The organism is Eubacterium callanderi (assembly GCF_900142645.1).
Classification (GTDB): domain Bacteria; phylum Bacillota; class Clostridia; order Eubacteriales; family Eubacteriaceae; genus Eubacterium; species Eubacterium callanderi.
The window spans coordinates 1-221,113 of record NZ_FRBP01000009.1; the positions used below are offsets into that span (position 1 = coordinate 1).

A 221,113-nucleotide genomic window follows, 5' to 3' on the forward strand; every position below is an offset into this window, starting at 1 on the left:
GTCCGGGACGCGGTGGTAATCGCGTACTGCGTGAATGAAATGTTGAGCATTGTGGAAAATATGGGCTTGATGGGTGTTCCGATTCCAGAAGCCATCACAAAGGCCATTGAGATTTTAAAAAAGAAGTCTGAAACAGAAGATAAAAATGGAGGTAAGGAATAATGTTAAACGGAATTGATATCAGTGCATGGCAAAGAGGCATTGACGCCGCATCGGTGCCATCCGATTTTGTGATCGTTAAGGCAACCCAGGGGCTTGACTACATCAACGATGACTGTGACCGGGCGTACCAGCAGGCCAAAGCGGCCGGAAAGAAGCTGGGCGTGTACCACTTCTCGGACGGGAACAGCTCCGGGGTAGCCGAAGCGGATTTCTTTATTGATAATATCCAGGGCTACATCGGTGAAGCGATTCTGGTTTTGGACTGGGAAACCGATGCCGTCAACTGCGGCCCCGGCTATGCCAAGGCGTTTCTAGACAGAGTACAGGCCAGAACAGGCATTAAACCCATGATCTACATGACCGGCTCCGTGGTCAACGAATGGGATTGGAGCGCGGTCGTCGCCGGGGATTATGGCTTATGGGTGGCTTACTACAGCAAAGACAGCTGTGATGGCTACTGGCCGGACGCGCCGATGTACCCGATCAGTGATTGGGCTGGTGCGGCGATGCTCCAATATACTTCTGGCGGTTACCTGCCGGGGTGGGGTGACCGGTTAGACTTGAACGTGTTCTACGGCGATCACGCCGCTTGGGATGCCTACGCGGGTGGTGGAACGGGTGTAACGCCACAACCACAGCCTACACCGACACCAGAAGCACAGGAGAACGCTCAGAATACGGGCACCTATATTGTACAGAGTGGAGATACCCTGTCTGCTATTGCGGACCGATATGGAACCACCTACCAGCATCTGGCAGCCATCAACGGTATCGCTGATCCAGACCTGATCTATCCCGGCGATGTGATCGTAATTGATGGGGTGGCATTTGGCAGCGGGCAGACGTACACGATCCAGAGTGGTGATACTTTGTCGGATATTGCTGGAAGGTTTGGTACGAGTGTTGCACATCTAGCTGCGTTGAATGGGATTGAAAACCCGGATTTGATTTATGCTGGGGATACAATCAGAATTAATTAGTATTAGAAGGTCAGTCTTTTAGGCTGGCCTCTTTTTTTGTTTTTTGGTATAATAGCTTTATTAATAAAACAAGGGGTTATTGATGGACAATTCGAAAAGCGCATTAATCAAAATGTTCATTTTATTATTCTCACTAGGTTTATCATGTATATTTGCAATACAAAAACTTGAGTTTGCACTTTTACCTCCAGTTTTACTGCCGCTTTTAACATGGGTGGGAGAAAAAACGGTGGATATTTTCGTAGACAGCCAAGCTTATAGAATATTGCCACTAAAGAAGCCGGTCATTGATAGAATACTTTTAAATACATCTTCCTTATGCAGTGTCAACGGCGAAAGAGACGTTCGTTATGGGTTTAATTCTGCTGGAGGAACAATCAATAAACTTTCATTTAATATATTTAATAGAGAATCATCTGCAATGTTGATAAAAGAGGTCGCTTTTAGCGTCAAATCATACGAAGATATTGAATCTATTAGTACATTAAGAAGCAAGTGCCAAGGAGGGTATATTGATCCAGTATATTATAGTGTGGAAGAAGATGTACTGGCTGATAAAAAGACATATATAGGAATTTTATGCGAAGAAAATAAAGGGAAAATCTATAGAAGCACGAAAGAGGTTAGAATAGATCCAAATGGAGCTGAATTTATGCATATTAACTTCAAAGTGGCAAATCCAGGAGTATATGTTGTCTGCGTTAACATTAAATATATAATAAGAGGTAAAGAAGATGTTGTCGAATCACCGAGCAATAAATTTGCGATTATATCAAACGCAATATTGGGTGAAGTAGGTATGGAAATGGAAAGTTTAGGATTTTGGTCGAAGGAGAAAGGGATAGTTAAATATTAGTTTATATTAGTATAATATTTAAATATTTTATTTTTGGGTATAAATATTCTCGAACACACATACCTCTTGCTTTTTAAAATACAAATTATTCTCCCCAACTAGCTTTTCCTTTTTTAGAGCTCTCGGTCTTCGGATCGGGAGTTTTATTTTTTTATTGCAAAAATAAAACAAAAGTTCTATAATATAAATACAAACGTTCTTTATGAGGTGATACTATGCGGCGAAAATATGGCAATGCAAAGGTCGATTTGGTAAAGATTAAGGGGAAATACATCCCTTGTGCTTTTCATGTCGAGAAAGAGGTATTTATAATTGAGGAGATTTTAAGCATCCGGAAGGGTATGGTAAAGTGTGGAACCCCGGGACTGCGGTATTTCGTGAAAACGCAGGGGAAAGAAACAGAACTACTTTTCGATAATACCGAAAAAAGTTGGACTGTCATTATACACGATCCACAGGTGTACGGAGAAACCGATGGGCCTCAGCGCGTCCTTGAAGAGCTGAAATATTTAAACTGAGAAACTACAAAAGCCGCCCCGAAAAAGGACGGCTTAATTTGTGTCTTAAGTGTGTGTCTTGCGCGTGTCTTATTTGTGTCTTATCATGTCATTTTTACTTATTTTTACTTATTCTTAAAATTGTTGAAACCCGCATAGACACGTGGTTTAGCTGTTTTGGGATTATTTCATGGCTTCCTCGATGGCAACTGCAACCGATACGGTAGCGCCAACCATTGGGTTGTTACCCATGCCGATCAGACCCATCATTTCAACGTGGGCTGGAACGGAGGAGGAACCGGCAAACTGAGCGTCGGAGTGCATACGTCCCATGGTATCGGTCATACCGTAGGAAGCCGGGCCAGCTGCCATGTTATCCGGGTGGAGTGTACGCCCTGTACCGCCGCCGGAAGCAACAGAGAAGTATTTTTTACCCTGTTCAAGGGCTTCTTTTTTATAAGTGCCGGCAACCGGATGCTGGAAACGGGTCGGGTTGGTGGAGTTCCCAGTGATGGAAACATTCACGCCTTCATGGTGCATGATGGCAACACCTTCCTGAACGTCGTTAGAGCCGTAGCAGTTAACCGCGGCGCGTTCACCGTCTGAATAAGCGGTCTTTTCCACGATGTTAAGGGTACCAGTCGCATAGTCATAATCGGTTTTTACATAGGTAAAACCATTGATGCGGGCAATAATCAGAGCCGCGTCTTTGCCCAGGCCGTTTAAGATAACGCGCAATGGTTTTTTACGAACCTTATTGGCGTTTCTGGCAATCCCGATAGCACCTTCGGCAGCCGCGAAGGATTCGTGGCCAGCCAGGAAAGCAAAGCAGTCAGTTTCTTCACGCAGCAGCATCGCCCCCAGGTTACCATGGCCTAAACCAACCTTACGCTGTTCAGCAACAGAGCCTGGAATACAGAAAGCCTGTAAGCCCTCTCCGACGATTTCAGCCGCGTCAGCCGCTGTTTTTGCACCGCGTTTGATGGCCAGTGCGGCGCCGAGTGTATAAGCCCAGCAGGCATTTTCAAAACAAATTGGCTGAATACCCTTTACGATACCTGCAACGTCAATGCCTTTTTCATCGCAGATGGCCTTTGCTTCTTCTAAAGAGGCAATGCCGTTTGCTTTTAAGACTTCATTGATTTTGTCGATTCTTCTTTCATAACTTTCAAATAATGGCATCTCAGAACCTCCTATTCGTTTCTCGGATCGATGTACTTAGCAGCACCATCGAACTGTCCATACTGGCCGGAAGCTGCGTCCATGGCTTCTTTCGGGTCCATGCCCTTTTTGATGTTTTCCATCATTTTGCCAAGCTGTACGAAAGCGTAACCGATGATTTCGTCTTTTTCGTTTAAGGCGACTTTTGTGACGTAACCTTCTGCCATTTCCAGGTAACGCGGGCCTTTGGCCAGTGTACCGTACATAGTACCAACCTGGCTTCTCAAGCCTTTACCCAGGTCTTCAAGGCCAGCACCGACCGGAAGACCATCTTCAGAGAAAGCTGTCTGAGTACGGCCATAAACGATCTGTAAAAACAGCTCGCGCATAGCGGTGTTGATGGCGTCGCAGACAAGGTCCGTATTCAGGGCTTCAAGAATTGTTTTACCCGGCAGGATTTCAGATGCCATGGCGGCAGAGTGGGTCATACCAGAGCAGCCGATGGTTTCAATCAGGGCTTCCTGAATAATACCGTCTTTTACATTTAAGGTTAATTTACAGGCACCCTGCTGAGGGGCGCACCAGCCTACACCGTGTGTTAAACCGGAAATGTCTTTAACTTCTTTTGCCTGTACCCATCTGCCTTCTTCAGGGATTGGGGCACAGCCGTGGTTTGCATTGCTGGCTACACAGCACATACTATTTACTTCATGAGAATATTCCATTCGCTAAACTCCCTTCAAATTTTTCCTACAGCTATTATAATATGGGCGTCTCAAAAAAAATATGGTAATTTTTTGTCATTTTGTATTTTTTGTCCCGCTGGGACAAAAATGTAGAAAATGAAAACGGCTAATAGAGTAAAATTTAGCCATTCTTAGAAAATTGAACTTTTTTTGTGAAAAGTTATCTGTAATAGACAAAAAGTTGGGTTGATGTTCGTTTAAAGGTAAGGTACAATGAATCTAAATGTAAATTTGCTAAAATTTACCCGAACGTTGTGTTTAGTGAGATGAAATTTTGTATAGATGAAAAGAGGTAATGGGATGGATTATATTCACAAATTTAGCATCGGTCCGGTAGAAATGGACAAAATGCTCGAAGAGTATCATCAACTGCGAAAAACCCGCCGCTACTGCGCGGCATGTCCCAACTACAACAAATATTGGTCCTGCCCGGACTACGCCTTCGATGAGGCTTTGTTTTTAAAGGAATTTAAGTATATGTACCTGATTGCCCGGGAATACGAAATTCCACGGGAAGACCGCCAGAAAATCTTTGGTATTCAGCCTGTGGCCGAATACTGCAAGCAGGTTATGCAGGCCATGAAGGTTGAATCTTGGAAAGATCTTCTGGACCTGGAGGCAGAATTTCCGGGAACACTGTCCTTAATGCCGGGCAACTGCCATGTCTGCGACATTTCTGGAGAAGGCTGCGCAAAGCCAAAAGGACAGAAATGCCGCCATCCAGAGCTCATGCGGTTCTCGCTCGAGTCCCTGGGCTTTGACGTGGACGCCATCTGCAAGTATGAAATTGGCGTACTCCTGCTCTGGCCAAAGGAAGGTCATCTGCCCGAAAAACTATGCGCAGTGATGGCTCTTATGAGCAATGAGAAGATCCCGATGGATGCCATCAAGGCCCATTTTCCAGATGCCCAAAAGAGCTGGCTGCGTTTTTCGGACACAGCGCCTGAGGCACGGAATGAGGTGCGCCCAAGCGTTAAGCGCCAGGAAAGCTGGCTCGACAATATGAAAAAGCAGAACCAGGAAAAGGCAGAAGATCCTGCCTACAAGCCTCAAAAGAGCTGGATAGGCTTTAAAAGCGAAGCTTTAGACAGCGGCGACTATGTCAAAGAGCGCCCCTGGCGGGAGGAAGAGCCCGAGGCGATTCCGGCAGCTCCTGAAGAAACCGTCGCTTTTTCAGAGGAAATGATTGAGTCCAGTGCGGAGACCGAACCGGCGGTGGAACCGGAAACCAATGTGCCGGAGCCGCCAGCTCAGCCAGAGGCGGTTTCAGAGGACGAAGAAGATTCCAAATACAAATGGCTCGGTTTTAAACGGAGTGTTGAGGAAGCGGAAGAGGAATTAAAAAAGCGTCCAATTCCCAAATTTAATATTCCTGAGGAAGAAGAAAAGCCTGAAGAAAGCGCTGCTGAGGCAACACAGCCAGAAGCGGGAGTGCCGGCGGCAGAGACAGTGCCGGAGATTATAGAACCACCGACGGCCGAACCAGAGCCTGTACAGACAGCACCAGAGCCTCAGCCGGAACCAGCGCCAGAACCACCAGTTCCAGAGCCTGTTGAGGAAGAAATTGAACTGCTGGACGCCTCCAGTGTGGCCAATGTGCTTAGTGCCGCCATTGAAATCGCCAAGGATGTTGTCGGCGACGACTTTATCCCTGGGGAAGCCCCGGTATTTAACGAGTCTGCGCCCGCTCCGCAGACCACAGCCGCAGAGCCGGCGCAGGCCGATGAGGAGGATGACTCCAAATATAAATGGCTGGGCTTTAAAGCCACGAATCTGGACGAGGATGACGGCTTGAAAAAGGGCGGCTGGAAGAAAAATTATTAAGCTGAAGGAGTGGTCATATGAATCCAGCACTCATTCTGATTGATTATACCTATGATTTTGTGGCGCCTGACGGTAAGCTGACCGCCGGGGCGCCTGCCCAGGCCATTGATGAAAATCTGGCAGCCGCCATCGGTGAAACCATTGAGGCGGGCGGCATGGTCTTTGTGGTGAATGACCTGCATTTGGAAAACGACGGGAGCCACCCCGAAACCGCGCTGTTTCCGCCCCACAACCTTTTGGGGAGTCCGGGCAGAGCGGTGTATGGAAAAACCGCTGAAAAGCTGCGGGCGTACCAGACACTTGAAAACAGACAGGTTTTCTATATGGATAAGTTCCGCTATTCGGCCTTTGCCGGGACAGCGCTGGATATCCTGCTCAGGCAGAACCATATCCAGAAGCTGGAGCTGGCCGGTGTGTGCACAGACATCTGTGTACTGCACACTGCCATCAGCGCTTATAATCTGGGTTATGAGGTCACGGTTCACAAAAACCGTGTGGCAAGCTTTAATGCCGAGGGCCACAAATGGGCCCTGGAGCATTTTAAGTCATCACTGGGATTTACAGTAGTATAAAGAAACAAGGAGATAAGCAATGTTATATTATAAAGCAGATATCGGCGTGATTGGCGGTTCCGGCCTCTATGAGCTGTACCCGGACGTTAAAAAAATTGATGTGGATACACCCTACGGCAAAACCTCCGATGCCATCAGCCTGGTAACCGTCGGGGACAAAAAGGTTGCTTTTATGCCAAGACACGGAAAGGACCATACCCTGAACCCGTCCGAAATTAATTACCGGGCCAACATCGACGCTTTTGCCCAGCTGGGAATCCGGGCATTGATCTCACCCTGCTGCGTAGGTTCGCTGCGTCCGGAAATCGCACCTGGCGATTTTGTCGTCACAGACCAGTTCATTAATATGACCTCGGGCCGCAAGGATACCTTTAACGAATCCCCCAATGTGGTGCACCTGAGCTCGGCAGATCCTTACGATCCTGGTCTTCGTCAGATTGCCCTCGAGGAAGCGGAAAAACTGGGGATCAAAACCCATGACGGCGGCACCGTTGTGGTGGTTAACGGCCCGCGCTTCTCGACCCGTGCCGAAAGCCGCATGTTTGCCATGATGGGCGCAGATGTCGTCAATATGACCCAGTATCCCGAGGGTTACCTGTGTCTGGAAAAGGGGATTCCAGTTGTCAACATTGCTCTGATAACCGACTATGACGCTGGTCTCGAGGGCCGCCCGGACATCAAGCCAGTGCAGGCCGAGGATGTAGTGCGTGTGCTCGAAGATAACAATGACCGGGTAAAACAGCTGATTTTTAAGATGATTGAACGAATATAGAAAAAGTTACCTCCCTTAACCAAGGGAGGCTTTTTCAGATATCGAGAAAGGAAGAACCATGAAACCTGTTTATTATGAAAACGGCGCTTTGAAAATGCTTGATCAGACGCTGCTGCCAACCGAGGAGGTAACGCACAGTTACACTGACTACCGTGAGATTGCAACAGCCATTGTGGATATGATTGTCCGCGGCGCGCCGGCCATTGGTGTTACCGCCGGATATGGCGTTTATTTCGGTGCCCTGGAATTTGAAGGACTGCCGCGGGAGGCTTTTTTAAAGGAAATGGAGACAGTCTGCCAGGTGCTCCGGGCAACACGGCCAACTGCAGTCAACCTGTTCTGGGCAGTGGACCGGATGGAAGGTGTGATCGAAAACAACGCGGAAAAAACACCGGCAGAGATCACAGCACTTCTGAAAACCGAGGCAGATGCCATTTGCAGTGAAGATATCCAGATGTGCCGGGATATGGGCGCATATGGCGCGGAGCTGATCCACCGAAAGGACACCATTCTGACCCACTGCAACGCCGGAGCCCTCGCTACAGCGGATTACGGGACAGCGCTCGGCGTTGTGCGCGCCGCCTGGGAGGCTGGTAAGGAGATTTCCGTCTATGCCGACGAGACAAGGCCTTTCCTGCAGGGAGCCCGCCTGACCGCCTATGAGCTTCACAAAGATGGTATTCCTGTTACACTGATCACCGACAATATGGCCGGCTGGATGATGAAACAGGGAAAAATCGACTGTGTGGTGGTGGGAGCAGACCGTATTGCCCGAAATGGTGATGTGGCCAATAAGATCGGAACCTACAGCGTCTCCATTCTGGCAAAGGCCCACGGTATTCCCTTTTATGTGGCAGCGCCAACCTCAACCATTGATTTTAATATGTGGTCCGGCGATGATATTGTCATTGAAGAAAGGGATACCCGGGAAATCAGCCATATCAAGGGGCAGCAGATTGCGCCGGACGGTGTGCGCATGGAAAACCCGGCCTTTGATGTTACCCCGCATCAGAATGTCACAGCGATCATCACAGAAAAGGGCGTCGTGTATCCGCCCTTTGACCTGAGCATACCCAGGCTTCAGGACAAATAGGGGAAGCTGATGAAATACAGTATGTTTTCGTGGTTTGGCTATTTCATGCCTTTTGAAGAGCGTATTGACGTGATCAAAGAAGCTGGCTTTGACGAGGTGATGATTTCCTGGGAGGACGAATGTGAGCCCTATTATCTGGAGAAGGAAAAATTCCCGGACATTGTGCGGAGCAAGGGGCTTGGGATCACCAACATTCACGCGCCTTTTATCGGCTATAACGATATCTGGGAAAAAGGACCTGCGGAAACCCGGGCGCTTTTAGACACCTTTGTCAGCTTTGTGCGGGACTGCCATATCTTTGAAATCCCGACGGTGGTGGTGCACACCAATGATCTGGATCTTGGTCCTTATAAATGGGAAAACGGGCTGGCCTTTTTTTCCGAGCTGGCGGAGGCCGGAGAGAAGTACAGTGTCAATATCGCCGTTGAAAATGTGTCGCGTCCGTTTTTGCTGAAGGGGCTGCTGGACGCCATCCATGCCGATCATTTTGGGATGTGCTATGACAGCTCCCATGACTATATGCTGCCCTGCGGCAGGGGAAGAATTCTGGAGGCATACAAGGACCGCATCAAGGCACTGCACCTGTCCGACAATGACCTGCGTATTGACAGGCATTGGATACCGGGCGAGGGGAAGATTCCCTTTGGCGAGGTCATGTCTGAGATCCTGAGTACGGGTGTGGATTTTATATCCTATGAGGTTATCGCGAATGACGAATGGAAAAAGCGGGAGCCCCTTGACTTCTGCCACGCAGTTCGGAACAGTCTGGATCTGAATAACAATAATTTCTAATTGCACAATTCGGGGATTTGTGCTAAACTTCAATTAATAACTTAATGATGCTGTTTTGTTAGAGGAAAGCGGTTGAAATCCGCTACAGCCCCCGCTACTGTAATTGCAGACAAGATCCTCATAGACCACTGTCAGGCGTATCCTGACGGGAAGGGAGGATGGAGAAGGAAGCAAGAGTCAGGACACTTGAAGCAAAGCAATATAATCACTTCGGAGGGAAGTAGAGGATTGTATATTATCATAATCCGGTCTCTCTCATGGGGCCGGTTTTCTTTGTTTTAAGCTGTTTTAAATTTATTTTATGGAGGGACCAATGAAAAAGAAAGTATTGAAAAGTTTGCTGATGGCTCTGGCCTGCGCGGCGCTTTTGCTTGGCGCGGCAGGTTGCGCTCAGAAAGGTCAGGAGGGCGGAGAAGTTTCCGGCGCAGTTACCGGAGAAACCGCTTATCCTGTCTCCATTACTGACGATTTGGGCAACAATGTAAAAATCGAAAAGGAACCTGCAAAGATCGTGTCCTTGTCGCCTGCGAATACAGAAATTCTGTTTGCGCTGGGTGTGGGAGACAAGGTTGTCGGACGGACCGATTACTGCAATTATCCTGAGGAAGCCGCTCAGGTAGCGGCCATTGGCGATTACAATAATCCCAATGTGGAAAAGATCATTTCCCTTGCCCCGGATGTTGTTCTGGCAGGTGATCTGATCAGCGACGATGTCCGCAGTCAGATTGAAGCCACCGGTGCGAAGGTCATCACCTTTACACCCATGTCTGTGGACGCGGTGGAAAGCACCATCATCAATACCGGCAAAGTGGTCAATGCCAATGACAAGGCTAAAGAAATCACAGACAGCATGACTAAGAAATACGATGAAATCAAGGAAAAGGCCGCGGCAGCCAATCCGCAGAAATCGGTCTTTATTGATATCGGCGGCTACTACAGCGCTGGGGACAACTCGCTGCTGGGTAACATGCTCAAGGATATCAATGCCAAGAACATTGCCTCCGATGCCGGCACAGACTGGCCGCAGCTGAGCGTTGAGCAGATCATCGCAAAGAATCCGGACGTCTATGTGTCTTTCTTCACCACACCGGATGAAATTAAGAAGGTACCGGGCTTTGACCAGGTCAATGCGGTTAAGAATGACGCCATTGTCTATTATGAAATGCTCTCTCCGGACAGCGACCTGATCCAGCGTCCGGGACCCCGCGTTGTGGATGGGCTGGAGCTGCTGGCTGCAGCCGTTTATCCGGATCAGTTTAAGTAGAAAAATTTCTCCGCAGGCAGGCATTTGCCGCCTGCGGAGGTTTTAAACAGACGGTTGAGGAAGAGGACGGATGAAAACAAAGTTGAAAAGATACGCGATGCCCTTATCCATTGTGGGGTGCCTGATCTTAATTTATTTATGCACCATTGTAGGCATTACCTCCATTCCTTTTGGCGAAGCCAACAGGATTTTACTGCACGAGGTTCTGCACCTGCCTGTTAATATGGAGGGAATATCCGCCGGTAATATTGCGATTATCTGGAATGTCCGGCTGCCAAGAGTCATTTTGGGCTTTCTGACAGGCGGAGCGCTGGCGGTCTGCGGCGCTGCCTACCAGGGGATTTTCAAAAACCCCATGGCAGACCCTTTTATTCTTGGGGTGTCCTCCGGCGCGGCGCTGGGCGCGTCCATCGGGATTGTCATGCACTTTTCAGCAGATTTTTTAGGATTAAACGGAACGGCTGTTTTAGCTTTTGCTGGTGCCTTTCTGGCGATCTTTTTAGTGTACAACATTTCAAAGGTCGGGAGAAAAGTGCCGGTCGCTTCCCTGCTGCTGAGCGGGATTGCCGTGAGTCAGTCGCTGACGGCTTTTATGTCCCTGCTCATGATTTTCAATGTCCAGAGTATGAATCAGATTATGTTCTGGACCATGGGCAGTCTGAACGGTAAGGGATGGGACCAGGTAATCACTGTTTTACCTTACGTTGTCATTGGCTGTCTGATCCTGTTCACAACCGTCCGGGAGCTGGATATTATGCTTCTCGGCGAGGATGCCGCCACACAGCTTGGGGTCAATACCGACCACCTGAAGAAAAAGGTGCTGGTAGTCTCCTCAGTAATCACCGCAGCGGTGGTTTCTGTGACAGGGATTATCGGTTTTGTCGGATTAGTGGTGCCGCACATTGTCCGGATTTTATCCGGCCCGAAGCATCGGATTCTGCTGCCCTTTTCACTGGTATTTGGTGGGACCTTCCTCATTATCTGTGATACGCTGGCCCGGACGGTTTCCTCACAGGAAATTCCGGTAGGAATCATCACCGCTGCCTTTGGCGGGCCTTTCTTTATTTACCTTTTGCGTAAATCGAAGAGAGGAGGCGCCCGTTAATGGAAGACTCTGTTATGTTGAAATTTGAAGGCGTTCATACCGGTTACGGCAGCAAAGAGGTGATCAAGGGCTTTACAGCAGATATCCATAAAGGCGAGTTTGTCGGCCTTATCGGCTCAAATGGTACCGGTAAATCCACACTGCTCAAATGCCTTTCTGGTCTTCTGCCCATCACAGGCGGCCGGATCGTAGTGGGCGGAAGGGATAACGCTGGTCTCAAGCAGCGCGAGCGCTCTCAGATGGTAGCAGTGGTACCGCAGTCCTTTGACATCGATTATGATTTTACAGCTGAGGACATTGTGCTCATGGGCCGAAATCCTTATCTGAGCTACAAGGATCGTGAGAGCGCCGAGGATTACCGGATTGTGGAGCAGGCCATGAAGATGACCAAAACCCTTGGCTTCAGAGGCCGCATGTTCAATGAACTGAGCGGCGGTGAGAAGCAGCGTGTGATCATCGCCCGGGCCATTGCCCAGGAGCCGGATATTATTCTGCTGGATGAGCCCACCTCTGCGCTGGATGTGCATCATCAGATTGAGGTCATGGAGCTGATCGACCAGCTCAATAAAAACGACCATATGACCGTAGTGGCTGTCCTTCACGATATTAACCTGGCGTCGCGCTACTGTGGGCGCCTGATCATGATTCAGGGAGGCCGGGTGGTGGCAGACGGGCCGCCGGCCGATGTGGTCATTGAGCGGAATCTGAAACAGCTTTACAATATGAAAATGCTGGTGCGGGAGAACGCGGTTTTTGAGAAACCGGAGATTGTGCCTATCCGTGTCCTGGAGGGCGAGGAGGCCCGGAATCCGCTGCATATCCATGTAATCTGCGGCGGCAGCGGGGCTTCAAAGGTCATTGAGGAGCTGGACGACATGGGACACCGTGTAACCGCGGGTGTCATCAATGAGGGCAGCGATGACTGGCTGGTCTGCAAATCGCTGAACCTCGATATTGTCGGGGAGCGGCCCTTTACCACCATTTCCATGGAAAAGCAGCAGGAAAATTTAAAACTGATGCAGGATGCAGACATCGTTCTGATCGCGGATGTGCCCTTTGGGCTTGGCAATGTCAATAATCTGGAAGGTCTGGAAACTTTGGATGCAGAGATTTACCTGCACGCAAACTGTCTGAATAATGATTTTACCGAGGGCAGGCTGAAAGCCTGTCTGAATAAGATACGCGAAAAGAAAACAGTGGTCGAAATCGGAGACCACGACGAGTTTCTGGAAATACTTCAGCAGCGTTAGAAATTGGGATACCTGGGAGATTGTGCTATGAATACTTTTATGCTGGCAGGAGTCAGCAGTAATGTTGGGAAAACAACCGTAACCATGGGGGTGATGGCAGCCCTGTGTAAAAGGAATTGTCCGGTTGTTCCCTTTAAAACCGGACCGGATTACATTGATCCGATGTTTCACACCTTTGTCACTGGAAAAAAATCTACCAATCTGGATACCTGGATGGTGGATCGGGAGACAATCCGGTCTTTGTTTTACCACAAGCTGTCGGTGGATTCGGTCGCTGTGATCGAAGGCGTCATGGGGCTCTATGACGGACACGGCCTGGAGACCGATGTGGGCAGCAGCGCTTACCTGTCAAAGGTTGTGGACGCGCCGGTCTTTTTGATTATTGACGGCCGGGGTATGTCCAAAAGCGCGGCGGCCATGGTAAAGGGCTATGTCGATTTTGACCCGGATACCCGGATTGCCGGCGTGATCATCAATAAGATCGCCTCGGAATCCCACTACCAGCTTTTAAAGGAAATGATTGAGACCTATACAGGAGTTCCCTGCGTGGGCTATTTTCCGAACTGCCCGGATATTGTTATGAACAGCCGGCATCTGGGCCTCATTCCAGTGGATGAGCTTCAGGGACTTCGGGAGCAGGTGGAAAAAGCAGCGGCGCTGGCAGAGGAACACATTGACCTCGATAAGATGCTTCTGCTCAGCCGGAGAGAAGCCATACCGCAGGTTCAGGAAGATCCGTTTGACGCCTGTGCAGGGCACTATGACGATCTGACCATAGGGTTTGCAAAGGACAAGGCATTCAGCTTTTATTATGAGGATAATTTCAATGCCCTCAGGAAGCTGGGGGTCAGGCTGGTGCCCTTCAGCCCTCTTGAGGATTGTGAACTGCCGCAAGGTCTGGACGCCCTGTATATCGGAGGAGGCTTTCCCGAAATGTTCGGAAGAGACCTTGAGAAGAATCAGGCTTTCAGGGAAAGCATCAGGGCGGCTTTAGAAAACGGCCTTCCCTGTTTTGCAGAATGCGGCGGTCTGATGTATCTGACAGAAAGTATGGAAATGCTTGACGGAGAAAAGTATCAGGCGGCGGGCTTTTTTAAGGCGGACACCAAAATGACCAGGCGGCTTCAGCGCTTTGGCTATATCGATATTGATACCGTGATTAACCATACGCCCATACATATTAAGGGGCATGAGTTCCATCGCAGCCTGGTGCATGAGAAGGAGCCGATCCCCACGCGTTACCAGATCACCAAGGGTGACCGTAAATGGACCTGCGGCTTCTGCAAGGGCAATACCCTTGCCGGGTACCCGCACATCCATTTTTACAGCAACCCGCAGTTTTTGCTGGCACTCCTTGATAAAGCCGAAGAAATCAAAAGGTTGGAGGAACAGGATAGTGAGAACAGTAACGGTTAAATCACCCGGCTCCTGCGGAGAATTTATCCAGGGAATTTATCAGGAACAGCCATGCCTTGTATCCTGTCCCGTCGATCTTTATTCCAATATCCGTATGGTGGAAGGGCCGGCTACCCGTATGCTCGATACCAAGGCGGTTCAGATGCTTGATCTGATCTTTTCAGAATACAGCATCCCCAGAGAGGAAAAGCATCATATTAATATCCAGATGTCCTCAGAAATTCCCATTGAAAAAGGCATGGCCAGCAGCACTGCGGATATCGCTGGGATTGCCATGGGGCTGAGCGCCTACTATGATCTGGGGCTCAGCGACAAAACCATTGCAGAGCTCTGTGTGTTTATCGAGCCGACCGATAATATCATGTTTGAACGGCTGAATCTTTTCAACCATGTGTGCGGCGATGTGCTCATAAATTTTGAGGCACAGCTTGAAGCGCAGATTCTGATTGTGGAGTTCAAGGGAGCCGTCAACACCATGAATTTTCATCGTCAGCAGGATGGCTATACGCGCGAGGAGGTCGATCGGTTTGAAGCGGTTCTGGACCTTTTTAAGCAGGGGCTGCAGGATAAAAACCTCGACGCCATTGGCCGTGCCTGCACCGAAAGCGCCCGGTTAAACCAGAAGATTTTATACAAGCCCCATCTTGAAGCGCTGGCGGCCCTGTCTGAGGCGTTCGGCGGTCATGGGGTCATCACCGGCCACAGCGGCACGGTGATCGGGGTGCTTTACAGCGAGGAGGCCTTTGACTACACTGCCTTTATGCAGCGATTTTTAAACGTTGTTCCCAAGCAGGATTACGACGCGCTGTTTTTGAAGAATATTATTCCCGGCGGCCTGAGGGTTTCCATAGAAAACTGAGCATGGCCTTTCTTTTAGACCACAGCCGGAGAAGCGGCGGATTTACCGCGCAAACAACGAAAGGAAAATTAAATGACAGCTTATATCAACAACCCGAAAGAAATTGAAAAGAGAAGCTTTGAAATTATTACCGAGGAGCTCGGCGGAAAGACCTTTCCGCCGGAGATCGCGGATATTGTAAAACGTGTGATTCACACCACCGCTGATTTTGAGTACGCAGACCTGATTGAATTTAAGAACAACGCGGTTGAGAGCGGACTGAAAGCCCTTGAGGCCGGCAAAAAAATCTATGCGGATACCAGCATGATCAAGGTTGCGGTTAACCGCAAAGCACTGGCAGACCATCAGCTCGAAATTGTCAACTACGTTCATGATGAGGATGTTGCAAAGGCCGCCAAGGAACGAGGGGTTACCCGCTCAACCGTAGGCATGGAAAAAGCCCTGGATGACGATTCGGTCGGTATTTTTGCCATTGGCAACGCGCCAACCGCGCTGTACAAGCTCATCGAATTTATCAAGACCGGAAAAGCAAAGCCGGATTTAATTGTAGGTGCGCCCATCGGCTTTGTGGGTGCGGCAGAATCCAAGGAAGCGCTCGACGAGCTGGACGCCCTGGGGGTCCCATACATTCGCATTAACGGCAGAAAGGGCGGAAGCCCAGTGGTTGCGGCGATTTTAAACGCCATGCTTTATAAATTAGGACGGGATTGGTAAGAGGAAGAATGAAAGGTATATTTTATGGTTTGGGCGTTGGCCCTGGAGATCCGGATTTACTGACAGTAAAGGCACACAAAATTCTGCAGTCGGCAGATGTGATCATCACACCGACTAAAAAAATGGGAAAACCAAGCATCGCATATCGTATTGTGGAAAGCCACATCACCGACCACACACGTGTTGTGGAGATGTCTTTTCCGATGATTTCCTTAAGCGCGGAGCGCGAAACCCTGGAAAAGCAGTGGAAGGAAAACGCAGATGAAATTGAAAAAATTCTGGAAGAAGGAAAAAGCGTTGTCTTTTTAACCCTTGGCGACCCAATGGTATTCAGTACCTATTCCTATGTGATGGAATACCTTCTGGAGCGGGGCGTCGAGGTGGTGACCCTTTCCGGCGTGCCGTCCTTCTGTAACCTGGCCGCGCAGATCAATGTTCCGCTGACCCAGGGTGAGGAATCACTGGGCATCGTGGCAATGACACAGCCCATTGAGGAAGTACAGCAGATTCTGGACGTGCACCGCAACATTGTTATTATGAAGGTGAGCGCGGACAACAAACGTCTGGCAGAGGAGCTGGAAAAACGCGGACTGGAAAATTCTTTTGTGCTGGTATCTAATATCGGTATGGAAAACCAGAGCATGATCCGTGATATTGAGGTGCTCAAAGGTGATATTCCTTATCTTTCTACCCTGCTGATCAAAAAGGATTATGACATCACATTATAAAAAGAGTTAAGAAAATGGAGGCCGATGCAGAAATCGGGGTGCCCGGGGCACAAACGGTGCTGCAAAGGCCTCTTTTAGCGAGGATAATATGCTGGAAAAATATATAGAAAAAGGCGGCAAGCGGCTGCGCTACGGCTATACAACAGGTTCCTGCGCCACAGCGGCGGCAAAGGGCGCGGTATCCATGCTGCTTAGCGGTCAGAAGCTGGAGAGCATCGGCATTGACACACCAAAGGGGTGGCCGCTGACCATCGAGCTGTTTGACTGTGAGATTGGTGATCAGTGGTCTTCCTGCTCAGTGATCAAGGATGGCGGCGACGATCCGGATATTACAAACGGCGTTAAAATTTTTGTGAAGGTGACCAAAAAGGCTGAGCCCGGTATTACTTTTAAAGGCGGCAGGGGCGTTGGGAAGGTTACCTTGAAAGGCCTGAGCCTGCCAGTGGGGGAACCGGCCATCAATCCGGTTCCGCGGGAGATGATCACCCGCGAAATTATGAAGGTTATGAAGGAATACGGGGCAGAAGGCGGCTATGAGGTAGAGGTCTCCATTCCAGACGGTGAGGTTCTTGCCGAAAGGACTTTTAACCCCAAGCTGGGTATTGTCGGAGGCTTGTCTATAGTGGGCACCTCCGGTATCGTTGAGCCCATGAGCGAGGATGCGCTCAAAGAATCCATGCGGCTGGAGCTCTCCATGCTCAAAGCAAAAGAAGTTGATGCGGTTATCTTTGTTCCGGGCAATTACGGCAAGGATTTTGTGGAGTCAATCCATTTGAATACAGAGGTGCTTGTGAAAACCAGCAATTTTATCGGCTTTATGCTTGAGGAAGCCGAGCGGATGGGCTTTAAAAAGATTCTCTTTGTCGGGCATTTGGGAAAACTGGTAAAGGTGGCAGGCGGCCTGTTCAACACGCACAGCGCAGTAGCTGACGGGCGGATGGAAATTCTGGCCGCTCACTGCGCACTTCTTGGCGGAAGCCAGGCATGTGTCGAAAAAATTATGAACAGTACCACCACCGATGAGGCGACGGACTACCTGCTGGAGGAAAAAATACCGGGATATTTTGATCATCTGGCCGAAGCGGTAAAAAGGCGCTGCGAGGCAAAGGTCTATGATAATATTGAAATTGAGACCATTATTTTTTCAAAGGCACATGGTCTTTTGGGTAAAAGCGCCGGGGCAAAGGATATGGTAAAAGCACTATGTATAAATTAAAAGTAATAAGCCTTGGGCCGGGACATCCTGATTATATTCTCCCCATCGCTAAGAAGGAAATCGCCGAGGCTGAGGTCATTTTATGCGGGGAACGGCACCTGGAAAGCTTTGACGCTGCCGATAAAGAGGTTATGATTATTGGCAGGGGAACGCCCCTGTCTGAGTTGATGCAGCGTGTGAAGGAATGCTATGCCGATCGGAAAACAGCCATTGTTGTGTCGGGTGACTGCGGCTTTTACAGTCTCTTAACCTACACGAAAAAGAGGATTCCATCAGAGGATATCGAAGCGGTCCCAGGGATATCCTCCTTACAGTATCTCTTTGCTAAAATCGGCATGACCTGGCAGGACGCAGAGATGATGAGCCTGCACGGCAGGGATCAGGATTTGCTGGATCGGGTCGCAACAGGAAACAAGGTTGGCATTCTGACAGACGGAGAGCATAATACAGCCTATATTGCCAAAATGTTGATGGAGAACAGGTATGGGGAAAAATTCCTCTATGTTGGGGAAGATCTCTCCTATTCAGATGAACGGATTACAAGATTAACAGTGGAGGAAGGCCTTGGCTTTAAGGAAAAAGGTATGGCCGTAGTGGTGATTGCAGATGAGTAGAGTAGCTGGTTATAAAGATGAAGATTACATCCGGGGAAAGGCCCCGATGACAAAGAGAGAGGTCCGTATTCTGACAATCTCTTTATTAGGCATTCAGGAAAAAGACGTCGTGGTAGACATTGGCGCCGGCACTGGCGGTCTGACTATGGAGGCGGCTTACGCGGCAAATGAGGGAAGGGTTTATGCGGTCGAAGCCAAAGACGCGGCGCTGGAGCTTGAAAAACAGAACATTGAAAAATTCGGTGCAGGCAATGTGACTATTATTCCTGGAAAAGCGCCGGCAGTGCTTGATGAAATCAAAGAAAAAGTTGATAAGGTGATTATCGGCGGTACCGGCGGACAGCTTGAGGCGGTTTTTATCTGGTGCAAGGAGCATTTAAACCCAGGCGGCAGGCTGGCAGCCAACTTTGTCACCATGGAAAACGCATCCCTGGCCACAACCCTGATGCGCAAGTACTTTACCGATGTGGACATGATCCAGGTGGGCGTCAGCCGGGGTGAGTTTATCGGCGGCCTCACCATGCTGAAAGCCTCCAACCCGATTTTTATTATTACCGGGAGTGTGGAATAGGTGCTGCTTCTTCGCCAAAAAGTATAAATTTTAATACACAGGAACAAAAGAATTTATGTTTACGGTGAAGCGCCAAAATGGTATGATATATTAAAGATTATTATTAATAAAGTATGCGGCAACGGCCGTCTGCTTAGAATAACAGAGAGGAATTGAAAATTATGGAGAATTATTTCCAGCCTGAAATCGAGTGTGCCTCACGGGAACAGATCCGGGCCTGGCAGGATGAACGTTTGGTGGAGACGGTTAAGCATGTTTATGAAAACGTCCCTTATTACAGAAATCTGATGGAAGAAAAAAATGTGACCCCTGACGATATCAAGGGTGTGGACGATTTACACAAGCTGCCGTTTTTGACAAAGGATGACCTGAGAGAGGCCTATCCTTATGGCCTTTTGGCAGAGCCGCTGGAAAACTGTGTGCGCATCCAGTCTACCAGTGGCACCACTGGACGCCGGGTCGTTGCTTTTTATACCCAGGATGACATTGACCTGTGGGATGAATGCTGCGCCCGTGCCATTGTGGCAGCCGGAGGAACCAAGGAAGACGTAGTGCATGTCTCCTACGGCTATGGCCTGTTTACTGGCGGCCCTGGCCTGAACGGCGGTTCTCACAAGGTGGGCTGCCTGACACTGCCGATGTCTTCGGGAAATACTGAACGCCAGATTCAGTTTATGCGGGATCTGGGCTCCACGATTCTCTGCTGTACGCCATCCTATGCCGCGTTCCTGGGCGAGACCATCTGTGAAATGGGCCTTCAGGATGAAATTAAGCTGAAAGCTGGTATCTTCGGCGCGGAAGCCTGGAGTGAGGAAATGCGCCAGGATATCCAGAACAAGCTCGGCATCAAAGCCTACGATATCTATGGTCTGACAGAAATTTCTGGACCGGGCGTATCCTTTGAATGCAGCGAACAGACCGGTATGCACATCAATGAGGACCACTTTATCGCAGAGATCATCGACCCGAATACCGGCGAGGTGCTGCCAGATGGCGAAAAGGGCGAGCTGGTATTCACGAGCATTACCAAAAAAGCATTCCCGCTGCTCCGCTACCGCACCCGTGACATCTGTGTTCTGAGCCGCGAAAAATGCTCCTGCGGAAGAACCCATGTCAAGATGACCAAGCCAATGGGCCGTAGCGATGATATGCTCATCGTAAAAGGCGTTAATGTATTCCCGTCTCAGATTGAGACAGTGCTCTTAAACAAGGGGTATCCGGCAAATTATCAGATCATTGTCAGCCGCGAAAACAACAGCGATAAGCTGGATGTTCAGGTTGAAATGACCCTTGAAATGTTCTCAGATAATCTGAGAGAGGTTTCAGCCAGAGAAAAAGAACTGGTAGACGCGCTCAAGGCCATGCTTGGTATCTATGCCAATGTTCAGCTGGTTGCGCCGAAGTCCATTACCCGCAGCGAAGGCAAGGCCGTTCGCGTCATTGATAAACGTAATCTATATTAAATGAGGTGTGAAAGATGACTATTAAACAGATTTCCGTATTTGTGGAAAACAAAGCTGGCCAGTTGTCGAACTTTGTGGATGTGCTGTCAGAAAACGATATTGACATGCGCGCCCTCTCCCTTGCCGAAACCAAGGATTTTGGCATTGTCCGCGTCATTGTGGATGATTCTTATAAAGCGTCGACAGTCCTCAAGGAGGCTGGTTACATCTTTAAGCTGACGCCAGTGCTGGCAGCGGCTGTGCCCGATGAACCGGGAGCGCTGAAAAATATTTTGAAGATTCTGGGCGACAGCAATATCAACCTGGAATACACCTATGCCTTTATTACCCGCAAAAAGGATCTGGCCTATATGATCTTGAGGGTTGAAGACAATGAAAAAGCCATTGAAGCGCTTTCCAGAAGCGGTGTGAAGCTGCTGACTCAGGAAGACCTCGAAGAGCTCTAAATCAAAGGAAATAAAAAACCGGGGCGTAACGAAAAGTTACGTCCCGGACTTTTTTTGCGCTGTTTAAGCGTCTGCCTTTCCGGTGGAACCGAAAAGATCCATTTTTACTTTTACAATATCTTTGATGGCCTGTGTGCCAGGTGCCAGTAATTTACGAGGATCAAAACCCTTGCCTTCAAGGTCTTTGCCGGCTTCAATGTATTTTCTGGTCGCTTCGGCAAATACAAGCTGGCATTCAGTGTTTACATTAATTTTTGCTACGCCTAAATCAATGGCTTTTCTGACCATTTCATCCGGAATACCGGTGCCACCGTGGAGAACAAGGGGCATATCGCCGGTTTTTTCCTGAATTTTAGCTAAAACGTCGAAGTTTAAGCCCTGCCAGTTTTCAGGATATTTTCCGTGGATATTACCGATTCCGGCAGCTAACATGGTGACGCCCAAATCAGCAATCTTTTTACATTCTTCAGGATCGGCGAATTCGCCAGTTCCGACAACGCCGTCTTCTTCACCGCCGATGGCGCCTACTTCTGCTTCCAGGGATAAGCCCTTGCCGCGGCAGATTTCAACCAGTTCCTTTGTTTTTTCGATGTTTTCATCAAAAGGCAGATGAGAACCATCAAACATGATGGATGAGAAGCCAGCTGCGATACAGGCTTTTGCGCCTTCGTAGCTGCCGTGGTCTAAATGAAGGGCAACCGGAACAGAGATATTTAATTCGTCCAGCATTCCGTTAACCATATTGGTGACTGTTTTGTAGCCGCACATATATTTTCCAGCACCTTCAGAAACCCCTAAGATAACAGGTGATCTCTGTTCATTGGCCGTCTGAAGAACCGCTTTGGTCCATTCAAGATTATTGATGTTGAACTGTCCCACACCATAATGGCCTGCTTTTGCTTTATTAAGCATTTCTTTTGCTGATACTAACATAATAGAATGATCCTCCTAAAATTTTGAGTTTAACTAACTGTTTAAATTATATATTAAGTGCAAAAAAGTCTCAAGACCCATACCAATTTTTCCAGTACGAAAACCCGGGTTAATCATTTGCAGATTTTATTAAAGCGGTTTCATTTTTGGGGATCAGAGGGTCTTTTCTTTAATTTCTTCAGTTTGCTCTGAGTAGAGAAGCTTTAATTTTTGCTCTGAGTACTCGTAGGTCTGCCTGTAAGTGTTTTCAATGATTTTTCCAAGCAGGGCAGTGTCATTGTTTGTGACAGCTTTTGTGAGCTTGTCCATATCGCCGTACAGAAGGCGGTCAACACGGTCATAATCATCATTGCTGACAAAGGTTTTAAGGATGACGCCATAGGCCAGTTTGATTTTCAGATGCTCATAAATGTTCTGCATGGCCGGGGACTGGATTGATGAGATCAGAATATCGGTTAAGGCTGTGGTGATACCGCGGCTGTAACGCTTGCTTTCCAGAAGCTCAAGGATATGTTTTTTGTCCGTTTCGCTCATGGATTTAAAAGCGTCAAAAGCGATGGCTTTGCATGAATAACGCAGAATCTGGAGACTGCTCAGATATTCATCCAGCTGTCCGAGGACTTCCGGGGAATGGGAACGTTCAAAAACGATTTGAGTACCCTTTCCATTAAAGGTTCTGGTCAGGCCGAGGGAATTCAGAATAGACAGGGCTTTTCGGACGGTTACCGGTGAAACGCCGTAAACTCTGCGCAGTTCGGACTCGGAAGGAAGAAAATCGCCGGCCACGTTGCCGGATTTCTCGCTCTCCCACATAATATCACTGGCAATTCTCAGGTAGAGCGGTGTCGGGGCATTGTCAATAAACCAATTAAAACTTTCAGCTTCGGAAGGCGCCGCCGGTGCGTTCACCATATAGGCCGCATCAAAGCGCTGGCTGATTTCATTAAGCCCCTGAAGCAGTAAGTGATGAAAATGTTTGAAATTCTGCTTGGCGGCATGATCCAGCAGTTCCTTATACCATCCCTTGATCGCTTCCTCTGAGAGGTCTTCATGGAGCGTATGGCCGGTAATATTGCTGTGAATGGAATCGATCCGGACAAAATCGCAGATCTGTTCAAAAAGCTCGATGACAAAGGGGTTCTCTGTTCTTCTCAGGATATTCCGGATAAAGCGGCAGTGGAAGGCAAACATTTCGATCGGGTTGGAAGAATCCAGGCTGTCGGTCATTTCGTATAGGGTCATGAAATCTTCACGGCTGCATTTGGAAGCGCCGTATGTGATGGTGCTGGGTAAAAGAATAGAGAGCATCCGGTATGTATCACTGATGCCGTGACGCCGGTTTTCAAAGCGCTTTTCATAAGCCTCACGGTGTTCCGGCAGGCGGCTGTCAAAGATTACCTGAGCATTTTTACCGTGGGAGCAGAAAATAAGATTGTTGTCCTGCAGCAGACGCAGGGCTTTTCGAACGGAATTACGACTGGCACCCATTTGTTTGCTGATTTTTGGTTCAGATGGCAGGGCGTCACCCAGTTTTAATTTGCCGTTGTAAATATCATCCTCAATCTTTCTGCAAATAAATAGATACAATGGAATTTCTTTTTTCAAAATACAATCTCCTTTTGGGGGTATTTTAACAGTATAACATCATTTGCTAAAACTTACATCTAAATTGAGAAAAAATTATAAAGAAATTCTTTTTCGGTCAGCCTTTACCATATCGGAATTAGATGTGTGTTCCTCTGAATGAGGTGTACCCATTTTGAAGAGAATTAAACACATGAAAAATATTTTTAAGGTAACAGAAATTTGAAAATATTTTAAAATGGGTTTTTTACATTGCAAATTCGGGTAAAAATAAGAAAACAAATAAAAAGGATATAATTGGTTGAATTAAAATGATAACTTCAATTGCAGATAAAAAGTTTTTAAATAAAGAGATTGCTTTGACAGGAGATTCGATTTATAATAAAGTATATATATTGGGAAAACTAAATAGAAATTGCGGCATCCGGAAAGTGCTGGCACACTTATCCGGCTTGCGCAGGTGCACAACCACCATACACAACGGCCCTGGGGGGCACGTACCGCATTACTTATTATAGGCTATTTTTGTGCTAAAAACAAGAGGACACCCTATAAATAAGTGGGCTTATTTGTGTTAGCATTTTATAAAAGTGTCATATAACTGTGCATGGTTGGTTTTATCCTGCACAGTTTTTTTATTTGGTTTTCCCTGAAATTTAGGAGAAGACAATGGAATCAAGGTTAGATCAAAAGGCAATTGGCCAGCGCATCCGGCAGCGTAGAACTTTTTTAAACATGAGCCGTGAGGATTTGGCGCGAAAAATAGGGATTACACAGACTTTTTTAACGGACATCGAGCTGGGAACCAAAGGCTTTTCGCTAAAGAGTCTTGAACGTTTCTGTGAAGCGTTAAAAATGTCTTCAGACAGCATCCTGTTTGGCAAAAGCCTGGATGAAAAAGAAAAAAACACTGCACTGCTTGATATTCTGGAGCATTGCCCCGATGAAAAAAAGGAATACGCAGAAAGAATGATGATGCTCTTTTTAATGAGCCATGAAACAGAAAACTAGCGTGGATGTATAAAATGACCGGACTCAGGAAAAGAGACCGGTTTTTTATTGCCTGTAATCCGATTACAGAAAATATGTAAAATATTCGGTGGAATCGGCAAAAAACTGCTTATTTCCCATAAAAAGGGGTAGCGCCTGAGTCGGATTGGTGATATAATTGGAAACGAAAATTAAATAGGAAAGACTAATGTAAAATCTGTTTTGGATTCTTTCGTTTTTGCCCTGGTAAAAACAAAGGATAAAGGGAATCTGGTGAAAATCCAGAGCGATCCGGTCACTGTAATTCGTTAAGTCTCCTTATGATGCCACTGGAATGAAAACCGGGAAGGCAAGGAGAATATAATGCGATGAGTCAGGAAACCTACTGGACAGAGTGCTAATAATTACCTCCAGGGAAAAGGGAACTTAGTAACGTTAATTTAATTGTAGTATCCGCAATAGACAGCGTGGATAAATAATTCTGTTGACAAACCTCTTTTTTACGGAGACGTAATGAAGAGGTTTTTATTTGTTTTTAATGAATGTTTGATTGAAGGAGAAGGATTGAAATGAAATTAGTTGTAGTGGGAATCAATCATAAAGACACACCTCTGGAAATCAGGGAAAAGGGTGCTTTTATCAAGCGGACCGTAAAAGAGGGTATTGCAAGCCTTCTGGAAGAGGCGTGTATCGAAGAGGTGATCATTCTTTCTACCTGTAATCGAAGCGAAATTTATGTGGCGACCCGCGACGTTGAAGCAGCGGACCAGGCGCTGAGAAATTTTTACATCGAGGAGAAATCCGGCGATCTCGAAAATTATCTGTTCTGTGAAAAGGGCAGAGAAGCCATCCTTCACCTTTACCGGGTAGTGACCGGGCTGGATTCAATGATCCTGGGTGAGGACCAGATCTTGGGCCAGGTAAAGGATGCCCTTGAATTATCCCAGTCTGTTCACGGCTGCGGAAAATACTTAACCAAGGCTTTCAGAGAAGCCGTCACCTTTGCCAAGAAGGTTAAAACCGTTTATAAAATCTCCGAGACCCCGCTTTCCCTGAGCTCGACAGCGGTTAAGCACGTTAAAAGAAGTTATGAGGACTATGCGGATAAAAAGGTGCTGATCATCGGTTCTGGAAAAATGGGGCTTCTGGCACTGCGTTATATGGCGGCAGAGGGCTTTAACAGCGTTTATATGACCAACCGTACCTATCATCCGGGGGATGAATACCGTGATATTTATGAGGGTGTTAACATGATCCGCTACGAGGACCGCTATGAAGCCATTGGGGATATCGATGTAATTATCTCGGCGACAGCCTCACCCCACGTGATCTTAAAACGGGAGCTCATGCCCGAGCGCAAAAAGCCGCTCATGGTCATTGACCTGGCGCTGCCAAGGGATATTGAGGAAGCCATCTCGGAGATGGATCAGGTTGAGCTGCTGACCATTGACAATTTTAAAGACATTATTGATGAAAAAATGCACTACCGTGAGCGGGTGGCAGAAAAGATCGCCCTTGAGATCGAAGAGGAAATCGATGGCCTCATGGTCTGGATTACCAAATCCAAGGTAGACAACATGGTGGCACATTTTAACCAGGTTTCCGGACAGCTGGCGGACGAAACCATTGAGATTCTCAACAAGCGCTATCAGTTTGAGGGGAAGGACAAGGAATTTCTTGAAAAAATCGTCCATTCAAAATTCCGTGAAATGGTAATGCCGTCCATCAGGCAGCTAAAAACACTGGACAGCGAGGACGATATTCTGCGCTTTGAGAAAACACTGGCTTTTTTATTTTCAGGTGGCAATGCGGAGGCGGCCCAATGAAAGGGCCGATTCTGCTCAACTTTACCGGGAAAAGGGCCCTTGTAATCGGCGGCGGGAAGGTAGGAATGCGGCGCGCGGAAACCCTAGCCGGGTATGGGTGTTCTGTGACCTGCGTGGATAAAAACATGGAGGTTCCGGAAAAGCCGGTTGAGAACATCCGTTATGTCAAAGCATACTGCCGGATCGAGACAGCCCTTGACGGCATGGATCTTGTCGTGGCGGCGACAGACCAGCGTGAGCTGAATGCCCGGATTCTTGAAAACTGTAAAATACGCGGTATCTGGTGCAACGTTTCAGACGACCCCGAGCATTCGGACTTTATTTTTCCCTCAGTGGTAAAGCGCGGGGATTTGACGATCTCGGTCTGTACCGATGGGGCCAGTCCAACGCTGACCACCCAGATAAAAAGGGAGCTGGAAGAAAAATATGATGAAAGCTATGCAGAGCGTCTCAGGCTGCTTAAGCAGCTGAGGCTGCATATTTTGAAAACGGAAACCTCACCGGATGAAAAAAAAAGACAGCTCAAGGGGCTGACAGCGTTAACCATTGAAGAATTGCAGAGAGAAGTGGAGAAAATATGAAAATAATTGTAGGCTCAAGAGGCAGTAAGCTGGCAGTGGTCCAGACCAACTGGCTTCTTGAGGAGTTAAGAAAAGCAAACCCGGAGGTCGATTTTGAACTCAAAATCATCAAGACAAAGGGCGATAAGATACAGCACAAAGCCCTTGATAAAATTGGGGATAAGGGTATTTTTACCAAAGAGCTGGAGGATGCCCTCTTAAGCGGTGAAATCGATATGGCGGTTCACAGCATGAAGGATATGCCCTCTGCGCTGCCCGATGGGCTCACACTTTCGGTGCCGCCCATGCGGGAAGACCCGAGAGATGTGCTGCTGACACCGCATAAAATCAGCGCCATCCAGGAGCTGCCCGAAAATGCAGTCATCGGTACCGGGAGCAAACGCCGGATTTATCAGCTGAAAAATATCCGAAAGGATTTTGAAGTGGTGGGAATCCGCGGAAATATTGATACCCGTATCCGGAAAATGAAAGAGCAGGGACTGGATGGCATTATTCTGGCGGCGGCGGGACTTAAACGCATCGGTGTTTATGAGAGCGGGGATTATACCTGCCTTCCCCTTGATCCATGCCAGTTTGTATCGGCCCCAGCCCAGGGGATTCTGGCAGTGGAAATCCGTGAGGATAACGAAACCGTCAAGGCACTCATGGAATCTGTCAGCAACCCGGTTACCAAGGCGCAGATGACAGCGGAACGCCAGTTTTTGATCAGTCTAAATGGCAGCTGTCATATTCCTATCGGGGCATACTGCAATGTGGAGGGTGAAAAACTGACCCTTTACGGACTTTTCGGCAACGAAGACGGCACAATTCTATACAAAGGACAGACAGAGGGAGCCATGGGCGAGGAAGCAAAAATGGGAGACCGTCTGGCAAAGGAACTGAAAGAAATGGTAGAAGCAAAAATCAAACCGGGCACCGTCTATCTCGCTGGCGGCGGCTGCGGTGATAAGGGACTGATCACCGTCAAGGCCATGGAAAAATTAAAGACCTGTGACGCGTTGGTTTATGATGCGCTGGTCAATGAGGAATTCCTGAAATGGACAAAACCCGAGTGTGAAAAAATATACGTGGGCAAAAGAGCCGCCAACCACGCGCTGCCCCAGGATGAAATCAACGCCCTGCTGATCAGGCTGGGCAGGGAAGGAAAAAATGTTGTCCGCCTTAAGGGCGGCGACCCCTATGTTTTCGGACGCGGAGGAGAGGAAGGCGAGGAGCTCTACGACGCCGGGGTTCCCTTTGAGGTGATTCCGGGGATTACCTCGGTTATCGGCGGTCTGGCTTACGCGGGCATTCCCATTACCCACAGAGACTGTGTCTCTTCCTTCCAGGTGGTTACCGGCCATCTGAAATCTGAGGAGTCTGAGCTGGACTGGCCAGTACTGGCCAAATCCAAAGGGACCATTGTGTTTTTGATGGGCGTCAAAAATCTTGAAAAAATCACCGGAGAGCTGATGAAAAACGGGATGGATAAAAATACGCCGGCGGCTGTGGTGCACCGCGCTTCCACCCCTTATCAGCGAGTGGTGGAAGGCACACTGGAAACCATCTACGGCATTGCCACAGAAGCCAGGATCACAGCGCCAAGCCTGATCGTAGTCGGCGATGTGGTGACCAAGCGTGAGAAGCTGCGCTTCTTTGACAGCAAGCCCCTTTTTGGAAAAAATATCGTGGTAACCCGTTCCAGAGAACAGAGCTCTAAAATGGTAGCGCAGATCGCCGAGCTCGGCGGCAATGCTATTGAGTACCCGACCATCAAAATCGAGCCGATTCCGGAGAATGTCGACGCGCTGGCCGAGAACTTTGGATCTCTTGACAGGTACAGCCACATTATTTTTACCAGCACCAACGGCGTTGAAATTTTCTTCGACGCGCTGAAGGCCTCGGGCAGAGATACCAGAGCCCTCGGGAGCATCCATGTGACAGCCATTGGCTCCGCAACAGCGGCGCTGCTTGCCGAGCAGGGGATCACCGCGGATTTTGTGCCGAAAAAATATGTCGGCGAAGAGCTGGTTGACGGTTTGATGCCGCTTTTGACAGAAACGTCGCGGGTACTGATCCCGCGCTCCAAAAACGCCCGGATTTACGTGGTTGAGGAGCTCCGCAAGGTTTGCCCGGTGGATGAATACCAGATTTACGAAACAGTCCGCGAGGACAACACCGACGTCGATGTGGCGGAGATGTTAAAGAATAAAGAGATTGACTACATCACCTTTACAAGCTCCACAACGGTACAGTATTTTGTGGAAAAAATTGGCAGTGAAAATGTGGATGATACTAAAAATGCAAAATGCGTTTCGATTGGACCTGTAACCTCAGACAAAATGAAAGAGCTGGGTTTAACGGTCGATGTCCAGGCAGAGGTTTACACCATTGCCGGAATGATTGAAGCGATTCTGAATATGGAAAAATAAAGAGAGGAAGTTGATTATTATGTTACCAACCCGATTGAGAAAAAACGCAGCGGTTCGTGATCTGATCCGCGAAACAGAATTATCCATGCGCGATGTGGTTTACCCGTTGTTTGTGGTTGACGGGGAAAATATTAAGCGTGAAATCCCGTCCATGAAGAGACAGTACCACCTGTCGCTCGATATGCTGCCAAAGGAACTGGATGAGCTGAAGGCGCTGGGTATCCGTTACATTATCCTGTTCGGCGTGCCGGATGAAAAGGACGCGGAAGCGACACCAGCCTTTGTGGACGACGGCATTATCCAGAAGGCCATCCGCATTGTCAAGGAAAAAGACCCGGAAATGTACGTCATCACGGATGTCTGCCTCTGCGAATACAAGAGCGACGGACACTGCTGCTTTTTCCACGATAACGGCGATATCAAGCGTGACAAATCGCTGGAAACCCTGTGTAAGGTAACCGTGAGCCATGCGAAAGCCGGCGCGGATATGGTAGCGCCCTCAGACATGATGGACGGCCATATCGAATCCATGCGTAAAGCACTGGACGACGCAGGCTTTGAAAGCATTCCGATTATGGGCTATTCTGCCAAATTTGCTTCTACCTTCTACGGACCGTTCCGCGACGCGGCAAATTCCGCTCCGGCCTTTGGCGACCGCAGAAGCTATCAGATGGACCCGGCTAACAGCGAGGAAGCGCTGAAGGAAGTCGTGCTGGATATTGAGGAGGGCGCAGACATCGTCATGGTAAAACCTGCAATGCCTTATTTGGATATCATTGCAAAGGCCAAGGAATTGTCTTATCTGCCAATGGCAGCCTACCAGGTCAGCGGCGAATACGCCATGATCCGGAATGCGGTGGACGCCGGCCTCTTAGATGAAAAGGCCATTTATGAGAGCATGCTGTGCATCAAACGCGCGGGAGCCAAAATTATTATTACCTATTTCGCAAAAGATTTAAAAGCGTTGATTGAAAAATATCAGTAAAGGACAGAATAAAATGAAGCATACAAAGTCGACTGCACTTTTTGAAGAAGCGAACCGTGTTATTCCCGGCGGGGTCAACAGCCCCGTCCGCGCATTTCAGTCAGTGGGGATGCCGCCGATCTTTATCGACCACGGAAAGGGCTCAAAGATCTACGACGCGGATGGAAATGAATACACGGACTATATCTGCTCCTGGGGGCCGCTGATTCTCGGCCATGCTGCGGATGCTTATTACGACGGCATCGATGAAGCGCTGAGAAAGGGCAACACCTACGGCGCTCCAACGGAAATTGAGATCCGCGTGGCGGAAATGATCATTGACGCCTACCCCTCTATGGATATGGTGCGCATGGTCAACTCCGGCACCGAGGCTACCATGAGCGCCATCCGTCTGGCCAGAGGCTATACCGGGCGTGAGAAATTCATCAAATTTGAAGGCTGCTACCACGGACACAGCGATTCTCTGCTGGTAAAATCCGGCTCCGGCACCCTGACCTACGGCGTACCTACAAGCCCTGGTGTTACTGCTGGTACGGCCAAGGACACTCTGGTGGCAGCCTACAATGACCTGGATTCTGTTAAAAAGCTTTTTGATGAAAACAAGGGAGAGATCGCCTGCGTCATCGTCGAGCCGGTTGCGGGCAACATGGGTGTTGTGCCTCCGGACAGCACCTTCATGAAAGGCCTGAGAAAGCTGACCGAGGATGAGGGTACCCTGCTGATTTTTGACGAAGTCATCACAGGTTTCAGGCTGGCTTTTGGCGGCGCACAGGAGGTGCTGGGCATTAAGCCGGACCTTACCACGCTCGGCAAGATCATCGGCGGCGGTATGCCAGTAGGCGCCTTTGGCGGACGGCGGGATATCATGGAAAAGCTCTCACCGCTCGGCCCGGTTTACCAGGCAGGCACCCTGTCCGGAAACCCCATCGCCATGAAAATGGGGCTCAACACCTTAACCTATCTCAAGGAACACCCAGAGGTTTACACCCATCTGGAAGACTGCGCCAAACAGCTGGAAGCCGGTTTTAAGAAAAATATTAAGGAAACCGGCGTCAAGGCTAAGATGGTGCGCTTTGGCGGAATGAGCGCCCTGTTCTTTACCGATCAGGAAATCTGTGATTTTAGCAGTGTCATGACCAGCGATACAAAAACCTACGCAAAATATTTTGCCGAAATGCTGAACCGCGGCAATCTGATGCCGCCGGCACAATTTGAAGGGATTTTTGTCTCAGCCGCCCACACCAAAGCCGATATTGAAAAGACCATTGCCGACAATCTGGCTGCGCTTAAGGCGCTTGCATAGAGAATAAAAGAACAAGGAGTGCAGAATGCCCAAAAAAGCTTTATTAGTGATAAGTTTCGGGACATCTTATCGTGAAACCCGGGAAAAAACCATCGGAGCCATCGAGAGAGACTTGCAGAAAGGCTTTCCGGATTATGATTTCAGACGCGCTTTTACCTCGCGGATGATCATCAAGAAACTCAGAGAGCGTGACAATGAATATGTGGACATTCCCCACGAAGCCCTTGAAAAGCTGAAAAATGAAGGCTATACCGAGGTTGTCTGCCAGACAACACACGTCATCAACGGCTACGAATATGATTTGACCATCAACGAGCTCAAAAAATTTGAAAATGATTTTGATGTGCTCACCATCGGCGCGCCGCTTCTGACAACCATTGACGATTATGAGCAGGTGGCCAGAACAGCCATCAGTGAGCTGCCAGAAATGAAAGAGGGCGAAGCACTGCTCTATATGGGACACGGCAGCGAGCATCACGCCAATGCCACTTATCCGGCCATGGATTACACCTTTAAGCACTTAGGCTATAAAAACGCCTTTATGGGAACCGTAGAGGGTTTTCCGAGCCTGAACGATATTATTCCGCAGCTTAAGGAAAAAGGGTACCATAAGCTTTACCTGGCGCCTTTTATGATCGTAGCCGGTGACCATGCCATCAACGATATGGCCGGCGACGAAGAAGACTCATGGAAAACACTGCTCGAAAACGAAGGCTTTGAAGTGGAGTGTGTTCTGAAGGGACTCGGCCAGTTTAAGGGCGTTCAGGATATGTTTTTAGAGCACGCCAAGAACGGCACAAGCGTTAAAGAACTACTTTAATTCAGTGGAGAATTGAGAATGGAGAATGGAGAATGACAAGAGCAAAATCGCGTTGCGATTTTGTTAATAATCAAACTGGCAGAGCCAGTTTGGACCTTTAATTCTCAATTCTCAATTCTGCATTCTCCATTTTGCGGATAAAAAATTAACAAATACATCAAATAAAAGCTAGGAGTACAAATGAAAAACACAGTATACTTAATCGGGGCGGGTCCTGGAGATCCGGAGTTAATTACCTTAAAGGGAAAGCGCCTGATTGGCGAAGCCGATATTATTATCTACGCGGGTTCTCTGGTCAACAAGGAAGTGCTGGCAGGCCATAAGGCGGACGCTGAAATCTACAACAGCGCCTCCATGACACTGGACGACGTCATCGAAGTGATCACCAGGGGTGTTAACGAGGGTAAGAAAGTTGTCCGTGTCCATACCGGCGATCCGGCGATTTACGGTGCGATCCGCGAACAGATGGACCGTCTGGAGGAAGAGGATATTCCCTTTGAAGTGGTGCCGGGCGTCAGCTCCTTTACCGCCTCAGCCTCTGTTCTTAAAAAAGAATTTACCCTGCCGGACGTTTCACAGACCGTTATCTGTACCCGTCTGGAAGGCCGCACCCCAGTGCCGGAAAAGGAAAAACTTGAATCGCTGGCAGCGCATCACGCTTCCATGGCCATTTTCCTGTCCGTTCAGATGATTGACGAAGTGGCAGAACGCCTGATGACCCAGTACGAGCCCACCACACCCATTGCCGTTATCCAGCGTGCAACCTGGGAAGACCAGAAGGTTGTTCTGGGAACCCTTGAAACCATTGCAGATAAGGTAAAGGAAGCCGGTATTACAAAAACCGCTCAGATTCTGGTCGGGGACTTCCTGGGCGACAAGTACAGCCTTTCCAAGCTGTATGATCCGTCCTTTACTCACGAATACCGCACCGCGACAAAATAAGGTATGAAGCGCACAGAGAGATGGGCCGTTGTGGCTGTTTCCAGACAAGGTGTCCAGAAAGCCCTTGAGGTAAAAGAGCACATTCCTGAAAAAGCGCCGGACATCTTTACCCTGGAGAAATACGCTGCCCCCGGCACACAGATGATCCGCGGAAAAATCGGTGAATTTTTCAAAACGCTCATGGCCGATTATGATACGGTTTTATGCATCATGGCCACAGGTATTGTGGTTCGGAGCATTGCGCCCCATCTCGGCCATAAGTCAAAGGATCCGGGCATTTTGGTCATGGACCCGGACGGGAAGTATGTTATCAGCCTTTTATCCGGTCATCTCGGACACGCCAATGAGAACGCCGTATATCTGGCAAAGCGTATGGACGCCCAGCACGTCATTACTACCGGAACCGATGTAAAGGGCAGTATGGCAGTGGATGTGCTGGCTGAAAAGCTGGGCTGCACCATTGCGGATTTCACTGCGGCCAAGGATGTAACCGCCCTGATTCTGGACGATGAACCCGTCGCTGTTGTCAACGCGGAAAACTGTGACACCACCGGGCTGGTGCTGCCGCCGAATCTGGTTTTTTCAGAAAAGAAGGGAGCCCTTTCCGGCGATTACAGCGGCTGCGTGGTGGTCTCAGCCGATGATCCGTTTATCTGGCCGCCTGGGAGGCCTGTTGTTCAGATCGTGCCGAAAAAATTCGTGATCGGTATCGGCTGCCGCAGGAATACTGAGGCAGCGCGGATTGAGGAGGCGGTGAGACAGGTGCTCGCCGCTCTTGCGCTCCATCCGCTGTCCGTCAAGGCCTTTGCCACCATTGGCCTGAAAGCCGATGAGAGGGGCATCCACGCGGCCTGCAAAACCTTTGATGCAGAGCTTAAGGTGGTGCCGGATGATTTTGTGAAAATGGTACAGAGCCGTTTTGAAGGCTCGGACTTTGTTTTCAAAACCACAGGTCTCTACGCGGTCAGCGAGCCCTGCGGCTATGTGGCGTCAGGCTTTGGCGAGTGCTTGCTGGAGAAGCAGAAGTGCGGGGGAATTACCCTGTCGGTCTGGAAAATGAAAGAATAGAAGAATTTAGGGAAGCGGCATATTGCCGAAGCTCTGCCTTTTATCCAGATGAAAAAAGAACCCAGGCGTTGGTCGACTTTGAAGCGTTGTTGGACATTGTAACTTGTGCAACCATAACGGTGGATGAGAATTACAAAGCTGTATGAGGTTGTGCCTTTTGTTAAAAACGAACCCGCAGTGTGTCTTTTTTCACTTAGGTAAAAGGCGGCGCTTCTCTGGTAGTGCCGAGGGGCCAAAGCTCTGCCTTTTATCAGACGAAAAAAGAACTCAGGCGTTGGCCAACTTTGAAGCGTTAGAAAGAGTCTTGTTCAATTTATAAGTGATAGTTCACAGTTTTGAAAAGAATAGATTATTAATTTAAAGGGAGAAATAGATTGAGTAAAAAAATTTACGTAACAGGTCTGGGGCCAGGTCTGTATGAACATATGACAGAAGCTGCTAAAAATTCCTTGAAGGATGCGGATGTAATTGTAGGCTATAAAACCTACATTGATTTGATCAAAGATTTAATCAGCGACAAGGAAGTGCTTTCCTCTGGAATGCGCAGGGAAATTGACCGCTGCCAGGATTGCCTGGATCTGGCTGAGCAGGGAAAAACCGTTACACTGGTAAGCTCCGGCGACGCGGGCGTGTACGGTATGGCCGGCATTATGCTGGAAATCGTTGAAAAGCAGAAAAGCGACGTGGAAGTGGTCGTGGTGCCTGGTATTTCCGCCGCCAATGCGGCAGCGTCCACCCTGGGCGCGCCGCTCATGCACGACTACTGTGTCATCAGTCTCAGCGACCTGCTGACAGACTGGGAAATGATTAAAAAGCGTTTGCGCTGTGCTGGCGAAGGCGATTTTATCGTGACACTCTACAATCCAAAGAGCAAGGGGCGTCCGGACAACATCGTGGAAGCCCAGAAGATTCTGCTGGAATATAAAGCGCCGGAAACACCGGTCGGCATTGTCAGAAACGCCAAGCGTGCCAATGAAAGCTACGTCATCACCACACTTGAAAAAATGTGCGATGAAGAAATCGACATGTTTTCCATGGTGGTGATCGGCAATTCAAAAACCTATATTACAGAAGACCATCTAAAAATGATTACACCGCGGGGGTACCAGCTGTGATTCTGGTCCTCGGAGGAACGTATGACAGCCGCAAGCTGACAGAGGCGCTGCTCGGACAGGGCTGCGCCGTTCTTTATTCCTCCGTAACCGCTTATAATACCGGAAGCCTTCCGGAAAACGCGCGTCTGGAAATCCATACCGGAGCCCTTGAGACAGACGGACTGGCCGGGCTGATGGCTGAAAAGCGCATTGAGCTCTGTGTGGACGCCACCCATCCCTACGCGAAGGAAGTTTCGCTCAACGCCATCGAGGCCTCGAATAAAGCAGGGGCCGCCTATGTGCGCCTGGAAAGGCCGCGGATGATGGATGACGGGCAGCAGACCCTGGGGTTTCCGGATTATGAATCGGCAGTGCGTTACCTTTTGGAACAGGAGGGCAATGTCCTGCTGACAACAGGAAGCCGGCAGCTGGAGTTTTACGATCCTCTGCCCAGGGAACGCGTGATCGTGCGGGTGCTGCCAACGAGCAAGGTGCTTGAAAAATGTGAGCGTCTTGGCTACAAGCCGCAGAATATCATTGCCATGCAGGGGCCTTTCAGCTACGCTATGAACGTGGAAACCATCCGCCAGTTCGACATTCGTTTTCTGGTCACAAAGGACAGCGGCGACGTGGGCGGCGTCAGTGAGAAGCTGCGTGCTGCGGCCGATATGGGCGTGCGCGTAATTTTTATCGAACGCCCCAGGATTGAGTACCCGGTCGTATTCAATACAGCGGAGGAAATAATCGGCTGGATGGCAGAAAATAAATAATAAAGGCAGATCAATGTGCGCATAAAATTAAAGCTAGGAGTAAAAAATGAAAAAGGCAAAAAATATCATGTTTCAGGGGACGGGTTCATCCGTGGGAAAAAGCCTGCTGACCGCAGCAGTATGCCGGATTCTGAACAATAAAGGTTACCGTGTAGCGCCCTATAAATCTCAGAATATGGCGCTTAATTCTTATATAACCCTTGATGGCAAAGAGATGGGAAGGGCTCAGGTCGTTCAGGCAGAATGCGCCAGAATTGAGCCGCAGGTAGAGATGAATCCAGTGCTTCTGAAGCCGAACTCAGACGTGGGCTGCCAGGTTATCCTGAACGGAAAGGCTGAGTTTAACATGAACGCGGTCGAGTACCATGCCCATAAGGCAAAGCTGACCGATGTGGTCATGGACGCTTACAATATGCTGGCAGAAAGTCATGACATCATCGCCATCGAAGGCGCGGGAAGCCCCGCGGAGATCAATCTTCGTGACAACGATATTGTGAACATGGGGCTGGCAGAAATGGTGGACGCGCCAGTTATCCTCATCGGCGATATTGACCGCGGCGGGGTCTTTGCCTCCATTTACGGTACCATCAAGCTGCTTGAACCAGAGGAACAGGCAAGGATCAAGGGCTTTATCATCAATAAGTTCCGTGGCGACGTCGAGCTGCTGAAGCCAGGCATTGAGATGATTGAGGAAAAGGTAGGCGTTCCGTGTCTGGGTGTTATCCCCTACCAGCGCCTTGTTATTGACGATGAGGACAGCGTGACCGAGCGGTGGGACGAGCAGCGCGAGGGCGTCATCACCATCGGTGTGGTACGGCTGCGTCATATTTCTAACTTTACCGACTGCACAGTCTTTGACATGTACCCCGATGTTAAGGTAGAATATTATGAGAACCAGCGGGAGCTGCACCGTGCCGATCCCGATCTCATTGTGATACCCGGCAGCAAAAATACCATTGACGATATTGTGAAGCTGCGGGAGAGCAGGCTGGAGGAAGAAATTCTGGCCAAGCATACAGCCGGCGTACCGGTAATCGGTATTTGCGGCGGTTACCAGATTCTCGGCAGTGAGATCTGTGACCCGCACTGCGTCGAGTCCACGGTCGGTTCTATCAAGGGGCTGGGTCTGTTAAACATGCGCACTGTGCTGGAGGAAGAAAAAACCACCACACGGGTGGCAGGACACATCAACGCAGATTTCTTAAATATGGGGCTGAGCGGCAGCGCCATCACCGGCTACGAGATCCATATGGGTGAAACCACGCCCATCGACGACACCAAGAGCTTTTCAACGCTGGAGGACGGGCGCTCGGACGGCGCGGTATCCGCAGACGGTACGGTCATGGGGACCTACCTTCACGGCGTGTTTGACAATGATGCGTTCCGTGAAAAACTGATTGAAACCCTGAAAAAGAAAAAGAACATCGCGGCAGAGAGCGAAGCGGTCGATTTCAAAGCCTTTAAGGAAGAGCAATACGATCTGCTGGCCGAAACCGTTGAAAATAATCTGGACATGCAGAAATTAATGGAAATTATTGGAGTATAAGATGCTTTTAGGAATGAGCGCTGGCATTTGGTTTTGTCTGATTGTGGGAGCTGTGGTGCTGGATCGCCTGATCGGCGATCCGGCATGGATTCCCCATCCAATTGTATACATTGGAAAACTGGTTGGATTTTTAACAAAAAAATTAAATAAGGGCAAGGCCAGAAAGTTTAAGGGTCTCATTCTCTGGATATTGACAATCGTGATTACCGGCGCCGCTGTCCTGGCAGTGCAGTATATCACATACCGGCTCAATATCGTGTTGTTTTATGTGGTGAACCTTTACCTTTTATCCACCACCATCGCGGCGAAATGCCTGCAGGAGGAGGTCATGAAGGTCTATGACGCACTGCGGGGCAAGGATTTACCAAAGGCCCGCACCATGGTCGGCTACCTTGTGGGGCGGGATACTCAGGAGCTCCAGGAGGGCGGCATTGTCCGCGCGACAGTGGAAACCACTGCGGAAAACACCATTGACGGAGTACTCGCGCCAATTTTCTACATGTTTATCGGTGTTGTCCTATGGGTTTTTGTACCCGTTGTCAACCCGCTGCTGCTGGCCATGCTGTACAAAGCCGTCAACACCATGGATTCCATGGTCGGCTACGTTCAGGAGCCCTACAAGGACTTTGGCTATTTTTCTGCCAAAATTGACGATATCGCCAACTTTGCCATCGCGCGTATCGGAAGCTGGTTTATGCTCATTGGGGGCCTGTTTCTGGGCTATAGGGTCAGTGAGGGGCAGCGGATTTACGCGCGTGACCGGAAAAACCATAAAAGCCCAAACTCGGGGCATCCGGAATCCGTGGTGGCCGGGCTTTTGGGCGTTCAGCTGGGCGGAACCAACCTGTATTTTGGACAGACCCTTGAAAAACCAACCATCGGCGATGCCGGGCGCAGCCTGGCCTATGAGGACATCAAGGACACCATCAGCATTATGTTTTCCAGTGAAGTCGTGATGATGGTTCTTATGAGCCTGATTTTCTTTGGGATTTATATTATTTCATAGTGAGGAAAAGAATGAATAAACATGGCGGATATCAAGGTGGCAGAAAAGACGTGCTGGATTTCAGCATTAACATTAACCCGCTGGGCATGCCGGAGGGGCTGAGAAAAAGGCTGGAAGCAGCTCTGGACGACCTTGGCAGATACCCGGAGATCACTGGCGAGACAGCCCGGAATAAAATCGCGGAGGATATCGGCGCTGCCCCGGAAAACGTGATTCTGGGAAACGGCGCCATTGAGCTGATCTATCTTTTTGCAAGGGGCGTTCACCCGGAGCGGGCGCTCATCCCAGTGCCCACCTTTAACGAGTACCGCCGGGCGCTCAGCATGAACGGCTGCGGCGAAGTCTGTGAGCTTACCTTATCGCCAGAGGATGATTTTGCACTGGACCACGAGAGACTCATCCGGCTGGCAGAGGAATGCCGTCCGGAGGCAGTGTATCTCTGCAATCCGACCAATCCGACAGGGCGCCTTTACAGCAAAGCCTTTATTAAGGAACTCATGGACCGGATGGACCCTGAAATTATCTGGTTCATTGACGAGTCCTTTATTGAATTTTCAGGCATCGAAACCTGTTTGGAATATGTAAATCACTCCGACCGACGTCTTTTCCTGCTGCGTTCCCTGACCAAATTTTTTGGAGTGCCGGGACTGCGGATCGGCTACGGCGTTGGCTCAGCAGGGCTTATCCGGGCCATGGAGGCTTACAAAGAGCCGTGGACCATCAATACCCTGGCGCTGGAAGCCGCCATGTGTATTTACGATGACAAAGCCTATATGCAGCGAACGCGGGACTACATTCAGACAGAGCGGCAGCGTGTTTTCGACGCCCTGTCCGGTCTGCCTGGTCTGCAGGTATATCCGAGCGGCGCCGATTTCCATTTGTATAAGGTAGAGGGGAGAAGCGCGCAGACACTTCAGAAGGAGCTGCTTGAGCAGCACATCAATATCCGGACCTGTGAGGATTTTGCGGGACTTGAAACCCAGTTTTTCAGAGCGGCCATCAAACGGCATGAGGATAACGACCGGCTGATCGCGGCTTTAAATAATATTTTAAGGGGATAAAAGAAAATGGGAAGCTTAGTATTTGTAACCGGCGGAGCCCGAAGCGGCAAAAGCAGTTTTGCAGAAAAGGCTGTCAAGGAAGTGGGCGGCAGGGTCGCCTACATTGCCACAGCCATTGCCTTTGATGACGGCATGAAAGATCGTATACGAAGACATCAGGAACAGCGTCCGTCAGAGTGGGCAACCATCGAGCGCTATAAGGATTACGAAGTTATGGCAGAGGACCCTGCCTTTCAGGAGGCCGACGTCATTCTCTTTGACTGCCTGACCGTTATGATCACCAACAACATGCTGGATTACGATGTGGATTATGACCACTGCGGCATGGACACCATCGCAGAGGTTGAGGATAAGATCCGCGAACAGGTCAAAACCCTGCTGGAGGTATGCAGAGACAAGCATTTGTTCATGGTCTCAAACGAAGTGGGGCTGGGACTTGTGCCCTCCTATAAGCTCGGCAATTACTTCAGAGATATTTCCGGAAGGATGAACCAGTACGTGGCCTGCCGGGCTGATGAGGTCTACTTTACCGTTTCAGGGATTCCGATGAAATTGAAATAAAAGACTCGGATTTTTGTCATTCAGGAATTGTAATAAAACCGGGAATGCGATATAATATTTTGAGCAAAACAGGAACAGAAGGAGAAAACCATGAGTTTATATGAAGAATGGAAAGAGGTCTCAGACATTGATCCTACGGAGGATGAAAAAGGCTATAAAGAGCTTTGGAATGAATATCTGACTAAGGAAACGGCTTTTTATGAAGATATCCTGGGTAAAAAACAGGATGTTGTAGAGGGAACCATCAATGAGCTGGCAGAAAAATACGATGTTACACCTGTGATGATGGCAGGCTTTATGGACGGCATCAGCCAGAGCCTGAAATCGGGTCTGGATAACCTTGAAGAGCTGGAAGCCGATACCCAGGTGCGCCTGGAAATTGACTTTGAAAAGCTGTACTATAACATGGTAGGCGTACCGGCCCAGTGGCTCTACGAGCTGCCGCAGTGGGATGATATCCTGACAGCCCAGAGAAAACGGGAATTGATGAAAGCCTCCAGAGAAAGAAACACTGTTGTTAAAAAAGAAAAAGTCGGACGCAATGACCCATGCCCATGCGGCAGCGGTAAAAAATATAAAAAATGCTGCGGCAGAAACGCGTAAGCATAAAGGCCCCGGGATGTAACGAAAGGTTACTTCCCGGGTTTTTTTAGTTTTTTGTATAAAATTTCCTAAATGTTGCTATTCCTTTTGCTTTTTTTATGGTATACTTTTTTGGGGGTGCTGAAAATGACAATTAAGCGAAAAGGGAATATTACAAAAGAAAAGATACTATATTATGCTAAAAAAGAGTTTTATCAAAATGGTTACAGCAAGACGCAGTTAAAAACAATTGCTGAACAGGCAGATCTCAGTCTTGGAAATCTAAACTATTATTTTAAAAAGAAAGATGATCTTGTAAAAGAGATATACAATCAGTTTTTTACCGAAGTATACCAGTTTATTAAGAACAATCATATTTATGATGCGTTAAAGCAGTATTGTTTTTTTCTATTTGTTATTTATAATATTGTGCTTACAGATGAAAATAACAAACGATTTTACTGTGAAATTATTCAAAACAAATCAAATTATCGCGTCATGCAAGAACTGATACGCGAAAAGTATCACGATATTCTGGACTCCCTGCAGCGTTCAATGACGCCCCTGGAGTTTGAAATTATTATTTTGACAGAGTTTGGTGCCAGACGTGAAATTTTTTTGAATTATTATGATGGGCTCTTGCAAATGACAGTTGATCAGTTGATTTATTATTTGATTAAAAATACCTGTAAAGAGCTTGATATTCCCTTAGAAGCATTCAATGATTTAATTGAGTGTTCGCATGATTTTATAGAAAAAAAAGATATTACGCAGATAAAATTTTTGATTTAAAGAAATACCTGCATGACTGCTGTGATGTTAGTGGTTATGCAGGCATTCTTTTAGTTATTTACATTAACGACAGAAACAAAACAAATCCGGCGAGCAATTCTTCTTTGGCCGCATCATCCGGTAAAAAATCAAGCATTGGCTTTAGAGCTTCTACCCCTTCAGGATATTTGGTATAATCAATTTCTTTTTTATTTTCATCCATTTTAGTTCTCCTTATTGATAATTATGAATAAATTCGCTGATGGCCAGTAGATTTTCTCGGTTACAATCACTCGGATGTGATGTGAACTTATCGGTGCAGAGGATTAAGCCGCCGTCCCGTCCCACTTCATCAATGACTCGTTTGGTGTAATCAATGCATTCCTGCTTTGTTCCTCTGGAAATTAGTGAGACAGGCAATCCGCCCCAGAGACATAAATTGGGCAGTTGCTTACGCGTTTCAAAAATATCATCCATTTCTACATAGAAGCAAAAATGCCCTTTTGGGAGTTCCTGCAAGTATTCGGAAACATGCTTAAAGGAGCCTTCACTTAAAACAAACATTGTGCCATTAGTTTCGACAACCTTATCAGCTAGTTCCTTAAATTGCGGCCAAAAGAATTTTTCGAATTGCTTAGGGTTGATCATATTTTCGCTGAGCATGATCGTAAATACTGTAAAGGCACTTGATGGAGAGTCAGTATGCTTGATACCATCGACAAGCCCCTTAACAAAGGTATTGTGGTAAACTTCATTGAAGGCCAGTACCTTTTTAGGTATTTTTCTGAGGTCGCGGGATAAACCCTTCATGCCTCTTAAAAAGTTGTACAGTGCCTCGAAGGCAGGATAAATGCGTGCCCCATTGACTGGGTCAAAAAGTTGAGGGACGCCACATTCCGAAGCGAGACGCTGGTTTGTTCGCTGGATAGACTGGTCGTAAGCAAGGAACTCCCCAAGCGTATTTTGGAGTGTTTGAAGGGACATGCCGTTTTTAAAATAAGTATATTTTCTTGGAATAACATTTTCCCATAATGTTTTGAGTGGATTTTTTATAAAACTGTCATAGTCATCCTCATGGAAATGATTTTGTTCTGCTAACATCAATGTGTTATTCTCGTCGTTAATTTGATATTCAAAATTTCCCAGGCTACGAGTCATAATAAGTGGATTTCGATCGCCGATATCAAGCATTGCATCAAATTGATACCGTTTTTGAAATTCTATGTTAGCGTCTTCAATTTTTTGCTTATCCATTAATGCATCGCTTAATGTGTAGCCGAGGTCATAATACCGCCAAAAAGCGTCATTTGTTACAAAAGGAACCCTCTTTGGTTTTTGTTCCATCCGGACAGCGTCATCAAATAGTTTGATACGTTCATCTAAAGCTTTTTTTTGATCCATATTTACCACCTTCATTTAATTATTATATGAATTATATAATAATTTCCTAAAAAATGCAACGTTTTTTAGGAAATATTTTTTTTTTCAAGTTTTAAGTCGTTTTATTAGTCGATATCAGGAGTTTTTATAAGATTACTGCGATGATGATATTTAAAAGATAGGCGCCACCGACTGGGATGATATTTCTTTTAACAAGTTCGATGATGTCAACATCTATCATACTTGCTACGGTTAAGACCGCTGATCCGATTGGTGAAAGTACCCGGCCGTAACCCATGGAAAGCTGTATGGGCAGCAAGGCGATTTCTGGCATAATATGATAAGTATTAATCAGATTTAAAATGGAATCGGTAAAAGGGGCCATGCCAGCGTTAGGCGAGCCGGTAAAGATGATAATAAACATACCCAGCAGGCCAATGATAGCAAAGACAATCATTCCGTTTAGAGGTGTTTTGGCGATCAATTCTGCCAATACGGTTAAACCGCCAATTTTTTGCAACGCACCGGCAAAGACAGAAGCCGCCGCTATCAGTACAATCGTTACCGTGTAGCCGTCCCCCATGCCTTCAAAAAAAGTTTTTGTTGCGTCCATGGATTGAATGATGCTGTGTGACCGGATTATTTCGATGGTAGTGCAGATGAATAAAGAGATAAATACAGCAGCACAGACAGAGATCACAATGGATGCAATAACCAGTTTACTAAAAATGATGATAAAAACAAGCGGAATCAGTGGAAAAAGTGCGTAAAACTTAGGAACACCGATCGCTGTATAAGGGATTTGGTCTGTTTCAGGCCTTTCGGCTAAGTAGTCTGTCTTTTGATCCCATTTCCAGTTGACAACAGCACACAGCACAGCGGATAGGAGTATTGGAAGGGTCGAGATAGGTATCTGAATGCGGATAAAATATTCGGCGGCCGTCATGCTTGAGTGTATTTCGGATAAACCGTAAATTGGCATGGGAGCAGCAGGGCCAAGGTCCATGGCTCCGCCGAGTAAAATAGCCGCTGCCGCGGTAAGTTTACTGATACCGCAGGACCGGAGAACAGGAAACAGAGTAATAAGCAGCAAAACACTTAACCCTGTATGGAATGGGATTGCAATTTCCAATAATGCGCCTAAAATAACAGTACAGCCTACAATAACATAAGGATTTTTGATTTTTTGAAGGGGCTTAGAGCAAAGGCTGGTGAGCATTTCAGTTGCATGGATATGGTTCATATATCTTGTAAAGCCCATTAGTGGCAGTAATATCATTCCTAACCCAATATACTGGGAGCAAAAATAAGATTTCATGAATTCAAAGATATCTAAAAACCAGTTACCGACAGATTCTTCCCCCATAATGCTCTGACCTGTGAGCAGTGACCAGAAAAAAAGAATGACAAACCCGAGAGCCAGTAAGCTCATGGGCGCATAGGCCTTTTTCATAATCATAAAAATCAGCAGGCCAATTGCGACAAAAGTGAGTAATACTTGAATAAAGCCGATCATTGTTCTCCTCGTTAAGAAATTATTTCAGCGCTGATCTATTTCTAATTTAACATGGTGTAAAGGGGGCGTCAATCATGCAGTTTTTTATGAGTAAATAGAAAAAAACAAATAAACTAAGAAAAATAGGAGCATTGATTCAAAGAATTTGCTAAAGGGAAAAAAATCGGATATACTCTTTATTGTAAACAGAAAAGGCGGAGTTAAAATGAGTGAGAAAGTTTTGGAAATTGAAAAGATTAATGAAAAACTAACAGAGAGAGACGGCTTTATGGCGAATTGCCAGCGCTTGATTGATACGGAGGATGACGAAACGTTTTTATCGGTTTTTAGTACAATTCCGGATTTTCCAGTAGGCTACGCCTCGGCTGAAAAAGCCATGGCGCTGATCAGCGGTAAATGGAAATACGCCATTCTTCGCCGTGTTTTTATACGCCGACGGATGCGTTACTCCGAGTTGAAAAAATCATTGGAGGCCGATGGCATTACTGATAATATGCTTTCATCTTCTTTAAAGGAGATGGTTCAGGCGGGGTTACTCACCAAGACAATCTATGCCGAGGTGCCACCCAGAGTGGAGTATTCGATCACAGCAAAGGCAATCGAGATGTACAGGATTATTCTCAGGATGGCAATGTGGTATATTACTTATGAGAAAAAAGAGCTTCAGGAATTACTGGAGGCAGCTGAAACAAAAGACCTGTGATAAAAAACCCCAGGACGTCACTTTTCGTTACGTCCCGGGGTTTTTATGATCACACAAAGGCGTTCATCAGCGCGGTGATCCCTTCTAAATCGGTCTCTCTGTCCACCAGAGCGGGCCCTGCGGACAGCACGGAGTGGGTTTCGGCAAAGGCAGGGTGGTTGTTTTCATAGAAAACACCGATGGGAATCCGGTCGCTGTTGGTCAGGGCCAGCTCCAGGGCGGCCATGTGGTCGTCTGTGGGGTGGTTTTCGTCCAGGATATCCACATGTTCTTTGTAATATTTGAAGGTATTGACCTTATTGAAGCTGACGCAGGGCTGGAGTATGTCTAAAAGAGCGTAGCCCTTGTGGCGGATGGCGCGCTTCATCATTTCGGCCAGATGCTCCTTATTGCCGCTGAAGCTGCGGGCCACAAAGGTGGCGCCTGCGCTCAGTGCGATGGCCAGCGGGTTGAAGGGGGTGTTGAGGTTGCATACTTTGTTGACGCTGTGTTCGGTACAGGCGTCTGTGGTAGGGGAAATCTGCCCTTTGGTCAGGCCGTAGATGCGGTTGTCATGGACAAAGTGGGTGATATCCACATTTCGGCGGATGGCGTGGAGAAAGTGGTTGCCGCCCTCGCCATAGGAGTCACCGTCACCGGTGTCGATGATGACGGTCAGATCGTCATTGGCCATTTTTGCCGCCTGCGCTGCGGGAAGGGAGCGGCCGTGTAGCCCGCAGAAGGAATTGGCGTTCAGGTACTGCGGGGTTTTGGCGGCCTGGCCGATGCCGGCGGCCAAAAGCACCTGGTCATTGGGCAGATCCAGATCTTCCAGGACGCTTTTTAAGGTGTCGAGGATCATAAAGTTGCCGCAGCCGGGGCACCAGGCGGTTTCGTGCTTGATATAGGTACTCATTTGTTTTCTCCTTTCATGACAGCGTCGGCAATCTCTTCGCCGGAGAGCTGACGGCCGTCGTATTTTAATACGGAAGCGTCACAGCGCAGCAGGGCCTTTTCTCGGAGAAGGGCAGCCAGCTGGCCGGTGGCGTTCTGTTCCACGTTGATGATGGTTTCTGCCTGTTCGGCAAAGCCGCGCAGCACCTGCAGGGGCAGCGGGAAAACATCGCCGAAAACCAAGGCCCCGTAGCCGGAAGGATTTTTTTCGTTGAGGATTTCCACGGCTTCTTTTAGCGGTCCCCACATGGAGCCAAAACCGATGAGCAGGGTCTTAAAGTCCTTATCGCCCAGGAAGTCGGGCTCCTCAAGCTCATAGCGCAGGGCGGCCATTTTTCGGGCGCGTTTTTCGACCATGGCGTCGCGCATTTCAGCGGATTCGGTGATGTAGCCCATTTCGTCATGCTCGTCACTGTCGGTGGTGACAATGGCCTTGGTTTTGCCGGGGATGAGCCGCGGTGAGATACCGCTTTCGGTGATCTGGTAGCGGCGGTAATCCTCGGGGGCGCCGGTCAGGGCGGCGCCCACAGGCTCGATTTTCAGCGTGTTCAGGTCAAAGGGGAGCACGGTGGCTGTGGCGTCGGCCAGGTACTGGTCGCTCAGTAAAATCACAGGCATCTGGTACTTTTCGGCCAGGTTAAAGGCGCGAACGGTCTGGTAAAAGGCGTCCTCCTGGTTTTTAACGGCAATGACCATGTGCGGGAAATCACCGGCGCCGGCGGCAATGGCGAAGCGCAGATCGGCCTGTTCGGTGCGGGTTGGCAGGCCGGTGGCAGGGCCGGGGCGCTGAATATCGCCGATGACCAATGGGATTTCGGCAATGCCGCAGAAGCCGACAGCCTCGGTCATTAACGCGAAGCCGCCGCCCACGGAGGCAGTCATGGCGCACGCGCCGGCGTAGGAGGCGCCGATGGCCATGTTTACGGCCGCGATTTCATCCTCTGCCTGTTCCACCACCACGCCGGTCGTCGCACTGGTATCGGCGAGGTAGTTGAGAATGGAGGTGGAGGGGGACATGGGATAAGCGGAATAGAACCGGAGGCCTGCGGCCAGCGCGCCCAGCGCGATGGCGTCATTGCCGCTCAGCAGCAGGTAATCGCTGTAACCTGAGGACAGGTGTTTATAGCGCGCCTCTGCGCTGTCGTAGCCGAACAGAAGCCCCTGGCGGTTTATCTCCAGAAACGCGGGCTTGATGGAATCCTTCAAAACGGATTCGGCGGATTCTAAGGTTTCGCCGAAGAGCCTGAGCACTGCGCCCATGGCAATGACGCCGGCAACCTTCGGGTTGCCAAGCTCGCTGGCTTTTTTGCGCATATCAATTTTTAATGCGTGGGGATGATCGGTTTTCAGGCCGATGTCGCACAGGATAAACCCACCGTCCACCAACTCGTCCTGGTGTCTGGAAATGGTCTCCTCATCCATGGCAACAATGCCGTTTACTTTGAGGGAATGTGAGGTGATGGGCGTCTTGCCAAAGCGGACCAGTGTGAAATTGTGGCCGCCTCGGATACGGGACATGAAATCACGGGCCGAAAAGACAAAATAGCCCGACTTTTTCAAAACTTTTTCGAGCACAGCCACCATGGTGTCAATACCGTCACCGGCTGCGCCGCCAACCAATAAATTGTACATGGAAATTTTCCTTTCTGGATACTCATAGAATAGTATACTTATACCCAGAAAAGAAAAAAGAAAAAGCCCGCGAGTTCACTCGCAGGCTTTTTCAGTCATCTCCCCCTCGGGCGCCTTCTTGCGCAGGAAGGAGAGCTTGGTTTCTGAGACGATGATGGCAATGAAGATCAGGACAAAGCCGATGATCAGCTTGGGCGTCAGGGCTTCGCCGTAAAAGATGACGGAGAACAAAACCCCGAAAACGGATTCCAGGCTCAGGATGATGGCAGCGGCAGAGGGATGAGTGTATTTCTGCCCGACGTTCTGGAGCAGCAGGGCCACAGCGGTGGCAAAAAAAGCCAGAAACAGGAGGCCGAGGACGCTGTCGAAGGTCCATACTGCGGGCAGGGACTCAGTAGCAAAGCCGACAATCCAGGCAAAGATGGCCGCGTAGCCAAACTGCAGGATGGTGATGAGGATGGGGTCACGGTCACGGCCCAGCTTGGCAACGGCGACCATGTGCGCCGCAAAACACAGCCCGCCCAGCAGAGTAAAGGCATCGCCAAAACCAATGGTAAAGCCCTCGGTCAGGGAGACCAGGCCAATGCCCACAATGCAGATAATGGCGGCCAGGTAGTTGTAAATATCCGGCTTGGATTTATCCACCGCCCAGAATAAAAAGGGCACGATAATGCAGTAGATCGCGGTTAAGAAGGCATTTTTTCCAGGAGTGGTATCGGTGATGCCGATGGTCTGGAGGCTGTAGGCGGCAAAGAGGCAGAAGCCGATGACGGCACCGCTTATAAAATAGCCCTTGTCCAGAAGCTTAAGCTTTTTGCGGAAAATAACTGCCAGCAGAATACAGCCGATGGTAAAGCGGAAGCCCAGCAGCATGTGGGGTGTAAAAATATCCACGGTATTTTTAACCACAAAGAAGGAGCTCCCCCAGATGATGGCAGCGCCGAACAGAGCGCATTTTGCCAGAATTTTCATTTTTTTTGAGTGTTCCATAGCATTTCCTCTCATGTATATTTATACAGCTGTTATTTAATATTATACATGATAAATTCAGACAAGTAAAGGGAAGGCCTATACAAAAAACACGCGTTATATTATAATAAGGTTAAGAAAAAACAGAGGAGAAGATCATGGCATATTTAGCGTTATACAGACGGTACCGCCCACAGGATTTTGACAGTGTTGTGGGACAGGAATACGTTACGCGCATTTTAAAAAATCAAATATTATCGGGCCGTGTGGGGCATGCCTATTTGTTCTCTGGAATCCGGGGAACGGGCAAGACATCCATCGCCAAGATATTTGCCCGGGCCATCAACTGTGAACACAATGAGGACGGCAATCCCTGCAACGCCTGCGACACCTGCCTGAACATTGAGAAGCCAGGCGTTATGGACATCATTGAAATCGACGGTGCGTCCAACCGCGGGGTTGATGAAATACGGGAAATCCGTGAGAAGGTGAAATATCCACCTACAATGGGTAAGTATAAGGTATACATCATTGATGAAGTGCACATGCTCACAAAGGAAGCCTTTAACGCCCTGTTAAAAACCCTGGAGGAGCCGCCGGAGCACATCGTCTTTATTTTAGCCACCACGGAGCCAAACAAGCTCCCCATGACGATTTTGTCCAGGTGCCAGCGCTTTGACATCAAGCCGATCTCCCAGGAACGGATCGCCGGGCAGATTGCGCACATTCTGGAGGACATCGGCGTGTCCATGGACCGGGAGGCCATTGATTTTATTGCTTACCGGGGGGACAGCTCCATGCGTGACGCGCTGAGTCTGCTGGATCAGGTCATTGATATCCGAGAGGCGGATAAAACCATCACCTACGAGGATGTGCTGGCCTTTATGGGCATGGTGGATGAGGATCAGATTGCCGGGCTGGTGCAGGATGTGGTCGCCGGCGACAAGGGCGGCGTGCTGCTGAAATTTAAGGCCATGCGCGAAGCCGGCCGCGACAGCGGGCTGGTGTTTGGCCAGCTGATCGACTACCTGCGCAAGGTGCTCATCGTTAAAACCACCGGTGCTGCCAGCCAGGAGATACTGGGCATTACCGAGAGTGCCAGCCAGGCCCTGGCTGCTGTGGGACAGGATGTGCCCGACAAGCGTTTTTACAGCATGATTGATTTCCTCATTGAGGAAAAGAACAAGCTGCGCTACAGCGGGCTGGCGTCTGTCATTGTGGAGATGGCGCTTCTGAAGCTCTGCGATCCGGACAGCCTGGTGAAGACCGTGGTGCAGGAGCAGCCGGAAAGACCGGCTGGGCAGCAGGGGCGGCAGGCAGGCGCGGTCCAGGGAATGCCGCCGAGACCGGCGCAGGCAGCGCCCCAGCATGCGGATAACGCCGTAAAAAGCCGCGCTCAGGAAATGCAGGCGGCCGCGCGGGCAGCCGGCCGGGAACCAACAGCTGTCTCATCCGCAAAGGAGACGGCGGCACTGCCCGCTTCCAGCGCGGATATGGCGGCGCAGGAAACGCCTCCGGCAGCGGTGAGAACCGCCGATGGCGGCGTCAACACCGATAACCTGTACACGGGTCTGGTCCGGAGCTGCCAGAAGCAGAAGCAGATGCTGGTCAGACCGCTGATGTGCTGTAAGCTGGCGCACAAGGGGGACAAAAAGCTGGCGCTCCGGTTTAGCGCGGACAAGGACGGCCAGGCGGCAATGGGCATGTTAAAGCTGCCGGTCATGTTTGAGTTTGTGAAGAAGACGCTGTGTGAGCTGGGAGGGGACCAGTACGTGCTGGATCTTGAGCTTGTGGAAAAAAATTATGATGAGATGTCCATCCTTGAAAAGACAAAATCCATCATCAACGACGACAGCGTGGAGGTCGTAGAGGTAAAAGGATAGGCTTGTTTCAGAAATTATGTAAAATATCTTTCTGCTTTTATTAAATGTAAAAATTTATATGGAAATATTAAAATTTAATGATATAATATTTTGGTCTAAAACGATAAAAATTTTTAGGAGGTAAAAATGGGTCGTGGTAGAAGAATGCCCGGTGGAATGCCAGGAGGCATGCCGGGAAATAAGAATAATATGATGAAACAAATCCAGAAAATGCAGGACGAAATGTTGAAAGCCCAGGCAGAGCTGGAAGAGAAAGAAGTGGAAGCCACCGCTGGCGGCGGCGCTGTCAAAGTGACTGTTTCAGGGAAGAAGATGGTTACATCTGTAAAAATAGATCCTGATGTTATAGATGAAGACGATGTTGAAATGCTGGAAGACCTGATCATGGCAGCCTGCAACGAAGCGCTGTCAAAGGTAGAAGAAATGACCGAAAGCCAGATGGGCAAATTGACCGGCGGCATTCCAGGATTATTTTAAGCTTAAACAGCAGAATATGAGGTGAATTATGGGTTTTTATCCAAAGGCCATTGAGAGATTAGTTACTGAACTTGGAAAGCTTCCGGGTATTGGAGAAAAAACCGCTCAGCGGCTGGCCTTTCATCTGATTGATGCTCCGGCGGAAGAGATTGAAGGTCTGTCAAACGCCTTGTTAAATGTAAAAGATAAAATTCGGCTGTGTCCGGAGTGCTTCAGCATCACTGACGGTGACCGCTGTGATGTGTGCGCAGACCCCAACCGGAACCGCAGGGTGATCTGCGTGGTGCAGAGCACAAAGGATATTTTCGCCATTGAAAAGACCAGAGAGTACAACGGCCTTTACCATGTGCTGCACGGCGTTATCTCGCCCCTTGAGGGCATTGGGCCTCAGGACATCAAGGCAAAGGAGCTGCTTCTGCGCATTGGTGAAAATGACATTGAGGAGGTCATCATGGCCACAAACCCCACCCCGGAGGGTGAGGCGACCGCCATGTATCTGGGCAATCTCATCAGTCCCCTGGGCGTTAAGGTTACCCGCCTGGCCAAGGGCATTCCCATCGGTGCCGATGTGGAATACATTGACGAAATCACACTGATAAAAGCATTTGAAGGTAGAAATACGATTTAGAGAATCTTTATAGAAAGTGGAGGATATTTTCATGTTAAAAGAAGGAATTATTGCATCCCCTGGTATTGCCATTGCAAAGGCATTTGTATATGACAAGGTTGAAGTGGAAGTCACCGAAAAAAAGGTTGACGATCCAGAGGCTGAGGTTGCCCGCCTTCAGGCTGCCCTTGAAAACAGCAAGGAGCAGATTTTAAAGATTAAAGAAAAAGCAGCCCGTGACCTGGGTGAAGAAGAAGCAGAAATCTTTGAAGCCCACGCCATGGTTCTGGATGACCCTGAATTTGTGGACAGCATCACGGCTGAGATTAACACAAACGGCGTCAATGCGGAGTTTGCGGTTAAAACCGTCACCGACCGCTTTTTTGAAATGTTTGACATGATGGACGATCCTTATTTCAGCGCGCGCGCCGCCGATATCCGCGATGTGGGAACCCGGGTGCTCAACAATGTTATGGGGGTTGAAAATGTGGATATCTCCTGCCTGGATGAAGACACCATCATCGTAGCCGATGACCTGGCCCCCTCCGATACCGCTCAGATGGATAAAGCGCGGGTCAAGGGCTTTGCCACCAACATCGGCAGCCGCACCTCCCACACCGCCATCATGGCGAGAAGTCTGGAAATCCCGGCTGTTTTGGGCTTGGGCGACATTACCGCGGCTGTAAAAAACGGCGATACCGTTGTGGTTGACGGTTTAAAGGGACAGGCGGTGATCAATCCGACCGAGGACGAGCTGGCAGCATATAAAAAACAGCAGGAAGACTATCAGGCATACATTAAAGAGCTGGCTGAGCTTAAGGAGCTGGAAGCGGTCACCACCGACGGACACAGGGTAGAGCTGGTCGGCAATATCGGCTCTCCGAACGATACCGACGGCGTGCACAAAAACGGCGGACGCGGCGTGGGCCTGTACCGTACGGAGTTCTTATATATGAACAGCGACACCATGCCGGATGAAGAAAAACAGTACGAGGCTTACAAGGCTGTGATCGAATCCTTTGACGGCGATCCGGTTATCATCCGCACACTGGATATCGGCGGGGACAAAAAGCTGCCGTATCTGCCTCTGGAAGAGGAAATGAACCCGTTCCTGGGCTTCCGCGCCATCCGCTTATGCTTCCGCGAGGTGGACATGTTCAAGACACAGCTGAGAGCGATTCTGAGAGCCTCTGCCTTTGGAAACGCGCTGATCATGTTCCCGATGATCTCCGGCGTATCCGAGGTGCGTCAGGCCAAAGGCATTCTGGCAGAATGTATGAAGGAGCTGGACGAAAAGGGACAGGCTTATGACAAAAATATCCGTGTCGGTGTCATGATCGAAATCCCGTCGGCAGCAGTGACCTCGGACATCATTGCCAGGGAAGTGGATTTCTTCAGCATCGGCACCAATGACCTTTGCCAGTATACCCTTGCGGTAGACCGTATGAATCAGGAGGTTTCCTACCTGTACAATCCGCTGCATCCGGCGATCCTGCGCCTGGTCAAGACAGTGATCGACGCTTCCCACGCCCGCGAAGGCCTGTTCACCGGTATGTGCGGCGAAATGGCCGGTGATCCGATGGCAACGCTGATCCTTCTGGGACTGGGTATGGACGAGTTCTCCATGAGCGCCTCCTCCATTCCGCAGGTTAAGAAGATCATCCGCAGTGTCAGCTATGAAGACGCAAAGGCCATTGCAGAAAAAGCCCTGAACCTGGAAACCGGCGAAGAAGTCAAGGAAATGGTTCAGGCAAAAATTGCAGAATTAGGCATTAAAATCGTTTAGTAAGGTGGTGAGCTGAAAAATGGTCAGTAAGGTCGTAACCATTACCAACGCTACCGGCCTGCACGCAAGACCGGCATCCATGTTTGTACAGACCGCTGGTAAGTACAAAGCGAAAATTGAAGTGGTCAAGGGTGACGCGCGTTTAAATGCCAAGAGCATCATGGGGATTATGTCCGGCGGCATCGCGCAGGGAACCACGGTCACCATCGAAGCCGATGGCGAGGACGAGCAGGATGCCCTGGATGCGCTGGTCGAGCTGGTGCACAGTAATTTTGGTGAAAAGTAATTAAAAAAAGTAAAGAAATTTTCAATAATACCTCAAAGGGCTGTTCAATTTAAGCTTTTTGGGGTATTATTATATTACTATGAAAAACGATTTAAAACCAGGAGGACAAAGAATATGAGTTGTAACAAAGGTTATTTTGTAGGCGGATTGTTCGTCGGAACAATCATTGGTGGTGCTTTAGGTATTCTGCTTGCCCCAAGCTCCGGCGAAGAAACACGCCGTAAGATTAAAGACGGTGCGCAGGACACATTTGGTGACGCTTATGACCAGGCTGTGGAGTATGGTGAAAACCTGAAGGAACAGCTGCAGGATATGACCGATTCTGTAACCGATAAGGTAAACCAGTACAAAAACCAGATTGAAAATAAAATCCAGGAAATCCAGGATGAAGTGAACCAGGATATCGAAGAATTAAACGAAGAACTGGAAGCCCTTCAGAAGGAAGATGGCGAAGCGGTTGCCGATGCAGCCAAAGATACCGTCGACGCGGCTAAGGCTGCGGCGGACGACGCCAAGGACGTAGCGGTTGACGCAGCGGACAAGGCTTCTGACACCATCGACAGTGTTAAAGACGCCGCCAAAGACGTTGTAAAGAACTAGGACTGGTATCCGTTAAATGATGACTGTAAGTTTTAGTATATGGGAGCTGGCGGTCCTGATTATTGCCATTGCCTTTGTGTTTGGGACGGTTTATCTGATTAAGGTTTTTAAAAACCTGGGTGCGACCCTGGAAACCACAGCCAAGCTGATGGATGAAAACCGCGCGCAGATCCATAACATTATGGACAATGTGGACAGTATTACGCAGAATGCCGATGACATGACAAACAAGGCCAACGATATGCTGGGCGGCGTAGAGGATTCTGTCAACCATCTGAAATCGGATGTGGTGGACCCGTTAGTCGGCGCTTTTGCCAAAATCGCCAAGGTGATGCAGGTCATCAGCAAGGGTGAGGCACGCGCGGCGAATAAGAAGGAAAAAAAGATTAAAAAAGTTTGATTCAATAAAAAGAGCCCCCGGGATGTAACGTTTTGTTACAGCCCGGGGTTTTTTATCTTTTAAGACGGTTTATTTTTTCAAACTGGTAGTTCCGGTAGTTCGCGGCAATCTCCTTGTACGCCGATTTGGAAATCGCAATTCTTTCACCGTTGCTCATGATAAAATCCCGGTTCTCCATAAAATCGACCTCATCCAGATTGACCATGCAGTTGCGGTAACAGCAGATAAAGTTGGAGTAGGGAAGGAGCATTTCAGAAAAGGCCTTAAAGGGCATATAGGTTTTGACGGTTCCTGTTTTGGTATAGATATAGATATAATGATTGGAGTAATCCGTATAAAGGATGCTGCGGATCAGAATTTTGATGATTCTGCGGCTCTGCTTCACTTCGATAAAATGGTTTTTCTCAAGGATAGAAGCACCGCAGTGCTGCATGGTTTCAAAAAAGGTATTATAATCATAGGGCTTGATGAGGTAGTCGGCTGCGCGTACCTTGTAACCCGCCAGCGCGTGGGTGTGCTCGGTGCTGGTGGTTGAGAAAATCAGGATGCAGTCCTTGTCGGCTTCCCGTATTTTTTGGGCCAGCTCAATGCCGTTCATGCCCTCCATATAAATATCCACAAAGATCAGGTCGTAGACCTGTGGGATAAAACAGGCCAGGAAATCACTGGCTCTTTCAAAATTTTTAATATTTGCGAGTGTTTTGTTTTCGTCACAATACTGCTTCAGATAAGCGCAGAGAAGCAGACCGTCCTCTTTTAAATCGTCGATAATGGCAATATTCAAATTGCCGCCTCCTCTCTTTGTGTTAAGCTGTCATGTCATAAGCTCTCGTATGAGGGCTGCTGGCCGGACTCCAGTTCCAGCAGAATCAGAACCTTGTAGGTGTTCTTTTCAATTTCCCTGCGGAGCGTGCCGTTATATTTTTTTACAATGCTGTCAATGGATAAAAGCCCGATGCCCCCCTCCTGGGCGGCGCTTGTGATGCGCTTGGAGGAAAGGCAGTTTCCGTTTTTATCGTACTGGATTTCGTGGTCAAAGCTGTTTTCGACCATTATACAGAAGTCTCTTTTGCTGGTAAAGCTGGCGGTGACATGGACAAAACGCGCGCCGTCCTGCTGGCGCTCGCAGGCTTCCACCGCGTTTTCGATCAGGTTGCCGAGGATAACGCACAGGTCGTTTTCGGAATCGGGCAGAGTGTCTGGAATCAGCAGGGTGCTGGAGACCTCAGCGCCGCACAGCCTTGCACGCTCAAAAAAATGGCAGGCGATGGCATTGATGGCGCAGTTATCACAGAGGATGACCTTTTCGTCCGGCGCTGCCTCACTTGTAATCTTTCTCAGGTATCCCCGCGCCCCGTCGGTATCGTTCTTTTCAAGATAGCCCTCCAGTCCCATCAGATGATGGCGCATGTCATGGCGGAGCTTAGAGGTGGCTTCAATATCCCTTTTAATGCGCCGGTACTGGTCTTTTTCCTTTTCCACAAGGCGGGACGCCAGCTCAAGCTGCGCATGATCCCTGGTCAGCTGGATGATTTCAAGAGCCATCCGGATCACCAGGATATTGACTGCAAAGATGCCGATGATCCAGGCGATGGAAACCAGAATACTGAGCTGTGTGAGCTCTTCCGGAAAGGCCTGTCTCTGGAAAACCTTCATGGTCGTGACGAGGTAGAAAGCAAACGGAACGCCCCAGAGGTAATTCCAGAATACAGCGGGCATGCCGGAGGCGGCCTCAATGAGCCTCTTGATAAACCGCTTCACAAAGAAAACCATAAGCGGCAGGGTGACCGCCAGCACAAACACATAGCATAAGAGAAAGCGGCTGCTGGCGCCGATGGCTGTGAGAGATGTGGATAGTGCGCCTGCCAGGATATTGCTGAAAAAAGAAACAATATGCACATAGCTCTCAAGTACGAAAAAGGCAAAGGCCGTTTCATAAACAGAGGGATGAAAAACCAGATGGTAGTAAAGAAAAATCAGTGCAATCAGAAATGGTTCTGAGAGCAGCACAGTCGCATGGAGGATGGTAACCACTTTGTCCAGAATAACACTGATGATCACTGCCGCCGCCGTCAGCAGGATTTCTCTTTTGTCGGACAGCCGCAGCTTTTTGTTAAACACGCTAAAGCCCAGGCCTGCCATGACGGCAAAGGGAAGGGCGACATTATAAAATAAGTACATAAATACCTCTTATGGTTTTGTTCTGTTCAGTTCTGGCAGACAGCCTATTTTTCGGGCCAGAGCCCGGTAGTCATAAATCCCGGTTGACTGGGCCACCCCGAACAGCGCGCGTTTGTCAAGGACATCTGCTGTGCTGTGAAGGCAGTACCGCTCGCTCTCAGCCAGACTTTGCACAGGCCGCGCCAGCTTTTTGTAAAGCCTCACAATGTAATGGTCCCGCGCTGCCTCGTAGTCAAAGCAGTCCGGCAGGGCTGTCCACAGTGGCTCAGAGCTGCATCCGTCAATGATGCGGGTGACGGCTTCGCGGTTATCGACAACTGGCACCATGCGGAGCTCACCCGGCATTTCCAGCCGGATAAAGGACGCATGATTAAAACGCACCAGACAGTTCTTTTTCAGGTGGACGAGCTCATGACCGACCAGCCCGGTGGACATGCAGAAAATGCGCAGTGTGCTGGGGCTGGGGCTCTGGATATAGGGTGAATCCAGTAAAAAGCATTGCCGCGCCTGGCCATAGAGCTTTGCCAGCGCGCTGGCGTCCACCCTGCGGGTGTTTTTACTTAGCTTTGCCCGGCTTTGGAGCCACGGCGTTACATACGCTTTCGTCTCCGCAAGCGTGGTACAATTGTAATTTTCAGCAATCCACTTAATAAAGCTGACGCAGTGGAGCCGATAGGTGCGGTAGGTATTACGGGCACCCTGAGGATTCATCCGTTTTTCTAAAATATTTTCAGTTTCCTCAAGGAGTGCTTTAAAGCTTTCAGATCGGTTCATTTGATTTTGATTTACTCCATTCTCTATAAAAAGTATACGTTAGCCCTGAATTGGGTTCAACCCGCATAACAGTAAAATAAGATTCATTTCGGTAAAAAGAGACGATTTCGGTAAAAACAGAACGACTTTGGTAGAGAACAGGCGGTTTTACACGCTGGTTAAGAGATATTTTATCTTTACCATTGTGGAAAGAACATTACTGTCATATACGTTGAGTAAAAAGAATTGAATTGCTATAATAAAGTTATAATTGCAAAGGAGATGCTATTTTGGAAGGAAAAAAATATTTAAAATTTTCAGGTATTATTTTAGTTATTTTTGGTATCGCGCAGCTTCTGCTGGCCTTTTTTGCCTTTGCTGGCGGCGGGATCGCAGCTTTGGGAGTCAACGCAGGAGGCGGCAGTAATTTGGCGGCTTCCGGGACTACCGCGTTCTTAGGGGGTGTTATCCTGGTGGTTACCGCTGCTTTTAACCTTATTTTCGGCATCATGGCAGTTAAAAACTGCGACAACGCCGGAAAGGCCAAGGCCCTGCGTGTTATGGGCGTAGTGCTGCTCGTCTTAGCGGCCGCTTCGCTTATTATTTACATCAGCGGCGGCCTGACGGTAGTCATTGGCTGCCTTGTTGATCTTATGATCAGTATTATTTACTTCTGGGGTGCTCAGAAAAATGTGCAGTCCCTGTAAAAAATGGCCGGACAGCACACTTGAAAAGTACGGCGGCTTAAATTTAAAAGAGACTGTCCCTGGGAAACTGAAGGTCTGATGCCTTCAGTTTCTTTTTTGTTTACGGGGAATATAGGCTAAAAATATGAATCAATCCTTAAATTCCTAAAAAGATATTGATTTTTTTAGGAAATGATTATATAATTCAAATAAAATACAATGGAGAAGGTGGAAAAAATGGATCAAACAAAAGCTTTTCAGGAAAGAATCGAGATATTCGATGACGCGGTACGGATGAAAAAGCGTCCTAAAAGAGTTCCTTTTGTCACAAACGATGCCTTTTGGCGGTATTATGATCTTGGATACACTCTGAGTGATGCCCTGATGGATCAACAGAAAGTTGAAGACGCTAACATTGATTTTCAAAAGCGCTACCAGTTTGACACGCTGCTGGATATTGGAGACCGCAATCCTCTGATTATGACAAGGAGCCTGGGGAACTTTGAGTATGGCATCGACGATGTGAACAACACACTGATGCTGAAGGAACAGACGCATTTTCATGAGGATGACTATGATGCATTTGTAAAAAACCCTTTAAAAACACTATGGGAAAATATTATTCCGAGAAAGTACACTTACTTTAAAGAAGGGATGCCCCTCGAGACCATTCAGAGGACTCTCGGAGAATTTCTCGCCTATGATCAGGCCATGGGAAAGACCAATAAGCGCCTGGCAGAGGAATGCGGCGTACCACCTATTCTGGACAGCGTACACGGCGCCAGGATTTACCCAGCCTTTGAAGCGCTGTATAATTTTTTGAGAGGTATGAAGGGCCTGTCGAGGGATCTTCGCAAAATACCTGAAAAAGTGCTGGCCTTTAACGAGGTCTACCACAATGTTTTTGTCAAAAACTTAATTGACGGCATTACCCACGCAGACACAAAGACAAGCGCCTTTACCGCGTTTACCATCATGCTGAGCGATAACATGATCAATCCAAAGCAGTTTGAAAAATTCTTCTGGCCGCAGTTTAAGGAACTGGCCGATAAAATCGTGGAGACGGACAATACAATGTTTGTTTTGAGTGAGGGCTCCTTCAAGCATGTGGCCGAATACCTGCAGGAGCTGCCAAAGGGGCATTTTTGCTTTTATGTTGAGATGGATGATATTTTTGAGACGCGGAAACGCCTCCCAAACCTGTGCCTGTGGGGAGGTCTGCCGGTATCCCTCATCGCCAGAGGAACAAAACAGGAATGCATTGATTACGCTAAACGCGTGATTGATGAAGTTGGAAGGGATGGCGGTCTGGTGCTGTGTACCAATAAGTTCACATCACATCCAAAGGACTGTAACCGTGAAAATCTGCTGGCTGTCAGTGAGTTTGTGCACCAATATCAATAAAGGAGAGAAAAATGGCTGATCATAAAAAAAATATAAAAGAGATGGACTATACCAAATATCCGGACGGCGTGGAAGCGTTAAAGCCAATGCTTGATTTTTTGCCGGATGATGCAGCAAGGGATGGGTTGTTGGCAGGATTTGTCTTGTTTCTGTCACTGATGTAGGGCAGTGGAGTGAATGAAAAAACGCCTGTAAACAGTGCAGGCGTTTTGTTTATGCAAGGAATTTTAAGTGGGAAAAATCCTTTTCGGCTATAAAATGATGGGAAAAGGTCATCAGGTTTTCAAAAACGGAGGGGGGAACCTCCAGGTTTTTACAGGTATTCCGGATCAGGTAATAGACAAGCTGATCAAGGGTCAGATGCAGGTCGCCAGCAAAAAAGTTTAAAAAGATTTCGCGCCGTGTCCCAAACTCCGCCAGAAGGATGATTTCAAAGTCGAGGTGCTCGGGGCTGTGGCCAAGGGCATCCAGCATTTCGTGGTATTTTTCACGCATGAGCCCGTGCATCACCCGGTAATTTGACTTATCCTGGATGATTTCGCAGTAAAAGCGCTTGTTGTGTTCGTCGGTAAGAACAATGGTATAAACCATAAACTGAAAGAGGCAGAACTGTTCCAACGGGTCTATCACTGCGCTTTTTTTAATAAAATGGTAAATATCAGTAAAGAATTGCCGATAGATTTCCTCGACAAGGTCGTCCTTCTTTTTGAAGTAGTAGTTTAAGTTGCCGAGGCTCAGATCCGCCAGTGCCGCAATGGATTTTAGTTGTGTGGCGTGATAGCCGTTCTGATAAAATGCATTCTTAGCAAAATGCAGAATCTTTTCTTTTGTGAGATTTCCTTTTCGTTTAATTGCCATAGTTATCGCCCTCCCTCAAAAGTATAGCATAAAAACAGGGAAGAAAATAGAATTATTTAGGAATTAATCTACAAAAAACTAAAAAAAAGCAAAATGAGGTAAAATTTATGTTTAAAAGATTATATGATGTGGATGACAGTCTGCAAAAAGATCTGTTTTTGGTAAAGGAGCTGGTTACCTTTGAGCGGTTCTGCCGGGATCAGAGTCTGTGGATAGAGATGAAGAAATGCTTCCACCCCGAATCAGCTGTGTGTATTTCCTGGTATAAGGGCAGCGGACAGGGCTTTATTGAGGCTTCTGAAAAAATGAAAGGTTTTGCACCGCATAAAATCAATCATATGGTAGCCCGCTGCAATGGCGACAGAGCCGTGGCGGAATGTATCACCAGTATACAGATGCGCCAGAAGCTGCAGGGGCAGTGGTATGACCTGACCTCTTACGCCCGGCTGCATTACCGGCTGGTAAGGGAGAGGGACTGCTGGCTTATCTTATCGTTGACCGGTATTTATGAGAAAGACACCGTGGAGCCGGCTTACTGCATTGGTACGCCGCAGCCCCTTGATTTTGACCCGGAAGGCTATCGGCCGTCTTATGCTGCTCTGTGCTATTTCTTTGAAAAATCGGGCATGGCGTTTTACGATGACCTGCCGGGGATCGACCGGCCCGAAATGGTGAACGCTCTCTATGAATCGAGCGGAAAGTGGCTTTCGGAAGCGTAAGGCGCTTCCCAATACCCGGGACGTAACGTCTGGTTATGTCCCGGGTATTTTTTGCTGCCTTGAAGGTACTTTAAGGCTTTTCTGTTAAAATGAATCAATGTACTGCAGCCTGTGCTTTTAAATTGATCTTTTTCTTTTAAAAAAAGAATTATTTTTGATTTTTAAGTTTAAAAAGTGAGAAATTTGGGTATAATATTCCCAGTGATGTTGAATGAATGCATATTAGGAGCTGGTTACCAGCTCGACTATGTTCGTTGAGGAGGATATAATGTTTGAAATAAGTGAATTAGAAAACGGCCGGGAAGGTGTACGTGTTACAGGAGAAGTTGATATCTATACTGCCACGCAGTTTAAGGAACCCATCGAAAAATTGATCGAAGCAAATACAAAAGATATTTTTCTGGATTTAACAGACCTGTCTTACATTGACAGCACAGGAATCGGTATCCTGATTGAGCTGCGAAAGGGCAGCATGAGCAGAGATCTGAACATGACGCTGATCAACCCCCAGAAAAATGTTGTCAAGCTGCTGCAGCTGACCGGTGTCGATCAAATTTTTAGTATTGTGGAGGAAAAATAGCAATGAGTGAAATGAGTTGCAGTACATGCAGAAGTTTGCAGGGAGAAACAGTTCACATTAGCCTGCCGAGTCTTCCGCAGTTTGTCAGCCTTGCGCGCTTGACGGTTGCATCGGTCGGAAATATCGTTGGCTTTTCGATCGATGTGGTAGAGGACCTGAAGGTCGCCGTTTCTGAGGCCTGCACGAACGCCCTGCGTCATGGCTGCTCCAGCGAGCAGTGCTATGACCTGTATTATCAGCTTGATCAGGACAAGCTTACCATTCGTGTTGAAGATAGTGGTGAGGGCTATGAGCCTGAAAGCATCAGTGAGCCGGAACTGCCCGGCAACCAGGCCGGCGGCTTTGGCCTGTTTATTATTAAATCGTTGATGGATGAGGTAGAAATCGTCAGTAATAAAGGAATGGGTACCAGTATCACGATGGTGAAATACCTGAGGACGTAAGATGGAATATCCAAATCAAATGACAAAACAGGAATCAAAGAAGCTGTTTATCGAATATAAGAAAACAGGCGATAAGGAAATTCGTGATCGCCTCATCGAGAATTTCCTGTATATTCCTAAATTACTGGTCAAAAAATACGCTTACCGCAGCAACGATGTGGAAGATATTTATCAGGTTGCCTGTCTGGGCCTGATGTACGCAGTCGAACGCTACGACCCTGACAGGGGCTTTGAATTTGACACCTTTGCATCACCAACCATCATCGGCGAAATTAAAAAATATTATCGTGACAAACAGTGGATTATCCGGGTTCCGAGAAGGATTCAGGAGCTCAACCGCGAGATTAACCGGGCGAAGACAACCCTGGAGCATAAGCTCATGAAGACACCGACAATCTCTGAGATAGCCGACTACCTGGAAGTGACTGAGGAAGCTGTGATTGAAGCGATGGAAGGCAATAATGTCTTTTATCCAAAATCCTTATCAACAGAATTTGAAAGCAATGCAGACGGACAGGAAGCAACGCTCTTAGATTTGATCGGTGAAGAAGATGAACGGATCGAAAACATTGGAAATGTCGAGGACCTCCGCCAGCGCCTGGAAAGCCTGAACCCAGTCGAGCGGATGATCATCGAAGAGCGTTATTATAACGGAAAAACCCAGAAGGAGGTGGCCGCCATTATCGGTAAATCACAGATGACGGTATCCCGTCTGGAAAAGAAGGTTATGGAGAAGCTGAGAGCCAACCTGTAATCTTAAGAAAAACAAGGCAAGAAGGGGATTTCGATCCCCTTTAAAAATTTTTTGTAATTCTTTACAAGTTTTAGTGGATAATTTCTGCAAAATATTATAAAATAGTAACATGCAACAAACCAAACGCATTTTCGGGAAAAATAACCTTTTAAAATAATGATTTCGAGAAAATGCAATCATTTAAGAATCTAGCAAGGGGGAAGAAGCATGAAAACGTATCCAACCAAAAACATCAGAAATATCCTTTTATTAGGACATGGAGGAAGCGGCAAGACAACATTGACAGAAGCAATGGCATTTAATGCAGGTGCCATTGACCGAATGGGCAGAGTTGATGAAGGAAATACCTTATCCGATTTTGATCCGGAAGAAAAGAGAAGAATGTTCTCAATTTCTTCATCCATTATTCCAGTAGAATATGGTGGACACAAGATTAACATCATCGATGTACCCGGTTATTTTGATTTTATCGGGGACGCCTACGCAGCACTGAGAGTCGCAGATGCGGTTGTTATCGTAGTCGATGCTTTAGCCGGCGTACAGGTAGGTACAGAAAAAGCCATTGAGCTTTTGTCAAAGGTTGACGTACCCGCTTTCATTGTGGTCAACAAAATGGACCGCGAAAACGCGACCTTTGCCAAGGTTATGGATAACCTGAAGGAAGCCTTTGGCAACAAGGTCATTCCTTTTGAATTACCCATGGGCGAAGGTGAGGACATGCGCGGCGTCGTCAACATTGTTGATATGACAGGAAGCCAAAGAAAAGACAACCGCTGCTTTGACGTAGAAGTACCGGAAGATATGAAGGAAGAGCTGGAGCCTTTCCGTGAAATGATCATGGAATCCGTTGCCCAGACCAGTGAAGAGCTGATGGAAAAATACTTTGACGGCGAAGAGCTGACCGAAGATGAAATCCACCACGGCATCCGCACCGGCGTGCTGGACGGCGACCTGATCCCGGTTCTGTGTACCTCCGCAGTACAGAATATCGGCGTAGAAACCCTGGAAAATATGATCATTGCCTATCTGCCGTCACCAAAGGATGCCAAGCCCGTTATGGGCAAGGACCCAAGAGACGGAAAAGAAGTCGAACGTGCCTGCGGCGCAAGCGAAAGCTTCTCGGCACTGGTCTTTAAGACCATCGTTGACCCGTTTGTCGGCAAGCTGTCCATCTTTAAGGTGATGTCCGGTGTGCTCGAGGCTACCACCGAGGTCTATAACGCTACCAAGGAAGCAAAGGAAAAGACCAATCACATCTATGTGCTGCGCGGCAACAAACAGATCGAAATTGAGGCTTTACTGGCAGGCGACATCGGTGCTTTCTCCAAGCTGGGGGTTACTGTCACCGGCGATACCCTGTGCGATCCCAAGGACCCGATCGTATACGACAAGATCGAATTCCCAAAACCGGTTATCTCAATGGCCATTGAACCAAAAACCAAAGCGGACATCGACAAGCTGTCCACTGGCCTCCACCGTCTGATCGAGGAAGATCCGACCATGAGCTTTAACCGCAATAACGAAACCAAGCAGACGTTGCTTTCAGGCCTTGGCGAAATGCACCTGGAAGTTATCTCCAATAAATTACAGCAGAAATTCGGCGTGGGCGTAAACCTTGAACCCATGAAGGTGCCGTACCGTGAAACCATCCGTAAATCCGCCAGCGCTCAGGGCCGTCATAAGAAACAGTCCGGCGGCAGCGGCCAGTTCGGTGACGTATGGGTCACCTTTGAACCGGGCGATACTCCAAATGATGATTTTGTCTTTATCGACAAGGTCGTTGGCGGCGCTGTGCCGAGAAACTTTATCCCGGCGGTCGAAAAAGGCCTTCAGGACTGTATGGTTGAAGGCGTGCTGGCCGGCTATCCGGTAACCGGCGTAAAAGCCACCCTGTACGATGGCTCCTACCATGCTGTCGACTCTGATGAAATGTCCTTTAAGATGGCAGCCACTTTGGCATACCGCAAGGGGATGAAGGAAGCCTCACCGGTTCTGCTCGAACCCATCTACAAGCTGACCATCACCGTTCCGGAAGAATACATGGGCGATATCATGGGCGACCTCAATAAAAAACGCGGCCGTATCATGGGCATGGAACCCATCGACGGCGGGAAACAGGTTATCACTGCGGAAGCACCGCTGGCAGAATTGTTCAAATATGCCACCGAGCTCCGATCTATGACCCAGGCCAGAGGCGAATTTGAAATGGAATACGTCCGCTACGAAGAAGCCCCGGCCACCATCTCCGAAAAAGTCGTAGCCGAAGCATTGGCAGCGAAGGAAAAAAAGTAAGATAAAATTTAGAATTTATAGGCAGCGCTGAAATATGCGCTGCTTTTTTAGTTGATAGTTGATAACTGGTTGAAAACATAAAATTTATGAAATAAGAGTTTTTTTGACAATGTGTACATGTCATTGATATAATATATAAATATGTAAAAAAGATTTGTTAATCGAGAAAGAGAAAAGGGTAAATGGAATTATTAAAGAATAAAATTTTGAACGATGGACATGCGCTTGGAAAAGATATATTGAAGGTAGATTCATTTCTCAATCATCAGCTGGATATCCGGCTTTTTGAAGCCATGGGAGAGGAATTCGCGCGCCGGTTTGAGAATGTCGAAGTCACTAAAATTTTGACCATCGAAACCTCTGGTATCGCCATTGCTGCAGTGGCAGCCAAATATTTTGACTACTGCCCGGTGGTGTTTGGCAAAAAAAACGCATCCTTAAACCTGGATAAGGATATCTATACCAGTGAGGTTTACTCCTTTACCAAGCAGCAGACCTACCAGATCATGGTTTCAAAAAAATATCTGAATCCCGAAGATAAGGTTCTGATTATCGATGACTTCCTGGCCAATGGCAAAGCCGTAGAAGCGCTGGAGGAAATTGTAAAACAGTCCGGCGCTCAGCTGATGGGGGTGGGCATCGCCATTGAAAAAGGCTTTCAGAACGGCGGAAAAGAAATCCGCGCGTCCGGTACCCGGCTGGAATCACTGGCCATTGTCGATGAAATGCATGAGGATGGCACTATTATCTTTCGTGATTAATACTTAAATTGAAGGGATAAGCTTATGGGAAACAGCAGTCCGATTGGTTTAATCGACTCAGGAATCGGCGGTTTTACCGTCCTCCGGGAGCTGCAGCGGCAGCTGCCCAGAGAAAACATCGTCTATCTGGGCGATGCCAAACGCATGCCCTACGGAGAACGGGAGAATGAGGAAATCATCGCCTTTGGAAACAGTGATATCCGTTTTCTGGAGAATATGGGCGTTAAGGCCATTCTTTTGGCCTGCAATACCATTTCTTCACTCATAGAAAGCCTCAACGCAAATGTGCCTTTATTCAGCATTGTGGAGGCCGGGTGCCTGGCCACCATCGAACGTCAGAAGGAAGGGGCGGTTGGGCTCATTGCCACCACCGCCACCGTCAAAAACGGCACCTATGAGCATATTTTGTCCAGCCATACGCAGGCGCTCCGCTACATTACCCAGGGGACCCGTACCCTTGCCAATGTGATTAATAACCACCCGGGTGAGCTGGCGCTGCTGCGCCAGAATATCAAAGAGGCCATCGATCCCATTTTTGAAAGGGAGCGCGTCAGCGCCCTGCTTCTGGGCTGCACCCATTTCCCCATTGTCCGCAAAACCATTGAGGAAATGTACCCCTGCCTCAGCATCATTGATCCGGCCGACAAGCAGATCACCCTGCTGAAGGAATATCTGGAGAAGAACAATGCCTTTAACGAAAGCAAGTACGACGGCGTGACCCGTATCTGCGCCACTGGCGGGGAAAAGGACTATAGGATCTTTGAGAATATGATTGAACAGCTGGCCCTTGGCTGCAGCGAGCTGACCCTGGAACAGCTGGATATTGACGAATAAAACTTTTAAATCCATTAGGAGGAGCATCTATGGAAACATCCGAAAAAAAAATTGTATACAGCGGCATACAGCCATCAGGAACTTTTACCATCGGCAATTATTTTGGCGCCATGAAAAACTGGGTTCCCATGCAGGAGGCTTACGACTGCCTGTACTGCGTGGTTGACCTGCACGCCATCACGGTACCGCAGGTTCCGGCGGATTTAAGACGCCGTACCTATGAATCCCTGGCCATTTTGATGGCTGTGGGCATTGATCCGGATAAATCGATCCTTTACGTGCAGTCCCATGTGCCGGCCCACACCGAGCTGACATGGATACTCAACTGCTTCAGCTACATGGGTGAGCTGAGCCGTATGACCCAGTACAAGGATAAATCTAAAAAACAGGGCAATAACATCCGTGTTGGCCTGTTCGACTACCCGGTTCTCATGGCGGCCGACATTTTGTTATACCAGTCCGATCTGGTCCCTGTGGGCAACGATCAGAAGCAGCACGTCGAGCTGGCAAGAGATATCGCCTCCCGTTTCAACCAGCAGTTCAGCCCCACCTTTAAGCTGCCAGAACCCTATTTTGGGGAGACGGGCGCGCGCATCATGAGTCTGCAGGAGCCGGGCAGAAAGATGTCCAAATCCGATGAGAATATCAACGGCTTTGTCTCGCTCTTAGACGATCCCGACACGGTTATCCGCAAGTTTAAGCGCGCCGTCACCGATTCCGATACCGAAGTGCGCCACGACCGGGAAAATAAGCCCGGTGTCTCCAACCTCATGGAAATCTATAACTGCACCACGGGCCGCAGCCTTGAAGCAATCCAGAGGGAGTTTGAGGGCAAGGGCTACGGCGACTTCAAGCTTGCTGTGGGCGAGAGCGTAGCAGAAACCCTGCGCCCCATCCAGGAGGAGTACAAGCGCCTGCTGGCCGACAAGGGTTATCTGGAAAGCGTCATGAAGCAAAACGCCGAGAGAGCCGCGAAGATCGCCTATAAAACCCTCATGAAGGTCCGTAAAAAAACGGGGTTTATTAATCTGTAAAATAAAAAAGAACATGCGATTATATCGCGTGTTCTTTTTTACTGTTGGTACTTTAACAATGCAAAGGAGTAAAGAAAATGAAGCGAGAACCAAGCTATGAAGCGCGTGCGGCCATTCTGGAAAGACTGATTGCCTGTTACGAGGAGGTAGAGGATTATCCAGATAACAAGGTGCGCGTCACCTTTACGGATGGCGGACAGCAGCTCTTTGACGGCCACCTGGAAAGCTTTTATGAAACAATCCTGACCCACCTGATGGTAAGTGTCCCGCATTGCAAGCGGATGGCGCGGGAGATCCTGGCCCCTGAAAATGAGACTAAAATTATGCTGCCGATTGTCATCCGGCCCAGTCTGTCGTTCATGGTCTTTGAGCGGACAGAAGGCCCTTTGTTTGTCAATCGGTTTTCAATCAATGAAGGAACCCGAAAACGGGCGCTTTGACCATGAGATCGCCTACCACGGCGGAGCGGTCATCGCGGTGCCCTACAGTGACGGAACTATAAGGCGCCGCATGCGGGAGGCCCGGGAGGTGGAGCTTGAGTGGCTGAAGCGCCACGGGTGCTGAGTGCTGAACACCCGAAAACCGCCCGCGCTCTGCATAAAACCGTAAATAAAAGGCTATTATGGTAAAATCAAAACAGCTGTATTGATTTGGGTGCTTTTCTATTATAGAATGAAAAAAACAGCTGAAGGAGGGAAAAACCATGCGGAAAAGACAAGGGTTTCTGGTCGTCCTTGCGTTGCTTTTCATTGTTATTTTAGGCGGCTGCGGCGGTGGTGATACAACACTGAGTGATCTGGAGAGGACTGCGGAGCAATTTAACGCCGCGCCTGCAGACACCCATGAGACCTATACCTTCAGCACCGGCGGCGCTGTCAGGTTCAGTGACATGACGGCTGTGGAAAGGCAGAAATCCGGCCGCGGCATCTATGATGATTGCCTGAGAATCACCATGGCCTGTGAGCTGGCCCAGGCAAGGGCTTTTCTTGACCAGGCAGAGATCACAGCGGTTAGCGAGGATGGCCGGGGCTACAGTGACAGCACCTTTTTCGTCAACGGTAATGAAAAGGAATGTGCGCTGACCATTGAGTGCCCTGTCGAAGAAAAGGTAAAGTACATTGTCATTGGCCCTTTTAAACCGAATTTTGACGGCGATAAGACAAAAATTATCTTTGAGAAAACAAATGCCGGGACGTAATTTTTCGTTACGTCCCGGCTATTTTTCAGTATTTAGCGTTTCAGCCAGCCGCCTGCGCGCTCAATGGCCCGGTTCCAGTTAAAGCAGCGTTCTTCGCGCTCTTCTTCTGAGATGGCGGGCTCAAAGCTGCGGTCGATTTTCCAGAATTTGGAAATTTCTTCAATGGAGTCCCAATAGCCAACGGCCAGACCGGCGGAGTAAGCAGCGCCGAGGCAGGTGGTTTCTGTAATGACTGGCCGTTCAACGGGAATTCCCAGAATGTCGGCCTGAAACTGAAGCATGAAATCGCTCTTGGCGCCGCCGCCGTCGGCCCGGAGCTTTTTAAGCGGAATGCCGGCTTTGCGCTCCATGACCTTAAAGGCGTCCCGCACCTGAAAAGCCATGGATTCCAGAGCGGCTCTGGCGATGTGGTGCTTGGTAGTGCCGCGGGAAATGCCGATGATGGTGCCCCGGGCGTAGGAATCGAAATAAGGAGCGCCTAGGCCCACGAATGCCGGGACAAAGTAGACGCCGGCTGTGTCTGCCACCTGCCGGGCAAGGGCCTCGGCTTCGCCGCTTTCTTCGATAATGTTCAGGCCGTCACGCAGCCACTGGATGGCAGCGCCGGAGACATCCACCAGGCCTTCCAGCCCATAGTCAACCTTTCCGCCAATGGACCACAGCACAGGCGAGAAGATCCCGTCCGATGGCGGTATGTACTCATCACCGGTATTCATCAGAATAAAGGAGCCGGTGCCGTAGGTGTTTTTGGCCATGCCCTTTTCAAAGCAGGCCTGGCCGAGGGTTGCGCCCTGCTGGTCGCCGATGAGCCCAGCGATGGGGATTTCAACGCCGCCGAACAGGGCTGGATCGGTGGCGGTATAGATTTCGCTGGTGCTGCGGATTTCGGGCAGAATGCTCCGTGGGATATCCAGATCGCTCAGGATACCTTTATCATACTCAAGGGTTCTCGCGTTTTGCAGCAGGGTGACTGCGCTGTTTGACGGGTCGGTGACATGAGCCCTGCCGCCAGACAGCTTCCAGGTGAGCCAGGAATCAATGGTTCCGTAAATAAGCCTGCCGTCGTCCACACCTCTGCGGATTTCGGGATTATTCTTCAGCTGCCAGTGGATTTTGGTGGCGGAGTCATTGGGGATGATGGTAACACCAGTGCGGTCTTCGATGGCCGGCCCATCCTTCTCGATCAGGGCTTCGCAGATCGGAAGGGTGCGCCGGTCCTGCCAGACAATGGCGCGGTCTGCGGGGATTCCGGTGTTTTTATCCCAGAATACAGTGGTCTCACGCTGGTTGGTAATGCCGATGCCCGCGATGTTTTCGGGCTTGAGATGTGCCTCTGAGATGGCCTGCCGCATCATTTTCAGGGTGATCTCATAAATTTCCATGGCGTCATGCTCTACCCAGCCAGGCTGTGGGAAATATTGGGTAAACTCGCTGTATGCAGAGGAAATAATATTGACATCCTGGTCAAAAATGATGGCGCGTGTGCCGGTGGTGCCCTGGTCAATGCCTAAAATATACTTTTTCATCATGGTCTCCTTTATTTTTGATAAACAATTTTTCCGTTTTTAATAGTCATACATACCTCAAGCTCTTTGAGCTTATCTGAGGCTATGGCGTAAGGGTTACCCGACAGAACAGTGAGGTCTCCCAGTTTTCCGGGTGTGATGCTGCCCTTTTGATTTTCTTCAAAGGCGCAGTAGGCAGCGTCAAGGGTAAACATCCGCAGCGCGCTCTGGATATCCACGCTGTTTTCAGGATAAGACTGGTTGACTGCCGCGTGGAGGCCTAAGACAGGATCCATGGGCGTGACGCCGGAATCGGAGCCGCCGCCAACGGGAATGCCTGCCGCCACAAAGGTGGAAAGCGGGTAGCCCCGGCGCTCCCGTTCATCGCCGAGACGGAGGTTATAGACGCTGCCCGGGCCGCCCCGCAGATAGGTAAAGGAGGGCTGAGTTGAGATCACAACGCCCAGCCGGGCGGCGCGCTCAATATCACGCTTGTCTGGAAATCCAAAATGCTCGATGCGGAAGCGGTGGTCTGTGCGGGGGCACAGTGCCAGTGATTTTTCCAGGCAGTCCAGCACAAAGGTCACAGCGCGCTGGCCAATGGCGTGAAAACCGGTCTGAAGCTTGTTCTGATGGGCTTTTGTGATATGGTTGACCACAAAGTCCTCGGTAAAATAAATTTCGCCGCAGGTATCCGGCGCATCGGTATAAGGCTGCGTGAAGGCTGCGGTCCGGGAGCCGATGGAGCCATCCAGCAAAAGATCGGTTCCGACAGCAGGCAGGTGGTGGTCCAGAATATTCTGGATGTTTTCGGTATCCCAGTAGATGCGGATATCGAGGGGAAAGCGGCTCTGGTTTTCAAGAAAAACAGGAATATCCTTGTCTGAAAACATATCGCCGCCCTCCATGGCGTGAATGGTGGTGATCCCCTTTTTGACAGCCTCTGAGGCCGTGTAGTTTAGCATATCCGTCCGCTGGGCGTCGGTCATTTTCTCATAGAAATAGGAGCGAGCTCTGCCGTTGGCTTTGTCGTGCAGACGTCCGGTAACGCGGCCGGAAGGGTCCTTTACCAGGCCGTGCTCGGTTCCGTCAAAACCGATTTCGTTAAAGGCCAGGGTGTTGACCAGCGTGTAGTGCAGTCCGCGGTCCACAATGTAGACGCCACGGTCTGGGACAACCGCGTCAATTTCTGCTGCGGTCGGCGGCCGTTTCTCGGCCAGACGGGACTCGTCGAGCCGGGTGCAGTAAACCCAGCCGGCAGCACCGTCCCGTGAGGCCTCCTGAATTTTATCCAGGACGTCTGCGATCGAAGCGCAGTCGTAAAGGTCGATGCCGATGGCGTTGAGCCCAGTGCCCATGACGTGTACATGGCAGTCATGGAGACCGGGGACTGCGGTTTTCCCCTTTAAGTCGATACAGGTAATATGCCGCTCTGCGGCCAGACGCCTGATATCCTCGGAACAGCCGGCGGCGGCAATCTTACCATCTTCAATGAGAACCGCCTCACAGAAGGGGCGGTGTTCATCCATGGTAATGATGTTTCCGCCGATAAGGGCCAGATTATTCATTTTTTCAGTCCTCCCTTTGTTGATTATGCCACAGTGATTTCTCACTGGTGGTAACGCCTTCCAGGCCAGCCTTTAAGAGCAGGTTCAGCTCTTCGCTGCTGGCACAGAGTCCTCCGCCGAACAAGGGACAGCCAGTCTCTGATTTTATCTGTCTGATAATGCGGCCTGGCAGAGAAGAGGGCATTAACAGAGCGCAGTCTGGTTTATTTTCATTGACGGCGCGCACTGCGCTGGCGACCGCGCTGCTGTCAATGATAAAAAGCCCTAAAACGGCCAGCATTTTTTCGCTTTGTATGGTGCTGATGCAGTGAAGCCTGGTTGTGTTAACCGCGTCAACGCCGATATTGGCAAGGTAACGGACACTGGTGCGGTCTGTGCTCAGGCCGTTTATGGAATCGTGATGCACAATGATTTTTTTTCGTTTTTCGTGAACACGGCGGACAATATTGGGCAGGGTATTGATATCGCCAAGTTTTACCATGACCCAGGGATCAGCGTAGCTGTCCAGAAAGGCAACGAAGTCGGCGGTATTGGAAATGGCCGGAATAATGACCGGCAGGGGTGTTTGCAGGTTTAACACTTTTAACTCCTCCATAAAATGAATACAAAAAATCCGCATCACACCCTGCTGTTTCTTAAGCAAAGCTGCAATACGGATTTATCTCATCTGCACAATCCTAATTGATTCTTTTTCTCATTGTATCGGATTTTTTAAACGATGTCAACTCTTTTATCCAAATTCAGAAATAAGGGCGTAACGAAAAGTTACCTCCCGGGATTTTTTTAGGACTTCCCTAATATTAAAATGGTATAATAAGGCCACTTGTAAAACTAACTGCGCAGGAGGTGCAGCATGCGAATCAGAGTGATTGTCGGCCGGGAAGGCCGTTTGCATATTAATAAAAGTGACTATATTTATGAGGAGATCGGCGCCCGGCTGCAGCGGGGCAGGAGCAAGATGTACCTGGTGGTGCCGGAGCAGTTTACCCTGGGGGCAGAGCGGGAGCTCATGGCCTATAACCGCCTGCCGGGGCTTTTGGGCGCGGATGTGCTCAGCTTTAAGCGTCTGGAATACCGGGTTCTCAGTGAGGTGGGCGGCATTGCCAAAACCTTTGTGGACGAGCACGGCAAGCAGATGCTTTTGCAGAAGAGCATCCGTGAGGTGCAGAAGGAGCTGTCGGTTTACCGCAGAAGCGCGGGAAAGCTGGGCTTTCTGGAAAATATCTGCGCGTTTATCAGCGAGCTTAAGCAGAGTGAGATCACGCCAGAGGATCTGGAGACTGCTGAGAGCGAGGTGGGTGAAGGGCGGATTCTCAGCCAGAAGCTGAAGGATATCCGGAAAATTTACGGCGCCTACACAAAGCTGCTGGGAGGTGAGCGGATTGACGGTGATGACCGGGCAAAGCTTCTGTGCGCCCAGATTCCAAAGTCCGATTATCTGGAGCGCTCCCTGATCTGGATCGACGGCTTCCACACCTTCTCTAACCAGGATTTTCGGATCATCGAGGCCCTGGCCGCCAAGGCGGACTGTGTGACCATAACCCTGACCCTGGACCCGGATAAGAATGCGCCGGATGCGCCGGCCTTTTATGTGCCCGGCGAGACGCTGAAGCGGATTGAGAAAATGGCCAATGATCTGGGTTTTGAGGCGGAGATCGTCAATCTGGAGGCAGCAGTGCGTCCGGCGGTTTCAGGTCTTGACTATCTGGAGCAGAATCTCTTTGCACTGCGGCCCCGGCCTTATAAAGAGGAGCCTGGGGATATGGCGGTGGTTCAGTGTAAAAACATCTGGAACGAAGTGGAAAAGGGCGCTCAGAAAATCGTGGAGCTGGTGCGGGAGCGGGACTTCCGCTATCAGGATATCGTGGTGCTCGCCGGCGATATGGAGACCTACGGAGGCGCCATCAAGCGGGCCTTTTCGGAGTATGGCATCCCCTTTTTTATGGACGATGTGAAAAAGGTCACAGAGAACAACTTTCTGGAGGCGGTGCTGGCAGCGCTTGAGACAAACCGGAGCCACTATGCCTATGAGGATATATTCACCTTTGTCAAAACCGGGTTTGCGCCCATCACGCCAGAGGAAGCCCAGGAGCTTGAGAACTATGTGATCGAGTATGGCATCCGCGGAAACGCCTGGGAGAAGCCCTTTGATCGCCCAAGCGCCAATGAGGCGGTGTCTTTGGAGGCGCTGAACGCGAGCCGTGAGCGGCTCATGGCCCCTTTTATGACGCTGCGCAAAATCCTGAGAAAATCAAGAACCTATGCGGATAAAACCAGAAGTCTGGTGCGTTTTTTAGAGGATATCAAAGCTCCGGAAACCATTGACGGTCTGAGCGAAGCGCTGCGGGAGCGGGGCGATTTTGACAGCATGGGCCTTTATAACCAGATCTGGAACATTCTCATGGAGGTGTTTGACCAGATCAACAGCACCATGGGTGGTGAGAGCACCACCCTGGAGGAATACATTTCGGTGCTGAGCGGGGGCTTCCAGTCCTACACCGTGGGCGTAATCCCAAACCGCCAGGATGTGGTCAACATCACCGACCTGATGCGCAGCCGCCATTCTGAGATGAAGGCCCTGCTGGTCTTTGGCATGAATGAGGGCGTCATCCCGGCCAACAGCCCCTCCTTCAACCTTTTGTCGGAGCGTGAACGCAGTCAGCTGCGAAAACAGGAGATGGCGCTCCAGGACAACAGTGATTTTAGACGGGCTCAGGAGGATTTTCTGCTCTACAGCCTTTTCGCCGCGCCCAGCGATTATTTATACCTGTCCTATTCCATGGCGGACGCCGAGGGCAGCACCATTCCGGTATCGCCGCTCATCCCCAGGATACAGGCGGTTTTTCCAAAGCTGACCGTTACAAGCGCTCTGGAAAACACCCTCTCAAAGGAATGGGAAGCCGTGGCGACCCCGAGAGGCACCATCTCAAGCCTTATCGACCATCTGCGGGAGCTGCGCTATGGAAAGGGCACGGTGATGCCAGAGGAGACCAAGCGTCTCTGGCAGGCTGTCGGTAAATGGTATGATGAAGACGCCCGTTATCACACAGCCTTCCGGCAGATTCAGGAGGCTCTGGATTACGATGGTGTGGATGACTGTCTGAGCCAGGGGCAGGCCATCCGTCTTTTTGAGCCGCCCATTCAGGCCAGCGTGTCACGTCTGGAGCTCTACCGCAAGTGTCCCTTCTCCCACTATGTGGCGTATGGCCTGAGGCCCGTGCCCAGACAGGAATACGAGGTCGAGCCGCCAGACATCGGCACCGTGCTGCATCATCTCATCGACGCGGTCTATAAGGAGGCTGAGCGGGAGCAGGTTTCCGTCAAGGATCTGAGTCAGGAAAAGACCGACGCCATGGTGGACGCCATTCTGGATGAAACCCTGCCGCAGGTAAGGCATCAGGTGTTTAACAGCACAGGCCAGTACCAGTATCTCGGCCGCAAGCTGCGCCGGGTGAGCAAGCGCACGGTCCGTGTGCTGGTGGACCATATGCGCCGCGGTGAATTTGACTTTAAATACAGTGAGCAGCAGTTCAGCCAGATTTTGGAGCTGCCGAGCTTTGAGGAGACTGTTAGGGTACGCGGCGTCATTGACCGCATCGACGTCTACCAGCGCGAGGGCGACACCTTTGTGAAGGTCATTGACTATAAATCCGGCAACAAGACCCTGAATCTGGCGGAGATCTATTACGGCCTGTCGCTTCAGCTAGCTGTCTACATGGAGGCCGGGATTGAGATTCTGGAGGGCGATAACCTGATACCAGGCGGCACCTTTTATTTTCATGTGGACGATCCCATGCTCCAGGTAAACAAGCTCGACCCGGAAACACTGACCGCGGCCCTCAACGATTCCTTTAAGCTTAACGGCATCTATCTGGATGACCCGCGTTTCACCAAGGCCATGGATGCAGAGGCCGATAAGGATTCTGAGGTCATCAGCCTGAAATCCCGGAACTCCAAGCTGAGCCGGGATGAGTTTGAGGATCTGCTGGACTACGTGAAGCGCGTGATTATCGAGATGACCGAAAAAATACTGGGCGGCGATATTGCGGTCCGCCCCTATAAAAAGGGCAAGGAAACCGGCTGCGAGTATTGTCCTTACAAGGGTATCTGCCAGTTCGATGAGAGCATCGGCAAGGCGTCCTATGATGTGCTGCGCACCAGCATTCCGAGGGATGAGTTTATCCAGAAAATAAAGGAAGGAGGAAAAGACAATGAGATGGACTGAGGATCAGCTGAGAGCCATTGAGACCAGAAAAAAAAACCTGCTGGTATCCGCGGCGGCCGGCTCGGGCAAAACCGCGCTGCTCATCGAGCGTATTCGCCGTATTGTGGTGGAGGAAAAGACCAGTGTGGATGCCCTGCTGGTGCTTACCTTTACGCGGTCCGCGGCAGCGGAAATGAAGGAGCGGCTGAGCGCTGCTCTCATGGCAGAGCTTGAGAAGGAGGACGTGGATTCGGATTTTGTCATCGCGCAGATCAGCCGTTTGGGCGCGGCCTCCATCTCCACCCTTCATGCCTTTTGCAGCCGTCTGGTCAGGGACTACTTTCAGGAGGGCGGCATCGACCCGGAATTTAAGCTGGGCAACGAGACCGAGCTCTCCATCATGCTTCAGGAAGCCCTGGAGGACCTCTTTGAGGAAAAATACCAGGAGATACCAGCAGATGGCGAGACACCCTTCAGCCGCCTGGTGGATATGTTTACCGGCAACCGGGACGACCGGGAGCTCAAGAGTCTGGTGGAAAATTTCCACTATTTTCTTGTGACGCAGCCGGATTCAGAAAAGTGGTGCGCGCGCTCGCTGTCCTATTTTGAGCTGGACGCTGAGGGCTTTTGGCAAAGCCCCTGGGGGCGGGAGCTGGACAGCCTGATCCGCACCGATATGGAGGGGGCCTATGAGCTTTTGGAGAGCGCATACGCCCTGTGCCGGGACACCGAGGGTTTTGAGAAAACCGCCGCCCAGCTTCAGGAGGATTTCTTTGCGGTGGGGCTTGCCATGGACGCGCTGGAGGAGGGTTATGACGATTTTAGAAACGCCCTTTCCGGTATCCGCTTTGCCCGCTACAGCGGCAATAAAAAAGCCGACGCCGAGACCAGCGACCACATCAAGGATCTGCGAAACGAAGCCAAGGGCATCGTTCAGGGACTGCAGAAACGGCTGAATCTTGACCTCACAGAGGCCCTTGCCCAGCTGGCGGAGATGAAACGCCCCATGGAAGACCTGGTGGGGCTGACAAGGGATTTCCAGAAAAAGTATCAGCTTAAAAAGGCGGAAAAAAACCTGCTGGATTTCAACGACCTTGAGCAGAGCACTCTGCGCATTTTAGAGAATCCCGCCATTGCGGCCGAGGTGCGCGAGCAGTATGCGTACGTATTTCTGGACGAATACCAGGATACCAATGATATGCAGGAGGCCATCATCAAGCGGATTGTCCGGGACGATAATTACTTTATGGTCGGGGACGTCAAACAGAGCATTTACCGCTTCCGTCTGGCTGACCCCACGATTTTCATCGGAAAGTACCGCGCCTTCAGCCAAGAGACCGACGCGCTCAACGACCTCATTACCCTGAGCCAGAACTTCAGAAGCTGCCAGGGCGTGGTGGACGGCGTTAACACAGTGTTTGAGGCCATTATGAGCCCAGCGCTGGGCGAGATCGCGTACGATGAACGGGCGCGTCTTTACAAGGGACTGGATAGCGAGGGGCCCTATGTCAAAACCCAGGTGCATGTCATCGAAAATAAAACCGATGAGGATACCGACCCCATTGTGGGCGAGATGCCCGCAGTGGAGATGGAGGCGCGGTTCATTGCCCGGGAAATACAGAGCCGGGTGGGCAAGCCTTTTTATGACACCAAAACCGGCGAAGAACGCCTGCTTCAGTACCGTGATATCGGCGTGCTGATGCGTTCAGTGGCCGGCCGGGGCGATGTCTACGCCAAAATCTTTTCAGAGCTGGGGATTCCCGCCTATTTTGACGGCGGCGAGCAGTATTACGAGTCCATGGAAATCGGTGTGATCATGAACCTTCTGGATCTCATCGACAACCACCATCAGGACCTGCCCCTGCTCAGCGTGATGACCTCGCCAATCGGCGATTTTGACACCGAAGAGTGCACCGAAATCCGCCTGTTTCAAAAAGAGGGAAGCTACTACGCCGCAGCGGAAAAATACAAAGATGAGCGCGAGGACGCGCTGGCTGCCAAGCTGAAAGCCTTCTACCAAAGGCTTGACGCCTGGCAGTGGGATTCGCGGGTCATGGACATCGAGGATTTTTTATGGAAGCTGTACCTGGACACAGGCTACTACCATTTTGTGGGCGCTCTGCCCGGCGGCGAGCAGCGGCAGAATAATCTGCGGGTGCTCCTGAAACGCGCCGGAGACTATAAGCGCTCCACCCTGCGCGGCCTGTTCTATTTTATCCGGTTTATCGAGCGCATGAAAAAGCACAAGTACGATTTGTCGCCGCCTGGTGTGCTCAGTGAGAGCGAGAATGTGGTGCGCATCATGACCATCCACAAGAGCAAGGGGCTGGAGTTTCCAGTGGTTTTTCTGTCTGGTACTGGCAAGCTGTTCAACAAGCGCACCCGCAACCGGGATATCCTGTTCCACAAGGATCTGGGCATCTGTCCGGATTACATTAATCTGGAGCTGAGGGCAAAAATGCCCACACTGGCCAAGAACATCTGTCTTGAAAAAAACGAGATGGAAACCCTGTCCGAGGAAATGCGGCTGCTCTATGTCGCCATGACCCGCGCCCGTGAAAGCCTGGTGGTGGTAGGCATGGTCAAAAATCTGGAATCCAGGCTGACCGCCTGGTCAGGCCCTGGCGATCTGTATCATCTCAAGAAAGCGGGTGGGCTTTTGGACTGGATCATGCAGGCGCTTTTAAGAAACAGCGCGCCGGAAATCGCCGGGGAGGAAAAACGGCGCCACCTAAGTCTGCCAAGCTACGATGTCTATTTTTATACGGCTGAGCAGAGCCTGAAGCACCATGTCTCAGAGGATACGGTTGAGGAGCTGATGGAGGAGGCCCAGGCGCCCTCAGAGGCCATGTGGCAGGAGGTCTGCCGCCGCCTGAGCTACCGCTATCCCTTTGAGGGACAACAGGAGCTGCCAGGTAAAATGACCGTCACCGAGGTCAAACGGCTGAGAATCCAGGCCGAGGCCCTGGGCGTTCCAGAAATCCCTGAACGTGTGGCGCTGCCGTCCTTTATGGTGGCCGATGCCCGGGAAATTACCGGCGCAGAAAAGGGAACCGCCCTGCATTTTATGATGCAGAGCCTGCCCCTTGATAAGCTGCGCGCTGTGGCAGCGGATACCGGGGCCCTTGATGGATTGCTTACGGAGGAGCGGCAAAGGCTCGTCACCGAAGAACTCCTACTGCCAGAGCTGGCTGAGACCATCGACCTTGAGGTCATCCGCAGGTTTTTCCAGTCTGAGCTGGGAAGGCGCATGCTGGCCGCAGAGCGTGTGCGGCGGGAGGTGCCCTTCAATTACCAGTATGACCCCAGAAAGGTGCTGCCGGACTGGCAGCATGCTGATACCCCGCTGGTAGTGCAGGGGATGATTGACTGCTGCTTTGAGGAAAACGGAAAATGGATTCTGTTAGACTACAAGACTGACCGCTACTTTGGTGAAGCCAGCCGGAAACAGCTCATCGACCAGTACCGTCTCCAGATTAATTTCTACGCCGAGGCCCTGGCAAACCTGACCGGTATGCCCGTTGCCGAGCGGATTCTCTGCCTGGTGGTCATGGGAGAGCAGATAAAGGTGGACCGGTAAAAAATAAGGGTGTAACCAAACGTTACGTCCTCAGAGTGTCAGAAAAGTGGTGCAGTCCGAGACTATGCCTTTTATTCAGATAAAAAAAGCCCAGGCGCTGCGGCAAACGGCCAGGAATCGTGCCGTTTTTAAGGAAAAGCCGGACACTGGAGAGACCAGACGCCCGTTTTATTGAAGAAGATAGAAGATACAGGTGTAAAGACAGCGCCCGCAGGACACTTTTTTCTTCCTTAGGTAAAAGGCTCCGTCTCTTGAATTTTTTGACACGCTGAAGGGCGTCACGAAACCTTACGTCCCGGGAAAACCAACCCGTATCGCCGCGATACGGGTTGGTTGGATTATAAGGATTTGTAGCTGAACCGCCAGAACAATGTTGTTTGACGGTATTATGATATACTAAAAGCATTATAACGATAGATGGAGATGTGAAGATGCCAAAAATCAAACCGAGCTCCGATTGGGGCGTTGAAGAATACAAACGCCTTGTTGGAAAAAACGGCGGCATTCATTTTGATTTTTGAGTCTGAGAAAAGAAAGTGGAAGCATAAAAAGAGGCTTCCCTTTTCCGTAAAAATGTTTGTTGAGAAGCTTCCCAAGCCCTCTACCAATTTTCTGAATAGGTGCTCATACGATGCTTACATAATGTAGAAAAGCAATGTGGAATATGATACAATTTGAGTATCAGAGAGGTAACGTTTTTTGAAGAACAGGAGGGATTATTTCAATGAATGAAAATTCAATAGCATATTGTGGTTTAGTGTGCAGCTTTTGCTTTCCTGACGGAAAATGCAGTTGTAAATCGGAAAATAGTTGCGGGAAGAGATTATCTCCACAAGGATGTTATCAGTATAATTGCTGCACGGCAAAAGGTATAAAAGGCTGTTGGGAATGTTCGGATTCTCCTTGCGATAAAGATATGCTTGCACCTGACAAAATCAAAATGCGGGCATTTATTCAGTGTATCAAAGAAGATGGCATTCAAAAGTTTATCAGTTACCTGGAGCGAAACGAAAAAGATGGAATCGTATATCACCGATCAGGGGTTATGGGTGACTATGATTTGTTAAATGAAAAGGAAGTTTTGAGTTTGCTCAGACGAATAAAATGAAAACATAATACAATGGAAGCAGCAGAGCCAGCCGCTTTTTGTCAACAATAACAGAAGCGGCAAAGACCCCATTCTACAAGGATTTCACTGTTTTTGTTTAAAGGCTTACGAGAAGATATAAGATGATTTTCGTCTGTCAAATCAATAAAAAAGCAAGGGAAATAGCTGAAACGACATCGTTATCTGAAGATACTGGCAAACAGTGGAAGAAAAATGAAAAGAAAATTATTAAGGCGCTGGATAAAGGCCTCGATGATCCTGAAAATGGCCGCACCATGCCGTACGAAGAACTGATGTAGCAGATCCGAAAGCAAATTGAGCGCCACGACCTGTAAAATTGTGGAAACCATTGAGGCAGGCAGAGATGTTGAAAATTTTGTGATGTATATGATGGAGGCTTTTAAAAGTAAAAAGGCGGTCATTGATTTTTTAAAAGATTATGACAAATCTGTAGAATCGTTAAAAACCCTTCCTTTTGGTTATCGCAGTGTAAGTTTTGAGTACCGTAGGTATGAAATTCGCTTAAAGTCTTTTAAATCTTACAATATATTTTTTACAGTTGATATAGAGAATGGATTATTATTCTGCGTGTTTTAAAGGACCGGCAGGATTGGCAGACGATACTGTTTCAAAATACAGATTATCATTTATAAAAAAACAAAGACACAACCAAAAGTTACGTCCTCAGAAAAACCAACCCGTATCGCCGCGATACGGGTTGGTTTTTTACAGATAACGCCGGACTTTTTTCATATACTGGCGGTACGCGTCTCCAAACTGCGCGAGACACCAGCGCTCCTCTGAACGGATAATGAAATGGGAAGAAGCCTCGAAAATAAGGACAAAGCCAAGCAGCAGCCAGGAGTGGGTGAGCAGCGCGCAGCCAAGAAAGAAAATGAAATACGCCACATACATGGGGTTGCGGGACAGCCGGTAAAGGCCATTCTGATTGATACCGCTTTCCGACGGGGACGCAAAATTGATGACGGACACAACGAGCAGGATAAGACCTGTGGCATAGACAACAGCGCCGGTGTAAAACAGTGGTGCCGGCGCCGCTGTGATTTTCAGAAAGAACAGGTAAAGAAAAATGGCGGCGTTAGAGGCTTGGTAAATCCAATAGGCTGCTTTTTCCTTGCCTATGAGCGGCGCAAAATAGGCGGCCCGGGCCACAGCGCCTTTACCCAGCAGGGCCAAAAGCCCAAACCGGATAAAGAGAAAGGGGAGCAGCAATAAAAATCCCATTTTAACCCTCATCCATCAAAAAGGCATGGGCTTCCGTAAGCAGTGCCCGGATTTCAAGGTTCTGGGGGCAGTGCTCCTCACACTGGCCGCAGCCTGTGCACTGGTCGGCCTTGAACTTGTTCTTGATATTGGTCCGGTATTTCTTCCTGGAGGCGGCCACGTCGCCGTACATAAAGGCTTCATTATAATATTTGAAAATGGAGGGGATCGGGATGATCTGCGGGCAGCCGTTACAGTAGCGGCAGCCCGTGCAGTCTGCCCTCATTCGGCTTCTGTAAAAGCTTCGGAGCTTTTGGATCATCTCCTTTTCGTCCTCTGTCAGGCAGCCAGTAGTGTATTTTCCGGCGGTGGCGATGTTTTCCTGTACCTGGCGGAGGTCCGACATTCCGCTGAGCACACAGGTGACCTCCGGCATATTGTACAAATATTTAAACCCAAGCTCCGGCGGGGTGAGGCTGGTGTCAAAGCCCTGCCAGAGCCTTTCCAGATCGCCCTCTGGCTTTGCAGCCAGCTGGCCGCCGCGCAGGGGTTCCATGATCATGACCCCCATGCCGCGCTCATGGGCGGCCTTCAGGCCAGCGAGTCCCGCCTGAAAGTTTTCGTCCATGTAATTGAGCTGAATCTGGACAAAATCAAAGGGGTAAGCGTCTAGAATTGGTTCGAATTCTGCGCCCAGGTCGTGGAAGGAGAACCCGAGATAGCGCACCTTTCCAGAGGTTTTGGCCCGGTTCATAAAATCGATAATACCGAGCTCAAGAAGCTTTTTGAAGCGATAGCCATCCAGCGCGTGGAGCAGATAGAAATCAATGTGGCTGGTTTGAAGGCGCTTTAGCTGCTCATCCAGGTATCGGTCGGAATCGGCCGGGTCGTGGCACTGCCAGCAGGGGAGCTTGGTGGCAAGCTGTACTTTGTCCCGCTGCCCGGTCTCAGCCAGGAATTTTCCTAGAAAAGGCTCGCTGGCCTGCTTGTGATAGGGCCAAGCGGTGTCAAAATAATTGACGCCGGCGTCGATGGCGGTCTGAAGGCATTGGCCGGCTGCCTTTTCGTCAATGAGCTTTTCATTGTTGTATTTAATGGGAAAACGCATGGTGCCAAAGCCCAGCTGGGAGAGTTTGAGTTCTTTAAATGGTCGGTATTGCATTTTTCGCTCCTTCGTTTTATTTTTTTTGCGTCTTTTTTACTTTTTCGCTTAAAATTGGGTATAGATTACATTATAACATGACTCTTCAATTTTTACATCGAAAGACATTACATATCGAATGAAAGCGAGGTTTTACAATGTACCGTTTTGATGAAATAAAAGATCGGCTGACCGAGATGGCCAGAGTGCGTAAAAAGGTGGTTTCAGTTGCAGCCGCAGGGGATAAGGTGGTTCTGGAGACCATAAAGATCATGAATGACCACGGCTTTGGCCGGGCGATTCTGGTGGGCGACGCCGATAAGATCAAGCAATATGCCAAGGAGGTTGGCTGTGACCTCAGTGAAAACACCATTGTGGACGAAAAGGATGAAAAGCGCGCCGCGGCGCTGGCAGTAGCCAGGGTAAGAGACGGTGAGGCCGATATTTTGATGAAGGGGCTTCTTCAGACCAAAACCTATTTGCAGGCGATTTTGAACCGTGACCACGGGCTGCGGACCGGCAAGCTCTTAAACGCGGTAACCGCCTTTGAAGCGCCGCACCTGGACCGGATGATTCTGGCAACAGACTGCGGCATGATCGTGGAGCCGGGCCTGAAGGATAAAATCGAGATGATCGGCAATGCTACCCGGCTGGCAAACGCACTGGGCTGCCGCCACCCCAAGGTATCTTGCGTGAGCGCAGTGGAAACCGTCAATGATAATATGCCTGACGGCATCGATGCGGCCATCCTGTCAAAAATGAATGAGCGCGGCCAGATTAAAGGCTGTGTGATCGACGGCCCCCTGTCCATGGACCTTTCTATCTCCGAGCATTCTGTCAAACATAAGGGCGTTATCAGCCCGGTGGCCGGACACGCGGATATCCTGCTCATGCCGAATCTGCAGGCAGGCAATATTTTCTGGAAAACCATGACCTACATGGCCGGTGCCCAGAGCGGCGCGGTCATCATGGGAACATCCAAGCCCGCAGTGCTCACCTCAAGAGCCGACTCCGCCGACGCGAAGGTCAATTCCATGGCCCTGGCAATGATGCTGGGAACCCTGTATGACTAAACGGCTTGTCAGGGTCAGAGCACAGCGGCCGTCAGCCATGTTGCTTTGAGCATCAACAGCCTTTTCTGAGTCTCCCCGACCGGGAGACTTTTTTAAATATAAAATAAAGTGGCGGTTGCGCCAAAGGCCAGTCTAAGGAAATAGCGTTGAAATTTGCCTTTAAAGCCGCTTTATTTTATAATAGTAAAGAATAACATCGGAAACCTGGGCAATTTTGAACTTTTTCGTTTTCAATTGCCTTGTATCATGATATAATTTAAGAACAAATATTCGCATTGGAGGCAACTTAGATGAAGGTATCTTTCATACATACAGGTGATTTGCACATGGGCCGCCAGTTCCATTTTAACCGGCGTGGAGACATATACGGGAAGAATAAACGGCTGGACCTCTGGGAGACCTTTGAAAAAATACTCAACACCGCAGAAAAGAACCAGATCGACCTGCTGCTGATCGCCGGGGATCTTTTCGACTCCGATGAAGTGGACATTATGGAAATTGAGCGGGTGGCAGAAAAGTTCTCACGCCTCACCACCACCCGGGTGGTCATCTGCGCGGGCAACCATGACTGCTACAGCAGCCTGTCCCTTTTCGGCCTGGTGGACTGGCCGGACAACGTGACCTTGTTTAAAACCGGCAAGCTGGAATCTGTCTATTTTCCAGACCTTAAAACCGAAGTTTACGGCATGTCCTGGGTGAAAAAGGCCTATACCGACCTGCCCTTTCCGCGGGGGATCGCCGTTAATCCGGAGTGTAACAATATTCTGATGCTCCACGGCGACGCCTACAGCCGGCAGACCGATTACCTGCCCATTGACGTATCGGACTTTTCCAATTTTGATTATGTGGCCCTGGGCCATATCCACAAGCCTGAGTATCTGAGTGAAACCGCCGCCTACTGCGGCAGCCCCGAGGGGCTGAGCTTTGGCGAGAGCGGCGACCACGGCGTCATTGTCGGCAAGATTGACGCGCACAAATGTGTCAGTGAATTTGTACCCATCCAGAAGCGCCGCTACGTGGACTTGGAATTTGAGGTAACACCTGAGATGAGCTTTGATACGATCAAGGAACAGATACTCGCCTGCGATACAGAGGAAAACCGGATGAAGAACTACTACCGGGTCACCTTGAAGGGCTATGTGGATCCGGAGGTTTCTGTGGACTGGCTTAAGGATGAATTACAGCCGTCCTTTTACTATTTTGAACTGAACGACAAGGCGCTCGAAGTCGACTTGGACATCGACCTGCTGCTCAAGGAAAACAGGGACAACATGATCGGTAAATTTATACAGGAGATGCTTCTTGAGGAAGTGTCCCCCATCACTAAAAAGGCCTTGTACTACGGTCTGGAAGGGATCTTAAAGGAAAAGGTAATTCTATGAAAATAAAAACACTGATACTGACATCTTTTGGAAAATTCAAAGACCGGGTCATCGAGGTTGACGATGGGTTTAACCTGGTCTATGGTGAAAATGAGGCGGGTAAATCCACAGTACAGCACTTCATTGAGGGAATGCTGTTCGGTTTTTACAAACCCTACCGCAAAAAGCGGACCTACTCCGAGGATTTTGAGCGCTTTAAGCCCTGGGGCAGCGATACCTATTGCGGCGCCATGGTCATGGAGCAGGACGACGGCCGGGAAATCCGGATTGAGCGCGATTTTCTGAAAAAACAGGACGGGGTAAAGATCTATGACAATGTCACCGGGGAGGATATCACCGCCCTTTATCCCTACGATAATGTCACCCGGCAGAATCTGCCGCTGGGCGATCTGAAGGTCAACTCCGTGGTGTACAACAACACTGTGAACATCAAGCAGATGGCCTCCGCCTCCGACGCCGACCTGGCAAAGGAAGTGAACGACCGCCTCATTGAGCTGGGAACCGCCCAGAAGGAAGAGGTCTCGCTCAACCGTGTCATGGGTTATCTTGAGAACAAGAAAAAATCCATTGGCAACTACGGGCAGAGCAAGTCCAACTATGGGATGGCGGTGCGGGAGCTTAAGGATCTGGAGCGGGCACTGGACGAAGGCGAGCGCGTCTACAACGTGATCCAGAAAAACCAGAAGCGCATCCAGCAGTATAAGAAAAAAATTGAGGCAGCCCAGAGCAAGTGCCGGAACCAGTCCGAAAAAACACAGGCCAAGACCCGTGAGGAGCTTAAAAACATGCGGGAAAAAGTCCGCCAGATCAAGAGCGAGGGCGAGGCGCTCAGCAGCCGCCTGGCAGAGCTTGAGAAATACGGGGACTTTGATACTCGGACCTACGGACGTCTTAAAATTTTACAGAGCAATCTGGAGGGAGCAGAAGAACGCATCAAGACCCTGTCCCGGGAGATTGAAACGCTTGAGGGTAAATGCCGGGATATCACCGGCCGGTGCAACCGCATCAAGCGCAGCCTGAAAGGGCTGAGCCGCAACGAGGTACAGATGGATTATCAGAAGTACCAGTACGCGCTGGAAAACCCCAGTGTGATCGAGCGGGAGCAGGAGCATATTGAGGTGCAGGTCTCAACCCTGAACCGGGTATCTAACGGCATGCTTATCCTGCTCATGGTGCTGGGCGCCATTCTGGTGCTGGTCACCGCCATTAATCCGGGGAACTTCCTTGCCGGCGCAGTGCTGGTGTTTGTGAACTTTCTGGGGTGGTTTTTAGGACTAGGCGGCGCGGCCCTGATGATCTATAAAATGAAATCACCGGGCGGGCTGGAGCCGGAAACCGCAGAGGACGGGCAGGAGGAATACGACGAGGTGCCGCTGACTGCTGTGGAAGCCATTTTACAGAAATATGGCAAAAACACACGGGAGGAATACGAAGCCTTTGTTGACAAGGCCGAAGAAATCTTTAACCGGCTTGACAAACTGACCATGGACGAGAATGTGTTCCTCACCCAGGTAGAGAACAAGAAAAAAGAGCTGGAAGAGGTTACCCACAACCAGATAAGCTTTGAAACGGAGCTGAGCGAAGAGCTTGAAAAGGCGGGGGTAGAAAACATCGAAGCCTACAACGAAGGCTGCCAGTATAAAAACGAGCTGGAAAAGGTCCGGGCAGAGCTCGCGGCCAACAAGCGCCTGTACGATGAGCTGGGCGGCGGCAACATGATCAAGGTAGACCTCGACGCCGGGGAGGATGACAATCCTGTCATCATGGTGGCGCCGGACGGTGAGAAGATCCGTGCCCGCGAAGCGCTGCTGGCCTTTAACCAGGAAGTTTCCAGGCTTCAGGGTGAAAACAGCATGCTCATCAGCAGTGTGAGCAATCCGGTGGAAACCCGGGAAAAAATCGAAACCCTTAAAAATCAGATCAGTGAATATGAGGAAGACCTCAGGGCCTGTGATATGGCGCTTGAGATTTTCGGCCGGCTCTCCAAGGAAACGCATTACGATTCCGCGCCGGTGCTCAATGATAAAATCGGCGATGTGCTGTACAGCATTACCCGCAAATATAAGGAAGTCAAAATTGACGACAAGCTTCAGGTAAAGGTCGTGAGCCCGGAAAACGGCGATCTGCTGGATATCGAAAAGCTGAGCGGCGGCACCATCGACCAGATTTACTTTGCGCTGCGCTTTGGCGTGGGCAATATGCTTGAATTTGACAAATCCCTGCCTTTTGTGCTGGACGACCCGTTTGTGCAGTACGATCTGGCGAGAAAAACCGAAGCGGTACGCTTTCTCTGGAACATCAGCAAGGGGCAGCAGGTCCTGCTGTTTACCTGCAGCGGCGATGAAAAACGGATTCTGGACCACAATGAGTTTTGCTACAGTGGTATCATATTATAAGTAATTTTTGAGGGGAGAACAAAAATGAAGTTACGGGAAGTCAAGGAACTACTGAATGCACGGGTTTTAACAGGAGAAGAACATCTGGATGAGGATGTCTATGTGGCCTGCGGCTGCGACCTCATGAGCGATGTGCTGCGGTATGCCAAGGAGGACGGCATACTGCTCACCGGGCTTGTGAACAAACAGGTTTTTAACACAGTGGACATGGCGAACATGCACAGCATTGTTTTTGTCAGAAGCAAGGTGCCAGGTGAGGAACTGCTGGAAATGGCCGAGGATATTGACATGCTGATCATGACCACCGATTATCCGCTGTTTGAATCCTGCGGAATCTTATACCACAACGGACTTAAGGGGGCAATACCGAAAAATGAGCTATGAAATGGTATTTGATGTAGAAAAGGGAGATTTTGAAAAAGCCGGCGAGGCTTCGCGCAAAATAAAGCGGAGCCTCCAGCAGCTCGGCATCAGCAGCAAGGTGATCCGCCATATCGCCATTGCCGGATACGAGGGTGAGATGAATATCGCCATCCATTCCGACGGCGGGCAGATCATTTTAGAGGTAGATGAAAACGCTGTAACCCTGCGTCTGGAGGACGTAGGGCCAGGAATACCCAATGTGGATCTGGCGATGACAGAGGGATGGTCAACCGCCAGTGACAAGGTCCGGGAAATGGGCTTTGGCGCAGGGATGGGTCTGCCGAATATGGAAAAAAATGCAGATGACTTTGAGATACATTCAAAGGTAGGAGAAGGAACAAAAATAAAGATGTATTTCAAATTGTAAAATCTGGGGGATGAGGTGAAACTGATGGATAAATTAATGCATTCGGTGTATCTGGATAAAGACAAGTGCCTGGGGTGCACGACCTGTCTGAGATCCTGCCCGACCGGCGCCATCCGTGTGCGCGAGGGCAAGGCCAAAATCATCGAGTCAAAGTGCATTGACTGCGGCGAGTGTATCCGGGTCTGCCCGCACCACGCGAAAATGGCAAAAACCGATCCGCTCTCCAAAATCAAAGATTATAAGTACACGGTCGCCATTCCGGCGCCGACACTGCTGGGGCAGTTTAAGATGAAATACTCCATCGACCGCATTTTATCAGCGCTCAAATCACTGGGCTTTGATGAAATTGTGGAGGTGGCCTTTGGCGCTGAGATCATCGGCCGGGCCATCAAGTATGAGTTTACAGCCAAGCACTATCCCAAGCCGATGATTTCGTCGGCCTGTCCGGCGGTGGCAAAGCTGATCCAGGTGCGCTTTCCGGAGCTTACAGGCAACATTAACCGGCTGAAGGCGCCCATGGGGCTGACCGCGAGGATTACGCGAAAACGTTTGATTGAGAGTAAAAACCTCAAGAGTGAGGATATCGGTATCTTTTTTATAACCCCCTGTGCCGCCAAGGCCACAGAGGTGAGCAATCCGCTGCCGAGCGACGACCTGTTTTCAACCATTGACGGCGCCATTGCCATCAAGGATATTTACGCGCCGCTGATGGGCGCGATGAAAACCGTCGAGGTGGAGGATGGGATTCATAATTCATCGGCTGAGGGCTTCAGCTGGGCAGTGTCCGGTGGGGAGAGCAGCTATTTGAAGAACAAAAAAGTACTGCATGTGGACGGGATCTCCAATGTCATCAAGGTGCTTGAGGAGATTGAGAATGGCAAGCTTGACAACATCGACTTTTTCGAGGGGCTCGCCTGTATCGGGGGCTGCGTTGGCGGCTGCCTGACCGTAGAGAATAATTTTGTGGCTAAAATGTACATTGAGGAAAGGGCCAAGCTGGAGCGCATGGATTCCCATAAGCACCTGGAGGAAGCCTATATCAAAAACCTGTACAACACCGGCATGATGCATCAGAAGGAAAAGCTGGTGCCGCGCGGGCCCAAGCCTCTTGACGAGGATATGGGGGAGGCCATCAAAAAAATGCACGCCATCGAGGAACTGGAGGCCAAGCTTCCGGGGCTGGACTGCGGCTCCTGCGGCGCGCCGGGCTGCCGGGCGCTGGCCGAGGACATCGTCATGGGCAATGCCCGTGAGATCGACTGTGTCTTTGTGCTGAAGGACCGTGTTCTGGAGCTTTCAAAGCTCACCAGTGAATTGCTTCAAGTGGGACATCCCATGAAGAATAAAAATGAAAACAATGAGGAAACCGAGGAGGAAAAATGAAAGTAAAAGAACTGCTGGCGGACGCACGCTTTGCCTGCGCCAACAACACTGTATCCCTGGACCGTGAGATTGAGAGCGGTTATGTGGGCGACCTGCTGAGCTGGGTGATGGCCAACGCGGACAACAACTGTGCTTGGGTAACCATCCAGACGCACATGAACATCATCGCTGTGGCCACACTTTTAGAAATGGCCTGTATTATTATTCCCGAGGGCGCGGAAATTGAAGAAGATACCCTGGCAAAGGCCACGGAGGAAAATATTCCGATCATTACCACTGAAATGAACGCCTATCAGGTCTGTACCTTCCTGGGAGAAAAAGGCATCTGAAAATGAGCACAGTTGCCATTGATCTGCATATGCACTCTGTTCTGTCACCCTGCGGCGATCTGGGGATGACCCCCAATAACATCGTGGGCATGGCTCTGCTGAAAGAGGTTGACTACATTGCGCTGACAGATCATAATACCGCTAAAAATCTGCCCGCCCTTTTTGAAGTGGCAAAGGGCGAGGGCCTGTGCGTGCTGCCGGGCATCGAGGTAACCACCAGGGAGGAAGCCCATATTCTGGCGTATTTTGACACGCTGGAGGGAGCTATGGAGCTGGACGCCATCTTGTATGAGCACCTGCCGGATATCCCCAATAAACCGGATTATTTTGGCCCACAGTACATTCTGGACGCTGAGGATGAGATAACCGGCGAGGTGGACAAGCTGCTGATCTCAGCAACCGATATCGGCATCGACGAGCTTGCGGAAACCGTTAAGCCGCTGGGCGGGATTATCGTACCAGCCCACATCGACAGGAAATCCTACAGTATTATGGTATCACTGGGGTTTATTCCGCCGGATCTGCCGGTAAAGACTGTGGAGCTGTCCAAGGCAACGACTGTGGAGGAAGCAAAAAAGAAGTTTCGTTTTTTCAGAGAATACCAGTTTATTCACGGCTCCGACGCCCATCAGCTGGAGGACATGGCCGAGCGTGAATATTTCATTGATCTGCCGGATTTAAGAAAATCCACTTTAATTGAATATTTGGGCGGAGCAGCGAAATAAAGATAAAAATTTGCCATTTTTGAAGCGTCTGAAAAAAACAGTTCTGTATTTTCAACGTCAAAAATGGGTAAGAGTAATATTTTAACTTGTATATACTGGTATTTTCTTGTTTGAACGTGTTCTTAAGCCCGTTCTTAAGGTAAAAGATTACATTTAAAAATGTTAAGTAAAAAAGTAAGACTGTGATATAATAGAATAGTAAAAATTGAGCAATAAATGAGGATTGCGAAATCAAGAGGAGGATTTAAGTTGGCTGAATTAGTACCTATTGACAATTTGGATGTTGTAAAGGAAATCGTTGCTGAACACCGTGACGTTCCAGGCTGTCTGATGCAGATTCTGCAGGAAACACAGGAAAAATACGGTTATCTGCCCATCGAGCTGCAGCAGACCATTGCAGACGAACTCGATATTCCTTTAACAGAAGTGTATGGGGTAGCAACATTTTACTCCCAGTTTACCTTAAAGCCAAAGGGCAAGTACAAAATTGGCGTTTGTTTGGGGACAGCGTGCTATGTAAAAGGCTCTCAGGCTATTCTGGACAAGGTTACCGATACCCTTGGTCTGGCTGTTGGCGACACCACAGAGGACGGTAAGTTCTCGGTCGATGCAACGCGTTGTGTAGGCGCCTGCGGTCTGGCTCCGGTTATGAGCATCAATGAAGATGTTTACGGACGCTTAAGTGTAAACGAAGTTAAAGACATTCTCGAAAAATACTGATTAGGGCTTAACGATGAAAGAGTTATCGCTGCATATACTGGACATCACACAGAATTCTATTCGGGCGGGCGCAAGTCTGGTAAAGTTAACCATTAATGAAAACGTAGACGATAATCTGCTGGAGATTATCATTGAGGATAATGGTAAGGGGATACCAGCCGATAAGCTGCCAAGCATTACCGATCCTTTTGTAACAACGCGGACCACAAGGCGTGTAGGCCTTGGGCTTTCGCTGTTTAAGGATGCGGCCGAAGGCTGTGACGGCCGGTTTGAGATCCAGTCAGAGGAAAATGTAGGAACGCGGGTTTACGCGTCCTTCGCCTATGACCACATCGACCGGATGCCGCTGGGAAATATGCCCGACAGTGTCATCACCATGCTCATGTCCTTTGGGGAGGCTGAGCTTGTATATGTACAGAGGTATAACGAGCGCGAATTTGTATTTGACTCAAGAGAGGTCAAAGAGATTCTCGGGGAAGACAGCCTCATGAATGATCCGGACGTTTTAAACTGGATAAGGGGCTATGTTGAAGAAGGACTCGAAGAAATTACGGAGGAGTAAAATGAAGAAATCCTTAGAAGAATTAAAAGCGATCAGAAGTAAAAAACTTGAAGAAATTAATCTGAGAAAAGGCAAAGATGGCTACCGTGTGGTTGTTGGGATGGCAACCTGTGGGATCGCCGCCGGCGCCAGACCTGTTATGGTCAAATTAATGGAAGAAGTGGAAGCCCAGGGCTTAAAGGACGTTACCGTTGCCCAGACTGGCTGTATTGGTGTTTGCCGTCTTGAACCCATTGTCGAAGTTTACAACCCGGAAGGTGAAAAGGTTACCTATGTCAAGATGACACCGGAAAAAGTACAGCGCATTGTGGACGAACATTTGAAGAACGGCAAAGTAGTGGAAGAATACACCATGACCATCGTTGACGGAAAAGTCATCGAACCCGTCAAACAGGCATAAGGAGGAAGGTAAATGGCTTTTAAACGCTCGCAGATTCTGCTTTGTGGTGGGACTGGCTGTACATCTTCCGGCTCCCAGACACTGGTAAAAGAATTCAAAAAAGAACTGATCAAACATGAATTAATGGACGAAGTTGAACTTGTCATTACAGGTTGTTTTGGCCTGTGCGAACTTGGTCCAGTCGTAATCGTATATCCTGAAGGCACTTTCTACAGCCGTGTCGAACCAAGTGATATTCCGGAACTGGTTGAAGAACACCTGGTAAAAGGCCGCCCGCTGGAAAGACTGATCTACTCCGAAAAGAAAGAGGGCGAACATCCGCTTTCAATCAACGAACTCGGTTTTTATAAAAAACAGAAACGTATCGCGCTTGCCAACTGCGGCGTTATCGACCCTGAAGATATTGAAGAATACATTGCTTTTGACGGCTACATGGCCCTTGAAAAGGTACTGTTCAAAATGACCCCTCAGGAAGTTATCGACGAAGTTAAGGCTTCCGGACTCCGCGGCCGTGGGGGCGGCGGTTTCCCAACCGGTTTAAAATGGCAGTTTGCTTACAACGCCGATTCGCCGGACGGCGTTAAATTCGTCGCCTGTAACGCCGATGAAGGGGACCCGGGTGCATTTATGGACCGTTCCGTTCTGGAAGGCGACCCGCACCGTCTTATTGAAGCCATGGCCATTGCCGCTTACGCCATCGGCGCACAGAAAGGCTATGTCTATGTCCGTGCTGAATACCCCATCGCGGTCAAGCGTCTCCAGATTGCCATCGACCAGGCAAAAGACTATGGCCTGTTAGGGGACAATGTTTTTGACACAGACTTCAGTTTTGACCTGGAAATTCGCCTGGGCGCCGGCGCTTTTGTCTGCGGCGAAGAAACCGCGCTCATGAACTCTGTTGAAGGTAAACGTGGCGAACCCAGACCAAGACCGCCGTTCCCGGCAAACAAGGGTCTTTTTGAACGCCCAACCGTTCTGAACAACGTTGAAACCTATGCGAATATTCCGACGATTATTTTAGAAGGCGCGGAATCCTTTGCTTCCGTTGGTACCGAAAAATCCAAGGGAACCAAGGTATTTGCCCTTGGCGGTAAGATCAACAACACCGGTCTTCTTGAAATCCCCATGGGGACAACCCTCAGAGAAGTTATCTATGAAATCGGCGGCGGTATCCCGAACGGCAAGGCCTTTAAGGCAGCCCAGACAGGCGGCCCCTCCGGCGGATGTATCCCAAGCTCCGAGCTGGATATTCCCATCGACTATGACAACCTCATCAGCATCGGCGCCATGATGGGCTCCGGTGGTCTCATTGTTATGGATGAAGACAACTGTATGGTTGACGTTGCCCGTTTCTTCCTCGATTTTACCCAGGACGAATCCTGTGGCAAATGCCCGCCGTGCCGTATCGGTACCAAGCGTATGCTTGAAATCCTCGAACGTATCTGCGACGGTCAGGGTGAAGAAGGCGATATCGAACGTCTTGAAGAGCTTGCTGAAGGCATCAAGGCTTCCGCGCTCTGCGGCCTGGGCCAGACAGCTCCGAACCCGGTATTATCCACCATCAAATATTTCAGAGATGAATATGAAGCCCACATCTACGAAAAGAGATGTCCGGCCGGCGTCTGCCGTAACCTGCTGAACTATGTCATCGATGAAGAAAAATGTAAAGGCTGCGGTATCTGCGCCAAGAAGTGTCCGGGCGACGCGATTACTGGCGAAAAGAAAAAACCGCATGTTATCGACGCGGCCAAGTGCGTGAAATGCGGCGCTTGTATTGAAGCCTGCCCGTTTAACGCCATTGCAAAAGCCTGATCGGAGGATAAATGACTATGAGCGATGTAACATTTAAAATAAATAATATGGAAATCACCGTTCCTGAAGGGATTACGGTTTTAGAGGCAGCCAGAAGACACAACATTGACATTCCGACATTATGTAATTTAAAGGACGTTAATGAAATCGGCGCCTGCCGTATGTGCATGGTGGAGGTAGCCGGCGCGAAAGCGCTTCAGGCCGCCTGTGTTTATCCGGTAGCGCCTGGTATTGAGGTGTTTACCAACACACCGAGAGCCAGAAAGGCAAGACGTGTGAACCTGGAACTGATTTTATCCAACCACCACCGTGAATGTACCACCTGTATCCGCAGTGAAAATTGTGAATTACAGAGCCTGGCAAAGGATCTGGGCATCAGTGACATTCCCTTTGAAGGTGAAAAATCCGGCCATCACATCGACGACCTGTCACCGTCCATCGTGCGTGACGAGTCCAAATGTGTGCTGTGCAAGCGCTGTCTGGCCATCTGTAATAAAGTACAGAAAATCGGCGTTCTGGGCGCTGTGGGCCGCGGTTTCACTTCCCAGGTACAGCCGGTATTCAATAAATCCATTGCGGAAGTCGGCTGCATCAACTGCGGACAGTGTATTGTCAACTGCCCGGTTGGCGCTCTGAAAGAAAAAAGCGACATCAACCGTGTGTGGGACGCTCTGGGCGATCCGACCAAAACCGTTGTGGTTCAGTCTGCACCGGCGGTAAGAGCCGCCCTCGGCGAAGAATTTAACCTGCCAATGGGCACCAATGTTACCGGGAAACTGGCAGCTGCCTTGAGAAGATTAAATTTTGACGGCGTTTTCGACACCGATTTCGGCGCTGACGTCACCATTATGGAAGAAGGCACCGAGCTCATCAACCGCGTGAAAAACGGCGGCGTTCTGCCAATGATCACCTCCTGCTCACCAGGATGGATTAAGATGATTGAGACCTACTATCCGGAAATGATCCCGCATCTTTCCAGCTGTAAATCACCTCAGAATATGACAGGTGCGCTCTTGAAGAGCCACTATGCCGAAATGAACGGCATTGATCCTAAGGATCTGGTCGTTGTCTCCGTCATGCCATGTACCGCGAAAAAATACGAGGTGCAACGTGACGAGCTGAGTGTGGACGGCAATCAGGATGTGGATATCTCCATCACCACCCGCGAGCTGGCCAGAATGATCAAGGAAGCCCGTCTGGATTTCCCGGCACTGCCTGACGAAGAATTTGACCCGTATTACGGCGATTACTCCGGCGCTGCTGTTATCTTCGGCGCTACCGGCGGCGTTATGGAAGCCGCAGTCCGTACAGTGGCTGACGTCTTAAACGACAAGGATATTCAAAAAATTGACTATGAGGCCGTCCGCGGCGTCGATGGTCTTAAGACCGCAGAAGTGGAAGTAACCCCTGATCTGACCGTGAAGGTAGCGGTTGCCAGCGGTGGCTCCAACATCCGCAAGGTGATGGAAGGCATTAAGAACGGTGAATACAAGGACTATCATTTCATCGAGCTCATGGCCTGCCCGGGCGGCTGTGTCAACGGCGGCGGACAGCCCATTATCTCCGCAAAACGGAAAATGGAAGTGGACATCCGTGCCGAGAGAGCAAAAGCCCTTTACAGTGAGGACGCCAGTAAGAAATACCGGAAATCGCACCAGAACCCATCTGTCATCCGGATTTATGAAGAGTTCCTTGGTGAACCGGGCGGACACAAGGCGCACGAGCTGCTCCATACGACCTATTCGCAGAAAGCAAAGGTCTGACTGCGTCACTAACACAGATCCCCCATTAATTTAAATAAAATAGATACAATCCTGCCGGGCTGTAACGTTCGGCAGGTTGTATCTTTTTTGTTTTTAAAGGGTATCGGGGCGATACCCTTTGTTTTTTGCTTTGAAGTGCCGTTTGTTTGTGATAGAATAAGGCCATACTACATTAGAAAAGAGAGTGAGCATGATAAATAAGGAACCAGAGCTGGTTATTTTTGATATGGATGGTCTCATGTTTGACACGGAGCGGCTGAGCCACGAGGCATGGACCCGGACAGGGGAAGAAAATGGCTTTTGCTATACCATGGACATAACAAGAAAGAAGCTGGGGCTGGGTAAAAAAGGCGTACGCGCGCTTTTTGTCCAGTATTTTGGCGCCGACGCGCCCATTGAGCGGTGGCACCACCGTTCCCATGAGATCAAGCGGCAGCTTGTCAACGAGCAGGGCGCCGGGATCATTAAGCCGGGGCTGGTCAGCCTGTTAAAATATTTGGATGGGCGGGGAATTAAAACCGCCATCGCGTCCTCCAGCGACCGGGAGATGATCAGTCACTATCTCAAGATCACCGGGCTTCCCCACCATTTTGATCACATCACCTCCGGCGAGGAGGTTGAAAAGAGCAAGCCGAACCCGGAAATCTTTTTAAAGACCTGCGCTGCTCTGGGGGTGGCTCCGGAGGCGTCCCTGGTGCTGGAGGACGCCTATTCCGGGTTTGAGGCGGCCCGGTCCGGCGGTATCCCGGTGTTTTTTGTGGAGGATCTGCGGGAGCCGGACCGCCATATTGACGCGGGGGCCGACGGCGTTTTTAAGAATCTGGCCGAAGTACAGCATTTCCTTGAAAACAGGGAGGCAGCTGAGTATAATAAAAGTAAACATCTGTAAAAGCAGAGAGGAGAGGAAAAATGTTTGAGCGGAAAAAATATCGTCTGAGCCAGAGTGTCACAGCCCTGCTGCTGGCCCTGCTGCTTGTTATCGCCGCAATGCCGCTAACACCGGCCCTTGCCCAGGTGGCAGAAGGTACTGAAGCGGCTCAGGAAGGGACAGAAGCTCTGGAAGAAAACACAGCGCCTGCCGCGGCGGATACAAAAGCGGCTATTCCGTCAAAGGAAAACGCCCCGAAGACCCTGACGGTCCTTCACACCAATGATATGCACGGTGCGCTGGTCAGCAGCGGTACCAGCACCATCGGAGCGGATGAGACTGCCGGTATACGAGCAGCTGCCGAGAAAACCGACAACACACTGCTGGTGGACGCCGGTGACGCGACCCAGGGCGGTACTTTGGCTGCGCTGAGCCAGGGCGCGGATGTCATTACTCTGATGAACGCGGCAAAATACGACGTCATGGTCCTTGGAAACCATGAGTTTGACTACGGGCAGGACGTTTTGCTTGAAAATGTGAGAAACGCGGATTTTCCTGTGTTGTCTGCCAATACGGTTTATAAGGATACTGGCCGGCCCATCCTGGAGGGTGTCCCCTACGCGGGCGGCACCCAGACCAACAACGGCCAGTATACCATCGCCCAAAAGAACGGCGTTAAGATCGGGATTTTTGGCGTCACCACGCCCGAAACCGCCACCAAGACTAACCCAAAAGGCATTGAGGGCATTGCCTTTAATCCCGTAGAGCCCGTGGCCCGGGAGATGATTAAAGCTCTGAAAGCCCAGGGCGCAGAGGTCATTATCTGCCTGGCCCATCTGGGTGTGGACCCGTCCACCAGCAAAGAGAACAGCAGCGTCGGCCTGGCCGAAGCCCTCGGCCCGGACAGCGGACTGGATATGATCATCGACGGCCACAGCCACACTGTCTATTCAAAAGCAGAGCCTCAAAGCGGTATTTTGATTGAGCAGACCGGCAGCAGTTCCAAAAATATCGGGAAGATCAGCGTGACAATGGACAAGGGCACCAATACCGTGGCCGGTAAGCTCATCGACGCAGAGGCCGCTTTCAAGACCTGCAGCCCAGACCCGGCAGTGACCGCTCTGGCAGACCAGCTGATGGCCGCCAACGCGGGCAAGCTGAAGCCTGTCATCGGCAATACCCGGACAGCCCTGTGGGGCGGCTGGGTCGGCAGCAGCAATATTGCCCGGGTCGGTGAGATCAATCTGGGCAACCTCATTGCAGATGCCATGACTGAGGGGGCAAAGGAACTGCTGGCAAGCGACGCCTACAAGGACAGCCCCTACAAAAATCTGCCCATTGTGGCTCTGGAAAACGGCGGCGGCGTGCGTGCCACCATCAGGCGGGGCGACATAACAGTGGGCGATAGCATCAACGTGCTGCCTTTTGGCAATACCCTGGCCTTTAAGGAGGTCACCCCGGCCATTCTGTACGAAGCTCTGGAAAACGGGGTGAGCAAGGTAGTCTCCCAGGACCCGGAAACCGGGCTGATTACCGGGCAGGGCGGCTGTTTCCCGCAGATCAGCGGTATGTCCTTCACCTATGACCCCAGAAATCCCGCAAGGGATGTCAAGACAGGCGAGGAGGGCAGCCGGGTGACCGCCATCTACCTGGACGGCAGCAGCGAGCCGCTGAAACGGGATGACACTGCCACGAAGATTGTTCTCTGCTCCAATGATTACGAGATCGCTGGCGGCGACGGCTATGACATGCTGGTGGGGTTGCCCAGCGTGGGTGAGGGCGGGAGCCTGGAGGAAGTCTTCCGCGACCACCTGACCAGGCTGACTGCAGCGGGCGGCGGCAGCTTTCTGGCGCCCGCCTCCCAGGGAAGAATCCAGACGGCAGGCGCCTACGTGCCCAAGCCCTACGCGGCTTCGATTAAAGTGTCAGGCCCCGATGAAATGGGCAGCCTGGCCGGGAAGACCGTCGAGTATCAGGTCGACGGCGGCGCTGTTCAGACCGGCGTTCTGGACGAAAACAGCGTGCTGAGCTTTGACCTTCTTCCAGACGGCCCCCACGGCATCCGAATCGGGGACGCGGACGATGCGTTTATCAATAATTACAGCGGCGATGTCGCTGTGACCGCAGCAGTGAAGGAGAAGCTGACCATCAACGAGACGCCGCAGCCACAGCCGCAGCCAGAGCCGGAGCCTGTAAAGCCCGAAGCCCAGAATGAACCAGCGGCGGCCAACCCACATACCGGGATGACGGCCAGTGCCCGGCAGGCTGGCAGCGCGGCTGTGGGCCTGTTGGTTTTGACCACTGTGGTGACAGCAGGTGCCTGGCGGCAGCGGAGACAGAAGGCAGGCTGATGTCACATGCCAGAAGCCAACCCGTATCGCGGCGATACGGGTTGGCGCTTCCCGGAAGTAACAAAACGTTACGTCCCGGCTTGTATAAAACTTGACACTTAAAAAAAACTGTGCTATCTTATTAAACAGAGTGAGCAAAAAAAGCTTCACGAAGGGGTACACCACCGCGGGTGTAGAACTTCGTGAAGCTTTTTTTGCTTTTTTAATTTAAGGAGGAAAAAAGATGATCACAGTGAATGGCAAAGACTGTCCCTGCGAAGACAGCCTCCGTTTATCCGCTTTTTTAGATCAGGCGGGCTACGAGCGCAGCCGGGTGACCGTGGAGCTGAACGGTGAAATCGTGCCAAAGGCTGGTTACGATACCAGAGAGCTCAGAGACGGAGACCGGATGGAGATCGTCTGCTTTGTGGGCGGTGGCTGAGATGCGGATAAGACTGAATGGAAAAGACTATGAGACACAGGCGGAGAGCCTGCATGGTCTCTGCAGAGAGCTGGGGCTTGAGCGTGAAGAACGTGTGGTGATTCTGGACGGATACCAGAGTGATGAAGACCTGCCCTTGCACAGCGGGGCTATAGCAGCGGTCACCACAAAGGGAGAGCTGCCGCCAGAGGAGTGCCTGGAGGAGCTGCTCTGTGCCCGCCATACACCCGGCGTGTATGAAAAGGTTAAGAAGGCCCGGGTGGCCGTGGCCGGCCTTGGCGGGCTCGGCTCGAGCATTGCCCTGAGCCTGGCGCGCACTGGTGTGGGTACCCTGCATCTGGTAGATTTTGACGTGGTGGAGCCCAGTAATCTGAACCGGCAGCAGTACCGGATCAGCCATCTGGGACTGGCCAAAGCCGAGGCTCTGAAACAGGAAATCGCTGAGGTCAACCCCTTTGTGCGGGTGGAGGCCGAGACGCTGCGGGTAACCGAGGAAAACGCCCCGGCGCTTTTTAAAAAGGACCCCATTGTCTGCGAGGCCTTTGACAATCCCGAGACCAAGGCAATGTTTGTGAATACCCTGCTTACGCAGTGCCCTGAAAAGACCCTTGTGGCCGCGTCGGGCATGGCGGGCTATGGAAGCGGCAACCGCATTAAAACCCGCCGCATCATGGAAAATTTTTACCTCTGCGGCGATGGGGAAACTGCAGCCCAGGCAGGCTGCGGCCTCATGGCTCCGAGGGTCGCCATCTGCGCCGGGCATCAGGCCAATACAATATTGAGATTAATTTTAGGCTGTAAAACAGTATAAAGGAGACAACCAACATGGAAAATAAAGATCAACTGATCATCGGCGGACACGCCTTTACATCCCGTTTTATTCTGGGCTCAGGAAAATACTCGCTGGAGCTTGTAAGCGCCGCGGTGGAAAAAGCCGGAGCGGAGATCATCACCCTGGCGCTGCGCCGTGCCAATACTGGGGGAACGGATAATATCCTCGACTATATTCCAGAGGGCGTGACCCTGCTGCCCAACACCTCTGGAGCCAGAAACGCCGAGGAGGCAGTGCGGATCGCCCGGCTGGCACGAGAGATGGGCTGCGGTGATTTTGTGAAGATTGAAGTCATTCATGACACCCGGTATTTGCTGCCCGACAACTACGAGACCGCCCGGGCCACCGAGATTCTGGCCAGGGAAGGTTTTGTGGTCATGCCCTATATGTACCCGGACCTCAACGCCGCCCGGGACATGCAAAGCGCCGGAGCCGCGGCTGTCATGCCGCTGGGAGCGCCCATCGGCTCCAATAAGGGCATCTGTACCCGTGACTTCATTCAGATTCTTATCGATGAAATTGACCTGCCTGTCATTGTGGATGCGGGTATCGGCAAGCCCTCACAAGCCTGTGAAGCCATGGAAATGGGCGCGGCCGCGGTCATGGCCAACACAGCCATCGCCACTGCGGGCGATATTCCGGTTATGGCAGAGGCCTTTAAAAAGGCCATCGAAGCTGGCCGGGCTGCTTACATCTCTGGCATGGGGCGGGTATTGGAAACCGGCAGCGCGGCCTCATCACCCCTGACCGGGTTTTTGCAGGAATAGGAGGGCGAGATGAAAGAACGAATCGACCATATGACCTACCTCCCCGGCATGGAGGACATTGGGTCTGAGCTCATGGATCAGGTGCTGTCCGCGGCGGAAGCCTTTGATTATGAAGCCTTTACCGGGGCAGACGTACGCAGGGCACTGGATAAGGCTGCGCTGAAGCCCGAGGATTTTGCGGCCCTGCTGTCACCGGCGGCCATGCCTTATTTGGAGGAGATGGCAAAGCGCGCGCAGCTTGAGACCCGCAGGCATTTCGGCAATTCCATCAACCTGTTTACACCGCTGTATATTGCGAACTATTGCGAGAATTACTGCATTTACTGCGGCTTTAACTGCCGCAATAAAATCCACCGCGCGCGGCTGAACGCCAAGGAAATTGAGCGGGAAATGCAGACCATTGCAGCCACCGGCCTGGAGGAAATCCTGCTGCTGACCGGTGAGAGCCCGAAGATGTCCAATGTGGAGTACATTGGTGAGGCCTGCAAAATCGCCCGGAAGTATTTTAAGGTGGTGGGCCTGGAGGTCTATCCGATGAATACCGCGGATTACACCTATCTGCACGACTGCGGGGCGGATTTTGTCACCGTCTTTCAGGAAACCTATAACCCCGATAAATACGAGACCCTGCACCTGGCAGGCCACAAGCGAATTTTCCCATACCGGTTCAACACTCAGGAGCGGGCCATCCGCGGCGGTATCCGCGGCGTGGGCTTCGCTGCGCTTCTGGGCCTTGACGACTTCCGCAGAGACGCTTTTGCCACTGGTATGCACGCCTACCTGCTTCAGCGCAAATATCCCCATGCGGAGATTGCCTTTTCCTGCCCGCGGCTGCGTCCCATCATCAACAATGATAAGATCAACCCAAAGGATGTGCATGAGCCCCAGCTTCTGCAGATCATTACCGCTTACCGTTTGTTCATGCCCTTTGCCAGCATCACCATTTCCAGCCGGGAATGCGCGCGGTTCCGGGATAACATTATCAAAATTGCTGCGACCAAAATATCGGCCGGGGTGGATGTGGGCATCGGCGGCCATTCTGGCGATGCCCAGGGAGATGAGCAGTTCGAGATCGACGACGCCCGTACGGTGGACGAGATTTACAGCATGATCCTGTCTGAGAACCTTCAGCCGGTCATGAGCGAGTATATCTATGTTTGAGATCATCGCTGTGACCAGCCGGGGCTGCTGCCCGGCCAGCCGTGAGTTTGCCGCTCAGGCGGCGCGGATCGCGGCCTCGGGCGTGAGCAAGGTTATCCTGCGGGAGAAGGACTTACCGCCAGCGGATTACAAAGTCCTGTCCCGGGATTTTCTGAGGGAATGTGGGGACGCTGGCGCTGAGCTCCTGCTCCACTGCTTCGCGGCAGTGGCTAAGGAGCTGAACCACCCGAAAATTCATCTCCCCCTGCCGGTTCTGGAGGCACAGCCTGGCCTCCGGCGGGATTTTAAAACCATCGGCGTGTCCGTCCACTCTCTGGAGCAGGCCAGGAGCGCGCTGCGCCTGGGCGCGGATTACCTGAGTGCTGGACATGTGTTTGCCACGGACTGTAAAAAAGGGCGGACGCCAAGAGGCCTTGGCTTTTTATCCGAAATCTGCGGTGAGATGCCCATTCCAGTTTATGCCATCGGCGGCATTTCGGCGGAAAATATCCGAAGTGTGCAGGAGGCAGGCGCTGCCGGAGCCTGTGTGATGTCCAGTATTATGAGGAGCGAAGCGCCGGAAGAATATGTAAAAACACTGATTCAAAAGATAAAATAAAACATTTAAGCCTGTCGTTTGCAAAAGCGGCAGGCTTTTTATCAGGACAAATCCTTCTGGAAAATGGTATAATAAGAGCAGATAAAAACAGGAGATGAAAAATATGGAAGAGGATAACGCACAGCAGCGGAAATTTAAAAAAATGACGGAGACGCCTGTGGAGCCGCTGATCTGCCGGATGGCGGTTCCCACCATTATCAGCATGCTGATCACGTCGATTTACAATATGGCCGATACCTTTTTTGTAGGGCGCATTGGCACCAGCGCCACAGCGGCAGTGGGCATCGTGTTTTCACTGATGGCCATTATCCAGGCCATTGGTTTTTTCTTTGGACAGGGTTCTGGCAATTATATTTCCAGAAAACTTGGCGCCCGGGAGGTGGAGGAGGCCTCACGCATGGCGGCAACCGGGTTTTTCAGCGCGCTTTTGACCGGGGCGGCGGTCATGGTTCTGGGCTTTTGTTTTTCGGAGCCCTTCTGCAGGCTGCTGGGAGCCACAGAAACCATCATGCCCTACGCTCAGGACTACATGCGCCTGATTTTAATCGGAGCGCCTTATATGACGGCGGCGCTGGTGCTCAACAATCAGCTCAGGCTGCAGGGAAACGCCTTTTACGCCATGATCGGCCTGGTCAGCGGCGGTCTTTTGAACATTGCGCTGGACCCGCTGTTTATCTTTGGTTTCGGACTTGGTATCAGCGGCGCTGCCCTGGCGACGATTCTCAGCCAGCTCGTGAGCTTTTTCCTCCTGCTCTTGGGGTGTAACCGTGTAGCGGGCAATCTGCCCATCCGTTTCCGGCATTTTTCACCAAGCCTTGCCCGGTACCGCGCCATCGTCAACGGCGGCCTGCCAAGCCTCTGCCGGCAGGGGCTCGCCAGTGTGGCGACCATCTGCCTGAACACTGCAGCCGGCCCCTTTGGCGACGCGGCCATTGCGGCCATGTCCATCGTCACGCGGCTGACCCAGTTTGCCGCCTCAGCGGTATTGGGCTTCGGCCAGGGCTTTCAGCCTGTATGCGGCTTCAACTATGGGGCAAGGCGCTATGACCGTGTGCGCCGGGGTTTTTGGTTCTGTGTGGTGGTGGCCTCGGTGGTGCTGGTGGTGCTTTCCAGCCTTGGCGAGATTTTTGCCCCAGGGCTTATTTCACTCTTCAGGGCGGACGACGCACAGGTCATCGCCATCGGTGCAAAGGCTCTGCGCCTGCAGTGCATTACCTTTCCACTTCTGGGTTGGGTGACGCTGTGCAACATGCTGCTCCAGAATATCGGAAAGGTCACACAGGCCAGCATCCTCTCAGTGGCCCGCCAGGGGTTGTTTTTCCTGCCGCTGATTCTGCTTCTGCCAATGGCGCTGGGGTTGCTGGGGGTTCAGTTCTGCCAGCCCATCGCCGATGTCCTGACCTTTGCCATCGCCATTCCGCTTGTCCTGCCGACACTGCGGTTCCTGCGCAGGGGAGAGGCGGCAGAGGCTGAAAAAAGTTAAGGATTTTTAATATTTTCGGGTATAACGGATTAAAATACGGTTTGTCAGAGATCATTCACGAAAGGAAGTGAACCCCATGCTTGAGAAGCTGAAAACATTGCTGCTGTCCACCGGGGACTTCAGAGAAATTGAGTTTGACGGCGAAGATTTCCGGGAACTGCTGGCCCTGAGGGGTGTTGCACAGAACCCGAAATACCACCCCGAGGGAGATGCCTTTACCCATACAATTCTGGTGATGAACCAGGCAGCCAGGCTTCGGACCCAGGCACGCAGCCCTTTTGCCTTTATGCTGGCAGCCCTCTGCCACGATTACGGAAAGGCGGTCTGTACAGTGGAGAAGGACGGGAAGATCGTGTCCTACGGCCATGAGAAAAGAGGGCTGCCCCTGGCCCGGAGCTTCATGGATCGTTTTGGCCTGGACCGGGAGACGAGCCGGCTGGTGCTCAACCATGTGGAGTACCACATGCGCCCAAACGGCCTGTACCTGCAATGCTCATCGGAAAAAGCGACAAGGCGGCTGTTTAAGAAGTCGTTATGCCCGGAGGATTTGCTGCTGCTGGCAAAGGCGGATTCATCGGGGCGCGGACTGGGCGGCCCGACGCGGGATTACAGCGACAATGAACAGTGGCTGGGGGAACGCCTGGAAGATTTTCGCTGCTGGCAGAGGGAGAGTGAAAGCCAGAGAGCGGACCAGCCCGTATCGTGACGATACGGGCTGATTTTGGATGGAGGCCAGCGCGCCAGAGCCCGCAGGACGGTTTTTTCTTCCTCAGGTAAAAGGCTTCATCACTTTAGTTTTTTGATATGCTGTGAATCCGTATAAAATATGTCTGAAGGCTGCCCGGCGCGCGTTAAGAAAAAGTGCGGAAGTGTAAATTGCATCTGGTAGACTTTGAGGAGTAAGCTTTGGTAAAATATTGCTTGAGTAAGAGAGGAGGCCAATGATGACTTTAGGAAACAGCTTGTACAAAGCAAGGAAGAGGACCGGTTTATCACAGGAGGAGGTTGCGGAGAAACTGGGCGTAAGCAGGCAGACGATCTCAAAATGGGAGACGAATGAGACCCTGCCCGACATACGCCAGTCTAAGCAGATGGCGCAATTGTACCATTTGTCACTGGATGAACTGATTGATTTTGACGTCGATGTCAAGGAAATCGAGGAAATGATTGAGCACGCGAACGAAGAAAAGCAGAAGAAAATGGACTGGACAAAGCTCTGGGGAAAGAAGTATCCAATTTTGACAGTCTACAAAGAAGAGGTTGACATCAGCCAATACGCTCCAAGGCTGAGAGAAATGCTTGGTCAGTTAGAGAGCGACTATCACTACAGCGCACTGGACGCAATGCTGGTTTTAAAGGATATTCTCGCCCATATGTGGAACGACCAGTGAAAATAAACCTTGGATTATCACAGCAAGATGCAATGAATCTTCAAATCAGCCCGTATCGTGACGATACGGGCTGATTTTTAAAGGGACGGATGGCGTAAAAATCAAATATTTTTTGCGGAAAAACCGCGTAAAATCAGGCTTTTTCAGTTTATGGCCGGATTTCGGAATAAAAAAAGATTGACAACCGTAAAAAACGGGTCTATACTTAAAGCCATCAAGAGTACAAAAAAATATACATTGACTCCGGCAGACTGACATAAGGGGTATGGCGTAAAAACTGCGGAGTAAAAGAGGGAGGTACCATCAAATATACAAAAAAATGTACAATTAAATATCGTTGATTTATGGAGATTTGGAGAGAAAATGAACGAAATGAACTTGGGGGAAATATGAAAAATTATATTTTGGTAATTGATGAGGGGACGACTGGGGTTCGCGCGCTGATTTATGACCGCGATATGCGTATGCTGGATTTTGTCTATGAAGCCCTGGAGCTTATCTATCCCGAACCGGACGAGGCTGAGGTGGACGCCAATGAGATTTACGACAAGACCGTGAAGGTCTGCCGGGCAGTGGTGGAAAAATGCGGTGTTGCGGCTGAGGACATTGCCGGTGTGGGCATTACGACCCAGCGTGCTTCCTGGACCATGTGGAACAAAGAGACAGGGGAGCCGCTGCACAACGCGGTGCTGTGGTTTGATAACCGGGGGCGGCATCAGAAGCAGAAATATACGGACGACCCGGTTTTCAGCGGAAGCTTCCCCGGGCTGGCTGAGGCGCTGCCGGGCTTTTACGTGCCGCTGATTCTGGATAAAATCTGTGACGACTCGCCGGAATTTGCCGAAGAGCTGAAAAAGGAGACCACCCTGTTTGGCAACATGGACACCTGGCTTATCTGGAAGCTCACAAACGGAGCAGTTCATGCCACCACAGGCAGCATGACCAGTGCGGGCATGATCTATGACAATGAGCACTGCTGCTACAATCTGCCCTTTGTCGGCTATTTTGGGTTCCGTGAGGAGATGCTGCCAGAGGTATGCGAGGAAACCGGCTTCTTTGGCAATATGAGCGCGGATATCCTGGGAGTGGAGATCCCCATCTGCGGAGCCTTTGCCGACCAGCAGTCTGCCATGTTCAGCCAGGGGTGCCTGAGCCCTAACACCATCAAGTGCACCATGGGTACCGGAACCTTTGTGGACATCAACGTGGGCAGCGAGATTAAGACTGTGCCGGGACTGAGCAGCATGATCAGCTGGAATATGGGCGGCGAGCGGCTCTATCTGCTGGAAGGGCAGTCCTCAACAGCGGGAACCTGCCTGGAATGGGCAAAAAACAAGTTGAAATTCTTTGATGATTTTTCAGAGATGGACGATCTGGCCGAGTCCGTGGACGACAGCGGCGGTGTCTATTTCATTCCCGCCCTGGCTGGCATGGCCTTTGCGCCTTACAATGACGAGACCGCCAAGGGCGCCTTTATGGGCATCGGGCCCGGCGCTGACAGGCAGCACTTTGTGCGGGCCATGCTGGAGGGCATCGCTTTTGCGGGTGTGCTGTTTATGGAGGAGGCTGCCAAAATGGGCGTGGGTATTGACGAGATCAAGGTGTCCGGCGGCGTGACCAAGAGCCGCTCTGTGCTCCAGACCATGGCGGATGTTACCGGGGCCAGGGTTATAAGGCCCAAATCGGTGGAAGCCACCGCTCTGGGGGCAGCTGAAGCCGCAGCCATCCAGCTGGGATGGATGAAGCCAGCGGACGTAGAAAAATATTTGGAAATTGAACAGGTCGTCGTACCTGGAGAAAACAGTGAAAAGCTGCAGGAGACTTATCAGAACTGGAAAAAGGTTGTGGAGCGGACCTTGAACTGGGATTGCTGACACACCGCAGATGAAAGGAAGACAAAATGCAGGAGACAATCGAACAAGAAGTGAAGAAAGCCTTTCCGGGTATCCCAGTGTCCCTGTCGGTGGACGCGCGTAAAATCGTCACCGTCACAGGCGAGTGTGACACCTGGGACCAGGTGGTGGACATCGGGCATTTGATCGCAAAGCAGGAGGGTGTCCGGAATGTGGTAAATGAGCTGAGCGTTAAGGGCATGGCGGTTCCGAAAAAGGACTATACCGCCTGCCGTGAGCAGGGTGAAGCCATCGGCGTTATTGACGATGTAGATGTGCTGATCATCGGCGCGGGCATCAGCGGCTGCGGCATTGCCAGGGAGCTTTCCAAGTATCAGCTGAGTATACTGGTGGCCGAAATGTCTGACGATGTGGCCACAGGCGCGACAAAGGCCAACAACGGCAATATCCATCCCGGACACGCGGCCAAGCCGGGCACCTTGAAGGCCAGGCTGAACGTGAAGGGGAACCGGATGTATACGAGGTGGGCAGAGGAGCTGGGCTTTGAGCTCCAGCGCTGCGGCTCCATGGGGGTCATCACCGAGGAAGCTCTGAGGCCGGCCTTGAAGGCCGCTTACGATGTGGCGGTGCTCAACGGCGTGGACGGCGTGGAGCTGGTGGACGGCGCCCGTGCCCTCGAAATTGAGCCCAGGCTGGCGGATGCCGGTGTGACCAATCCCCTTGAGGCGATCTGGCTGCCGAGCATGGGGCTGGTGGAGCCCTACGAGGTGGCGGTCGCCCTGGCCGAGAACGCTGCGGATAACGGCGTGCGGTTCCTCTTTAACTGTACCGTGGCCGATATTCTTACCGAAAACGGCGAGGTTAAAGGGGTAGTGAGCTCCAGGGGCATTATCCGCGCGCGGTACGTGATCAACTGTGCCGGAGTCTACGCGGACGAGATGTCTGCCATGGCCGGGGATAAATCCTATACCATCCACCCCAGAAAGGGCACCATCGCCATTCTGGACAAAAACAAGACGCCCGAGTTTGACGTGATCACAGAGATCACGACCCTGGAGCGCATCCACCGCGAGAAAAACGCGGAATCCAAGGGCGGCGGCATGTGCCGGACGCCGGAGTGGAATATCCTGCTGGGGCCCTCGGCCACCGAGACCCCAGACAAGGAGGACAATGCCACCACCGAAGCGGACCTGCGCTACGCCATGGGCATCAATCAGAACGAGCGCGCGGGCTACGGCGATATTATCCGGATTTTCGCAGGCACCCGTCCGGCAGATTATAAGGAAGATTTCGTCATTGAAATGTCCGACGTGACCCACGGCTTCATCAATGTGGGAGCCATCCAGTCACCGGGGCTGGCCTCAGCTCCGGCCATCGCGGAGCTGGTGGAAAATATCCTCCTTGAGGATATGGCCGCCTGCAAAAGCCCGGCGCAGAAAAACCAAAGCTATAATCCCATTCATAAAAAGCGCCGGAACTTCCGCCATCTGAGCCGTGAGGAACAGGACGCCCTGATCGGGCAGGACCCGCGCTATGGCCGGATTATCTGCCGCTGCGAATCCATCACCGAGGGCGAGATTCTGGACGCCATCCACTCGCCGGTCATTCCTCAGTCCATTGACGCCATCAAGCGCAGGACCCGGGCGGGAATGGGCCGGTGCCAGGGCGGCTTCTGCCAGCCAAGGGTATTGGAAATATTAGCCAGAGAGCTGGGCCGCGAATGGACTGAGATCAATCTGAGAAATGAGGGGACCAATATTCTCATTGACACAAGCCGTCCCGCCGCGCAGAAAGAGGGTGAAGCATTATGAAAGAGATGAAAATAGATATTGCCGTGATCGGCGGCGGCCCTGCCGGTATGGCGGCAGCACTGGAGGCCAGGCGTCAGGGGGCCGGAAAGGTCATGATCATCGAGCGGGATATTGAACCGGGGGGCATCCTCCAGCAGTGTATCCACGATGGCTTTGGCCTGCACCGGTTTAAGAAACGCCTGTCCGGAACGGATTACGCCCAGCGCTTTATCGACGAGGTGGAGGCCAGCGATATTGAAGTGCTTCTGGATACCATGGTGCTGGAGATCACAAGGGACAAGGTGATTTACGCCTGTAACAACCGGGACGGCATGATGAAAATCCGCTGCGGTGCTGTGATCCTGGCCATGGGATGCCGGGAACGGACCGCCAGCCAGGTGCTGCTTTACGGCTACCGGCCGGCCGGGGTTATGACCGCCGGTTCGGTTCAGCGCTACATTAACATGGAGGGCTACCTGCCAGGCAAAGAAGCGGTTATCCTGGGCTCCGGCGACATTGGTCTGATTATGGCCAGGCGCATGACCCTTGAGCATATTAAGGTCAAGGGCGTTTACGAGGTCATGCAGGACCCGGGCGGGCTGACCCGGAACATTGTCCAGTGTCTGGACGACTATGGCATCCCGCTGCACCTTGCCACCACAGTCACCTGGATCCATGGTAAGGAGCGCCTTGAAGGCGTGACCGTGGCAAAGGTGGACGAGCACCGGAAGGTGATTCCCGGGACAGAGGAATTTATTTCCTGTGACCTGCTGGTGCTGGCCGTCGGCCTGATTCCGGAAAACGAGCTGTCCGTTAAGGCCGGCATCGAGATGGACCCCAGGACGCGGGGCCCGGTGCTGGACAACCATTTTATGACCAGTGTTCCCGGCATTTTCGCGGCGGGCAACGTGGCGGTGGTCTTTGACCTGGTGGATTATGTGTCCGAATCCGGAGAGATCGCTGCGCGGGGAGCGGCCGCCTACCTGAACGGCACTCTGGACACTGAGGCCGAGGCGGTGGAAACCGTTCCGGGAGAGAATGTGAATTTTATTGTGCCCCAGCGCGTGCGCGCGGGCAGCCGGGAGGAGACCACCCTGTTTATGCGGGTAAAAAAACCGGAAAAGAGTGTGCGGCTCACCTGCGAAAACGGGGGTGAGACACTGGTATCCAAAAAACTGAAAACCGTGGCGCCGCCGGAAATGGTGGCCTGCACCGTGACGCCAGGACACGACGCGCCGCTGGTGGTGGATGTGAAGGAGGCGTGAGCATGGTTAAAAAAGAATACATCTGCATTGTGTGCCCGAACAGCTGCCGGCTGGAGGTCACCGATGACCATGGGAGACTGACCGTGGAGGGCGCGGGTTGCAAGCTGGGCACCGCCCACGGCGAGAAGGAATATAAAAATCCAGAGCGGATGCTGACCACAACGGTGAACATCGAAGGCGGCACGCACAGGCGCTTGCCAGTCATCAGCGCCTGCGAGCTGCCAAGGGATAAAATGGAGGACTGCCTGAAGGTGCTTTACAGCCGGACGCTTAAAGCGCCGGTGGCCTGCGGGCAGGTGATCGAACAGAATATTTGCGGGACAGGGGTCGATATCGTCGCCTCCCGGTCAATGAAGGAGAGAGGTTAAATTATGAATAAAGAAGCACTTGTACAGGAACTGGGAAAAATTGTAGGAGCGGACAGAGTCTCAGACAGCGAGCAGGCTGTTTTGGACGCCGCCAAGGATTATATCGGCTACCGCCGCTATGAACGCGACGATAAAAAATACTGGGTGCCCCGCGCGGCCTGCGTGGTCCACCCACAGAGCACCGAGCAGGTCGCTGAGGTGCTGAAATACCTGAACGATAAAAAAATTGACGTGGTGCCGAGAACCGGCGGCTCCAGCGTTACCCGCGGCATCGAGCCCCGGCAGGACGGCGTGATCCTGGACGGCTCAGACATGAATGAGATCATCGAGGTCAATGAGGAAGACATGTATGTGACGGCCAAATGCGGTACGCCTATGGAGTACCTTGAGGGCTACCTGAATAAGATGGGCTACACCACCGGGCATTTCCCGCAGTCCCTGCCTCTGGCACAGGTGGGCGGACTGCTGGCAACGCGCAGCATCGGCCAGTTTTCCACACTTTACGGCGGTATTGAGGATCTGGTGGTGGGTCTGGAGGCAGTGCTGGCTGATGGCAGTGTAATCCGGATTAAAAATGTGCCGAGACGCTCTGTCGGGCCAGATCTGCGCCACCTGTTCATCGGCAGCGAGGGGCTCCTGGGCTTTATCACCGAGGCTTCTGTGAAAATCTTCAAATATATGCCTGAAAACCGCTGGATGAAGGCTTATGGCATAAAGGGCATGAAAAACGGCCTGGCTCTTATCCGCGATATTATGGTGGCTGGCTACAAGCCTGCAGTTGTCAGGCTGCACGACCCATTAGAGGTCGCCGACCAGATGGGCGGCGTCGCGCCTGAGGGGCACTGTATGCTGCTCCTGCTGGCTGAGGGGCCGGCAGGCATCACCAAGGCTACCGGTGAAGGCATTGAGGAGCTGGCATCCAAATACGATCCTGTGGATATGGGCGCCAAGCCTGTGGAAAACTGGCTCGTACACCGCAATGATGTCTGTGACGATATGGATAAGCCAAAATTCTACGACATGGGCGTTGTGGCCGATACCTGTGAAATTTCCGGCAACTGGTCAGAGATTGGCAACATCTACGACGCAGTGCTTGAACGCCTGCCGCGGGAAATAGAAAACGTGGTTTTCCTGGGCGGCCATTCCTCCCACAGCTACATGCAGGGTACCAATATCTACTTCCAGTTCGCCTTTACCGTAACAGAGGGAGCCCAAAGCGTGGAAGGCGACTATATGAAGCTGATCGGCATCATTCTGGACGAAACCCTGAAGCGCGGCGGCAGCATTGCCCACCATCATGGCTCCGGCAAGTACCGCACCCAGTTTATGCCTCGGGAGCACGGCTCATCCTATCCGCTCATGTACCGGCTCAAGGAAGCCATGGACCCCAACCATATTTTAAATAAAGGCGTGCTTTTAGTAGAGGAAAATTGAGCCGGAATTTGTTATAATTAAATAAGACTGCATTTAAAACTGCACCCTCCTCCAACAGACGGCCAGAAAAGCCCGGAGAGAGGGTGTGGTTTGATCTGGTTTTAGGGCAGAAGCCTGGAAACAGGAATAATGACAACACAAAAGGGGACAAAATGAAAATTTGCGTATGCTTTAAAATTGTACCAGACCTCGATCAGGTTCTGGAATCGGACTGGAGGGATATCTCCCAGGGACTGGACACCAGCTATGTGAAAAAAATGATCAATTGCTTTGATGAGACAGCGCTGGAGATGGCCCTGCGGCTTAAGGAAACCGCAGCAGACACCGGGGCGGCGTGCACTGCCGTAACGGTTGGCGGCGGCCTGGCAAGCCTGATGAAGGGGCTGTACGCTGTGGGCTACGACCGGGTGGTCAATATTCCGTTTGAGCGCAGAGAGTTCTGCCCCGAGACCGTGGCGGCGCTGCTGGCCGGTTTTATAAAAAGCGGGGATTTTGATCTGGTGCTTTTCGGCAAACAGGCCGGCATGGCGGACAGCGGCATGGTGCCGCCGCTGTCCGCCGAGCTGCTGGGGCTTCCCTTTGTCGGAGACACGGCAGCGGCATCGTTTGAAGGCGGGCAGCTTGTGCTTGAGCATGAGACCCCGGCGGGGCTGGAAGTCCTGAAACTCCAGGGCCCGGTGGCAGCTTCTGTGGGTGACGCGGAGTACGCTTACCTGAGAGTGGCGACGCTGCGGGAGAAAATGGCCGCGTCCAAACGGGACATTGAGGAGTGGCCCGCTCTGCCGGCAGAAGATACGGTTCTGCCAGCTTTCAGCCGGGAGAGCAGTGCGAAGGAGTGTGTCATGATCGAGGGAGAGAGTGGTGCGGCCAAGGCCGGCGCAGTGTATGAAAAATGGATTAAGGGGATGATATCATGAAGGCAGCCTGTGTTTTTACAAGAGAAGACGATATCCTGAAAACGGCCGGGCGCATTAACGCCTTAACCGGCGCTCTTGTGGCAGAGAGCGCGTTGCTGGAGGCCTGGTATCTTGGCGATACCAAAGAGGGCCTGGCAGAGACAGCCCGGTGTGTGGCCGGCATCGGTACAGTGGTGCGCTGCCCGGTGGGCAGCGGGGCCCTGCCTGAAAACTGGCTGGACAGTCTGGAAGCCCTGTACCGGGAGCGGCAGCCAGAGCTGCTGATTTTTACAGCCGGGTCCGGAGCGCTGGCAACGCGGCTGGCCGTAAGGATCGGCGGGACCTGTCTGACAGGCTGCCGGACCCTGGGCAGGGATACGGACGGCCTCTGGGTCCGGCGCCCGGTTTACAATTCACATGCCGACGCGGTCAGCCGGCCCCAGGGACGGCCGCTTGTATTGTCGGCTTCCAAGGCCGGGCCGGTATCGGAGAGCCCTGTTGAAGAGACAGAACAGGCTGCCATTACAGAGGTGGGCCCTGTGCTTAAACACTACGGCTACTGCCTGGACCGAAAGCTCAAGGCCAGCAGGGCAAAGAACCCGCTGGAGGAGGCAAAGCTGGTGCTGGTAGGCGGCAGGGGCCTTGGCTCCAGAGAAAACTACGCGCGGCTGAAGCAGCTGGCCCGGGCCTGGGGCGGCGCCTGCGGCTGCACACGGGCAGCCGCCATCAATGGATGGGCCGACGTGGCGGACATTATCGGCCAGTCCGGCCATGTGCTCAGGGCTGAGCTGTGCATCACACTGGGCGTGTCGGGCGCGGCGCCCTTTATGGCTGGGCTTGAGAACGTCAAAAATCTGGTGGCAGTCAACAGTGATCCTGACGCACCGGTTTTTAAAGCCGCCGATTATGGACTGGTGGGCGACGCACTGGAGGTTTTAGAGGCTTGGGAAAAGCAGGCGGAGGAGCAGAAAGATGAAAATTGAAGCGATGACAGAAAAATATGAGCGGTGGCTTGGGGACGAATCCCGTATCCGAGGAAGGGCAGACGCGGTCTGCTTTCCAGAAAGCTTTGAGGAGGCCCGGGAGGCTGTGAGCCATGCCCGCAGGGCCGGGCTGCATATTACGCCCCAGGGCGCCCGCACCGGGCTGACCGGGGGAGCAGTGCCGGAGGGCGGCCTGGTTGTGGACTGCCAGGGACTGAAGGACCTGGAGCTGAGAGAAGGACCGGTTCTTTACGCCGGGGCAGGTGCCACGCTTACGCAGCTCCATGCCCTTTTATTGAAGGAGCCCTGGGTATTCCCGCCGAACCCAACCGAGGAGAGCGCAACCCTCGGCGGCATGTTTGGCTGCAACGCCATGGGCATCGACGGGCAGAGGACAGCGTCCTGGGTCCGGAAGCTCTGGTGGCTCACAGCCGCAGGTGAGGTCTGGGAGATCGGCCGGGGCAGCTATGTCTTTGATGACAGCGGCTGCGCGCTGCCGGACGGCGGCCGCCTGAGCTGTGAGACCTTTGAGAGCTCCGGCGTGCTGAACGGACTGGTGACTGTCAAACAGATGGACTTGATCGACTTTCTGGCAGGGACTGAGGGGCAGCTGGGCATGGCCCTGGCCTTTGAGCTGGAGCTTGCGAAGAAGCCGGACTGTGATTGGGGTGTGCTGTATTTTCTGCCCACAGACCCGGCGGCGATGGCGCTCTGCCGGGCAGTGGCTCAGGCTGAGAACAGCGGCAGTGTGACGGTGATGGAATACTATGACAGGGCAGCCCTCAGCCTGCTCTCCGAGGGGCGGCACAACACTGCGGCGCTGCAGGAGCTCCCGGAATTCCCCCAGGGCGCTGGTGCCGCGGTCTATGTCGAGCTGGCCGGGGACGATCCCGATGCTCTGGAGGGCGCGCTGTTTGAGCAGCTGGATATTTTTGAAGGGCTGGGCGGCAGTGAGGAACAGACCTGGGCAGCCAGCGAGCGCTATGAGATCGATCGCTTCAGAAAGCTGCGGCATGTGGTGCCAGAGCTGGCCAACGGAAAGACCGATTCCTTCAGCCAGGCTGTGCCCGGGCTTACCCGCCTGTCCTCAGACCTGAAGGGGCCGGCGGAAAAGGCAGAGGACTATCTGGAAATGTACCGCGGGGGCATTGCCCAGAGTGGCGCACACGCTGTGATATACGGCGCGGCGGCACAGAACCGTTTCCATGTTAATTTTCTGCCAGAGACACCGGAGGAAAGAGCAAAATGCGAGGTTCTGATGGCAGAATGGGCAGCCCGGGCAGCCGCGGACAGGGGCCAGATTATCACCGAAAACGGCGCGGGCCTGCTAAAGCGGGAGCTGGCCCTGCGCTTTGTACCGGAGGCGGTGAAGCGCCAGATAAAGGCAGTGAAGGAAGCATTCGACCCGGAGGGCGTTTTTAAATGAAAATAATCGTGTGTATCAAACAGGTTCCGGCGCTGTCAGAGGCCAGTATGGACAAAGAAAAGGGCGTGCTGGTGCGGACCGGCGAAAATAAGCTCAATCCCTATGACCTGCCGGCCATCGAGACGGCTCTGCGGCTGAGAGAGGCCCTGGGCGGGGAGGTAACAGCGCTGACCATGGGGCCGGAGTCCGCTGAGCAGGCTCTGCGCACTGCTCTGGCAATGACTGCGGACCACGCCTGCCTCATGAGCGACCGGGCCTTTGCGGGGGCCGACGTGCTCATGACAGCCCGGACGCTGGCCCAGGGGATTAAAGCCCTGGGCGGGGCAGACCTGATCATCTGCGGGCAGCAGACCACCGACGGCGATACGGCCCAGGTGCCCTTTTCGCTGGCGGAGCAGCTGAACATCCCGGTCATTGGATGGGTACGTGAGATTGTGAGCGCTTCAGAGGATCGGCTGGAGGCCCGCCAGGAGCTGACCGGAAGGACCTGCCGGGTGTCCGGTGGGCTACCCCTGGTGCTGGCTGTCAACCCGACTATCTGTGAAGCGCGGGTGCCAGGGCTGCGGGCTAAGCTGAAAGCAGGCAAGCAGGCCGTACAAAGGATGGTTCTGGGGGATTTGGAGCAGCAGGACAGTGAAACCTATGGGCTCTCAGGCTCACCCACCCGGGTGGTGCGCCTGTTTCAGCCGGAGACAACGGCCAAAAATCCGGTTCTTGAGCTGACAGACAGCCAGGGTGCGGCGCTCTTGCTGGATGTGTGGAAAAGCGTGAAGGAGGCAGGTAAGTGAGGACAGCGTTAATCTATTTACAGGAAGGCCCCGGCGGACTGCACCCGGTATGCGCGGAGCTGGCGGCAAAGGCCACAGAGCTGGCCGGCGATACCGCTGGCGTGCTTATCTGCCGGGAGCTGACCGGAGACCTCACAGCGGCACTGCGGAGCAGCGGACTGAGCAGGGTTTACCTTTATACGTTTCCGGCGGTTTCCGCGTTTCGGCAGGAGGCGCACAGAGCGGCCGTGGCCGACTGTGTGGAAAGGGTGAAGCCTGAAATCCTGCTCTTTGGTGCGACCCTTGAGGGGCGTACCCTTGCCCCCATGATCGGGGCGGCCTTTAAGACAGGAGTGACGGCAGACTGCACAGAGCTTTCGATAAACAGCGAGGGGCAGCTGGTACAGACCCGTCCGGCTTTTGGCGGCCGCATTATGGCCAGTATTCTGACCAGAACCGCGCGCCCCCAGATCGCCACAGTGCGCCAGGGCGTGTTCAAGGCACAGCCCAGAGCGTCCGGAGACTGCGCGGTCATCCCCTGTGAGCTGCCCGGGGAGCTGCGGCCCCGGCTGCAGACCGGGGACGATGGCGCCGCGCCGGTTTTAGAACAGGGCAGACGCCCCGTGGTGGTGGCGGTGGGCGGCGGCCTGAAGGACAAGGCCGACCTTGTGCTGTTTGAACAGCTGGCCCAAAAGCTGGACGCGGACCTGATGTGCTCCCGAGTGCTGGTGGAGCGGGGCTTTCTGCCCCAGGGAAGACAGATCGGACTCAGCGGCAGCGCCATCTCGGCAGAGCTGTTGCTGTGCTTTGGCATATCCGGCTCCGTCCAGTTTTTATCAGGTGTTAAGGGCGTTAAGCGCCTTTGCGCCGTCAATGAGGATCGGGAGGCTGAGATCATGAAAAACGCGGATTATCCGGTGCTGGGCGACCTGTACGGTGTGGCCCGGGCCATGCTTGCGGCAGCGGGTGATTGACAAAAGCGGGATGCCGTGCTATTGTAAAACGATATTGAAAGCATGAGGAAAAACCAATGAAGCCAACCTTTTATAAAAAAACAGGACTCGCTACCATTAACATCGCGCGGGATTTTTACACCATGCAGCCCGGCGACCGGGTGCCGACCATCGCGGAGTATACCCAGCGCTTTGAGGTGTCCCGCGGTATTGTCCAGAAGGCCATTGCCACTCTGGAGGAGGACGCGTGTATCCAAACACAGAAGAACGGAGTCAAGGGCACCTTTGTGACCGGAATTGACTATGAAAAGCTCTACCCTTATACCAACTGGGGATCGCTGACCGGCACCATGCCTGTGCCCATGACCCTTTCTTTTTCAAGCCTGACCACAGCCATCTGTGAGGAGATGGAGAAGAGCCCCTTTCCCTTCTCCTTTGCCTATGTCACAGGCTCCGAAAAGCGTCTGGCAGCCCTAAAGGAGATGATCTATGACTTTATCATTGTGTCCAAGAGCTCGGCAGAGCGCTACCTGAGCGAAAATGATTTTCTGGAAAGGGCCATCGAGCTGACCGGCTGTATCTATTCTGAGCCCTATGTGCTGTACTTTCTGGATGACCAGAAAACAGAGATTGAGGACGGCATGCGTATGGCGGTGGATTGTAACAGCATTGACCAGTACACCATTTCCCAGAAGCTGTGTGAGGGAAAGGATGTGGCGTTTGTCCAGACACCCTATGCCAGCTTCAGCGAGCTGCTTGTCAAGAAAAATGTGGACTGCTTTATCTACCGGCGGGACGGCTGGTACAACAATTTTCAGCCTGACCTCAACCAGCGGGTTGTGGAGCTGCCTGGCTATCCGCTGGAGGAAGTGACCACCCCGGTGATTTTGATCAACCGGGAAAATTACGGCTTTAAAAAGCTCCTCAGCCAATACATCACCGTGGAGAAAACCCATGAAATTCAGGAAAAAGTGATCTCTGGCGAATGTGCTGTCAAGTTTTTTTAGGAAGACCAAAAAAGAACCCGTATCGCGGCCATACGGGTTCTTTTGTTTTTTGTTTATTAAAAATTAAATAATATACTTTACAAAATGATATTATACAATGTATAATATCATTAACGATATAAAGAAAGGAGATGCGAGGATGATTTTTCAATTAGGCTCCGCACTTCTGGACGCATGTGTGCTGGCCGTGCTCTCAGAGGAGGATGCTTACGGCTACAGCCTGACACAGCGGGTCAAAAGTGTGCTGGATATTTCAGAATCCACCCTTTACCCGGTGCTCAGGCGTCTGCAAAAGGAAAAGTACCTGGCCACCTACGATAAGCCCTTTCAGGGGCGGAATCGCCGCTATTACGCCATTACGGAAAGCGGAAGGGCCAGGCTGGAAGAATACCGGGAAGAGTGGGATACTTACAAGGAAAAAATAGATTCGCTTCTGATAGGAGGTGGCGAGAATGAATCGTGAAGAGTATATGGCAGCGCTGGAAAAGCACTTGAGAAAGCTGCCAAGGGATGAAAGGGAAAACGCCCTGGTGTATTACAATGAATATTTTGATGACGCCGGACCGGAAAATGAGGACAGGGTTATCGGAGAGCTGAGCTCGCCGGCCAAGCTGGCCGCGCAGCTGCGCAGCGAATATGCCCTGAAAGGAAATGAGCAGGAGAAAAAGAAAATGCCAGTGGTGCTGATTGTGATCTTATCCATCTTTGCAGCGCCCATTGCCTTGCCGCTGGTCATTGTGGCCGCGGCTTTGGTATTCGTGCTGATGGTCGTGGTTTTCAGCGTCCTGTTCGCCTTTGTGGTGACAGCGGCAGCTCTGGTTTTGGGCGGCTTTCTCTGGATGGTGATCGGGCTGATTCTGATCTTCCAGAGCCCGGCAGTCACCCTGTTTTATGTGGGCAGCGGCGCCTTTGCCCTCGGGCTTGGGATTCTGCTGGGCGTGGGCATGTACCGGCTCATCCCCTGGGTCATCAACGGCTTTAAGCGGATGGCGGAAGCGATTTTGGAATGGAGGAAAAACGCATGAAATTCGATTCAAAAAAGCTCTTGAAAATTGGCGGGATTCTGGCAGCCGGCGGACTTTTGCTCGCCGGGGTCGGCATGCTTCTCGGCGGCATGACCTCCACCTATATTGACAGCAGGGGAATCCATGTGATGAAGTATGAGGAAAAAAGGCTGGAATACCAGAAGCTCCCAGGAAAAATAGAAAATCTGGACATTGATATTTCAATGGCAGACCTGGAAATCATCCTGGCCGATGAAAACGCCATTGAGGCCGTCTATTATGAGGACTCGGCAAAGCCTGAAATCCATCAGGACGGGAACACCACCACCATCACCAGCAAGAGCCAGGAGGAAAACCGCGTGGTTTTTATGGGTGTGGGCAACATTTACGGCAACTCAAAGATCAAGGTATACCTGGACAAAAAGGAAACAGGCCAGTCTCTGGACGCCAGGGTGGACAACGGCAAGATCAAGTTTAAGGGCCCCAGGGCCTTTAAGGCACTGTCGATTCAGAACCATCTGGGCAGTGTGGACATGGCCTCCGTCAAAGCCGACAGCGTGTATATCAAGCTGGACAACGGTGATCTGGACGTGAGTGATGTTGAATCCAAAAGCTTTACAGCACAGAATCATCTCGGGAAAATAAAGGCGGCCAATATCCGCGCCGATGAGGGAAGCATTAAAAACGACAATGGAAAAATTACCCTGACAGACAGCACCTATAACATGCTGACCGCCGAGGACCACCTGGGCGATATTGCCGGCGAGGGGTTAAACGTCAGGGGAGGCCAATTTAAAAATGACAACGGCAAGATCAGCCTGAGCGGCGCCATTGAGGGAGAAATCAACGTGACGGCCCATCTGGGCGACGTGAACATCAAGACCAGTATCCCAAGGGAGACAGCCGGCTATCAGCTGAGCACCAGCCTGGGCAAGGTTGAGGTCGACGGCGCCAAATATGAGGAAGCCGTGCGGGATGAAAACCAGAGCGGTACCAGCCGCTTTGTCATCAACAATAACAACGGCGACATTCGTCTGGATTTCGGGCAGCAGTAAAACAAAAGGGCTTAGAATGCCAGAGTCATTGAGAAAGTGTAAAAATGATGTTATCGAAAAAAGAAAAAGTAAAGAAATTCTCCAAGGTATTTTTGAGGTTTATTTTATTCTTTGCGGGATGGGTCATCTGTATATTTATGATACCTATGCCAGAGAATGAAAATCCTGCTGTTTACCGGCTTTGGGCAGAACTTATCCCATTAGTGAGTATCGTGATCATGACCTTTGTTTTTGGATTTATTGATAAAAAAAACATCAGTCTTTATCTGGTAAAAAGACCTCTTTTCAGTACATGCTTTGGGATTGCAGCAGCGTTAATATGGCTGGGGATAACGGTCGCGCTTCTTATGGGAGCCGGTGTCTTAAAATTCGATGGTACCAATACAGTATCTTTTCTCTGGCTTTGGATAATTTCAGCACTGTTAAATACGATCATGCAGGAATTATTGGTTCGCGGCTATTTGTACCAGCTTATCAAGGTAAATTACAACAGGGGATGGGCAACCGTAATTACGACTGCTTTATTCACATTGATGCATGTCTCTGCTTTTGAGACAGGAATTTTTCCAGTTCTGAATATTTTATCCATTAGCTTAATTATAACTGGAATGCTTGAATATACCGGATCTTTGCTTGCCCCAATTGTTTTTCACTTTATATGGAATACGATTGGCGGCATCATCTTAAACTGCTTGTCCCTGGCAGATGATTATCCGCATTTGCTGAACGCTGTTTTTACAGGAAACTCGATATTGACAGGAGGTATTTATAAAATAGAAGGCAGCGCTGTCCTTTTTATTATAAATATTATTCTGATAACTCTGGCTTTTGTTCTAAAAAAGACCGGAGTGCTCAGCAGTTTACCAAACCGTTCCTAGGAGTTTGCCAATCAACCCGTATCGCGGCGATACGGGTTGATTTTTGCGTTGCGGCCGAAATTCAGGGTACATGCTATAAAGTATGGTTAAAAAAAGTCAAAAATGATCCATATTCTGACATAATTGATCATAGAAACCTCAGCCCAGAAATGGTATTATTTTAACATCAAAGACAGGAGTGAAACTTACATGGTCATTACCTATGAAACAGAGAGTACGGCCTATAAAGATAAAAAGGCACTGTACGTGAATGCCACCAACCGCTGCAATAACCGCTGCGTGTTCTGCCACAGGTTTAACCGGGAGGAGGCAGCCAGCCGTATGGACGAGCTGTGGCTTGAGCGGGAGCCGTCAGTGGAGGAAATTCTATCCGATATCCGCGCGCGGGATATGGCAAAGTATGACGAGGTGGTCTTTTGCGGCTACGGAGAGCCGACCTGCCGCCTAAAGGATATTCTTGCGATCGCGCGGGTGCTGAAGCGGGAATACGGCGTCGCAGTCCGGCTGAACACCAACGGCCTGGCCGGTACCTTGTACGGTGAGGATGTCACCCCTTGGTTTGCCGACCTTGTGGACGTGGTATCTGTGAGCCTGAACGCGCCAGACGCAGAGGAATACAACGCCCTGTGCCGCCCCCAGGCAGAGGACGCCTTTGAGTACATGCTCCGCTTCGCGGAAAACGCCGCGCGTTTTGCAAAAGTCTATATGACCATTATCGACACCATGAGCGAGGAGGGCCAGGCCGCCTGCAGGCGGATCGCAGAGGAATGTGGTGCGGCGCTTAAGATACGCCACTACCTTCGGTGAGATGATGGAGCGGTAAAAAAGGGCTGCCAGCGGGCGGCTTTTTTTGATTGGGCAAATTTGTTAAAAAAAAGGACAAAAATAAGAGAGAGCAGGTATGATATAATCTTTAGCAAAGGAGGAATTGGTATGGCGGTTCAGGTAATGGAGTGGGGCTATATAGACTGGAAGCATGTCAAGACAGAGAATAACCCAAGACAGAATATGAATATTGGCATTGTGGTGATCGAGCCCGGCAGGCATCTGGCCGAGCATGTGCACTACGGGCAGGAGCAGCTGCTTTACGTGCTGCAGGGCAGGGGCATTTACTACATCAACGGTGAGCGCATCGAGCCTGAGCCCGGGCAGATCTTCTATATGGAGGCCGGAAGCTCCCATGAGGTCTATAACCCCACCGATGGACAGATAAGGGAGCTGCTGGTCTCCAATCCCGTATACGGCGCAGAGGAGATCTCCATCGACACCCTGGTAAACCTGGGAGCGCCGTCAGACGATACCCTGTACGCGGCTGTGGAGGGCGTTCGCCAGCAGTCCATCGACCCGCTCAACCTGCCCCTGACCATCTACGACACTGCGGGCAAGACGGTGCTGCAGACCAGCTGCTTTCCGGATTATTGCACAGAGCACTGCAACCCGCTGGCCAACAGCGGCTGTCCCTGCCGCGGCATGGGGCAGTCAAACCTGAGCGAGCCCTGGGAATACCGCCAGTTTGTCTGCCCCTACGGCCTGACCCTGTACCAGCAGCCCATCGTGCATGAAAACCGGTGCATCGGTGTGATTCAGGGCGGTTATATCCTGCTGTCCACCATGAAAAGCGAGGGCAAGACCAGCGACCGCACCGAGGAGCTGTACGATACGCCGGAGAGCACAGCCCTGAGCATCCGCATGCTGCTCAGAAGGATTGCCGAGCATATTGTGAGCTTCTGCGTGTTCAGTGATGCCCGCAGGGTGCTGGAGGCCAAGGAGCGAGATATTGACGACGCCCAGCAATACAGCAAGCGCTTGGAGAAAAACCTCAAGGCCGCCCAGAATATCGTGACCGACCTGCGCATCAACCACCATTTCCTGTTCAACACCCTGAACTGCATGGCTGGCATGGCGCTGGATAAGGATGCCGAGGAGCTGTACGATGCCATCATCGACCTGTCCAAGATGTTCCGCTACACCACCAAGACCAAGGAGCAGTTTGTGCCCTTCAGCCATGAGGCGGCCTATCTGAAAACCTACCTGAAGCTCCAGAAGCTGCGATACGAGGACAGCCTTCAGGTTGACATCAAAATCAATGCCCAGCTCGATGACTGGCTGGTGCCCTTTAACTTTCTGCAGCCCATCGTCGAGAATGCCTTCACCCACGGCTTTGACACCAACAACCTGAAAAGGCGGCTGTCCATCACCGCGCAGCCCAGCGGCAGCAAGGTGCTGATTTCCATTTATAACAACGGTGCGGTCATTGATTACAGCACCCTGAACCGAATAAACGACAGCCTGCCCTCGGGCAGTGAGCATGGCCTGTCGCTGATTTATGCCAAGCTGAAAATGCGCTTCGGCCCGGATTTTTCAATGAATGTGTACTCCGATGAGCGCATTGGGACATGGATTATTCTGGAATTACCCTACTCATATCAGAAAGAAGTGGAGAATGATGATTAAAGTGGTTATCGCGGACGATGAAAAGGCCGTTTCAAAGATCATACAGCATTTTATTGAGCGGGAGAAGCTGCCGCTTCAGGTTGAGGGCATTGCCCTTGACGGAGAGAGCGCCCTGCAGATGATCCGCAAAAAGGAGCCGGATCTAGTGTTTTTAGACATCAAGATGCCCCTTATGGACGGCTTTGAGGTCATGGAAGCTCTGGAGGCTCTTCAAATGGATGTGAAGATTGTGGTCATCACCGCTTATGAATCCTTCGAGTATGCCCAGCGGGCCCTGCGCATGGGCGCCAGGGACATCATCCTCAAGCCCATCGAGTACGAGCAGTTTACCCAGGCCCTGCTCCGGTCTGTAGGCTGGAATTTTACAGGCAATGATCTGGTCAATCAGGTGCTGGAATACATCCACACCCATTTTAGCGATAAGATTGAGCTCCAGCTGCTGTCGGAGCAGTTTCATGTAACGGCCAGCTACCTGTCCAAACAGTTTAAGCGCTATGTGGATACCAACCTCATCAGTTATGTGAATAAAATCCGGATTGAGCATGCGGTCGAGCTGCTGAAGAACGGATCCTACAATATACAGGAGGTAGCCAAACAGGCAGGCTATGAGAATGTAAATTATTTTTATAAAAAGTTCAAGGATCAGACCGGGCACATGCCGTCAGATTATCTGAAGAAATAAAAAACATAAGCTGTCACAATATTATGGTGACAGCTATTTTTATGTCAACTGGATAAAAATGATCAGGAAACCGACAATTCTCTTCATAGATCGCGCTTTGTAATCGTGTTAGAATGAGATCATCGAAAACAAACACAGAGAACAAAGTGAGGTATTGAAATGTTAAAAACAACAAGGGTACTGGACCCGGAAGTCTATTCCATCGTAGAGGCAGAGCTTGACCGCCAGGAACACAACATCGAAATGATCGCGTCTGAGAGCACCGCGCCCACGCCAGTCATGGAGCTGAGCGGCTGTGTCTTCACCAACAAGACTGAGGAAGGGCTGCCGGGAAACCGCTTCCAGGCTGGCTCCGAACAGGCGGACGCCATCGAAAGCCTGGCCTGCCGCCGCGCGCTGGAGCTTTACGGCGCCGAGTATGTTAATTTACAGCCCTACTCGGGATCAACCGCTAACTACTGCGTATTTAACGCGGTGTTGAACCCAGGCGATAAAATCTTGAGCATGCGCCTGGACCAGGGCGGCCATCTGACCCATGGTTCCCCGGTGAATTTCCTACGAAAGGTTTATGAATATGACTTTTACGGGGTTGATAAGGAGACCGAGATCATCGACTATGACGCACTGGAGGATCAGGCCATGGCCTATAAGCCAAAGCTTTTAATCACCGGCGCCAGCTCTTACCCGAGACTCATCGACTATGAGCGCATGGCCAAAATCGCCAAGAACTGCGGCGCGATTTTGATGAATGACATGGCTCACATCGCGGGCCTGGTCGGGGCCAAGGTTATCCCAAGCCCGATCCCGCACTGCGATTTTGTCTCCTCCTCCACTACCAAGACCTTCTGCGGCCCGCGCGCCGGTATGGTTTTCTGCAAGAAGGAATACGAGAAGGCTCTGAACAAATCCGTATTCCCGGGGACTCTGGGCTCCATCCATCTGAACACCATTGCCGCCAAGGCCTATTCCTTCAAATATATCGGCACACCAGAGTTCAGGGAAATCATGGAACGTGTTGTCCGCAACGCCAAAACCCTGGCTGAGGAGCTTCAGAGCTACGGCTTCCGCATCATCAGCGGGGGCACAGACAACCATATCGTCATGGTTGATTTAAGACCAAAGAGTTTGACGGGAAAGAGCTTTGAGCAGGCGCTGGAATACGTGGGCATTACGGTGAATAAGAACATGATTCCCTTTGACGAGGAAAGCCCCTTTGTGTGCAGCGGCGTAAGAATCGGACTGACCTCCACTGCCCAGCGCGGCCTGGAGGAGGACGCTATCAAAGAAATCGCTGAGATCATGGATAAGGTCGCAAAGGACCCTGAAAACATGACAAATCTGGACGCCTGTAAGGCACAAGCCCGGGCATTGATTTCCAGATACCCGCTGTACCCGGCCGGCTATTTTGAGGATTAAACACTAATGATGCGCTGCCAGCCGCTGTATGGAAAAATGACAGCGGCTTTGCCAGTAAACGAGAGGGAAAATTATGTTAGAGAGTATTGTAACAAGTGTCAACGATGTGGTCTGGAGTATTCCGCTGATTATCCTGATTCTGGGCGCCGGCATCTATTTTTCGGTGCGGATGAAATTTCCTCAGCTGCGGCTTATCAAGGAGATGTTCCGGCTGCTGGGTGACAACAAGGGCAAGGGCACCGATGAGGGGGTCTCCGGTCTCCGCGCCTTTATCATGACCGCTGCTGGCCGTGTGGGCGTGGGCAACATCGCCGGCATGGCCACCGCCATTGCCCTGGGCGGCCCAGGCGCCATTTTCTGGCTCTGGGTAGTGGCGCTGTTTGGGACAGCCATCGCCCTCATCGAGTCTACCCTGGCCCAGGCTTATAAGATCACGGTCAATGGCGAGTTCAGAGGCGGCCCGGCCTACTATATCGAAAAGGGGATCGGTAAAAAATGGTACGCCAAGGCCTTTGCCCTGGTCACCATTCTGGCGCCAGGCATCCTGATGCCGGGTGTCCAGTCCTACAACATTACCTCAAGCCTGAACCAGGCCTTTGGCTGGAATACCCTTATCATTGCCATTGTGCTGGCAGTGGTGGTCGGAATTTGTATCTTCGGCGGTGTGAAACGCATCTCGGCTGTCGCGGAAAAGGTTTCGCCCTTTATGGCCTGTGCCTATCTGCTGGTCTCCTTTATCATCATCGGGGCTAACATCAGCAAGGTGCCCGGCGTGTTTATGATGATTGTCCAGTCTGCCTTCAGTGTCCAGCCGGTTTTTGGCGCGCTGGCCGGCGCAGCCCTTTCCAAGGGGGTCATGCGCGGCGTATTTGCCAACGAGGCGGGGCAGGGAACCTCGGCCATCATGGCAGGCTCTGCCGATGTATCGCACCCGGTAAAGCAGGGGCTGGCCTCCTGCTTGAGTGTATACGCGGGTACCATCCTGGTCTGCACCACCTCGGCTTTTATGATTCTGCTGACGGGCTGTTACAATGTGGTCGGCCCGGCAGGTGGCTTCCTGTTTGAGGGCATGCCCGGCAAGGAATACGGCGTCGCTTATGTGCATGGGGCCATTGACACCATCTTTCCAGGCTTCGGAGCACCTTTTATCGCTGTTTCCATTCTGCTTTTTGCTTTCATTGCCCTCCTGGCCTATTACTATTATGCCGAAAGCAACCTGGTGTACGTTTTTCATGAAACCAAAGCCTGGATGAAGAGCAACAAGCCTTTCCTTTATGTGTTCCGGGGTATTTTTATCCTGGCCGCTTTTCAGGGCTGCCTGCAGGCTGTGTCTGTAGTGTGGACCATGGGGGACATCGGCTGTGGGCTCATGACCTGGCTTAATGTAATTGCAGTGTTGATTTTAAGTAATCAGGGTCTGGCAATCTTCAAGGATTACGAGCGCCAGAAAAAACTGGGGCTGGAGCCCGTTTTTGATCCAGATCTTCTGGGTATCCAGAACGCCGGCAGCGTCTGGCGGGACCGCCTGGCTGAGTATAAGGTGGCCCAAATGGCCGATGCAGAAGAAAAAGGCATTGCCGCATAACAAAAAAACAACCCGTATCGCAGCGATACGGGTTGTTTTTATATAATTTACTAAAAGAAGAAAAGATAAATATTATTTTTATAAAAAATCTTGTTGACAATTCTTCGTGTATACGATATACTTAAGAAAATTTAGTAAAAAACAAAGTATCTTGTATTTCGTGAGATGAAAACGGGCTCTGCACACACTAAAAATTATAAAAAATGACAATTCAATAGACATGCTGTCGAATGGGGAATTGCTGTCACCCACTGGAACAGAAGGCTTAAGTGCTTTCTGTTTTTTTATTATCAAAATTTAAGGGAGAAAAACCATGAAGAGGACAAGTGAATCTGTTAACAAAGCTTTGAGCAGTAAAAATATACTTTTTATAGAAGCGATCTATGATGATTATGGCAATAACAGCCGTATCCACTACCTGGAAGCAGGATGCGTGACCAGCTGTCTGGCCGGCGGCATCGGCCCCCGGGATTATATCAAGAGAATGATGCGGGCGCGGTGTCTGAGCGAAACCATATACCGCCAGTATATGACAAAATGGCTGGGCATGGAAAAGGGCTATCCCTATCTGGCGGGGGCAGGCGCGCTGATGGTGCCGGTAAAAACACGCATAAGCGTCAAGTTTACAGACAACCGACGAAATTATGACGACGCCTACAGTTTTTATAATTTCCATTTTTTTGATGAAGACATGGACCTGCAGACCGATATAGGCAGCATTTATCTCGCAGGCGATTTTGCGATCAAAACCTGCCAGAGCGGCAGCCAGAACGAGCTGGGGTACGAACGGGCCCAGATGGTGCTGGAGGGGTTTCAACGGATTTGGGAAGCGTAGGATTGAAAAAACAACCCGTACCGGCGCGATACCCTTTGAATTGCGCAGGCTTTTATTGCGTATCTTGATCACGTCTGATATAATATATAAATAAGATTTGGAAAAGTCAGGCGGGCTGGGGAGCGGCCTGAGGGCGTTGTATGGAACGTCCGGCAGGTTTGAAAAACAGTTGAAGAAGCAGTACATTTTTTAGAGGGGATCGAATAATGATGACACAGTCAGACAATTTTTTTGAAACATTTACGGTTGACCCTGCCCTTTTTTACAGCGCGATCATCCGAAGTACGGATGATTACGTCTATATTGTGGACATGAATACCGACATGGCCCTGGTTTCTCCGAACATGGAAAGGGACTTTGAACTGCCCGGCCGGCAGTTTAAGGGCCTGGTGCCCATGTGGGGTGAGCTGGTTCATGAAAAGGACCGTCCCCGCTATAACGAAAGCATTGATGAAATGCTGCGGGGCGATACAGACATTCATCATGTGGAATACCAGGTGCGTAACCGCAAAGGCGAGTATATATGGGTGCTCTGCCGCGGCGTTTTGCAGAAGAACGCCCAAAACCAGCCGGCCATGTTTGCGGGAGTAGTGACAGACCTGGGAAAAATGGGCAAGATCGACTACACCACCGGCCTTTTTACTTACAGGGAATGTGAGAAGGAGATCAGTGAGCTGCTGGATAAGGAATCGGAAAAGCCCGGCGGCCTGATGCTGCTGGGGCTGGATGATTTTGTGCGGATTAATGACCTTAACAGCCATCTTTTCGGGGATGGGGTGCTGCGCCAGTTCGCCCAGACGGTTCAGCAGCTGCTGCCCCCGGGCGCCAGCATGTACCGGTTTGACGGGGACGAGTTTGCTGTGGTCTGCCCCGGCGCGGGTGAGGAAGAGCTGGAAGCTATTTATAAACGGCTGCACGCCTATAGCAACCGGGTGCACACCCTGGACGGCCAGGAATATTTCTGCACGGTGTCTGCGGGTATGACGCTGCTGGGACGGGACAGCCAGAACTATCCCGATCTGATCAAGTGCGCGTCCAGTGCTCTTGAAGCCTCCAAGACCAAGGGGAAAAATATCATGACGGCCTACACGCCAGCGCTGATGCGTTCAAAGCTGCGGGCATTGGAGCTGACCAGCCGGCTGCAGCTGAGTGTGGTGAACGGCATGGAGGGTTTCCGACTGGTTTACCAGCCCTTTGCCCACTCAAAGGATCTGGGCCTGGCGGGTGCAGAGGCGCTGCTGCGGTGGTCCGGTGAGCCCTTTGGCGAGGTAACACCGGCTGAGTTCATTCCGCTTTTAGAATCCAGCGGCCTCATTGTGCCTGTGGGTAAATGGGTGCTGGAGCAGGCAGTCAAGACCTGCAAAAAGTGGTCAGACAGAGAACCGGATTTCATTATGAACGTCAATATTTCCTATCTCCAGATGCTGGACGAATCCTTTGCCGGGCATGTGGAAAAGACGCTGAAGGAAAACGGGCTGGATTCCCGGCATGTCGTGCTTGAGCTTACGGAGAGCTGCTTTGTAACGGATATGGGCGGCCTCAAGGAAATTTTCAGGCATTTGCGCGGTATGCGCATCCAGATCGCCATGGACGACTTTGGCACAGGCTATTCCTCGCTGGGGATGCTGTCTCAGTCTCCGGCGGATATTGTCAAGATTGACCGGTTGTTTATCGAGGCCATCGACAGGGATGAGAATGTCTTTAATCGTTCCTTTATCGCATCGGTTATCAAGCTGTGCCACAGTGTGGGTATTACTGTATGTGTGGAGGGCGTTGAGGAGCAGGATGAGCTGAGGGCCGTCTGTGCCCTGGAGGCCGACAGCATTCAGGGCTATTATATCTCAAGGCCCATCTCACCAGAGGCCTTTGAAGAAAAATACTGGGGCTCTGACTGAGAGAAAAGCCCGTCCCGTATCGCCACGATACGGGCTGATTCAAAAAATCCCTGCAAAACTAAAGCCGCTTATGCTAAAATAGGGTAAGAAACTGCAAAAGGGGAAAAATCTGTGGCGAATTATAAAACAGGCTTAGAGACAAAAGAAAAAATATACGCGACCGCCAAAAAGCTTTTTTATGAAAAAGGTTTTGTAAAAACCACGCTGGCGGAGATCGCCAGGGAATCCGGCGCCAATAAGGCCATGGTTTCCTACTATTTTGGCAACAAGAACAACCTGGCCCTTGAGGTCTATAATGAGTACATGGTGGCCATGAAAGTGAAGACCCAGAACATCATTGCCAGCCAGTTCCCGGACAGCGATCTGTTTTTGCGCACGGCCATCGAATATCGGCTCCAGAACCGGAACTGCAACCGCAATAAGGGGCTTAACCGTTTTTATCACGAGCTGTGCGATTCCAATATTTTTATGAAAACAGAGAGCGCCTCTGTGGGCTTTATCGAAAATATCAACAAAGCCCACAAGCTTGGCCTGAGCAGGGTGGATGTCAAGGCGCTGGCTCTGGCAAATCTGTCAGCTGTGCACGGCCTGCATGTGGCCAGGAACGAGGGCTTTTTGGACTGCTCATCCGAGTATCTGGCGGAAACAGAAATCCGGCTGCTGCTTCAGAGCCTGAAGATCGGCAATGATGTGATCGAGGGCTATATTGAGCAGTCGCGGGAGATTGTGGATAGGATCGAAATCTCGGTTGGGAAAAATTTTAAGGTACTGTAAACAAAAAAGCAGAGCGGCTGAAACCGTCTCTGCTTTTTTTATCAGCACATCATCATAAGCATGTGGAAGAGCATGTCTTCGTACTGCTGCATTTTCTGGCCCACCACATCATCCAGGTCAGCTCTGGGGGCGGGGTGGTCCTGTTTAAAGGTGTCATAGGGTGTGTAGTACTTGCTCCTGAACTCAGGTATGTCTGCCAGCACGTGGTCGATGGTGTCTTCTTTGGGCTTATCCCAGACCTGCTGCCCGGCGTTTTCGTAGGTGCCGTTATCGCGGACGTATTCCAGTACGGCTTTGTAGTTTTCCGGGTTAATGGTATTCAGAGAGTAGGGGCTTTTGTCGAAATTGAAGAAGTAGTTGCCGCCTGGCGCCAGGATGTCAATGAGCTCTTTGGCTTTGTCGATGCACTGCTCCTTAGTGGCTGTCTTAAGGTAAGTGATGGGGTAGAAGCCCGAGATAATGTGTTTCTTGCCGAGCTTTTCCTTGACGAGCCTGGGATCGCCGTACTCAAAGTAGAAGCGGGTGCCCTGGGGCAGCTCATAGAGGTAATCCAGGTAGCGCATCCAGTTATCCTCACAGAAGATGAGGCAGGTCTGTCCCTTTTCGGCCAGGCCGTGGACCAGCTTGTAGAAGGTGGGCCAGTAATATTTTTCAAAATCCTTTGTACGCAGGTAGGTAGCCATGTGCAGGGCGATGAAGTTGGCGCCCAGCGGGGACGGCTTAGCCGGCGTGCCTTTTTTGATGGACAGGGGCAGAATGGCGTCGCAGGCGGCCAGGATTTTTTCGGGACAGCGCTTAATGTCCATGGTAATGCCTTTAAAGCCTCTGAGAATATCGGACAGAAGGTCAAAGGGCGTGGTGCCGCCGCTGCCGGAGCCGGCAGGCGGTGCAAAAAAGCCGTATTTGTCAATGAGCTGTGCGTCCAGACCGGCGTAAAAATCGGCGTATTCAAAATAGGCCTTTGTGGCTTTGGCAAGGGCCAGTGAGCGGCTGACCGGGTCAGTATCCAGCACAGGATAGATGCGCGGGAAGATTTTTTCCATCAGACAGTCGTAAGGGCTGGCGATAAAATCGTCGTAATCCTCGGGCTGCATGGCAGAGACTTCGGGGTGCTGGATAATGCCCTTGGAGCCCATCATAAAGGACCTGGAGCCCAGCAGGTGGTGGTGGGCCGGGTAGGTGGCAAAGCTGGAGGGGTAGGCGTCACTGGCGGTCAGCTCAAAGGATTTTTCATAGATGTCGAGCATGTCCTCCCGGGTCCATTGGGTGCGGCCCAGGTCTTTGTCGGCGTACTCGATCCGCAGCTCGAGGGGCAGGGCGGCGCTGATGGGAATCCTTTTGGGGATAGTGCCTGTGTATAAATCTGTAAACAGCTGGGTTCGTTCTTCTTGTAGTTTTTTCATTGCTTCACTCATGTTTATTTCTCCTTTTCTTAAATCAACAGGCCGATGATAAATTTGTACAGGCCCTCCTCGTAGGCCTGCATAATGTCGGCGTGGTAGTTTTCGTTGGCGATTTCGGGATGTTCCTTGACGTAGTCCTCCCAGGTGGTGTAGTAAGCTTGTGATTCCATAATTTCCTCCTAATTTTTAGTAGGCGCTGTGCTCACGGACGTACTCCTGAACGGCAATGAGGTTGTCGATGTTGGCACTGCTCATGGACAGGATATCCTTGTCCAGGTCAAAGATAAAACCGCCGCCGGGCGCGCAGATGTCCAACAGCTCCTTGGCTTTATCAATACATTTTTCTTTGCTCTCGGTCTTTAAAAGGCCGATGGGGTAGAGGCCGGCGATAATGTGCCGGTCTCCGAGCTTTTCCTTGATTTGTTTGGGATCGCCGAATTCAAAGCGCATGACAATGCGTCCGGGCAGTTCTTTCAGGAAGTCCAGATAGCGCGTCCAGTCCTGCTCGACGAAGAGATCTACGCCCATGCCGGCATCGGTGAGGGCTTCAATTGTTTTCTTAAAGGTAGGCCAGTAGAATTTTTCAAACTGCTTCATATTCAGAAACGGCGCCATGTGCAGGGGCAGGAAGCAGCGGGCGTCAACGGTGCGCACTGGCCCCAGCCCCTGGTTGATCATAATGGGGGTAACGGCCTCGCAGGCGGCCAGGAGCTCTCTTGGGTGCCTGCGGATATCCTTGGAGGTGCCGCTGAAGGAGCGGATAAAATCTGCCATAAAATCATAGGGCGCTTCAGTAAAGCCGCCGGGAGGCGCAGTGGCAAAGCCGAACTCCTCATTGACCTGGGCGGCCTGGGCAATCCCCTGGGCGGCCTGGTCGCTGTGCATCTTGTAGGCCTTGGCAAGGTTCAGCGCATTCTGCACCGGAGACTGGTTCAGGCCGTCATACAGCCTGGGCAGGATGGTTTCCAGCATACATTTGTAAGGGTCCTCAATAAACTGGGGGTATTCCCCAGGCTCGAGACCGTGGATCTCGGGGTGCTGTGCATAGCCCTCCTCGTTCATGACAATGGTCTTGCCGCCCAGCAGCTGGTATTTGTAGGGATTGCGCAGGGTATGGGGCCGTACTGGCGCCACATCGGTGGGAATCCGCTCGGCGGCGTAGCGCATCACGTCGATCATTTTTTCGGAGTGCCACTGGGTTTCCTTGATATCCATGCCCGCATACTCTATGGCGGCTTCGGTGGTCAGCCCGCCCCGGATGGGGACGCGCCTAGGGGTTTTTCCCCGGTACAGGTCTGCAAACAGGCCGGTACGCTCTTCCTGTAATTTCTTAATGGCTTCAGTCATAATTTTTCCTCACTTTCAAAAATTAAACGCGGTTGATTTATTGAAAAGTATAATCTTTTTCGAGAGGTTTGTCAACGGTTTTCAAAAAAATATTTTTTGATTTACGAAATAAGAGTTTTTAAAATGGCTTAAAATAGCGAATTTAAATAAAATTATAAAAAATTTACTAAAGAAAAAGAAAATAAAAGTTGACAGATTTACGAAAACAATATATCATTAAAATAAATTTAAACGCGGTTATTATTAAACATGGATAATTCAAACATATCCGAAAATTAAAAGAAATGAATTGAGGAGACTTAAAATGAGTGAAAAAAAATATGGTGTCGGCGTACAAATAGCCGCGCTGTCTGTCGCCCTGCTGATGTACACCACCAGCATGACCACCCCGGCTCTGGCCGAGATTGCCAAAGCTTTTCCGACGGCTGCGCCGGAAACGGTCAAGCTGCTGTCCACCATACCGTCCTTAATGATGGTAATCTTTGCCCTGGTGGCCGGTAAGCTGACCCAGGTCATGAGTATTAAGAAGGTCATTACCGTTTCCATGCTTCTGATTTTTGTGGGCGGGATTCCTTCTGCCTTTGTGGGCGATCTGAATTTTATGATTGCCATGCGTGTGGTCTTTGGCGCAGGCTACGGAATGGTATTTCCCATGGCCTCTGCGGTTATCACCGATTTATTTACGGGTACACAGGCCAACAAGCTCATGGGCTTCAAGAGCGCTGTCGGCGCTGCTGCCGGAGTGGTATTCCAGTCTCTCGGTGGGTTTTTGGCGGCCTACAATTGGCGCTTTTCCTTTTTTGGATTTTTCCTGGTTATCCCTATCGCGGTATTAATCTGGTTTAAACTGCCGGATACCGGTGTTAAAAAAGCAGAGAAGGCTGCTGACGGTTCAACCGTCCGGGAGAAGAAGCTGACCACCATGACCTATGTGCTGGCACTGCTCTGTGCGCTGCTGAACATTATGCAGTTCAGTTTTATGACCAATGTGGCTATGGTCATGAGCGCGGACAAGCTCGGTGACGCCGGGCAGGCCTCCTTTGTGCTCAGCACCTTTACAGCAGGCTCCTTTGTTATTGGAATGCTTTATGGCTCCATGTCTAAATTCCTGAAGCAGTATGCCGCATCCTTTGGCGCACTGTGTGTGGGCATCGCCTTTGTGATTCTGATCATAGCGCCCAGCTACCCGGTGATGCTGGTGGCCGCGGTGATCTTCGGCATTGGCTTCGGAACCTTTAACCCGGCCATTACCATGGCGGTTGCAGGATCGGCAGCCAGTCCCAAATACGCCGCCCTGGCCATTTCGGTTTACACCTGCGGCACAGGCATCGGCCAGTTCCTGTCACCCTATATCCTGAAGTTTATCCGTGGGATTTTCGGGATGGCATCGGCCCGGGCCGACTGGCAGATTGCGGCCGTCTGCCTGATTGCCGGCAGCGTTATCTCAGCCATTATTATTTTTGCCGCCAGCAAGAAAAAATCGGACGCGCCGCAGCTTCAATAGAAGTGTTACATACGGCTCATATGCATAGAGGAGGGCATGATGAATATTTCCTTTGCGATCATTATCGTTTATATGGCCCTGCTGATTGGGATTTCCCTGCTGTCCGGCAGATTGTCGTCGGCCAGGGGTGGTTCCAGCAGCTTTCTGCTGGCAGGCAACCGTCTGCCCACCCTTTTGGTGGCTGCCATGGTGGCCGGTACCGCCATCGGCGGTACTGGTACCATCGGTATTGCCGAGAGTGCTTACACCAATGGCCTTTCAGCCGTCTGGTACAATATTGCCTGGACCATTGGAATTCTGGCTTTTGCCTTTCTCATGTGTAAAAAGCTGCGCCGCACTGGCGTCAGCACCACCAGCCAGATATTCATCCGTTTGTTTAACCGCTTTGACGGTATTGTATCCAGCGTCATTCAGGTGGTGGTAGCCTTTGGCATCAACGCTCTGCAGGCCATTGCAGGCGGCGCGATTCTGACGGCGCTGCTGCCCCAGTACTTTAATATGACGAATGGGGTTATCATCTCGGCCCTTGTGTTTACAGCTATTGCCCTCTTTGGGGGCTATATGGGCGCAACGCTGACCAATGTCATCAATGTGGTCATGATTTATCTGGGAGTGATCGCAGGCTTTATTGCGGCCCTGAACAATGGCGGCGGCTGGGAGCACATTACCTTGAGCCTGCCCCAGGGCAGCCAGTGGTTCAGCCTGTTTGAGGGCGTGGGACCGGTGATTATTGTGGGGTGGGTGGTCTCGATGGTCATTCAGTCCCCGCCTAACCAGGGCCTGATCCAGGCCACGGCGGCAGGCAGAAGTGAGAAGGCCGCCAGGTTTGGAACCATCATCGCTGCTGTCCTGATCGTTCCCATTGGTTTCCTGTGCGCCTTTATCGGGATCATGGCTGCGGCCACGCTCCCGGAGCTGGAAAGCGCAAGCCTTGCCTTTCCCATGCTCATGTCTAACCTGAACCCCTGGGTCGCGGGATTTACCCTTGCCGGCCTCTGGGCCGCTGATGTCTCCACAGCCACCTCCTGCATGATGGGGCTGGCGACCGTGGCGACCAAGGACATTATCGTGCGCCAGATCAGGCCGGATATGGACGACCGCACCCAGCTGCTGATGTCCAAGGCCATCATTGTGATTTTTGGCGTGCTGGGGGCCTTTGCGGCGCTGAATATCCGTTCCATTCTGGGCTTTATGATGCAGCTCATCGTGGTTTACACGCCTTACTGCTTTATTCTCCTGTCGGCCATCTACTGTCCCAGGCTGCTGAGAAAGAGTACCTGCACAGCCACTGTGGTAGTGAACCTGCTCATTATGGTGCTGTGGCTGCTGTTCCCGGCAGTGCACATTGTACCGGATATGATTTACCTGTGCCTGCCCGCCACCCTGGCAACCATGGGCCTGTGCACAGCATTTGACAAACGTGCTGTGGATGTGGATAAGCTGTTCTGCCCCGAGGAACTGCCCGAAGTCCGGACAGCGGCTCCTGTTCCTGCACCAGAGGAAGTATAGAGAAGAAGCTATAAAAACCCAACCCGTATCGTAGCGATACGGGTTGGTGCTGTCCGGCCCTTTGCAATGATCAGCCCCAAGTATTTCAGTTTTGACCGCTATGAGTTGTGACGGACTTTACCTGTCGTTCTTGTTTATGCAGCCTGCGATAAATGCAATGACGCCCCAGAGGCGTTTTTTTGATGCTTTCAAATTCCTGCTGCGTTTGCCCGCGATTCTGAAAAGATTAAATTAAGCTCAAAAATTTCCTTTCAGGGCCTTTTTTGGCTTTTCGGAAGTTTATTTTACTTAAAAAAGCCTGTTTTTGGCATTAGATGGCAGTTTTGCAAAAAGCAGGATTATTTTGGATGCGGTATCATAAGGTCAAGCTTAAAAAACAAACGAACACCGGTGTTCCGAAAGGAACTTTACAATGCAGAATACAAACAAAACCCAAACCGCTGAAAGCCGCCTGATTCAGAAGGTTTTTGAGAGTGAAGAATTTGCGCGCGTGCGCACCCTGGTAAGCCCGGGCGAAGATCAGGAACTTTCGCCGACGGTCTATTTTGTGGCCAAGGACGTCTGCGACGCCATGGACTACCAGAACCACCGGCAGGCCGTCAAGCGCCATGTGGAGCCCGAAGACGTGCTGAGCCGCGGGGTTATTGACAAATACGGCCGCCGCCGCAGGACACTGGTGATCAACGAGAGCGGCCTCTTTGCCCTCATTCTGGCCAGCCGACAGGACAAGGCCCGCCGTTTCCGCCACTATGTGACCAGCGTGATCCTGCCCGCCATCCTCCACTACGGCGCCTATATCGACCCCGGGCAGCTGGAGGCCCTGAAAAAGGACCCCCGGGGCATCGAGATCCTGGCCCAGAACCTGGAGCGTATGTTCCGCCGCTGCGATGTCATGGAATACCAGAAGAACAAAGCCCAGGCCGATTATCAGAGAATCCTGCCCGACGCCCTGTTCAGCCAGACCATTCAGGTGTCTGAGGACTGTATCAGCGTGGGGGCCATGGCCAAGCTCGTTTTTCAGGGGCACAAAAAGAGCCTGGGGCAGAACCGCCTGTACGCCTGGCTGAGGGAGCAGGGCTACCTGTGCCGCCGTCCCTGCTTCTGGAACCAGCCCACCCAGAAGGCCATGGAGCTGGGCGTGCTCGTCCTGCGGGAAAACAGCGTCCGGGACAGGCATGGGCGCTGGCACCTTTACCAGAAGCCCATGGTGACCCCGAAGGGACAGCGCTATTTCGCGGAGCGGCTGTGCCCCGCAGACAGGGAGAATGAACGATGAACTACCTGACCGAGCTGCTGGCCTTTTACCGGTGGATGGGGGAGCACCGGCTCACCCCGCTCCTCCAGGCCTACTGGCATCTGCTCATGTATTACAACAACAAGGCCGCCATTCTGGCAGAGGACGGGCACTGGTACTGGCCTGTGAACTTTCGGGTGGCCAACTCGGTGGTGGGCCAGGCCCTGGGTCTTAAAGACCGGTTCAAAATCAATCACCAGCGTAAGCACCTGGTTAGGCACGGCCGCATCGACTATACCCCGCACACGGGGCAGGAGGCAGGCGACTACCGCCTGTTCCCCTTTGATCCGGGCCTTGCCCAGATCTGGGTGAGGGCGGAAAAGAGTGGCGCCCGCACCATGGTATGGACGCAGACCCGCACCGGGGGCGCACCAGAGACTGCACCATTCATAAATACTGTAAATCATAAACCGTCTTCTCTATATGGTTCTATTCAGGGCGGCGGCGATAACATCATGGGCTTTAATCTTCTGCCCCCGCTGACCGATGAGGAGAAGGCAGCTGTCCGGGCAGAATATCCCGATAACGACGTGGCCCGCTTTAACGCCGAGTGGGCCTTGAGAGAAAAGAAAGGAGGGCTGGCATGAACCGTTTAGGCAGTGGCAGGGCAATCCTGCGCAGAAAGCGCCCCTATACCGTCGGGGCAGACTGTACGCTGGAGCTGGAGCTCTGGGCAAGAGACGACGAGGAGGCAGAGGACACCTTTAACGAATATTGCGAGGCAGTCCAGTACCATCACCCCGAGCTGGTGCTCACCCTGCGCAGTATCCGTGAGGACTGAGAAAGGAGCTGTGATTGGAGGGACAAAATTACGAGCTGATCAACACCTGGGCCGCAGAGGCCCAAAAGGGGGACAAGCGTGCCGCGGAGCTGCTGCTCCAGAGCTTCCGGCCCCTTATCCTGAAGATGGCTGGCCGCTGCTTTGGGGACAGCGGCTTCGAGGACGCTTACCAGGACGGCACAGCTGCGTTTCTGGAGGCCGTGCGGCGCTACGACCCGGAGAAAAACCATCTGTTTCCGGGCTATATCCGAAAGTATCTGGATTTCTATTTCAGAAAACGGCAAGAGGGCCGCTTTGACAAATCCGTCAGCGCGGTGGTATCGCTGGACGCCCCGGCGGCCGAGGATGGCACCACTCTGGGGCAGCTGGTGCCCGACCCCAACCAGCCCATCCAGGCCTGCCACGAGGAGAACGACCGGAAAAGCCGGCTTGAAAAACTGGACTGGGCGCTTAAACAGCTGCCCGGCGACCAGCGCAGGGCCATCACGGCCTACTATCTGGGAGGCCAGAGCCAGAAGGCCATCGCGGCAGACTGCCAGCTCAGCGCCTCTGCGGTCAAAATGCGGATACACCGGGGTTTGCGGCGGCTGAGGGTGCTGATGGAGGAATAGAAAAGGGGAGAACTGCGGTGGCAGTTCTCCCCTTTTGGGCTGTAGATAAAGTTGAGAGGAAGCGATAAAATTAAAATAAGATGGGATTTTTCATTCTCAATTTTCCATTTCTTCCCCTTCCCCCCGGATATACTTCTGAATCAGCCGGTTGGCGGTGGACTGGCTGACACCGATGACCTCGGCCAGCTTGCGGCTGGATTTGTACTTGGTGTAGACCTCGTTCACAAGATCGCGCTTGATCTCCTCGAGGTTATAGGTCTTCTGTGCCGAGGGACCGGCCGGCACCTCGCCCTCCTCGCGCAGGTATTCCCAGAACAGCTCCTCCTCCAGGATCATGTGTTCGGAGTAGACCACCAGGCGCTCAATGGCGTTTTTGAGCTGGCGGATATTGCCCGGCCAGTCATAGTCGCTGATGAGGTACATCATTTTTTTGTCAAAGAGCTTGCTGGTCCCGTATTTCTGGTTGTTCTTTTTCAGAAAATAGTTGGCCAGCAGAATAATATCCTCCTTGCGCTCCCGCAGGGGAGGAATGGTTACCTTGATGATGTTTAGGCGCCAGTAGAGGTCGGAGCGGAACTTCTTCTGTTTGATGAGCTCGATGAGGTTCTGGTTGGTGGCGGCAGTGATGCGCACATCTACATGCTGGAAAGCGTTGCCCCCCACAGGGATATAACGCTTATTCTCCAGCACATCCAGGATTTTGGCCTGAAGCGGCAGGGACAGCTCGCCGATCTCGTCCAGAAAGAGGGTACCGCCGTCGGCGTTCTTGATGAGCCCGGTACGCCCCTTGGGGTCGGCGCCGGTAAAGGCCCCCGGGACATAGCCGAAAAGCTCGCTTTCCAGCAGGTTTTCGGGGATCGCGGCGCAGTTGATGGCAAAAAAGGGCTTGTCCCGGCGCAGGCTGTGCCTGTGGAGGGTCTCGGCCAGGAAGCTCTTGCCCGTACCCGATTCGCCCAGGATCAGCACGTTCAGGTCCACGTTCACAGCTTTCTCCAGCTTTTTCAGGCAGGCCTTAAAAGCCTCTCCGCTGCCGATAACCTCGTCGGAGAAATCCGAGTCTGAGGAGACAATGGATTTTTCGCTGGTGCGGTAGGAGAGGTCTGTGCGGGTTACATAGTCCATGGCCGTGGAGATGACCAGCTCGATCTCACCGTCTGCGTCAAACACCGGAATATTGACGGACATCAGGCTCTTGTGGGTGATGTAGTACATGTTCTCCGTGACAATGGGGCACTTCTTTTCCATGACTTCGGCAAAGCTGTGGGGCTCCCAGATGCCGCGCTTGATCTCGCTGCTGGCCTTGCCCACCAGTTCCTCGGGCTGAAGGCCGTGGTAGCGCATGGAGGAGGGGTTTACATAGACCACCCGTCCATCCTTGTCATTCACAAAGATTTCCGCAAAGGCGTTCTCCACAATTTTTAGGAGCAGCTCCTGGGGCAGCTGGCGTAAATAAGCTTCGTATTCTGGGGTATGTTCGATTTTATCAATGGTAATCAAGTTTCTCATTCCGTTTCGTCTTTTCTTTCATTGTATAATAAAATGGGTAAAAAGGAAACCGTTAATTCAACCCGTATCGCGGCGATACGGGTTGAAAAACGGAAACGGCGCCGCCTCATGTGAGGGAGCGCCGTTTTTACTTCATGGGGGGATAGTGGTTTACAGCCAGTTAAATATCATAGTCCAGGTTTACGAGCACCTCGTTCAGGATGGCGTCCTGGGCCTTGGTGGTTTCGGGGAGCTTGTATTCTTCCAGACGGCGTTCGACCTCGGCGGCGGCGCGGCTCCTCAGAGTGCCCACCTGCTCGCGCATGGTAATGCCGGAGCCCTTGCGGTGGAACAGCTTGGAAAGGTAGTGCTCCTCGCGGTAAGCCTTGGGGGTTCTGCGCTGGATGTAGGAGCCTCTTGGCCCGACTTCCTTCATGAGGTCAAAGCATTCCCGACCTTCGGAGAAGTTGATGCCCTGCTGCACACGCTTCAGGTAGAGCAGAACCTCCTCGTCCAGGACGAATTTTTCAAAGCTGCCGTAGTTAAAGGAGCCCATGGTCCCGATGGCGTGGGTCAGCTGGTCCGAGCGGCCCAGAATGGGCGCCATGCCCGTCAGCATGGATTCGGCCCCGGCCTGGTAATCCACGTCGATGGCGTCTGAGTAGGCGCCGATGGTGCGGGCCGGCATGTTGTAGAAGCGGGCCATGCCGAGGGTTGCCATGGACAGCAGGAAGGATTCGCTGGCCCCGATGCTGAGCTGGACGCTGCGCATATCTGAAGGCGCGCTCAGTGAATTGTAGATAATGGGGTTGCCTGGGTTCAGCAGTTGAATGAGCACGGTCATGGCCAGAATGGACGCGTTGTCCTGGATAATGGTGCCGAGCAGGGTCGGCGGGGAGGTTACATTGGTCATGGAGCAGGTGCAGATGGTGATGGGCTGGTTGCCTGCGGCCGCACCGAGGACATTTTCAAGACACTCGTAGTTGTTGGAGAGTGGTGAGAGGGGACAGACTACCTCCAGCACCACGTATTTGTCCCAGATGTCATAATAGCGTTTTACAAGGTCATAGCTGGCGAGTACCCCGTCCTTGATCCGTCCGGTGCCCACATTGTGCGGGTTGGTCCGCAGGGCAGAGGCGATGGGCTTGTCCGAATATTTCAGCTGGATGGCATACTGCTTGAGAATCTTGTTTTCCTTGTCATTTCCAAGCCCTGGGTAGTCGATGCTGGAAGCCTTGGACATCTGCAGCACCTCGCTGGTCTGGGTCAGCTTGTGATATTTGATGGCGTCATATACGTTGGCCTTGTGCACTGTATCGTCTGTCTCAATATAGGTAACCAGGCCCGCCGAGTTGGCCATGACCGGGAAGGGGTCCTCACGGTCTGGCCCGATAAAGACAGAGCCGTTCCGGCCGTAGACCTCAAAGTTGCGGGGCACGGTCTTCAGAGCATCGTTTACCATGGCCTCTGACAGAAAGACCTTGTCGCCGTCAACCCGGGCGCCGTTTTTGCGGAAAACCTCCAGCACCTCCTCGTGCTCAAAGGCAACGCCGATTTCACTAAGCACCCGCAAAGACATGGCGTGAATGTGTTCAACCTCTTTTTCCGAAATGAAACAATCCTGAATATCTCTTAACATTTTTCTCCTCCTGAATGTTTTTTTTTACTCAATGCTTTCCAAAGTTTTGGGATCAAGCATCCCATCCTTACTGCCGATAACGTTGTTCTTTTCGCCCAGCTTCAGCTTGGCGGTCACCAGGGATACAATGAGCCCGATGACACTCCAGACGATGATCCAGATAAAAATATTATTGAAGCCGGACACCTTGTCTGCGTCCAGCCAGCTTCCCATCATGGTGTACATGAAGGACTCCGGCGCGTAGGCAAAGACCGAGATAATGCCCATAGCCACGCCTGTCATGGAGACTGGAATGCCCGCCTCGCCCATGACCGCGTAGGAAATCCCACGGGTGGCGCAGAAAAAGGCTGTGGCCAGACAGGTAGTGACAATGCCAAAGGCCAGCGTGGTGGGCGTGATCATGATGGAGATGGTGGCCGCAATGCCCAATGTAAAGTAGACTGCCAGCACCTTGGCCCGGGAGGCGAATTTATCAGCCACCAGCCCGCCGATAATGGTCGCCACCGCGGCGATCACGTAGTTTCTTGTAATGGCAAGCCCCGACGCCACCGCGTCCGACACCCCGATAATATCCGCGCAGTAGGGGCCAAAGTAGGCCACCGCTGCCGCAAAGGCCATATAAGCCGAAGCCACGATCAGGGTAGTGAGCCAGGTGCCCGGCACCTTCAGCACCTCAATAAAGCGGCGCAGGTTCACCGGTTCGTCGGTGGCAGTGTTGGCCCCTGGGAAGGTGAACAGAATGAGCAGCGCAAAGGCAATATACAGCCCTGCGATAAAGAACAGCAGTACCCGGATGCCCGCGACGCCATCCACAAAGGCGCCGATAATGGCCAGACCGGCAAAGCCCACCAGCGCGTTGGCGCCCCACTTAATGCCCTCACTGAGGCCAAACATCTTGCCCTGCTCCTCCTCGCTGCCCAGCAGCCGCACATACTTAAGCATGGCGGACCAGAAGGTAAAGATGGAAAAGATGCCATAGCCAAAGAAAATAATAAGCAGGCAAATGTAGGATGGGAAAAAGCCGAACCAGATGGTCAGGCCCCCCAGCCCCAAAAACGAAATGACCAGCAGGGTCTTGGTGTTTACCTTATCCGCGATAAAGCCGGAAGGCAGGTAAAAAATCAGGTTGGCAATGCCGTTGACGGACCCCAGCATGCCGTACTCCGCGTTGGTCAGCCCCAGCGCCGCAATCAATTGGTTGTAATACAGGTTTCTCACGCCGATACAGGCAAAGAACACAATCCCCGACGCAATGCTGATCATCAGCAGAGCATACATGCGTTTCCCCTTGGATAGGTTCAATCGGCCGTTTACTAAATCTGCCATCGTGTAGTCTCCTCTCTCTTCTCGATGTTTGATGCTTTTTATATAACGCAAGGACCGTGCCAAAATGAAATGGCGCAGCCAGGCGGTTTTGGCGGCAAGCACCGTCAAAAAGTGATTCATAATGATTCGGAAAAGTCATTTTGAATCGCGTGTGACCCCGGGCGTTTTTTTCGGATATATAAGCGTACCCCAAAAGCGGGACAGAAAGCGAGGTTGGAAAATGGCAGTTGTAAAGTACACAAAGGCAGTGGCACTGAAGGTGGTCTCCAATTACGGAGAGCAAAAAGGAAAGATTGTGAAGAAGACGAAAACCTATGGCGACGTCAAGCCTGCCGCCACCGATGAGGCGCTCTATGCGGCCTACAAGCACATCAAGGGGCTTCAGGAGCCCATCGGGGAAGGCTGTATGCGGGTCACCACCGATGATCTGGTAGAAAACGCGTAAGCATTTAATGCAGGAAAGAGAGGAGAAAACAAATGGCAGCAGAGACAAGTAAGGATTTGGTATTGTATTTTGAACGCAGCGATGGCAAGAGCTACAGTATGAGCATTCCGGATTACCTGGAGGGCATCACCGACGAGCAGATCAAGGCAGGAGCCCAGGGCATTTTAGCCGAGGGCGTTTTTGAGCCCGAGGGCTTTGCGCTGGTCAAGGCCACAAACGCCGTCAGAATCGACACCACAAAAACCGAAGTGCCCCTGGAAACCGAATAGGCAAAGGGCATCCCAGGTGTTTTAACGGGCAGGCAGAAAACAGCCTGCCTGTTTGCGTGTCAGAAAAATTTGTCATGAAGCGATAAAGCGTTAAAAAGAGGACGGTTCAGTTGAAAGTTGAAAGTGGATAGTGGAAAGTTCAGGTGCAAATTCGCCTTGCGAATTTGATTGGATGCGGCCTGTGGCCGCTGTTTTAATCGCTTTTGCGAAAGCAAAAGCGCTCTTTAACCTTCCACTTTCAACCTTCCACCTGAAATGCCTTCTTATTTTAACTTAAAATCAAGATGTCGGCTTTTCTGACCGCCCGTTTTTATTGTAGGGAACCACGCCCTATGGTCAAGCTGAGCGGGTATGGTTCCGAGCCATTGGATGGATCTTAGAGTAGATTAAAAGGAGAGCATATGAAATATAAAAAGACAGCCCTGTGGATTTTTCTGGCAGCCGGGAGCGTCGGCCTGGTGTTCATCTTCGGCGCAGTGCCGGGGAAGAGCGTTGTGCCGCCGCAGGCAGAGATCGTTCAGCCAGCGCCGGAGCAGACTGGACAGAAGCCTGAACTCCCACAGCAGGAGCCTGAGAGCGCTGAACCCGAATCCGGGCCTGCGGCGCCTGCGCCGGAAATGGCCAGCGCCCATTTCGAGATGGCAGAATACCGATGCGACTGCGCCGGTCTCTGTGACGGCTGGCCGGCCCGGATGAACCCTGTGCTGCTCGAAAGAATCGAAGCTCTGCGTGAGTACTATGGGCTTCCGGTTGTTATCACCTCCGGCGTGCGGTGTGAGGGCCGCAACACCGAGGTGGGCGGCGTGGCATGGTCCTTCCACAAGCGCGGCGACGCCGCGGATCTGTACTGCCCGGGTGTGGCCGTGGGGGATCTGGCCCAGACTGCCAAAGATCTGGGCATGAACGTCCTGCCCTATTACGCGAGCGGCTATATTCATGTTGAGGTGTAAAAAGGCAGCATAAAGGAAATTGTGATAAAGTATTCGACAAAGATCGAGGTGCAAAAAATGAAAAATAAGATTTTAATCCGAGGGCTTACGGCTGCCTCCGTTGCTGCTGTTCTGTTTTTGTTCGCCGGCTGTCAGGCAGAAGCGCCGGCGCTCAGCGCAGGATCATTCACCCACAGTGATGTGTTGGATCAGATTTATCACGCAGAATTTGAAGGCCAGGAGGGCATGAGCCGTAGCTGGACTGAAGACGCCAAAGGAAATGAGCAGCTCATCCTCAGGGAATCCACCGATGACCAGGGACGCCTGGTGCGCCTGATGCTGGTCTATGACCGGAAGTCTCAGAACGACGCCTGCGACCTGGCGGTTCTTGAGCAGGTTACCTACGAGCAGAGAGGGCAGGAGTGCCGCGCGGTGGACACATCCATCCTCGACATGTACGCAGTGGTCCAGAAAACGGGCGAGGTCATCGCCTCGGGCAAGACAGACTGGGGAGATATTGGAAGCAAGGCCTATCAGGCCGCGACGGGAGAGTAAGCGCCCGATAATTAACGAATCATTCATAAAAAAGCAACCCGTATCGCCGCGATACGGGTTGCTTTTTTATTGTTGTCCGATGCCTGCGCAGCAGCGCAGGAACGCGTTAAACTCGTCGATATTGTGGAAGGTGTCGGTCATGAGCAGGGTATACTCTGCAATCTCAAGGGAGCGCTTCTGGATAAAGCCGAGCTCGCGCTTTTCGATACGCTTGAGGTCGCAGGTCAGGGCCATGTCGGAGGAGATGCGGGTAATCAGGCTGATCACCGCGTACTGCAGGGCATCCTGGAAGATACTGTCACAGACGTCCTGACAGCTCAGCACCTTCAGGCGGTAGCTGACCCTTTGGTTTTCTGCCCAGAGCTTTTCCATGGTGCACTCGAAGCTGTGGTACATGTCCGCCATAAAATCCAGGTCATAGGCCTGCATGGCCAGGCGCTTGTCCTCAGGCAAGGCCTTATAGCCCAGCCAGGACACATAGTTGATGATCATGCTGCCGGTCAGCCGGCCGATGTCAATGGCCTTTGGCCCATAGCCGGAAAACTCGGTATCGATGATCTTAACCTTGCCCGGCCCCACCATGATGTTGGAGCTGTGGAGGTCGTTGTGGATCAGGCATTCATCATTATTCAGGTATTTATAGCCCAGGGCGTGGACGCGCGCCCTGATTTTTTCATTCGACAGGATACGCTGCCGGGTTTCTTCGGCCTCGGGCTCCAGGGGTTTTTCGGCACAGAGCAGGACGTTGTTCACAAAGAGGAGATCGTAAAGCCGCTTAGATTCATCGTTGTAGAAAAAGTGCTTTACACCCTCAAGCTTGCGCCCGGTCATCAGAAGGTCTGAGGTGTGGAAGAACAGCAGGGCCAGAAAAATCCCCATTTTTTTGCCCACATCGGGGTAAGTGACACCCGCAGTCAGCTCGAAGCGCAGCAGCTCCAGATCCATGAGATCCTCCATGACAATGACGCCCGCGGCCTCGTCAAAAAGGTAGATGTCCGGAGCGATATCCTCGTAGAGGGTTCCCATAAAGGTGAGCACTGCAATCTCGGTGCGCAGGCGCTCCATAAGCACCGGGTGGTCGCCGCCGTCGGCCTCCTTAAAGGCGCGGATGTAGGGCAGCAGCTGCTTGACCACAACGGAGCAGTTGGTGTTCAGGTCTCTGACCGCAAAGATCAGGTTGACATAGCCCTCGATGTTCTGGATCTCCTCGTGGAGGTCGATGACATTGAGGAGGGCGTTTTCGGGGAAGATTTTCTTCTGGATCAGATAGGCTTTAATGGTGTCTCGGTTCAGAGGTTCCATGGTTATGCCTCCTTAAAGGCTTCGGCCGGGTGCTTTCCGGCCATTTTCCGCAGGTAGTCGGTCAGGTCGGTGATTTTTTTGTAAGCGCCGCGGTTTAAAAACAGCTCGATGGTCATGAGCAGCACCAGCTGCTCGGGATAGATGCGGTCCGGTGTTTTCAGCCGCTCGAGGTCGTAGCAGATACCGCGGTCACCAATGCGGGAGGCGGCGTTCAGGGCTGTGTACAGCAGTGTATCCTGGAAATGGGTCAGCAGGTAAGCGTCCACATCCAGGCTGCGGAGGCGGTAGCTGTCGCTCCGGTTTTTGTCGCACAGCGCCCGGAATTCTTCCTCAAAGCACTGGTACATGGTGTTGATGGCATCCAGCAGATAGGCTCTGAAAACAGCCTTCTCGCCCTCGGTGTGCTCATGGTCGCCGTACCAGGAGAAAAAGTTGAGGCAGAAGCTGGCAATGAGCCGTCCCCAGTCCTGGGCAATGGGCCCAAAGCCCGCGAACTCGGTGTCGATGATCTTCATGCTGTGGTCATTAACCATGATGTTGGAGGCGTGCAGATCGGTGTGGATCAGGCATTCCTTGTCGGTCAGGAACTGGTGGCGCATCTGGCGGATCATGCTCTGAATTTTTTCGTTTTCGATGATGGCCCTGCGCAGGGGCCAGGTGGCCTCAGGCATGTACCGGTTGTCGGATACGATGGTGCAGTCGGCAAACAAAAAGAAATCCAGGGCGGTGTATTCCGGATTCTCAAAGAACTTTTCAAGCTCCTGTTTTTTATAGCGGGTCAGGTGCAGATCTGAGGAGTAGAAAAGGTTCCGGGCCATAAAGCGGCCGATCTTTTCGGGAAATTCAGGGTGCTCCTTCATACGGCAGTGCTCGTAGCGCAGCAGGCTGTGGTCGGTCAGGTCTTCCATGACAATGATGCCGCGGGGCTCGTCAAAAAGATAAATTTTGGGGCAGATACCCGGGTACACCGAATCCCAGAAAATCAGGACTGAGATTTCTGAGCGGAGCCGTCCGATATCCAGGCTCCAGTCGTGCATGTACTTGCTGTTCTTGCTGCCGGCGGCTTCGTCCAGCTTGCTCCTGGGCTCTCCCACAATCTGTTTGAGCACCATGGATTTGCCGTTTTGGTCGTAAATATGGTATATAAGGTTTACATATCCGTCAATGCTTTCCTTGATGGCGTGGAGGTCTTCCACTACGAGTTCGGCATCCTGCGGATAAAGGTCTTTATCTTTCAGATAGGCGGCCACCTGATTCTCGGTCAGATAATCGTCGGACCAGTAAGGGATTGCTTTTTGGGACATATCATCACTTCCTTTTATAGCAGTAATCGAATCAAAGGGTATCGTGGCGATACCCTTTGAAAAACGTTGGTCTGATTTATTTTTTGTTCCGGTGCTTGTCCATATAGCTGTGGATGGCTTCCTCAAGCGCCTCGATGCCCTCGCCGGTAATGGCGCTGACCTCGTAGATTTTCTTCTTGTTTACACCGGCAAAGTTCATAAAGCGGTAGCTTCTCTTCATATCCGCGTCCTCGCGGTCGATCTTGGTAATGACACCGATGGCCGGAATGTTAAAGGTAAAGACAAAATTGGGCGGAATGGTGTTCTGGGTGTCGACGCTGGAGATCACCACAATGACCAGACCGGCGTCGCAGGACACGTTGATGGCCTGTCTGCAAAAGAAAGGCATCTCAATAAATTCACCGGGTGTATCAATAAAATCCTCGGTGTAGGTGACCTGCTGGGTTTTGGCGTAGTGGATTTCCTGCTGGGTAAGGCGCTGCATCAGGGTTGTTTTGCCGCAGCCGATCTTGCCGACAAGCGCCACACGGTTTCGGTTACTCGCCATTTTTAGGAATAGGTAATTTTGGGAATATCGAAGCCCAAAACGGAATGCAGGGTGTTTAAGATTTCCTGTACAGCGGCTTTGACATCACTGACACGCCCTGTAATGACAAGGGAACCGCTGAAACGGTCCAGAAAGCCGATTTCTACCGGAGCGGCCTTGGTGCCCGCGTCGGCGGAGATAATGGCAGCCTCGCTGGGGGTGATGGTTAAAATGCCGATGGCGTCGCAGTTTTCGTCATCGAGCCCTAATTTAATATAGACATCGCTTTTGGGTTTAGCGATAATATGCGCTAAGGTGACCTGTTTACCAGGAACGTATTCCTGTATGGACCTTGGTGTTTTTTTCTCTTCTGACATGGTCGATCTCTCCTTCTGTTGGGTATAAATAGTAACCTTATTATAGCATTAATCTGAATACCGTTACAGGTTGAAACGATATTTTACTTACAACGGCCAAAATAGTGCGGGTTTTGGAGGGAAGGTGGAGGATCTTAAGATAGTGGCGAAAGGGTGAAAAGAAAACCTTTAATGGAGAATGCAGAATTATAGGAACAAAATGCTCCGCATTTTGAGTGAAATTGCGGCCAAATGCCGCTGCTTTAATCGCTTTTTCGGAAGAAAAAGGGTTCGTGAATTTTCCATTTTCCATTTTCAATTCTCCATTCAATAGAATCTTACTTTCCCTCAGCAGCCACCTTCCAATTTACTCTACCGCCTCCGCCCTTCCCTTTTCTTAAATTTTCACTTCCATTCTAAAGGAAATTCGGTTAAAATAAAATCTTATGGTAGATTCTTTGGAGGAAGCATATTATAATAATTCTTAGATAAATAAGGACTTGGGAGGTAATACATGACTTGGTTAGAAGTTCAAATCACGACGACGCTGGAAGCAGAAGAGGCAATCGTCAATCTGTTTTATGAGGTCGGCGCCAAGGGCGTTGTTATCGAATCCGGCGAAAACCTGATGATGATTCAGGAGGATCCTACCATCAACTACATTGATGAGAGCATTCTGAACATGGACCCGGATGTCTCGGTCATCCGCGGGTATTTCAATGAAAAGCTGGACTGTGACGAATGTATCCATCAGCTGCTGACCGGCATTAAAAAACTGCCTGCCTGCGGCCTGAATCCCGGTGAGTGTGAGCTGTCCATCACCGAGGTGGAGGAGGACGACTGGGCCAACTCATGGAAAAAATACTACAAGCCCACCCGCGTGGGCAAGAGCATTATCATCAAGCCCACCTGGGAGGACTATACCCCAGAGGTGGACGAGATCGTCGTGAATATGGACCCCGGCATGGCCTTCGGCACCGGCACCCACGAGACCACCCAGCTCTGTGTGACCAAGCTTGAGGAGTATATCCGGCCGGACGATATGGTGCTCGACATTGGCTGCGGTACGGGCATTCTCTCCATCATTGCCGGGGAACTGGGCTGCAGGCACGTCATCGGCGTGGACTTTGACCCGGTGGCGGTCAAGGTGGCCAGAGAAAACATCGCGCTTAATCATATGGAAGATAAAATTGAAATCCGCGAGGGCAACCTTCTGGACGTCATCGCAGAGGATGAAAAGGCAGAGATCATCGTGGCCAACATCCTGGCAGAGGCCATCATCGAGCTGGCCCGGATGATCAAGCCCTATTTAAAGGAAGACGGCGTGTTCATCTCCTCCGGAATCATCAATGACCGGCTGGAGGCAGTGCTGAAAACCCTGAACGACGAGGGCTTCGAGGTTTTAAATATTGAGCAGATGGGCGAGTGGAACAGCGTTGCCGCCCGGATTAAGGCATAAAGGAGTTCTTTTGTATGCATCGTTTTTTTGTATCCCCCGGACAGATTGAGGATGGGCTGGTCACCATTGAAGGGGAGGATTTTAAGCATATTACCAAGGTGCTGCGCTTGAGAGACGATGAGGCCATTGAGGTCTGTGACGGCCGCGGCACGGACTATATCGCGTGTGTGGAAACTGTGGGAAAGGACAGCCTGAAGGGGCGTATTCTGGAAAGCCGCCCGTCCCGCGGAGAGACGGACAGTCTGCGGGTTACCCTGTTCCAGGGCGTACCCAAGGGGCAGAAGATGGAGTCCGTCATTCAAAAATGCGTGGAAGCCGGCGCGGCCTCCATTGTGCCCTTTACCTCGGAGCGCACAGTGGTAAAGCTGGGCGATAAGGAAGAAAAAAAGACCCGGCGCTGGCAGCGCGTTGCCTACGAAGCCGCCAAGCAGTCCAAGCGCGGCATCATCCCCCATGTGGCGGAGGTGACGACCCTGTCCGCAGTGGCAGATACATTGGATAACTATGACCTGGTGCTCATTGCCTACGAGGGCGAGGAAGAAAGCAGCCTGAAGGACGTGATTTCTTGCCTGGAGTTTGATCCGGAGCGGATCGCGGTCATCATCGGCCCCGAGGGCGGCTTTGCCCCCGCAGAGGTTGCCATGATCGAGGAGGCCGGCGGCTACTCTGTGAGCCTTGGACGCCGAATCCTGCGCACCGAGACCGCGGGCGTGGTGCTGCTGGCGCAGCTGAACTTTTTTTACGAAGACTGAAAATCACAAGTTAGAATAACGACTGGAGCTTTAACATAAATGAACAACAAGACTGTCGCTTTCCATACTCTTGGCTGTAAGGTAAATTCTTACGACACCGAGGCCATGATGGAAATTTTTGAAAAGGCGGGCTACCGCATTGTCGGGTTCGCCGAATACGCCGATGTGTATGTGGTCAACACCTGCACCGTCACCCATCTGGGCGACCGGAAATCCCGCAATATGATGCGCAAGGCAAGGCGCACGAACCCGGACGCGGTGATTGTGGCGGTGGGCTGTTATGTGCAGGTAGCCCCCGACGAGGTTCAGGCCATTGAGGAAGTGGACCTGATCATCGGTACCAAAAACCGGGCCGATATCGTGGCCGACATCGAAGCCTACCAAAAGGACAAGACCCAGAACAATTTTGTTTCCGATATTATGCGGGAGCACCACTATGAGGATTTGAATATCACTGAAACCAAGGGCAAGACCCGGGCGTTTTTAAAGGTTCAGGAGGGCTGTAACCAGTTCTGCACCTACTGCATTGTCCCCTTTGCTAGGGGGCCGGTTCGCAGCCGCCCGGTGGACGCTGTCCTGAGCGAGGTGAAGCGGGTGGCGGCCCATGGCTACGCGGAGGTGGTGCTCACCGGTATCCACATTGCCTCCTACGGCGTGGACCTGGGGGACGGCGTGGACCTGCTGAGCCTGATCCGGGCAGTGGACAAGGTTGAGGGCGTGAAACGTATCCGCCTCGGCTCCCTTGAACCCCTGCTGCTCACCGAAGAATTTGTGCAGGGCCTGTCAGAAGTCAGGGCCTTCTGCCCCCACTTCCACCTGTCGCTGCAGAGCGGCTGTGATACGGTTTTAAGCCGTATGGGCCGCAAATACACCACGGCCCAGTACGCGGAGATTGTAAAACGGGTGCGCCGCGCCTTTGATTATCCGGCCATCACCACGGATATTATGGTTGGTTTTCCCGGTGAAACGGAGGAGGAATTTGAGGCGACTTTGGCCTTTGTGGAGCAGATTCATTTTTACCAGGTGCATGTCTTTAAATACTCCAGACGCAAGGGCACAAAGGCCGATGCCTTCCAGGGCCAGGTGCCGGAGGAGATCAAGACCGAAAGAAGCCACCGCCTGACCCAGAGGGCCAGAGCCTGTGAGCAGGATTTCCTCAAGGCCAACGCGGGCAGAACCGTGCCTGTGCTCTATGAGCGCGCCAAAGAGGAAGGGGTCTATGAGGGTCACACCGACAACTATATTCCAGTGGTTCTTAAAACCATTGAAAAAATGAATGGCAAAATTATTGAAACTGAGTTATTATATAAGGAGTCAGAGTTCCATATGACGGGGCTCCTGAATTAGAAGGGAGAAAGATTATGTCTGAAGATTGTATCTTTTGTAAAATCGTAAACGGCGAAATCCCATCGACGGTTGTGTATGAAGATGATCATGTCCTTGCCTTTAACGACATCGACCCACAGGCGCCAGTGCATGTGGTTATCATTCCAAAGGAACACTACGAATCCATTTTGTCTGTACCGGCGGGGGATGACATCATCAGCCATATCCATACTGTCGCCAACCGTTTGGTACTTAAACTGGGAATCGCGGACAGCGGTTTCAGACTGGTGAATAACTGCGGCGCAGACGGCGGGCAGACCGTACCGCATCTGCACTACCACCTGCTGGGCGGCAGAAGCATGCAGTGGCCGCCAGGTTAATACGGCTGGCGTCAGAGCCCGGATTGCTGCGTTGCAGACCTGCGAAGACTGGTTATTTATATGCAATGAGCTCCCTCACCGGCTCGGCCTGCGCCTTGCACTGCGGTCATTCTCTTAAGCCGCCACAGAGGGGGAATATGAATAACAGAAATGATTTAACAGAGCTTGTTTTTTGGACAGGCTCTTTTTTTATGCCCGCATTTGGGTATATAGACAGTAAATCAGAAATATTCAGATAAAAAGGAGTGATTTTTTATGAAAAATATATATGACTTTCGTGTTGAAAAAATGGACGGCGGAAAGCAGGCCCTCAAGGATTATGAGGGTAAGGTGCTGTTAGTGGTCAATACCGCCAGCAAGTGCGGCTTTACCCCGCAGTTTGACGGCCTCGAAGCCCTTTATGAAAAGTATAAGGACCAGGGCCTCATGATCCTGGGCTTCCCCTGCACCCAGTTCGCCAACCAGGACCCGGGCAGCAATGAAGAGATCGAAAACTTCTGCCGCCTTACCTACGGCGTATCCTTCCCGATGATGGCAAAGATTGATGTGAACGGCGACAACGCCGAACCGCTTTTTGTTTTTCTTAAGGAACAACAGGGCTTCAGAGGGTTTGACTTAAACACCGAAAAGGGCAAGGCCTTTGACGAGCGCCTGTCCAAGGACGACCCGGATTACGCGCAGAAAAGCGATATCAAATGGAATTTTACCAAGTTTCTTGTCGACCGCGACGGCAATGTGGTTGCCCGCTATGAGCCGATGGTAGAGCCTGCAGCGCTGGAAAAGGACATTGAAAGGCTTTTATAAAAGCTTTTTAACACCATAAGGGCGCCAGGTTTTTTCTTATGAAAAAATAGATACAAAAAACCCCGATGAATCCCCACTTTTGGATTGACAATTAAAAAGTTTTTAAATATAATATAAGTTAGCTCATACCATGTCAAAAAAAGTTCCGTAAATAAAGTTATGGATTAGAGGGGGGGGTTAAGAATGTCTGAAGTAAAAATCAAAGAAAATGAAACACTTGAAAGCGCATTACGCAGATTTAAAAGAAAAACTGCAATGGCAGGTGTTATGTCTGAGATTCGCAAAAGAGAACACTATGAAAAACCAAGTGTAAAAAGAAAAAGAAAATCAGAAGCTGCCAGAAAAAGAAAAATGAAAAAAAGATAGGATGTGGCATTAGTTGGCATTAAAGGAACAACTGCTGGCTGACTTAAAGGCTTCCATGAAGGCCAAGGATACGGTTAAGAAATCAACGGTAACGATGATTCGCGCCGCGATTCTGCAGGTCGAAAAGGACAATAAAGTTGAGCTGGGCGATGCTGAGATTCAGGAAATCATCGCCAAGCAAATGAAACAGCGTCGGGATGCCTTAGACGAATTTAAAAAAGCCGAACGAGATGATTTAATCGCGCAAACAGAAGCAGAGATGCGTGTCATCGAAGCTTACCTTCCTAAACAATTAACTCAAGAAGAAATTGAAGCGATTGTTGACGAAACCATTAAAGAAACCGGAGCTGAAAGTGCAAAGGACATGGGCAAAATTATGGGCGCGTTAATGCCGAAGGTCAAAGGACTGGCCGACGGAAAATTGGTTAATCAGATCGTCCGGGAAAAACTACAATAATAAAATACCGCTCAGCCTGCAAGTCAGGCTCAGCGGTTTTTTATTTGCCCTGACGCCCTATAAACTGTCTTTCTTTTAAGAAAAAGGTGTTACTATTAACCTAATACAAAACAAGAGAGGTTCGCAATGGAAATGAACGCCTTTAACCCATCGTCAGCTACCGGTCTCACCGAACAGCAGGTAGCTGAGCTTCGAGAAAAGGGTCTCAATAATCAGCAGCCTGAATCCCAGACAAAAACCGTGGGCCAGATCGTAAAGGACAATACGCTGACCCTTTTTAATTTACTCAATATTGTGCTGGCGGTTCTTGTGATTGCGGTTGGGTCCTATAAAAATGCGCTGTTTATCAATATTGTGATCATCAATACCGTCATTGGCATTATCCAGGAGGTCAAGGCGAAGCGCACAATTGACAAGCTCTCGCTCATTTCCCAGCCCCATGTCCGGGTGCTGCGGGAGGGGAAGGAGAAAGAGATCACAGTGGAGGAGATCGTCCTCGGGGATATTCTTATCCTGAGCTCCGGAAAACAGATTCCATCGGATTCAACAGTGCTGAGCGGTGAAATTGAGGTCAATGAATCCCTGCTGACAGGTGAATCCGACGCCATTGTCAAAAAGGAAGGCGATACCCTTCTGTCCGGCAGCTTTGTGGTGGCCGGGCAGGCCTATGTGCAAGTGGATAAGGTGGGCGCGGACAATTACGCCACCAAAATTGCCGCCCAGGCCAAGCAGATGCGCAAGCCCAATTCTGAAATCATGCGGGCGCTAAACCTGATCATGAAAATTATCGGTATCACCATTGTGCCCATCGGTGTGCTGCTCCTGCTGCGGCAGATTTTCGGCCTGAACCTGGGAATCAACCATGCCATCGTTACCACTGTGGCCGCCCTGATCGGTATGATTCCCGAGGGGCTTGTGCTTCTGACGAGTGTGGCCCTGGCAGTGGGCGTTATCCGCCTCGGGCATTACAAGACCCTGGTTCAGGAGCTGTACTGCATCGAGACGCTGGCCCGTGTCGATGTGCTCTGTCTGGATAAAACCGGCACCATCACCGAGGGGAGCATGGAGGTCAAATCCATCGACCTGGTCAATAACGCCAAGGACCCGGCCAAGGCCCTGCGCGCCATGGTGGGGACCCTGACTGACGATAACTCCACCTTTCAGGCCCTGAAGGACAGCTTTAACGGAGAGGCCCCCAAATGGCGGGCAGTGAAGACCGTCCCCTTTTCCTCGGCCCGCAAGTGGAGCGGCGTCAGCTTTGAGGAACAGGGAACTTATGTTATCGGCGCCCCGGAATTTGTGCTGAAAGACGGCTACAATACCTACCGCGACAAGGTTGAGGGCTATGCCGCGGAGGGAAACCGCGTGCTGGTACTTGTCCATTCCGACAGTCCTTTTACAGGAGACAGCGGCCTGCCCGGTGATGTGCAGGTCATTGCATTCCTGTTGCTCGGGGACAAAATCCGGAAGGAAGCCAAAAAAACTCTGGAGTATTTTGCAGGGCAGGGGGTTGCTATCAAGGTAATCTCTGGGGATAACCCCCTCACCGTGTCTGAGGTAGCCTGCCGGGCAGGCCTGATGGACGCTAAAAACTGTGTGGATGCCACCACCCTCGAGACGGATGAGGCAGTGGCAGAGGCCGCCCTCAAATATACGGTTTTCGGGCGGGTTACCCCAGGGCAGAAGCGTGTGCTTGTCAATGCATTAAAGGCCGCGGGGCATACCGTGGCCATGACCGGCGACGGCGTTAACGATGTGCTGGCTCTGCGCGATGCGGATTGCAGCATTGCCATGGCCGCAGGGAGCGACGCTGCCCGCCAGGTCTCCCAGCTGGTTCTGCTGGATTCCAATTTCTCCAGCCTGACCAAGGTGCTCATGGAAGGCCGGCGCGTCATCAACAACATCAGCCGCGCGGCATCGCTGTTCCTGGTCAAGACCATCTATTCCTTTCTGTTAGCGGTCATTGTGATTGTGGCCAGCGAGGCGTACCCATTTATTCCGATCCAGCTCACGCTTATCAGCACAGTAACCATAGGGGTTCCGTCCTTCTTCCTGGCTCTTGAGCCCAACAAAAACCGGCTCTCCGGCAATTTTCTGGAGACAGTGCTCAGAAAAGCTCTTCCGGGCGCGCTGACCATTGTGGTAAATATTGTCGTGGTTATGATTATTGGGAATATACTGGATTTCAGCGTTAATGAGCTGTCCACCATGGCCTGCCTGCTGACCGGTGTCACCGGGCTCATCATCCTTTATGGTGTCTGCCAGCCCCTCGATGTTAAACGGACCATCCTGTTCTGGGCTATGACCATCGCTTATGTGGGCGCAGTGCTGTTCTTCCCGACCTTTTTCGCGGTAATACCGTTCTACCCCACTAACTGGCAGGTGGTGCTGGTATTGCTGCCGATGCTGTTCCTCATTTATCCCATTATGCTGCTGCTCAAGGCTGCCATCAATAAAACCGAACGTTGGCTTGTTAAGCATAAGCTGCTGGATTTAAAACGGACATCGCTGTAGATTTTTCCGACCCGTATCGCCGCGATACGGGTTGGATTTTTTATTTTAAATTTTTGTTAGAAAATGCTTGACGAAGGCTTAAGAATTGTGCTAGAATAAGCAAGTCGTCAAGTGAGACAGCCGCAGGCAGCACGGTTTTAAAAAATAAAATTTTAAAAAGTGCTTGACATTAAGAGTTAAAGATAATATAATATAAGAGTTCTGTTTCGAGGTGTAGCGCAGTTTGGTAGCGCACATGGTTTGGGACCATGGGGCCGGAGGTTCGAATCCTCTCACCTCGACCATTTTTTTATCTGAACGATTATACGGGCCTTTAGCTCAGTTGGTCAGAGCATCCGGCTCATAACCGGCAGGTCCAGGGTTCAAGTCCCTGAGGGCCCACCAGTTTCCTTTTAAAAAACAAGCTCAGTAAAACATAAGCCCAGATAGCTCAGTCGGTAGAGCAGAGGACTGAAAATCCTCGTGTCGGTGGTTCGATTCCGCCTCTGGGCACCACTTTGAAGTTTAAATGTAGATTTGTCAGACTGCAGGTCTGGCTTTTTTTATTTTTTGAAAAATGTCACGGCCCTGACGGATAGCGGCGGCATGGTGTTCAGAGTTGTATTTTTAAGGACAATCAGTTATACTAGGCGTAAAGGTGATTTAAAATGAATACAGACATTTCCAGAGAAAAAATTAAAACAAACATCATAAAAAGTGTGACAGACCTGAATGAAAAAAAGACACTGCGCCTGGTGGAAAAAGCCCTTAATGCGGGGATAAGCATGAGCGATATTGCGGAGTATCTTCAGCAGGGAATGGACAATGTGGGCGAGCTGTTTGAAAAAGAGGAATACTTTATCGGCGACCTGATCATGGCCGGCATCATTTTTAAAGAGGTTATGAAGCTTGATAAACGCAGCGTGGCTGATCAGAAGGAAGCTCCCGGCAGCCGGGGAACCATCCTGATCGGAACCATCCACGGCGATCTGCATGATATCGGAAAGGATATTTTTATTGGCCTGGCCTGTGTCAATGGCTTTAATGTCATTGATTTGGGCGTGGATGTCCTGCCCGAGGTTTTTGTTGAAAAAATCAGGGAGGCCCGCCCGCAGATTTTAGGCTTCAGCGGCCTGCTGACTACGGCCACGGCAGAGGTCAAAAAAACCCTCAAGATGATCCATGACGCCGGACTGCGTGATGGCCTGAAAATTATTGTGGGTGGAGGCCTGATGCAAAAGGAACAGGAAAGTCCGGAGGCTTTCGCGGACGCCTATGTCAAAAATTCAGGAAGAGGACTGGAGTACTGCCTCGAATGGGCGGAGAATGGTTACAGATAATGGATATACCGATTTATGAAAAAATTGCAAATGATTTAAAGGAAAAGATCAACCTGGAGCTTTTGAAGCCTAATGACCCTATTCCCTCAGAGGCGGCTCTGTGCGAAGCCTACAATGTCAGCCGTCTGACTGTAAGAAAATCACTGGAAATGCTGGTGCGCGACGGCTTGGTTTATCTGGTCCAGGGAAAGGGGCATTTTGTAAGGAAAACAAATGGCAGCGATTATATCCTTACATTCAACGAAGTCGGCTTTGAGACCACTGATATTGATCAGATACACATTGTGGATGTCGATGTGGTTGAATCGACGAAGGAACTGGTTTATATCTTGAAGATTCATCCCAATACGCGTGTGCTCAGGATAAGGCGGGTGCTTTATGAAAAGCAGCAGCCCATTGGCTATGACATTAAGTATATCCCTTACTATCCAGGCTTTCCGCTGATTGAGAAGGAGCTGGAGGCCAGAGATTTCGTTGAGATTCTGGCAGACCGCATCTCGCCTTATTCAGTTCAGATTGATTTGAAGATAACACCTCAGAGGGCTCAGAAAGAAACGGCCGGCCAGCTTGGGATCGACGAAGGCAGCGGAATACTGACGGTGTCCCAGCTTTTAACGGATGTCGAGCTTGGCGTTGTAGGTTATTGCGAAACCTTTTATAATGCAAAGTATGTAAAACTTGTCGCAGAATGGAGCAGGTAATGGAAGCAAAACTTTATAAAGGCGTACAGAACGATCTTAAAAAGAAAATTGAGCGGGGGATCTATCCGGAAGGCTATAAGCTGGAAAGCGAGAACAGTCTTTGCGAACAGTATAATGTCAGCAAGGTGACCCTGCGTAAGGCGCTCTCCAACCTTATTGAGGAAAATTATATTGAATCCAGACCGAGAATAGGGTATTTCGTAAAAGCAGCGGAGCGCGGAATATACCATTTAAGCTACAGTCTGTCAAACGTGCTGAACACCTATATTTCTGATGAGGAAATTTTGTCGGCAGATTTCGGCGGAAGAAAGGGCGTCAATGAATTTGAGATGACCAAGCGTTACGCCAACGATGACGATGAGTGGATCGCGCTTGAGCAAATCCGGATTGTTTTCAGGCACACTCTGCCCGGTGAAAAAAATACGGAAAAGACGCGCGGTTATTACAAACGGCATACCGAAGATATCTTGTCCCTTGCTGAAACAAAAAAAATGACGCTGGACGTATCCTTTGGTGATGAGGCGGTGTGCGATGCTCTGGAAATTTTTTCGGACGAAGCGCTGTTGAGGGTCTGTGAAGAATATTATGATGAATATGGAAAGCTGTTTGCAGAAGTGAGGGCATATGTACCATCGGATTTTGCAGAGGTGAGGGCATCCAATAAAAGAAAGGAATCTGTTTTTTAAGGATTTTCTTTTTTATTGACAATCTAATATTATCATGATAATATTAGATTGCTTAATTGATATTATCACGATAATATCAATTAAAAAGAAAGGCGCTTTTCAAAATAGTAGGAGGAGAAAAATGGACGTTAAGGAAAAACTGTATCAAAAAAATCTTTCCATGGCAAAAAAGGGGTTGCTCTGGGGACTCATGGGTGGACTTTTGTACGGCATCAGTCCAATGTTTCAAACGCTTGGTATGGGAACCGAGCCTTTGAGCAGCGGCGCTGTTTTAGGTTTATGCGCGATACCGATGATCGTGGGGTGTCTTCAGGACTTTTCATCTGGAATATGGGTGTTAATTCCGAATCTGAAAAACGGGAAAGGAAGAGAGTACATCCGGTCCGTAAAAACCAAACCGGGGCGTTTTATTCTGCTGGCCTCTTTTTTCGGAGGTCTGATCGCAATGGCTGGTTTTACACTTGGTGTTTACTTTGCAGGACCGGTATATCCTGTGGCTATCAGTGCCACATTTCCAGCCATCGGAGCAGTATTATCCCGGATATTTTTAAAGGAAAAAATTTCGGGCCGCGGCTGGTGCGGTATTCTGCTGTGTGTGGCAGGAGCCATTACGGTCAGCTGGGCGCCGCCCTCTGGGGATACCTACCCGAACTTTTATCTGGGAATCGCCTGCGCAGTGTTAGCCTCTGTCGGATGGTCGCTGGAGGGCATTATCTCCTGTGCGGGAATGGATTTTGTTGATCCTGAAATTGCGCTCGGTATCCGCCAGTTTGCATCGGGAACCATGTTTTTGTTTGTACTGCCTTTTGTTGCCAGCGGTGTTAACCTGAAGGCCTTTGGACTGTTATTTTCCACGTTGCCGACCATGGCCTTTGTGTTTATCGCCATCGCGGGATTTGGCGCAGGTATCGGATACTTTTACTATTATAAGTGCAACAATGTCTGCGGCGCTTCGAGAGGGATGTCGCTGAATATTATCTATACGCTGGTTTCCGCTGTCCTGTCGGTTGTTTTTCTTGGAAGCGCCATCACAGCGACCTTTATTATTGGAATTATTGTTTTACTCTCAGGGGCAGTCATGGTTGTCGGGAAGCCGTCAGAGCTGCTCTCGTTAAGAGATATCCGTTAGGAGGAAATGAAAATGGCAGAAACAATGCCCATGCGCTTTAATATTATCAAGCAGATTATGGAAAATCCGGAAGGGCTGAATCCACAGCAGGTTTATGAGCGGATTTTACCTTACTACAAAGGTGAAAAACAATGCAGCGAAAAGGAGATTGACGCTCAGCTGATGTCACTTAAGGGGACTGGTCTTGTGGAGATTACACATACAACAGAACGTTCAGATGGCTTTTTGGAATCGACCTATGTCATGACAGCTTATGGCAGGGAGCGCTCCCGAAAATACATTGGTGAATATTTATAAGGAGTTAAAAATGAGCCATATTCTTAAAAAAAAGGATTTAGAAACAATATATGAGAAGGTTATCGAAATTTTAGAACAAATCGGCATTACCTTTGGAACCGAAAAAGCCCTGGAGCTTCTTGGGAAAAACGGTGCGAAAATCGAAGGCAGCAAGGCCTTTATTCCAAAGGCGCTCCTGGAAAGGTGTCTGGAGAGTCTTCCCAAATATGATTATGAAAATCAGGGACCCAAAAGGATCACAGCGACCTCTCCCTTTGGTATGGTGCCCACCATTCTGGATGATGAGACCGGTACATACCGAAGCGGTACAGTTGACGATGTGGTGAAAATGTATCAGCTCACCCAAACCTCAGACCTTTATGAATGTGCAAGTCCCTGTGTCATTGATCCTGTGGACAGCGACGCAGAGGATCTGTATGTTGGCCAGATTGCCATGCTCCTTCGCTACAGCGATAAATGGCCTTCCGTTGGAATAAGGGCAACAGCGCAGAACTCAAAGGACGGAAATCTATATCAGAGCGCGCGTAAATCCATCCGGCTCATCCGTGAGTTTTACGATGTGTGGGATGAGCCTGTAATGGGGCAGTCCATCTGTCCTATGTCCCCCCTTGCCTATGACTGGGAATGCCTTGATAATTTAACCGCGGCCATCGAGGAAAAGCAGAATATCATCCTCTGTCCCTACAGCCTGACTGGGCTGACCGGGCCTGCGAGCCTGCTGGGACTGGTGATTCACGATATTTCCATCTCTCTGGCCGGGATCGTTTATGCTCAGCTGCTTTCTCCGGGAATTGATGTTTCCATCTGCTCCTGCTCAGGCGCGACGGATATGCGCAGCATTCAGCCAGCCTATGGAACCGTGGAATGTGTCTATATTGAAGGAATGCTCTATGAGTTCGCGAAGTATATGCAGATCGGCTGTACAATCTGCGGCGCGCTGTCCGATTCCGCAAAAGTGGATTATCAGGCAGGGGCAGAAAGCATGCTGACAACACTGATGCCATACTACGCGTCTGAAATTAACGAGGTCTGGTGCTATCCTGGACTGATGTCGGCCTGGTACTGCGGCAGCTTTGAGAAGCTTATTCTCGACGAGGAAATGATGCGCAACGTCAACCGGGCTCTTAAGGGCGTAAACTTAAAACTGGACCCCAAGCTGATGAGGAGCTTGACAGAAGCCCAGGAAAAAAATACTTTTCTCCAGGGCAAAACGCCATCCGCCTACAGAAAAGACCATTATTTAACTAAAATTTTCAGCAAATACGGCGTTTCCCAGGATATCAGTCCAGAGAAAACAGATATCCGGTTAAAGGTAAAAAGGGAGATCGAGAACCGAATTAATGAGTATCAGGCTCCGGAAATCACCAAAGAGCAGAAAGAAATTTTGAAGCCTCACCTTCCTTCAAGGTGTTCGTTTTAAAAATAGAGAACCCGTATCGCCGCGATACGGGATGTGGGAGACGGTGTAAGCGAATAAAAAACCAGACAGCTTCTGTCTGGTTTTTTGCTGTTTTTGAGATTGGAACGAAGTTTTTTTATAAACTTGCCATAAAAGCATCTGAATGCTATAATGTATGCAAATAAAGTTAGTCTAGCATAACTGAAGGCGGGTGAAACAATGAAGATTGAGTGCGAACAGCCATACTGCAATTATATTGAGGTTCTCCAGCGGGACGCTGAAAAAACCATTTACCGCATGAACTGCGGCGACGGCGATGGGATCATGGTCTGCTATCCGGTTTTTGACGGGGTGGAGCTTTATTACAATGATTTTCAGGCCTTCCGGTGCAGTGAGCCCGGCAATCGGCCTGGCTCCAATTTTCTCGAAATTAACCACTGCCGCAAGGGCCGCTATGAATGCTGTTTTGGAAAGAACCATTTTGCCTATCTCAGCGAGGGGGATTTAGCCATCACAGGTTGGGATTTTCCCTGTGAAGCTTCCCGCTTCCCCCTCGGCTATTATAACGGCATCGAAATTCTCATCGACATCGCCCATGCCCAGGAGCACCTTTCCTGTGTGCTGGAGGGCATCGAAATCGACTTGGACAGGCTGAGACAGAAGCTCTCAGGTAATGAGGGATGCTTTGTGCTGCGGTCCACCAAAGAGATCGAGCACATCTTTGACGAGCTCTACCATGTAGACCCGCGGGTACAAAAGGGCTATTTCAGGATCAAGGTGCTGGAGCTGCTGCTTTTTCTGAGCATTACCCCCTTTGAAAGCGGCAGGGACCGGCGCCGGTATCTTTCGGCCCGTCAGGCCTGTGTGGTGGAGCAGATACACGATGTACTCACCCAAAACCTGGATCAGAACATTACCCTCGAGGCGTTATCGAAGCGCTTTGACATTGGCATGACCACCATGAAAAACTGTTTCCGGGCTGTGTATGGAAAGCCCATCAATACCTGGCGCAGGGAGTACCGCCTGCACGTGGGCGCCCGGATGCTCAGAGAAACTGATAAGAGTGTTCTGGAGATCGCCAACAGTGTGGGATATGAAAACCCCAGCAAGTTCGCTGACGCTTTCAGAAAACAATTGGGAGTCCCGCCTCTCGAGTACCGAAAAAATAATTGGCGGTTTGGAGCATTCCGCCTGCCCGGGGTAGAGACATAAAGGGGTTAGGAGTAAACTGTTTTTGTAGTTAGAGATAGCTAACTAAAAAGAGAAACAGAGGTGATATGATGCAACCACAAAAAGAGGCCCGGCGGGGGCTGTTTTCGTACGCGGGAAAGTATAAAGCCCTGTCCGTCTGTGCCTGTATTTTATCCGGGATCAGCGCGGTTCTGATCCTCATGCCCTTTATCTGCATCTGGCAGGTGGTGAGGGAAATTTTCGCGTTGCTGCCCAACGTGGGGCAGGCCCAGAATCTGAGCTGCTATGGCTGGCTGGCCGTGGCTTTTGCCCTGGCAGGAATCATTGTCTATTTTGCAGCCCTGATGTGTTCGCACCTGGCAGCTTTCAGAACAGCGCGCAATATGCGCAGCGAGGCGCTGCACCACATTGTCAGGCTGCCGCTGGGCTATTTTAACCAGAACAGCAGCGGCAGGCTCCGCCGTATCATAGACGAGAGCGCAGGGCAGACCGAGGCCTTTCTGGCCCACATGCTACCCGATTTGGCGGGGGCCATTGTGACACCCTTTGCCATGCTGGCTATTTTGCTCATCTTTGACTGGCGGCTGGGCCTGGTGAGTCTGGTGCCCATGATCATTGGCTTTATCATCCTGTCACGGATGATGGGGACCAGCGTGAACACATCCATGCAGCAGTACCAGAACGCCCTTGAGGACATGAACTCAGAGGCTGTGGAGTATGTTCGGGGGATTCCAGTGGTCAAGACCTTCCAGCAGAGCGTTTATTCCTTTAAGAATTTTCACGCGGCTATCAGACGCTATAACTCCTGGGTAGTGGATTACACCCTTAAATGCCGCCTGCCCATGTGCGGCTTTACCGTGTCGGTCAACGGCGTTTTCGCCTTTCTGATCCCGGCAGGTATTCTGCTGATTGCCAGTGCGGTGGACTACAAAACCTTTTTGCTGAATTTTATTTTCTATATCCTGTTTACACCAGTCGTTACGGTCATGATGACAAGGATCATGTTCTCGGGGGAAAACGCTCTGATGGCCCGCGACGCGGCAAGGCGTATCGAAACGATACTCCTAGAAAAGCCTCTTGAAGAACCGGCAGTGCCTGTCAGGCCAGAGGGGGCGGGCATCGTGTTTGACCAGGTGCGTTTCACCTATTCAGGAAGCGATACTCCAGCCATCGACGGCGTCAGCTTTGAAATTCCAGAAGGCGCCACTGTGGCCCTGGTCGGCCCCTCCGGCGGCGGCAAGACAACGGCGGCCAGTTTGATTCCCCGTTTCTGGGATGTGCAGGAGGGACGTGTCTGCGTCGGCGGTGTGGATGTTCGCCAGATCGCTACCACCGACCTCATGGATCAGGTTTCCTTTGTATTCCAGAATACAAGGCTCCAGAAGGCCAGCCTGCTCGAGAATATCCGCAGCGCCCGTCCAGACGCGCCAGCAGAGGCTGTGCTGGCAGCCGCCCGTGCCGCCAGATGTGAGGATATTTTTGAAAAGTTGCCCCAGGGTATCGATACTGTTGTGGGCACCAAAGGCGTTTACCTGTCCGGCGGTGAAGCTCAGCGGATCGCCTTGGCGCGGGCCATTCTGAAAGATGCCCCCATCGTGCTTCTGGACGAGGCCACCGCTTTTGCGGACCCAGAGAACGAATACCAGATCCAGAAAGCCTTCGAGGAACTGACAAAAGGGAAAACCGTTCTGATGATCGCCCATAGGCTGACCACCGTCCGGCATGCCGACTGCATTTTGGTCATGGAGAATGGCCGGGTAACAGAGCAGGGAACCCATGAAGCGCTGCTGGAAAAAGGCGGCACCTATGCAGCCATGTGGAAGGAATATCAGAGCACAGAGGCCTGGAAAATAACCGGAAAGGAGGCGGCCTGATGACTGCTTATTTTCAGAAAAAGTTTGCCCTGAGCGAGCAGGGCGCAAAGGATCTGGTCAAGGCGGTTTTTGCCTGTACCCTGACCGATGTGATCCTCATGCTACCCATTGGCCTTTTATACCTGGTCGCGACAGAGCTGGTTTCGCCCCTCATCGGGGGGGATGCCCCGGCGCCCAATCTGTGGTTTTATATTGGCGGCTCGGTAATTATCCTGGCCCTGATCTTTATCTTTGAGTACATACAGTACAACAAGACCTTTCTGGCCTCCTACGCCGAGAGTACGAACATGCGTATCCGGCTGGCAGAAAAGCTGCGGCGCTTGCCGTTATCCTTTTTCGGAAAGCGTGACCTGTCCGACTTAACCACCACCATCATGGCCGACTGCGCTGCGATGGAGACGGCCTTCTCCCATTATATCCCGGAATTCATCGGGGCAGTAGCATCGATCATTTTGGCTGGCATCGGGCTGTTTGTCATGGACTGGCGTATGGCGCTGGCACTTTTGTGGGTGCTGCCTGTGGTGCTTCTCATCATGGCGCTGAGCCGGGCACAGCAGAACAAGGTGGGCCGGCAGCACAACAAGGTAAAGCTGGACTGCGCCGACAGCATACAGGAATGTATTGAAACCGTAAGGGAGATCAAAGCCAACAACCAGAGCGGCCGTTATCTGAAAAAGATTGACGACCTGCTGGGCAGAAATGAGAAAATCCAGATCAGGGCCGAGCTCAACACAGCCATGTTCGTGGTAACCTCCCAGATGCTCCTGCGTGTGGGCATTGCCACCGTGGTGCTTGTGGGATCAGTGCTTCTGGTCAGCGGCCAGACCGATTTTCTGACCTTCTTGGTGTTTTTGATCGCCGCGACCCGTGTCTTCGACCCCTTATCCGGCGCGCTGATTAACCTGGCGGCCATCTACGCGACCATGCTCACCGTGGAACGCATGAAGGAGATCGAGGAACAGCCAGTCCAGGAGGGCAGCGAGCAGGCAGACTACCAGGGCTACGACATTGCTTTTGATCAGGTAGGCTTTGCCTATAACAGCGGGGAAACCGTGCTCGAGGATGTCTCTTTCACAGCCTGCCAGGGACAGGTAACCGCTCTGGTGGGTCCCTCTGGCGGAGGTAAGAGCACCGCGGCCAAGCTGGCCGCCCGTTTCTGGGATATTCAGAAAGGGCGGATTACCGTGGGCAGTACAGACATCAGCACTGTAGAGCCTGAAACGCTGCTGAAAAATTTTTCCATTGTTTTTCAGGATGTGGTACTCTTTAACAATACCATACTCGAAAATATCCGTATTGGACGGAGGAACGCCACCGACGAAGAAGTACTGGCCGCGGCACATGCCGCTCGGTGCGACGCTTTCGTCATGAAGATGCCCGACGGCTATCAGACCAAAATCGGTGAGAACGGATCTTTTCTTTCTGGCGGAGAGCGCCAGCGCATCTCCATTGCCCGGGCACTGCTCAAGGATGCGCCGGTCATCCTCCTGGATGAGGCCACCGCCTCGCTGGATGTCGAAAATGAGTCCCAGATCCAGCGGGCCATCTCCAGCCTGGTAAAAAATAAAACCGTATTGATCATTGCCCACCGCATGCGCACCGTGGCCGGGGCTGACAAAGTTGTCGTACTGGAAAATGGCCGGGTCGCACAGCAGGGAACGCCGGAAGCCCTCATGGAACAGGGCGGCCTGTACCGCCATATGGTCGAGCTCCAACAGCAAAGCGAGGACTGGGCCATTTGAATATAAAGAAGAAAAAGTCCATGTTAAAGATAGATGCTCCTTAAATGAGTCCAATTTTTATCGCTCTTTTCAACCCGTATCGCCGCGATACGGGTTCTTTTGCAATGGAAATTTAAGCATAAAAAATTTACGTTTAGAAATGCAACCTATTGTTGAATGGTATGATTTCATATATAATATAAATATATATGGAACAAGGTGCCCGCCAGGGTATTTGAGGAGAGGTAACAATGGGGGAAGAAAAACGCAGAAATAAAAAAGCAGTCATTTTTGTGGTAACGTTTTTAGTGATTAACCTTTTAGCCCTGTCGCTTATCACGATGTGGGAGTCCGTTTCGGTTAACCGGCGGCTGACGGCCCATGCAGAGGAGATCGGAGACGGGTTTGATGAGGTCATGGACAGCTATGAGCAGTCCTTTAAGCTCTTTGCGCAGATGATGGGGCGGGAGATCCAGAACAACCCGAACCCGGATATTTTGTGGGATTATCTGAAAAGTATTGACGCGCCCCTGCTGGCCATTGAGGGGGAAACTTTTGATGGCCTGTATATGTACTACCAGGGCCGGTATCTCTACAGCTGGGATAAGCCCTACTCGGCTTACGAGGAGACAGGCTATGTGGCCACAGAGCGCCCCTGGTACAAGGACGCAGTGGCAGGAAAGGGTGAGATCGTCTTTACGCCGCCCTATATGAGCTATGCCAACCATTATATTCTGACGACCATCTCACAGCTGCAGCCAGACGGCGAAACCGTATTTGCCTATGATATTAAAATGGGGGATATCCAAAAACTCGTCTCGTCCACGCTTCAATATGATGACGAGCAGATCATGATTTTTGATCAGAATGGCACGGTTATCGGGAGCACCAATACCGATTATCTGGGTGGAAACCTCAGGTCGAGCCTGGAGGATACCGCCCAGGCAGTGTCTTTGGCCCAGAGAGAAAAGGAAGCCCTTGACACCACCGATGAGGCCGGGCTGGCCAAGGCTGAGGAAAAAATCCAGTCGGCTGCTGCCTTTTACAGCTTCAGGCACAGCATCGACAGCGGCCTGTCCAGAGTGATGGATACAGAGCAGAAGGCTGTTACTGTGAAGCTGAGCGGCAACCGTTATTACGCCTATCTGGACAGGGTGGACGGATACAGTGCCCTGGTGCTTGTCCCGGTGCTGTCAATGCTGAAGGGCACGCTTGAGGTCTGGCTGGTTCCCCTGCTGATCGTTGAAATCCTGCTGATCTATGTGCTGGGGCGGGTCAGCAAGGAGCAGAAAAACCGCGAGCTTAAAAATGCCTATATCGAGCTGGGCCAGACCCAGCGCCGGCTTGAGATTGCCCTGTCGGCTGCCAAGAAGGCCGCGGCTATCGATGAGCTGACAGGCATGATGAATGACCGCTCCTTCCGGAAGGAAATAGCCAGAACGCTGGACAATATGGACTCGGATGAAAGCGGCATTTTAATCATGATGGACGGCGACCACTTTAAAGAGGTGAATGATCATTATGGCCACAATATGGGCGATGAGGTCATAAAGCTCTCAGCCCAGATGATCATCGGCCGTATCCGGGTGGTGGATCTTGCCTCACGTCTGCACGGCGACGAGTTCGCTATCTTCGTGACCGACACAGCGGATTACGCCGTCGCCAGACGGATTGTGGAGGATATTAACGACACCATCGCGCGTGAAGCCAAAAAAATGAATATCCCGCCCATTACCCTGTCGGGCGGCGCGGTCATCGCCAGACACGGCGATACCTATATCGGGCTCTCAAAGGCAGCGGACAAGGCTTTATACAAGGCCAAGGAGACCCACGACGGCGGTTTTGCCTGCTGAGCCGGGAGAGAGAATGCACAAATAGGATAAAAACCAGGCAGTCACTGCCTGGTTTTTTGTTTATTGGAATCAGGCTTTTTCACATTTTATAAAATCAATCCCGCTGAAAACAATCTGCTCAGCGATATGGGCCATTTCATCAATAGACTCCTGCATGCCCGTGTCAAGCCAATCTGAGAGCAGGCCAATCCACCCTGAGATGATAAAGGAATAAAAATAGGCGAACCTCGAGGTATCACAGGGGCTGAAAATCATCTGCCAGTTATGATAACAATGCTGGCGCACCAGTTCCTTGGTGCGATTGACAAAAGCGCTGTCGCCGTTGGGGCCCAGGAAAATCTGGAACAGCTCACTGTTCGTCTGGGCAAAACGGAAGATGTCCTTGCAAATGGGCAGAGGCGAGGATTTTAATTCTTTTACAGAGTGGCTGGAAAAGAGCGTGTCCAGCTCCTTAAACAGGTCGTTCTCGATCTGGGTGAGCATGTCGAAAATATCCTTATAATGCAGGTAAAAGGTTCCGCGGTTAATATCTACAAGGTCAGACAGTTCCCTTACAGAAATTTCATTAATGCTTTTTTCTTTTAACAGCTGTGTTAAACCTTCAATCAAAAGCTTTCTGGTTTTTCGGACACGCCGGTCTGTTTTTTCTGAAGTCATTTTAGGCTACTCCTTCTTTTGTTTTTTTGTGCGTAAAATTTATGAAAAATTCAACACAATTGCGCAGAGTGTTGATTAATCGTCAGCTTTTCAAAACATTGTTTATTGTGTTTTCTCTTTTCTTTTATTATAATTTACAGAAGTTAATAAATCAACAAGTGTTTAATAATGGAAAGGAGTTAATTTATGGACCGATTTGCGGGTTTCATTGTAAAGCATCGAAAAACAGTGGTGGTCTTATTTGTTTTGGCATCCATTGTCTGTATGCTGTTAAACAATCTGGTCGGGGTCAATTATGACATTATGGATTACCTGCCCGATGGAGCCCCCTCCACTGCTGCGCTGGACACCATGAGTCAGGAGTATAACCAGGCCATTCCAAATATGCGTGTGATGGTGAAGACAGACAGTGTGTCAGAGGCCCTTGACTATAAAGCCAGACTGGCAGCGGTGGAGGGAGTAGAGGCGGTTGAATGGCTGGACGATGCAGCCAATGTCTATGCGCCTCTTGAGACCATTGACCAGTCAGTTACAGATGACTGGTACAAGGACGGCACGGCCCTGTACAGCGTTACTGTAAAAGATGAAAAGGAAACAGAAGCAGTGAACGCGGTGCGGGAGATCATCGGTGAGGACAACGCAATGACAGGCAGCGCAGTGGTAAACGCTCTGGCTCCGGTTATCACGTCAAAGGAGATATCGACCATCATGCTCTTTGTCATTCCGCTGATTTTAGCCATTCTTTTTCTGACAACCAGCTCATGGTTTGAGCCGCTGCTGTTTATGTTCAGTATTGGTGTTGCCATTCTGATCAACCGTGGCACCAACCTGATGTTTGGTGAAATATCCTTTGTGACCAACGCGGCAGGAGCTGTTTTACAGCTGGCCGTTTCGATGGATTACTCCATTTTTCTGCTTCACCGCTTTTCAGAGTTCCGCTCCGAAGGGCACGATGTGTCAGCGGCGATGGTTCTGGCTGTCAAAAAATCCACAGCATCAATTTTATCCAGCGGCCTGACCACAGTGACAGGCTTCGCGGCTCTGATTCTCATGCAGTTTAAGATTGGACCGGATATGGGCTGGGTCATGGCAAAGGCCATTCTGTTCAGCCTGATCGCTGTGCTGGTTTTATTACCCGCTGCGGCCATCTGCACCTATAAGCTCATTGATAAAACCCATCACAGGCCCTTTATACCGGGGTTTGAAGGGTTCAGCCGCTTTGCACTCAAACTCAGAGCGCCCTTTCTTATTCTGTTCTGCCTACTGGTGGTGCCCGCGTTTTTTGCCAGCCAGAACAACCAGTTTATCTATGGAGCCTCCAAGATTTACAGCAGTGCAGCGACGCAGATGGGAAGGGATATGACCGCCATTGAGGAAACCTACGGCAAGTCAAGTCCTCTTGTGCTCATGGTGCCTGCAGGAGATATTACCAGAGAAAAGCAAATGAATGATGCGATCCTACAGGCAGAAAATGTGACTTCAGTCGTCTCTTATGTGAATACTGTGAGTGATGTTATTCCGCCGGAATTTGCGCCGGAGGGCGAAATCTCAAAGCTTTATTCAGAGCATTACAGCCGGTTTGTTGTCAATATGGATATTGTGGAAACCGATCCCGGCGCATTTGAAAAAGTGGATGCTGTGCGCAGTATTGCGGCGGATTACTATGGGGATGGTGCGCTGATCGCAGGAGATTTGCCAAACGCCGAGGATCTCCGGAACACCATTGTGCATGACAATATATTGGTTAACGGCGTGGCGGTAGGCTTTGTGTTACTGATTCTGATCTTTAATTTTAAATCACTGAGCCTGCCCTTTATTCTGACACTGGTGATAGAAGGATCGATTTGGCTGAATCTGGCGGTCCCTTACTTCAGAGGTGAGGAACTGAACTACATCGCTTATCTGATCACCAGCTCGGTACAGCTTGGTGCCACCATTGATTATGGCATTCTCTTTACAGACCGGTTTCTGGAAAACCGTTGCCTGCTGCCCAAGAAGGAGGCGCTGCGCTTAACCATCCAGAGCACAACCGTGTCCATTATGACCTCAGCCTCCATTATGACCATTGCCGGGTGCCTGCTTGGCAGGATATCGACCAACGCTGTTCTCAGCCAGCTGGGCGTTTTAATCGGCCGCGGGGCGCTGATCTCTATGACACTGGTCATTTTCGTATTACCCGCTATTTTGAGTGTCTGTGACGGCGTCATTGAGAAAACAACCTGGAAAGCAAGATTTTATAAAAAAAACGATAAATTTGAAAGGAAAGCAGCTTATGAACATTAGAAACAGGAAAGGGTCAAGGGCCCTGGCGGTTGTGCTGGCTCTTTTAATGATTTACGCCAGCATGCCGGCAGCCCTGGCTGCGCCAGCAACGGCAAAAAAAGATGAAAATGTTTATGTCAATTTGAATAAAAACGGCAGTGTGGAACGCATCTATGTGGTGAATGCCTTTGAGGTAGAAAGCGCGGGCACCATCACCGACTATGGCGATTACCAGGATACCCGGAACCTGAGTTCCCAGGCGCCCATTGAGGAAGATGGAACAGCTTACCAGGTGCAGGCAGCCGAAGATAAATTCTATTACCAGGGCACCATGAAAACAACCGATACACCCTGGGTTATCAACCTGAGCTACAGTTTGGACGGAAAGAATACACTGCCCGAGGATCTGGCAGGAAAAAGCGGACATCTGGTCATTACGATCAGCGTCCGGCAGAACCAGAAAATGGATCCGGCCTTTTTCGACAATTATCTCCTCCAGGCCAGCGTTAACCTGAACGAAAACTGTAAAAATATTCAGGCAGAAGGGGCGGCTGCTGCCAACGTGGGACGCGACCAACAGCTGCTTTATAATATGATGGCAGGACAGGAAAAGGAAATCGTGATTCAGACAGATGTTGTGGATTTTGAGATGGAGGGCATCACCTTTAAAGGCATTCCCATGAGCTTTGATGCGGACAAGGGTATGATTGATATGAGTGAGCTGGATAAAAAGACAGCCGAAATCAAAGAGGCCGCCGCTGCCCTTGACGCAGGCGCAGGGGACATGCAGGAGGGCGCCTATGCACTGACCCAGGGCGCAGATACGCTGGACAGCAGCGCGGCCGCTCTCGCAGAAGGGGCCCGGAGCTTTGAAACCTCCGCCGCATTGCTCAGTGAAAAGACGGTTGAGCTGGTGAGTGGTCTGGCGCTTTTAAATAAAAAGACAGCCGGTTTATCGTCTGGAGCCAGCGCGCTTTTCGGAGGTGTCAGCGGTTATGTGGATGGCGCCAGAACCTTGAGCCAGGCCACCGGTGTTTACATCCAAAACGCCGAAAATCTGGCGGAGGGCACAAAAATCTATGTGAACGCGGCCGATCAGCTGGCAGGCAGTATTGCCGGCCTGAAGCAGGTGCCTGGAAGCCTCGAAAGCCTCCGGAAGGGCATTGCCCAGGCAGCAGATGAGGAACATCTCAGTCAGCTGGCCGCAGGAAGCCAGGCATTGAGCAGTGGACTGGCAGACTTGTATGAACAGACCCGGGACCTTGGGAATCTCAGCGGTGTGAGTGAGCAAACAGACCAGTTGAAAAGCCAGATGACGGCTGCCGGAGCACGGATCAGTACGTGTTCACAGGATATTGAGGCTGCCAATTCGGCTGTCGGCAGCCTGACTGAAAAGCTGAAAAATGATCCGGACTCCCATAAGGCTCTGACCGAAGAGGAGTGGTCAGCGTTGGAGGCCAGCCTTAAAGCCATCGATGCGGACAGCCAGGAGCTGCTTTCAGTTGGAGAGGGAATCGGCCAGAGCGCGGGCGGGATTCCAGATGTCTCTGGGCTGGAAGGGCTGGCAGGTCTGCACGAAGCAGTCGGTGGCCTCTCAACAGGCGCCAGCAGCCTGAACGCGGGAATAACCGCCCAGGCTGATGGCCTGTCCGCTTTAAAACGCGAGGCGGACACCTCGCTCCCGGCACTGGCTTCCGGTGTTGGGCAGATAACGTCCGGCGCAGAGGCTTTTCAGAACAGCGGCAGCGGCCAGAAACTCACAGAGGGGGCAGATGGTCTGACCAGTGGCGGCAGAAGCCTGTCCACAGCAGCCAAAACCCTTGCGGCCAGAGGCCAGGAGCTTGAAAAAGGCGCCGGCGACTTACAGGACGGCAGTGCGCAGCTGTCCGAGGCAAACCAAAAAGCAGAAGAAGGCGGAGCGCAGCTTTCGAGTGCGGCCAGGCAGTTGTCCGCTGGGGCGAAGACTTTGTCGGAAGGGGTTGGAAGCCTGTCGTCAGGCAGTTCACTGCTGGCGCAGGGAACCCAGAATTTGAAATCCGGCGCCGACAATATGAAGGATGGAACCCAGGCCTTTTCGGATAAAACACAGAATATCGACGCCGAAATCAATGATCAAATCGATTCGGCAGTGGATAAGCTTGCAGGAAAGAACTTCAAGCCAGTCTCCTTTGTATCCGGCCAGAATCAAAACGTAGCGAGCGTTCAGTTTGTCATGATGACAGAGGCCATTGAAAAGCAGGAAGTGCCAGCACCGGAAATACCAGCCGAAAAAACAGGCTTCTGGGATAAAGTAACCGCCTTGTTTAATAAAAAATAGGAATACCATTGGCCGCTGTCAAACATTTGACAGCGGCTGTTTTTGATCAGCTTTTCATAAAACCACCTGCTTCTGACAGAGAGGAGCTTTTATAATACCCCTGTACATTTAAGCCGCTTTTGGTATAATGAAGCTGAGTCCAAATTTCCAAAGGAAATTTGGCAGGGAGCGAGGAAAGAGCCAGCAGGCGAATGGGCGACCGATAACGAAGCAAACGCAGATGATGAGGAAATTTTCCTGAAAGGAAAAAAGAATTTCCGAAGAATCTGTGCTCCTTGAAAGGAGTCCAAATTTCCAAAGGAAATTTGGCAGGGAGCAAGGAAAGAGCCAGCAGGCGAATGGGCGACCGATAACGAAGCAAACGCAGATGATGAGGAAATTTTCCTGAAAGGAAAAAAGAATTTCCGAAGAATCTGTGCTCCTTGAAAGGAGTCCAAATTTCCAAAGGAAATTTGGCAGGGAGCGAGGAAAGAGCCAGCAGGCGAATGGGCGACCGATAACGAAGCGAACGTCTTTTGCAGCAAAAATCCTCCGGAAGGAGGAAAAAGATTTTTGATGAAAAAGATGCTCCTTGAAACGAGTCCAAATTTCATCTCCCTTCTTCAACCCGTATCGCCGCGATACGGGTCCACCGACCAAAATAAATCCATGGAGGATTCACGTGAATAAAAAAAGTATTTTAATCGACGGAAACAGCCTGGTTTACCGTATGTTTTACGGCGTGCGGGAAATGTCCAATTCCAAGGGCGTTCCCACAAACGCCATCTATGGCTTTGTCAACGTCTTAGTAAAAATCCAGAATGAATATAAGCCGGATTATCTGGCAGTGGCCTTTGACCTGAGCGCCCCGACCTTCCGGCACAAGGAGTACGAGGATTATAAAGGCGGCCGTGACAAAATGCCCGAGGATCTGCAAGTGCAGATGGACCTGCTCAAGGAGCTGCTCGGCAAAATGGGGATTCCCATGATCACAAAGGAGGGCTACGAGGCCGACGATATTATCGGCACCCTGTCCAAGCAGGGGGAAGCCAGAGAGACGAAGACCCAGATTATCACAGGGGATAAGGACTCCTTTCAGCTGGTGGACGACTATGTCAACGTGCTCTATACGGCGACCCGCAGCGGCACCCAGTTCGCCACTGTGGATGACGCCTACATCATGGAACGCTATGGTGTGACGCCCAGAGAGCTCATCGACGTCAAGGCTCTTATGGGCGACCCGTCCGACAATATTCCCGGTGTGGCCGGCGTGGGTGAGAAGACTGCCATCAAGCTCATCAAGGAGTACCACAATATCGACACGCTGTACGAGCATATTGACGACCTCAAGGGAAAACAAAAGGAAAAGCTGGAAGCCGGTAAGGAATCCGCCTTTGCCAGCCGATTTCTGGGCACCATCTGCCTGGATGTGCCGCTGGACCTGAGCCTTGAGGATCTGGCCTTCAAGCCGATCTTTACCGAGGAGAGCATCGAAATGCTCAGGGACCTGGAATTCAAGTCCATCCTCAATAAAATCCTGCCCGATGACGGTGAGGGGGACGCGCCAGTGGCGGCCAGCGATATCCAGTACACCACCATCGGCACTACCACCGAGATGATCACGGTCATGAACCGCCTGGCCAGGGAGCTGAAGCTGACGGTTTACGCCTACCGCGAGGATGACCGCGTCTGGGTGGCGGCGTACATCGGCGGTGTGTACTACTTTGTGGAAAAACCCGCCATGGTTTCAGCCTTCTTCAGCGGCCTCGGTGAAATTCCTGAGGCCGACAGCCTGCAGACCGTCGGCCATGACCTTAAAAACCTGACCCATATTTACCACAGCCAGTGCTCGGTCATTGTCAATTACACCTTTGATACCTACATTGGCGCTTACCTGCTGAACCCGTCCGACCAGCGCTATGATCTTCAGACCGTTGCCATGAAATACCTGGGCGACACCATCCAGAGCGAGGAGGATTTCTTCGGCAGGGGCAAGACCTTGGTGCGTGCAGAGGATATGGACAGCGCCAGACTGGCTGCCTTCATGGTTAAAAACTGTGAGGTTATCCATCGTCTTGAAAAACCTCTGGCGGAAAAGATCGAAGCCGACGGCATGACCGGCCTGTTCCAGAACATTGAGCTGCCCCTGCTCAAAATCATGGCCTCCATGGAGGAACTGGGCTTTAAGGTGGATATCCATCAGCTTGAGGAACTGTCCGTGGAGTTTGAGAAAAAGATCGAGACCCTGACCTCGGAAATTTACGAGCTGGCCGAGGAGGATGATTTTAATATCAATTCCACCAAGCAGCTGGGCACCATCCTCTTTGACAAGCTTAAGCTGCCAGTGGTCAAAAAGACCAAGACCGGCTATTCCACCAACGCCGAGGTGCTGGACCAGCTGGTGCTGTTCCACCCCATTATCCAGAAAATCATCGACTACCGCATGATCTCCAAGCTGGATTCCACTTATGGTAAGGGACTGATCAAGCTGGTAGACCCCAAGACCCACAAGATCTATTCCACCTTTAACCAGACCGTCACCGCCACCGGGCGTTTGAGCTCGTCCGACCCCAATCTTCAGAACATCCCGGTCAAAACGGAGATGGGCAGGGAAATCCGGAAGGTCTTTGTGCCCTCAGCCGGGGACCGGGTGCTGGTCGACGCCGACTACTCCCAGATCGAGCTGCGCGTGCTGGCCCACCTGTCCGGAGATGAAAACCTGATCGACACCTTTGTGAAGAACCAGGACATCCACACCCGCACAGCCTCCGAGATTTTTAACGTGCCCATGGACGCGGTGAGCAGAGAGCAGAGGAGCCACGCCAAGGCCATCAATTTCGGCCTGATCTACGGCAAGCAGGCCTTCAGCCTGGGCAAGGACCTGGGCATCACCCGGGGCGAGGCCCAGTCCTATATCGACCTGTATTTCTCCAGATACCCCAAGGTGCTGGAATACATGGAAAATATCAAGGCCGAGGCCAAGGAGAAGGGGTATGTGACCACCATCTGGGGGCGCAGACGCTACATCACTGAGATCAATTCCAGAAACCGGATGCTGGTGCAGGCCGGTGAGCGCATGGCGCTGAATACCCCCATCCAGGGCGCGGCCGCCGACATTATCAAAATCGCCATGATCAAGGTCTACGACCGTCTGGAGCGCGAGGGCCTGAAATCTAAACTCATCCTCCAGGTGCACGATGAGCTCATCATCGACACCCTGAAGACCGAGCAGGAAACTGTCATGAAGCTGCTGGTTGAGGAAATGGAAAACGCCGTGGACCTCAAGGTGCCCCTGACAGTGGACGCCCACGCCGGGGATTCCTGGTACGCGGTCAAATAGAAACGGCAGCGGAGGCCCATATCGCCGCGATACGGGCCCGCTTTCTGAAAGGAGCAAACCAATGCAAATTATCGGATTAACCGGGGGCATCGCCTCGGGAAAATCGACGGTCTCCACCATTTTCAGGGAGGACTACAAACTGCCCGTCATCGACGCCGATCTGCTCTCCAGAGAGGCTGTGCTGCCGGGGAGCCCCGGCATGCGCCAGATCGAGGCCGCCTTTGGACGTGAGGTTCTCCTGCCCGACGGTAGTCTGAACCGCAGCCGTATGGGTGAGCTCATCTGCGGCGACAGCGCGGTGAGGGACCGGCTGAACGCTATCCTGCACCCGGCCATCAAGGAGCTGTACTACGCGAGCCTGGAAAGGCTGAAACGCGGCGGGAAGCCGCTCGTCATCTACGATTGCCCGCTGCTCATCGAGGCCGGCCAGCGCGAGGAGGTGGACGAGGTCCTGCTGGTGGTGACCGACGCCCAGACAAGGCTTAAACGCATTATGGAGCGGGACGGCGTGGACGAAAGTCTGGCAAAAAAGAAAATTGAGATCCAGATGCCTGACGAAAAAAAGATTGCGTTGGCAGACACCATCCTCTATAATAACGGCACGCTGGCTGACCTCAAAAACAGCCTTGATTTTTATATGAAAGAAAAATTAAAAAATGCTTGCATTATGAGCTAAGACCGTTTATAATAAATAAGGTCACGGGCTGGTGATACAATCGGCCCGCATTTATGCGAGGATGGCGGAATTGGCAGACGCGCAGGTTTGAGGGGCCTGTTGGAACTTATCTCCAGTGAGGGTTCAAGTCCCTTTCCTCGCACCATTTTATAAAAAGTAAAAAAGCCCATGAAATCAAGGTTTCAGGGCTTCTTTTTATTTTTTGAATAGGCGTTTGAAGATGAAAAAAGATAAAAGGAAAGACTCCGGAAATTTTAACTTTCCGAAGTCTTTTATCAATGGATTAAGGTAAGTTACCTCTCAAACACTATATAATACAGACAGAGAATGAAAAAGTGAAAAATATAAAATAGAATGGAGCATTTACAATGAAGCAGGTAAAAAAACAAAAACGCGTGGTGAAAATTTTTGTGTTTTCATTTTTATGCATCTTTATCATTTTTGCAGTTATCTTTGTTTATGCCATTTATCGCTATTACCACAAGGTCCAGAATCGTCAGGATGAAATTTCTAGTGATTATTCACAACATATGGCAGAGCAGGCGAATCGTAGAAAAAAACAGATAACAAGCGCACCGGATCGCTATATTCAGGATTTTAATCAGTATTATCAGGTTGACCTGTCGGATGAATCGGATTTTAAACATGATCGGCTGGATGAGGGTTCTAATAGTTATACATTCAAATTTCCAGATGAATTTGTGAAGAGTGAGCTTGAGAAAAGTAGCTATAATGATGTGTATCTTTCGACTACTTATAACGATGAGAGTCTTAAAGAGAATCTTAAGAAAGATTATCCCATTTATTTTCAAGTATACGTCGATTATCATCAAAATATGCCGGAGGGCAATAACCAAGCGGCCATGGAAGAAATCATTCTGTATTTGCTAAAACCCGTTTATCCAGAGATGACGCTTGAAAAAGTGCAGGCGATTATTGAGAATAAGGATGACGATAATGAAGGCTCTGAAATTTATCGAGGTGGTTTTAGAAGAAATGAAGACCGTGGTTTTGGGTTTGATTTCTATTTGCGCTATCCATTAAGCTAAACGCCTTAAGCGGCATGAAAAAGGACGAGATGACCGAAACCATCTCGTCTTTCGTGTTATTAAACATATAATTTTGAAGTTAAATAAGTGGTGAAGGAATCGTCGACCAGTCCATACCCGTCCACTTTGGATGTATAATTGAGATGCATTGTATTAGCGTAAGCTATTGGAATCGTGTAAGAGTTTGTCTGTCCATTTCCAATATCTGAAATGTAAAGAGATTCTGACGTATCCATCAGCCTTACAACTCCATGAGGCGTTCCATGCGCAGTGTCGCCGGAATAACTAATTGTTAAATATATTTCATTGGACAGCACTCGGAAATCGCGTCCATTTGAAACGCCTGAGATATCCTCCAGATACATATTTTGTCGATTGTCGCAGATGGTCTGAACACAGTAGGTTACTAAAGGTGTATCTGATATCTGATCGCCGCTAATCGGCTGCGCATACCCGCTGAATGCGACTTTATCCATTCCCCATTCGCCGCTGTCGTCATCGACTGTGTATTCACTAAACTGGTCAAAAGTCCACTCTGATGGGATTTTATAACCCATGTTGCCACTATACCCTGTGGACATATCGCTGACAAAAGCTGTATCGGCATATCCGATATTGATCACACGCTCACAGACATTGCGTGTACCATAGACACCGATTTTAAAAGCATTATTAAGCTTATTTTTCATCACATCCTGAAGCGTATGAAAATATGGCTGAATCACGCTCTCGATGGTGGTATCCTGAGCGTCAAAGTCGACGGCGAAATAGATGACAATTCCTTGATGGCTCTTGATACCATAGTTCATTGCTGCCGCTACAGCCGATTCTGCGTCATAGGCTGCATTGGCAGTATTGAAGTATTCACTATCACTGCCCGATTCCTGAAAGATTGGAAATAGCTTTTTTCCGGCCGCAATGATGCGCTGTGCCTCTCCTTTTCTTAATTCCTTAAAATCACCGCCCGTCAGATAGCGTCCAACAATGCTGTACCCTTTGGCGTTTAAATGCTGCATTCGATAATCCGTGATTTCAAAACGGGTATCACAAGCATCACAGGATCGATCAGGGTTGCCTTTGCTTAGCAGCAGTGACATCCATGTATTGACATCAACAGTCCCTGTTTGTGGGAGTGCCAGGTCGCTTTGAAAAGCCGTAACCTGAGACGCCATCTCTGAATCCCACGAAGTGGACGTATAATTGACGGTATAACCATTGCAACACAGCGCATAACGGGCAAGCAACAGCGCCTCAGAGTCACCGCTTCCTGGAACTAGAATATTTACAAGATTTGCCTTTGTGCCATCCCCGAAATTTCCGGTCGCGTCTTCAACACTGTAGCCTTCAATGGCTTGTAGAACCTTGATCATCGACTCGTTCATTTGTCTTTCGTACAATCCGTCGCAGGGAGATAAGCCAATGTAGCTTTCATACTTTGAATTTAAAGTCCGCTGAATTTTTGTGATTGTCTCTGTTCCACCGTAGTCGACAAGTGTTACAAACTGATCCATTGATAACAATGCTTTCATGACGTTCAGAGTGACAGTTGAATTGGATGCGGACACACCAGCATCTGTTTTCAATGACTTTATCCCTGATCCGGTTCCAGAATAAAAATGCTTGGTGATTTCACTTGATCCGGTACTATAGCCTTTACACCAGAGACCGCCTTGGATAATACCGTAAACATTTGATTCGCTTTTATCCGAATCTGTCTGCTCTGAAATTCCATTCGGATATTGTTGATTAAACCGCGCGATTGTTCCAGCCCCAAAGTTATCAGCCGTTTCCTGAATCCCTAATTCAATCTGCAAAGCTCGGATCAAGCCGTTAATTGTGCCCCATCCCGTTTCTCCATCTTCCACAACCTCAGGGAATCGATCCGTTCCATATTGCGCGTAGTTTGCATTCAACCATTTTTGTGTCTTTTCAACCATTGTATCCATAATAACTTTCTCCTTATATCATTTTTTGAACTGGATTATGCGCAATCACCAGCTCACGATTCCAGTCGATGTATCATTTTGCCCTGACCGATTCATCAACCACTAAGTTTTTTGACCAGTCTGTAAAAGGATAAATACAGTATTTTCGTTTCTTTGACTGCATTCTCACGACCATTCCTTAAAAGAGGATTTGAATTCTCCTTTAAGTTGCGATGATTATAATTTTTCAATTTGACGTTTGTGTGACGTCTGAGTGTCTGCTTTGTGAAGCGATTTGTTATGCTACTGTTAAGGCCGCATTTCCATGCGCTTTCATACAATTTTAAAAAATTTCAACTTTAAAATCTTCATTTAAGAATAAATATGGTTTTGAGCTTCAATCTTTAAGATTACGTCGATTTAGATTGAGGATTCGCTGAATATGATCTGTATTAAAAAACGCTCAATGATACATATTATGATGCCGACATGGTTTTTTTATTTCCGTCCCGTATCGCGGCGATACCCTTTGAAAATAATTTTTCTTACCAGAGAGCCTGTTTCTCTGGTTTTTTGCGCTTTGACCAAATCTTCCCCGCTTTTTAGCTACATTATTTAAGGGTTTTATGATAAACTATAATGAACTATGCAAAGTGTTAGATGTGGATGAAGGATTTAACCAATAGATCTATTTCAATCGAAAGGAAGGGTGTTTTAATGAAGAATTGTTGTGAAAAATGCGGAAAAGAACTGGGGTTTTTTGAGCGTTCTTTAAAAATAAACAATTCACGGATTAACATACAATACGACGCGCTCTGCAGCGAATGCCACAGGACCATCAAGGAGGGCATCAGCCAGATCGACGAAATGTACCAGCGTGTCATGGGAAACCTCAAGGAAAACTACCACGCCACCAACATGGCAGCCGTGGATATTGACACCTTGATCTTTCTGGCAGTCGAAGCGCTGCTGGTCATCGAACCGAATTATTTTTCGGATAAGACCAGTCTGAACCAGACCATTATCAACCGGACCGACCGGATCATCAACAAGCAGAACGACATGGCCAAGATTGTCTACAAGGTGCTGCTCTACGGCTTCTTTGACAATCTGGAAAACAACGGGCTGGACAAGAGCAAAAATTTTGTCAGCTACATGATGCAGAATACCCTTTACATGGAACAGCTGTCCATGAACTGCAGCGAGGAAGTGCCGCGAACCTACGTCAACGCCTTTTTCTCCCGCAAGGGCTTTATTATGGAGCGCATTGAAAAGAAAACACTGCTCTACGTCATGATCAAGGACGAAACCGTCATTGATTATGAAATGAAGCAGACTGAGGACTATTACCTGATCGACTTTAAAAATCTTTTCTATACCGGCGATCCGGAAAAAAATGTCCAGTGCTATGTGAATGGCGTGGAAAACGCAAAGACCATCACCAAAACCATTGACAATTTCAATACAAAGACCACCAAGAAAGAGGAGCGCCGCATACGCGACACCCTCAACATCATTAACGAGAAAGTCGTGAGAGACCTGAAATCTCTGAAGCCCGATGAAGCCATTGACACCATTCATCTGGACTGCGTGCTGCTCTGTATTGCCAAAAACATCCGAAAAGACCCCGAGGGGCGCAAATCGCCCATACAGGCCCCAGATGGCCTGGCAGTAGAGCTGCTCTGGAAAAAATACACGGCCAACCTGGCGCTCATGGGGATCGACAGTAAAGAAAAGGCCGCCGAGTACATTGCGAAGAACTGCCTGTACGCGGACGGCTTCCATGTAAAATACGGCAAAAAGGATCCGGAAACAGGCTGGGCTTTCTTTGCGACCAAGGGTTATATTGTCGCCTTTGACCAGAGCAAGCGTCTGTTTTTCATGTATACCGACGACTATCCCAACGACCTGTACTTCCCGTGTAACGAGATGATGTACAACGGCCGCCAGTACCTCCAGCTGCCAATGGAGGACGAGGTGCCAAACGATGACGAGCTGGACGGCATCCTGTTCTTCAGCCGCGACGTCAAGCTGATCATGGGCATCAGTCATTATTTTGAGCGCAACAATATGTTTTACCAGATGGAAAACTTCATCGAGGTTGAGGAGGCTGTCTACGGCGACCCTGAGCAGCTCATGGAAGTCAAGCGGGTGTCCGACCACCTGTTCAGGGATTTTGGCTACATGCCCTTCTGCCTGTACGACGAGTGGTATGTCATTCAGAAGGAACTGCGGCAGGACGATATACTCCTGAACCGGCTGATTCCTGAAAAGAGCGGCCTGCGCAAGCGCTACGCCACCGGGGATGTCATCTACGCGCCCAAGATTCTCGACGCCTTTAAAAACGGCGCCAAGGAGCTCCAGGCCAATCTGGAGATTGCGGGTGAGAGCATTGCCAAGGGGCTGCTGTGGTGCTACTTTAAGGCCTCCCTCATCGATACCCTGTCCAAGGAGTGGGTCCGCATTGGCGGCGATATTCTGGCAGCTGGGGACGACCTGGTGACCGCCTTTTTCAAATACTCCAGCCTTAAGACCATTGAGCCGGAAAAGACCTACTATATCGGCTTGTTTATCTACTATCTGATGGATAAAAACATCCTGCCGGATACCGATTTTCTGGACAATTATGAGCGGGCAGTGCAGACCTTCCTCGAATGTAAACGGGAGGTTGACCGCACCCTGGCCGAGCAGCCGGCAGAGCCCATAACCCGGGAAATAAATACCGAGCCCGAAACGCCCCGGCCGCAGGCGGCACCGGCAGACGCGGCGCCCGAGCCCGAATTCAAGCCCCTGAACTGGGACGACGACAAGCGGGGTGAGTAAGCATGCGCGTTTTACTGGTAGAGGATGAAGTGTCTCTCGCGACCGCCCTTGGGAAAATCCTTGAAAAAAATAAAATCCTGGTCGATGTGGTCCACGACGGCATTGAGGGCAAGCTGCTCAGCGAGAATGATGTCTACGACGTCATTGTCCTGGACATTATGCTGCCAGGTATGAGCGGGCTGGACATTCTCAAATCCATCCGCGACCGCGGCAAGAACGTGCCTGTGCTGCTCCTGACCGCAAAGGACAGTACGGCCGATAAGGTAAAAGGCCTGGATATGGGAGCGGACGATTACCTTGTCAAGCCCTTTGTCACTGAGGAGCTGCTGGCCCGTATCCGCGCCCTGGGCAGACGTCCCTGGGAGGTTTATCAGGACAATGCCATCACCTTTTCCGATTTATCGCTGAACATCAACAGCGGCGAGCTGCTCATCGGCGGCGCGCCCATCAAGCTGACCTCCAAGGAGGCCCAGCTGCTGGAAATGTTTATCAGAAACCCGGGGATGACCATCTCAAAGGAACAGATCCTCGACCGGATCTGGGGCATTGAGAGCATGGCCATGGAGAATTCGGTGGAGATTTACGTCCACTACCTGCGGAAAAAACTGAAAAAATCCCGGACTGTCATCAAGACGATCCGTGGTCTGGGCTATGTGCTGAAGGAAGAGGACAATGCTCAGCCTCAATAAATTAAGATTAAACCTGACGCTGATGAATACCGCGGTCCTGATTGGATTGTCGGTATTTGTCGCTGTTTCGCTCTATTTGACCATCAACATGGACATGGAGTCCGGCGTCAGCAACAACCTTGAGATCTACTGCTCCCAGCTGGCCAACAATGTTGAGCAGCTCCAGACCCAGCAGGAGGGCGGCACGGTTGCGCCAGAGACCCAGAAGGGCTACCAGGAGTTTAAGGACACACTGGTGCACAACAGCATTGCCTTTACCATCTGGGATGATGCGTTTAACGTGATGGACAAGTCCGAGTCCCAGCCCTTGAATCAGGACCAGCTTTTCCGGCTTATCAACCGTTATTTCAGCGGCAACCGGGATAAGTACCTGATCAGTGACTATGAGACCGACGACAATAATCTTAAAATCTGTACCTATGTTACCGTCAGTAAGGATGGTGAAATGCGGGTGGTGCAGGCCATGAAAAATATGGACACGGAGCGCGGTGTGTTAAAGAACGCGGTCCGGATGATCCTTATCGTGGTGCTGGCCGGCGCGACCCTTTCCTTACTGTGCGGTTATTTTCTGTCCGGCAGGGCGCTGGTGCCTGTGCGAAAGAGTATGGACCAGCAGCGGGAATTCCTCGCGGATGCGTCCCATGAGCTCAGGACGCCCATTGCCGTTATCCAGACCAATCTGGAGGTGGTGAAGGCCAGCGGCGACGAAACCGTTGAGAGCCAGTCCACCTGGCTGGACAACGCCTATGACGAGACCAAGCGCATGCACCATATTGTCGAGGACCTGATGTTCCTGGCCAGGGCCGACTCTGGCGACGTGCATTTTGAGCCTGCGCCGGTGGATATTGGCTACCTGATTATGGAGGTCACTGAGCGGTTTATCCCCATGGCTGCCCAGAAATCCATCACAATCCTCAGCAAGGTTCCCATGGAGGAACTGAACGTGATGGGGGATGAAAAGCAGCTGACTCAGCTCATGGTCATCCTCATCGACAACGCCATCAAATATACCGAGCCGGGGGCTGACGAGCGGAATAAAACCATCGTCGTCCAGGCAGAGCGGATTGAGGAGGGCATTGAAATCTGTGTGACCGACAAGGGCATCGGTATTTCCAAAGAGGAACAGGAGAAAATCTTCCAGCGCTTCTACCGTGTGGATAAGGTGCGCTCCAGAGCAGAGGGCGGCACAGGCCTTGGCCTGTCCATCGCCTACTGGATCGTCCAGAAGCACAAGGGCATCATCCGGGTGGAAAGCGAAGAAAATGTGGGAACCAAAATGATCATTGTGTTCCCGTCTTATGAAGGACCAAAGGAGGCAAACGAATGAAAGAATTAAAGTTTAACGGCAATAAGCTGGTCACAGGACCAGGCGCCATTGATTATATTAAAAATCTGGATGGACAGCGGATCTTTGTGGTCACCGGAAAGTCCGCTATGTTTAAAAACGGAACCATTGACCACATCAAAGCAGTTTTCACAGAGCAGGGCAAAACCTGCGAGGTGTACAGCGGGATTGGCGGCAACCCGACCACCGGCGAGGTGCTCTCCGGCCTTGCAGCCATGAAGGCCTTTGACCCGGACACGGTCATGGCAGTGGGGGGCGGCTCCGCCATCGACGCCACCAAGGTTATGACCCTGATGTGCGAATACCCGGAACTTACACTGGAGGATATCCGCGGCGGCAAGGCGCCGGCAGAACGGAAAAAGCTTCAGTTTATCGCTGCGCCGTCCACCTCTGGCACTGCCAGTGAGGTCACCCGCGCAGCGGTCATTACCTTTACAGAGGAAAATATTAAGGTGGGCCTGAAGACCACGGCGTTTATCCCCGACATCGCCATCCTCGACGGCAGCCTGACCCTGTCCATGCCAAAACACGTCATGGTAGAAACCGGTATGGATGCCCTGACCCACGCGGTCGAGAGCTACATTAACAAGAACAACGACGATTTCTGCAAGTTCATGTCCAAGGGCGCAGTGGAGGGGCTGTGCGCGTACCTGCCCCTCTCCTACGAAAAGGGCGATGTGGAAAACCGCCAGAAGGTACACAACTTCCAGTGCCTGGCCGGTCTGGCCTTCCAGAACTCCGGCCTGGGGATGGACCACGGTATTGCCCATGCCTTCGGCGGACGCTTTGGCACAAGCCACGGCCTGCTCAACGCAGTGGCCCTGCCCTATGTTCTCAAGTACAACGCGCGGGATGAGGCCGTCAAGGCAGATCTGGATGAGCTGTCAAGAATGATCGGAGCCGATATTATAAAGACCATCGAGGGCTTTAACGCCCAGTTTGGCGTTCCTAAAACCTTCAGGGAGATGGGGATCAGCGAGGAGGACTTCAACGCCCATTACGAGAGCCTTCTGGACAATTCCATGAAGGGCTCGACCGCCCGTAATCCGGTGCCGATGACCCGAGAGGAAATGGACAAGGTTTTAAAGAGCATCTACTACGGCGATATTTTGTTTTAGAGAGAACAAGCGGAGGAACAATGAGTTTATTAGACGGACTGAATGAACAGCAGAGGGAAGCAGCAGCAACGACCGAAGGGCCGGTTCTGATTCTGGCCGGTGCCGGCTCCGGGAAAACCCGGACCATTATCCACAGAATCGCTTATATTATCGAGAGTAAAAAGGCCTGGCCGTCACAGATCCTGGCCATTACCTTTACCAATAAAGCAGCGGGCGAAATGCGCGAGCGTATCGCCGCCATGAATGTGGAGGAGAGCGACCGCATCTGGATGTATACCTTCCACGCCATGTGCGCCCGCATCATGCGTATCCACAGCCAGTGGCTGGGCTATGAAGACAACTTTGTCATCTATGATACCGACGACCAGAAGCGCCTCTACAAAACCCTGATCAAGGAGCTGGATTTTAACGATAAGATGTTTCCATTCCAGTATGTATCGGGCCAGATCTCCACAGCCAAGAATAATTTCTGGACGCCGGAGGATTACCTGAAGAACAACCCCGGCGAGTTCCGGGCAGAGAAGGTGGCCCAGTACTACCGCCTGTACCAGGACACCCTGAAAAAGAACAACGCCATGGACTTCGATGACCTCATCTACAACACGCTGGTGCTGTTTAAGGGCTTTCCCGAAATTCTGGAGCAGTACCAGAACCGGTTTAAGTACATTCTGGTCGATGAGTACCAGGATACGAACCACAGCCAGTACGAGCTGGTTAACCTGCTGGCCGCGAAACACCGCAACCTGTGTGTGTGCGGGGACGACGACCAGAGTATCTACATGTGGCGCGGGGCAGATATTAACAATATCCTCGACTTTGAAAAGGACTATCCTGACGCCAAGGTTGTCAAGCTGGAAGAAAATTACCGTTCCACCAGCGTGATCCTGGACTGTGCCAACAAGGTGATCGCCAACAATACTGGCCGTAAGGATAAAAACCTCTGGACCCGAAATCCCGGGGAGGATAAGATCGTCGTCTCATCCTTTAACCAGGGCTATGACGAGGCCCGCTTTGTAGCTCAGGAAATCGAGAACCTGAGGGCTGATAAAGGCTATACCTACGGCGACTTTGCGGTGCTCTACCGCACCAATGCCCAGTCCCGTCTCTTTGAAGAGGCTTTCATGCGCGAGGGCATGCCTTACCAGCTCATCGGAGGCACAGGCTTTTACTCACGTATGGAAATCAAGGATATTATTTCCTACCTCCATGTGCTCATCAATCCCCTGGACAATATCGGCTTTATGCGCATCGTGAACGTACCCAAGCGCGGGATCGGCACAGCCACCCTGGAAAAAATTCGGGAATTTGCCGAGTTCAAGGGCTGGAGCCTCATGGAAACTTTTTACCACTGCGAGGAAGTGCCAGAGCTCAGCTCCAGTGTGCGCAACAAGGTCCGCGAGTTCGCCGCGGTCATGGAGGAGCTGCGGGACCGCTGCGAAACCGATTCGGTCAGCGAGCTCATCGACCATGTCATCAAGGATACCGGCTATCTTGAGATGCTGGAGCTCGGCAAGCTGGACCACAGCGAGAGCCGTATCGAAAACCTTGAGGAGCTGATCTCCTCGGCCGTGGAATTTGAAAAGAACAGCGATGACAAGAGCCTGACCGCCTACCTGGAAACCGTGGCCCTGACAGCAGAAACCGACAAGTATGACAGCGAGGAAGGGAAGATCCTGCTCATGACCCTGCACAACGCCAAGGGGCTTGAGTTTCCAGTGGTCTTTCTGCCCGGCGTGGAGGAGGGGATATTCCCCCACGGCCGTTCCATGGACAACCCAGAGGAAATGGAGGAAGAACGCCGTATCTGTTATGTGGGCATCACCCGCGCCAAGGAGCGGCTGTATATGTCATGGGCGGCAGAACGCACCGTTTACGGACGCCGCCAGCCTCAGATGCAGTCCCGCTTCCTGAAGGAGCTGCCTCCGGAATGCCTGGAATTGAATGTCCAGAAATACGAGCGCAACGAGATTGTCGAGGAAGCCTCGGTGGAGAAAAAGACCTACAGCTTTTCCGACCATTTGCAGCATAAACCCAATGTTTATAAATCTGCAGCGCCTAAAAAGGCCAAGGAGGAAAGCTCCGGCGCCTTTAATCTCAGCGATAAGGTCAAGCATAAAAAATTTGGCATCGGCACCATTGTCGAGGTAAAACCGAATCAGGTGTCAATCGCATTCCCAGGAGTGGGTATAAAGAAACTGGACCCATCTTATGTAACAAAAGCCTAGGTCTAAATTTTGCGTTGAGGACAATCACTTATGAATGAAGAACTAAAACAGGCTGAGGCCAAAATCAGCCAGCTTAAAAAACAAATTGAAGAGAACAATGTCCGGTATTACGATAAGGACGCGCCTGTCATACCAGACTATGCGTATGACCGCATGATGCAGGAGCTCATCAGTCTGGAGACAGCCTATCCACAGTTCCTGACTTCTGACTCACCCAGCCAGCGTGTGGGCGGCGCGCCGTCAGAGGCCTTTGAGAAGGTTCACTACACCACGCCCAAGCTCAGCCTCAGCAACGCCTTTAACGCCGGGGACCTGAGGGATTTTGATACCCGTATCCGCAAGGTCTGCCCCGATGTGGCGTACTGTGTCGAGCATAAATTCGATGGCCTGACCGTCGTGTTAGACTACGAAAATGGACTGCTGGTCCGCGGCTCTACCCGCGGCGACGGTGTGACCGGCGAAAATGTCACCCAGAATCTGAAAACGGTCAAGACCATTCCTCTGCGTCTCACAGAACCCATGACCCTGGAGGTCCGTGGGGAGGTGCTGATCTATAAGGAGGACTTTGAGGAGCTGAACGCTGCGCGGGAGGAACAGGGTGAGCCCCTGTTCGCCAATCCAAGAAACGCCGCCGCAGGCTCTATCCGTCAGCTTGACCCTAAACTGGCGGCCGAAAGGCCTCTGGACATCTTTGTATTTAACCTGGAATACTGCGAGAACCGGTCCTTCGAGACCCATAAGGAAAGCTTTGATTTCCTCACACACTGCGGTTTTAAAACCAGTGAGGTGAAGCTTTACAAGGATATGGAGGACATCATCACCTACATTGAGGAGATGGAACATGGCGGAAGAGAGGCCCTGCCCTATGAGATTGACGGCATGGTCATCAAGGTCAATAACCTGGCGGAGCGGGAGCGGCTGGGGGACACCTCTAAGTCGCCGCGTTGGGCCATTGCCTACAAGTTCTCGCCTGAGCAGACAGTGACCACTGTGCGGGATATTACCGTGCAGGTGGGCCGTACCGGCGCCCTGACGCCTGTGGCAGAGCTTGAGCCTGTGCTGCTGGCCGGCTCCGTTATTTCCCGGGCGACCCTCCATAACGAGGACTACATCATCGACAAGGATATCCGGATCGGCGACAGGGTTGTCATCCAGAAGGCCGGGGATGTTATCCCTGAGGTGGACCACTCCATCCCAGAGGACCGCACTGGCGCAGAGGTTGTTTTCACCATGCCTGCCCATTGCCCGGTCTGCGGCTCCGAAACCTACCGGGTGCCCGGCGAGGCTGTGACCAAGTGTCTGAATATGGACTGTCCGGCCCAGGTATTCCGCAAGATTGTGCACTTTGCCTCCAGAGATGCCATGAACATCGACGGCATGGGCCCCGCGGTGGTGCGACAGCTGCTGGATAACGAATTGATCCACACCATTGTGGATATCTACCATGTTTCGGACCGTCGTGAGGATCTGACCGGACTTGAAAAAATGGGTGAAAAATCTGTGGATAACCTCATAAACGCCATAGAGGACTCTAAGAGCAGGCCCCTCTCCAAAGTGGTTTTTGCCCTTGGAATTCCGCTGGTAGGAGCTAATGGGGCTAAAATACTGGCCTCCCACTTCGGCAGCATGGACGCCCTTATGGAAGCCTCCGAGGAGGAGCTGACAGAGATTTATGACATCGGCGGCAAAATGGCTGTGGAAATTGTGGACTTTTTCAAGACCGACGCCAACCGCCGCATTGTGGACGGCCTGCGCGAGGCTGGTGTCAACATGACGGAAAATACCGCCAGGGCAACAGCAGAGCTCGCGGGTAAGACCTTTGTCCTGACCGGCACACTGCCCACCATGGGCCGCCGTGAGGCCAAGGAGATCCTGGAGAGCCACGGCGCCAAGGTGTCCGGCTCAGTCAGTAAAAAAACCGATTATGTGCTGGCCGGCGAGAACCCCGGCTCAAAGGCTGAGAAAGCCATGAGCCTGGACGTGCCGGTCATTGACGAGGAAACCTTTAAAAAAATGGTCGGCTTGGAATAAAAATAAAACCAAGGGGTATCGTCACGATACCCCTTGGTTTTTAGATTAATCCACTGGTTTGGCGGCCACAAGGCAGTAAATATTGTTTTTCAGGATTTCGATCAGCCTGAGATTCTCAAATCCGGCGATTTCGGCCATGCGGGCCAGGTCGGCGGCCGTGTATTTCATAAAGCCCTGGCGGGTAATGGGCAGCCGGTCCAGCCAGGCCTTTGTGTAAAAAGCGTTGGCAAAGACAGCGCCGGGCTTCAGCACACGGTAAATTTCCAGGTAGCCCTTTAAGGGGTCCTCCCAGAAATAGACCGTGTTCACCGTATAGGCAAAATCAAAAAAATCGGGGGGAAAGGGAAGCTGAAGGGCGTTTCCCGGCCCAAGGGCCAGACGGCCCTGCGCGATGAGTGCTTCGCTTTTTCGGATGGCAAGCTCCAGCATGTCATCAGAGGTCTCAATTCCGTAGAACTGGCCGGGAAGGCCCTTGGCAAACCGACGCAGGAGATGGCCGTTTCCAAAGCCAATATCGAGGCTTCTCTCAGGAGTTATCTGCCTGAGGACAGCCTCAATGCTTTTGTACTGGAGTGTGTTAAGCCGGTTCATCAGAAAGGTGGAGAAATGACCGCCAAGCCCCCTTGGGTTTGAAAACTGTGTGCCCATGTATTTTATAATGTTCATAGCGACCTCGCTGAGATTATTGTATGAATAATTGTTCATATGTGATTATATGTGAAAAGCTTCGCGCTGTCAAGAGAGCGCCAACCCGTATCGCCACGATACGGGTTGAATTTTACTGAAAATAATTTACATTTAAAGGGTTTTGAATTATAATGATATAATGAGAAAAATTTACCCGAAAGGAATGAAATCATGAGTATTACCAGAGAAGAAGTTACCTATGTTGCGGATCTGGCCCGCCTTGAATTCACCGAAACGGAAACGGACCGTCTGGCGGATGAGCTGGGCGCAGTCCTTGATTACGCGGCGACTTTGAATAAATTAGATACATCAGACGTAAAGCCGACAGAGCATATTCTGCCGGTTCAGAACGTTTTTAGAAAAGATGAAGTGAAGCCTTCACTGCCAATTGAAAAAGTCCTGGCCAACGCGCCGGAATCAGAAGCCGGCTGCTTTAAAGTGCCGAGAGTTCTGGAATAGGAGGATCGAATTGGAATTATCACAACTGACTGTCCATGAGATCAATGGGCTTATTGAAAAGAAAGAAGTATCTGTCAAAGAGGTCACCCAGGCAGCGGTGGACCGTATTGACGCGGTAGAGGATAAGGTTGACGGCTATCTCTGCCTGACGACCGAGACCGCCATGAAAGAGGCTGAGGAGCTGGACGGGCTCATCGCCAAAGAAGGCAGGAAGGATGTGCTTGAGGGCATCCCCTACGCCTTAAAGGACAACATGTGCACCGACGGTATTCAGACAACCTGCGCGTCCAAAATTCTGGGCGATTTTGTGCCGCCTTACAACTCAGAGGTCTATGACCGTCTGCTGGCCCAGAAGGGGATTCTCCTCGGAAAGGCCAACATGGATGAATTTGCCATGGGCTCCTCCACAGAAAACTCCGCCTTCAAGGTCACAAAAAACCCGTGGGATCTCACACGCGTGCCCGGCGGCTCCAGCGGCGGCTCTGCAGTGGTAGTGGCCTCCGATATGGCTTACTACTCACTGGGCTCCGATACAGGCGGATCGATCCGCCAGCCCGCTGCCTTCTGCGGCGTGGTCGGTATGAAGCCGACCTACGGACTGGTTTCCCGTTATGGCCTGGTGGCTTTTGCGTCTTCCTTAGACCAGATCGGCCCCTTTACCAAGGATGTTGAGGACTGCGCCATCGTGTTAAGCGCCATCGCGGGCCATGACCCCAAGGATTCAACTTCGCTCAAGGTAGATAAAAAGGATTATACACAGAACCTGAAGGAAGGCGCCAAGGGCATGAAGATTGGTGTGGCCCAGGCATTTATGGGCGAAGGCCTTCAGCCAGAGGTGCGCGCAGCCATTGACAGCGCCATTGACACCTACCGGGCCATGGGAGCAGAAATCGTGGATGTCTCCTTTGAGTATCTGGACTACGCCCTGTCCGCTTATTACCTGATCTCCTCCGCAGAAGCCAGCTCCAACCTGGCCCGTTACGACGGTATCCGCTACGGTGTCCGCGCCGAGGAATACGCAGACCTGGTCGATATGTACCGTAAAACCAGAACCCAGGGCTTTGGCGACGAGGTTAAACGCCGTATTATGCTGGGAACCTATGCCTTAAGTTCCGGTTATTATGACGCCTATTATAAGAAAGCCATGCAGGTTCGTACCCTGATCATGGATGACTTTAAGAATGTTTTTGATTCCTGCGATGTCCTGCTGACACCGACCACTGCCAAAACGGCCTTTGGTATCGGCGAAAAGACCGGTAACCCGCTGGAAATGTACCTGACCGATATCTACACCGTTCCGGTGAACATCGCCGGTATTCCGGGGATTTCAATTCCCTGTGGCTTTGACAACGATGGTATGCCCATCGGCATGCAGCTGCTGGGTCCGGTACTGAGCGAAGAAAAAATTCTGCAGGCAGCTTACGCCTTTGAACGTGAAACCGCGTTTAAAGACCAGAAGCCAAAGCTTGTATAGGTAAAGGAGGAATAAAGATGGAATACGATATTGTCATCGGGATGGAAATCCATGCCGAGTTAGCAACAAAGTCTAAAATTTTCTGCTCCTGCTCTACCACGTTCGGTGCAGATGAAAATACACATGCCTGCCCGGTATGTCTTGGGATGCCCGGCGTGCTGCCAGTGCTCAACGAAAAGGTGGTTGAGTATGCCGCGAGAGCCGGACTGGCCCTGAACTGCCATATTGCGAATTTCAGCAAAATGGATCGTAAAAATTATTTTTACCCTGACCTGCCAAAGGCCTATCAGACCTCTCAGTTTGATCTGCCCATCTGTACCGGCGGGGTTGTGGATATTGAAGTGGAAGGCGAAAAAAAGGAAATCGGCATTACCCGTATCCATATTGAGGAAGACGCCGGCAAGCTGCTCCATGAATCCGCAGACGGCACCCTGGTCGATGTGAACCGCTGTGGTGTGCCCCTCATCGAGATCGTCACAGAGCCGGATATCCGCGGTGCGGAGGAAGCCCGCGTTTTTGCGGAAAAAATCCGTAATATTCTCGAATATGTGGGCGTTTCGGACTGTAAAATGGAAGAGGGCTCTATCCGCTTCGACGTTAACCTCTCTGTCAAGGAAAAGGGCAGCGATGTGCTGGGAACCCGTACAGAAATGAAGAACCTGAACTCCTTCAGGGCTTTAGTGCGTGCGGTTCAGTACGAGAGCAAACGCCAGATCATCGAGCTCAAAAAAGGACACCGCATTATCCAGGAAACCCGCAAGTGGGACGACGTCAAGGGCGTCAGCTCCTCCATGAGAAGTAAGGAAGAAGCCCACGATTACCGCTATTTCCCGGAACCAGACCTGGTGCCCATTGTCATTACCGATGAAACCATTGACCAGATCAAATCTGGTCTGCCCGAGCTGCCGGAAGCCAAGCGTGCCCGCTATGTGGCAGAGTACAAGCTGCCGGATTACGACGCCGGTGTTCTGACGGCCTCCAAGGTCACCGCGAAATTTTTCGAGGAAACCGTTGCGCTGTACGATGAACCCAAGCAGATTTCCAACTGGCTGATGGTGGATATCCCGGCCATGCTCAAGGAAAAAGAGCTGTCAATGGAAAATATCCCCTTTACCCCGGCCGAACTGGCTGAGCTGCTTAAGCTTATCAAGGACGGCACCATCAGTGGGACCATCGGCAAAAAGGTTCTGGTAAAGATGTTTGAAGAGGACAAGAACCCCAAGGCCATTGTAGAAGAAAACAACTGGGCCCAGATGAGCGATACCAGCGAGCTGGAAGGCATTATCGCCCAGATTATCGAAGACAACCCCAAATCCATTGAGGATATCGGAGCCGGCAACCAAAAGGCCTACGGCTTCCTGACCGGACAGGTCATGAAGGCCACCAAGGGCCAGGCAAACCCGCAGGTTGCCAACAAGATCATCCGTGAGCTGGTCGCCAGAAAATTAGAGAGCTGAATAGACAACTGAAAGCAACGGGCGGTCTCATGATCGTCCGTTGTTGTGATTAAAAGAAGGAGAAAATTTTGAATCGAATTGACGGAAGAAGCAACGAGTGCCTGAGACCGGTGAGCATCACCCGGCATTTTACGAGAAACGCCCAGGGCGCTGTGCTCATTGAGGTGGGAAATACAAAGGTCATCTGCACGGCCATGGTGGAAGATAAGGTACCACCCTTTTTAAGAGGTGAAAAAAAGGGCTGGGTTACCGCCGAATACGAAATGCTTCCAAGCTCCACCGGCTCCCGGAAGGGAAGGGACCGCAGCCGCGGTAAAATTGACGGCAGAACCGTTGAAATCCAGCGTTTGATTGGCCGGAGCCTGCGTTCTGTGATTGACATGGAAAAGCTTGGAGAACGGACAATATGGATTGACTGCGATGTGATCCAGGCCGACGGCGGCACCCGCACCGCGTCCATCACCGGTGCCTTTGTGGCGCTTTATGACGCAGTCACCTGGCTCATGGAGGAAGAAATTATTGATGAGTGGCCCATTAACGGCTACGTGGCGGCCACCAGTGTCGGCATCAACCAGAACGAGCCCATTATGGATCTCTGCTATGAGGAGGACTCTACCGCAGAGGTTGATATGAACATTGTCATGACCGACGAAGGCGAAATCGTGGAAATCCAGGGAACTGGAGAGGAACGCCCCTTTACACGGGATGAATTCCAGAAGCTTCTGGCTTTGGGAGAAGACGGTGTGTATCAATTGATTAACATTCAGAAAGAGGCGCTGGGGACACTCTAAGCGCCCGGAAAGGGATTGTGATGAAAACCATAGTGCTTGCAACCGGAAACAAAGACAAGGCCCGCGAAATCAAGGCCATGCTGGATCATAAATTTGAAGTTAAGACCATGAAGGATATGGGTATCGACACTCAGATCATCGAGGACGGCGAGACCTTTGAGGACAATGCCCTGATTAAGGTAAGAGCCATTCAGCCTTTTGTGAAGGACGCTGAGATGATCATTATGGGGGATGACTCCGGACTGTCTGTGGACGCGCTGGACGGCGCGCCGGGGATCTATTCTGCCCGCTATGCCGGGGAGGATGTGAGTTACCGTGATAACAACGAAAAGCTTTTAAATGCCATGAAAGATGTGCCTGAGGAAAAACGCGGCGCCGAATTTGTCAGTGTGATCGCCATGATTTTACCCGATGGCCAGGAGCTGACTGTCCGGGGGACTGTCAGAGGCAGGATCGCCTATGATTTTATGGGGGATGAGGGCTTTGGTTATGACCCGCTTTTTATTGTGGAAGAGACAGGCAAAAGCTACGCGCAGATGGCGCCAGAAGAAAAGAATGCTGTCAGCCACCGTGCCAGAGCTGTAGCGCGCGCAAAACAGATTTTAGAGAAATACCAGTAGCAGAAAGGAGAAGGGAACATGCGGATCGGATTAGTCAGCGACAGCCACGGCAATCTGGGGGACCTGGAACGCGCGGTCAGCCAGATGGGCAGAGTAGAGGCGATTTTTCATATGGGCGATTATGTGGACGACGCCCTGCAGATCAAACATTGGACATCGGTGCCGGTATTTGCGGCCAAGGGCAATATGGATGTCTATTCCCAGGAGGGGCATCTTTTTATCAAAACCGAGCTTGGCGGCAAGGTGATCCTGGCCTGCCACGGCCACACCCTCCACGTCAAAAATGAGTATAGCACCTTGCGCTATAAAGCGCTGGAGGAAAACGCGGATATTGTGCTTTTCGGCCACACCCATATCCCGATGATCGACCAGGATGACGGCCTTTTAATGATGAATCCAGGCAGTGTATCCCTTCCTCATTTTGGCAAAGAAAAAACCTTTGGCATTCTGACCATTGAAAATGAAAGTGTCAGTGGTGAGATTATTCCGCTTATGTCAGAGGAAAACCGAACTCTGTAAAAAATCATATATTTTCACGCGTTTTTGTGAAAAAAGTGTTGACATTCGTCTTTTTTTGCAGTATACTAACACTTGTCCTCAGCGAGAAAGTGCTGTGAACAAGGCGATATCAACACTTTTCAGCCAATGCGGACGACAGCAATTTTCATTAACAAAACAGTTTTTTAAAGTATGCGGGTGTAGCTCAGTGGTAGAGCCCTGGCCTTCCAAGCCAGTCGCGAGGGTCCGATTCCCTTCACCCGCTCCATTTATGCAAAATTGCGCCAATAGCTCAGTTGGATAGAGCAACGGCCTTCTAAGCCGTGTGCCCGGGGTTCGAATCCCTGTTGGCGCGCCATATCTTTTCCTTTAAACTTGGTGGACGTAGTTCAGTTGGTAGAGCGCCAGATTGTGGTTCTGGTTGTCGAGGGTTCGAGTCCCTTCGTCCACCCCATTTTTTACAGGGGTATAGCCAAGTCGGTAAGGCACCAGACTTTGACTCTGGCATGCGTAGGTTCGAGTCCTGCTACCCCTGCCACTTTGTTATAACAAGCTGGAAAAGTTTTTAAAAAAAGATAGTCTATGACCCATTAGCGAAGTTGCAAGTTACGAGCAGGCGCGAGTAACGCTCTCAATGGAATTGCGGAGCAATTTCAACATAAGACAAGCATCCTTGCGAAGTGGAAGAAAAAGAATATAATCTATGACCCATTAGCTCAGTTGGTAGAGCATCTGACTTTTAATCAGGGTGTCGGGCGTTCAAGTCGCCCATGGGTCACCATTTTAGAAGATAAAGCAGCTGTGAAACAGTTGCCTTTTTTTATTTAGAGAATAACCCAGGCGGCTTGAACGCTAAGAGGGCGTGAACTGGTGCCGGAGGCATTCAAACGCACTGCGTTTGAAAAGTGAGCGTTGTCGAAGACGACGCGGCAGCAGAGGATGAGGCAGGCAATTGCGGAGTAATTGCAGTCGCCCATGGGTCACCATTTTAGAAGATAGAGCAGCTGTGAAACAGTTGCTTTTTTTATTTAGAGAACAAATAAACCCGGCCCGTATCGTCACGATACGGGCCGGGTTATTTTTCATATTAAATATCTAAAATTTTGCCATCCGTCGATACCGTTGTGACCGACCATGGGATCATCTTACCGCTGTTTTTTAAAGCGGTTTTAACAGCATTGACAATGCCACCGCAGCATGGCACTTCCATTCTTACAACGGTCAGCGACCGGATATCGTTATTGGCCAGAATATCCGTCAGCTTGTCGGCGTAGTCTGCATCGTCGAGTTTTGGACAGCCGATGAGGGTGATCCGGTTTTTGATGAATTCATTGTGGAAATCACCGTAGGCGTAAGCGGTGCAGTCAGCAGCGATGAGCAGGTCGGCATTGTTAAAATACGGTGCCTTGGGCGGCACCAGCTTGATCTGTACCGGCCACTGGTTTAGGCGGGACTGGGCAGGGGCAGCACTGTGGCTGCAGGCCTCCGTTTTCGAGTGATGCTCAATTTTGCGGGAGGTCGTTCCCGGACAGCCGCAGGCCAGTGTCTTAGGCTGAACCTCTTCAGCTTCCATTTTAGCTTGAACAGCGGCTTCATCATAGGCGGCAGCCTCACGCTCCTCAAAGTGAATGGCGTCTTCGGGACATACTGGCAGACAATCCCCCAGACCGTCACAGTAATCATCCCTTAACAGTGTGGCGACACCGTCAACCAGACCGATGGCTCCTTCGTGACAGGCGTCTACACACAGGCCGCAGCCGTTGCATTTTTCTTTATCAATTTTAATGATTTTACGTATCATCATTATTCCTCCAATTCAGGTGTTGACTGTAGTATAGCATATTTTTTGGAGGAATTCTGTTGCATCAGCAACAAATATATTTTAGTAGAAAACTTTTAAGCGTTCTGATAGAGGTTGGAAATCCTTATCGCCAGGCATGGCAGTGGGTTCACCAAAAGGCATCTGTGCTCTTAAACGCCAGGAATCAGGAAGCTTCCACTCTTTTTTGACAGCTTCGTCGATAAGAGGGTTGTAGTGCTGAAGGTTTGCGCCCAGGCCTTCAATTTCAAGGGAATTCCATATTGAGAACTGAAGCATACCATTAGCCTGCTCTGCCCACACCGGGAAGTTATCTGCGTACAGTGGAAATTGCTCTACCAGACTGTCTGTAACGGTATCGTCAATAAAGTAAAGGACCGTTCCGTGGCCGGCTTTAAAGCTGTTAACCTTGTCCTCGGTCGGTTGGAATTTGTTTGCAGGCACCTTCTGACGGAGTGTCTCCATCACAATATCCCAGAGCTTGTCGTGCTGTTCGCCAAAGAGTAAAACAACTTTTGAGCTCTGGCTGTTAAAGGCAGAGGGTGTGTGCTTGATGGCGTGGCCAATCACTTCTTCGATTTTATTGTCGGAGATCGGGCTTTTTTTGCTGATGGCATAGAAACTGCGGCGGTTTAAAATCGCACTGTAAAAATCTTTTGACATAATGTATTCTCCTTTTAATTTAAATTTATATACGAAAATAATATTTTAGAATAATTATTATTTAAAAATATACCCGGTTTATAAAAAAAATAACACTGGAGAATAAAAATATAATGTGATTTTAAAAAAAATGTGCTACAATTGGTCAGGAAAAGTATGGAGGTGGCAGCTATGGAAGCAGCAGGAAGAAAAGTTTTAAAGGTTGGCGGGATTTTAATGGCCGTCATAGGCGTTTTTGGCGCTGTTATCGCCGTTTCCGGCATCATTGGCTATAATAACATGGATCCGTCCATGGCGGCGGATATGGAGAAGATTATGGGCGTTACCATCAGAGATCTATCAGTTAAACTGATGGTGAGCACAGTGATCTGTGTTTTTGAGCTTGTGGTGGGAATTTTGGGCATCGCTTTTTCTAAAAAAGCGGAAAAGGGTGCGCTGTGCTTCATTCTGGGCATCGTCATTATTGTGTTTCAGGCGGGCTCTGTCATTTACGGCAGTCTGCGGACCGGCTTTACAGCGGATATGATCCTTACCCTGGTGGCAGGGCTGATCATTCCGGGAGTTTATACCTTTGGAGCCTGGAGAAATATGCGCTCAGCACAGCAGGCATAAAAAAACGTCCCGGCGGGGACGTTTTTTTGTAAATAGGAATTGAGCGTCTGGTTTACGCCAGATATTCTTCTTCCTGATTGTTGCGCATGGAGAACAGGAAAAACGGCTGGGTAATCGCAAAAATAATGCTGAGCACCAGGAATAAAACAGCGTTTTCCGGTTTATACATGCGGTAGAGACGGTATAATGCGCCGTAATAATAAACGGCATAGGCAATGGGGAACAGCCAGCCAATGAAGGGAATCATGGAAAGCAGCCCGCTCGCAAATGGCAGCAGCGGCAGGAATACATGGGCGTATGGAATGACCCATGAACCAAAGGCGACCTTTTCGTTGATGATTTTACCCATCAGGTAAGTCTTGGCGATGGGAATCCAGGCCAGCCAGGGGCTGTCAATACCGCGATTTTTGGCCATCTGGTATAAGCTGAGTGAGTTAAAAACATAGCAGACGATACCAATAACTAAAATGATCACGAAGTAAGCGGCCAAAAAAGATAAAATAATAGCAGCAACACCCGCATCGGTTGAAGAGTAATAAATACTATCGGACATGTGATTTCTCCTTTCCTATATTTTAGAATATCTCTAATTAAATCCATTGTAGCATCTTATGTGAGCGAAAGCAATATGATTTTAGAAAAAGTGACTTTCGGGGGATTTAATATGAATTTAATGAACGGTATAATAAAAGCTCCGGAGGTTTCCGGAGCTTTTGGGGGTTAAATACCGTTTTTATCAAGATGATCTTCCATACGCTTTTTCATTTCGTCGTCGATCACGATTTTTCCGTCAATTTCATAATTGTAGAGATGAGCGATGATATCCCGTACCGTTACAATCGGGTAAGTGATAATGCCAAAATCTTCTTCAACTTCCTGGATGGCGCTTTTGTCATTATTGCCCTTTTCCATCCGGTCGACCGAAATGATCAGGGCGGTGATGTCGACATCAGCAAGGCCCTTGAGCAGCGGAACGCTCTCGCGGACAGAGGAGCCGGCAGTGATAACATCCTCAATGATGATGGCCTTATCGCCATCCTGGGGCTTGTAGCCGATAATGCTGCCGCCTTCACCGTGGTCCTTGGCTTCCTTGCGGTTAAAGCAGTAGGGAATGTTGACGCCGTGGTCCCTGTAAAGGGAAACCGCGGAGGTGATAACGAGCGGAATACCCTTGTAGGCAGGGCCGTACATAAAATCCATCTCCCCGATGTTTTCTTTGATGCAGGCTGCGTAGTATTCGCCCAGCTTTGAAATCTGTTCGGCGGTTTTATAGTTGCCGGTATTGATGAAATAAGGTGTTTTACGGCCGCTCTTGGTCACGAAATCGCCAAAGGTCAAAACGCCGGAGCGCACCATAAAATCGATAAAGTCTTCTTTGTAACCCATAGTATCCTCCAGATAATTGTTTTCTAAATAAAATTATATACGATATCTGCCCGGGTGGCAAACAGTTTATCCGTTGCCGAGCAGATGGCGCTCCAGATTCACGACAAAATCCTGGATATTGGTGATAAAAGATTCGCTGCTCAGACTGCCCCGGTCTTTAAGCTTGTTAACCACAAATTCAGAGATGTCAACGGTGTAGAAGTAGACAGGCCGGACCACGCCGCCCACCAGCTGGTAAGAGGGTGTCATATTGCCGGTCGCGATGGTGTGAAGCTGGGTTGCGAGACAGATGACGGTGGTCGCCCTGCGCGTATAAGCCCGCATGGCGTCCTGGGCCTCATAGACATCGGAATAGACGCCAGGCAGAGGGCCGTCGTCACGGATCGAGCCGGCCAGTACCAGGGGAATGTCCTTTTTCAGACAGGCGTGAACAATGCCGTCGCGGATGTTATAGTCATGGATCAGGTTTTTAAGCGATCCGGAGGAGCGGGCACGGTTAATGGTTTCGATATGATGGTAATGGCCGTTTTTACAGCTGCATTTTGAATAAATGTCCTGCCCCAGAGCGGTATGAAAAAAGCTTGCTTCCAGATCGTGGGTTGCCAGGGCATTTCCGGCAAAAAGAGCGTCGACGTAACCGGATTTTATGAGCGATGACATGGCGTTTCGGGAATCGTAGTCGAAGGCGACTGCCGGTCCAAGCACCCAGACCACGTAGCCATGGTCTTTTTCGTAGCGCAGCAGGTCGTAAAGCCGGTCATAATCGCTGGAAAAAGCCGTCTCTCTGGAATTGTTCATCCGAAAGGCAAAATTGTCCGTATTGTCCTGGAAATTCCGGTTAAAGGCATTTTGGTGGACATAGACGCCGGTTTCGCCGTTGTCGCTGCGGCCGATGACAACCGCGTCGCCTTTTTTGACGTTTCGGAATTCGACCGCGTGGGGAAGTCCGTCCTCAATGACGACAACACAGTCCATTCGGCTTTCACGGATCAGAATCCAGTGGCCGTTGATCTTGAAATATTCAGGAAAAATGGAGGTTGCGTAAAAATTTTCTGGAACGACGCCGTCCATGGGGGCGGGCTCGGTATGAACGTCCGGAGAACCGGCAAAATGCTCTGTGTGAAAGTCAGGTGGGATATATTCAGGTAATTTAAACATCATTTTAATTCACTCCTAATTGATAGCCATAAAATAGTATTCCTTTTAAAGCTCATTATAGCACTTTAAAATCAGGGATTCAACGCAGAACAAAAGGCATGAACGAATATTTTTCAAAAGTATTGACAAAAGTGAAAAGAATCTTTATAATAAAAACATATAAAACATATATGAATAAATTTATATGAATATTGCAGGTTTTGCACTTGAACGCTGTATACCTTGACAAAGGCTTTAAATCTAGAATATAATTGTAAAAGTGTATCCTTTCAATACCATATGGAAGAGTACGAAATGATATTTGAAAAATCAAGCTTTTTGAGAGGAGGTAGAAATGGAAACACCAATAAACAAACAGGCGCAGCCCATCATTGAGATACGGTCTTTGGGGAAAACCTTCCATACAAAAAGTGGCGATGTGAAGGCTTTGGATGATATTAATATTACCATTCATAAAGGCGATATATTTGGCATCATCGGCATGAGCGGCGCTGGAAAAAGCACGCTTGTGCGCTGTATGAACCTGCTGGAGAAACCAACCGAGGGCAGCGTTTTAGTGGACGGTGAGGATATTTCGGAAATATCGGAAAAGGATCTTCGGAAAGTACGTTATTCCATGGGGATGATCTTTCAGCAGTTCAACCTTTTGGAACAGCGGACTGCCGAAAAGAATATTTTATTTGCACTTGAAATCGCGGGGTATGACAAGTCCAAGGCCAAGGGGCGCGCGGCAGAGCTTTTAGAGCTCGTCGGCCTCAGCGACCGGGCGCAGTCTTATCCTTCCCAGCTGTCCGGCGGGCAGAAGCAGCGTGTTGCCATCGCGCGTGCGCTGGCCAACAACCCGAAGGTGCTGCTGTGTGACGAAGCCACCTCAGCTCTTGACCCCACCACCACACGGTCGATCCTCACACTTTTAAAGGATATAAACAAGCGTCTGGGCATCACCATTGTGGTGATCACCCATGAGATGAGCGTGGTGGAGGAAATATGCAGCCATGTGGCCATTATTGATAAGAGCCATATTGCCGAGCAGGGCAGTGTGGAGGAAATATTCACCAATCCAAAAACTGCCATTGCCAGGAGAATGATTTTCCCGGACGGTGAAAACCTCACTGGCCACGTCGGCAAGAACTGCTGCCGCATCGTCTTTGACGGAAGCTCGTCCTACGATCCGGTAATAGCCCGGATGATTCTGGAATGTAAGGCGCTGGTCAACATTATGTATGCGGACATGAAAAATATCGACGGCATTGCCCGCGGACAGATGGTCATCCAGCTGCCTGAGGACAGCACAACCGCCAGCAAGGTGCTGAATTATCTGAGATCCAATGGATTGACTGTGGAGGAGGTGCCGGACTATGTGGGATAGCACAATGATTAATATGATCTGGTGGGGCCTGCTTCAAACCCTGTACATGACTTTGGCATCTACCCTGATTTCCTATGTGCTGGGAATCCCGATGGGGGTTATTTTGGTGGCCTGTGACAAGGATGGGGTTAAGCCTCTGCCCATTGTCCATAAAATTTTAGACATTATTGTTAATATTACCCGTTCCATTCCGTTTTTGATCCTGCTGATCGCGGTTATCCCGATCACACGCTTCATTACCGGTACCACCATTGGCTCCAATGCGACCATTGTGCCGCTGGTTATGGCGGCTGCGCCGTTTATCGCGCGTATGGTGGAATCCTCACTCCGTGAGGTGGATAAGGGACTGATTGAGGCGTCGCTTTCTATGGGAGCCAGCCCTTTCCAGGTAATCTGCAAGGTGCTTCTGCCGGAGGCCAAGCCTTCGCTGATCGTGGGCGCAGCCATTTCAACCACCACCATCCTGGGCTATTCAGCTATGGCTGGTATTGTGGGCGGCGGCGGCCTCGGTGATATTGCCATCCGTTACGGGTATTACCGTTACGAGAACGGCGTGATGATTGTGACTGTTGTACTGCTGGTTCTGGTGGTTCAGGTATTCCAGGAAATCGGGATGAAGATCGCTGAAAAGCAGGATAAGAGAAAATAATTTCCAGGAGGAAAAGAAGGATGAAATTTAAAAAAGTATTGTCTGTACTGGTAGCGTTAGGCCTTGTGACGGTGATGGCCGCAGGCTGCAGCTCTTCCGGCGGGGGATCAGCCTCTGGCTCGGATGATAAAACCATCGTGGTGGGCGCATCGCCGACCCCTCATGCTGAAATTCTAAAAGCAGCTGAAAATGTTCTGAAGGAAAAGGGATATACGCTTAAGATTACTGAATTCCAGGATTATGTGCAGCCGAATATGGCGCTTGAAAACAAAGAGCTGGATGCGAATTACTTCCAGCACAAGCCTTATCTGGATGAATTTAACGAAAAAAATGGCACTAAACTGGTATCAGCCGGGGCAGTTCATTATGAACCACTTGGTTTATATGCTGGAAAAACAAAATCGCTTGCTGAGCTGAGTGATGGCGCAACCATTGCGGTTCCAAACGACACAACCAATGAAGCACGCGCTTTGCTGTTGCTGGAAGCGAATGGACTGATTAAATTAAATCCTGATGCTGGACTGTCCGCTACACCTAAAGACATCACAGAAAATCCAAAAAACTTAAATGTTCAGGAGCTGGAAGCCGCACAGCTTGGCCGCTCCTTACAGGATGTTGACATGGCTGTCATCAACGGCAACTACGCATTACAGGCAGATTTAAAGGTTACTGACGCTTTAGCCAAAGAAGAAAAAGATTCTGAAGCTGCCCAGACCTACGCTAATGTTGTAGCAGTCCGCGAAGGCGATGAAAACTCTGACAAAACCAAAGCCTTAATGGAAGCCTTAAAGAGCGACGATGTGAAAAAATTCATCGAAGATACCTACCAGGGCTCTGTTGTATCAATTTTCTAAAGCTCGAATCCGAACAGGAGACACGCCGGCGGCGGTCTCCTGTTTTTTTATAAGGTTTATTCAAAGGGTATTGCCGCGATACCCTTTGAATTTTATATAGTCCATCCTCTTTAGAAAATTTGTGCTATAATAGCAATAACGATTTGATAAAAGTGAGGAATAAGCGTGATGGTAGAGATTACAGGAACAACACAATTGATCTGTCTGCTGGGGAGCCCTGTGGCCCACAGCGTATCGCCGGCAATGCACAACATGGCCTTTTCGCTATTGGGGCTGGATTATGCCTACCTTGCCTTTGAGGTTGGCGAGACGCAGCTGGCAGAAGCCGTAAAAGGGCTGAAGCTTCTGAATGCCCGGGGCTGGAACCTGACCATGCCAAACAAGACAAAAATGTGTGAGCTGGTCGATGAGCTCTCACCAGCGTCGCAGCTCATGGAGGCTGTCAACACGGTCGTCAGCGAGAACGGTGTATTAAAGGGCTATACGACCGATGGCAGCGGCTATATGCGGATGCTGCGCGAATATGGCGTGGATGTTATCCATAAAAAGATGGTGCTGGCCGGGGCCGGCGGTGCGGCCCGGGCAATTGCCATACAGGCGGCCCTGGATGGTGTGGCAGAAATTGTGATCTTTAACCGGAGCCTGGACAAAGCCGTTAAAATCGCCGATGATATCAACAGGCACACTGGCTGCATCGCCTCGGCCTACAGCATTGCGGACACCGCTCAGCTCAGCAAAGCGCTTGAGAGCGCGGCGCTGTTCACCAATGCCACCCAGATTGGCATGGCACCAAGATCCGGTCAGTCGGTGATTGAGGACAAAGGCCTGCTCCATCCCGGGCTTGTGGTATCTGACATTGTATACAACCCCAGAGAAACCAAGCTTCTAAAAATGGCGGAGGAACAGGGCTGTAAAACCGTCGGCGGTCTGGGCATGCTGCTCTGGCAGGGGGCAGACGCTTTTAAACTGTGGACCGGACACGAAATGCCGGTATATGACGTCCAAAATAAATATTTTAAATAACAGGAGGCAGAATATGTCAAAAATGTTAACCCGAGATGAAGCCCTGGCGCTTCTGAAGGAATACAATGAGAGTGACGCGCTGGTAAAGCACGGCCTGGCGGTAGAAGGTGTTATGCGCCATTTTGCGCGGAAATACGGCGAGGATGAGGAAAAATGGGGAATCGTCGGACTCCTCCATGACCTGGATTATGAAAAGTATCCGGATCAGCACTGTGTAAAGGTTCAGGAAATTATGCAGGAGCGTGACATCGACCCCGAAATCATCCGGGCAGTGGCCAGCCATGGCTATGGAATCTGCGTGGATATCGAGCCACAGTCGCAGATGGAAAAGGTCCTTTACACCATTGACGAGCTGACGGGCCTGGTCAACGCCACGGCCATTATGCGCCCGTCTAAAAGCGTGCTGGATCTGGAGACCAAGTCTGTTAAAAAGAAGTTTAAAAGCAAAGGGTTTGCCGCAGGCGTCGACCGTGAGATCATTAAAAAGGGCTGTGAGCGGCTGGAAATGGACCTCGGAGATGTTATTGAGGAAGTGATCCTGGGGATGCGTGAAGTCTGCGACGCCATTGATCTCAGAGGCGAGGTCGAAAATTAACCCGAATTCGCATGAAATCATCTTTTATCGCACAAGCGGTAATGCTATAATACTATATTAGAAAAAGAAATTAACTTGAGAGGGAAATAAAATGAGTTTATTACAGGAAACCCTGGATAAAATCCAGAAAATTGACGAAGCGGCCAAAAAGCAGTCGAGAGAACGCATTGACATCCTTTTAAAACCAGTGGGAAGCTTAGGTGTTCTGGAAAATATTGCTGAACAGCTTTCAGCCATTACCGGAGAGGTCATCCCGGATATTAAGAAAAAGGCAGTGCTCTGCTTTGCAGGCGACCACGGTGTGTGCGACGAAGGCGTTTCTGCCGCGCCGCAGGTATTCACAGAGCTGATGACCCCCATGATCGCGGCCTACAGGACAGGTGTCGGCGTGCTCAGCCGCCTGGCAGGCGCCGATGTTTTCGTCTATGATGTTGGCATGATCCCAGACCTTCCGGCAGACTGTGACGCTGTGGATAAGAAAATCCGCCGCGGCACCGCCAACATGCGCAAGGAACCTGCCATGACCCGTGAAGAAGCAGTCAAAGCGCTGGAAATCGGCATTGAAGCCGCCAATGAAGCCATTGAAAAAGGCTATAAGGTTCTAGGAACCGGTGAGATGGGCATTGGAAACACAACCCCAAGCACTGCGATTTTTGCCGTTTTGGGCGATGTTGATCCAGAGGAAATTACCGGTGTGGGCGCCAATCTTTCAGAAGACCTGACAAAAAACAAAGCACAGGTTATCCGCGATGCTATCGCTTTAAACAAACCGGATAAAAACGACCCGGTCGATATCCTGTCAAAGGTTGGCGGTCTGGAAATCGCGGCCATGACAGGCGTCATGCTCGCAGGCGCGGCCTGCCATGTGCCGGTTGTGGTTGACGGCTATATTTCTACCGCATCCGCCGCCATTGCCATTGCCCTGAAACCAGAGGTCAAGGATTACCTGATCTGCTCGCATGCTTCTGATGAAAAGGGCGCAAAATTTGGTTCAGAGCTGTTGGATTTTGCACCGTTTTTACACATGGATATGCGCCTGGGCGAAGGCAGCGGGGCTGCGCTGGCTTTTTATCTGCTGGATGCCGCAGTTGCCATGAACCGCGATATGGCCACCTATGCAGATGTTAATATGGACGTTGTTTAAAAAGGAAAACAGAGAAACAGGAGGCAGAATATGATCAGACAGGTATCTGTATTTATACAAAACAGAGAAGGCCGCCTGAGCGAGATGCTCAAGGTATTAAAGGCCGAAGACGTTAATATCCGTTCCTTAACCATCGCGGAGACCGCTGACTACGGCGTTGTCCGCCTGATTTTACAGAATACGGATAAAGGGCTGGAGGCGCTCAGAGAAGCGCATATCATGGCGAATGAAACAAATGTCATGGCGGTTGAGATTCCAGACCGCCCAGGCGGAATGAGCGATATGGTTGAGCTGCTGACAGAAGGCGGCGTCAATATTGAGTATGCCTACTCCTTCCTGCCGCAGAACACCTCCAACGCCATTATCATTTTTAAGATTGATGAAGACGACGACGAAAAGGTGCGGGAAGTCTTTGACAAGGAGCCCCACGCCAATCTTCTGGAGAGTGATGAGCTGCTCATGAAATAAAAATAAAAAACAGTGTTGCCTCCCCGGAGTCAACACTGTTTTTTATTAAGATAAAATCTCGTAAAATCAAAGCTTTCTTATTTTTTTATGGACTTTTTTTCAAAAAATAGATATAATAAAACCAATATCCAATTTTAATAGTGAATAAATAATTTTTACAGTAAAAACCCCACCCCAAATTAACGAGAAAGGAACTGTTAATGGTAGCTAAATCAAAAAAAGGGACGCTCACCAAACAGAACATTATTAATGCAGCCAAGCAGCTTTTTTATGAAAATGGCTATAATAAAACAGGTATCCAGGATATAGCGGATTATGCTAATGTAAAGCTGGGAACAATCACATATTACTTTAAGAAAAAAGATGATATGATTTCTGATATTTACAATACCTTTTTTATGGCGCTTTATGATTATGTTTCTGAAGCGTCAGAAAAAGACTTGAACCTTTACACCAAGTATTGCTTTACACTGGTGCTGTATTACAATGCGATTCTATCCGACCCCCACAATACTCTGCTGTATTACGAGGTGCTGGTTAAGGATGTGGATAATGGCGGACGCTTGTCCATCACTAAAACACTTAACCGCTCATGCCTTGATTTTTTAAACAAATCCTATACAGACGAGGACTTGGATGTTATTGCAATGGCTGAGTTTGGTTCCCGAAAAGAACTGTTCATTAACTACTATGAACGCGAGATTGAATTTGGAAAAGACCAGATGTGCTTTTATTTTGTAAAAACACTTTTCAGACTAATGGATCTGGACGGAGATATGATCCAGAACACCATCAAGCAGGCTTTTGATTTTCTGAAGAATAAAAATCCAGAGCATATCCGGTTTCTGGTTTAAACAAAAACCAACCCGTATCGCCACGATACGGGTTGGTTTTTTATGATGTACGAGTCCCTTTAGTAAAGGCCATTTTTAAACTGCATCATCATCTCATTGGTGAGGCTGAAGCCATCAGCCTTGACCGGCATCTCGTCGCGCGTAAACCATTCGGCAACCGCCAGTTCATTTTCATCCAAAGTGATGGTATCGTCACCGTCCAGGTCTGCAAAAAAGCCAAAGAGAAGAGAATCTGAAAAGGGCCACGGCTGGCTTTTATAATAGCGGATGTTCTTTACCTTAAGGCCGACCTCCTCCATGACCTCGCGCTTGACCGTTTCCTCAATGGTCTCGCCGATCTCGGCAAAGCCAGCGAGCAATGCATATTTTTTAAAAGCCCGCCCGGCATATTTGGACATGAGGATACGGTCGCCGTCTGTCACTGCGACGATGACAGCAGGGGAGATTTTTGGGTATTCCAGATTGCCGCATTCCGGACAGTAAAGCATGCGCTCATTGGCGGCAGGTTTCATGGGCTCGCCGCAGCGGCCGCAGAAACGGCGGTTCCGGTACCAGTTATACAGCTGGTAGCCGACCAGCCCGGCATAGGTCAGGTAGCGGGGGCTTGTGCGGCGCAGGACCTGCATGTTTTCGAGATAAAAGTCCTCGTTAAAAGCAGCCTCAGGCGCTTCGGAGAGGTAAAAGGTGTCCTGGCCCACCGAAAAAAGATAGGCATAACGCCCGGCCATGTCCGGTGGGATGTCTGAAAAGCGGGGAAAGGAAATGGCTTCATCGCTGTGCCTGAGAAGAATGTAATCCTCCTTGTACCATAAAATATAAGCATCCTTTTTTGGCGGGGCTGGTTCATATTCATTTGCCAGCCGGTAAGGTTCAATGTCCTGTATCATGATTTTACTCCTTTGATGCTGTGAAATGGCGTAGGGCGTAGCCGCTGCGTCTGCTACTAACTATACCACAACAGCGCCTGGACGACAATGCAGCCATTAAAAAACAACCCGTATCGCCGCGATACGGGTTGTAGTGGATTAGAGGAGTGGATAGGAGACACTCCTGTTCTATTGGTTAGGAGAGGAAAACATCAAACGGTTTTGATGTTCTTATTAGTGCGTAAAACCATATACGCCCTTGTTGTTAACCTGGTCGCCGCCATGTGGCAGAATGTGTGCTTCGTCCAGTTCCTTGATCGCGCGGTTCATGTCTTCCATGAGCAGAACGCCAAGCTGTTCACTTAAGTCAGCACGGACAACGACTCTCTGGATAATGTCGTCCTGTAAGTTTTCCGGCAGTGGATAAGCCGGTACCTGCCAGCCCTTCATGCGGATACGGTCAGCAAGGTCATATAAGTTCCATTCTTTATTTGCGTCTTTTTTCATCTTCCAGCAGACGATTGGTAAGTTGGAGCCATCGTTGTAGATTTCAAATAAACCGGTTTTTTCTAGTTCTTTAGAGATATACATGGCAACGTCTCTTGTTCTTTCGTGAATCTTCTTGTAGCCTTCATAGCCATAACGTAAGAAGTTGTAATACTGTCCAATGATCTGGCTTGCAGAGCGTGAGAAGTTAATGGCCATTGTCGGCAGGCTGCCGCCTAAGTAGCTGACGCTGAAGATCAGTTCCTTCGGCAACCATTTTTCATCTCTCCATAATACCCAGCCAATACCTGGATATACCAAGCCGTATTTATGACCGGAAGTATTGATGGAAACAACATTTTTAAGACGGAAGTCCCATTCCAGGTCTGGTTCAATAAACGGTGCAAACATACCGCCGGAAGCGCCGTCGACATGGATGTAAATTGGGAATTTAGGGTTTTTCTGGTTATAGTCTTCGACTAAAGTATCCAGAGCTTTGATGTCGTCAAATTTACCAGTGTAGGTAATCCCCATGATACCGACAATACCGATGGTGTATTCATCAACGAAATCCATAACGGTATCCATGTTCATGCTCATATGCTGTTCATCCAGGGGTACGAGACGCATTTCGATATCCCAGTACACACAGAATTTTTCCCAGCATACCTGATAACCAGAGGAGATAACCAGGTTTGGCTTTTTAGCTTTTACATCTAAGCCCTGCTTGATCGCATTGTTACGCCATCTGAATTTCATGGCCATACCACCAAGCATACAAGCTTCGGAAGAACCTACGGTAGAGGTGCCTAAGAATTTTTCATCATCCGGTGCATGCCACAGATCAGCAATCATATTGACACAACGGTTTTCGAGTTCAGTTGTCTGAGGGTATTCCGATTTATCAATCGCATTTTTTTCAAGTGTTTCAGCCATGATTTTTGTAGCTTCTGGTTCCATGTAAGTCTGGCAGAAGGTGGAAAGGTTCAGTCTGGCACTTCCTTCATCCAATAAGTCATCTTTGATTAAGCGGTAAGCAACCTCCGGTTCAACTGGGTCCTTGCGAAGTTTGTATTTGGGTAAGGGTTCATCACTTGCTTCTGTACCAAAAATTGGGGTTAAGTAGCGATCCTTTAATTTGTCCTGATCATCTTTTGAATATAACATTTTGATTACCTCCTAAAAATGTTTGAATTAAATTTATTTATGTCAAGCCAATGATAATTGACGACACAGCGTAAAATAAGTTATTTTTTAGTGGACAGCTTGTCCGCTTTGCTCGTTTGAGCGGTCTGCGCTGCAGCTGCGGCCTCCTGGGCTGGGTCAGCAATCGGCGCGGTTTCCTGATTCATGTAATCTTCAGGATCTGGATTAATATGATGTTCGCCACGGCCTCTTAAACTGATGTAATTGAAATGACCTGGACGGTCTGCCATGGTAACATGCTGTGGTTCTTTAATCTTCTTGCCCTTCTTATCATGCAGTGCGTAAATGATGAATGGTACGATAACAGCCAGGATAAAACTGATCATCAGAACCGTTTCGTATTTTCCGTCGTTTGTCGCTGCAAGCTGAGATGGCGGGAAGAAAGAGATAATAAAGGTAGCAACCGACATAATCAAGCCGATGCCTGCCAGAATGGTCTTACCAGCTGTGCCGCCAGGTACCTGGTAAGCACGTTTGAGATCCTTGTGTTTGTAGACAAGAACAAAGTAGCCGATAAAGAAGAGAATATAACCGACCAGATAAAGCACAACGGTCAGTGAAATTGCAGTTAAGAATGAAATGTTTGCGCCGCCGCCGCCAAAGGTCAGAACAGCTGCCCAAATGGTGACGATAACGCCCTGTACCATAATCAGCGGAACAGGAACATTGTGTTTGTTGACTTTTTTGAAAACACCAGGTAAGATACCTTTTTGTGCTGTGGTGTAAAGACCTCTTGAAGGGCCGACAACCCAGGCGCTTACTTCGCCCATAACGCCGACCGCAATCATGCAGGCAATGATTTTAACCAGCCATCCAAGATGTGGATTAACATGATTCATCAAAGCGGCGAACGCCTGGACAACACCAGAGTTCATGCTTAATTCGCTTGCCGGAACGGAAGCCGCAACCGCCATACCACCGATGGTGTTTAAGATAATGGCCATAATGACCAGCATAAACATGGCCAGCGGATAGTTCTTGTTGGCGTTCTGCAGCTCATTGACGTGTGAGGCAGAAGCTTCAACACCCATGAAGGCCAGAACGAATGAAGCGAAAATTACCAGCGTATTGATTTTAGAAAAATCAGGAATGAATGCTTTTGCGCTGATTTCGACATTCAGCGGACCGCCGGTTGTAAAGTAAGCAATCGCCAGACCGAAAAGAATAATGGCCGGAATAATGATCCCGACAATCAGGCCGACTTTTGAAATGATCGCGGTGTACTTGGTTCCGCCGAGCTGAGAGAAGGTCAAGGCCCAGAAGACAACTAATACGCCGATAAACTGTATGGTCGGATTGCTGCTGAGTGCAGGGAAGTCAAACACATACGAGAATGCGCCGAGAATGAAATAAATCATGGTGACAAAACCGACGGTTATTTGGAACCATTGAAAAAAGATTGCGGCAAAACCCCATCGTTCACCAAGTGTATTTCCGACCCAGGCAAAAATACCACCGTCCTGCCAGCCATCGACCGTCGCCATTTCAGCGGCGCAGAGAGCAACAGGAATGAACCATAAAAATCCACCAAGTAATAAGAAAAATACAAGCTGGAAACCAGATGATGCAAAGGTTGGATATTCATAGACCGTCATAACCATTGAAGCAGTAATGGCAAAGAAGCCAAATAAGGTTAAGGTCTTTTTAGGTCCAGTGCTTTGCGAACTTGGTTTATTCATGTGAGAAACACCTCCTAAAAAATGTTCTTTTGGTTTACGGTTAATTACTTACCCGGCGAAATTTTGGTTTAAACAAAAAAGAAGAAAAAAGTAAAAATAAAAATTTTTATTTTAAGAATGATTGAAAAACGACAAAGATCCTTAAAAATCGCATTTAAGGCGATTTTTAAGGATCTTTTTGGGTAATTCGTCTCAATCTTCATGAAACAAATCAGCTTCTTTTTCATAGATGGCATAAGCGGAGGACTCATTATGCTTGGCATCGTACATGGCCTCATCAGCCTGGCGTATCCACTGGCTGCGGTTAATGGTATCATCCTTGAGGAAAGTGATCCCCAGACTGGCAGAAAGATTGACAGGGTGCTCTCTGAGATTTTTAATATTTTCGATATTCCGAAGGATATTTTCCGCTAAATCCAAAACATCCTTTGGATTTGAATAATTATTGATAAATATCAGGAATTCATCACCGCCCAGACGGGCAGGGAAAACATTATCGCTGGCAATGCCCTTTAGAATTTTGGCGACAGCATTGAGTGCGGCGTCGCCCATATGATGTCCGAAGGTATCATTGATGGTTTTAAAACCGTTAAGGTCAAAAAGAAAAAGAGCCTGATTGTTGTATTTTCTGAACAGCGTGTCCATTGTGTGATAAATAGACTTACGGTTTGGAATGTTGGTCAGCCCGTCAATATAAGCCGACTTCTTTAAAAGTTCATTTGTTTTCACCAGCTCATGCTTGCTGATTTCCAGGGTTTCAGTCATCTGATTGATGTTGTCAGCCAGCTCGTGAAACTCATCGTCTCCTGGAATTTCACAGCGCACAGAAAAGTTTTCATGCTGAATCTGCTTGATCTTTTCCGTCAGATAGGTAAGAGGGTTCGTAATGGTTTTGGCAAGCTGAATTCCGATAAACAGAGCGACCAGTGTAATCGTCAATGTAGTGAGAAGCAGCATGGTCTGCAGGGTGTTGGCCTCTTTAAAAACCTCGGTTTGCGTCATACAGACAACCACGACCCAGCCAGAGGTAGGGATCTTTTCGTAATTGGCAATAACAGGGGTACCATCATAGTTATAGGTAAAGAATCCAGTGTTGCTCTTTAGTCGGTTGTTTTCAACATCGGATATGAACTTTTTCAGATCTGCGTCATTATTGAGGGCGTTCTCCTGACTTTCTTCTGAGGAGAGACCTTCCTCCATAATTGTAGAAAGCTGTTTGGCCTTGGAGTCCAGAATATAGACATAGCCGCTGTCGCCCACCTTACGCTGGCTGATCTGCTGGTTAATACTTCCAATACTGACATTGCGGTTTAAAATTCCGATGGGTTTTTGGGAAGTATCGTATATCTTTATGGCCAATGCGAGGCATTTACTGCCGTTGGACGGCGTGTCCACAACTTCATTGTAGGAATCCTTGTTTTGCTCAATCAATGTTTTGAACATGCTTGAATCCCTCACGTTTGTCCCCTGATAGTTAGGGTCCGATGAAGCCACGACATTTCCGGACAGGTCGATGATTGAATTGCGATTGACAACGCTGTTTGTTTTAGCGCTGATGTTCAGGAGCTGCTGCGCCGGCTCCAGGAGCTCAGAGTTTGACGGATCGCTCAGACTCTTGGCGAAAGCGGGAATCTGAGCTGTGAATTCCAGATCATCCATTTGTGTTTTGTAAAACTCTTCCAGATAGTTGGCGATGGATTCAGAAACATCTGACAGGGCCTGCTTTCGCATCTCCAAAGAGCTTCTTGACATATAAATGCTTATAATGGAAGATAATATTAAAAGCGGTATCACCACTAACAGAATCATTAAAAGGGGGAGCTTTCTCTTTACTTTCAAAATATGTGTCACCTCCAGGAGATTTCTACCCAACTCTACTTTATTTTAACACAAGTTTAACGAGAGTAAAAATAAAAAAAGATTGACATTATTCTTTCAAACACGTATAGTAGGTAGAGGGCACAATCCTAAACAGTACCTTCATGTTTTATGTGAAGGTTTTTTCTTTGTGATAAGCCCTTAAGATACAAAAAGGAGTGATATTATGGACGCAGACCCTGGAGAGAAGCGCTTACTAAAATTGAATAATCAAGCGGTCATAATATCAGCATATATTTTGACCGCTTTCTAACGAGGGAGGTCAAAATGATCAATATTTACAAAACGATTGATGGAAAAATTGTAGAAATTGATGAAATTGAAAAGCATGCCTGGATTAACATGGTAAATCCCACAGAGGAAGAGCTTCTGTCAATTTCAGATCAATTAAATGTAGAAGAGGATTTTCTCCGTGCCGCACTGGATGAAGAAGAAATCTCACGTGTCGAGCTTGATGAGGATATGAATCAGGCATTAATAACCATCGATGTACCCATAGTGGATAAAACCTCACAGATGGTTTTATACAGTACCATACCGGTTGGGATTATCGAAACCCATGAGAACATTATAACGGTCTGTCTGCAAAGCAATACCATTATCGATGACTTTGCAAAGGGCCGGGTAAAGCATGTTTTTACAAATCTGAAAACCCGGTTTATTTTTCAGATGCTTTACCGTGTTGCGACCCGGTTCCTGGTTTACCTGAGACATATTAACCGAATGAGCACCGAAATCGAGAAGGAACTGCATCGTTCGATGAAAAACAAAGAACTTATCCAGTTATTGGATTTGGAAAAGAGTTTGGTGTTCTTCTCCACTTCATTAAAAGCGAACCAGTCCGTGCTTGAAAAGCTTCAGCGGGGGCGTGTCATCAAGCTTTACGAAGATGACCGCGAGCTGTTAGAGGACGTGCTGATTGAAGTGGAGCAGGCCATTGAGATGTCCAATATTTACAGCAATATTTTGAGCGGTACGATGGATGCTTTCGCGTCGATCATTTCAAACAACTTGAATATTGTAATGAAGGTTTTAACCTCCATTACAATATTGATGGCAATACCAACAATGGTCTCAAGCTTTTATGGAATGAACGTTTCGGGCCTGCCGTTTGCTAATTTTGGAGCAGTTGTGATTATCGTTGTGATCCTAACCGCTTTGGTAGCAATGATATTATTCAGAAAAAACATGTTCTCATAGCAATAAATTGTTCAAGCTGCTTGACAATATAGACGAATGGCGCTATAATGTATACAGAAAATTAAATGATATGTCTGTTTCAGGGCGAGGTGTAATTCCTCACTGGTAGTGATGTGCGAAGGAGCAATAAGTCTACGAGCCGAAAGGCCGATCTGGTTAGAATCCAGAACCAACGGTATAGTCCGGATGAAAGAAATTAGCACAGTTGATGCGCTTAGTATTGAGCCCTTAGGTACACAGACCTAAGGGCTTTTTTAATACGACCTGACAGACCCACAGGAGGTATCATCATGAACGTCAAAACGAAGACGATCACTCAAATGGCGGTATTGGCAGCGATGTCCATACTATTGGTCTACTTAATTCACTTTCCAATTTTCCCGGCAGCTCCTTTTTTAGAGTATGATCCGGCGGATATCCCCATTTTGATCGGTACATTTATGTTTGGGCCGTTAGGTGGCCTGGTTTTAACAGCGGTTGTCTCTATTTTACAGGGATTAACGGTAAGCTCGGCCAGCGGTATTATCGGCATTATGATGCATTTCTTTGCGACGGGAAGCTTTGTCCTAGTGGCAGGCAATATTTATAAGAAGCATCGTACACGGAAGGGCGCTGTTGTTGGACTGCTCTTTGGAGCCCTGGCAATGACGATCACAATGGTTATCTGGAATCTGATTTTCACACCGCTGTTTATGGGAACACCAATTGAGGCGGTTATAGCAATGCTCATTCCAGTCATTATACCATTTAATTTAATTAAAACAGGTGTCAATGCGCTCATTACATTTATTGTCTACAAGTCTGTATCAAAGGTTTTAGGCATGGAAATCAAAGAAACAAAGCTGGCTGAATAAGCTTGAATAAGCCATTGAGAAGCGAAATCTTCACGGATTTCGCTTTTTTTATAAAAAAAATCAAATAACCTATTGACAGTTCATAAAAAAGCTGATAAACTATGTCAAGTCGTCAGCAATAAGGCGTTGCTGATTTTGAGTAAAAGTCTTCGAAAAAAGATTTTGAAAAAAGCAAAAAAGCGCTTGACAACAGCCTGTGAGATGTTGTATCATAAACAAGCTGTCAAGGACGGCAGATGAATCTCTTCATTAATATAGATAAAGAGGTTCGGGTCATAGAAAAGAGAATAGTACCATAAAACCTGAAATTCCAGCTGAATAAAATCAGCAAAGGATAAAAACGCAAGTGCGATGAACACTTCAAAAAATCATCAAATGAACCAGATCAAGAAGCCGAAAGGCTAACGATAAACTTTTTATTGAGAGTTTGATCCTGGCTCAGGACGAACGCTGGCGGTATGCTTAACACATGCAAGTCGAACGAGAAAGTTTTGAATGATCCTTCGGGTGAAATTAGAACTGGAAAGTGGCGAACGGGTGAGTAACGCGTGGGTAACCTGCCCTATGGAAAGGAATAGCCTCGGGAAACTGGGAGTAAAGCCTTATATTATGGTTTTGTCGCATGGCAAGATCATGAAAACTCCGGTGCCATAG

210 protein-coding genes, 9 tRNA genes, 1 rRNA gene and 3 riboswitches are annotated in these 221,113 nt (G+C 50.5%); of the genes, 177 read left to right on the forward strand and 43 right to left on the reverse strand.

Going from position 1 to position 221,113, the window contains the following annotated elements; genetic code table 11:
• The first annotated feature begins 12 nt into the window (after positions 1 to 12).
• From BUC22_RS12960 to BUC22_RS12975, 4 genes are all read left to right on the forward strand, one after another.
• Positions 13 to 162, forward strand: coding sequence for a phage holin family protein (locus BUC22_RS12960; protein WP_278286331.1), 150 nt, complete (start codon positions 13 to 15; stop codon positions 160 to 162).
• On the forward strand, positions 162 to 1,142 hold the full coding sequence (locus tag BUC22_RS12965) for a GH25 family lysozyme (protein WP_073383074.1): 981 nt from the start codon (positions 162 to 164) through the stop codon (positions 1,140 to 1,142). Before BUC22_RS12960 ends, BUC22_RS12965 begins: the two co-directional genes overlap by 1 nt.
• 82 nt (positions 1,143 to 1,224) lie before the next feature.
• Positions 1,225 to 1,998, forward strand: coding sequence for a hypothetical protein (locus BUC22_RS12970; protein WP_073383076.1), 774 nt, complete (start codon positions 1,225 to 1,227; stop codon positions 1,996 to 1,998).
• Positions 1,999 to 2,213: 215 nt separating this feature from the next.
• The gene (locus tag BUC22_RS12975; RefSeq protein ID WP_073383078.1) at positions 2,214 to 2,516 is read left to right on the forward strand and encodes a hypothetical protein; all 303 of its coding nucleotides are present in this window, start codon (positions 2,214 to 2,216) and stop codon (positions 2,514 to 2,516) included.
• Between the two features lie 162 nt (positions 2,517 to 2,678).
• Here the strand turns inward: BUC22_RS12975 and BUC22_RS12980 are convergent, their stop codons facing one another.
• Both BUC22_RS12980 and BUC22_RS12985 read right to left on the reverse strand, forming a co-directional pair.
• On the reverse strand, positions 2,679 to 3,677 hold the full coding sequence (locus tag BUC22_RS12980) for a GGGtGRT protein (RefSeq protein WP_013379081.1): 999 nt from the start codon (positions 3,675 to 3,677) through the stop codon (positions 2,679 to 2,681).
• Between the two features lie 11 nt (positions 3,678 to 3,688).
• Positions 3,689 to 4,381 (reverse strand): iron-sulfur cluster assembly scaffold protein, encoded by a 693-nt coding sequence (locus BUC22_RS12985; protein ID WP_013379082.1) that lies wholly within the window; start codon positions 4,379 to 4,381, stop codon positions 3,689 to 3,691.
• 321 nt (positions 4,382 to 4,702) lie between these two features.
• Between BUC22_RS12985 and BUC22_RS12990 the strand changes: the two genes are divergently transcribed.
• From BUC22_RS12990 to BUC22_RS13070, 17 genes are all read left to right on the forward strand, one after another.
• Positions 4,703 to 6,226 (forward strand): DUF2284 domain-containing protein, encoded by a 1,524-nt coding sequence (locus BUC22_RS12990; RefSeq protein ID WP_013379083.1) that lies wholly within the window; start codon positions 4,703 to 4,705, stop codon positions 6,224 to 6,226.
• Between the two features lie 17 nt (positions 6,227 to 6,243).
• Complete coding sequence (locus tag BUC22_RS12995; protein WP_013379084.1) at positions 6,244 to 6,798, forward strand: cysteine hydrolase family protein; 555 nt, start codon at positions 6,244 to 6,246, stop codon at positions 6,796 to 6,798.
• 19 nt (positions 6,799 to 6,817) lie between these two features.
• A complete protein-coding gene (locus tag BUC22_RS13000) occupies positions 6,818 to 7,570 on the forward strand; it encodes an MTAP family purine nucleoside phosphorylase (protein WP_013379085.1) in 753 nt (250 codons plus the stop codon).
• Between the two features lie 58 nt (positions 7,571 to 7,628).
• Positions 7,629 to 8,663, forward strand: coding sequence for an S-methyl-5-thioribose-1-phosphate isomerase (gene mtnA / locus BUC22_RS13005; RefSeq protein WP_013379086.1), 1,035 nt, complete (start codon positions 7,629 to 7,631; stop codon positions 8,661 to 8,663).
• Positions 8,664 to 8,672: 9 nt separating this feature from the next.
• Positions 8,673 to 9,455, forward strand: coding sequence for a sugar phosphate isomerase/epimerase family protein (locus BUC22_RS13010; RefSeq protein WP_073383081.1), 783 nt, complete (start codon positions 8,673 to 8,675; stop codon positions 9,453 to 9,455).
• 12 nt (positions 9,456 to 9,467) lie between these two features.
• A riboswitch (cobalamin riboswitch) is annotated at positions 9,468 to 9,661 on the forward strand.
• Between the two features lie 107 nt (positions 9,662 to 9,768).
• On the forward strand, positions 9,769 to 10,719 hold the full coding sequence (locus BUC22_RS13015; protein ID WP_013379088.1) for an ABC transporter substrate-binding protein: 951 nt from the start codon (positions 9,769 to 9,771) through the stop codon (positions 10,717 to 10,719).
• Positions 10,720 to 10,789: 70 nt separating this feature from the next.
• The gene (locus BUC22_RS13020; RefSeq protein WP_013379089.1) at positions 10,790 to 11,824 is read left to right on the forward strand and encodes a FecCD family ABC transporter permease; all 1,035 of its coding nucleotides are present in this window, start codon (positions 10,790 to 10,792) and stop codon (positions 11,822 to 11,824) included.
• A complete protein-coding gene (locus BUC22_RS13025) occupies positions 11,824 to 13,074 on the forward strand; it encodes an ABC transporter ATP-binding protein (protein WP_013379090.1) in 1,251 nt (416 codons plus the stop codon). Before BUC22_RS13020 ends, BUC22_RS13025 begins: the two co-directional genes overlap by 1 nt.
• A gap of 27 nt (positions 13,075 to 13,101) precedes the next feature.
• Entirely contained in the window at positions 13,102 to 14,490 is a 1,389-nt protein-coding gene (locus BUC22_RS13030) for a cobyrinic acid a,c-diamide synthase CobB (protein WP_013379091.1), read from the forward strand.
• Positions 14,471 to 15,349, forward strand: a complete 879-nt coding sequence (locus BUC22_RS13035; RefSeq protein WP_013379092.1) for a GHMP family kinase ATP-binding protein — start codon at positions 14,471 to 14,473, stop codon at positions 15,347 to 15,349. The genes BUC22_RS13030 and BUC22_RS13035 overlap by 20 nt, the downstream gene beginning before the upstream one ends.
• Positions 15,350 to 15,421: 72 nt before the next feature.
• A complete protein-coding gene (locus BUC22_RS13040) occupies positions 15,422 to 16,063 on the forward strand; it encodes a precorrin-8X methylmutase (RefSeq protein WP_013379093.1) in 642 nt (213 codons plus the stop codon).
• A gap of 8 nt (positions 16,064 to 16,071) precedes the next feature.
• Entirely contained in the window at positions 16,072 to 16,791 is a 720-nt protein-coding gene (gene cobI, locus BUC22_RS13045; RefSeq protein ID WP_013379094.1) for a precorrin-2 C(20)-methyltransferase, read from the forward strand.
• 88 nt (positions 16,792 to 16,879) lie between these two features.
• Complete coding sequence (cbiD, locus tag BUC22_RS13050) at positions 16,880 to 18,007, forward strand: cobalt-precorrin-5B (C(1))-methyltransferase CbiD (RefSeq protein WP_013379095.1); 1,128 nt, start codon at positions 16,880 to 16,882, stop codon at positions 18,005 to 18,007.
• Complete coding sequence (gene cbiE, locus BUC22_RS13055; RefSeq protein ID WP_013379096.1) at positions 17,995 to 18,621, forward strand: precorrin-6y C5,15-methyltransferase (decarboxylating) subunit CbiE; 627 nt, start codon at positions 17,995 to 17,997, stop codon at positions 18,619 to 18,621. Before cbiD ends, cbiE begins: the two co-directional genes overlap by 13 nt.
• Complete coding sequence (gene cbiT / locus BUC22_RS13060) at positions 18,614 to 19,192, forward strand: precorrin-6Y C5,15-methyltransferase (decarboxylating) subunit CbiT (RefSeq protein WP_013379097.1); 579 nt, start codon at positions 18,614 to 18,616, stop codon at positions 19,190 to 19,192. The genes cbiE and cbiT overlap by 8 nt, the downstream gene beginning before the upstream one ends.
• Positions 19,193 to 19,353: 161 nt before the next feature.
• The gene (locus BUC22_RS13065) at positions 19,354 to 20,655 is read left to right on the forward strand and encodes a phenylacetate--CoA ligase family protein (RefSeq protein ID WP_013379098.1); all 1,302 of its coding nucleotides are present in this window, start codon (positions 19,354 to 19,356) and stop codon (positions 20,653 to 20,655) included.
• Positions 20,656 to 20,669: 14 nt separating this feature from the next.
• Entirely contained in the window at positions 20,670 to 21,101 is a 432-nt protein-coding gene (locus tag BUC22_RS13070; protein WP_013379099.1) for an acetolactate synthase, read from the forward strand.
• Positions 21,102 to 21,164: 63 nt separating this feature from the next.
• On the opposite strand, the gene fba is transcribed toward BUC22_RS13070, so the two are convergent.
• Positions 21,165 to 22,034, reverse strand: a complete 870-nt coding sequence (gene fba / locus BUC22_RS13075; RefSeq protein WP_013379100.1) for a class II fructose-1,6-bisphosphate aldolase — start codon at positions 22,032 to 22,034, stop codon at positions 21,165 to 21,167.
• Positions 22,035 to 22,187: 153 nt separating this feature from the next.
• Positions 22,188 to 23,639, reverse strand: coding sequence for a GntR family transcriptional regulator (locus BUC22_RS13080; RefSeq protein WP_013379101.1), 1,452 nt, complete (start codon positions 23,637 to 23,639; stop codon positions 22,188 to 22,190).
• A 648-nt stretch (positions 23,640 to 24,287) separates the two neighbouring features.
• Between BUC22_RS13080 and BUC22_RS13085 the strand changes: the two genes are divergently transcribed.
• The 17 genes from BUC22_RS13085 (at position 24,288) to BUC22_RS13165 (ending at position 41,956) form a co-directional block, all read left to right on the forward strand.
• Positions 24,288 to 24,629 carry a helix-turn-helix domain-containing protein gene (locus tag BUC22_RS13085; protein WP_013379103.1) on the forward strand — a complete coding sequence of 114 codons (342 nt, stop codon included), beginning with the start codon at positions 24,288 to 24,290 and terminating at the stop codon, positions 24,627 to 24,629.
• A gap of 185 nt (positions 24,630 to 24,814) precedes the next feature.
• Positions 24,815 to 25,011, forward strand: a riboswitch (cobalamin riboswitch).
• 166 nt (positions 25,012 to 25,177) lie between these two features.
• The gene (gene hemA / locus BUC22_RS13090; protein ID WP_013379105.1) at positions 25,178 to 26,434 is read left to right on the forward strand and encodes a glutamyl-tRNA reductase; all 1,257 of its coding nucleotides are present in this window, start codon (positions 25,178 to 25,180) and stop codon (positions 26,432 to 26,434) included.
• Positions 26,431 to 27,015, forward strand: coding sequence for a precorrin-2 dehydrogenase/sirohydrochlorin ferrochelatase family protein (locus BUC22_RS13095; protein ID WP_013379106.1), 585 nt, complete (start codon positions 26,431 to 26,433; stop codon positions 27,013 to 27,015). Before hemA ends, BUC22_RS13095 begins: the two co-directional genes overlap by 4 nt.
• Positions 27,012 to 29,426, forward strand: coding sequence for a hydroxymethylbilane synthase (gene hemC / locus BUC22_RS13100; protein WP_013379107.1), 2,415 nt, complete (start codon positions 27,012 to 27,014; stop codon positions 29,424 to 29,426). Before BUC22_RS13095 ends, hemC begins: the two co-directional genes overlap by 4 nt.
• A gap of 19 nt (positions 29,427 to 29,445) precedes the next feature.
• Positions 29,446 to 30,411, forward strand: coding sequence for a porphobilinogen synthase (gene hemB, locus BUC22_RS13105; protein ID WP_013379108.1), 966 nt, complete (start codon positions 29,446 to 29,448; stop codon positions 30,409 to 30,411).
• Between the two features lie 13 nt (positions 30,412 to 30,424).
• Positions 30,425 to 31,714, forward strand: a complete 1,290-nt coding sequence (gene hemL, locus BUC22_RS13110) for a glutamate-1-semialdehyde 2,1-aminomutase (protein WP_013379109.1) — start codon at positions 30,425 to 30,427, stop codon at positions 31,712 to 31,714.
• Positions 31,715 to 31,739: 25 nt separating this feature from the next.
• Positions 31,740 to 32,534 (forward strand): sirohydrochlorin cobaltochelatase, encoded by a 795-nt coding sequence (locus tag BUC22_RS13115; RefSeq protein WP_013379110.1) that lies wholly within the window; start codon positions 31,740 to 31,742, stop codon positions 32,532 to 32,534.
• Between the two features lie 180 nt (positions 32,535 to 32,714).
• Complete coding sequence (cobM, locus tag BUC22_RS13120; RefSeq protein WP_073383083.1) at positions 32,715 to 33,476, forward strand: precorrin-4 C(11)-methyltransferase; 762 nt, start codon at positions 32,715 to 32,717, stop codon at positions 33,474 to 33,476.
• A 3-nt stretch (positions 33,477 to 33,479) separates the two neighbouring features.
• Positions 33,480 to 34,544, forward strand: a complete 1,065-nt coding sequence (locus BUC22_RS13125) for a cobalt-precorrin 5A hydrolase (protein ID WP_041689819.1) — start codon at positions 33,480 to 33,482, stop codon at positions 34,542 to 34,544.
• Positions 34,545 to 34,918: 374 nt separating this feature from the next.
• Positions 34,919 to 35,659, forward strand: coding sequence for a precorrin-3B C(17)-methyltransferase (cobJ, locus tag BUC22_RS13130; RefSeq protein WP_013379114.1), 741 nt, complete (start codon positions 34,919 to 34,921; stop codon positions 35,657 to 35,659).
• Positions 35,656 to 36,408 (forward strand): precorrin-6A reductase, encoded by a 753-nt coding sequence (gene cobK, locus BUC22_RS13135; protein ID WP_013379115.1) that lies wholly within the window; start codon positions 35,656 to 35,658, stop codon positions 36,406 to 36,408. The genes cobJ and cobK overlap by 4 nt, the downstream gene beginning before the upstream one ends.
• Positions 36,409 to 36,454: 46 nt before the next feature.
• Complete coding sequence (locus BUC22_RS13140; protein ID WP_013379116.1) at positions 36,455 to 37,954, forward strand: cobyric acid synthase; 1,500 nt, start codon at positions 36,455 to 36,457, stop codon at positions 37,952 to 37,954.
• 1 nt (position 37,955) lies between these two features.
• Complete coding sequence (gene cbiB / locus BUC22_RS13145) at positions 37,956 to 38,960, forward strand: adenosylcobinamide-phosphate synthase CbiB (RefSeq protein ID WP_013379117.1); 1,005 nt, start codon at positions 37,956 to 37,958, stop codon at positions 38,958 to 38,960.
• A gap of 11 nt (positions 38,961 to 38,971) precedes the next feature.
• Positions 38,972 to 40,021 (forward strand): pyridoxal phosphate-dependent aminotransferase, encoded by a 1,050-nt coding sequence (locus tag BUC22_RS13150; RefSeq protein WP_013379118.1) that lies wholly within the window; start codon positions 38,972 to 38,974, stop codon positions 40,019 to 40,021.
• 6 nt (positions 40,022 to 40,027) lie between these two features.
• Positions 40,028 to 40,582 carry a bifunctional adenosylcobinamide kinase/adenosylcobinamide-phosphate guanylyltransferase gene (gene cobU, locus BUC22_RS13155; protein ID WP_073383086.1) on the forward strand — a complete coding sequence of 185 codons (555 nt, stop codon included), beginning with the start codon at positions 40,028 to 40,030 and terminating at the stop codon, positions 40,580 to 40,582.
• A gap of 90 nt (positions 40,583 to 40,672) precedes the next feature.
• Positions 40,673 to 41,185, forward strand: a complete 513-nt coding sequence (locus BUC22_RS13160; protein ID WP_013379120.1) for an SEC-C metal-binding domain-containing protein — start codon at positions 40,673 to 40,675, stop codon at positions 41,183 to 41,185.
• Positions 41,186 to 41,311: 126 nt separating this feature from the next.
• A complete protein-coding gene (locus tag BUC22_RS13165; protein ID WP_013379121.1) occupies positions 41,312 to 41,956 on the forward strand; it encodes a TetR/AcrR family transcriptional regulator in 645 nt (214 codons plus the stop codon).
• A 58-nt stretch (positions 41,957 to 42,014) separates the two neighbouring features.
• Here BUC22_RS13165 and BUC22_RS22130 read toward each other — a convergent pair whose 3' ends face one another.
• The 3 genes from BUC22_RS22130 to dcuC form a co-directional block, all read right to left on the reverse strand.
• Positions 42,015 to 42,158, reverse strand: coding sequence for a hypothetical protein (locus tag BUC22_RS22130; RefSeq protein WP_013379122.1), 144 nt, complete (start codon positions 42,156 to 42,158; stop codon positions 42,015 to 42,017).
• Positions 42,159 to 42,169: 11 nt separating this feature from the next.
• Positions 42,170 to 43,336, reverse strand: coding sequence for a uroporphyrinogen decarboxylase family protein (locus BUC22_RS13170; protein WP_013379123.1), 1,167 nt, complete (start codon positions 43,334 to 43,336; stop codon positions 42,170 to 42,172).
• A gap of 124 nt (positions 43,337 to 43,460) precedes the next feature.
• The gene (gene dcuC, locus BUC22_RS13175; RefSeq protein ID WP_013379124.1) at positions 43,461 to 44,831 is read right to left on the reverse strand and encodes a C4-dicarboxylate transporter DcuC; all 1,371 of its coding nucleotides are present in this window, start codon (positions 44,829 to 44,831) and stop codon (positions 43,461 to 43,463) included.
• Positions 44,832 to 45,036: 205 nt separating this feature from the next.
• On the opposite strand from dcuC, the gene BUC22_RS21310 reads away from it, so the two are divergent.
• Positions 45,037 to 45,534 carry a winged helix-turn-helix transcriptional regulator gene (locus BUC22_RS21310; protein ID WP_123876035.1) on the forward strand — a complete coding sequence of 166 codons (498 nt, stop codon included), beginning with the start codon at positions 45,037 to 45,039 and terminating at the stop codon, positions 45,532 to 45,534.
• Between the two features lie 49 nt (positions 45,535 to 45,583).
• Here BUC22_RS21310 and BUC22_RS13185 read toward each other — a convergent pair whose 3' ends face one another.
• The 3 genes from BUC22_RS13185 to BUC22_RS13195 form a co-directional block, all read right to left on the reverse strand.
• The gene (locus tag BUC22_RS13185) at positions 45,584 to 46,429 is read right to left on the reverse strand and encodes a 2-oxoacid:ferredoxin oxidoreductase subunit beta (RefSeq protein ID WP_013379126.1); all 846 of its coding nucleotides are present in this window, start codon (positions 46,427 to 46,429) and stop codon (positions 45,584 to 45,586) included.
• Positions 46,426 to 48,099: a 2-oxoacid:acceptor oxidoreductase subunit alpha gene (locus tag BUC22_RS13190; protein ID WP_013379127.1), complete on the reverse strand. Its 1,674-nt coding sequence runs from the start codon at positions 48,097 to 48,099 to the stop codon at positions 46,426 to 46,428. The genes BUC22_RS13185 and BUC22_RS13190 overlap by 4 nt, the downstream gene beginning before the upstream one ends.
• A 75-nt stretch (positions 48,100 to 48,174) precedes the next feature.
• A complete protein-coding gene (locus tag BUC22_RS13195; RefSeq protein ID WP_013379128.1) occupies positions 48,175 to 49,089 on the reverse strand; it encodes a DMT family transporter in 915 nt (304 codons plus the stop codon).
• A 137-nt stretch (positions 49,090 to 49,226) separates the two neighbouring features.
• Here BUC22_RS13195 and dnaX point away from each other — a divergent pair, with 137 nt between their 5' ends.
• The 7 genes from dnaX (at position 49,227) to BUC22_RS13230 (ending at position 55,107) form a co-directional block, all read left to right on the forward strand.
• A complete protein-coding gene (dnaX, locus tag BUC22_RS13200) occupies positions 49,227 to 50,951 on the forward strand; it encodes a DNA polymerase III subunit gamma/tau (RefSeq protein ID WP_070081129.1) in 1,725 nt (574 codons plus the stop codon).
• Positions 50,952 to 51,095: 144 nt separating this feature from the next.
• Entirely contained in the window at positions 51,096 to 51,428 is a 333-nt protein-coding gene (locus tag BUC22_RS13205) for a YbaB/EbfC family nucleoid-associated protein (RefSeq protein WP_337926970.1), read from the forward strand.
• Between the two features lie 28 nt (positions 51,429 to 51,456).
• The gene (gene recR, locus BUC22_RS13210; RefSeq protein ID WP_013379132.1) at positions 51,457 to 52,056 is read left to right on the forward strand and encodes a recombination mediator RecR; all 600 of its coding nucleotides are present in this window, start codon (positions 51,457 to 51,459) and stop codon (positions 52,054 to 52,056) included.
• Between the two features lie 31 nt (positions 52,057 to 52,087).
• Positions 52,088 to 53,821: a phosphoenolpyruvate--protein phosphotransferase gene (gene ptsP, locus BUC22_RS13215; protein WP_013379133.1), complete on the forward strand. Its 1,734-nt coding sequence runs from the start codon at positions 52,088 to 52,090 to the stop codon at positions 53,819 to 53,821.
• Between the two features lie 19 nt (positions 53,822 to 53,840).
• Complete coding sequence (locus tag BUC22_RS13220) at positions 53,841 to 54,107, forward strand: HPr family phosphocarrier protein (RefSeq protein ID WP_013379134.1); 267 nt, start codon at positions 53,841 to 53,843, stop codon at positions 54,105 to 54,107.
• A 114-nt stretch (positions 54,108 to 54,221) separates the two neighbouring features.
• Positions 54,222 to 54,707: a YtxH domain-containing protein gene (locus BUC22_RS13225; protein WP_013379135.1), complete on the forward strand. Its 486-nt coding sequence runs from the start codon at positions 54,222 to 54,224 to the stop codon at positions 54,705 to 54,707.
• A 16-nt stretch (positions 54,708 to 54,723) separates the two neighbouring features.
• Positions 54,724 to 55,107: a DUF948 domain-containing protein gene (locus BUC22_RS13230; RefSeq protein ID WP_013379136.1), complete on the forward strand. Its 384-nt coding sequence runs from the start codon at positions 54,724 to 54,726 to the stop codon at positions 55,105 to 55,107.
• 52 nt (positions 55,108 to 55,159) lie between these two features.
• On the opposite strand, the gene BUC22_RS13235 is transcribed toward BUC22_RS13230, so the two are convergent.
• From BUC22_RS13235 to BUC22_RS13245, 3 genes are read right to left on the reverse strand one after another with little or no spacing between them, the layout of a single operon-like run.
• The gene (locus BUC22_RS13235; RefSeq protein ID WP_013379137.1) at positions 55,160 to 55,891 is read right to left on the reverse strand and encodes a LytR/AlgR family response regulator transcription factor; all 732 of its coding nucleotides are present in this window, start codon (positions 55,889 to 55,891) and stop codon (positions 55,160 to 55,162) included.
• 35 nt (positions 55,892 to 55,926) lie between these two features.
• The gene (locus tag BUC22_RS13240) at positions 55,927 to 57,288 is read right to left on the reverse strand and encodes a sensor histidine kinase (RefSeq protein WP_013379138.1); all 1,362 of its coding nucleotides are present in this window, start codon (positions 57,286 to 57,288) and stop codon (positions 55,927 to 55,929) included.
• Between the two features lie 9 nt (positions 57,289 to 57,297).
• Complete coding sequence (locus BUC22_RS13245; RefSeq protein ID WP_013379139.1) at positions 57,298 to 58,062, reverse strand: hypothetical protein; 765 nt, start codon at positions 58,060 to 58,062, stop codon at positions 57,298 to 57,300.
• Positions 58,063 to 58,331: 269 nt separating this feature from the next.
• On the opposite strand from BUC22_RS13245, the gene BUC22_RS13250 reads away from it, so the two are divergent.
• The 3 genes from BUC22_RS13250 (at position 58,332) to BUC22_RS22135 (ending at position 60,295) form a co-directional block, all read left to right on the forward strand.
• Positions 58,332 to 58,748, forward strand: coding sequence for a hypothetical protein (locus tag BUC22_RS13250; protein WP_013379140.1), 417 nt, complete (start codon positions 58,332 to 58,334; stop codon positions 58,746 to 58,748).
• Positions 58,749 to 58,964: 216 nt separating this feature from the next.
• On the forward strand, positions 58,965 to 60,131 hold the full coding sequence (locus BUC22_RS13255) for a uroporphyrinogen decarboxylase family protein (protein WP_123876036.1): 1,167 nt from the start codon (positions 58,965 to 58,967) through the stop codon (positions 60,129 to 60,131).
• An 11-nt stretch (positions 60,132 to 60,142) separates the two neighbouring features.
• Complete coding sequence (locus BUC22_RS22135) at positions 60,143 to 60,295, forward strand: hypothetical protein (protein ID WP_013379142.1); 153 nt, start codon at positions 60,143 to 60,145, stop codon at positions 60,293 to 60,295.
• Positions 60,296 to 60,344: 49 nt separating this feature from the next.
• Here the strand turns inward: BUC22_RS22135 and BUC22_RS13260 are convergent, their stop codons facing one another.
• Positions 60,345 to 60,989, reverse strand: coding sequence for a TetR/AcrR family transcriptional regulator (locus BUC22_RS13260; RefSeq protein ID WP_013379143.1), 645 nt, complete (start codon positions 60,987 to 60,989; stop codon positions 60,345 to 60,347).
• A gap of 107 nt (positions 60,990 to 61,096) precedes the next feature.
• Between BUC22_RS13260 and BUC22_RS13265 the strand changes: the two genes are divergently transcribed.
• The 11 genes from BUC22_RS13265 (at position 61,097) to BUC22_RS13310 (ending at position 69,604) form a co-directional block, all read left to right on the forward strand.
• Positions 61,097 to 61,708, forward strand: coding sequence for a nuclear transport factor 2 family protein (locus BUC22_RS13265; RefSeq protein WP_013379144.1), 612 nt, complete (start codon positions 61,097 to 61,099; stop codon positions 61,706 to 61,708).
• A 268-nt stretch (positions 61,709 to 61,976) separates the two neighbouring features.
• Positions 61,977 to 62,288: an STAS domain-containing protein gene (locus BUC22_RS13270; protein WP_013379145.1), complete on the forward strand. Its 312-nt coding sequence runs from the start codon at positions 61,977 to 61,979 to the stop codon at positions 62,286 to 62,288.
• Between the two features lie 2 nt (positions 62,289 to 62,290).
• The gene (locus BUC22_RS13275; protein ID WP_013379146.1) at positions 62,291 to 62,731 is read left to right on the forward strand and encodes an ATP-binding protein; all 441 of its coding nucleotides are present in this window, start codon (positions 62,291 to 62,293) and stop codon (positions 62,729 to 62,731) included.
• A gap of 1 nt (position 62,732) precedes the next feature.
• Entirely contained in the window at positions 62,733 to 63,485 is a 753-nt protein-coding gene (locus BUC22_RS13280; protein ID WP_013379147.1) for a SigB/SigF/SigG family RNA polymerase sigma factor, read from the forward strand.
• 207 nt (positions 63,486 to 63,692) lie between these two features.
• Positions 63,693 to 65,777, forward strand: coding sequence for an elongation factor G (fusA, locus tag BUC22_RS13285; RefSeq protein WP_013379149.1), 2,085 nt, complete (start codon positions 63,693 to 63,695; stop codon positions 65,775 to 65,777).
• A gap of 182 nt (positions 65,778 to 65,959) precedes the next feature.
• A complete protein-coding gene (locus tag BUC22_RS13290; protein ID WP_013379150.1) occupies positions 65,960 to 66,538 on the forward strand; it encodes a xanthine phosphoribosyltransferase in 579 nt (192 codons plus the stop codon).
• A gap of 24 nt (positions 66,539 to 66,562) precedes the next feature.
• Entirely contained in the window at positions 66,563 to 67,372 is an 810-nt protein-coding gene (gene murI, locus BUC22_RS13295) for a glutamate racemase (RefSeq protein ID WP_013379151.1), read from the forward strand.
• Positions 67,373 to 67,401: 29 nt separating this feature from the next.
• The gene (trpS, locus tag BUC22_RS13300) at positions 67,402 to 68,406 is read left to right on the forward strand and encodes a tryptophan--tRNA ligase (protein ID WP_013379152.1); all 1,005 of its coding nucleotides are present in this window, start codon (positions 67,402 to 67,404) and stop codon (positions 68,404 to 68,406) included.
• 77 nt (positions 68,407 to 68,483) lie between these two features.
• Positions 68,484 to 68,846 (forward strand): hypothetical protein, encoded by a 363-nt coding sequence (locus tag BUC22_RS13305; RefSeq protein ID WP_013379153.1) that lies wholly within the window; start codon positions 68,484 to 68,486, stop codon positions 68,844 to 68,846.
• Entirely contained in the window at positions 68,818 to 68,970 is a 153-nt protein-coding gene (locus BUC22_RS21905) for a hypothetical protein (RefSeq protein ID WP_013379154.1), read from the forward strand. Before BUC22_RS13305 ends, BUC22_RS21905 begins: the two co-directional genes overlap by 29 nt.
• 139 nt (positions 68,971 to 69,109) lie before the next feature.
• On the forward strand, positions 69,110 to 69,604 hold the full coding sequence (locus tag BUC22_RS13310) for a hypothetical protein (protein WP_013379155.1): 495 nt from the start codon (positions 69,110 to 69,112) through the stop codon (positions 69,602 to 69,604).
• Positions 69,605 to 69,636: 32 nt separating this feature from the next.
• On the opposite strand, the gene glpK is transcribed toward BUC22_RS13310, so the two are convergent.
• From glpK to BUC22_RS13325, 3 genes are read right to left on the reverse strand one after another with little or no spacing between them, the layout of a single operon-like run.
• Complete coding sequence (glpK, locus tag BUC22_RS13315; protein WP_013379156.1) at positions 69,637 to 71,130, reverse strand: glycerol kinase GlpK; 1,494 nt, start codon at positions 71,128 to 71,130, stop codon at positions 69,637 to 69,639.
• Between the two features lie 11 nt (positions 71,131 to 71,141).
• Positions 71,142 to 72,677: an amidohydrolase gene (locus BUC22_RS13320; RefSeq protein ID WP_073383088.1), complete on the reverse strand. Its 1,536-nt coding sequence runs from the start codon at positions 72,675 to 72,677 to the stop codon at positions 71,142 to 71,144.
• Positions 72,678 to 72,681: 4 nt separating this feature from the next.
• Positions 72,682 to 73,257: a glycerol-3-phosphate responsive antiterminator gene (locus BUC22_RS13325; protein ID WP_207663160.1), complete on the reverse strand. Its 576-nt coding sequence runs from the start codon at positions 73,255 to 73,257 to the stop codon at positions 72,682 to 72,684.
• A 273-nt stretch (positions 73,258 to 73,530) separates the two neighbouring features.
• On the opposite strand from BUC22_RS13325, the gene BUC22_RS13330 reads away from it, so the two are divergent.
• From BUC22_RS13330 to BUC22_RS13345, 5 genes are all read left to right on the forward strand, one after another.
• Positions 73,531 to 76,902, forward strand: coding sequence for a PD-(D/E)XK nuclease family protein (locus tag BUC22_RS13330; protein WP_013379160.1), 3,372 nt, complete (start codon positions 73,531 to 73,533; stop codon positions 76,900 to 76,902).
• The gene (addA, locus tag BUC22_RS13335; protein ID WP_013379161.1) at positions 76,889 to 80,461 is read left to right on the forward strand and encodes a helicase-exonuclease AddAB subunit AddA; all 3,573 of its coding nucleotides are present in this window, start codon (positions 76,889 to 76,891) and stop codon (positions 80,459 to 80,461) included. Before BUC22_RS13330 ends, addA begins: the two co-directional genes overlap by 14 nt.
• Before the next feature lie 724 nt (positions 80,462 to 81,185).
• The gene (locus BUC22_RS13340; RefSeq protein WP_013379165.1) at positions 81,186 to 81,569 is read left to right on the forward strand and encodes a DUF3795 domain-containing protein; all 384 of its coding nucleotides are present in this window, start codon (positions 81,186 to 81,188) and stop codon (positions 81,567 to 81,569) included.
• Positions 81,570 to 81,691: 122 nt separating this feature from the next.
• Positions 81,692 to 81,868, forward strand: coding sequence for a hypothetical protein (locus BUC22_RS21910; RefSeq protein WP_013379166.1), 177 nt, complete (start codon positions 81,692 to 81,694; stop codon positions 81,866 to 81,868).
• 16 nt (positions 81,869 to 81,884) lie between these two features.
• Positions 81,885 to 82,166, forward strand: coding sequence for a hypothetical protein (locus BUC22_RS13345; RefSeq protein ID WP_013379167.1), 282 nt, complete (start codon positions 81,885 to 81,887; stop codon positions 82,164 to 82,166).
• Positions 82,167 to 82,295: 129 nt separating this feature from the next.
• Here the strand turns inward: BUC22_RS13345 and BUC22_RS13350 are convergent, their stop codons facing one another.
• Both BUC22_RS13350 and BUC22_RS13355 read right to left on the reverse strand, forming a co-directional pair.
• Positions 82,296 to 82,814, reverse strand: a complete 519-nt coding sequence (locus BUC22_RS13350; protein WP_013379168.1) for a methyltransferase family protein — start codon at positions 82,812 to 82,814, stop codon at positions 82,296 to 82,298.
• 1 nt (position 82,815) lies between these two features.
• Positions 82,816 to 83,955: an aldo/keto reductase gene (locus BUC22_RS13355; protein WP_013379169.1), complete on the reverse strand. Its 1,140-nt coding sequence runs from the start codon at positions 83,953 to 83,955 to the stop codon at positions 82,816 to 82,818.
• Positions 83,956 to 84,092: 137 nt separating this feature from the next.
• On the opposite strand from BUC22_RS13355, the gene BUC22_RS13360 reads away from it, so the two are divergent.
• From BUC22_RS13360 to BUC22_RS13585, 46 genes are all read left to right on the forward strand, one after another.
• A complete protein-coding gene (locus BUC22_RS13360) occupies positions 84,093 to 85,007 on the forward strand; it encodes a bifunctional enoyl-CoA hydratase/phosphate acetyltransferase (RefSeq protein WP_013379170.1) in 915 nt (304 codons plus the stop codon).
• A gap of 290 nt (positions 85,008 to 85,297) precedes the next feature.
• Positions 85,298 to 86,389: a metallophosphoesterase family protein gene (locus tag BUC22_RS13365; protein ID WP_013379172.1), complete on the forward strand. Its 1,092-nt coding sequence runs from the start codon at positions 85,298 to 85,300 to the stop codon at positions 86,387 to 86,389.
• Entirely contained in the window at positions 86,386 to 88,785 is a 2,400-nt protein-coding gene (locus BUC22_RS13370; RefSeq protein WP_073383092.1) for an ATP-binding protein, read from the forward strand. Before BUC22_RS13365 ends, BUC22_RS13370 begins: the two co-directional genes overlap by 4 nt.
• A 24-nt stretch (positions 88,786 to 88,809) precedes the next feature.
• Positions 88,810 to 89,169, forward strand: a complete 360-nt coding sequence (locus BUC22_RS13375) for a hypothetical protein (RefSeq protein WP_013379174.1) — start codon at positions 88,810 to 88,812, stop codon at positions 89,167 to 89,169.
• Positions 89,159 to 89,575, forward strand: coding sequence for an ATP-binding protein (locus BUC22_RS13380; protein ID WP_013379175.1), 417 nt, complete (start codon positions 89,159 to 89,161; stop codon positions 89,573 to 89,575). The genes BUC22_RS13375 and BUC22_RS13380 overlap by 11 nt, the downstream gene beginning before the upstream one ends.
• 24 nt (positions 89,576 to 89,599) lie before the next feature.
• Complete coding sequence (locus BUC22_RS13385; protein WP_013379176.1) at positions 89,600 to 90,958, forward strand: [Fe-Fe] hydrogenase large subunit C-terminal domain-containing protein; 1,359 nt, start codon at positions 89,600 to 89,602, stop codon at positions 90,956 to 90,958.
• Positions 90,955 to 91,287: a DRTGG domain-containing protein gene (locus tag BUC22_RS13390; protein ID WP_013379177.1), complete on the forward strand. Its 333-nt coding sequence runs from the start codon at positions 90,955 to 90,957 to the stop codon at positions 91,285 to 91,287. The genes BUC22_RS13385 and BUC22_RS13390 overlap by 4 nt, the downstream gene beginning before the upstream one ends.
• Positions 91,288 to 91,289: 2 nt before the next feature.
• The gene (locus tag BUC22_RS13395) at positions 91,290 to 92,012 is read left to right on the forward strand and encodes a PHP domain-containing protein (protein ID WP_013379178.1); all 723 of its coding nucleotides are present in this window, start codon (positions 91,290 to 91,292) and stop codon (positions 92,010 to 92,012) included.
• 249 nt (positions 92,013 to 92,261) lie between these two features.
• Positions 92,262 to 92,732, forward strand: a complete 471-nt coding sequence (nuoE, locus tag BUC22_RS13400) for an NADH-quinone oxidoreductase subunit NuoE (RefSeq protein WP_013379179.1) — start codon at positions 92,262 to 92,264, stop codon at positions 92,730 to 92,732.
• A gap of 13 nt (positions 92,733 to 92,745) precedes the next feature.
• A complete protein-coding gene (locus BUC22_RS13405; protein WP_013379180.1) occupies positions 92,746 to 93,294 on the forward strand; it encodes an ATP-binding protein in 549 nt (182 codons plus the stop codon).
• A 1-nt stretch (position 93,295) separates the two neighbouring features.
• On the forward strand, positions 93,296 to 93,694 hold the full coding sequence (locus BUC22_RS13410; RefSeq protein WP_013379181.1) for a (2Fe-2S) ferredoxin domain-containing protein: 399 nt from the start codon (positions 93,296 to 93,298) through the stop codon (positions 93,692 to 93,694).
• A gap of 12 nt (positions 93,695 to 93,706) precedes the next feature.
• Positions 93,707 to 95,506 carry an NADH-ubiquinone oxidoreductase-F iron-sulfur binding region domain-containing protein gene (locus BUC22_RS13415; protein ID WP_013379182.1) on the forward strand — a complete coding sequence of 600 codons (1,800 nt, stop codon included), beginning with the start codon at positions 93,707 to 93,709 and terminating at the stop codon, positions 95,504 to 95,506.
• Positions 95,507 to 95,523: 17 nt separating this feature from the next.
• Entirely contained in the window at positions 95,524 to 97,269 is a 1,746-nt protein-coding gene (locus tag BUC22_RS13420) for an NADH-dependent [FeFe] hydrogenase, group A6 (RefSeq protein ID WP_254456537.1), read from the forward strand.
• Positions 97,270 to 97,459: 190 nt separating this feature from the next.
• On the forward strand, positions 97,460 to 98,158 hold the full coding sequence (locus tag BUC22_RS13425; RefSeq protein WP_013379184.1) for an HAD family hydrolase: 699 nt from the start codon (positions 97,460 to 97,462) through the stop codon (positions 98,156 to 98,158).
• A 20-nt stretch (positions 98,159 to 98,178) separates the two neighbouring features.
• Entirely contained in the window at positions 98,179 to 100,488 is a 2,310-nt protein-coding gene (locus tag BUC22_RS13430; RefSeq protein ID WP_013379185.1) for a bifunctional metallophosphatase/5'-nucleotidase, read from the forward strand.
• 223 nt (positions 100,489 to 100,711) lie between these two features.
• Positions 100,712 to 100,909: a sulfur carrier protein ThiS gene (thiS, locus tag BUC22_RS13435; protein WP_013379186.1), complete on the forward strand. Its 198-nt coding sequence runs from the start codon at positions 100,712 to 100,714 to the stop codon at positions 100,907 to 100,909.
• A gap of 1 nt (position 100,910) precedes the next feature.
• Positions 100,911 to 101,720, forward strand: a complete 810-nt coding sequence (gene thiF / locus BUC22_RS13440) for a sulfur carrier protein ThiS adenylyltransferase ThiF (protein ID WP_038352185.1) — start codon at positions 100,911 to 100,913, stop codon at positions 101,718 to 101,720.
• A gap of 14 nt (positions 101,721 to 101,734) precedes the next feature.
• Positions 101,735 to 102,508 carry a thiazole synthase gene (locus BUC22_RS13445; RefSeq protein WP_013379188.1) on the forward strand — a complete coding sequence of 258 codons (774 nt, stop codon included), beginning with the start codon at positions 101,735 to 101,737 and terminating at the stop codon, positions 102,506 to 102,508.
• Between the two features lie 9 nt (positions 102,509 to 102,517).
• Complete coding sequence (thiH, locus tag BUC22_RS13450) at positions 102,518 to 103,669, forward strand: 2-iminoacetate synthase ThiH (RefSeq protein WP_013379189.1); 1,152 nt, start codon at positions 102,518 to 102,520, stop codon at positions 103,667 to 103,669.
• Positions 103,662 to 104,267 carry a thiamine phosphate synthase gene (locus BUC22_RS13455; protein ID WP_013379190.1) on the forward strand — a complete coding sequence of 202 codons (606 nt, stop codon included), beginning with the start codon at positions 103,662 to 103,664 and terminating at the stop codon, positions 104,265 to 104,267. Before thiH ends, BUC22_RS13455 begins: the two co-directional genes overlap by 8 nt.
• Positions 104,268 to 104,370: 103 nt before the next feature.
• Positions 104,371 to 105,750, forward strand: a complete 1,380-nt coding sequence (locus BUC22_RS13460) for an MATE family efflux transporter (RefSeq protein ID WP_070081128.1) — start codon at positions 104,371 to 104,373, stop codon at positions 105,748 to 105,750.
• Positions 105,751 to 105,826: 76 nt separating this feature from the next.
• Complete coding sequence (locus tag BUC22_RS13465; protein WP_013379191.1) at positions 105,827 to 106,456, forward strand: HD domain-containing protein; 630 nt, start codon at positions 105,827 to 105,829, stop codon at positions 106,454 to 106,456.
• Between the two features lie 235 nt (positions 106,457 to 106,691).
• On the forward strand, positions 106,692 to 107,141 hold the full coding sequence (locus BUC22_RS13470) for a helix-turn-helix transcriptional regulator (protein ID WP_337926969.1): 450 nt from the start codon (positions 106,692 to 106,694) through the stop codon (positions 107,139 to 107,141).
• A 389-nt stretch (positions 107,142 to 107,530) separates the two neighbouring features.
• Positions 107,531 to 109,015 (forward strand): FGGY family carbohydrate kinase, encoded by a 1,485-nt coding sequence (locus BUC22_RS13475; RefSeq protein ID WP_041689820.1) that lies wholly within the window; start codon positions 107,531 to 107,533, stop codon positions 109,013 to 109,015.
• Positions 109,016 to 109,041: 26 nt separating this feature from the next.
• A complete protein-coding gene (locus tag BUC22_RS13480; protein ID WP_013379194.1) occupies positions 109,042 to 110,805 on the forward strand; it encodes an FAD-dependent oxidoreductase in 1,764 nt (587 codons plus the stop codon).
• Entirely contained in the window at positions 110,802 to 112,049 is a 1,248-nt protein-coding gene (locus BUC22_RS13485) for an NAD(P)/FAD-dependent oxidoreductase (RefSeq protein WP_013379195.1), read from the forward strand. The genes BUC22_RS13480 and BUC22_RS13485 overlap by 4 nt, the downstream gene beginning before the upstream one ends.
• Before the next feature lie 2 nt (positions 112,050 to 112,051).
• On the forward strand, positions 112,052 to 112,417 hold the full coding sequence (locus tag BUC22_RS13490) for a DUF1667 domain-containing protein (protein ID WP_013379196.1): 366 nt from the start codon (positions 112,052 to 112,054) through the stop codon (positions 112,415 to 112,417).
• 3 nt (positions 112,418 to 112,420) lie between these two features.
• Positions 112,421 to 113,851, forward strand: a complete 1,431-nt coding sequence (locus tag BUC22_RS13495) for an FAD-binding oxidoreductase (RefSeq protein WP_013379197.1) — start codon at positions 112,421 to 112,423, stop codon at positions 113,849 to 113,851.
• Positions 113,852 to 114,003: 152 nt separating this feature from the next.
• On the forward strand, positions 114,004 to 114,768 hold the full coding sequence (locus BUC22_RS13500) for an electron transfer flavoprotein subunit beta/FixA family protein (RefSeq protein WP_123876038.1): 765 nt from the start codon (positions 114,004 to 114,006) through the stop codon (positions 114,766 to 114,768).
• A complete protein-coding gene (locus BUC22_RS13505; RefSeq protein WP_013379199.1) occupies positions 114,765 to 115,730 on the forward strand; it encodes an electron transfer flavoprotein subunit alpha/FixB family protein in 966 nt (321 codons plus the stop codon). The genes BUC22_RS13500 and BUC22_RS13505 overlap by 4 nt, the downstream gene beginning before the upstream one ends.
• The gene (locus BUC22_RS13510; RefSeq protein ID WP_013379200.1) at positions 115,720 to 117,156 is read left to right on the forward strand and encodes an FAD-binding oxidoreductase; all 1,437 of its coding nucleotides are present in this window, start codon (positions 115,720 to 115,722) and stop codon (positions 117,154 to 117,156) included. Before BUC22_RS13505 ends, BUC22_RS13510 begins: the two co-directional genes overlap by 11 nt.
• Positions 117,153 to 117,944, forward strand: a complete 792-nt coding sequence (locus BUC22_RS13515) for an electron transfer flavoprotein subunit beta/FixA family protein (RefSeq protein ID WP_013379201.1) — start codon at positions 117,153 to 117,155, stop codon at positions 117,942 to 117,944. Before BUC22_RS13510 ends, BUC22_RS13515 begins: the two co-directional genes overlap by 4 nt.
• Positions 117,941 to 118,897 (forward strand): electron transfer flavoprotein subunit alpha/FixB family protein, encoded by a 957-nt coding sequence (locus BUC22_RS13520; RefSeq protein ID WP_013379202.1) that lies wholly within the window; start codon positions 117,941 to 117,943, stop codon positions 118,895 to 118,897. Before BUC22_RS13515 ends, BUC22_RS13520 begins: the two co-directional genes overlap by 4 nt.
• 56 nt (positions 118,898 to 118,953) lie before the next feature.
• Positions 118,954 to 119,883, forward strand: a complete 930-nt coding sequence (locus BUC22_RS13525; RefSeq protein ID WP_013379203.1) for a YhfZ family protein — start codon at positions 118,954 to 118,956, stop codon at positions 119,881 to 119,883.
• A gap of 139 nt (positions 119,884 to 120,022) precedes the next feature.
• Positions 120,023 to 120,346 (forward strand): PadR family transcriptional regulator, encoded by a 324-nt coding sequence (locus BUC22_RS13530; protein WP_013379204.1) that lies wholly within the window; start codon positions 120,023 to 120,025, stop codon positions 120,344 to 120,346.
• Positions 120,336 to 120,908 (forward strand): DUF1700 domain-containing protein, encoded by a 573-nt coding sequence (locus BUC22_RS13535; protein ID WP_013379205.1) that lies wholly within the window; start codon positions 120,336 to 120,338, stop codon positions 120,906 to 120,908. Before BUC22_RS13530 ends, BUC22_RS13535 begins: the two co-directional genes overlap by 11 nt.
• Positions 120,905 to 121,942: a DUF4097 family beta strand repeat-containing protein gene (locus tag BUC22_RS13540; protein ID WP_013379206.1), complete on the forward strand. Its 1,038-nt coding sequence runs from the start codon at positions 120,905 to 120,907 to the stop codon at positions 121,940 to 121,942. The genes BUC22_RS13535 and BUC22_RS13540 overlap by 4 nt, the downstream gene beginning before the upstream one ends.
• Positions 121,943 to 121,986: 44 nt before the next feature.
• A complete protein-coding gene (locus tag BUC22_RS13545; RefSeq protein WP_013379208.1) occupies positions 121,987 to 122,820 on the forward strand; it encodes a CPBP family intramembrane glutamic endopeptidase in 834 nt (277 codons plus the stop codon).
• 189 nt (positions 122,821 to 123,009) lie between these two features.
• A complete protein-coding gene (locus BUC22_RS13550; protein WP_013379209.1) occupies positions 123,010 to 123,627 on the forward strand; it encodes a TatD family nuclease-associated radical SAM protein in 618 nt (205 codons plus the stop codon).
• Between the two features lie 126 nt (positions 123,628 to 123,753).
• Positions 123,754 to 125,274, forward strand: coding sequence for a histidine kinase (locus BUC22_RS13555; protein ID WP_013379210.1), 1,521 nt, complete (start codon positions 123,754 to 123,756; stop codon positions 125,272 to 125,274).
• The gene (locus tag BUC22_RS13560) at positions 125,264 to 125,956 is read left to right on the forward strand and encodes a response regulator transcription factor (protein ID WP_227162929.1); all 693 of its coding nucleotides are present in this window, start codon (positions 125,264 to 125,266) and stop codon (positions 125,954 to 125,956) included. Before BUC22_RS13555 ends, BUC22_RS13560 begins: the two co-directional genes overlap by 11 nt.
• A 159-nt stretch (positions 125,957 to 126,115) precedes the next feature.
• Positions 126,116 to 127,372, forward strand: a complete 1,257-nt coding sequence (locus BUC22_RS13565) for a serine hydroxymethyltransferase (RefSeq protein ID WP_013379212.1) — start codon at positions 126,116 to 126,118, stop codon at positions 127,370 to 127,372.
• Between the two features lie 73 nt (positions 127,373 to 127,445).
• Positions 127,446 to 128,957, forward strand: a complete 1,512-nt coding sequence (locus tag BUC22_RS13570) for an alanine/glycine:cation symporter family protein (protein ID WP_013379213.1) — start codon at positions 127,446 to 127,448, stop codon at positions 128,955 to 128,957.
• Positions 128,958 to 129,270: 313 nt separating this feature from the next.
• A complete protein-coding gene (locus tag BUC22_RS13575) occupies positions 129,271 to 129,792 on the forward strand; it encodes a hypothetical protein (RefSeq protein WP_013379214.1) in 522 nt (173 codons plus the stop codon).
• 206 nt (positions 129,793 to 129,998) lie between these two features.
• Positions 129,999 to 131,687, forward strand: a complete 1,689-nt coding sequence (locus tag BUC22_RS13580; RefSeq protein ID WP_337926968.1) for a bifunctional diguanylate cyclase/phosphodiesterase — start codon at positions 129,999 to 130,001, stop codon at positions 131,685 to 131,687.
• Between the two features lie 111 nt (positions 131,688 to 131,798).
• Positions 131,799 to 132,461 (forward strand): TetR/AcrR family transcriptional regulator, encoded by a 663-nt coding sequence (locus tag BUC22_RS13585; protein WP_013379216.1) that lies wholly within the window; start codon positions 131,799 to 131,801, stop codon positions 132,459 to 132,461.
• Between the two features lie 41 nt (positions 132,462 to 132,502).
• Here BUC22_RS13585 and BUC22_RS13590 read toward each other — a convergent pair whose 3' ends face one another.
• The 3 genes from BUC22_RS13590 to BUC22_RS13595 are packed head-to-tail and all read right to left on the reverse strand — an operon-like array spanning position 132,503 to position 135,211.
• The gene (locus BUC22_RS13590; RefSeq protein ID WP_013379217.1) at positions 132,503 to 133,876 is read right to left on the reverse strand and encodes a uroporphyrinogen decarboxylase/cobalamine-independent methonine synthase family protein; all 1,374 of its coding nucleotides are present in this window, start codon (positions 133,874 to 133,876) and stop codon (positions 132,503 to 132,505) included.
• Positions 133,877 to 133,893: 17 nt separating this feature from the next.
• The gene (locus BUC22_RS22140; protein ID WP_013379218.1) at positions 133,894 to 134,034 is read right to left on the reverse strand and encodes a hypothetical protein; all 141 of its coding nucleotides are present in this window, start codon (positions 134,032 to 134,034) and stop codon (positions 133,894 to 133,896) included.
• A 16-nt stretch (positions 134,035 to 134,050) separates the two neighbouring features.
• Positions 134,051 to 135,211 (reverse strand): uroporphyrinogen decarboxylase family protein, encoded by a 1,161-nt coding sequence (locus BUC22_RS13595; RefSeq protein ID WP_013379219.1) that lies wholly within the window; start codon positions 135,209 to 135,211, stop codon positions 134,051 to 134,053.
• Positions 135,212 to 135,515: 304 nt separating this feature from the next.
• Here BUC22_RS13595 and BUC22_RS13600 point away from each other — a divergent pair, with 304 nt between their 5' ends.
• The 6 genes from BUC22_RS13600 to BUC22_RS13625 all read left to right on the forward strand — a co-directional run bounded on the left by BUC22_RS13600 (position 135,516) and on the right by BUC22_RS13625 (position 140,910).
• The gene (locus BUC22_RS13600; protein ID WP_013379220.1) at positions 135,516 to 136,715 is read left to right on the forward strand and encodes an MFS transporter; all 1,200 of its coding nucleotides are present in this window, start codon (positions 135,516 to 135,518) and stop codon (positions 136,713 to 136,715) included.
• Between the two features lie 39 nt (positions 136,716 to 136,754).
• Positions 136,755 to 138,224: a sodium:solute symporter family protein gene (locus BUC22_RS13605; protein WP_013379221.1), complete on the forward strand. Its 1,470-nt coding sequence runs from the start codon at positions 136,755 to 136,757 to the stop codon at positions 138,222 to 138,224.
• Between the two features lie 412 nt (positions 138,225 to 138,636).
• Positions 138,637 to 139,500 (forward strand): phage antirepressor KilAC domain-containing protein, encoded by an 864-nt coding sequence (locus BUC22_RS13610; RefSeq protein ID WP_013379222.1) that lies wholly within the window; start codon positions 138,637 to 138,639, stop codon positions 139,498 to 139,500.
• Positions 139,497 to 140,105, forward strand: a complete 609-nt coding sequence (locus BUC22_RS13615; RefSeq protein ID WP_073383095.1) for a restriction endonuclease subunit S — start codon at positions 139,497 to 139,499, stop codon at positions 140,103 to 140,105. Before BUC22_RS13610 ends, BUC22_RS13615 begins: the two co-directional genes overlap by 4 nt.
• Positions 140,102 to 140,299: a hypothetical protein gene (locus tag BUC22_RS13620; RefSeq protein WP_013379224.1), complete on the forward strand. Its 198-nt coding sequence runs from the start codon at positions 140,102 to 140,104 to the stop codon at positions 140,297 to 140,299. Before BUC22_RS13615 ends, BUC22_RS13620 begins: the two co-directional genes overlap by 4 nt.
• Before the next feature lie 14 nt (positions 140,300 to 140,313).
• On the forward strand, positions 140,314 to 140,910 hold the full coding sequence (locus tag BUC22_RS13625) for an RNA polymerase sigma factor (protein ID WP_013379225.1): 597 nt from the start codon (positions 140,314 to 140,316) through the stop codon (positions 140,908 to 140,910).
• Positions 140,911 to 141,006: 96 nt separating this feature from the next.
• Here BUC22_RS13625 and BUC22_RS13630 read toward each other — a convergent pair whose 3' ends face one another.
• From BUC22_RS13630 to BUC22_RS13640, 3 genes are all read right to left on the reverse strand, one after another.
• Positions 141,007 to 142,416: a sigma-54 interaction domain-containing protein gene (locus BUC22_RS13630; RefSeq protein ID WP_013379226.1), complete on the reverse strand. Its 1,410-nt coding sequence runs from the start codon at positions 142,414 to 142,416 to the stop codon at positions 141,007 to 141,009.
• Positions 142,417 to 142,576: 160 nt separating this feature from the next.
• A complete protein-coding gene (locus BUC22_RS13635) occupies positions 142,577 to 144,034 on the reverse strand; it encodes a trimethylamine methyltransferase family protein (RefSeq protein WP_013379228.1) in 1,458 nt (485 codons plus the stop codon).
• 24 nt (positions 144,035 to 144,058) lie between these two features.
• On the reverse strand, positions 144,059 to 145,360 hold the full coding sequence (locus tag BUC22_RS13640) for an MFS transporter (RefSeq protein WP_073383098.1): 1,302 nt from the start codon (positions 145,358 to 145,360) through the stop codon (positions 144,059 to 144,061).
• A 220-nt stretch (positions 145,361 to 145,580) separates the two neighbouring features.
• Between BUC22_RS13640 and BUC22_RS13645 the strand changes: the two genes are divergently transcribed.
• The 4 genes from BUC22_RS13645 to BUC22_RS13660 all read left to right on the forward strand — a co-directional run bounded on the left by BUC22_RS13645 (position 145,581) and on the right by BUC22_RS13660 (position 147,558).
• The gene (locus BUC22_RS13645; RefSeq protein WP_013379231.1) at positions 145,581 to 145,805 is read left to right on the forward strand and encodes a DUF1659 domain-containing protein; all 225 of its coding nucleotides are present in this window, start codon (positions 145,581 to 145,583) and stop codon (positions 145,803 to 145,805) included.
• A gap of 32 nt (positions 145,806 to 145,837) precedes the next feature.
• Entirely contained in the window at positions 145,838 to 146,074 is a 237-nt protein-coding gene (locus BUC22_RS13650) for a DUF2922 domain-containing protein (protein ID WP_013379232.1), read from the forward strand.
• A 401-nt stretch (positions 146,075 to 146,475) separates the two neighbouring features.
• The gene (locus BUC22_RS13655) at positions 146,476 to 147,024 is read left to right on the forward strand and encodes a YcbK family protein (RefSeq protein ID WP_013379234.1); all 549 of its coding nucleotides are present in this window, start codon (positions 146,476 to 146,478) and stop codon (positions 147,022 to 147,024) included.
• A gap of 57 nt (positions 147,025 to 147,081) precedes the next feature.
• Positions 147,082 to 147,558, forward strand: coding sequence for a hypothetical protein (locus BUC22_RS13660; protein WP_013379235.1), 477 nt, complete (start codon positions 147,082 to 147,084; stop codon positions 147,556 to 147,558).
• 66 nt (positions 147,559 to 147,624) lie between these two features.
• On the opposite strand, the gene BUC22_RS13665 is transcribed toward BUC22_RS13660, so the two are convergent.
• The 5 genes from BUC22_RS13665 to BUC22_RS13685 form a co-directional block, all read right to left on the reverse strand.
• Positions 147,625 to 148,860, reverse strand: a complete 1,236-nt coding sequence (locus tag BUC22_RS13665; protein WP_013379236.1) for an S-methyl-5-thioribose kinase — start codon at positions 148,858 to 148,860, stop codon at positions 147,625 to 147,627.
• A gap of 2 nt (positions 148,861 to 148,862) precedes the next feature.
• Positions 148,863 to 150,164 carry an S-methyl-5-thioribose kinase gene (locus BUC22_RS13670; protein WP_013379237.1) on the reverse strand — a complete coding sequence of 434 codons (1,302 nt, stop codon included), beginning with the start codon at positions 150,162 to 150,164 and terminating at the stop codon, positions 148,863 to 148,865.
• 76 nt (positions 150,165 to 150,240) lie between these two features.
• Positions 150,241 to 150,711: a EutP/PduV family microcompartment system protein gene (locus tag BUC22_RS13675; protein ID WP_013379238.1), complete on the reverse strand. Its 471-nt coding sequence runs from the start codon at positions 150,709 to 150,711 to the stop codon at positions 150,241 to 150,243.
• A 2-nt stretch (positions 150,712 to 150,713) separates the two neighbouring features.
• The gene (locus tag BUC22_RS13680) at positions 150,714 to 151,067 is read right to left on the reverse strand and encodes a BMC domain-containing protein (RefSeq protein ID WP_013379239.1); all 354 of its coding nucleotides are present in this window, start codon (positions 151,065 to 151,067) and stop codon (positions 150,714 to 150,716) included.
• 40 nt (positions 151,068 to 151,107) lie between these two features.
• Positions 151,108 to 151,359: a hypothetical protein gene (locus BUC22_RS13685; RefSeq protein ID WP_013379240.1), complete on the reverse strand. Its 252-nt coding sequence runs from the start codon at positions 151,357 to 151,359 to the stop codon at positions 151,108 to 151,110.
• Between the two features lie 201 nt (positions 151,360 to 151,560).
• On the opposite strand from BUC22_RS13685, the gene prmA reads away from it, so the two are divergent.
• From prmA to BUC22_RS13790, 21 genes are all read left to right on the forward strand, one after another.
• Positions 151,561 to 152,505: a 50S ribosomal protein L11 methyltransferase gene (gene prmA / locus BUC22_RS13690; protein WP_013379241.1), complete on the forward strand. Its 945-nt coding sequence runs from the start codon at positions 151,561 to 151,563 to the stop codon at positions 152,503 to 152,505.
• A gap of 14 nt (positions 152,506 to 152,519) precedes the next feature.
• Complete coding sequence (locus tag BUC22_RS13695) at positions 152,520 to 153,257, forward strand: 16S rRNA (uracil(1498)-N(3))-methyltransferase (protein ID WP_013379242.1); 738 nt, start codon at positions 152,520 to 152,522, stop codon at positions 153,255 to 153,257.
• Between the two features lie 39 nt (positions 153,258 to 153,296).
• On the forward strand, positions 153,297 to 154,604 hold the full coding sequence (gene mtaB / locus BUC22_RS13700; RefSeq protein ID WP_013379243.1) for a tRNA (N(6)-L-threonylcarbamoyladenosine(37)-C(2))-methylthiotransferase MtaB: 1,308 nt from the start codon (positions 153,297 to 153,299) through the stop codon (positions 154,602 to 154,604).
• 14 nt (positions 154,605 to 154,618) lie between these two features.
• Positions 154,619 to 154,963 (forward strand): histidine triad nucleotide-binding protein, encoded by a 345-nt coding sequence (locus tag BUC22_RS13705; protein ID WP_013379244.1) that lies wholly within the window; start codon positions 154,619 to 154,621, stop codon positions 154,961 to 154,963.
• A gap of 255 nt (positions 154,964 to 155,218) precedes the next feature.
• Positions 155,219 to 155,767, forward strand: a complete 549-nt coding sequence (locus BUC22_RS13710; RefSeq protein ID WP_013379246.1) for a glutathione peroxidase — start codon at positions 155,219 to 155,221, stop codon at positions 155,765 to 155,767.
• A 183-nt stretch (positions 155,768 to 155,950) separates the two neighbouring features.
• On the forward strand, positions 155,951 to 156,133 hold the full coding sequence (gene rpsU, locus BUC22_RS13715; protein WP_013379247.1) for a 30S ribosomal protein S21: 183 nt from the start codon (positions 155,951 to 155,953) through the stop codon (positions 156,131 to 156,133).
• A 13-nt stretch (positions 156,134 to 156,146) separates the two neighbouring features.
• Positions 156,147 to 156,590 carry a GatB/YqeY domain-containing protein gene (locus tag BUC22_RS13720; protein ID WP_013379248.1) on the forward strand — a complete coding sequence of 148 codons (444 nt, stop codon included), beginning with the start codon at positions 156,147 to 156,149 and terminating at the stop codon, positions 156,588 to 156,590.
• A gap of 126 nt (positions 156,591 to 156,716) precedes the next feature.
• Complete coding sequence (locus tag BUC22_RS13725; RefSeq protein ID WP_013379249.1) at positions 156,717 to 159,104, forward strand: cation-translocating P-type ATPase; 2,388 nt, start codon at positions 156,717 to 156,719, stop codon at positions 159,102 to 159,104.
• A gap of 207 nt (positions 159,105 to 159,311) precedes the next feature.
• Positions 159,312 to 159,388 (forward strand) — tRNA-Pro (locus BUC22_RS13730).
• A 23-nt stretch (positions 159,389 to 159,411) separates the two neighbouring features.
• Positions 159,412 to 159,488: transfer RNA gene (locus BUC22_RS13735), tRNA-Ile, on the forward strand.
• 35 nt (positions 159,489 to 159,523) lie between these two features.
• Positions 159,524 to 159,599: transfer RNA gene (locus tag BUC22_RS13740), tRNA-Phe, on the forward strand.
• A gap of 152 nt (positions 159,600 to 159,751) precedes the next feature.
• Positions 159,752 to 160,423: a cobalamin B12-binding domain-containing protein gene (locus tag BUC22_RS13745; RefSeq protein ID WP_013379250.1), complete on the forward strand. Its 672-nt coding sequence runs from the start codon at positions 159,752 to 159,754 to the stop codon at positions 160,421 to 160,423.
• Positions 160,399 to 161,124, forward strand: coding sequence for a GntR family transcriptional regulator (locus BUC22_RS13750; protein ID WP_013379251.1), 726 nt, complete (start codon positions 160,399 to 160,401; stop codon positions 161,122 to 161,124). The genes BUC22_RS13745 and BUC22_RS13750 overlap by 25 nt, the downstream gene beginning before the upstream one ends.
• Positions 161,124 to 161,810, forward strand: coding sequence for a GntR family transcriptional regulator (locus BUC22_RS13755; protein ID WP_013379252.1), 687 nt, complete (start codon positions 161,124 to 161,126; stop codon positions 161,808 to 161,810). Before BUC22_RS13750 ends, BUC22_RS13755 begins: the two co-directional genes overlap by 1 nt.
• Positions 161,811 to 161,931: 121 nt before the next feature.
• Positions 161,932 to 162,939 (forward strand): DMT family transporter, encoded by a 1,008-nt coding sequence (locus BUC22_RS13760; protein WP_013379253.1) that lies wholly within the window; start codon positions 161,932 to 161,934, stop codon positions 162,937 to 162,939.
• 12 nt (positions 162,940 to 162,951) lie between these two features.
• On the forward strand, positions 162,952 to 163,236 hold the full coding sequence (locus BUC22_RS13765; RefSeq protein ID WP_013379254.1) for a hypothetical protein: 285 nt from the start codon (positions 162,952 to 162,954) through the stop codon (positions 163,234 to 163,236).
• A gap of 10 nt (positions 163,237 to 163,246) precedes the next feature.
• Complete coding sequence (locus BUC22_RS13770; protein WP_073383101.1) at positions 163,247 to 164,656, forward strand: trimethylamine methyltransferase family protein; 1,410 nt, start codon at positions 163,247 to 163,249, stop codon at positions 164,654 to 164,656.
• A gap of 198 nt (positions 164,657 to 164,854) precedes the next feature.
• Positions 164,855 to 165,847 carry a helix-turn-helix domain-containing protein gene (locus BUC22_RS13775; RefSeq protein WP_013379256.1) on the forward strand — a complete coding sequence of 331 codons (993 nt, stop codon included), beginning with the start codon at positions 164,855 to 164,857 and terminating at the stop codon, positions 165,845 to 165,847.
• 65 nt (positions 165,848 to 165,912) lie between these two features.
• Positions 165,913 to 167,700 (forward strand): ABC transporter ATP-binding protein, encoded by a 1,788-nt coding sequence (locus tag BUC22_RS13780; RefSeq protein WP_013379257.1) that lies wholly within the window; start codon positions 165,913 to 165,915, stop codon positions 167,698 to 167,700.
• Positions 167,700 to 169,442: an ABC transporter ATP-binding protein gene (locus BUC22_RS13785; protein ID WP_013379258.1), complete on the forward strand. Its 1,743-nt coding sequence runs from the start codon at positions 167,700 to 167,702 to the stop codon at positions 169,440 to 169,442. The genes BUC22_RS13780 and BUC22_RS13785 overlap by 1 nt, the downstream gene beginning before the upstream one ends.
• Before the next feature lie 230 nt (positions 169,443 to 169,672).
• Positions 169,673 to 171,274, forward strand: a complete 1,602-nt coding sequence (locus BUC22_RS13790; RefSeq protein WP_013379259.1) for a sensor domain-containing diguanylate cyclase — start codon at positions 169,673 to 169,675, stop codon at positions 171,272 to 171,274.
• A 69-nt stretch (positions 171,275 to 171,343) separates the two neighbouring features.
• On the opposite strand, the gene BUC22_RS13795 is transcribed toward BUC22_RS13790, so the two are convergent.
• Positions 171,344 to 171,931, reverse strand: coding sequence for a TetR/AcrR family transcriptional regulator (locus BUC22_RS13795; protein ID WP_013379260.1), 588 nt, complete (start codon positions 171,929 to 171,931; stop codon positions 171,344 to 171,346).
• Positions 171,932 to 172,117: 186 nt separating this feature from the next.
• Here BUC22_RS13795 and BUC22_RS13800 point away from each other — a divergent pair, with 186 nt between their 5' ends.
• Both BUC22_RS13800 and BUC22_RS13805 read left to right on the forward strand, forming a co-directional pair.
• Positions 172,118 to 174,214 (forward strand): efflux RND transporter permease subunit, encoded by a 2,097-nt coding sequence (locus BUC22_RS13800; protein ID WP_013379261.1) that lies wholly within the window; start codon positions 172,118 to 172,120, stop codon positions 174,212 to 174,214.
• Complete coding sequence (locus tag BUC22_RS13805) at positions 174,204 to 176,510, forward strand: hypothetical protein (protein WP_013379262.1); 2,307 nt, start codon at positions 174,204 to 174,206, stop codon at positions 176,508 to 176,510. Before BUC22_RS13800 ends, BUC22_RS13805 begins: the two co-directional genes overlap by 11 nt.
• 46 nt (positions 176,511 to 176,556) lie before the next feature.
• Here the strand turns inward: BUC22_RS13805 and BUC22_RS21540 are convergent, their stop codons facing one another.
• On the reverse strand, positions 176,557 to 177,096 hold the full coding sequence (locus tag BUC22_RS21540; protein ID WP_143163944.1) for a hypothetical protein: 540 nt from the start codon (positions 177,094 to 177,096) through the stop codon (positions 176,557 to 176,559).
• Positions 177,097 to 177,171: 75 nt separating this feature from the next.
• Between BUC22_RS21540 and polA the strand changes: the two genes are divergently transcribed.
• The 4 genes from polA (at position 177,172) to BUC22_RS13825 (ending at position 181,554) form a co-directional block, all read left to right on the forward strand.
• Entirely contained in the window at positions 177,172 to 179,829 is a 2,658-nt protein-coding gene (polA, locus tag BUC22_RS13810; protein WP_013379264.1) for a DNA polymerase I, read from the forward strand.
• 61 nt (positions 179,830 to 179,890) lie between these two features.
• Complete coding sequence (gene coaE, locus BUC22_RS13815; RefSeq protein ID WP_013379265.1) at positions 179,891 to 180,505, forward strand: dephospho-CoA kinase; 615 nt, start codon at positions 179,891 to 179,893, stop codon at positions 180,503 to 180,505.
• 55 nt (positions 180,506 to 180,560) lie between these two features.
• Positions 180,561 to 180,650: transfer RNA gene (locus BUC22_RS13820), tRNA-Leu, on the forward strand.
• Positions 180,651 to 180,873: 223 nt separating this feature from the next.
• Entirely contained in the window at positions 180,874 to 181,554 is a 681-nt protein-coding gene (locus BUC22_RS13825) for a hypothetical protein (protein WP_013379266.1), read from the forward strand.
• Between the two features lie 59 nt (positions 181,555 to 181,613).
• Here the strand turns inward: BUC22_RS13825 and BUC22_RS13830 are convergent, their stop codons facing one another.
• A complete protein-coding gene (locus BUC22_RS13830) occupies positions 181,614 to 183,500 on the reverse strand; it encodes a glycoside hydrolase domain-containing protein (RefSeq protein ID WP_013379267.1) in 1,887 nt (628 codons plus the stop codon).
• 696 nt (positions 183,501 to 184,196) lie between these two features.
• Here BUC22_RS13830 and BUC22_RS13835 point away from each other — a divergent pair.
• Genes BUC22_RS13835 through ligA form a run of 6 tightly spaced genes read left to right on the forward strand, consistent with a single transcriptional unit; the run spans position 184,197 to position 193,710 of the window.
• Positions 184,197 to 186,302: a hypothetical protein gene (locus BUC22_RS13835; protein WP_013379269.1), complete on the forward strand. Its 2,106-nt coding sequence runs from the start codon at positions 184,197 to 184,199 to the stop codon at positions 186,300 to 186,302.
• Between the two features lie 2 nt (positions 186,303 to 186,304).
• On the forward strand, positions 186,305 to 186,991 hold the full coding sequence (locus tag BUC22_RS13840) for a response regulator transcription factor (RefSeq protein ID WP_013379270.1): 687 nt from the start codon (positions 186,305 to 186,307) through the stop codon (positions 186,989 to 186,991).
• Positions 186,975 to 188,318, forward strand: coding sequence for a sensor histidine kinase (locus BUC22_RS13845; protein WP_013379271.1), 1,344 nt, complete (start codon positions 186,975 to 186,977; stop codon positions 188,316 to 188,318). The genes BUC22_RS13840 and BUC22_RS13845 overlap by 17 nt, the downstream gene beginning before the upstream one ends.
• Positions 188,315 to 189,454: an iron-containing alcohol dehydrogenase gene (locus BUC22_RS13850; protein WP_013379272.1), complete on the forward strand. Its 1,140-nt coding sequence runs from the start codon at positions 188,315 to 188,317 to the stop codon at positions 189,452 to 189,454. The genes BUC22_RS13845 and BUC22_RS13850 overlap by 4 nt, the downstream gene beginning before the upstream one ends.
• A 20-nt stretch (positions 189,455 to 189,474) precedes the next feature.
• Positions 189,475 to 191,679, forward strand: a complete 2,205-nt coding sequence (gene pcrA / locus BUC22_RS13855) for a DNA helicase PcrA (RefSeq protein WP_013379273.1) — start codon at positions 189,475 to 189,477, stop codon at positions 191,677 to 191,679.
• A gap of 30 nt (positions 191,680 to 191,709) precedes the next feature.
• Positions 191,710 to 193,710, forward strand: coding sequence for an NAD-dependent DNA ligase LigA (gene ligA, locus BUC22_RS13860; protein WP_013379274.1), 2,001 nt, complete (start codon positions 191,710 to 191,712; stop codon positions 193,708 to 193,710).
• A 45-nt stretch (positions 193,711 to 193,755) separates the two neighbouring features.
• On the opposite strand, the gene BUC22_RS13865 is transcribed toward ligA, so the two are convergent.
• Positions 193,756 to 194,376, reverse strand: coding sequence for a class I SAM-dependent methyltransferase (locus BUC22_RS13865; protein ID WP_013379275.1), 621 nt, complete (start codon positions 194,374 to 194,376; stop codon positions 193,756 to 193,758).
• 192 nt (positions 194,377 to 194,568) lie between these two features.
• Between BUC22_RS13865 and gatC the strand changes: the two genes are divergently transcribed.
• From gatC to BUC22_RS13920, 11 genes are all read left to right on the forward strand, one after another.
• A complete protein-coding gene (gatC, locus tag BUC22_RS13870) occupies positions 194,569 to 194,856 on the forward strand; it encodes an Asp-tRNA(Asn)/Glu-tRNA(Gln) amidotransferase subunit GatC (RefSeq protein ID WP_013379276.1) in 288 nt (95 codons plus the stop codon).
• A gap of 10 nt (positions 194,857 to 194,866) precedes the next feature.
• Complete coding sequence (gatA, locus tag BUC22_RS13875; RefSeq protein ID WP_013379277.1) at positions 194,867 to 196,330, forward strand: Asp-tRNA(Asn)/Glu-tRNA(Gln) amidotransferase subunit GatA; 1,464 nt, start codon at positions 194,867 to 194,869, stop codon at positions 196,328 to 196,330.
• 17 nt (positions 196,331 to 196,347) lie between these two features.
• Positions 196,348 to 197,787, forward strand: a complete 1,440-nt coding sequence (gene gatB / locus BUC22_RS13880; RefSeq protein ID WP_013379278.1) for an Asp-tRNA(Asn)/Glu-tRNA(Gln) amidotransferase subunit GatB — start codon at positions 196,348 to 196,350, stop codon at positions 197,785 to 197,787.
• Between the two features lie 68 nt (positions 197,788 to 197,855).
• Positions 197,856 to 198,578 carry a ribonuclease PH gene (gene rph / locus BUC22_RS13885; protein ID WP_013379279.1) on the forward strand — a complete coding sequence of 241 codons (723 nt, stop codon included), beginning with the start codon at positions 197,856 to 197,858 and terminating at the stop codon, positions 198,576 to 198,578.
• A gap of 20 nt (positions 198,579 to 198,598) precedes the next feature.
• Positions 198,599 to 199,198, forward strand: coding sequence for an XTP/dITP diphosphatase (locus BUC22_RS13890; protein ID WP_013379280.1), 600 nt, complete (start codon positions 198,599 to 198,601; stop codon positions 199,196 to 199,198).
• An 18-nt stretch (positions 199,199 to 199,216) separates the two neighbouring features.
• Complete coding sequence (locus tag BUC22_RS13895; protein WP_013379281.1) at positions 199,217 to 199,717, forward strand: metallophosphoesterase family protein; 501 nt, start codon at positions 199,217 to 199,219, stop codon at positions 199,715 to 199,717.
• Between the two features lie 173 nt (positions 199,718 to 199,890).
• Positions 199,891 to 199,964 (forward strand) — tRNA-Gly (locus tag BUC22_RS13900).
• A 13-nt stretch (positions 199,965 to 199,977) separates the two neighbouring features.
• Positions 199,978 to 200,054 (forward strand) — tRNA-Arg (locus tag BUC22_RS13905).
• A gap of 20 nt (positions 200,055 to 200,074) precedes the next feature.
• Positions 200,075 to 200,150: transfer RNA gene (locus BUC22_RS13910), tRNA-His, on the forward strand.
• An 8-nt stretch (positions 200,151 to 200,158) separates the two neighbouring features.
• Positions 200,159 to 200,234, forward strand: a tRNA-Gln gene (locus BUC22_RS13915).
• A gap of 167 nt (positions 200,235 to 200,401) precedes the next feature.
• Positions 200,402 to 200,477, forward strand: a tRNA-Lys gene (locus BUC22_RS13920).
• Positions 200,478 to 200,783: 306 nt separating this feature from the next.
• Here the strand turns inward: BUC22_RS13920 and BUC22_RS13925 are convergent.
• Both BUC22_RS13925 and BUC22_RS13930 read right to left on the reverse strand, forming a co-directional pair.
• On the reverse strand, positions 200,784 to 201,497 hold the full coding sequence (locus BUC22_RS13925) for an ATP-binding protein (protein ID WP_041689823.1): 714 nt from the start codon (positions 201,495 to 201,497) through the stop codon (positions 200,784 to 200,786).
• A gap of 81 nt (positions 201,498 to 201,578) precedes the next feature.
• A complete protein-coding gene (locus BUC22_RS13930) occupies positions 201,579 to 202,178 on the reverse strand; it encodes a nitroreductase family protein (RefSeq protein WP_013379283.1) in 600 nt (199 codons plus the stop codon).
• A gap of 171 nt (positions 202,179 to 202,349) precedes the next feature.
• Between BUC22_RS13930 and BUC22_RS13935 the strand changes: the two genes are divergently transcribed.
• Positions 202,350 to 202,790, forward strand: a complete 441-nt coding sequence (locus BUC22_RS13935; RefSeq protein ID WP_041689824.1) for a hypothetical protein — start codon at positions 202,350 to 202,352, stop codon at positions 202,788 to 202,790.
• A 52-nt stretch (positions 202,791 to 202,842) separates the two neighbouring features.
• On the opposite strand, the gene BUC22_RS13940 is transcribed toward BUC22_RS13935, so the two are convergent.
• The 3 genes from BUC22_RS13940 to BUC22_RS13950 form a co-directional block, all read right to left on the reverse strand.
• Entirely contained in the window at positions 202,843 to 203,343 is a 501-nt protein-coding gene (locus tag BUC22_RS13940) for a hypothetical protein (RefSeq protein ID WP_013379285.1), read from the reverse strand.
• Positions 203,344 to 203,510: 167 nt separating this feature from the next.
• A complete protein-coding gene (gene pyrE, locus BUC22_RS13945; RefSeq protein WP_013379286.1) occupies positions 203,511 to 204,176 on the reverse strand; it encodes an orotate phosphoribosyltransferase in 666 nt (221 codons plus the stop codon).
• A 66-nt stretch (positions 204,177 to 204,242) separates the two neighbouring features.
• A complete protein-coding gene (locus tag BUC22_RS13950; protein WP_013379287.1) occupies positions 204,243 to 205,337 on the reverse strand; it encodes a putative NPN-dependent ornithine cyclodeaminase in 1,095 nt (364 codons plus the stop codon).
• Positions 205,338 to 205,668: 331 nt separating this feature from the next.
• On the opposite strand from BUC22_RS13950, the gene BUC22_RS13955 reads away from it, so the two are divergent.
• From BUC22_RS13955 to BUC22_RS13990, 8 genes are all read left to right on the forward strand, one after another.
• The gene (locus BUC22_RS13955) at positions 205,669 to 206,703 is read left to right on the forward strand and encodes a methionine ABC transporter ATP-binding protein (protein ID WP_013379288.1); all 1,035 of its coding nucleotides are present in this window, start codon (positions 205,669 to 205,671) and stop codon (positions 206,701 to 206,703) included.
• Positions 206,693 to 207,352, forward strand: a complete 660-nt coding sequence (locus BUC22_RS13960) for a methionine ABC transporter permease (protein WP_013379289.1) — start codon at positions 206,693 to 206,695, stop codon at positions 207,350 to 207,352. Before BUC22_RS13955 ends, BUC22_RS13960 begins: the two co-directional genes overlap by 11 nt.
• 20 nt (positions 207,353 to 207,372) lie before the next feature.
• Positions 207,373 to 208,206 (forward strand): MetQ/NlpA family ABC transporter substrate-binding protein, encoded by an 834-nt coding sequence (locus BUC22_RS13965; RefSeq protein WP_013379290.1) that lies wholly within the window; start codon positions 207,373 to 207,375, stop codon positions 208,204 to 208,206.
• A 168-nt stretch (positions 208,207 to 208,374) separates the two neighbouring features.
• The gene (locus BUC22_RS13970) at positions 208,375 to 209,229 is read left to right on the forward strand and encodes a shikimate dehydrogenase (protein WP_013379291.1); all 855 of its coding nucleotides are present in this window, start codon (positions 208,375 to 208,377) and stop codon (positions 209,227 to 209,229) included.
• A 13-nt stretch (positions 209,230 to 209,242) separates the two neighbouring features.
• Complete coding sequence (locus BUC22_RS13975; RefSeq protein ID WP_013379292.1) at positions 209,243 to 209,824, forward strand: HDIG domain-containing metalloprotein; 582 nt, start codon at positions 209,243 to 209,245, stop codon at positions 209,822 to 209,824.
• A gap of 91 nt (positions 209,825 to 209,915) precedes the next feature.
• On the forward strand, positions 209,916 to 210,968 hold the full coding sequence (gene cobT / locus BUC22_RS13980; RefSeq protein ID WP_013379293.1) for a nicotinate-nucleotide--dimethylbenzimidazole phosphoribosyltransferase: 1,053 nt from the start codon (positions 209,916 to 209,918) through the stop codon (positions 210,966 to 210,968).
• 30 nt (positions 210,969 to 210,998) lie between these two features.
• Complete coding sequence (locus BUC22_RS13985) at positions 210,999 to 211,436, forward strand: ACT domain-containing protein (protein ID WP_013379294.1); 438 nt, start codon at positions 210,999 to 211,001, stop codon at positions 211,434 to 211,436.
• A 200-nt stretch (positions 211,437 to 211,636) separates the two neighbouring features.
• Positions 211,637 to 212,290, forward strand: coding sequence for a TetR/AcrR family transcriptional regulator (locus BUC22_RS13990; protein ID WP_013379295.1), 654 nt, complete (start codon positions 211,637 to 211,639; stop codon positions 212,288 to 212,290).
• Between the two features lie 59 nt (positions 212,291 to 212,349).
• Here the strand turns inward: BUC22_RS13990 and nudC are convergent, their stop codons facing one another.
• The 4 genes from nudC to BUC22_RS14010 all read right to left on the reverse strand — a co-directional run bounded on the left by nudC (position 212,350) and on the right by BUC22_RS14010 (position 218,258).
• Positions 212,350 to 213,177 (reverse strand): NAD(+) diphosphatase, encoded by an 828-nt coding sequence (nudC, locus tag BUC22_RS13995; RefSeq protein WP_013379296.1) that lies wholly within the window; start codon positions 213,175 to 213,177, stop codon positions 212,350 to 212,352.
• A gap of 213 nt (positions 213,178 to 213,390) precedes the next feature.
• The gene (gad, locus tag BUC22_RS14000; RefSeq protein ID WP_013379297.1) at positions 213,391 to 214,809 is read right to left on the reverse strand and encodes a glutamate decarboxylase; all 1,419 of its coding nucleotides are present in this window, start codon (positions 214,807 to 214,809) and stop codon (positions 213,391 to 213,393) included.
• Between the two features lie 80 nt (positions 214,810 to 214,889).
• Complete coding sequence (gene gadC / locus BUC22_RS14005) at positions 214,890 to 216,527, reverse strand: glutamate/gamma-aminobutyrate antiporter (protein ID WP_013379298.1); 1,638 nt, start codon at positions 216,525 to 216,527, stop codon at positions 214,890 to 214,892.
• Between the two features lie 192 nt (positions 216,528 to 216,719).
• The gene (locus BUC22_RS14010) at positions 216,720 to 218,258 is read right to left on the reverse strand and encodes a sensor domain-containing diguanylate cyclase (protein ID WP_041689825.1); all 1,539 of its coding nucleotides are present in this window, start codon (positions 218,256 to 218,258) and stop codon (positions 216,720 to 216,722) included.
• Positions 218,259 to 218,672: 414 nt separating this feature from the next.
• On the opposite strand from BUC22_RS14010, the gene BUC22_RS14015 reads away from it, so the two are divergent.
• From BUC22_RS14015 to BUC22_RS14025, 3 genes are all read left to right on the forward strand, one after another.
• Positions 218,673 to 219,605, forward strand: coding sequence for a magnesium transporter CorA family protein (locus tag BUC22_RS14015; RefSeq protein WP_013379302.1), 933 nt, complete (start codon positions 218,673 to 218,675; stop codon positions 219,603 to 219,605).
• A 71-nt stretch (positions 219,606 to 219,676) separates the two neighbouring features.
• Positions 219,677 to 219,807: riboswitch (FMN riboswitch) on the forward strand.
• 88 nt (positions 219,808 to 219,895) lie between these two features.
• A complete protein-coding gene (locus BUC22_RS14020) occupies positions 219,896 to 220,459 on the forward strand; it encodes an ECF transporter S component (protein WP_013379303.1) in 564 nt (187 codons plus the stop codon).
• 415 nt (positions 220,460 to 220,874) lie between these two features.
• Positions 220,875 to 221,113, forward strand: a 16S ribosomal RNA gene (locus tag BUC22_RS14025); the annotation flags it as partial.

Coding starts and splice junctions, on each gene's coding strand:
- BUC22_RS12990 (WP_013379083.1), top strand. CDS start 4,703: ATGGATTATATTCACAAATTTAGCATCGGTCCGGTAGAAATGGACAAA.
- BUC22_RS12995 (WP_013379084.1), top strand. CDS start 6,244: ATGAATCCAGCACTCATTCTGATTGATTATACCTATGATTTTGTGGCG.
- BUC22_RS14015 (WP_013379302.1), top strand. CDS start 218,673: ATGATCAATATTTACAAAACGATTGATGGAAAAATTGTAGAAATTGAT.
- BUC22_RS13635 (WP_013379228.1), bottom strand. CDS start 144,034: ATGTTAAGAGATATTCAGGATTGTTTCATTTCGGAAAAAGAGGTTGAA.
- BUC22_RS13565 (WP_013379212.1), top strand. CDS start 126,116: ATGTTAAAAACAACAAGGGTACTGGACCCGGAAGTCTATTCCATCGTA.
- fusA (WP_013379149.1), top strand. CDS start 63,693: ATGAAAACGTATCCAACCAAAAACATCAGAAATATCCTTTTATTAGGA.
- BUC22_RS13530 (WP_013379204.1), top strand. CDS start 120,023: ATGATTTTTCAATTAGGCTCCGCACTTCTGGACGCATGTGTGCTGGCC.
- BUC22_RS13775 (WP_013379256.1), top strand. CDS start 164,855: ATGAAGATTGAGTGCGAACAGCCATACTGCAATTATATTGAGGTTCTC.
- trpS (WP_013379152.1), top strand. CDS start 67,402: ATGGAAACATCCGAAAAAAAAATTGTATACAGCGGCATACAGCCATCA.
- BUC22_RS13490 (WP_013379196.1), top strand. CDS start 112,052: ATGGTTAAAAAAGAATACATCTGCATTGTGTGCCCGAACAGCTGCCGG.
- BUC22_RS13510 (WP_013379200.1), top strand. CDS start 115,720: ATGAAAATTGAAGCGATGACAGAAAAATATGAGCGGTGGCTTGGGGAC.
- hemB (WP_013379108.1), top strand. CDS start 29,446: ATGTTACCAACCCGATTGAGAAAAAACGCAGCGGTTCGTGATCTGATC.
- gad (WP_013379297.1), bottom strand. CDS start 214,809: ATGTTATATTCAAAAGATGATCAGGACAAATTAAAGGATCGCTACTTA.
- rpsU (WP_013379247.1), top strand. CDS start 155,951: ATGTCTGAAGTAAAAATCAAAGAAAATGAAACACTTGAAAGCGCATTA.
- BUC22_RS13670 (WP_013379237.1), bottom strand. CDS start 150,164: ATGTCCCAAAAAGCAATCCCTTACTGGTCCGACGATTATCTGACCGAG.
- BUC22_RS13640 (WP_073383098.1), bottom strand. CDS start 145,360: ATGGCAGATTTAGTAAACGGCCGATTGAACCTATCCAAGGGGAAACGC.
- BUC22_RS13370 (WP_073383092.1), top strand. CDS start 86,386: ATGAAAATAAAAACACTGATACTGACATCTTTTGGAAAATTCAAAGAC.
- BUC22_RS13340 (WP_013379165.1), top strand. CDS start 81,186: ATGAATGAAAATTCAATAGCATATTGTGGTTTAGTGTGCAGCTTTTGC.
- BUC22_RS13385 (WP_013379176.1), top strand. CDS start 89,600: ATGGATAAATTAATGCATTCGGTGTATCTGGATAAAGACAAGTGCCTG.
- BUC22_RS13390 (WP_013379177.1), top strand. CDS start 90,955: ATGAAAGTAAAAGAACTGCTGGCGGACGCACGCTTTGCCTGCGCCAAC.
- fba (WP_013379100.1), bottom strand. CDS start 22,034: ATGTTAGTATCAGCAAAAGAAATGCTTAATAAAGCAAAAGCAGGCCAT.
- BUC22_RS13930 (WP_013379283.1), bottom strand. CDS start 202,178: ATGTCAAAAGATTTTTACAGTGCGATTTTAAACCGCCGCAGTTTCTAT.
- BUC22_RS13555 (WP_013379210.1), top strand. CDS start 123,754: ATGGCGGTTCAGGTAATGGAGTGGGGCTATATAGACTGGAAGCATGTC.
- BUC22_RS13395 (WP_013379178.1), top strand. CDS start 91,290: ATGAGCACAGTTGCCATTGATCTGCATATGCACTCTGTTCTGTCACCC.
- BUC22_RS13790 (WP_013379259.1), top strand. CDS start 169,673: ATGGGGGAAGAAAAACGCAGAAATAAAAAAGCAGTCATTTTTGTGGTA.
- BUC22_RS13255 (WP_123876036.1), top strand. CDS start 58,965: ATGGATCAAACAAAAGCTTTTCAGGAAAGAATCGAGATATTCGATGAC.
- BUC22_RS21310 (WP_123876035.1), top strand. CDS start 45,037: ATGAGTGAGAAAGTTTTGGAAATTGAAAAGATTAATGAAAAACTAACA.
- BUC22_RS13685 (WP_013379240.1), bottom strand. CDS start 151,359: ATGGAAAATGGAAAATTCACGAACCCTTTTTCTTCCGAAAAAGCGATT.
- BUC22_RS13650 (WP_013379232.1), top strand. CDS start 145,838: ATGGCAGCAGAGACAAGTAAGGATTTGGTATTGTATTTTGAACGCAGC.
- BUC22_RS13865 (WP_013379275.1), bottom strand. CDS start 194,376: ATGAACATTATAAAATACATGGGCACACAGTTTTCAAACCCAAGGGGG.
- dnaX (WP_070081129.1), top strand. CDS start 49,227: ATGGCATATTTAGCGTTATACAGACGGTACCGCCCACAGGATTTTGAC.
- BUC22_RS13475 (WP_041689820.1), top strand. CDS start 107,531: ATGAAAAATTATATTTTGGTAATTGATGAGGGGACGACTGGGGTTCGC.
- BUC22_RS13770 (WP_073383101.1), top strand. CDS start 163,247: ATGAGCCATATTCTTAAAAAAAAGGATTTAGAAACAATATATGAGAAG.
- BUC22_RS13030 (WP_013379091.1), top strand. CDS start 13,102: ATGAATACTTTTATGCTGGCAGGAGTCAGCAGTAATGTTGGGAAAACA.
- BUC22_RS13725 (WP_013379249.1), top strand. CDS start 156,717: ATGGAAATGAACGCCTTTAACCCATCGTCAGCTACCGGTCTCACCGAA.
- BUC22_RS13610 (WP_013379222.1), top strand. CDS start 138,637: ATGCAGAATACAAACAAAACCCAAACCGCTGAAAGCCGCCTGATTCAG.
- BUC22_RS13225 (WP_013379135.1), top strand. CDS start 54,222: ATGAGTTGTAACAAAGGTTATTTTGTAGGCGGATTGTTCGTCGGAACA.
- thiS (WP_013379186.1), top strand. CDS start 100,712: ATGATCACAGTGAATGGCAAAGACTGTCCCTGCGAAGACAGCCTCCGT.
- cobT (WP_013379293.1), top strand. CDS start 209,916: ATGAGTTTATTACAGGAAACCCTGGATAAAATCCAGAAAATTGACGAA.
- BUC22_RS13495 (WP_013379197.1), top strand. CDS start 112,421: ATGAATAAAGAAGCACTTGTACAGGAACTGGGAAAAATTGTAGGAGCG.
- BUC22_RS13940 (WP_013379285.1), bottom strand. CDS start 203,343: ATGTCCGATAGTATTTATTACTCTTCAACCGATGCGGGTGTTGCTGCT.
- BUC22_RS13955 (WP_013379288.1), top strand. CDS start 205,669: ATGGAAACACCAATAAACAAACAGGCGCAGCCCATCATTGAGATACGG.
- BUC22_RS13410 (WP_013379181.1), top strand. CDS start 93,296: ATGAAGAAATCCTTAGAAGAATTAAAAGCGATCAGAAGTAAAAAACTT.
- BUC22_RS13895 (WP_013379281.1), top strand. CDS start 199,217: ATGCGGATCGGATTAGTCAGCGACAGCCACGGCAATCTGGGGGACCTG.
- BUC22_RS13355 (WP_013379169.1), bottom strand. CDS start 83,955: ATGCAATACCGACCATTTAAAGAACTCAAACTCTCCCAGCTGGGCTTT.
- BUC22_RS13150 (WP_013379118.1), top strand. CDS start 38,972: ATGAATAAACATGGCGGATATCAAGGTGGCAGAAAAGACGTGCTGGAT.
- BUC22_RS13985 (WP_013379294.1), top strand. CDS start 210,999: ATGATCAGACAGGTATCTGTATTTATACAAAACAGAGAAGGCCGCCTG.
- BUC22_RS13840 (WP_013379270.1), top strand. CDS start 186,305: ATGCGCGTTTTACTGGTAGAGGATGAAGTGTCTCTCGCGACCGCCCTT.
- BUC22_RS13420 (WP_254456537.1), top strand. CDS start 95,524: ATGAGCGATGTAACATTTAAAATAAATAATATGGAAATCACCGTTCCT.
- BUC22_RS13835 (WP_013379269.1), top strand. CDS start 184,197: ATGAAGAATTGTTGTGAAAAATGCGGAAAAGAACTGGGGTTTTTTGAG.
- BUC22_RS13240 (WP_013379138.1), bottom strand. CDS start 57,288: ATGTACTTATTTTATAATGTCGCCCTTCCCTTTGCCGTCATGGCAGGC.
- BUC22_RS13025 (WP_013379090.1), top strand. CDS start 11,824: ATGGAAGACTCTGTTATGTTGAAATTTGAAGGCGTTCATACCGGTTAC.
- BUC22_RS13465 (WP_013379191.1), top strand. CDS start 105,827: ATGCTTGAGAAGCTGAAAACATTGCTGCTGTCCACCGGGGACTTCAGA.
- BUC22_RS13190 (WP_013379127.1), bottom strand. CDS start 48,099: ATGTACAATTTATTGGTTGGCGGCGCAGCCGGTGACGGTATTGACACC.
- BUC22_RS13795 (WP_013379260.1), bottom strand. CDS start 171,931: ATGACTTCAGAAAAAACAGACCGGCGTGTCCGAAAAACCAGAAAGCTT.
- BUC22_RS22140 (WP_013379218.1), bottom strand. CDS start 134,034: ATGGAATCACAAGCTTACTACACCACCTGGGAGGACTACGTCAAGGAA.
- BUC22_RS13220 (WP_013379134.1), top strand. CDS start 53,841: ATGGTCAGTAAGGTCGTAACCATTACCAACGCTACCGGCCTGCACGCA.
- BUC22_RS13015 (WP_013379088.1), top strand. CDS start 9,769: ATGAAAAAGAAAGTATTGAAAAGTTTGCTGATGGCTCTGGCCTGCGCG.
- recR (WP_013379132.1), top strand. CDS start 51,457: ATGGGTTTTTATCCAAAGGCCATTGAGAGATTAGTTACTGAACTTGGA.
- dcuC (WP_013379124.1), bottom strand. CDS start 44,831: ATGATCGGCTTTATTCAAGTATTACTCACTTTTGTCGCAATTGGCCTG.
- prmA (WP_013379241.1), top strand. CDS start 151,561: ATGACTTGGTTAGAAGTTCAAATCACGACGACGCTGGAAGCAGAAGAG.
- cbiE (WP_013379096.1), top strand. CDS start 17,995: ATGTATAAATTAAAAGTAATAAGCCTTGGGCCGGGACATCCTGATTAT.
- BUC22_RS13765 (WP_013379254.1), top strand. CDS start 162,952: ATGGCAGAAACAATGCCCATGCGCTTTAATATTATCAAGCAGATTATG.
- BUC22_RS13245 (WP_013379139.1), bottom strand. CDS start 58,062: ATGAACCGATCTGAAAGCTTTAAAGCACTCCTTGAGGAAACTGAAAAT.
- mtnA (WP_013379086.1), top strand. CDS start 7,629: ATGAAACCTGTTTATTATGAAAACGGCGCTTTGAAAATGCTTGATCAG.
- BUC22_RS13205 (WP_337926970.1), top strand. CDS start 51,096: ATGCCCGGTGGAATGCCAGGAGGCATGCCGGGAAATAAGAATAATATG.
- BUC22_RS13545 (WP_013379208.1), top strand. CDS start 121,987: ATGATGTTATCGAAAAAAGAAAAAGTAAAGAAATTCTCCAAGGTATTT.
- BUC22_RS13645 (WP_013379231.1), top strand. CDS start 145,581: ATGGCAGTTGTAAAGTACACAAAGGCAGTGGCACTGAAGGTGGTCTCC.
- BUC22_RS13695 (WP_013379242.1), top strand. CDS start 152,520: ATGCATCGTTTTTTTGTATCCCCCGGACAGATTGAGGATGGGCTGGTC.
- BUC22_RS13760 (WP_013379253.1), top strand. CDS start 161,932: ATGGACGTTAAGGAAAAACTGTATCAAAAAAATCTTTCCATGGCAAAA.
- BUC22_RS13260 (WP_013379143.1), bottom strand. CDS start 60,989: ATGGCAATTAAACGAAAAGGAAATCTCACAAAAGAAAAGATTCTGCAT.
- BUC22_RS22135 (WP_013379142.1), top strand. CDS start 60,143: ATGGCTGATCATAAAAAAAATATAAAAGAGATGGACTATACCAAATAT.
- BUC22_RS13160 (WP_013379120.1), top strand. CDS start 40,673: ATGAGTTTATATGAAGAATGGAAAGAGGTCTCAGACATTGATCCTACG.
- BUC22_RS13500 (WP_123876038.1), top strand. CDS start 114,004: ATGAAAATTTGCGTATGCTTTAAAATTGTACCAGACCTCGATCAGGTT.
- BUC22_RS14010 (WP_041689825.1), bottom strand. CDS start 218,258: ATGCGAAAGCAGGCCCTGTCAGATGTTTCTGAATCCATCGCCAACTAT.
- BUC22_RS13000 (WP_013379085.1), top strand. CDS start 6,818: ATGTTATATTATAAAGCAGATATCGGCGTGATTGGCGGTTCCGGCCTC.
- BUC22_RS13270 (WP_013379145.1), top strand. CDS start 61,977: ATGTTTGAAATAAGTGAATTAGAAAACGGCCGGGAAGGTGTACGTGTT.
- BUC22_RS13655 (WP_013379234.1), top strand. CDS start 146,476: ATGAAATATAAAAAGACAGCCCTGTGGATTTTTCTGGCAGCCGGGAGC.
- BUC22_RS13425 (WP_013379184.1), top strand. CDS start 97,460: ATGATAAATAAGGAACCAGAGCTGGTTATTTTTGATATGGATGGTCTC.
- BUC22_RS13280 (WP_013379147.1), top strand. CDS start 62,733: ATGGAATATCCAAATCAAATGACAAAACAGGAATCAAAGAAGCTGTTT.
- BUC22_RS13020 (WP_013379089.1), top strand. CDS start 10,790: ATGAAAACAAAGTTGAAAAGATACGCGATGCCCTTATCCATTGTGGGG.
- hemC (WP_013379107.1), top strand. CDS start 27,012: ATGAAAATAATTGTAGGCTCAAGAGGCAGTAAGCTGGCAGTGGTCCAG.
- BUC22_RS13195 (WP_013379128.1), bottom strand. CDS start 49,089: ATGGAACACTCAAAAAAAATGAAAATTCTGGCAAAATGCGCTCTGTTC.
- BUC22_RS12985 (WP_013379082.1), bottom strand. CDS start 4,381: ATGGAATATTCTCATGAAGTAAATAGTATGTGCTGTGTAGCCAGCAAT.
- BUC22_RS13305 (WP_013379153.1), top strand. CDS start 68,484: ATGAAGCGAGAACCAAGCTATGAAGCGCGTGCGGCCATTCTGGAAAGA.
- BUC22_RS13680 (WP_013379239.1), bottom strand. CDS start 151,067: ATGTCAGAAGAGAAAAAAACACCAAGGTCCATACAGGAATACGTTCCT.
- BUC22_RS13380 (WP_013379175.1), top strand. CDS start 89,159: ATGAGCTATGAAATGGTATTTGATGTAGAAAAGGGAGATTTTGAAAAA.
- BUC22_RS13560 (WP_227162929.1), top strand. CDS start 125,264: ATGATGATTAAAGTGGTTATCGCGGACGATGAAAAGGCCGTTTCAAAG.
- nudC (WP_013379296.1), bottom strand. CDS start 213,177: ATGATACAGGACATTGAACCTTACCGGCTGGCAAATGAATATGAACCA.
- hemL (WP_013379109.1), top strand. CDS start 30,425: ATGAAGCATACAAAGTCGACTGCACTTTTTGAAGAAGCGAACCGTGTT.
- BUC22_RS13830 (WP_013379267.1), bottom strand. CDS start 183,500: ATGGATACAATGGTTGAAAAGACACAAAAATGGTTGAATGCAAACTAC.
- BUC22_RS13745 (WP_013379250.1), top strand. CDS start 159,752: ATGAATACAGACATTTCCAGAGAAAAAATTAAAACAAACATCATAAAA.
- BUC22_RS13085 (WP_013379103.1), top strand. CDS start 24,288: ATGGAATCAAGGTTAGATCAAAAGGCAATTGGCCAGCGCATCCGGCAG.
- BUC22_RS13825 (WP_013379266.1), top strand. CDS start 180,874: ATGAAGCAGGTAAAAAAACAAAAACGCGTGGTGAAAATTTTTGTGTTT.
- cobM (WP_073383083.1), top strand. CDS start 32,715: ATGAAAAACACAGTATACTTAATCGGGGCGGGTCCTGGAGATCCGGAG.
- BUC22_RS13580 (WP_337926968.1), top strand. CDS start 129,999: ATGATGACACAGTCAGACAATTTTTTTGAAACATTTACGGTTGACCCT.
- mtaB (WP_013379243.1), top strand. CDS start 153,297: ATGAACAACAAGACTGTCGCTTTCCATACTCTTGGCTGTAAGGTAAAT.
- BUC22_RS13710 (WP_013379246.1), top strand. CDS start 155,219: ATGAAAAATATATATGACTTTCGTGTTGAAAAAATGGACGGCGGAAAG.
- BUC22_RS13660 (WP_013379235.1), top strand. CDS start 147,082: ATGAAAAATAAGATTTTAATCCGAGGGCTTACGGCTGCCTCCGTTGCT.
- BUC22_RS13505 (WP_013379199.1), top strand. CDS start 114,765: ATGAAGGCAGCCTGTGTTTTTACAAGAGAAGACGATATCCTGAAAACG.
- thiH (WP_013379189.1), top strand. CDS start 102,518: ATGAAAGAACGAATCGACCATATGACCTACCTCCCCGGCATGGAGGAC.
- pyrE (WP_013379286.1), bottom strand. CDS start 204,176: ATGGGTTACAAAGAAGACTTTATCGATTTTATGGTGCGCTCCGGCGTT.
- BUC22_RS13890 (WP_013379280.1), top strand. CDS start 198,599: ATGAAAACCATAGTGCTTGCAACCGGAAACAAAGACAAGGCCCGCGAA.
- BUC22_RS13620 (WP_013379224.1), top strand. CDS start 140,102: ATGAACCGTTTAGGCAGTGGCAGGGCAATCCTGCGCAGAAAGCGCCCC.
- BUC22_RS13750 (WP_013379251.1), top strand. CDS start 160,399: ATGGGCGGAGAATGGTTACAGATAATGGATATACCGATTTATGAAAAA.
- BUC22_RS13515 (WP_013379201.1), top strand. CDS start 117,153: ATGAAAATAATCGTGTGTATCAAACAGGTTCCGGCGCTGTCAGAGGCC.
- cbiT (WP_013379097.1), top strand. CDS start 18,614: ATGAGTAGAGTAGCTGGTTATAAAGATGAAGATTACATCCGGGGAAAG.
- BUC22_RS13850 (WP_013379272.1), top strand. CDS start 188,315: ATGAAAGAATTAAAGTTTAACGGCAATAAGCTGGTCACAGGACCAGGC.
- BUC22_RS12980 (WP_013379081.1), bottom strand. CDS start 3,677: ATGCCATTATTTGAAAGTTATGAAAGAAGAATCGACAAAATCAATGAA.
- BUC22_RS13845 (WP_013379271.1), top strand. CDS start 186,975: ATGCTCAGCCTCAATAAATTAAGATTAAACCTGACGCTGATGAATACC.
- glpK (WP_013379156.1), bottom strand. CDS start 71,130: ATGAAAAAGTATATTTTAGGCATTGACCAGGGCACCACCGGCACACGC.
- hemA (WP_013379105.1), top strand. CDS start 25,178: ATGAAATTAGTTGTAGTGGGAATCAATCATAAAGACACACCTCTGGAA.
- BUC22_RS13125 (WP_041689819.1), top strand. CDS start 33,480: ATGAAGCGCACAGAGAGATGGGCCGTTGTGGCTGTTTCCAGACAAGGT.
- BUC22_RS13960 (WP_013379289.1), top strand. CDS start 206,693: ATGTGGGATAGCACAATGATTAATATGATCTGGTGGGGCCTGCTTCAA.
- BUC22_RS13185 (WP_013379126.1), bottom strand. CDS start 46,429: ATGAGTACCTATATCAAGCACGAAACCGCCTGGTGCCCCGGCTGCGGC.
- thiF (WP_038352185.1), top strand. CDS start 100,911: ATGCGGATAAGACTGAATGGAAAAGACTATGAGACACAGGCGGAGAGC.
- BUC22_RS13525 (WP_013379203.1), top strand. CDS start 118,954: ATGAAGCCAACCTTTTATAAAAAAACAGGACTCGCTACCATTAACATC.
- BUC22_RS13535 (WP_013379205.1), top strand. CDS start 120,336: ATGAATCGTGAAGAGTATATGGCAGCGCTGGAAAAGCACTTGAGAAAG.
- cobU (WP_073383086.1), top strand. CDS start 40,028: ATGGGAAGCTTAGTATTTGTAACCGGCGGAGCCCGAAGCGGCAAAAGC.
- BUC22_RS13140 (WP_013379116.1), top strand. CDS start 36,455: ATGAAAAAGGCAAAAAATATCATGTTTCAGGGGACGGGTTCATCCGTG.
- BUC22_RS13350 (WP_013379168.1), bottom strand. CDS start 82,814: ATGGGATTTTTATTGCTGCTCCCCTTTCTCTTTATCCGGTTTGGGCTT.
- BUC22_RS13115 (WP_013379110.1), top strand. CDS start 31,740: ATGCCCAAAAAAGCTTTATTAGTGATAAGTTTCGGGACATCTTATCGT.
- BUC22_RS13095 (WP_013379106.1), top strand. CDS start 26,431: ATGAAAGGGCCGATTCTGCTCAACTTTACCGGGAAAAGGGCCCTTGTA.
- BUC22_RS13330 (WP_013379160.1), top strand. CDS start 73,531: ATGCGAATCAGAGTGATTGTCGGCCGGGAAGGCCGTTTGCATATTAAT.
- BUC22_RS13470 (WP_337926969.1), top strand. CDS start 106,692: ATGATGACTTTAGGAAACAGCTTGTACAAAGCAAGGAAGAGGACCGGT.
- BUC22_RS13990 (WP_013379295.1), top strand. CDS start 211,637: ATGGTAGCTAAATCAAAAAAAGGGACGCTCACCAAACAGAACATTATT.
- BUC22_RS13265 (WP_013379144.1), top strand. CDS start 61,097: ATGTTTAAAAGATTATATGATGTGGATGACAGTCTGCAAAAAGATCTG.
- BUC22_RS13485 (WP_013379195.1), top strand. CDS start 110,802: ATGAAAGAGATGAAAATAGATATTGCCGTGATCGGCGGCGGCCCTGCC.
- BUC22_RS13755 (WP_013379252.1), top strand. CDS start 161,124: ATGGAAGCAAAACTTTATAAAGGCGTACAGAACGATCTTAAAAAGAAA.
- BUC22_RS13170 (WP_013379123.1), bottom strand. CDS start 43,336: ATGGATCAAAAAAAAGCTTTAGATGAACGTATCAAACTATTTGATGAC.
- BUC22_RS13480 (WP_013379194.1), top strand. CDS start 109,042: ATGCAGGAGACAATCGAACAAGAAGTGAAGAAAGCCTTTCCGGGTATC.
- BUC22_RS13665 (WP_013379236.1), bottom strand. CDS start 148,860: ATGGAACCTCTGAACCGAGACACCATTAAAGCCTATCTGATCCAGAAG.
- BUC22_RS12970 (WP_073383076.1), top strand. CDS start 1,225: ATGGACAATTCGAAAAGCGCATTAATCAAAATGTTCATTTTATTATTC.
- BUC22_RS13365 (WP_013379172.1), top strand. CDS start 85,298: ATGAAGGTATCTTTCATACATACAGGTGATTTGCACATGGGCCGCCAG.
- BUC22_RS13575 (WP_013379214.1), top strand. CDS start 129,271: ATGAAGAGGACAAGTGAATCTGTTAACAAAGCTTTGAGCAGTAAAAAT.
- BUC22_RS13275 (WP_013379146.1), top strand. CDS start 62,291: ATGAGTGAAATGAGTTGCAGTACATGCAGAAGTTTGCAGGGAGAAACA.
- BUC22_RS13805 (WP_013379262.1), top strand. CDS start 174,204: ATGAACATTAGAAACAGGAAAGGGTCAAGGGCCCTGGCGGTTGTGCTG.
- BUC22_RS13595 (WP_013379219.1), bottom strand. CDS start 135,211: ATGACTGAAGCCATTAAGAAATTACAGGAAGAGCGTACCGGCCTGTTT.
- BUC22_RS13310 (WP_013379155.1), top strand. CDS start 69,110: ATGCGGAAAAGACAAGGGTTTCTGGTCGTCCTTGCGTTGCTTTTCATT.
- pcrA (WP_013379273.1), top strand. CDS start 189,475: ATGAGTTTATTAGACGGACTGAATGAACAGCAGAGGGAAGCAGCAGCA.
- BUC22_RS22130 (WP_013379122.1), bottom strand. CDS start 42,158: ATGGATGAAAATAAAAAAGAAATTGATTATACCAAATATCCTGAAGGG.
- murI (WP_013379151.1), top strand. CDS start 66,563: ATGGGAAACAGCAGTCCGATTGGTTTAATCGACTCAGGAATCGGCGGT.
- gatB (WP_013379278.1), top strand. CDS start 196,348: ATGGAATACGATATTGTCATCGGGATGGAAATCCATGCCGAGTTAGCA.
- BUC22_RS13800 (WP_013379261.1), top strand. CDS start 172,118: ATGGACCGATTTGCGGGTTTCATTGTAAAGCATCGAAAAACAGTGGTG.
- cobI (WP_013379094.1), top strand. CDS start 16,072: ATGAAAGGTATATTTTATGGTTTGGGCGTTGGCCCTGGAGATCCGGAT.
- BUC22_RS13615 (WP_073383095.1), top strand. CDS start 139,497: ATGAACTACCTGACCGAGCTGCTGGCCTTTTACCGGTGGATGGGGGAG.
- addA (WP_013379161.1), top strand. CDS start 76,889: ATGAGATGGACTGAGGATCAGCTGAGAGCCATTGAGACCAGAAAAAAA.
- BUC22_RS13975 (WP_013379292.1), top strand. CDS start 209,243: ATGTCAAAAATGTTAACCCGAGATGAAGCCCTGGCGCTTCTGAAGGAA.
- BUC22_RS13970 (WP_013379291.1), top strand. CDS start 208,375: ATGGTAGAGATTACAGGAACAACACAATTGATCTGTCTGCTGGGGAGC.
- ligA (WP_013379274.1), top strand. CDS start 191,710: ATGAATGAAGAACTAAAACAGGCTGAGGCCAAAATCAGCCAGCTTAAA.
- gadC (WP_013379298.1), bottom strand. CDS start 216,527: ATGAATAAACCAAGTTCGCAAAGCACTGGACCTAAAAAGACCTTAACC.
- BUC22_RS13320 (WP_073383088.1), bottom strand. CDS start 72,677: ATGAATAATCTGGCCCTTATCGGCGGAAACATCATTACCATGGATGAA.
- BUC22_RS13780 (WP_013379257.1), top strand. CDS start 165,913: ATGATGCAACCACAAAAAGAGGCCCGGCGGGGGCTGTTTTCGTACGCG.
- BUC22_RS13230 (WP_013379136.1), top strand. CDS start 54,724: ATGATGACTGTAAGTTTTAGTATATGGGAGCTGGCGGTCCTGATTATT.
- BUC22_RS13415 (WP_013379182.1), top strand. CDS start 93,707: ATGGCTTTTAAACGCTCGCAGATTCTGCTTTGTGGTGGGACTGGCTGT.
- BUC22_RS13540 (WP_013379206.1), top strand. CDS start 120,905: ATGAAATTCGATTCAAAAAAGCTCTTGAAAATTGGCGGGATTCTGGCA.
- BUC22_RS12965 (WP_073383074.1), top strand. CDS start 162: ATGTTAAACGGAATTGATATCAGTGCATGGCAAAGAGGCATTGACGCC.
- BUC22_RS13570 (WP_013379213.1), top strand. CDS start 127,446: ATGTTAGAGAGTATTGTAACAAGTGTCAACGATGTGGTCTGGAGTATT.
- BUC22_RS13065 (WP_013379098.1), top strand. CDS start 19,354: ATGGAGAATTATTTCCAGCCTGAAATCGAGTGTGCCTCACGGGAACAG.
- BUC22_RS13950 (WP_013379287.1), bottom strand. CDS start 205,337: ATGATGTTTAAATTACCTGAATATATCCCACCTGACTTTCACACAGAG.
- BUC22_RS21910 (WP_013379166.1), top strand. CDS start 81,692: ATGATTTTCGTCTGTCAAATCAATAAAAAAGCAAGGGAAATAGCTGAA.
- ptsP (WP_013379133.1), top strand. CDS start 52,088: ATGTTAAAAGAAGGAATTATTGCATCCCCTGGTATTGCCATTGCAAAG.
- BUC22_RS13455 (WP_013379190.1), top strand. CDS start 103,662: ATGTTTGAGATCATCGCTGTGACCAGCCGGGGCTGCTGCCCGGCCAGC.
- BUC22_RS13290 (WP_013379150.1), top strand. CDS start 65,960: ATGGAATTATTAAAGAATAAAATTTTGAACGATGGACATGCGCTTGGA.
- BUC22_RS13630 (WP_013379226.1), bottom strand. CDS start 142,416: ATGAGAAACTTGATTACCATTGATAAAATCGAACATACCCCAGAATAC.
- BUC22_RS13785 (WP_013379258.1), top strand. CDS start 167,700: ATGACTGCTTATTTTCAGAAAAAGTTTGCCCTGAGCGAGCAGGGCGCA.
- cbiD (WP_013379095.1), top strand. CDS start 16,880: ATGCTGGAAAAATATATAGAAAAAGGCGGCAAGCGGCTGCGCTACGGC.
- BUC22_RS13925 (WP_041689823.1), bottom strand. CDS start 201,497: ATGATACGTAAAATCATTAAAATTGATAAAGAAAAATGCAACGGCTGC.
- BUC22_RS13935 (WP_041689824.1), top strand. CDS start 202,350: ATGGAAGCAGCAGGAAGAAAAGTTTTAAAGGTTGGCGGGATTTTAATG.
- BUC22_RS13605 (WP_013379221.1), top strand. CDS start 136,755: ATGAATATTTCCTTTGCGATCATTATCGTTTATATGGCCCTGCTGATT.
- BUC22_RS14020 (WP_013379303.1), top strand. CDS start 219,896: ATGAACGTCAAAACGAAGACGATCACTCAAATGGCGGTATTGGCAGCG.
- BUC22_RS13550 (WP_013379209.1), top strand. CDS start 123,010: ATGGTCATTACCTATGAAACAGAGAGTACGGCCTATAAAGATAAAAAG.
- BUC22_RS13675 (WP_013379238.1), bottom strand. CDS start 150,711: ATGGCGAGTAACCGAAACCGTGTGGCGCTTGTCGGCAAGATCGGCTGC.
- BUC22_RS13405 (WP_013379180.1), top strand. CDS start 92,746: ATGAAAGAGTTATCGCTGCATATACTGGACATCACACAGAATTCTATT.
- BUC22_RS13070 (WP_013379099.1), top strand. CDS start 20,670: ATGACTATTAAACAGATTTCCGTATTTGTGGAAAACAAAGCTGGCCAG.
- coaE (WP_013379265.1), top strand. CDS start 179,891: ATGCAAATTATCGGATTAACCGGGGGCATCGCCTCGGGAAAATCGACG.
- BUC22_RS13010 (WP_073383081.1), top strand. CDS start 8,673: ATGAAATACAGTATGTTTTCGTGGTTTGGCTATTTCATGCCTTTTGAA.
- BUC22_RS13590 (WP_013379217.1), bottom strand. CDS start 133,876: ATGAGTGAAGCAATGAAAAAACTACAAGAAGAACGAACCCAGCTGTTT.
- BUC22_RS13375 (WP_013379174.1), top strand. CDS start 88,810: ATGAAGTTACGGGAAGTCAAGGAACTACTGAATGCACGGGTTTTAACA.
- BUC22_RS13600 (WP_013379220.1), top strand. CDS start 135,516: ATGAGTGAAAAAAAATATGGTGTCGGCGTACAAATAGCCGCGCTGTCT.
- BUC22_RS13705 (WP_013379244.1), top strand. CDS start 154,619: ATGTCTGAAGATTGTATCTTTTGTAAAATCGTAAACGGCGAAATCCCA.
- cbiB (WP_013379117.1), top strand. CDS start 37,956: ATGCTTTTAGGAATGAGCGCTGGCATTTGGTTTTGTCTGATTGTGGGA.
- BUC22_RS13460 (WP_070081128.1), top strand. CDS start 104,371: ATGGAAGAGGATAACGCACAGCAGCGGAAATTTAAAAAAATGACGGAG.
- BUC22_RS12975 (WP_073383078.1), top strand. CDS start 2,214: ATGCGGCGAAAATATGGCAATGCAAAGGTCGATTTGGTAAAGATTAAG.
- BUC22_RS13430 (WP_013379185.1), top strand. CDS start 98,179: ATGTTTGAGCGGAAAAAATATCGTCTGAGCCAGAGTGTCACAGCCCTG.
- BUC22_RS13360 (WP_013379170.1), top strand. CDS start 84,093: ATGTACCGTTTTGATGAAATAAAAGATCGGCTGACCGAGATGGCCAGA.
- gatC (WP_013379276.1), top strand. CDS start 194,569: ATGAGTATTACCAGAGAAGAAGTTACCTATGTTGCGGATCTGGCCCGC.
- BUC22_RS21905 (WP_013379154.1), top strand. CDS start 68,818: ATGAAGGAACCCGAAAACGGGCGCTTTGACCATGAGATCGCCTACCAC.
- BUC22_RS13445 (WP_013379188.1), top strand. CDS start 101,735: ATGGAAAATAAAGATCAACTGATCATCGGCGGACACGCCTTTACATCC.
- BUC22_RS13965 (WP_013379290.1), top strand. CDS start 207,373: ATGAAATTTAAAAAAGTATTGTCTGTACTGGTAGCGTTAGGCCTTGTG.
- BUC22_RS13165 (WP_013379121.1), top strand. CDS start 41,312: ATGACAATTAAGCGAAAAGGGAATATTACAAAAGAAAAGATACTATAT.
- BUC22_RS13040 (WP_013379093.1), top strand. CDS start 15,422: ATGACAGCTTATATCAACAACCCGAAAGAAATTGAAAAGAGAAGCTTT.